This window comes from Pseudomonas sp. FFPRI_1 (assembly GCF_055384485.1).
Genome location: NZ_AP029168.1, coordinates 3,442,823 through 3,663,636 on the forward strand (window position 1 = coordinate 3,442,823; position 220,814 = coordinate 3,663,636).

203 protein-coding genes, 6 pseudogenes and 1 riboswitch (2 of these 210 running past the window's edge) are annotated in these 220,814 nt (G+C 64.4%); of the genes and pseudogenes, 116 read left to right on the top strand and 93 right to left on the bottom strand.

Annotation, left to right across the window (positions count from 1 at the left end):
- Positions 1-310: the 3' end of an ABC transporter substrate-binding protein gene (locus ACZ5BO_RS15390; protein ID WP_025128167.1), read on the top strand. The gene continues 707 nt to the left of window position 1, outside the view; only the last 310 of its 1,017 coding nucleotides appear in the window; its start codon lies beyond the left edge, outside the window; its stop codon occupies positions 308-310.
- Between the two features lie 592 nt (positions 311-902).
- Here ACZ5BO_RS15390 and ACZ5BO_RS15395 read toward each other — a convergent pair.
- Both ACZ5BO_RS15395 and ACZ5BO_RS15400 read right to left on the bottom strand, forming a co-directional pair.
- On the bottom strand, positions 903-3,038 hold the full coding sequence (locus ACZ5BO_RS15395; protein ID WP_464700805.1) for a TonB-dependent receptor: 2,136 nt from the start codon (positions 3,036-3,038) through the stop codon (positions 903-905).
- An 88-nt stretch (positions 3,039-3,126) separates the two neighbouring features.
- Positions 3,127-3,513 (bottom strand): DUF2946 domain-containing protein, encoded by a 387-nt coding sequence (locus ACZ5BO_RS15400; RefSeq protein WP_025128169.1) that lies wholly within the window; start codon positions 3,511-3,513, stop codon positions 3,127-3,129.
- A gap of 96 nt (positions 3,514-3,609) precedes the next feature.
- Here ACZ5BO_RS15400 and ACZ5BO_RS15405 point away from each other — a divergent pair, with 96 nt between their 5' ends.
- Complete coding sequence (locus tag ACZ5BO_RS15405) at positions 3,610-4,047, top strand: DUF3995 domain-containing protein (protein ID WP_025128170.1); 438 nt, start codon at positions 3,610-3,612, stop codon at positions 4,045-4,047.
- A 49-nt stretch (positions 4,048-4,096) separates the two neighbouring features.
- Here ACZ5BO_RS15405 and ACZ5BO_RS15410 read toward each other — a convergent pair whose 3' ends face one another.
- Genes ACZ5BO_RS15410 through ACZ5BO_RS15435 form a run of 6 tightly spaced genes read right to left on the bottom strand, consistent with a single transcriptional unit; the run spans position 4,097 to position 10,169 of the window.
- Positions 4,097-4,465 (bottom strand): Na+/H+ antiporter subunit G, encoded by a 369-nt coding sequence (locus ACZ5BO_RS15410; protein WP_025128171.1) that lies wholly within the window; start codon positions 4,463-4,465, stop codon positions 4,097-4,099.
- The gene (locus tag ACZ5BO_RS15415) at positions 4,462-4,740 is read right to left on the bottom strand and encodes a K+/H+ antiporter subunit F (RefSeq protein WP_016962858.1); all 279 of its coding nucleotides are present in this window, start codon (positions 4,738-4,740) and stop codon (positions 4,462-4,464) included. The genes ACZ5BO_RS15410 and ACZ5BO_RS15415 overlap by 4 nt, the downstream gene beginning before the upstream one ends.
- Positions 4,737-5,225 carry a Na+/H+ antiporter subunit E gene (locus tag ACZ5BO_RS15420; RefSeq protein ID WP_025128172.1) on the bottom strand — a complete coding sequence of 163 codons (489 nt, stop codon included), beginning with the start codon at positions 5,223-5,225 and terminating at the stop codon, positions 4,737-4,739. Before ACZ5BO_RS15420 ends, ACZ5BO_RS15415 begins: the two co-directional genes overlap by 4 nt.
- Entirely contained in the window at positions 5,222-6,910 is a 1,689-nt protein-coding gene (locus ACZ5BO_RS15425) for a monovalent cation/H+ antiporter subunit D (RefSeq protein ID WP_464700809.1), read from the bottom strand. Before ACZ5BO_RS15425 ends, ACZ5BO_RS15420 begins: the two co-directional genes overlap by 4 nt.
- Positions 6,907-7,251 (bottom strand): Na+/H+ antiporter subunit C, encoded by a 345-nt coding sequence (locus tag ACZ5BO_RS15430; protein WP_011060906.1) that lies wholly within the window; start codon positions 7,249-7,251, stop codon positions 6,907-6,909. The genes ACZ5BO_RS15425 and ACZ5BO_RS15430 overlap by 4 nt, the downstream gene beginning before the upstream one ends.
- Entirely contained in the window at positions 7,251-10,169 is a 2,919-nt protein-coding gene (locus tag ACZ5BO_RS15435) for a monovalent cation/H+ antiporter subunit A (protein ID WP_464700812.1), read from the bottom strand. Before ACZ5BO_RS15435 ends, ACZ5BO_RS15430 begins: the two co-directional genes overlap by 1 nt.
- A gap of 223 nt (positions 10,170-10,392) precedes the next feature.
- Here ACZ5BO_RS15435 and ACZ5BO_RS15440 point away from each other — a divergent pair, with 223 nt between their 5' ends.
- A complete protein-coding gene (locus ACZ5BO_RS15440; RefSeq protein ID WP_464700814.1) occupies positions 10,393-10,728 on the top strand; it encodes a hypothetical protein in 336 nt (111 codons plus the stop codon).
- A 239-nt stretch (positions 10,729-10,967) separates the two neighbouring features.
- Here ACZ5BO_RS15440 and ACZ5BO_RS15445 read toward each other — a convergent pair whose 3' ends face one another.
- Positions 10,968-11,975 carry a DMT family transporter gene (locus ACZ5BO_RS15445; protein ID WP_464700816.1) on the bottom strand — a complete coding sequence of 336 codons (1,008 nt, stop codon included), beginning with the start codon at positions 11,973-11,975 and terminating at the stop codon, positions 10,968-10,970.
- Here ACZ5BO_RS15445 and ACZ5BO_RS15450 point away from each other — a divergent pair.
- The 6 genes from ACZ5BO_RS15450 to ACZ5BO_RS15475 all read left to right on the top strand — a co-directional run bounded on the left by ACZ5BO_RS15450 (position 11,970) and on the right by ACZ5BO_RS15475 (position 18,272).
- On the top strand, positions 11,970-12,533 hold the full coding sequence (locus ACZ5BO_RS15450; RefSeq protein ID WP_025128177.1) for a helix-turn-helix domain-containing protein: 564 nt from the start codon (positions 11,970-11,972) through the stop codon (positions 12,531-12,533). The genes ACZ5BO_RS15445 and ACZ5BO_RS15450 overlap by 6 nt on opposite strands.
- Positions 12,534-12,733: 200 nt before the next feature.
- Entirely contained in the window at positions 12,734-13,936 is a 1,203-nt protein-coding gene (locus ACZ5BO_RS15455; RefSeq protein ID WP_464700818.1) for an SfnB family sulfur acquisition oxidoreductase, read from the top strand.
- Between the two features lie 13 nt (positions 13,937-13,949).
- Positions 13,950-14,417: an acyl-CoA dehydrogenase gene (locus tag ACZ5BO_RS15460; RefSeq protein ID WP_464700820.1), complete on the top strand. Its 468-nt coding sequence runs from the start codon at positions 13,950-13,952 to the stop codon at positions 14,415-14,417.
- On the top strand, positions 14,407-15,804 hold the full coding sequence (locus ACZ5BO_RS15465; RefSeq protein ID WP_464700822.1) for an LLM class flavin-dependent oxidoreductase: 1,398 nt from the start codon (positions 14,407-14,409) through the stop codon (positions 15,802-15,804). The genes ACZ5BO_RS15460 and ACZ5BO_RS15465 overlap by 11 nt, the downstream gene beginning before the upstream one ends.
- Positions 15,805-15,904: 100 nt before the next feature.
- Positions 15,905-16,684 (top strand): AMP-binding protein, encoded by a 780-nt coding sequence (locus tag ACZ5BO_RS15470; protein ID WP_464700824.1) that lies wholly within the window; start codon positions 15,905-15,907, stop codon positions 16,682-16,684.
- Positions 16,685-16,844: 160 nt separating this feature from the next.
- Positions 16,845-18,272, top strand: coding sequence for an FAD/NAD(P)-binding protein (locus tag ACZ5BO_RS15475; RefSeq protein ID WP_464701282.1), 1,428 nt, complete (start codon positions 16,845-16,847; stop codon positions 18,270-18,272).
- Between the two features lie 450 nt (positions 18,273-18,722).
- Here ACZ5BO_RS15475 and ACZ5BO_RS15480 read toward each other — a convergent pair whose 3' ends face one another.
- The 6 genes from ACZ5BO_RS15480 to ACZ5BO_RS15505 form a co-directional block, all read right to left on the bottom strand.
- Entirely contained in the window at positions 18,723-19,829 is a 1,107-nt protein-coding gene (locus tag ACZ5BO_RS15480; protein ID WP_464700826.1) for a Gfo/Idh/MocA family protein, read from the bottom strand.
- 323 nt (positions 19,830-20,152) lie between these two features.
- The gene (locus ACZ5BO_RS15485; RefSeq protein WP_025128184.1) at positions 20,153-20,920 is read right to left on the bottom strand and encodes an SDR family oxidoreductase; all 768 of its coding nucleotides are present in this window, start codon (positions 20,918-20,920) and stop codon (positions 20,153-20,155) included.
- 39 nt (positions 20,921-20,959) lie between these two features.
- The gene (locus ACZ5BO_RS15490) at positions 20,960-22,027 is read right to left on the bottom strand and encodes a phosphotransferase family protein (RefSeq protein WP_025128185.1); all 1,068 of its coding nucleotides are present in this window, start codon (positions 22,025-22,027) and stop codon (positions 20,960-20,962) included.
- 257 nt (positions 22,028-22,284) lie between these two features.
- A complete protein-coding gene (locus tag ACZ5BO_RS15495; protein WP_464700828.1) occupies positions 22,285-23,247 on the bottom strand; it encodes a 2-hydroxyacid dehydrogenase in 963 nt (320 codons plus the stop codon).
- A 20-nt stretch (positions 23,248-23,267) separates the two neighbouring features.
- Positions 23,268-23,663, bottom strand: a complete 396-nt coding sequence (locus ACZ5BO_RS15500; protein WP_025128187.1) for a VOC family protein — start codon at positions 23,661-23,663, stop codon at positions 23,268-23,270.
- Between the two features lie 133 nt (positions 23,664-23,796).
- Positions 23,797-24,336, bottom strand: a complete 540-nt coding sequence (locus ACZ5BO_RS15505) for a cysteine hydrolase family protein (protein WP_464700831.1) — start codon at positions 24,334-24,336, stop codon at positions 23,797-23,799.
- 483 nt (positions 24,337-24,819) lie between these two features.
- Here ACZ5BO_RS15505 and ACZ5BO_RS15510 point away from each other — a divergent pair, with 483 nt between their 5' ends.
- From ACZ5BO_RS15510 to ACZ5BO_RS15520, 3 genes are all read left to right on the top strand, one after another.
- The gene (locus tag ACZ5BO_RS15510; RefSeq protein ID WP_025128189.1) at positions 24,820-26,106 is read left to right on the top strand and encodes a serine/threonine transporter; all 1,287 of its coding nucleotides are present in this window, start codon (positions 24,820-24,822) and stop codon (positions 26,104-26,106) included.
- Between the two features lie 186 nt (positions 26,107-26,292).
- A complete protein-coding gene (locus ACZ5BO_RS15515; protein ID WP_464700833.1) occupies positions 26,293-26,910 on the top strand; it encodes a ParB-like protein in 618 nt (205 codons plus the stop codon).
- Positions 26,900-28,579, top strand: coding sequence for a SulP family inorganic anion transporter (locus tag ACZ5BO_RS15520; RefSeq protein WP_464700835.1), 1,680 nt, complete (start codon positions 26,900-26,902; stop codon positions 28,577-28,579). Before ACZ5BO_RS15515 ends, ACZ5BO_RS15520 begins: the two co-directional genes overlap by 11 nt.
- Before the next feature lie 54 nt (positions 28,580-28,633).
- On the opposite strand, the gene acnB is transcribed toward ACZ5BO_RS15520, so the two are convergent.
- The gene (gene acnB / locus ACZ5BO_RS15525; protein ID WP_464701284.1) at positions 28,634-31,243 is read right to left on the bottom strand and encodes a bifunctional aconitate hydratase 2/2-methylisocitrate dehydratase; all 2,610 of its coding nucleotides are present in this window, start codon (positions 31,241-31,243) and stop codon (positions 28,634-28,636) included.
- A 408-nt stretch (positions 31,244-31,651) separates the two neighbouring features.
- Between acnB and ACZ5BO_RS15530 the strand changes: the two genes are divergently transcribed.
- Positions 31,652-32,119, top strand: coding sequence for a DUF1289 domain-containing protein (locus tag ACZ5BO_RS15530; protein ID WP_025128193.1), 468 nt, complete (start codon positions 31,652-31,654; stop codon positions 32,117-32,119).
- A 586-nt stretch (positions 32,120-32,705) separates the two neighbouring features.
- Here the strand turns inward: ACZ5BO_RS15530 and ACZ5BO_RS15535 are convergent.
- Positions 32,706-33,569, bottom strand: coding sequence for a universal stress protein (locus ACZ5BO_RS15535; protein ID WP_464700838.1), 864 nt, complete (start codon positions 33,567-33,569; stop codon positions 32,706-32,708).
- Between the two features lie 289 nt (positions 33,570-33,858).
- On the opposite strand from ACZ5BO_RS15535, the gene ACZ5BO_RS15540 reads away from it, so the two are divergent.
- The 3 genes from ACZ5BO_RS15540 (at position 33,859) to ACZ5BO_RS15550 (ending at position 36,635) form a co-directional block, all read left to right on the top strand.
- Complete coding sequence (locus ACZ5BO_RS15540) at positions 33,859-34,464, top strand: MiaE family protein (protein WP_025128195.1); 606 nt, start codon at positions 33,859-33,861, stop codon at positions 34,462-34,464.
- Between the two features lie 170 nt (positions 34,465-34,634).
- Positions 34,635-35,345 carry a winged helix-turn-helix domain-containing protein gene (locus ACZ5BO_RS15545; RefSeq protein ID WP_011060933.1) on the top strand — a complete coding sequence of 237 codons (711 nt, stop codon included), beginning with the start codon at positions 34,635-34,637 and terminating at the stop codon, positions 35,343-35,345.
- Entirely contained in the window at positions 35,346-36,635 is a 1,290-nt protein-coding gene (locus tag ACZ5BO_RS15550) for an ATP-binding protein (RefSeq protein WP_025128196.1), read from the top strand.
- 69 nt (positions 36,636-36,704) lie between these two features.
- Here ACZ5BO_RS15550 and ACZ5BO_RS15555 read toward each other — a convergent pair whose 3' ends face one another.
- Positions 36,705-37,505 carry a MipA/OmpV family protein gene (locus tag ACZ5BO_RS15555; RefSeq protein ID WP_025128197.1) on the bottom strand — a complete coding sequence of 267 codons (801 nt, stop codon included), beginning with the start codon at positions 37,503-37,505 and terminating at the stop codon, positions 36,705-36,707.
- Positions 37,506-37,511: 6 nt separating this feature from the next.
- Positions 37,512-39,320 carry a serine hydrolase domain-containing protein gene (locus ACZ5BO_RS15560; protein WP_464700842.1) on the bottom strand — a complete coding sequence of 603 codons (1,809 nt, stop codon included), beginning with the start codon at positions 39,318-39,320 and terminating at the stop codon, positions 37,512-37,514.
- 185 nt (positions 39,321-39,505) lie between these two features.
- Positions 39,506-39,671: riboswitch (yybP-ykoY riboswitch) on the top strand.
- Between the two features lie 10 nt (positions 39,672-39,681).
- Here ACZ5BO_RS15560 and mntP point away from each other — a divergent pair.
- Both mntP and ACZ5BO_RS15570 read left to right on the top strand, forming a co-directional pair.
- Entirely contained in the window at positions 39,682-40,254 is a 573-nt protein-coding gene (gene mntP, locus ACZ5BO_RS15565; RefSeq protein ID WP_464700844.1) for a manganese efflux pump MntP, read from the top strand.
- 194 nt (positions 40,255-40,448) lie between these two features.
- Positions 40,449-40,586, top strand: a pseudogene (locus ACZ5BO_RS15570) (double zinc ribbon domain-containing protein); the annotation flags it as partial.
- Between the two features lie 15 nt (positions 40,587-40,601).
- On the opposite strand, the gene ACZ5BO_RS15575 reads toward ACZ5BO_RS15570, so the two are convergent.
- Together ACZ5BO_RS15575 and ACZ5BO_RS15580 are read right to left on the bottom strand one after the other, a co-directional pair.
- Entirely contained in the window at positions 40,602-41,168 is a 567-nt protein-coding gene (locus ACZ5BO_RS15575; protein ID WP_025128200.1) for a GNAT family N-acetyltransferase, read from the bottom strand.
- A gap of 193 nt (positions 41,169-41,361) precedes the next feature.
- Positions 41,362-41,850 (bottom strand): GFA family protein, encoded by a 489-nt coding sequence (locus ACZ5BO_RS15580; protein WP_464700846.1) that lies wholly within the window; start codon positions 41,848-41,850, stop codon positions 41,362-41,364.
- A 200-nt stretch (positions 41,851-42,050) separates the two neighbouring features.
- Between ACZ5BO_RS15580 and ACZ5BO_RS15585 the strand changes: the two genes are divergently transcribed.
- Together ACZ5BO_RS15585 and ACZ5BO_RS15590 are read left to right on the top strand one after the other, a co-directional pair.
- A complete protein-coding gene (locus ACZ5BO_RS15585; RefSeq protein WP_464700848.1) occupies positions 42,051-43,766 on the top strand; it encodes a hypothetical protein in 1,716 nt (571 codons plus the stop codon).
- Positions 43,767-43,768: 2 nt separating this feature from the next.
- Positions 43,769-44,119, top strand: coding sequence for a hypothetical protein (locus ACZ5BO_RS15590; RefSeq protein ID WP_464700850.1), 351 nt, complete (start codon positions 43,769-43,771; stop codon positions 44,117-44,119).
- An 80-nt stretch (positions 44,120-44,199) separates the two neighbouring features.
- On the opposite strand, the gene ACZ5BO_RS15595 is transcribed toward ACZ5BO_RS15590, so the two are convergent.
- Positions 44,200-45,117 (bottom strand): LysR family transcriptional regulator, encoded by a 918-nt coding sequence (locus ACZ5BO_RS15595; protein ID WP_025128204.1) that lies wholly within the window; start codon positions 45,115-45,117, stop codon positions 44,200-44,202.
- 130 nt (positions 45,118-45,247) lie between these two features.
- Between ACZ5BO_RS15595 and ACZ5BO_RS15600 the strand changes: the two genes are divergently transcribed.
- The 6 genes from ACZ5BO_RS15600 to ACZ5BO_RS15625 all read left to right on the top strand — a co-directional run bounded on the left by ACZ5BO_RS15600 (position 45,248) and on the right by ACZ5BO_RS15625 (position 51,484).
- A complete protein-coding gene (locus tag ACZ5BO_RS15600) occupies positions 45,248-46,075 on the top strand; it encodes an HTD2 family dehydratase (protein ID WP_025128205.1) in 828 nt (275 codons plus the stop codon).
- Between the two features lie 34 nt (positions 46,076-46,109).
- Positions 46,110-47,273 carry an acyl-CoA dehydrogenase family protein gene (locus tag ACZ5BO_RS15605; RefSeq protein ID WP_464700853.1) on the top strand — a complete coding sequence of 388 codons (1,164 nt, stop codon included), beginning with the start codon at positions 46,110-46,112 and terminating at the stop codon, positions 47,271-47,273.
- Between the two features lie 10 nt (positions 47,274-47,283).
- Positions 47,284-48,633, top strand: a complete 1,350-nt coding sequence (locus tag ACZ5BO_RS15610) for an MmgE/PrpD family protein (protein ID WP_464700855.1) — start codon at positions 47,284-47,286, stop codon at positions 48,631-48,633.
- A gap of 32 nt (positions 48,634-48,665) precedes the next feature.
- Positions 48,666-49,889, top strand: a complete 1,224-nt coding sequence (locus ACZ5BO_RS15615) for a CaiB/BaiF CoA transferase family protein (protein ID WP_464700857.1) — start codon at positions 48,666-48,668, stop codon at positions 49,887-49,889.
- 240 nt (positions 49,890-50,129) lie between these two features.
- A complete protein-coding gene (locus ACZ5BO_RS15620) occupies positions 50,130-50,942 on the top strand; it encodes an HpcH/HpaI aldolase/citrate lyase family protein (RefSeq protein WP_464700859.1) in 813 nt (270 codons plus the stop codon).
- 107 nt (positions 50,943-51,049) lie between these two features.
- Positions 51,050-51,484 carry an HD domain-containing protein gene (locus tag ACZ5BO_RS15625; RefSeq protein ID WP_464700861.1) on the top strand — a complete coding sequence of 145 codons (435 nt, stop codon included), beginning with the start codon at positions 51,050-51,052 and terminating at the stop codon, positions 51,482-51,484.
- A 6-nt stretch (positions 51,485-51,490) separates the two neighbouring features.
- On the opposite strand, the gene ACZ5BO_RS15630 is transcribed toward ACZ5BO_RS15625, so the two are convergent.
- From ACZ5BO_RS15630 to ACZ5BO_RS15650, 5 genes are all read right to left on the bottom strand, one after another.
- Entirely contained in the window at positions 51,491-51,682 is a 192-nt protein-coding gene (locus ACZ5BO_RS15630; RefSeq protein WP_025128211.1) for a tautomerase family protein, read from the bottom strand.
- Positions 51,683-51,776: 94 nt separating this feature from the next.
- A complete protein-coding gene (locus tag ACZ5BO_RS15635; RefSeq protein ID WP_025128212.1) occupies positions 51,777-52,106 on the bottom strand; it encodes a hypothetical protein in 330 nt (109 codons plus the stop codon).
- 65 nt (positions 52,107-52,171) lie between these two features.
- Positions 52,172-53,635: an amidase gene (locus ACZ5BO_RS15640; protein WP_464700864.1), complete on the bottom strand. Its 1,464-nt coding sequence runs from the start codon at positions 53,633-53,635 to the stop codon at positions 52,172-52,174.
- A 105-nt stretch (positions 53,636-53,740) separates the two neighbouring features.
- Positions 53,741-54,862 (bottom strand): polyamine ABC transporter substrate-binding protein, encoded by a 1,122-nt coding sequence (locus tag ACZ5BO_RS15645; RefSeq protein WP_025128214.1) that lies wholly within the window; start codon positions 54,860-54,862, stop codon positions 53,741-53,743.
- Between the two features lie 105 nt (positions 54,863-54,967).
- The gene (locus ACZ5BO_RS15650) at positions 54,968-55,999 is read right to left on the bottom strand and encodes an AraC family transcriptional regulator (RefSeq protein ID WP_464700866.1); all 1,032 of its coding nucleotides are present in this window, start codon (positions 55,997-55,999) and stop codon (positions 54,968-54,970) included.
- 744 nt (positions 56,000-56,743) lie between these two features.
- On the opposite strand from ACZ5BO_RS15650, the gene ACZ5BO_RS15655 reads away from it, so the two are divergent.
- Genes ACZ5BO_RS15655 through dctM form a run of 3 tightly spaced genes read left to right on the top strand, consistent with a single transcriptional unit; the run spans position 56,744 to position 59,715 of the window.
- A complete protein-coding gene (locus tag ACZ5BO_RS15655; RefSeq protein WP_464700868.1) occupies positions 56,744-57,745 on the top strand; it encodes a TRAP transporter substrate-binding protein in 1,002 nt (333 codons plus the stop codon).
- Between the two features lie 57 nt (positions 57,746-57,802).
- Complete coding sequence (locus ACZ5BO_RS15660; protein WP_464700870.1) at positions 57,803-58,435, top strand: TRAP transporter small permease; 633 nt, start codon at positions 57,803-57,805, stop codon at positions 58,433-58,435.
- Complete coding sequence (gene dctM, locus ACZ5BO_RS15665; protein ID WP_025128218.1) at positions 58,435-59,715, top strand: C4-dicarboxylate TRAP transporter large permease protein DctM; 1,281 nt, start codon at positions 58,435-58,437, stop codon at positions 59,713-59,715. Before ACZ5BO_RS15660 ends, dctM begins: the two co-directional genes overlap by 1 nt.
- Positions 59,716-60,233: 518 nt before the next feature.
- On the opposite strand, the gene ACZ5BO_RS15670 is transcribed toward dctM, so the two are convergent.
- From ACZ5BO_RS15670 to ACZ5BO_RS15690, 5 genes are all read right to left on the bottom strand, one after another.
- Entirely contained in the window at positions 60,234-60,845 is a 612-nt protein-coding gene (locus ACZ5BO_RS15670; RefSeq protein WP_464700873.1) for a DNA-3-methyladenine glycosylase family protein, read from the bottom strand.
- A 117-nt stretch (positions 60,846-60,962) separates the two neighbouring features.
- Positions 60,963-61,865, bottom strand: coding sequence for an alpha/beta hydrolase (locus ACZ5BO_RS15675; protein WP_464700875.1), 903 nt, complete (start codon positions 61,863-61,865; stop codon positions 60,963-60,965).
- Between the two features lie 31 nt (positions 61,866-61,896).
- Positions 61,897-64,131: a TonB-dependent siderophore receptor gene (locus ACZ5BO_RS15680; RefSeq protein ID WP_464701286.1), complete on the bottom strand. Its 2,235-nt coding sequence runs from the start codon at positions 64,129-64,131 to the stop codon at positions 61,897-61,899.
- 147 nt (positions 64,132-64,278) lie between these two features.
- A complete protein-coding gene (locus ACZ5BO_RS15685) occupies positions 64,279-65,616 on the bottom strand; it encodes a HAMP domain-containing sensor histidine kinase (RefSeq protein WP_464700877.1) in 1,338 nt (445 codons plus the stop codon).
- Entirely contained in the window at positions 65,616-66,308 is a 693-nt protein-coding gene (locus ACZ5BO_RS15690) for a response regulator transcription factor (RefSeq protein ID WP_025128223.1), read from the bottom strand. Before ACZ5BO_RS15690 ends, ACZ5BO_RS15685 begins: the two co-directional genes overlap by 1 nt.
- Before the next feature lie 185 nt (positions 66,309-66,493).
- Between ACZ5BO_RS15690 and ACZ5BO_RS15695 the strand changes: the two genes are divergently transcribed.
- The 4 genes from ACZ5BO_RS15695 to ACZ5BO_RS15710 all read left to right on the top strand — a co-directional run bounded on the left by ACZ5BO_RS15695 (position 66,494) and on the right by ACZ5BO_RS15710 (position 69,213).
- Positions 66,494-67,186, top strand: coding sequence for a helix-turn-helix transcriptional regulator (locus ACZ5BO_RS15695; RefSeq protein ID WP_464700879.1), 693 nt, complete (start codon positions 66,494-66,496; stop codon positions 67,184-67,186).
- A gap of 5 nt (positions 67,187-67,191) precedes the next feature.
- Positions 67,192-67,977 (top strand): PhzF family phenazine biosynthesis protein, encoded by a 786-nt coding sequence (locus ACZ5BO_RS15700; protein WP_464701288.1) that lies wholly within the window; start codon positions 67,192-67,194, stop codon positions 67,975-67,977.
- 115 nt (positions 67,978-68,092) lie between these two features.
- On the top strand, positions 68,093-68,740 hold the full coding sequence (locus ACZ5BO_RS15705) for a hypothetical protein (protein ID WP_464700881.1): 648 nt from the start codon (positions 68,093-68,095) through the stop codon (positions 68,738-68,740).
- On the top strand, positions 68,737-69,213 hold the full coding sequence (locus ACZ5BO_RS15710) for a surface-adhesin E family protein (protein ID WP_464700883.1): 477 nt from the start codon (positions 68,737-68,739) through the stop codon (positions 69,211-69,213). Before ACZ5BO_RS15705 ends, ACZ5BO_RS15710 begins: the two co-directional genes overlap by 4 nt.
- On the opposite strand, the gene ACZ5BO_RS15715 is transcribed toward ACZ5BO_RS15710, so the two are convergent.
- Positions 69,185-69,664 (bottom strand): N-acetyltransferase, encoded by a 480-nt coding sequence (locus tag ACZ5BO_RS15715; protein WP_464700885.1) that lies wholly within the window; start codon positions 69,662-69,664, stop codon positions 69,185-69,187. The two genes, ACZ5BO_RS15710 and ACZ5BO_RS15715, sit on opposite strands and share 29 nt — an antisense overlap.
- Positions 69,665-69,753: 89 nt before the next feature.
- On the opposite strand from ACZ5BO_RS15715, the gene ACZ5BO_RS15720 reads away from it, so the two are divergent.
- The 3 genes and pseudogenes from ACZ5BO_RS15720 to ACZ5BO_RS15730 form a co-directional block, all read left to right on the top strand.
- Positions 69,754-70,047, top strand: a complete 294-nt coding sequence (locus ACZ5BO_RS15720) for a hypothetical protein (RefSeq protein WP_025128229.1) — start codon at positions 69,754-69,756, stop codon at positions 70,045-70,047.
- Positions 70,048-70,087: 40 nt separating this feature from the next.
- The gene (locus tag ACZ5BO_RS15725) at positions 70,088-70,438 is read left to right on the top strand and encodes a hypothetical protein (RefSeq protein ID WP_464700888.1); all 351 of its coding nucleotides are present in this window, start codon (positions 70,088-70,090) and stop codon (positions 70,436-70,438) included.
- 21 nt (positions 70,439-70,459) lie between these two features.
- Positions 70,460-70,795 (top strand): annotated as a pseudogene (locus ACZ5BO_RS15730) (hypothetical protein); the annotation flags it as partial.
- A 96-nt stretch (positions 70,796-70,891) separates the two neighbouring features.
- Here the strand turns inward: ACZ5BO_RS15730 and ACZ5BO_RS15735 are convergent.
- The 4 genes from ACZ5BO_RS15735 to ACZ5BO_RS15750 all read right to left on the bottom strand — a co-directional run bounded on the left by ACZ5BO_RS15735 (position 70,892) and on the right by ACZ5BO_RS15750 (position 73,390).
- A complete protein-coding gene (locus ACZ5BO_RS15735; protein ID WP_464700890.1) occupies positions 70,892-71,446 on the bottom strand; it encodes a UPF0149 family protein in 555 nt (184 codons plus the stop codon).
- A gap of 95 nt (positions 71,447-71,541) precedes the next feature.
- On the bottom strand, positions 71,542-71,943 hold the full coding sequence (locus tag ACZ5BO_RS15740) for a hypothetical protein (protein ID WP_464700892.1): 402 nt from the start codon (positions 71,941-71,943) through the stop codon (positions 71,542-71,544).
- Positions 71,944-72,147: 204 nt separating this feature from the next.
- The gene (yecR, locus tag ACZ5BO_RS15745; protein ID WP_077933985.1) at positions 72,148-72,456 is read right to left on the bottom strand and encodes a YecR family lipoprotein; all 309 of its coding nucleotides are present in this window, start codon (positions 72,454-72,456) and stop codon (positions 72,148-72,150) included.
- 316 nt (positions 72,457-72,772) lie between these two features.
- The gene (locus ACZ5BO_RS15750) at positions 72,773-73,390 is read right to left on the bottom strand and encodes a LysE family translocator (protein WP_464700894.1); all 618 of its coding nucleotides are present in this window, start codon (positions 73,388-73,390) and stop codon (positions 72,773-72,775) included.
- Between the two features lie 243 nt (positions 73,391-73,633).
- Here ACZ5BO_RS15750 and ACZ5BO_RS15755 point away from each other — a divergent pair, with 243 nt between their 5' ends.
- From ACZ5BO_RS15755 to ACZ5BO_RS15765, 3 genes are all read left to right on the top strand, one after another.
- The gene (locus ACZ5BO_RS15755; protein ID WP_346632693.1) at positions 73,634-74,086 is read left to right on the top strand and encodes an Lrp/AsnC family transcriptional regulator; all 453 of its coding nucleotides are present in this window, start codon (positions 73,634-73,636) and stop codon (positions 74,084-74,086) included.
- 71 nt (positions 74,087-74,157) lie between these two features.
- On the top strand, positions 74,158-74,370 hold the full coding sequence (locus ACZ5BO_RS15760) for a DUF3079 domain-containing protein (RefSeq protein WP_464700897.1): 213 nt from the start codon (positions 74,158-74,160) through the stop codon (positions 74,368-74,370).
- 110 nt (positions 74,371-74,480) lie between these two features.
- The gene (locus ACZ5BO_RS15765) at positions 74,481-75,104 is read left to right on the top strand and encodes a DUF2239 family protein (protein ID WP_464700899.1); all 624 of its coding nucleotides are present in this window, start codon (positions 74,481-74,483) and stop codon (positions 75,102-75,104) included.
- Between the two features lie 168 nt (positions 75,105-75,272).
- Here the strand turns inward: ACZ5BO_RS15765 and ACZ5BO_RS15770 are convergent, their stop codons facing one another.
- Both ACZ5BO_RS15770 and ACZ5BO_RS15775 read right to left on the bottom strand, forming a co-directional pair.
- Positions 75,273-75,893 carry a LysE family translocator gene (locus ACZ5BO_RS15770; protein ID WP_464700901.1) on the bottom strand — a complete coding sequence of 207 codons (621 nt, stop codon included), beginning with the start codon at positions 75,891-75,893 and terminating at the stop codon, positions 75,273-75,275.
- Positions 75,826-76,203: a hypothetical protein gene (locus tag ACZ5BO_RS15775; protein WP_464701434.1), complete on the bottom strand. Its 378-nt coding sequence runs from the start codon at positions 76,201-76,203 to the stop codon at positions 75,826-75,828. Before ACZ5BO_RS15775 ends, ACZ5BO_RS15770 begins: the two co-directional genes overlap by 68 nt.
- On the opposite strand from ACZ5BO_RS15775, the gene ACZ5BO_RS15780 reads away from it, so the two are divergent.
- Complete coding sequence (locus ACZ5BO_RS15780; RefSeq protein ID WP_025128237.1) at positions 76,198-77,097, top strand: alpha/beta fold hydrolase; 900 nt, start codon at positions 76,198-76,200, stop codon at positions 77,095-77,097. The two genes, ACZ5BO_RS15775 and ACZ5BO_RS15780, sit on opposite strands and share 6 nt — an antisense overlap.
- A 166-nt stretch (positions 77,098-77,263) precedes the next feature.
- Here the strand turns inward: ACZ5BO_RS15780 and ACZ5BO_RS15785 are convergent, their stop codons facing one another.
- From ACZ5BO_RS15785 to ACZ5BO_RS15795, 3 genes are all read right to left on the bottom strand, one after another.
- Positions 77,264-79,975 (bottom strand): AAA domain-containing protein, encoded by a 2,712-nt coding sequence (locus ACZ5BO_RS15785; protein WP_464700903.1) that lies wholly within the window; start codon positions 79,973-79,975, stop codon positions 77,264-77,266.
- 219 nt (positions 79,976-80,194) lie between these two features.
- Positions 80,195-80,638: a hypothetical protein gene (locus ACZ5BO_RS15790; RefSeq protein WP_256244326.1), complete on the bottom strand. Its 444-nt coding sequence runs from the start codon at positions 80,636-80,638 to the stop codon at positions 80,195-80,197.
- 356 nt (positions 80,639-80,994) lie between these two features.
- On the bottom strand, positions 80,995-81,582 hold the full coding sequence (locus ACZ5BO_RS15795) for an AidA/PixA family protein (protein ID WP_025128239.1): 588 nt from the start codon (positions 81,580-81,582) through the stop codon (positions 80,995-80,997).
- Between the two features lie 422 nt (positions 81,583-82,004).
- Between ACZ5BO_RS15795 and ACZ5BO_RS15800 the strand changes: the two genes are divergently transcribed.
- Entirely contained in the window at positions 82,005-83,204 is a 1,200-nt protein-coding gene (locus ACZ5BO_RS15800; protein ID WP_464700906.1) for a PrpF domain-containing protein, read from the top strand.
- A 150-nt stretch (positions 83,205-83,354) separates the two neighbouring features.
- On the opposite strand, the gene ACZ5BO_RS15805 is transcribed toward ACZ5BO_RS15800, so the two are convergent.
- Positions 83,355-83,696: a low molecular weight protein tyrosine phosphatase family protein gene (locus tag ACZ5BO_RS15805; protein ID WP_025128241.1), complete on the bottom strand. Its 342-nt coding sequence runs from the start codon at positions 83,694-83,696 to the stop codon at positions 83,355-83,357.
- Between the two features lie 238 nt (positions 83,697-83,934).
- On the opposite strand from ACZ5BO_RS15805, the gene ACZ5BO_RS15810 reads away from it, so the two are divergent.
- From ACZ5BO_RS15810 to ACZ5BO_RS15825, 4 genes are all read left to right on the top strand, one after another.
- Complete coding sequence (locus tag ACZ5BO_RS15810; RefSeq protein WP_025128242.1) at positions 83,935-84,492, top strand: helix-turn-helix domain-containing protein; 558 nt, start codon at positions 83,935-83,937, stop codon at positions 84,490-84,492.
- 136 nt (positions 84,493-84,628) lie between these two features.
- Positions 84,629-85,228, top strand: coding sequence for an HD domain-containing protein (locus tag ACZ5BO_RS15815; protein ID WP_025128243.1), 600 nt, complete (start codon positions 84,629-84,631; stop codon positions 85,226-85,228).
- A gap of 211 nt (positions 85,229-85,439) precedes the next feature.
- Entirely contained in the window at positions 85,440-87,620 is a 2,181-nt protein-coding gene (katG, locus tag ACZ5BO_RS15820) for a catalase/peroxidase HPI (RefSeq protein ID WP_464700909.1), read from the top strand.
- 203 nt (positions 87,621-87,823) lie between these two features.
- Complete coding sequence (locus tag ACZ5BO_RS15825; protein WP_015635386.1) at positions 87,824-88,282, top strand: hypothetical protein; 459 nt, start codon at positions 87,824-87,826, stop codon at positions 88,280-88,282.
- 191 nt (positions 88,283-88,473) lie between these two features.
- On the opposite strand, the gene ACZ5BO_RS15830 is transcribed toward ACZ5BO_RS15825, so the two are convergent.
- On the bottom strand, positions 88,474-88,902 hold the full coding sequence (locus ACZ5BO_RS15830) for a hypothetical protein (protein WP_464700911.1): 429 nt from the start codon (positions 88,900-88,902) through the stop codon (positions 88,474-88,476).
- Positions 88,903-89,288: 386 nt separating this feature from the next.
- Between ACZ5BO_RS15830 and ACZ5BO_RS15835 the strand changes: the two genes are divergently transcribed.
- The 4 genes from ACZ5BO_RS15835 to ACZ5BO_RS15850 all read left to right on the top strand — a co-directional run bounded on the left by ACZ5BO_RS15835 (position 89,289) and on the right by ACZ5BO_RS15850 (position 91,631).
- Positions 89,289-90,203, top strand: coding sequence for an SGNH/GDSL hydrolase family protein (locus ACZ5BO_RS15835; protein WP_464700913.1), 915 nt, complete (start codon positions 89,289-89,291; stop codon positions 90,201-90,203).
- A 314-nt stretch (positions 90,204-90,517) separates the two neighbouring features.
- The gene (locus ACZ5BO_RS15840) at positions 90,518-90,781 is read left to right on the top strand and encodes a hypothetical protein (RefSeq protein ID WP_464700915.1); all 264 of its coding nucleotides are present in this window, start codon (positions 90,518-90,520) and stop codon (positions 90,779-90,781) included.
- Between the two features lie 2 nt (positions 90,782-90,783).
- Positions 90,784-90,972 carry a hypothetical protein gene (locus tag ACZ5BO_RS15845; RefSeq protein ID WP_233322786.1) on the top strand — a complete coding sequence of 63 codons (189 nt, stop codon included), beginning with the start codon at positions 90,784-90,786 and terminating at the stop codon, positions 90,970-90,972.
- 86 nt (positions 90,973-91,058) lie between these two features.
- Positions 91,059-91,631: a hypothetical protein gene (locus ACZ5BO_RS15850; RefSeq protein ID WP_464700917.1), complete on the top strand. Its 573-nt coding sequence runs from the start codon at positions 91,059-91,061 to the stop codon at positions 91,629-91,631.
- Positions 91,632-91,647: 16 nt separating this feature from the next.
- Here ACZ5BO_RS15850 and ACZ5BO_RS15855 read toward each other — a convergent pair whose 3' ends face one another.
- On the bottom strand, positions 91,648-92,325 hold the full coding sequence (locus ACZ5BO_RS15855) for a phytanoyl-CoA dioxygenase family protein (protein ID WP_464700919.1): 678 nt from the start codon (positions 92,323-92,325) through the stop codon (positions 91,648-91,650).
- Positions 92,326-92,616: 291 nt separating this feature from the next.
- Between ACZ5BO_RS15855 and ACZ5BO_RS15860 the strand changes: the two genes are divergently transcribed.
- Positions 92,617-92,910: a DUF3077 domain-containing protein gene (locus tag ACZ5BO_RS15860; protein WP_464700921.1), complete on the top strand. Its 294-nt coding sequence runs from the start codon at positions 92,617-92,619 to the stop codon at positions 92,908-92,910.
- 124 nt (positions 92,911-93,034) lie between these two features.
- On the opposite strand, the gene ACZ5BO_RS15865 is transcribed toward ACZ5BO_RS15860, so the two are convergent.
- Both ACZ5BO_RS15865 and betI read right to left on the bottom strand, forming a co-directional pair.
- Positions 93,035-94,459 carry an amidase gene (locus tag ACZ5BO_RS15865; RefSeq protein ID WP_464700923.1) on the bottom strand — a complete coding sequence of 475 codons (1,425 nt, stop codon included), beginning with the start codon at positions 94,457-94,459 and terminating at the stop codon, positions 93,035-93,037.
- 2 nt (positions 94,460-94,461) lie between these two features.
- Positions 94,462-95,052, bottom strand: coding sequence for a transcriptional regulator BetI (gene betI / locus ACZ5BO_RS15870; RefSeq protein WP_464700925.1), 591 nt, complete (start codon positions 95,050-95,052; stop codon positions 94,462-94,464).
- Between the two features lie 89 nt (positions 95,053-95,141).
- On the opposite strand from betI, the gene choX reads away from it, so the two are divergent.
- Complete coding sequence (gene choX / locus ACZ5BO_RS15875; protein WP_464700927.1) at positions 95,142-96,080, top strand: choline ABC transporter substrate-binding protein; 939 nt, start codon at positions 95,142-95,144, stop codon at positions 96,078-96,080.
- Positions 96,081-96,340: 260 nt separating this feature from the next.
- On the opposite strand, the pseudogene ACZ5BO_RS15880 reads toward choX, so the two are convergent.
- Positions 96,341-96,652, bottom strand: a pseudogene (locus ACZ5BO_RS15880) (cupin domain-containing protein); the annotation flags it as partial.
- 276 nt (positions 96,653-96,928) lie between these two features.
- Between ACZ5BO_RS15880 and ACZ5BO_RS15885 the strand changes: the two are divergent.
- The 3 genes from ACZ5BO_RS15885 to ACZ5BO_RS15895 all read left to right on the top strand — a co-directional run bounded on the left by ACZ5BO_RS15885 (position 96,929) and on the right by ACZ5BO_RS15895 (position 100,752).
- Complete coding sequence (locus ACZ5BO_RS15885) at positions 96,929-97,795, top strand: hypothetical protein (RefSeq protein WP_464700929.1); 867 nt, start codon at positions 96,929-96,931, stop codon at positions 97,793-97,795.
- An 823-nt stretch (positions 97,796-98,618) separates the two neighbouring features.
- On the top strand, positions 98,619-99,863 hold the full coding sequence (locus ACZ5BO_RS15890) for a hypothetical protein (RefSeq protein WP_464700931.1): 1,245 nt from the start codon (positions 98,619-98,621) through the stop codon (positions 99,861-99,863).
- Between the two features lie 22 nt (positions 99,864-99,885).
- Positions 99,886-100,752: a trypsin-like serine peptidase gene (locus tag ACZ5BO_RS15895; protein ID WP_464700933.1), complete on the top strand. Its 867-nt coding sequence runs from the start codon at positions 99,886-99,888 to the stop codon at positions 100,750-100,752.
- A 619-nt stretch (positions 100,753-101,371) separates the two neighbouring features.
- On the opposite strand, the pseudogene ACZ5BO_RS15900 reads toward ACZ5BO_RS15895, so the two are convergent.
- Together ACZ5BO_RS15900 and ACZ5BO_RS15905 are read right to left on the bottom strand one after the other, a co-directional pair.
- A pseudogene (locus ACZ5BO_RS15900) lies at positions 101,372-101,994 on the bottom strand (cupin domain-containing protein).
- Positions 101,995-102,071: 77 nt separating this feature from the next.
- Positions 102,072-104,024 carry an oxidoreductase gene (locus ACZ5BO_RS15905; protein WP_464700935.1) on the bottom strand — a complete coding sequence of 651 codons (1,953 nt, stop codon included), beginning with the start codon at positions 104,022-104,024 and terminating at the stop codon, positions 102,072-102,074.
- Positions 104,025-104,238: 214 nt separating this feature from the next.
- Here ACZ5BO_RS15905 and ACZ5BO_RS15910 point away from each other — a divergent pair, with 214 nt between their 5' ends.
- The 12 genes from ACZ5BO_RS15910 (at position 104,239) to ACZ5BO_RS15965 (ending at position 120,182) form a co-directional block, all read left to right on the top strand.
- Entirely contained in the window at positions 104,239-105,300 is a 1,062-nt protein-coding gene (locus ACZ5BO_RS15910) for an ABC transporter substrate-binding protein (RefSeq protein ID WP_464700937.1), read from the top strand.
- A gap of 73 nt (positions 105,301-105,373) precedes the next feature.
- Positions 105,374-106,168 carry a class II aldolase/adducin family protein gene (locus ACZ5BO_RS15915; protein ID WP_025128255.1) on the top strand — a complete coding sequence of 265 codons (795 nt, stop codon included), beginning with the start codon at positions 105,374-105,376 and terminating at the stop codon, positions 106,166-106,168.
- A 97-nt stretch (positions 106,169-106,265) separates the two neighbouring features.
- Complete coding sequence (locus ACZ5BO_RS15920) at positions 106,266-106,913, top strand: TetR family transcriptional regulator C-terminal domain-containing protein (protein ID WP_464700940.1); 648 nt, start codon at positions 106,266-106,268, stop codon at positions 106,911-106,913.
- Positions 106,914-106,987: 74 nt separating this feature from the next.
- The gene (locus ACZ5BO_RS15925) at positions 106,988-107,704 is read left to right on the top strand and encodes a response regulator (protein ID WP_464700942.1); all 717 of its coding nucleotides are present in this window, start codon (positions 106,988-106,990) and stop codon (positions 107,702-107,704) included.
- A gap of 31 nt (positions 107,705-107,735) precedes the next feature.
- Entirely contained in the window at positions 107,736-108,512 is a 777-nt protein-coding gene (locus ACZ5BO_RS15930; protein WP_464701290.1) for a substrate-binding periplasmic protein, read from the top strand.
- The gene (locus ACZ5BO_RS15935) at positions 108,509-110,764 is read left to right on the top strand and encodes an ATP-binding protein (RefSeq protein ID WP_464700944.1); all 2,256 of its coding nucleotides are present in this window, start codon (positions 108,509-108,511) and stop codon (positions 110,762-110,764) included. Before ACZ5BO_RS15930 ends, ACZ5BO_RS15935 begins: the two co-directional genes overlap by 4 nt.
- Before the next feature lie 208 nt (positions 110,765-110,972).
- A complete protein-coding gene (locus tag ACZ5BO_RS15940) occupies positions 110,973-112,373 on the top strand; it encodes an amino acid permease (RefSeq protein ID WP_464700946.1) in 1,401 nt (466 codons plus the stop codon).
- 711 nt (positions 112,374-113,084) lie between these two features.
- Positions 113,085-113,876 (top strand): enoyl-CoA hydratase/isomerase family protein, encoded by a 792-nt coding sequence (locus ACZ5BO_RS15945; protein WP_464700948.1) that lies wholly within the window; start codon positions 113,085-113,087, stop codon positions 113,874-113,876.
- Positions 113,877-114,080: 204 nt separating this feature from the next.
- Entirely contained in the window at positions 114,081-115,241 is a 1,161-nt protein-coding gene (locus ACZ5BO_RS15950; protein WP_011061007.1) for an acyl-CoA dehydrogenase family protein, read from the top strand.
- A gap of 21 nt (positions 115,242-115,262) precedes the next feature.
- Positions 115,263-117,362 carry an acetate--CoA ligase family protein gene (locus ACZ5BO_RS15955; protein ID WP_464700951.1) on the top strand — a complete coding sequence of 700 codons (2,100 nt, stop codon included), beginning with the start codon at positions 115,263-115,265 and terminating at the stop codon, positions 117,360-117,362.
- A gap of 10 nt (positions 117,363-117,372) precedes the next feature.
- Positions 117,373-118,980: a 5-guanidino-2-oxopentanoate decarboxylase gene (locus tag ACZ5BO_RS15960; RefSeq protein WP_464700953.1), complete on the top strand. Its 1,608-nt coding sequence runs from the start codon at positions 117,373-117,375 to the stop codon at positions 118,978-118,980.
- A gap of 26 nt (positions 118,981-119,006) precedes the next feature.
- On the top strand, positions 119,007-120,182 hold the full coding sequence (locus ACZ5BO_RS15965) for a pyridoxal phosphate-dependent aminotransferase (RefSeq protein WP_464700955.1): 1,176 nt from the start codon (positions 119,007-119,009) through the stop codon (positions 120,180-120,182).
- Positions 120,183-120,281: 99 nt separating this feature from the next.
- On the opposite strand, the gene ACZ5BO_RS15970 is transcribed toward ACZ5BO_RS15965, so the two are convergent.
- On the bottom strand, positions 120,282-120,773 hold the full coding sequence (locus tag ACZ5BO_RS15970; RefSeq protein WP_464700957.1) for an Rrf2 family transcriptional regulator: 492 nt from the start codon (positions 120,771-120,773) through the stop codon (positions 120,282-120,284).
- 173 nt (positions 120,774-120,946) lie between these two features.
- Here ACZ5BO_RS15970 and ACZ5BO_RS15975 point away from each other — a divergent pair, with 173 nt between their 5' ends.
- From ACZ5BO_RS15975 to ACZ5BO_RS15995, 5 genes are all read left to right on the top strand, one after another.
- Positions 120,947-122,548, top strand: coding sequence for an ABC transporter substrate-binding protein (locus tag ACZ5BO_RS15975; RefSeq protein WP_464700959.1), 1,602 nt, complete (start codon positions 120,947-120,949; stop codon positions 122,546-122,548).
- A 100-nt stretch (positions 122,549-122,648) separates the two neighbouring features.
- Positions 122,649-123,608: an ABC transporter permease gene (locus ACZ5BO_RS15980; protein ID WP_025128267.1), complete on the top strand. Its 960-nt coding sequence runs from the start codon at positions 122,649-122,651 to the stop codon at positions 123,606-123,608.
- Positions 123,609-123,611: 3 nt separating this feature from the next.
- Positions 123,612-124,439, top strand: coding sequence for an ABC transporter permease (locus tag ACZ5BO_RS15985; RefSeq protein ID WP_464700962.1), 828 nt, complete (start codon positions 123,612-123,614; stop codon positions 124,437-124,439).
- A 2-nt stretch (positions 124,440-124,441) separates the two neighbouring features.
- A complete protein-coding gene (locus ACZ5BO_RS15990) occupies positions 124,442-126,085 on the top strand; it encodes an ABC transporter ATP-binding protein (RefSeq protein WP_464700964.1) in 1,644 nt (547 codons plus the stop codon).
- Between the two features lie 9 nt (positions 126,086-126,094).
- Positions 126,095-126,799 (top strand): NAD(P)H-dependent oxidoreductase, encoded by a 705-nt coding sequence (locus ACZ5BO_RS15995; RefSeq protein ID WP_464700966.1) that lies wholly within the window; start codon positions 126,095-126,097, stop codon positions 126,797-126,799.
- Between the two features lie 660 nt (positions 126,800-127,459).
- Here the strand turns inward: ACZ5BO_RS15995 and ACZ5BO_RS16000 are convergent.
- The 7 genes from ACZ5BO_RS16000 to ACZ5BO_RS16030 all read right to left on the bottom strand — a co-directional run bounded on the left by ACZ5BO_RS16000 (position 127,460) and on the right by ACZ5BO_RS16030 (position 134,764).
- Positions 127,460-128,239, bottom strand: coding sequence for a hypothetical protein (locus tag ACZ5BO_RS16000; protein WP_464700968.1), 780 nt, complete (start codon positions 128,237-128,239; stop codon positions 127,460-127,462).
- Positions 128,240-128,315: 76 nt separating this feature from the next.
- Entirely contained in the window at positions 128,316-128,663 is a 348-nt protein-coding gene (locus ACZ5BO_RS16005) for a DUF2493 domain-containing protein (protein WP_025128272.1), read from the bottom strand.
- Positions 128,651-130,354, bottom strand: coding sequence for a Na/Pi cotransporter family protein (locus ACZ5BO_RS16010; RefSeq protein WP_464700971.1), 1,704 nt, complete (start codon positions 130,352-130,354; stop codon positions 128,651-128,653). The genes ACZ5BO_RS16005 and ACZ5BO_RS16010 overlap by 13 nt, the downstream gene beginning before the upstream one ends.
- Before the next feature lie 27 nt (positions 130,355-130,381).
- Complete coding sequence (locus tag ACZ5BO_RS16015; RefSeq protein ID WP_025128274.1) at positions 130,382-130,582, bottom strand: hypothetical protein; 201 nt, start codon at positions 130,580-130,582, stop codon at positions 130,382-130,384.
- A 135-nt stretch (positions 130,583-130,717) separates the two neighbouring features.
- Entirely contained in the window at positions 130,718-133,429 is a 2,712-nt protein-coding gene (gene mgtA, locus ACZ5BO_RS16020) for a magnesium-translocating P-type ATPase (RefSeq protein ID WP_025128275.1), read from the bottom strand.
- A gap of 290 nt (positions 133,430-133,719) precedes the next feature.
- Entirely contained in the window at positions 133,720-134,007 is a 288-nt protein-coding gene (locus tag ACZ5BO_RS16025; protein WP_025128276.1) for a hypothetical protein, read from the bottom strand.
- 406 nt (positions 134,008-134,413) lie between these two features.
- Entirely contained in the window at positions 134,414-134,764 is a 351-nt protein-coding gene (locus tag ACZ5BO_RS16030; protein ID WP_025128277.1) for a hypothetical protein, read from the bottom strand.
- A gap of 548 nt (positions 134,765-135,312) precedes the next feature.
- On the opposite strand from ACZ5BO_RS16030, the gene ltnD reads away from it, so the two are divergent.
- The 6 genes from ltnD to ACZ5BO_RS16060 all read left to right on the top strand — a co-directional run bounded on the left by ltnD (position 135,313) and on the right by ACZ5BO_RS16060 (position 141,741).
- The gene (gene ltnD / locus ACZ5BO_RS16035; RefSeq protein ID WP_025128279.1) at positions 135,313-136,218 is read left to right on the top strand and encodes an L-threonate dehydrogenase; all 906 of its coding nucleotides are present in this window, start codon (positions 135,313-135,315) and stop codon (positions 136,216-136,218) included.
- A 10-nt stretch (positions 136,219-136,228) separates the two neighbouring features.
- Positions 136,229-137,521, top strand: a complete 1,293-nt coding sequence (gene otnK / locus ACZ5BO_RS16040; RefSeq protein ID WP_464700974.1) for a 3-oxo-tetronate kinase — start codon at positions 136,229-136,231, stop codon at positions 137,519-137,521.
- The gene (otnC, locus tag ACZ5BO_RS16045; RefSeq protein WP_464700976.1) at positions 137,518-138,156 is read left to right on the top strand and encodes a 3-oxo-tetronate 4-phosphate decarboxylase; all 639 of its coding nucleotides are present in this window, start codon (positions 137,518-137,520) and stop codon (positions 138,154-138,156) included. The genes otnK and otnC overlap by 4 nt, the downstream gene beginning before the upstream one ends.
- 178 nt (positions 138,157-138,334) lie before the next feature.
- Positions 138,335-139,798 (top strand): GntT/GntP/DsdX family permease, encoded by a 1,464-nt coding sequence (locus tag ACZ5BO_RS16050; protein WP_025128282.1) that lies wholly within the window; start codon positions 138,335-138,337, stop codon positions 139,796-139,798.
- Positions 139,799-139,819: 21 nt separating this feature from the next.
- Positions 139,820-140,602, top strand: a complete 783-nt coding sequence (gene otnI, locus ACZ5BO_RS16055; protein ID WP_464700979.1) for a 2-oxo-tetronate isomerase — start codon at positions 139,820-139,822, stop codon at positions 140,600-140,602.
- Positions 140,603-140,673: 71 nt separating this feature from the next.
- Entirely contained in the window at positions 140,674-141,741 is a 1,068-nt protein-coding gene (locus tag ACZ5BO_RS16060) for an alpha/beta fold hydrolase (RefSeq protein ID WP_464700981.1), read from the top strand.
- Positions 141,742-141,784: 43 nt separating this feature from the next.
- Here the strand turns inward: ACZ5BO_RS16060 and ACZ5BO_RS16065 are convergent, their stop codons facing one another.
- Complete coding sequence (locus tag ACZ5BO_RS16065; protein ID WP_025128285.1) at positions 141,785-142,597, bottom strand: DeoR/GlpR family DNA-binding transcription regulator; 813 nt, start codon at positions 142,595-142,597, stop codon at positions 141,785-141,787.
- 172 nt (positions 142,598-142,769) lie between these two features.
- On the opposite strand from ACZ5BO_RS16065, the gene ACZ5BO_RS16070 reads away from it, so the two are divergent.
- Positions 142,770-143,060, top strand: coding sequence for a hypothetical protein (locus ACZ5BO_RS16070; protein ID WP_464700983.1), 291 nt, complete (start codon positions 142,770-142,772; stop codon positions 143,058-143,060).
- 50 nt (positions 143,061-143,110) lie between these two features.
- Here the strand turns inward: ACZ5BO_RS16070 and ACZ5BO_RS16075 are convergent, their stop codons facing one another.
- Positions 143,111-143,434, bottom strand: coding sequence for a hypothetical protein (locus ACZ5BO_RS16075; protein WP_025128287.1), 324 nt, complete (start codon positions 143,432-143,434; stop codon positions 143,111-143,113).
- Positions 143,435-143,441: 7 nt separating this feature from the next.
- Positions 143,442-144,185 carry a substrate-binding periplasmic protein gene (locus ACZ5BO_RS16080; RefSeq protein WP_464700985.1) on the bottom strand — a complete coding sequence of 248 codons (744 nt, stop codon included), beginning with the start codon at positions 144,183-144,185 and terminating at the stop codon, positions 143,442-143,444.
- A 188-nt stretch (positions 144,186-144,373) separates the two neighbouring features.
- Between ACZ5BO_RS16080 and ACZ5BO_RS16085 the strand changes: the two genes are divergently transcribed.
- Together ACZ5BO_RS16085 and fabV are read left to right on the top strand one after the other, a co-directional pair.
- Positions 144,374-145,420, top strand: coding sequence for a lysozyme inhibitor LprI family protein (locus ACZ5BO_RS16085; protein ID WP_464700987.1), 1,047 nt, complete (start codon positions 144,374-144,376; stop codon positions 145,418-145,420).
- 279 nt (positions 145,421-145,699) lie between these two features.
- A complete protein-coding gene (fabV, locus tag ACZ5BO_RS16090; protein ID WP_025128290.1) occupies positions 145,700-146,896 on the top strand; it encodes an enoyl-ACP reductase FabV in 1,197 nt (398 codons plus the stop codon).
- A 59-nt stretch (positions 146,897-146,955) separates the two neighbouring features.
- Here the strand turns inward: fabV and ACZ5BO_RS16095 are convergent, their stop codons facing one another.
- A complete protein-coding gene (locus ACZ5BO_RS16095) occupies positions 146,956-147,396 on the bottom strand; it encodes a hotdog fold domain-containing protein (protein WP_025128291.1) in 441 nt (146 codons plus the stop codon).
- 152 nt (positions 147,397-147,548) lie between these two features.
- Between ACZ5BO_RS16095 and ACZ5BO_RS16100 the strand changes: the two genes are divergently transcribed.
- From ACZ5BO_RS16100 to ACZ5BO_RS16125, 6 genes are all read left to right on the top strand, one after another.
- A complete protein-coding gene (locus ACZ5BO_RS16100; protein WP_025128292.1) occupies positions 147,549-148,169 on the top strand; it encodes a TetR/AcrR family transcriptional regulator in 621 nt (206 codons plus the stop codon).
- A 156-nt stretch (positions 148,170-148,325) separates the two neighbouring features.
- The gene (locus ACZ5BO_RS16105; protein WP_025128293.1) at positions 148,326-149,024 is read left to right on the top strand and encodes an AzlC family ABC transporter permease; all 699 of its coding nucleotides are present in this window, start codon (positions 148,326-148,328) and stop codon (positions 149,022-149,024) included.
- Complete coding sequence (locus ACZ5BO_RS16110) at positions 149,024-149,335, top strand: AzlD domain-containing protein (protein ID WP_464701292.1); 312 nt, start codon at positions 149,024-149,026, stop codon at positions 149,333-149,335. The genes ACZ5BO_RS16105 and ACZ5BO_RS16110 overlap by 1 nt, the downstream gene beginning before the upstream one ends.
- 67 nt (positions 149,336-149,402) lie before the next feature.
- A complete protein-coding gene (locus ACZ5BO_RS16115) occupies positions 149,403-149,555 on the top strand; it encodes a hypothetical protein (protein ID WP_464700991.1) in 153 nt (50 codons plus the stop codon).
- A complete protein-coding gene (locus tag ACZ5BO_RS16120; RefSeq protein WP_464700993.1) occupies positions 149,552-150,511 on the top strand; it encodes an NUDIX domain-containing protein in 960 nt (319 codons plus the stop codon). Before ACZ5BO_RS16115 ends, ACZ5BO_RS16120 begins: the two co-directional genes overlap by 4 nt.
- Positions 150,512-150,716: 205 nt before the next feature.
- Entirely contained in the window at positions 150,717-153,287 is a 2,571-nt protein-coding gene (locus tag ACZ5BO_RS16125) for a bifunctional diguanylate cyclase/phosphodiesterase (RefSeq protein ID WP_464700995.1), read from the top strand.
- Between the two features lie 9 nt (positions 153,288-153,296).
- Here ACZ5BO_RS16125 and ACZ5BO_RS16130 read toward each other — a convergent pair whose 3' ends face one another.
- Genes ACZ5BO_RS16130 through ACZ5BO_RS16150 form a run of 5 tightly spaced genes read right to left on the bottom strand, consistent with a single transcriptional unit; the run spans position 153,297 to position 160,870 of the window.
- Positions 153,297-154,709: a DUF2252 domain-containing protein gene (locus ACZ5BO_RS16130; protein WP_025128297.1), complete on the bottom strand. Its 1,413-nt coding sequence runs from the start codon at positions 154,707-154,709 to the stop codon at positions 153,297-153,299.
- Positions 154,710-154,750: 41 nt separating this feature from the next.
- The gene (locus ACZ5BO_RS16135; RefSeq protein ID WP_025128298.1) at positions 154,751-156,163 is read right to left on the bottom strand and encodes an ATP-binding protein; all 1,413 of its coding nucleotides are present in this window, start codon (positions 156,161-156,163) and stop codon (positions 154,751-154,753) included.
- Entirely contained in the window at positions 156,163-157,968 is a 1,806-nt protein-coding gene (locus ACZ5BO_RS16140) for a DAHL domain-containing protein (RefSeq protein WP_464700998.1), read from the bottom strand. The genes ACZ5BO_RS16135 and ACZ5BO_RS16140 overlap by 1 nt, the downstream gene beginning before the upstream one ends.
- Positions 157,965-158,966 carry a cytochrome-c peroxidase gene (locus ACZ5BO_RS16145; protein ID WP_051586071.1) on the bottom strand — a complete coding sequence of 334 codons (1,002 nt, stop codon included), beginning with the start codon at positions 158,964-158,966 and terminating at the stop codon, positions 157,965-157,967. The genes ACZ5BO_RS16140 and ACZ5BO_RS16145 overlap by 4 nt, the downstream gene beginning before the upstream one ends.
- The gene (locus ACZ5BO_RS16150) at positions 158,963-160,870 is read right to left on the bottom strand and encodes a putative bifunctional diguanylate cyclase/phosphodiesterase (protein WP_464701000.1); all 1,908 of its coding nucleotides are present in this window, start codon (positions 160,868-160,870) and stop codon (positions 158,963-158,965) included. The genes ACZ5BO_RS16145 and ACZ5BO_RS16150 overlap by 4 nt, the downstream gene beginning before the upstream one ends.
- Positions 160,871-161,072: 202 nt before the next feature.
- Here ACZ5BO_RS16150 and nosR point away from each other — a divergent pair, with 202 nt between their 5' ends.
- The gene (nosR, locus tag ACZ5BO_RS16155) at positions 161,073-162,404 is read left to right on the top strand and encodes a response regulator c-di-GMP phosphodiesterase, NosR family (protein WP_464701002.1); all 1,332 of its coding nucleotides are present in this window, start codon (positions 161,073-161,075) and stop codon (positions 162,402-162,404) included.
- 259 nt (positions 162,405-162,663) lie between these two features.
- Positions 162,664-163,320 (top strand): ribonuclease T2 family protein, encoded by a 657-nt coding sequence (locus tag ACZ5BO_RS16160; protein ID WP_025128303.1) that lies wholly within the window; start codon positions 162,664-162,666, stop codon positions 163,318-163,320.
- A gap of 90 nt (positions 163,321-163,410) precedes the next feature.
- Here ACZ5BO_RS16160 and dapA read toward each other — a convergent pair whose 3' ends face one another.
- The 3 genes from dapA to ACZ5BO_RS16175 all read right to left on the bottom strand — a co-directional run bounded on the left by dapA (position 163,411) and on the right by ACZ5BO_RS16175 (position 165,630).
- Positions 163,411-164,271, bottom strand: coding sequence for a 4-hydroxy-tetrahydrodipicolinate synthase (gene dapA / locus ACZ5BO_RS16165; protein WP_025128304.1), 861 nt, complete (start codon positions 164,269-164,271; stop codon positions 163,411-163,413).
- A gap of 289 nt (positions 164,272-164,560) precedes the next feature.
- Positions 164,561-165,067: a GNAT family N-acetyltransferase gene (locus ACZ5BO_RS16170; RefSeq protein WP_464701005.1), complete on the bottom strand. Its 507-nt coding sequence runs from the start codon at positions 165,065-165,067 to the stop codon at positions 164,561-164,563.
- Positions 165,067-165,630, bottom strand: coding sequence for a GNAT family N-acetyltransferase (locus ACZ5BO_RS16175; protein WP_464701007.1), 564 nt, complete (start codon positions 165,628-165,630; stop codon positions 165,067-165,069). The genes ACZ5BO_RS16170 and ACZ5BO_RS16175 overlap by 1 nt, the downstream gene beginning before the upstream one ends.
- Before the next feature lie 447 nt (positions 165,631-166,077).
- Between ACZ5BO_RS16175 and ACZ5BO_RS16180 the strand changes: the two are divergent.
- The 3 genes and pseudogenes from ACZ5BO_RS16180 to ACZ5BO_RS16190 all read left to right on the top strand — a co-directional run.
- A pseudogene (locus ACZ5BO_RS16180) lies at positions 166,078-166,392 on the top strand (PAS domain-containing protein); the annotation flags it as partial.
- 51 nt (positions 166,393-166,443) lie between these two features.
- Positions 166,444-167,643, top strand: a complete 1,200-nt coding sequence (locus tag ACZ5BO_RS16185) for a methyl-accepting chemotaxis protein (protein WP_464701295.1) — start codon at positions 166,444-166,446, stop codon at positions 167,641-167,643.
- A 298-nt stretch (positions 167,644-167,941) separates the two neighbouring features.
- On the top strand, positions 167,942-168,526 hold the full coding sequence (locus tag ACZ5BO_RS16190) for a LysE family translocator (RefSeq protein ID WP_464701009.1): 585 nt from the start codon (positions 167,942-167,944) through the stop codon (positions 168,524-168,526).
- A 66-nt stretch (positions 168,527-168,592) separates the two neighbouring features.
- On the opposite strand, the gene ACZ5BO_RS16195 is transcribed toward ACZ5BO_RS16190, so the two are convergent.
- From ACZ5BO_RS16195 to ACZ5BO_RS16215, 5 genes are all read right to left on the bottom strand, one after another.
- Positions 168,593-169,453, bottom strand: a complete 861-nt coding sequence (locus ACZ5BO_RS16195) for an AraC family transcriptional regulator (RefSeq protein ID WP_464701011.1) — start codon at positions 169,451-169,453, stop codon at positions 168,593-168,595.
- Positions 169,454-169,491: 38 nt separating this feature from the next.
- A complete protein-coding gene (locus tag ACZ5BO_RS16200) occupies positions 169,492-169,995 on the bottom strand; it encodes a VOC family protein (protein WP_025128310.1) in 504 nt (167 codons plus the stop codon).
- 94 nt (positions 169,996-170,089) lie between these two features.
- Positions 170,090-172,570, bottom strand: a complete 2,481-nt coding sequence (locus ACZ5BO_RS16205; RefSeq protein ID WP_464701013.1) for a TonB-dependent siderophore receptor — start codon at positions 172,568-172,570, stop codon at positions 170,090-170,092.
- A 102-nt stretch (positions 172,571-172,672) separates the two neighbouring features.
- Positions 172,673-173,650, bottom strand: a complete 978-nt coding sequence (locus tag ACZ5BO_RS16210) for a FecR domain-containing protein (RefSeq protein WP_464701015.1) — start codon at positions 173,648-173,650, stop codon at positions 172,673-172,675.
- Between the two features lie 6 nt (positions 173,651-173,656).
- Positions 173,657-174,190, bottom strand: a complete 534-nt coding sequence (locus ACZ5BO_RS16215; RefSeq protein ID WP_025128313.1) for a sigma-70 family RNA polymerase sigma factor — start codon at positions 174,188-174,190, stop codon at positions 173,657-173,659.
- Positions 174,191-174,502: 312 nt separating this feature from the next.
- Here ACZ5BO_RS16215 and ACZ5BO_RS16220 point away from each other — a divergent pair, with 312 nt between their 5' ends.
- The 3 genes from ACZ5BO_RS16220 to ACZ5BO_RS16230 all read left to right on the top strand — a co-directional run bounded on the left by ACZ5BO_RS16220 (position 174,503) and on the right by ACZ5BO_RS16230 (position 178,167).
- Positions 174,503-176,590 (top strand): PTS sugar transporter subunit IIC/EAL domain-containing protein, encoded by a 2,088-nt coding sequence (locus tag ACZ5BO_RS16220; RefSeq protein ID WP_464701018.1) that lies wholly within the window; start codon positions 174,503-174,505, stop codon positions 176,588-176,590.
- A 325-nt stretch (positions 176,591-176,915) separates the two neighbouring features.
- Positions 176,916-177,101, top strand: coding sequence for a hypothetical protein (locus ACZ5BO_RS16225; RefSeq protein ID WP_464701020.1), 186 nt, complete (start codon positions 176,916-176,918; stop codon positions 177,099-177,101).
- 97 nt (positions 177,102-177,198) lie between these two features.
- Positions 177,199-178,167, top strand: a complete 969-nt coding sequence (locus tag ACZ5BO_RS16230) for a sensor domain-containing diguanylate cyclase (protein ID WP_025128316.1) — start codon at positions 177,199-177,201, stop codon at positions 178,165-178,167.
- A gap of 46 nt (positions 178,168-178,213) precedes the next feature.
- Here the strand turns inward: ACZ5BO_RS16230 and ACZ5BO_RS16235 are convergent, their stop codons facing one another.
- From ACZ5BO_RS16235 to gloB, 11 genes are all read right to left on the bottom strand, one after another.
- Complete coding sequence (locus ACZ5BO_RS16235; RefSeq protein ID WP_464701022.1) at positions 178,214-179,422, bottom strand: multidrug effflux MFS transporter; 1,209 nt, start codon at positions 179,420-179,422, stop codon at positions 178,214-178,216.
- On the bottom strand, positions 179,415-180,392 hold the full coding sequence (locus tag ACZ5BO_RS16240; protein ID WP_464701024.1) for a diiron oxygenase: 978 nt from the start codon (positions 180,390-180,392) through the stop codon (positions 179,415-179,417). The genes ACZ5BO_RS16235 and ACZ5BO_RS16240 overlap by 8 nt, the downstream gene beginning before the upstream one ends.
- Entirely contained in the window at positions 180,392-181,474 is a 1,083-nt protein-coding gene (locus ACZ5BO_RS16245) for a SagB family peptide dehydrogenase (protein ID WP_464701026.1), read from the bottom strand. Before ACZ5BO_RS16245 ends, ACZ5BO_RS16240 begins: the two co-directional genes overlap by 1 nt.
- 479 nt (positions 181,475-181,953) lie before the next feature.
- Positions 181,954-182,748, bottom strand: a complete 795-nt coding sequence (gene fabI / locus ACZ5BO_RS16250) for an enoyl-ACP reductase FabI (protein WP_025128320.1) — start codon at positions 182,746-182,748, stop codon at positions 181,954-181,956.
- Positions 182,749-182,770: 22 nt separating this feature from the next.
- On the bottom strand, positions 182,771-184,381 hold the full coding sequence (locus ACZ5BO_RS16255) for an ABC transporter ATP-binding protein (RefSeq protein ID WP_464701028.1): 1,611 nt from the start codon (positions 184,379-184,381) through the stop codon (positions 182,771-182,773).
- A 1-nt stretch (position 184,382) separates the two neighbouring features.
- The gene (locus ACZ5BO_RS16260) at positions 184,383-185,402 is read right to left on the bottom strand and encodes an ABC transporter permease (protein ID WP_464701030.1); all 1,020 of its coding nucleotides are present in this window, start codon (positions 185,400-185,402) and stop codon (positions 184,383-184,385) included.
- Between the two features lies 1 nt (position 185,403).
- Entirely contained in the window at positions 185,404-186,477 is a 1,074-nt protein-coding gene (locus ACZ5BO_RS16265) for a microcin C ABC transporter permease YejB (protein ID WP_025128323.1), read from the bottom strand.
- 1 nt (position 186,478) lies between these two features.
- The gene (locus tag ACZ5BO_RS16270) at positions 186,479-188,335 is read right to left on the bottom strand and encodes an extracellular solute-binding protein (protein WP_025128324.1); all 1,857 of its coding nucleotides are present in this window, start codon (positions 188,333-188,335) and stop codon (positions 186,479-186,481) included.
- Positions 188,332-190,161 carry an extracellular solute-binding protein gene (locus ACZ5BO_RS16275; RefSeq protein ID WP_025128325.1) on the bottom strand — a complete coding sequence of 610 codons (1,830 nt, stop codon included), beginning with the start codon at positions 190,159-190,161 and terminating at the stop codon, positions 188,332-188,334. Before ACZ5BO_RS16275 ends, ACZ5BO_RS16270 begins: the two co-directional genes overlap by 4 nt.
- 227 nt (positions 190,162-190,388) lie before the next feature.
- Positions 190,389-191,819, bottom strand: a complete 1,431-nt coding sequence (locus ACZ5BO_RS16280) for a lytic transglycosylase domain-containing protein (protein WP_464701033.1) — start codon at positions 191,817-191,819, stop codon at positions 190,389-190,391.
- Between the two features lie 99 nt (positions 191,820-191,918).
- Positions 191,919-192,686: a hydroxyacylglutathione hydrolase gene (gene gloB / locus ACZ5BO_RS16285; RefSeq protein WP_025128327.1), complete on the bottom strand. Its 768-nt coding sequence runs from the start codon at positions 192,684-192,686 to the stop codon at positions 191,919-191,921.
- A 65-nt stretch (positions 192,687-192,751) separates the two neighbouring features.
- Here gloB and ACZ5BO_RS16290 point away from each other — a divergent pair, with 65 nt between their 5' ends.
- The gene (locus tag ACZ5BO_RS16290; RefSeq protein WP_464701036.1) at positions 192,752-193,510 is read left to right on the top strand and encodes a methyltransferase domain-containing protein; all 759 of its coding nucleotides are present in this window, start codon (positions 192,752-192,754) and stop codon (positions 193,508-193,510) included.
- A 106-nt stretch (positions 193,511-193,616) separates the two neighbouring features.
- Positions 193,617-194,069, top strand: coding sequence for a ribonuclease HI (rnhA, locus tag ACZ5BO_RS16295; protein ID WP_025128329.1), 453 nt, complete (start codon positions 193,617-193,619; stop codon positions 194,067-194,069).
- Positions 194,070-194,085: 16 nt separating this feature from the next.
- On the opposite strand, the gene ACZ5BO_RS16300 is transcribed toward rnhA, so the two are convergent.
- Together ACZ5BO_RS16300 and ACZ5BO_RS16305 are read right to left on the bottom strand one after the other, a co-directional pair.
- Positions 194,086-195,036: a glycerophosphodiester phosphodiesterase family protein gene (locus ACZ5BO_RS16300; RefSeq protein WP_464701038.1), complete on the bottom strand. Its 951-nt coding sequence runs from the start codon at positions 195,034-195,036 to the stop codon at positions 194,086-194,088.
- 145 nt (positions 195,037-195,181) lie between these two features.
- Positions 195,182-195,505 carry a DUF2388 domain-containing protein gene (locus ACZ5BO_RS16305; protein WP_025128331.1) on the bottom strand — a complete coding sequence of 108 codons (324 nt, stop codon included), beginning with the start codon at positions 195,503-195,505 and terminating at the stop codon, positions 195,182-195,184.
- 196 nt (positions 195,506-195,701) lie between these two features.
- On the opposite strand from ACZ5BO_RS16305, the gene dnaQ reads away from it, so the two are divergent.
- From dnaQ to ACZ5BO_RS16320, 3 genes and pseudogenes are all read left to right on the top strand, one after another.
- On the top strand, positions 195,702-196,442 hold the full coding sequence (gene dnaQ / locus ACZ5BO_RS16310) for a DNA polymerase III subunit epsilon (protein ID WP_025128332.1): 741 nt from the start codon (positions 195,702-195,704) through the stop codon (positions 196,440-196,442).
- Between the two features lie 253 nt (positions 196,443-196,695).
- On the top strand, positions 196,696-198,951 hold the full coding sequence (locus tag ACZ5BO_RS16315) for an Orn/Lys/Arg family decarboxylase (protein WP_464701041.1): 2,256 nt from the start codon (positions 196,696-196,698) through the stop codon (positions 198,949-198,951).
- A 14-nt stretch (positions 198,952-198,965) separates the two neighbouring features.
- Positions 198,966-199,581: pseudogene (locus ACZ5BO_RS16320) on the top strand (GNAT family N-acetyltransferase); the annotation flags it as partial.
- On the opposite strand, the gene ACZ5BO_RS16325 reads toward ACZ5BO_RS16320, so the two are convergent.
- Together ACZ5BO_RS16325 and ACZ5BO_RS16330 are read right to left on the bottom strand one after the other, a co-directional pair.
- The gene (locus tag ACZ5BO_RS16325; protein ID WP_464701043.1) at positions 199,550-200,443 is read right to left on the bottom strand and encodes a LysR family transcriptional regulator; all 894 of its coding nucleotides are present in this window, start codon (positions 200,441-200,443) and stop codon (positions 199,550-199,552) included. The pseudogene ACZ5BO_RS16320 and the gene ACZ5BO_RS16325 overlap by 32 nt on opposite strands.
- A gap of 194 nt (positions 200,444-200,637) precedes the next feature.
- Positions 200,638-200,874 carry a hypothetical protein gene (locus ACZ5BO_RS16330; protein WP_025128336.1) on the bottom strand — a complete coding sequence of 79 codons (237 nt, stop codon included), beginning with the start codon at positions 200,872-200,874 and terminating at the stop codon, positions 200,638-200,640.
- Positions 200,875-201,103: 229 nt separating this feature from the next.
- Here ACZ5BO_RS16330 and ACZ5BO_RS16335 point away from each other — a divergent pair, with 229 nt between their 5' ends.
- From ACZ5BO_RS16335 to ACZ5BO_RS16345, 3 genes are all read left to right on the top strand, one after another.
- A complete protein-coding gene (locus ACZ5BO_RS16335; protein WP_464701045.1) occupies positions 201,104-201,661 on the top strand; it encodes an NADPH-dependent FMN reductase in 558 nt (185 codons plus the stop codon).
- 126 nt (positions 201,662-201,787) lie between these two features.
- Positions 201,788-202,135 carry a metalloregulator ArsR/SmtB family transcription factor gene (locus tag ACZ5BO_RS16340; RefSeq protein ID WP_464701047.1) on the top strand — a complete coding sequence of 116 codons (348 nt, stop codon included), beginning with the start codon at positions 201,788-201,790 and terminating at the stop codon, positions 202,133-202,135.
- Positions 202,136-202,174: 39 nt separating this feature from the next.
- Complete coding sequence (locus tag ACZ5BO_RS16345; protein ID WP_464701049.1) at positions 202,175-203,461, top strand: arsenic transporter; 1,287 nt, start codon at positions 202,175-202,177, stop codon at positions 203,459-203,461.
- Between the two features lie 420 nt (positions 203,462-203,881).
- On the opposite strand, the gene ACZ5BO_RS16350 is transcribed toward ACZ5BO_RS16345, so the two are convergent.
- Positions 203,882-204,859, bottom strand: coding sequence for a DUF1853 family protein (locus ACZ5BO_RS16350; RefSeq protein WP_464701051.1), 978 nt, complete (start codon positions 204,857-204,859; stop codon positions 203,882-203,884).
- A 162-nt stretch (positions 204,860-205,021) separates the two neighbouring features.
- Here ACZ5BO_RS16350 and ACZ5BO_RS16355 point away from each other — a divergent pair, with 162 nt between their 5' ends.
- Genes ACZ5BO_RS16355 through pepN form a run of 6 tightly spaced genes read left to right on the top strand, consistent with a single transcriptional unit; the run spans position 205,022 to position 211,522 of the window.
- A complete protein-coding gene (locus ACZ5BO_RS16355) occupies positions 205,022-205,912 on the top strand; it encodes an NAD(+) kinase (RefSeq protein ID WP_007920913.1) in 891 nt (296 codons plus the stop codon).
- Entirely contained in the window at positions 205,909-206,883 is a 975-nt protein-coding gene (locus ACZ5BO_RS16360) for a metallophosphoesterase (RefSeq protein WP_177330261.1), read from the top strand. The genes ACZ5BO_RS16355 and ACZ5BO_RS16360 overlap by 4 nt, the downstream gene beginning before the upstream one ends.
- On the top strand, positions 206,880-207,749 hold the full coding sequence (locus tag ACZ5BO_RS16365; RefSeq protein ID WP_025128342.1) for a rhomboid family intramembrane serine protease: 870 nt from the start codon (positions 206,880-206,882) through the stop codon (positions 207,747-207,749). The genes ACZ5BO_RS16360 and ACZ5BO_RS16365 overlap by 4 nt, the downstream gene beginning before the upstream one ends.
- A 15-nt stretch (positions 207,750-207,764) precedes the next feature.
- Positions 207,765-208,025, top strand: coding sequence for a YeaC family protein (locus tag ACZ5BO_RS16370; protein WP_025128343.1), 261 nt, complete (start codon positions 207,765-207,767; stop codon positions 208,023-208,025).
- Positions 208,022-208,852 carry a DUF2797 domain-containing protein gene (locus ACZ5BO_RS16375; RefSeq protein WP_464701056.1) on the top strand — a complete coding sequence of 277 codons (831 nt, stop codon included), beginning with the start codon at positions 208,022-208,024 and terminating at the stop codon, positions 208,850-208,852. The genes ACZ5BO_RS16370 and ACZ5BO_RS16375 overlap by 4 nt, the downstream gene beginning before the upstream one ends.
- A 12-nt stretch (positions 208,853-208,864) precedes the next feature.
- On the top strand, positions 208,865-211,522 hold the full coding sequence (gene pepN, locus ACZ5BO_RS16380) for an aminopeptidase N (protein WP_464701058.1): 2,658 nt from the start codon (positions 208,865-208,867) through the stop codon (positions 211,520-211,522).
- A 154-nt stretch (positions 211,523-211,676) separates the two neighbouring features.
- On the opposite strand, the gene ACZ5BO_RS16385 is transcribed toward pepN, so the two are convergent.
- Positions 211,677-213,341 carry a SulP family inorganic anion transporter gene (locus tag ACZ5BO_RS16385; RefSeq protein ID WP_464701060.1) on the bottom strand — a complete coding sequence of 555 codons (1,665 nt, stop codon included), beginning with the start codon at positions 213,339-213,341 and terminating at the stop codon, positions 211,677-211,679.
- A 417-nt stretch (positions 213,342-213,758) separates the two neighbouring features.
- Between ACZ5BO_RS16385 and ACZ5BO_RS16390 the strand changes: the two genes are divergently transcribed.
- The 8 genes from ACZ5BO_RS16390 (at position 213,759) to ACZ5BO_RS16425 (ending at position 220,298) form a co-directional block, all read left to right on the top strand.
- Positions 213,759-214,808, top strand: coding sequence for a WD40/YVTN/BNR-like repeat-containing protein (locus tag ACZ5BO_RS16390; RefSeq protein ID WP_025128347.1), 1,050 nt, complete (start codon positions 213,759-213,761; stop codon positions 214,806-214,808).
- Between the two features lie 32 nt (positions 214,809-214,840).
- Positions 214,841-217,216 (top strand): efflux RND transporter permease subunit, encoded by a 2,376-nt coding sequence (locus tag ACZ5BO_RS16395; protein ID WP_025128348.1) that lies wholly within the window; start codon positions 214,841-214,843, stop codon positions 217,214-217,216.
- 290 nt (positions 217,217-217,506) lie between these two features.
- A complete protein-coding gene (locus ACZ5BO_RS16400; RefSeq protein WP_025128349.1) occupies positions 217,507-217,800 on the top strand; it encodes a DUF5629 family protein in 294 nt (97 codons plus the stop codon).
- Positions 217,787-218,962, top strand: coding sequence for a lactonase family protein (locus ACZ5BO_RS16405; RefSeq protein ID WP_464701063.1), 1,176 nt, complete (start codon positions 217,787-217,789; stop codon positions 218,960-218,962). The genes ACZ5BO_RS16400 and ACZ5BO_RS16405 overlap by 14 nt, the downstream gene beginning before the upstream one ends.
- A gap of 155 nt (positions 218,963-219,117) precedes the next feature.
- Positions 219,118-219,297: a hypothetical protein gene (locus ACZ5BO_RS16410; RefSeq protein ID WP_025128351.1), complete on the top strand. Its 180-nt coding sequence runs from the start codon at positions 219,118-219,120 to the stop codon at positions 219,295-219,297.
- Positions 219,298-219,623: 326 nt separating this feature from the next.
- Positions 219,624-219,749 (top strand): hypothetical protein, encoded by a 126-nt coding sequence (locus tag ACZ5BO_RS16415; RefSeq protein ID WP_256244329.1) that lies wholly within the window; start codon positions 219,624-219,626, stop codon positions 219,747-219,749.
- A 112-nt stretch (positions 219,750-219,861) separates the two neighbouring features.
- On the top strand, positions 219,862-220,038 hold the full coding sequence (locus ACZ5BO_RS16420) for a hypothetical protein (protein WP_177330258.1): 177 nt from the start codon (positions 219,862-219,864) through the stop codon (positions 220,036-220,038).
- Entirely contained in the window at positions 220,038-220,298 is a 261-nt protein-coding gene (locus ACZ5BO_RS16425) for a hypothetical protein (protein WP_464701066.1), read from the top strand. The genes ACZ5BO_RS16420 and ACZ5BO_RS16425 overlap by 1 nt, the downstream gene beginning before the upstream one ends.
- Before the next feature lie 59 nt (positions 220,299-220,357).
- Here ACZ5BO_RS16425 and ACZ5BO_RS16430 read toward each other — a convergent pair whose 3' ends face one another.
- Positions 220,358-220,814 carry the final stretch of an efflux RND transporter permease subunit gene (locus tag ACZ5BO_RS16430; protein ID WP_025128353.1) on the bottom strand. 2,642 nt of this gene lie beyond the right edge of the window, so 457 of the gene's 3,099 nt are visible here — the last part of the coding sequence; the start codon falls outside the window, past its right edge — the gene reads right to left on this strand; its stop codon occupies positions 220,358-220,360.

Here is a 220,814-nt window from a genome sequence, read left to right on the forward strand (position 1 = left end):
TTTCGACGCCGAGGCCTGGAAGACCCTGACCGACGCCGACCACCCCAACCCGCGCCCGAGCCGCTCCCTGGCCTCGAAGCTGTCGATTGGCGTGTCCGCGCCGTTCCAGAAGCAGTACCCGCAGCTGGTGGCCTTTTTCAACCAGGTCGACTTGCCCATCGATCCCCTGAACCAGGCCCTGGCACAGATGAGTGAAAACCACAGCGCCCCTCGTGACGCGGCCCAGGCCTTCCTCAAGCAGCACCCAGACCTCTGGCGCAACTGGTTGCCCGAGGACATCGCCGCCAAAGTCGCCGCCTCCCTGCCGTAGGCGCCGGCTTGCCAGCGAACAGGCCCGCGCGACATGCGCGAGCCCCGGAGCTTCGCTGGCAAGCCAGCTCCTACGTTCGCCCTGACACCCCGCGATCTCCCCGTAGGAGCCGGCTTGCCGGCGAACTGGCCCGCGTGACAGGCGCGAGCCCCGAAGCTTCGCTGGCAAGCCAGCTCCTACGTTCGCCCTGACACCCCGAGATAATCCCGTAGGAGCCGGCTTGCCGGCGAAGAGGCCCGCCTGACATGCGCGAGCCCCGGAGCTTCGCTGGCAAGCCAGCTCCTACGCTCGCCCTGACACCCCGCGATAATCCCGTAGGAGCCGGCTTGCCGGCGAACTGGCCCGCGTGACAGGCGCGAGCCCCGGAGCTTCGCTGGCAAGCCAGCTCCGACGCTCGCCCAGACACCCCGCGATAATCCCGTAGGAGCCGGCTTGCCGGCGAACAGGCCCGCGCGACATGCGCGAGCCCCGAAGCTTCGCTGGCAAGCCAGCTCCTACGTTCGTCCTGACACCCCGCGATGTCCCCGTAGGAGCCGGCTTGCCGGCGAACCGGCCCGCAAGCCATGCGCCAGCCCCTACGCGCGCAGCCGGATCAGAAGCGGGTCTGCACCGCCAGTTCGAAGGTGCGTGGCGTACCCAGGTAATAAGCCGGCGATACATGGGCGAACTTGCCATAGGTCTCGTTGGTCAGGTTGCGCACCCGGCCGGTGATGCTGGTGTGGCTGTCGACCTGGTAGCGCAGGAAGCTGCCATACAGGGTGTAGGCGGGCAGGGTCAGGGTATTGGCGTTGTCGGCGTACACCGAAGCCACGTAGCGCGCATCGACCCCGGTCTGCCAGCTCGGGGCCAGGTCGTAGGTCAGCCACAGGTTGGCCACCCGCCGCGGGACGTTGGTCGGGGTGTTGCCCTTGCGCGAGACCACCGCGCCGCTGGCGACTTTCTCGTTGAACTCGCCGTACTCGGCATCCACCCAGGCGAAGTTGGTCTCGGCCAGCAGCTTGGGGGTGATGCGCAGGGAGCTGGCCAGTTCGATGCCCTTCGAGGTCTGCTGACCCACCGGCAGGCTGTTGGCCGGGTCCAGTGGATCGGTCACGGCGAAGTCCTTGCGCTCGATGCGGTAGGCCGCCAGGGTCGCCGTGCCGCGTCCATCCAGGTAGTCGAACTTGCTCCCCACTTCCCATTGCTTGCCGGTGGACACCTCGAAGTTCTGCGGGCCGCTGGGCTGTTCGGCGGCCGTGCTGTACTGCACGTAGACATTGGCACTGGGGAGGAACTGCCAGGTCAGCCCGAGGCGTCCGGTGACCGGCTCCCAACTGCGTTTCAGGTGGCGTGGATTGCTGGCGGTGACCAGCCGATGGTTGGTCACGTCCAGGTCGATGGCGTCGTAGCGCAGGCCGCTGAGCAGTGACAGTTCATCGCTCAGGGCCAGGCGATTCTCGATGAACAGCGCCCGGGTGGTGACCTGGTTGGTCTTGTCCTTGACCCAGCCCTGGCGCGTGCCCGGCAGGCCGTAGAAATACCCGGGCTGGAAGTTGTCCGGGTCGACGCTGTTCCTGGCCGGTACGTTCGCTGGCGAGTTAGTGCTGCTGTTGACCTTGTATTCGAAGCCTGTGGACCAGGTGGTGTCGAGGCCCAGCAGCCGGTCCTCGTGGCGCAGTTCGAACTGGTTGCCGCTCTGCGCGCCCTGGTGCCGTACCAGGTAGGCGGTGGAGCGGTCCACCCGGCTGTTGTCGGCGTTGTACTGGTAGGTCTCCAGGTTGCGGTAGTCGCGCTGGCTGTCCAGGTGGTAGAGGGTGTTGCGCAAGCTGGTGTCGGGGCTGATCCGGTAGTCGATGATCGAGCGCAGCCACACCGTGCGCTGTTCATACAGGCCGTCGGCGACGTTGTAGTTGTTGAAGCGGTTGTGCCGGTCGATCTTCATCTCGCCGGCCTTGGGGTTGCGCACCGGGGTGCCCCAGTAGGGGCTGTCCTCGTGCTCGTCCTGGTATTCCAGCGCCAGGGTGTGGGACAGGTCCGGGGTCAGGTCGCTGAGCAGGGAGAACGCCAGGCTCCAGGCGTCGCGCTGCTGGCGGTCGATGTAACCGTTGCTGGTGTTGTGACTGACATCCAGGCGCGCGTAGTGCTGGGTCTCGGCGCCGGCGGGGCTCAACCGATGGTTGACCCCGAAAGCGCTCTGGGTGGTGTCGTAGCTGCCGTAGCTGAGCAGGCCCTCGGCGGCCTGGTCGCGCCGCTCGGCGAGCTTGGTCACGTAGTTCAGCGAGCCGCCCACGGAGCCGGCGCCATTGATCAGCGACGAAGGCCCGCCCACCAGTTCCACCCGGTCGTAGATCCAGGCGTCCACCGGCCTTGCCAGGCCGGTGGCGACATTGATGCCGTTGAACATCTGGGTGATCTGGCTGCTGGTGAAGCCCCGGTAGGAGATGAATCCGCCGAAGCCCGGCGGGGCGCTGGCATTGACCCCGGGCAGGGTGTTGGCGGCGTCCTGGAAGGTCTGGGCACCACGGCGCTCGATGTCCTGGCGATTGGCCACGGCCACCGAGGCCGGCGTCTCGCGCAGGCTCAGGCCGAGGCGCGAGGCCATGCCGCTGGATTGCTCCAGGGACAGGCCGGGCTCGGCGTCCGGTTCTTCGGCGCCAATGGTGGTGGGGGCCAGTTCGAGGCCCGCTTGGCCCCAGGCATTGACGGACAGGCAGCCCAGCAGGCTGGCCAGCAAAGGTAGGTGTTTCATCGGTGCATCCTGAATTCTTGGCTAGGAAAGGGCCCACGAACGCGCGCCGCGCAAAAGGCGCAGTGGGCAGGTTGAGCTCGAGCAAGAATCAGGCGAGGGGCGGTGCCCGGGGATGGGCCGTGGGCCAGGTAAAGCGGGCGGGAAGGTGAGGCTGGGCCTGGGCCGCCACTGGCGGCGCCTGGGGCTGCGGCAGCAGCGCCAGGTTGACGCTGGAGTTGAGCGCCGGGCCCATGCCACCGCTGGAGCACAGCGGGCAGCCAAAGGCCTTGGACAGGGTCGGCAGGGAGCCCTGGTCGGCGGGTTGCTGCAGCGGCGCCTGGGTGTTGGGATCAACGCTGCAGAACTGCCCGCCGATGCCGTTGAGCTGCATGCCCAGCATCTGCCCGTGGCCGATGCTGCAGGCGAACACGTTGAACAGGACGCAGCAGTAGAGCATCCAGGCAACGAGCGAGCGATCGGAACGGGCGAATTTCATGGGGCGGCACTTTACCATCGACGGCGACGAACGTACTTACAAAAACGAGCAATCGGGTCCATTCTTCAGCGACATTTTCTACACGGACGTCTGAACATGAATCTTCTGCTCGCACAGGGGGTGGCCGGCATTTTCCTGATGACCAGCCTGATCCATCTGTACTGGGCCGCTGGCGGCAAACGTGGCAGTGATGCGGTGATACCCGAGGTGCCGGGACCGGTTCCCGGCCAGACCCAGCCGGCGTTCCGGCCCCCGACCTTGGCCACGCTGCTGGTGGCGGTGGGGCTGCTGCTGGTGGCGATGCTGGTGTGCCTGCGGGTCGGGCTCTACTTGCCGACGGTGACCCACCCCTCGCTGCAGTGGGTGATCAGCGGCATTGCCCTGCTGATGTTCGCCCGGGCCATTGGCGACTCCGAGCTGGTGGGTTTTTTCAAAGAAGTGCGGGACTCGAGATTCGCCCGCCTCGACACTCTGTTCTATTCCCCCCTGTGTGTGGTGCTGGGGGCCGGGCTGCTGGTGCTGGCCTGGGCCTGAGGCCATTACGCGGGCCGTGACGGCCCGCTGCAGGCGCTGCAAAACCGCCTTAGTTACCGGCCTCCCGGCGCTTGCTGCTGACCTCCGCCGGTACGTCGTCGCCGGCCATGCGCTTGCGAAACAGCGCCGCCCGGGCCAGCAGCAGGGTGGTTACCGGCACGGTGATCGACAGCAGCACCGGGATCAGCCACGCATGCAGCACCGGGCTGGACTTGAGCGCCGAAAAATACAGGATCGAGGCCAGGGCCACGCTCCACGAACCCATGGTCGAGGCCAGGGCCGGCGGATGCATGCGCTGGAAATAACTCTTCATGCGCAGGATGCCCAAGGCACCGATCAGGGCGAACAGGCTGCTGATCAGCAACAGCAGGGCCACCAGGACCTCCACCCACAGTGGCAGTTGTTCCAGGCTGTTCATTCGATCACCTCGCCACGCAAGAGGAATTTGGCCAGGGCGAACGAGCCGACGAACCCGAACAGGGCAATCAGCAGCGCCGCCTCGAAGTAGGTGTCACTGGCATAGCGGATGCCCAGCACCAGCATCATCAGCATCGCCAGGATGTACAGGTAGTCCAGGGCCAGGACCCGGTCCTGGGCCGAGGGGCCCTTGAACAGGCGCACCAGGGTCAGGACCATGGCCAGGGAAAACAGGAACAGGCTGAGCAGGATCGCGTTGGTCAGCAGCACGCTCATTCGAAGATCTCCATCAGCGGGCGCTCGTAGGTGGCCTTGAAGTGCTGGATGAACTGCGCCTCGTCCTCCAGGTTGAACACGTGCAGCAACAGGATGCTGCGGTCCAGGGACAGTTCCGACCAGACCGTGCCCGGTACCACCGTGGTGATGGTCGACAAGGCCGCCAGGCCGTTGGCATCGCGCAGGTCCAGGGGGATCTTGACGAAGGCCGAGCGCATTGGGCGCCGGCCTTCGTTGAGCACTCCCCAGGCCACCAGCAGGTTCGACACCAGCACATCGCGGCCCACCAGCAGGAACAGGCGCAGGATGGTCCAGGGCCGGCGGATGCGGATCGGCAGTGGCCGCAGCGGGCGCATCAGCAGCGGCGCGAGAAAGCCCAGCAGGCCCCCCAGCAGCAGGTTGCCGGGGCTGAGGGAGAGGTTCAGCACCAGCCACAGCAGCCACAGCGCCAGGGACAGGAAGGGGGCGGGGAACAGCCGCTTCATGGTTGCACCTCCACAGACAGCGCGGCCTTGGCCTCGGGGCCGAGCACCGTACGGGTGCCCAGCACCGCCATCACGTAATGCTCGGGGTGGTTGAGGCTGTCGGCGGTGGCCTGGGTGAAGCGCAGCAGCGGCTCGGCCTTGAAGGTCAGCAGGATGCAGAGCCCCAGCAGGACCACGATCGGCACGCATTCCAGACGCCGCAGGACCGGCGACGGCCGCTCCTCCGGGCTCCAGAAGCGCTGGATGCCCACGCGGGCGAAGGCAATCAGCGAGGCCAGGCCGGAGAGGATCAGCAACGCCAGCAGGCACCAGGCGGCCACCGGGATCGGTGCCTCGGCACTGCTGCCCAGGCCCAGGGGGTTGAGCAGGGCGGCGATCAGGTTGAGCTTGCCGATGAACCCCGAGAGCGGCGGCATGCCGATGATCAGCAGTGCGCAGGCAATGAAGCTCAAGCCGAGGAAGGCCATGGTCCAGGGGATCACCTGGCCGACCACCACCTTCTGTTCGTCGTCGAGGTTGCTGCCCCGGGGCGGATGCAGGGACTCCAGGGGCGCCGGGAGGATTTCGCCTTCGTCTTCCAGGGGCAGTTCATTGGCCGAGCGCGAACGCTCGATCAATTCCGCCAGGAGGAACAGCGCGCACAGCGCCAGGGTCGAGCTGAACAGGTAGAACAGCGCCGCGCCGGTGAGGGCCGGCTGGGCGAAGCCGATCACCGAGATCAGGATGCCCGCCGAGACCAGGATGCTCAGGCTGGCCATGCGTTCCAGGCGCTGGGCGGGGAGGATCGCCAGGGCCGCGCAGAAGATCGTCGCCAGGCCGCCGTACACCAGCCACTGGCTGCCGAAATACGCCGAGGCCCCGGCTTGCCCGGAGAACAGCAGGGTCCACAGGCGCAGCACGGTATAGACCCCGACCTTGGTCATGATGGCGAACAGCGCCGCCACCGGCGCACTGGCCGAGGAGTAGGCCGGCACCAGCCAGAAGTTCAGCGGCCACATCCCGGCCTTGGCCAGGAAGGCGATGGCCAGGATCGCCGTGCCGGCATGCAGCAGGCCGCGATCGGCTTCCGGCACCAGGGGGATCTTCATTGCCAGGTCGGCCATGTTCAGGGTCCCGGTGACCCCGTAGATCATTGCCGTGCCGATCAGGAACAGCGACGAGGCCAGCAGGTTGATGGTGATGTAGTGCAGCCCCGAAGACACCCGCGCCCGTCCCGAGCCGTGCAGCATCAGGCCGTAGGAGGCCGCCAGCAGCACTTCGAAGAACACGAACAGGTTGAACAGGTCGGCGGTGAGGAAGGCGCCGTAGAGGCCCATCAACTGGATCTGGAACAGCGCGTGGAAGCTGGCCCCGGCGCCGTCCCAGCGGGCCATGGCGAACAGCAGCGCGCTGACCCCGATGATTCCGGTGAGCACCATCATCAGCGCCGACAGGCGATCGACCACCAGGACGATGCCAAAGGGCACCTGCCAGTTGCTCGGCAGGTACACGCCGAAAGAGCCGGTGGCGCCCTGGGCCTGGGTCCAGTACAGCAGGTAGCAGGCCAGGGCCAGCCCCAGCAGGCTGGAGAACAGGTTGATCCGGGCCTTGAGCGGGCGGTGCTTTTCCCCCAGCAGCAACATGATCGCCGCGGTCAGCAGCGGCAGGAGGATGGGCGCGACTATCAGGTGCGACAACAGACTCATTCCTTGGGCTCCCGGCCGTCGACGTGGTCGGTGCCGGTCAGGCCCCGGGAGGCCAGGAGCACCACCAGGAACAGTGCGGTCATGGCGAAGCTGATGACGATGGCGGTGAGCACCAGCGCCTGGGGCAGCGGGTCGGTGTAGTGCAGCAGGTCCTGGGGCACGCCGTCCTTGACGATCGGCTCCTTGCCGATGAACAGGCTGCCCATGCTGAAGATGAACAGGTTGACCGCGTAGGACAGCAGGCACAGGCCCATCACCACCTGGAAGGTCCGGGGCCGCAGCACCAGCCAGACCCCGGAGGCGGCGAGGACGCCAATGGCGATTGCGATGACTTCTTCCATCAGGCGGCTCCGCTCTTGATCAGGGATTTGGATTGGCTGGCCGGCTTGTGGGCCCGCACCGACTGGTGCGCCAGGGCCGTGAGGATCAGCAGCGTTGCCCCCAGCACCACGGCATACACGCCGATGTCGAAGAACAAGGCGCTGGCGATATGGATATCACCGAACAGCGGCAGGTCCACGTGCAGGGTGTGGGTGGTGAGGAACGGGTAGCCCCAGAACAGCGCGCCGAGGCCGGTGGCCAGGGCGAACAGCAGCCCGGTGCCCATCCAGCGCAGCGGCCGCAGGCTCATCTGCGCCTCGACCCACTGGGTGCCGGCCACCATGTACTGGAGAATGAAGGCCACCGACATCACCAGCCCGGCGACGAAACCGCCGCCCGGCAGGTTGTGCCCGCGCATGAACAGGTAGAAGGACACCACCAGGGCGATCGGCAGCAGCAGGCGCACCAGCACCGCCGGCACCATCATGAAGCCCAGGGCGGTGTCGCTGGCCTGGCGCGGGTTGACCAGGTCGGTGACCACGTCCGGTGCCAGCAGGCGCTGCTGCGCCGGCAATTGCATGCTTTCCTTGGGCGGGCGGAAGCGCCGCAGCAGGGCGAACACGGTCAGTGCCACCGCGGCCAGCACAGTGATCTCGCCCAGGGTGTCGAAGCTGCGGAAGTCCACCAGGGTCACGTTGACCACGTTGGTGCCGCCGCCTTCGGGCAGGGCCCGGCTGAGGTAGAACGAGGAGATGTCGTTGGGCGTCGGGCGGGTCAGCATGGCGTAGGACAGCAGCGCCATGCCCACGCCCACGGCGATCGACAGGCTCAGGTCGCGCAGGCGACGGATCCGCGCCTTGGGCAGGCTGCTGGGCAGCGGCGAGACTTCTTCGATCCGCCGGGGCAGCCAGCGCAGGCCGAGGAGGATCAGCACCGTGGTCACCACCTCCACCACCAACTGGGTCAGGGCCAGGTCCGGGGCCGAGAACCAGACGAAGGTCACGCAGGTCATCAGCCCGCAGACGCTGACCATGGTCAGGGCCGCGAGACGGTGGTACTTGGCCTGCCAGGCGGCGCCCAGGGCGCAGGCGATGGCCAGCAGCCAGAAGGTCACGAAGACGATTGAACCGGGGATCTTCGGCCGGTCGCCCCAGGTCAGGCTGCTGTAGAGCATGGGGATCAGGCCGGCCACCACGGCCGCCAGCACCAGCAGGAACAACTGGCTCTGCAGGCGCTTGGTGCTCAGTTGCCGTTCCAGGCGCCGGGCCAGGCGCATGCTGCTCACCAGGCTGCGTTCGAACAGGCGCTTGCCGTTGAAGCGACCCACCCCCGGCGGATAGGCGAAGCGCCCCAGGACCAGCGGCTTGCGCAGCAGCAGGTAGAGGACGATGCCGCAGGACATGGCGATCAGGCTCATGATCATCGGCGCGTTGAGGCCGTGCCAGATGGCCAGGCTGTATTCGGGCAGGGTGCCACCCACCACCGGCAGTGCGGCGGCGGCCAGCAGCGGGCCGATGATCTGTGCCGGGAAGATCCCCACCAGCAGGCAGGTAAACACCAGCAGCTCCACCGGGGCGCGCATCCAGCGCGGCGGCTCGTGGGGCGTATGGGGCAGGTCGGTGGCCGGCTCGCCGAAGAACACATCGACGGTGAAGCGCAGGGCATAGGCGACGCTGAAGGTGCCGGCGATGGTGGCGATCACCGGCAGGGCGATCTCGACCCAGGCGCTGGAGTTGATGAACACGGTTTCGGCGAAGAACATTTCCTTGGACAAGAAGCCGTTGAGCAACGGCACCCCGGCCATGGAGGCGCTGGCAACCATGGCCAGGGTCGCGGTGTAGGGCATCAGCTTGATCAGGCCGTTGAGCTTGCGGATGTCGCGGCTGCCGCTTTCGTGGTCGATGATCCCCGCGGCCATGAACAGCGAGGCCTTGAAGGTGGCGTGGTTGAGGATATGGAACACCGCCGCCACGGCCGCCAGCGGGCTGTTCAGGCCCAGCAGCAGGGTGATCAGACCCAGGTGGCTGATGGTGGAGTAGGCCAGCAGGCCCTTGAGATCGTTCTGGAACATGGCGCAGTAGGCGCCCAGCACCAGGGTGCAGGCCCCGGCGCCGCTGACGATCCAGAACCATTCTTCACTGCCCGACAGCGACGGCCACAGGCGAGCCAGGAGGAACACCCCGGCCTTGACCATGGTCGCCGAGTGCAGATAGGCCGAGACCGGTGTCGGTGCGGCCATGGCGTGGGGCAGCCAGAAGTGGAAGGGGAACTGCGCGCTCTTGCTCAAGGCACCGAGCAGAATCAGGGGTAACAGGATCGGGTAGAGGGCGTGGGCCCTGATCGTGTCGCCGGCAGCTAGTACCTGATCCAGGTCGTAGCTGCCGACCACATGGCCGAGCAGCATGACCCCCGCCAGCAGGCACAATCCCCCGGCCCCGGTGACCATCAGCGCCATGTAGGCGCCGCGCCGGGCATCGGAGCGGTGGTGCCAGTAGCCGATCAGCAGGAACGAGAAAAGACTGGTCAGCTCCCAGAAAAACACGATCTGGATCAGGTTGCCGGAGATCACCAGGCCCAGCATGGCCCCCATGAACGCGAGGAGAAACGCGAAGAAGCGCGGCACCGGATCCTGGGCCGACATGTAATAGCGTGCGTACAGCGACACCAGCGTGCCGATGCCCAGCACCAGCAGGGAAAACAGCCAGGCGAAACCGTCCAGGCGCAGCACGAAGTTCAGCCCCAGGCTCGGCAGCCAGGCATACTCCTCGCGAATCACTCCGCCATCGGCGATCTGCGGGTACAGCAGGGCCACCTGGACGGTGCCGACCAGGGCCACCAGGCCCGCCAGCAGGGATTCGGTATTGCGTGCGTTGTGCGGCAACAGGGCCGCCAGACAGCTGCCTATGAATGGCAGAAGCAGTAGAACTATCAGGGACATAGGCTTCTAATCTGCGGAAAAGTATGACGCATAATACGTGCCAGGCCCTGGATCACCAACCGCCATGCTGGGCCAGGCTGCCATAAGAAATGTTACATGCGCTTTCAAAGGTAGGAGACAAATGCCCGATGCGCCCACTTACCGGGAGCTGCAGGGCAAAAGCGCTGCCCAAGACAACCCGCTACAAGGATCGCTGACGGTGCACCTCAATCAAGGATCGGCCATGGGCCGGATTATTCGACGCGTATGTTTCGCGCTGTTGTTCACCTGTTTCGGCGCGGCCCTGGGGCTCGGACTGGAACATTTTCTCAACCGCCCCGAGATGCTCAAGACCCGCCAGGCCCTGGTCATCGAAGGCCCGTTGGGGGATGACCGCAGCTACGTGCTGCCGCCGGGCACGGTGCTCTACTTCGACCGCGCCTTTGCCGAAGGGCACAGGCTCTACCACGCCTATTTCTATTATCACGGCGAGCCCGAACACGAGCGGGTGCTACTGGAACCCAAGCACAAGGGCTCGCTGACCGTCCCCACCTGGCTCTACGGCCCCGAGTCCCGGTAGGCGCTGGCATCCAAGCCCGCCTTCGCCGGCAAGCCGGCTCCTACAGTCCCCCCACGATATCTCTGTCAGCCGTAGGAGCTGGCTTGCCAGCGAAGAGGCCCGCAAGACCGCCTTCGCCGGCAAGCCGGCTCCTACGGGCTCCCCGAGATATCTCTACCAGCCGTAGGCGCTGGCTTGCCAGCGAAAGGGCCCTCAAGACCGCCTTCGCCGGCAAGCCGGCCCTTTCCGCGGGCCGGTGCTCAGGACTCCAGCGCCTCGCCACTCGGTTGCCCGGCTTCTGCCTTGGGTTTCCATTCGCTGATGATCACCGCCAACACGATCAAGGCGCCGCCCAGCAATGCCAGCCCCGGCAGGCGTTCGCCGACGATCCGCCCGATCACCCCGGCCCACACCGGTTCACCGGCGTAGATCAGGGTGGCGCGGGTCGGCGAGACGCTTTTCTGCGCCCAGTTCATCGCCACCTGGATCGCCGCGCTGGCGGCGCCCAGGCCCAGGGCGCTGGCCAGCAGCAGCCAGGAAAACCCCGGCAACGCCTCGCTGGTCGGTCCCACCATGGCAAAGGCCAGGAGCGAGGTGACGGCCAGTTGCACCACGGTGACCCGGCGCACATCCACGCGCCCGGCGAAACTGCTGATCATGATGATCTCGGCGGCGATCGCCACAGTGCTGATCAGGGTGGCGATCTCCCCCGGGCTGAAGTCCAGGGAGGCACCGTTGGGCCCGGACAGCAGCATCAACCCCGTGAAGGCCAGCATGATGCCGATGCTCGGCAGCAGCCCCGGGCGCCTGCCCATGAACAGCCATTGCAGCAGTGGCACGAAGGGCACGTAAAGAGCGGTGATGAAGGCCGACTGGCTGCTGGGGATGCTTTGCAAGCCCACGGTCTGCAGGCCGTAGCCGAGCATGATGGCGGTGCCGATAAAGCCGCCGGCCCGCAGCTCGAACAGGGTCAGGCCGCGCAGGTGGCGCAGGGAAAACAGGGCGACGATGCAGGCCGCCGCGGCGAAGCGCAGGCCGACGAAGAACATCGGCCCGCTGACGGTCATGGCCTGTTGCACCAGGTAGAAGGTGCCGCCCCAGATCATGGTGATCAGCACCAGTACGGCTTCGGCCTTGCTGAGTTTGAACTGCAATCTGCGGGAGGGGCTGGACGTCATGGCCTTGCGTGCTACCTGAGGGGGACGCACAATGCGCCGGAAGTTGGGCAGTATACTGCGCAGGCCTGGAGAGTGAGCAATATAGTGCACAAAGAAAACAGCCAGCGGGCTTCGGTCCTGCAACACGTCAGCCTCAATGTGCGGCGCCTGCGCCATGCCGCAGGCCTGAGCCAGAGCGCCCTGGCGGAAAAGTCCGATGTCAGCCGGCGAATGCTGGTGGCCATCGAAGCGGGGGAAAAGAACGTCAGCCTCGGCACCCTGGACCGGGTGGCCGAAGCCCTGGATGTGGCCTTCAGCGACCTGATCCAGGCCCCCGGTTCCCCGGACCCGAGCCGTATCAACGAACTGGCCTGGGCCGGTGTCATTCCCGGTAGCAAGGCGGTACTGCTGGCCAAGGCCGAGGCCCGGCGCGAAGTGGAACTCTGGGAGTGGCAACTGGAGCCGGGGGAGATCTACCGTTCGGAATGCGACGCCCAGGGCTGGAGCGAGCAGATCTATGTCTTCGAAGGCAGCCTGACGGTGTTCTTCGGCGACAGCGAGCGGCGTTTGCACAGCGGTGAGTTCTTCATGTTCGCCAGCCATGTGCCCCACGGCTATCGCAATGATGGCACCCAGGCCACGCGCTTCGTGCGCAATGTGGTGATCTGAGGGCGAGCCTCGGTGGCCACTGTTGGCCCAGCAACAGTGATTGAACATTCTGCTGGTTTTCAGTTGATGTCGATTATTCGAATTGTTTTATAACTTATTGAAATAGAAGCATTTAAGTCGTTGGCTCGACTTCTGCAACGCTGCTGACAGGAACCCCTCCACGGGGGTTCATCTTGATCTTCAGGAAGCGGAGTCGGCCCATGACAGCCCCAGCTCAACCCCCACTCAGTGCCCATATCATCCGCAGTGATGCCGAGGCGATCAGCGTCGCCCGGGCGCTGGCCCAGCGCTTCGCGGTGGAGGCGGCGGTACGCGATCGCGAACGGCGTCTGCCGCTGGCGGAACTCGACGCATTCTCTGCCAGCGGCCTGTGGGGCATCACCATTCCCCGGGCCTACGGCGGTGCCGGAGTGTCCTATGTGACCCTGGTGGAGGTGATCAAGCTGATCTCCGCCGCCGACCCCTCCCTGGGCCAGTTACCGCAGAACCACCTGGGGGTGGTGGACATCCTGCTGCAGACCGCCAGCGAGGAGCAGAAGCGCCATTACTTCGCCAAGGTGCTGCAGGGGCAACGCTTCGGCAATGCGTTTTCCGAAGCCGGCAGCAAGCACGTCGGGGCCTTCGAGACGCAGATCCGTTTTACCGGCGAGCAGGCGCGGATCGACGGTGAGAAGTCCTACTGCACCGGCGCCTTGTTCGCCCATATAGTCCCGGCGGTGGCGGTGGACGAGCACAACCAGGCGCACATTGCCTTTATCCCGCGCGACAACCCCGGGTTGACGGTGATCGACAGCTGGGACGGTTTCGGCCAGCGCACCACCGCCAGTGGCCGGGTCAGCCTCCAGGCGGTGCAGGTCCCGCGCAGCGCGGTGATCCCGGCCCACCGGGCTTTCGACCAGCCCACCGCCGACGGCCCGATCTCCCAGGTCATCCAGGCCGCGGTGGACACCGGCATTGCCGTGGCCGCCCTGGAAGACGCCAAACAGCATGCCCGGCGCTCGCGCCCCTGGATCGACAGTGGCCTGGACCACGGCTGGCAGGACCCTTTCACCCTGGCGGCGATCGGTGATCTGGAATGGCGGGTCCACGGCGCCGAGGCGATCCTGGTCAAGGCCGCCCAGGCCATCGACCAGGCCTTGCTCAACGCCAATGAAGACAGCGTTGCCCATGCCTCGCTGGTGGTGGCCCAGGCCAAGGTGCTGTCGACCGAAAGCGCCTTGCTGGCGGCCAGCAAGCTGTTCGAACTGGCGGGCACCCGCTCGGTGTCGGGCCAGTACAACCTCGACCGCCACTGGCGCAATGCCCGCACCCACACCCTGCACGATCCGGCCCGCTGGAAATATCACCTGATCGGCAACTACCTGCTCAACGGCGTCAAGCCGGCCCGTCACGCCTGGAACTGAAGGAACGCCCCCGATGAATGCATTGACTCGACCCGACAGCCCGGAAACGGCCCTGGCCCACAGCGCCGAGGACCTGCAGCGAGCCCGGACCTTGTTGCAGCGGACCCTGGAGCATGTCCGGGAACAGGCGCGGTCCGCCAACGGCCTGCCCAGGGCCAATGAAGACCCTTTTGTGATCAGCCGCTTTGGCGACCTGCAGATCCGTATCGAAGTGGCCGCCGCCCTGCAGGAGCGAGCCCAGCGCCAAGTGCAGGCGAAACAGGACCCGGCCGAGATCCATATCGCCCTGACCGAGGCGGCGATTGCCGCCGCCCAAGCGCTGCTGGCCAGCGGCAATGCCGAATTCGAACTCACCGGCCAGCGCAGTCCGCAGCCCTCGACGCTGCACGACCCGCTGCGCTTGAAGTACTCATTGATCGGCAACTACCGCCTCAACGGCGTGCTGCCCCAGGTTGCAGGAGGGTGGTCCGATGTCCCGTGAAATTCGCCTCAATGCCTTCGACATGAACTGTGTCGGCCATCAGTCGCCGGGGCTCTGGGCGCATCCCCGGGATCGCTCCTGGCAGTACAAGGACCTGGAGTACTGGACCGAGCTGGCGAAGATCCTTGAAAAGGGCAAGTTCGACGGCTTGTTCATCGCCGATGTGCTGGGCATCTACGACGTCTACCAGGGCCGTGGCGAGGCGGCGATCCGCCAGGCGGCCCAGGTGCCGGTCAACGATCCGTTGCAGCTGATTCCGCCCATGGCCCTGGTCACCGAGCACCTGGGGTTCGGCCTGACGGCTTCACTGTCCTTCGAGCACCCCTATCCCTTCGCCCGACGCCTCTCTACCCTCGACCACCTGACCAAGGGCCGCGCCGGCTGGAACATCGTCACCTCCTACCTGGAGAGCGGGGCGAAGAATATCGGGCACCAGGCCCAGACCGAGCACGACGCCCGCTACGACTACGCCGAGGAATACCTGGAGGTCTGCTACAAGCTCTGGGAGGGCAGTTGGGAGGACGGCGCGATCCTGCGGGACCGCGAGCGGCGAATCTTCAGCGACCCGAGCAAGATCCACGAGATCCAGCACGTGGGCAGGCACTTCCAGGTGCCGGGCATCCACCTCTGCGAGCCTTCGCCGCAGCGCACCCCGGTGCTCTACCAGGCCGGTGCGTCGAGCCGCGGCAAGCAGTTCGCCGCCGAGCACGCCGAATGCGTGTTCGTTGCCGCGCCGTCCAAGGTCCTGCTGAAAAACACCGTGGCCGATATCCGTCGCCGCGCTGCCGAGGCCGGGCGCGACCCGTCGAAGGTGCTGATCTTCAACCTGCAGACGGTGATCCTTGGCGAGACCGATGCCAAGGCCAGGGCCAAGTTCGAAGAGTACAAATCCTGGGTCAGCTATGAGGGGGCCATGGCGCTGATTTCCGGCTGGACCGGCATCGACTTCAGCCGCTTCAAGCCCGACGAGCCCCTCAAGCATGTGCACACCAACGCCATCCAGTCGGCGGTGGAGGCCTTTTCCACGGCAGATCCGAACAAGGTCTGGACCCCTCACGAACTGGCCGACTGGGTGGGCATCGGCGGTTTTGGCCCGCTGTTTGTCGGCAGCCCGGAAACCGTGGCCGACCTGCTCCAGGAATGGGTCGAGGACACCGACGTCGATGGCTTCAACCTGGCCTATGCACTGACCCACGAAACCTTTATCGATGCCGTGGAGTTGCTGGTGCCGGAGTTGCAGAAGCGCGGCGTGTACAAGACCGACTACGGCCCGGGCACCCTGCGGGAAAAACTCTTCGGTGCGGGCCCGCGCCTGCCCGAAAGCCACCCGGGCAGTGCCTGGCGCAACCTCGGCCAGCAGCGCCAGGCGGCGCAGAAGAGCGCATGACCCTGAATGTCGAGGCTGTGGTCGCAGATGCACCCTGCGGCTACGGCTGATCCAGCCAGCGGACCACCGCACGCTCTTGTCTGCACGAGCGAGGTGTTCCATGAATCAGTTGTCTTCCTGTCCACCCTGCAACGGGCCCGACGACGCCGTCCTGCTGCAGTTGCCTGAGGCCTTGGCGCAATTGGGTCATTGGGCCCGGGTCAGCCCCTTGCGCACGGCCTTGCGTCACAGGCGCCTGGGGCGCTGGTGGGTGTGGCGCTGGATCGATGTGCTGCGCGATGTCCAGCGCCTGGCCGATGGCCTGCGCCAGCACGAGCTGACAGCCGGTTCGCAGTTGCTGCTCAGTGGCGACGCCGATCCCGCCATGTTGCTGCTGGCCCTGGCTGCCCAGAGCCTGGGGGCCCAGGTGCGGTGCCTGGGGGCGGAGTGTTCGCCCCAGGTGTTGCAACGCCATCTCTGGCGCTGGCGGCCGAGTCACGGCTTTGTTTCCGAGCCTGTGCCACTGGCGTTCTGGCATTCCCTGGCCGAGCCGGCCCTGGCGCCGCGCTGGCTGATCAGCCATCAGCCATTGTCTGCGCTGCCAGCGAGGCCGCGAGTGCAGTCGCTGACCTTTGTCCAGTTGCTGGGCGTCAGGGAGACTGCCCGGCCCGAGGGGCGTTGGCTCGGCGCCGCACCCAGCGCCGGGCCTTGGAACGAGTCCCGTGGACGCCAGCCTGACGGGTTGCCGTTGCTGCTGCAGCAATGGCTGGAAAGTGGCCAGAGCCCGGTCTTTACCCAGCAGGCACACACTACTGGCGCTGTTGGTCGGAGGACGAACGAGCCGGGGTTTCTAGTTCTTTGGTATCGCTGGATGAGGTTCGCCTGGCTGCGGCGTTTATGATTCTCGCGGACATTGCCTCCAGCGCCGGAAACCTGTGCGCAAGGCGCCGCCACGCTTCCTGAACGCCGGGCCACGCAGTAACCTGGCGCTCCAGCAGGCTTGCCGTGCGCCGAGGTGCGGCATGACTGTTTCCAGGGCCAACATCGACCGTGAGCACTCCATGAACCAGACCCCTGCGCTAGCGGCCAGCCGAGACGCCGAAATCCTGATTATCGGCGGTGGCCTCAGTGGCACCTTGCTCGCGGCGCAATTGCTGCGCCTGCCAGGCCGGCGGCGCATCCTGGTGATCGAGCCCCGCAGCGAGGTGGGGCGCGGCGAGGCCTACAGCGCCGTGGAACTGGGGCATACCCTGAACGGCAATGCGGCGCGCATGAGCGTCGACCCGGACAACCCCGATGACCTGAGCCAATGGCTGGCCGAGCATATTGCCGGCGGTGGCTGGCCCGAGTCGGCGCAGCAGCCCGTGCCGGTCAGCGAACTGTTCCCGCCCCGGGGCCTGTTTGGCGTCTATGTTCAGCAACGCTTGGCCGAAGCTCGGGTGGCCGGCGCGCAATACCTGTCCTCGGTGCAGCATGTGCGCGGCGAAGCGGTGGACCTGGAAATCGACCCTGCCGGGGCTCGCCTGACCCAGGCTGACGGCCGCCAGTTGCACGGCGCCGTTGCCGTGCTGGCCACCGGCATGTTCCCGGCGGCGCGTACCCCCCAGACCGAGTCCAGCGGCTTGAATGCGGCGGCGCTGGATCCCTGGGATGTCCCGGCCATGGCGCAGTTGGCCCCCCAGGCCCGGGTGCTGATCATTGGCGCCGGCTTGACCATGGTCGATGCCGTGGTGTCCCTGGAGCAGGCCGGGCATCGCGGGCCCATCGAGGTGTTTTCCCGCCACGGGCTGTTGCCCCATGTACGGCGCCAGCCCCCAGCCTGGAGCGACTTCCTGGCACAGGACCCGAGCATCCGCACACCGCGCCAACTGATGGGCGAGCTGCGTCGCCAATGCCGCCAGGCCCAGGCCCGGGGAATCGACTGGCAGGCGCCCCTGGACACGGTGCGGGCCCATATCGGCCGGCTCTGGAGCCAGGCCACCGAGGTACAGCGCCGACAGTTCGTGCGGCATGTGCGGCCCTGGTGGGAGAGTCACCACCACCGCTCGCCACCCTTGAGCGCCGAATTGCTGGCGCGCCTGCACGGGGAAGGGCGGTTGCGGATTCACGCCGCGTGCTACCAGGGGTTGGAACCGGCTGCTGATGGCCAATTGGCGATTGTCCTGCGCTATCGCGGGACGAGTGAGCGCACACGGATGCTGGGCGACGCACTGATCAACTCCAGCGGCATCGAATACGACTGGCGGCGAGTGGCGCGGCCCTTGCCCCGGCAACTGCTGGCCCGAGGCCTGGTACGGCCGGGGCCCCTGGCCCTGGGCATCAGCGCCGACCCGACGGGCGCGGTGCACAACGCCGAGGGCGCAGTGGCCGAGCGCCTGTTCGCCCTCGGTCCACCCCTGCGTGGCCTGTGGTGGGAAAGCACCGCCGTCACCGACGTCGCCCTGCAAGCCAAGGCCCTGGCCGCACGCCTGGCCGCGCTCCCCCTGTAACCCCAGCGCGATATCTCTACCAGCCGTAGGAGCTGGCTTGCCAGCGAAGAGGCCGGCAAGACCGCCTTCGCCGGCAAGCCGGCTCCTACAGACTCCCCACGATATTTCTGCCAGCCGTAGGAGCTGGCTTGCCAGCGAAGAGGCCCGCAAGACCGCCTTCGCCGGCAAGCCGGCTCCTACAGAACCTCCCGCGATATTCCTGCCAGCCGTAGGAGCTGGCTTGCCAGCGAAGAGGCCCGCAAGACCGCCTTCGCCGGCAAGCCGGCTCCTACAGATCCCCCGCGATATTTCTGCCAGCCGTAGGAGCTGGCTTGCCAGCGAAGAGGCCCGCAAGATCGCCTTCGCCGGCAAGCCGGCTCCTACAGATCCCCCACGATTTCTCTGCCAGCCGTAGGAGCTGGCTCGCCAGCGAAGAGGCCCGCAAGACCGCCTTCGCCGGCAAGCCGGCTCCTACAGTGTCACCCAGCGCTGTTCCTGGGCGGCAATGCGGATCGCCGCCGCCAGGCGCTCCACTTCCCAGGCTTCCTGGAAATCCGTGCCATCGCGACCCTGCCCCCCCAGGGCCATGATCAGTTCCTGAACCTCCAGGGTCTTGAGCTCGTTGTATCCCAGTTGGTGCCCCGGTGCCGGGCTGAAGGCCGCGTAGCCGGGCAGGGTGGGCCCGGCCAGCAGGCGCTGGAAGCCTTTCTGGCCGACTCGGTACAGGCGCAGTTCGTTGAGCCGCTCCTGGTCGAAGGCCAACGTACCGAGGGTGCCGCTGATTTCGAAGCTCAAATGGTTCTTGTAGCCGTGCTTGATCCAACTGCTGCAGAAGGTGCCCCGGGCGCCATTGGCGAAGCGCAGCAGGGCGTGGGCCTGATCGTCCACGGCAATGCCGCGCCGTTCCTGGCTGCCGGCGTGGGTCGGGCGCTGCAGGTGCACGGTCTGGGTATCGGCGCATACCGCCTGTACCGGGCCCATGAGAAAGCGCGCCATGGCCAGTAGATGGCTGCCCAGGTCGGCCAGGGCGCCACCGGCGTGCTGTGGATCACAGCGCCAGGACCAGGGCGAATCCGGGTCGGCCATGAAGTCTTCGCTGAATTCCCCCTGGAAACTCACCAGTTGCCCCAGCTCGCCGCTGCCGATCAGTTCCCGGGCCAGGACGATCATCGGGTTGTGCTGGTAGTTGTAGCCGACCCGGGTCACTACCCCGGCAGCCTGAGCCGCGTGGTGCATCTGCCGGGCCTGATCGACGCTGACCGCCAGGGGTTTTTCGCAGTACACCGCCTTGCCCGCCGCCAATGCAGCCATGGCCATGGGAAAGTGCAGATGATTGGGGGTGGTGATGGCCACCAGGCCAACCCGGGGATTGGCGATCAGTTGCTGCCAGTCGGTGTGGGCCTGGGCAAAGCCCCAGGCTGCGGCGCAGTGCCCGGCACGCTCGGCATCGGCATCCGCGAGGGCCGCCAGGTGCAGGCGCACCGGCAGTTCGAACACCGCACTGACACTGCGAAACGCCAGGGCGTGGGCACGGCCCATGAAACCGGTGCCGATCAAGCCAATACCAAGTTCATCCATAACCGCACCTGCAGAATTATTATTGTAGGGAGGTGTGTTATGGAATAAAAATTCAATAATTGCAATTGGTGGAAATGAAATTGAGGGGCAAGCGGCAAGCGGCAAGCGGCAAGCTTCAAGCTTCAAGCTTCAAGCTTCAAGCTCCAAACTTGTGGCTTGTGGCTTGTGGCTTGTGGCTTGCCGCTTGTGCTGTGGCTAGGGAGCTTGCACCTGCGGGGCTGTTTGGCAGGCCCGCTCTTCGCGGCCCGCCCAGCCCGGGGGGCGTCAGGAAAACCTTCAACCTGATGCGAGGGCTGGCAGCCCCCAGGCTGCCTTTTCAGGATTCAGGAGAGAAAGCCGCCATCCACGTTCAGCGAGACGCCGGTGGTGTAGCTGGAGGCATCGCTGGCCAGGAACAGCACTGCGCCGGCCATTTCGCTCGGGTCGGCCACGCGCTTGAGGGGGATCTGCGCCAGGGCGGTCTTGAGGATGGCGTCGTTCTTCACCAGGGCCGAGGCGAACTTGGTGTCGGTCAGGCCCGGCAGCAGGGCGTTGCAGCGGATGCCGAACGGTGCGCATTCCTTGGCGAAGACCTTGGTCATGTTGATCACCGCGGCCTTGGTCACCGAGTAGATGCCCTGGAAGATCCCCGGTGATACGCCGTTGATCGAGGCCACGTTGATGATGCTGCCGCCGCCGTTCTCGCGCATCAGCTTGCCGGCTTCCACCGACATGAAGAAGTAGCCGCGGATGTTCACGTCGACGGTCTTCTGGAAGGCCCCCAGGTCAGTGTCCAGCACGTTGCAGAACTGCGGGTTGGTGGCGGCGTTGTTGACCAGGATGTCCAGGCGTCCGAACTGTTCACGGATGCCAGCGAAGACCTGGCTGATCTGTTCCATCTCACCGATGTGGCAGGCAATCGCCGTGGCCTTGCCGCCGTCCGCGATGATGGCGTCGGCCACGTGCTGGCAGCCCTCGAGCTTGCGGCTCGAAACGATCACGTGGGCCCCTTGCTGGGCCAGCAGCTTGGCTATCGCCTCGCCGATACCGCGGCTGGCGCCGGAAACGAAAGCGATCTTGCCGTCGAGGTCGAACATCTGAGTCTTGGACATGGTTTTTCCTTGTTGTGGCTGTCGGGCGCCGGGGCGCGGTCAGAGGCTGGACTTGGCGATGACCTGCAGGCTCATCTGCTCCAGCAGCTTGTTCATGTGGATGAACTGGGCGAAGCGTTTGTCCTGGGTCTGGCCGTGGTAGAAGCGGTAGTAGATCTGCTGCACGATACCGGCCAGGCGGAACAGGCCGTAGGTGTAGTAGAAGTCGAAGTTGCCGATCTCGATCCCCGAACGCTCGGCGTAGTAGTCGACGAACGCCTGGCGGCTCAGCATGCCCGGGGCGTTGCTCGGCTGGCGGCGCATCAGTTGCACCGGCGCCGGGTCGGCGGCCTCGATCCAGTAGGCCAGGCTGTTGCCCAGGTCCATCAGCGGATCCCCCAGGGTGGTCAGTTCCCAGTCCAGTACGCCGATGATCCGCATCGGGTTCTGCGGGTCGAGGATCACGTTGTCGAAGCGGTAGTCGTTGTGCACGATGCTCGAGGTCGGGTGGTCGGCGGGCATCTTGTCGTTGAGCCAGGCCTTGACCGCTGTCCATTGCGGCGCATCGGGGGTCAGGGCTTTTTCGTAGCGCTCGCTCCATCCCTTGATCTGGCGTTGCACGTAGCCTTCGGGGCGACCCAGGTCACCCAGGCCGCAGGCGTGGTAGTCGACCTGGTGCAGCTCCACCAGGCGGTCGATGAAGCTCTTGCACAGGGCCTGGGTCTGGTCGGCGTCAAGCCCCAGTTCCGGCGGCAGGTCGGAGCGCAGGATGATGCCCTTGACCCGTTCCATGACATAGAACTCGGCGCCTATCACCGACTCGTCGGTGCAGTGCACATAGGCTTTCGGGCAGTAGGGAAAGCCGTCCTTGAGCTGGTTGAGAATGCGGAACTCACGGCCCATGTCGTGGGCGGACTTGGCCTTGTGGCCGAAGGGCGGCCGCCGCAGGACGAACTCCTGCCCGGGGTATTCCAGCAGGTAGGTGAGGTTCGAGGCGCCACCGGGGAACTGGCTGATCTGCGGTGTACCGCTGAGCCCGGGGATGTGCGCCTTGAGGTACGGGTCGATCAGGCTGGCATCGAGTTCTTCGCCGGATCGAGTACGGGTGGATTGGTCTGTAAGCGCCATGCTTATCCCTTCTGCTTATTCTGGAGGCCAGAGATTATTGGCTAATCTAATGCGCCCACCGGCCCCTCACAATCGTGGCGGGCCTTTATAGGTACGCGTGTTGCCGGACAATCATTGCTTTTGATACAAGCGTTTGAATCTTCCCCCGAGACGGTAGGCACCAGCTTCGCAGCGTGTGGGATTTCTGGTCTTCAGATCGGGAAATAAAACACCTTGGCTGGCAGGCCGGCCCTACCAGCATAGACATTGCCCGCTGCTCAGGGCGCCAGTCGGTTCGCCGCGGGCAGGGCCAGCGGGGTCAGCAGCGGCTGGCCGTCGAAGTGCGCGCTGAGGTTGCGCCCGACCATGGCCACGGTGTCGCGGCTGGCCTGGGGCGAGAGCCCGGCCACATGGGGCGTGAGCACCACGTTGTCCAGGAGCTTGAAGCGGTCCGGCACCTGGGGCTCGTCATCGAACACATCCAGGGCCGCGCCGGCAATCCGTCGCTGCTCCAGGGCTTGCAGCAACGCGTCGGTATCCACCACGCTGGCCCGGGCGACATTGACCAGGAAACCTTCCGCCCCCAGGGCTTGCAGCACCGGCCCGTCCACCAGGTGCCGGGTCTCGGCGCCGCCGGGGGTGGCGATCACCAGCACGTCCGAGGCCCGGGCCAGTTCGACCAGGGTCGAGCAAAAGCCGTAGGGCTGTTCCGGCCTGGGCTGGCGGCTGTGATAGCTGACCTGCATGTCGAAGCCCAGGGCGCAGCGCCGGGCAATGGCCTGGCCCACCGCGCCGAGGCCGAGAATCCCCAGGCGCATGCCGGCCAGGGACGGGCGGGTGATTTTCGGCCATTGCCCCTGGCGCACCGCTGCATCGGCCTGGGGAATCCCGCGCACCAGGGACAGCAGCAGGGCCAGGGCGTGATCGGCCACGGACGAGGCATTGACCCCGGCGCCATTGGTCACCGCAATCCCGCGGTTGCTCGCCGCCTGCAGGTCCACCTGTTCATAACCGGCGCCGATCACGCAGATGATCTGCAGGCGCGGCAGGGCCTGGATCTCCGCGGCCGTCAGGCCCAGCGGGCCACGGGTCAGGACCGCATCGATCTGCCCGGCGTGATCACGGATCGCCCGGGCCCGCTCGGCGGGCGTCGGCGCCAGGATCAGGTGGAAACCCTGCTGCTCCAGCAGGGGCAGGTAGGCGTTGACGTTTTCAACCAGGACCAGGACGGTGGCACGCATCGGGGGCTTCCTCCAGGGGGTTAGCGGGGCAGGGGCTGGCGCAGTTGGAAAATGTTGCCTTCCGGGTCGACGCCGTCGCAGACCCGGGCCTCCTTGAACAGCCATTCGCGTTCGCTGGGGTACAACCGGCCACCGGCTGCGGCGGCACGCTGGCGGGCCTGCTGCAGGTCGGCCACCTGGTACACCGGCTTGCAGGCTGAATCGCTGCGAGGCTGGGGCGGGGCCTGCAACTGGATACCCGCGGCAATTGCCGCCGGCACCTGGACCAGGGTCAGTTCGAAGCCCTGGTGCACGAGTTGCTGGTAGTCGTCATGGCGTTCGCTGATCGGCCAGCCGAGGAGCTCGGCATAGAACTGCGCCAGGGTGGCGGGGTGAAGGCTGTAGAGCACGCACCCGGCGACTGTCGTGGCACTCATGGAAAACTCCATAAAAGCGAGGAAAGGGCTCAAGAGTGCGGTTTTGCGGGCTTTTTGGCAATGCCTGGCAAGGCCCTTCCCGGGGCATTGCGCCGTTGCCGGCGCGACCCGGGTGGGGTAGGGGATGGCTTCTCTAGAAGGTCAGGTCCGGGGTCTTGGCCAGGCGCACGAAAGGGCCGTTCAAGGTGGCGTTATGGTGGGCGATGATCTTCTTCGCCCCCAGCAGCGGGGTGTCCATGCAGGTGTGGGCGTCTTCCACCAGCAGCACGGCGAAGCCCAGGTCGCTGGCAGCGCGGCAGGTGGCGTCCACGCAATACTGGGTCTTCATCCCGACCACCACCAGTTCCTCGACCCCGGCCTCCTTCAGGCGCTGGGCCAGGTCGGTGCCGGCAAAGCAGTTGGGGCGGGTCTTGTCCAGCACACTGTCCTGAGCTTCATCCAGCTCCAGGGTCGGCAGCAACTGCCAGAACGGGCTGCCGGCGGCAATCGGCGATTCGGCAGGGCCGGTATGGCGCACGGCGAAGATCGGCGCTCCGGCTTGGCGGGCGCGGCGAATCAGCTGATTGATGTTTTCCAGGACCTGCTCGCGCTTGTAGGGTTTGTCCGGTCCGTTGAACAGGCCAACCTGCATGTCGATCACCAGCAGGGCACGCTTGGCATGGGATGAAGGCATCTTGTCTCTCCTTGTAGTGCCAGGTGGACGGAGAAACAAAAGGCCCCGTCCATTGCTGGCGGGGCCTTGGTTCTACTGTGCTTGCTTCATCCTGCACAGCCACCACACGACCCGCCTGAGGCAGTCGTGGTGGTGGAGGCAGGGTTCAGCGCGTAGATATTCATGGGGACCGATCATGCCGTCGCGCCATGAAGCTTGTCAACGCGGTCCGACCCCGGCGCCGGCGTGCCTTGCAGCCGGGAGGGCAGGAGGGGCTCGGCGGCGGACCGCAAGGCGTGACCGGCAATCTGAGGGAGAAGGCCGGACCAGACACCTCGCCAGGCAAATCTGCAGCGTATAAACCGTTCCTCAGCTAAGTCTATGCAGCGCCCTCGGAATCCCGGACAATCGCGCCCCCTCTGTTTCGGCGGGGCACTGCCTGTCGGGTACTCCGACTGGCCCTGACCGATATGGCAATTGACCGGAATGTGGAGATCCCACCGGATGAATGATCAGGCCAACAGCGTTGATCAACGCTTTGAAACGGCGGCCCCAGCGACCCTGAGCCGCTGGAACCGTCAAGACACCACCTGGATGCTGGGCCTGTTTGGCACCGCCATCGGTGCGGGTACTTTGTTTCTGCCTATCAATGCGGGCATTGGCGGCTTCTGGCCGCTGCTGATCCTGGCGCTGCTGGCCTTCCCCATGACGTTCTACGCGCACCGCGGGCTGACCCGTTTCGTGCTTTCCGGGCGTGAAGGCGCAGACATCACCGAAGTGGTGGAAGAGCATTTCGGGCTCAGTGCCGGTGCCCTGATCACCTTGCTCTACTTCCTCGCCATCTTCCCCATCCTGCTGATCTACAGCGTGGCCCTGACCAACACCGTCGGCAGCTTCATGGCCAACCAGCTGCATATCGAGCCGCCACCGCGAGCGCTGCTGTCCCTGGTGCTGATCCTCGGCCTGCTGGCCGTGGTGCGCTGCGGTGAGCAGGTGATCGTCAAGGCCATGAGCCTGATGGTCTATCCCTTCATCGTTGCCTTGCTGTTCCTCGCGGTGTTCCTGATCCCTCACTGGAACGGCGGCATCCTCACCACCATCAGCGACGTACCGGCGCCTTCGGCCTTCCTGCACACCCTCTGGCTGGCGATCCCGGTGATGGTGTTCTCCTTCAACCACTCGCCGATCATCTCGGCCTTTGCCGTTGACCAGAAGCGCCGCTACGGCCAGCACGCCGAACAGCGCAGCTCGCAGATCCTGTCCCGGGCCCACCTGTTGATGGTGGCCATGGTGCTGTTCTTCGTCTTCAGTTGCGTGCTGACCCTGTCGCCGGCGCAACTGGCCGAGGCCAAGGAACAGAACCTGTCGATCCTGTCCTACCTGGCCAACCACTTCAGCAATCCGACCATCGCCTTCGCCGCGCCGTTGATTGCCTTCGTGGCCATTGCCAAGTCCTTCCTCGGCCACTACATCGGTGCCAGCGAAGGCCTCAAGGGCCTGATCCTCAAGGGCCGTCGACGTCCTGGTGCAAAAGCCCTGGACCGCATGACCGCAGCCTTCATGCTGGTGATCTGCTGGGTGGTGGCGACCCTCAACCCGAGCATCCTGAAGATGATCGAAGCCTTTGGCGGTCCGGTGATCGCCTCGATCCTGTTCCTGATGCCCATGTACGCCATTCGCAAGGTGCCGGCCATGGCCCGCTACCGCGGCCAGGCCTCCAATGTCTTCGTGACCCTGGTGGGCCTGGTGGCCATCAGTGCGCTGGTGTTCTCCCTGGCCACCACGCGCTAAGTCTCAGCGCCCGGGACCCACGACGCCGCCGGTGCTCCACAGCACCGGCGGCGTTGTGCTTTGCGCGCCGCGTTGATGGAGGGGCTAGCGGTTGGCGCGGGCCTGTTCCAGGGGCTTGACGCAGATCCGCGGGTTCCCGGAATAAAGGTCTACGCTGATGATTTTGTTCCTGCCTGGAGTCCGTTCATGCCCCGTGCCCACCCGCAGTTGATCCGCGCCCGGCTGGAGACCCTGCACCCGACCCAGCTCACCGTCGGCCTGGCCGAGGTCCAGGCCAAGCGCGAGGAGTGGCAGCAGCTCAAGCGCAAAGCACGCAAGGCGGCCCTGGATGACCACTGGTTTCCCTGCGTGCTGGGTCCCCAGCAGCGCTATTACATGGTCGACCACCACCACTTTGGCCTGGCCCTGTTGCAGGAGGAGGTCAAGCAAGTGCCGCTGCTGGTGCTCAAGGACCTGTCCTTCGTCGAGCCGGCAAGTTTCTGGGAAGTGATGGCCTTCAACCAGTGGGCCCATCCCTACGATGCACTGGGCATCCGTCGATCGTTCGAGCGCATCCCCAAGCGCATCCTCGACCTGCAGGACGATCCCTACCGCAGCCTGGCCGGTCAATTGCGCCGTGCCGGCGGTTTTGCCAAGGACGCCACGCCGTTCAGCGAGTTCCTCTGGGCCGACTTTTTCCGCCGGCGCATCGACAGCGACGCGCTGGGCAAGCTGGGGGTCAAGGTTCAGGCCCGGGCGATGAAGCTGGCGCGCAGCCAGGACGCACGTTACTTGCCAGGATGGGTGGGCCAGATTGTCGACTGATCAACCCGGGCAGGCGCCTGCCACGCCCGCGCCCCGGCGTACCCAGGACCTGCTGGCCGGGCTCTCCATCGCCGGCCTGCTGCTGCCCGAGGCGGTGGCCTATTCCAGCATCGCCGCCTTGCCGCCCCAGGCCGGGGTGATTGCCCTGTTCGCCGGGTTGCTGTGCTACGGCCTGTTCGGCACCAGCCGCTTCGCCATTGTCTCGGCCACCTCGTCATCGGCGGCGGTGCTGGCGGCGGCGACCCTGTCCCTGGCCGCCGGCGATGCCCAGCTACGCCTGAGCCTGGCCTTCGCCCTGGTGCTGCTGACCGGGGCGTTTTTCGTTCTCGCCGGCCTGTTCCGGCTCGGCGGGGTCACCGCCTTCATCGCCAAGCCGGTGTTGCGCGGCTTTGCCTTCGGCCTGGCGCTGACCATCATCCTCAAGCAGTTCGCCACGGTGGTCGGGGTGCACCTGGATAACGGCAACCTGGTGCGTTTCCTGCCGCAGTTGCTGGAGCAATGGCCGCGCTGGAACTGGGCCGGGGCGGCAGTGGCTGCGGGGGCCTTGCTGGTGCTGATCATCTGTTCGCGGATCCGCTACGTGCCGGGCGGGCTGGTGGCGGTGGTGATCGGCATCGGCGCCGGACAATGGCTCAACCTGCCGGCCCACGGTGTAGCACTGATCGGCGTCATCGAGCTCAACCTGGAAGTGCCGAGCCTGCCGCAATTGCCCTTTGCCGACTGGCTGCGCCTGGGGGAACTGGCCTTTGCCCTGGTGATGATCCTGTATGCCGAGTCCTACGGCTCCATCAGCTCCTTTGCCCTGAAGCACGGCGACCGGGTTTCGTCCAACCGCGACTTGCTGGCCCTGGGCGCCTCCAACCTGGTGTCGGGGTTGTTCCACGGCATGCCCGCCGGTGCCGGCTACTCGGCCACCTCGGCCAACGAAGCCGCGGGTGCCGGTTCACGCCTGGCGGGGCTGACGGCGGCAGCGGTGATGCTGCTAATCGTGTTGACGGTACTGCCCTACATCGCCCTGACCCCGGAGCCGGTGCTGGCGGCGATCGTCATGTACGCCCTGGGCCACGGCCTGAGCCTGCAGCCCCTGGGGCGCTACTTCATCTGGCGACGGGATCGGCTGCTGGTGATCTGTGCGGTCACCGCGGTGCTGGTGCTGGGGGTGCTGGACGGGCTGCTGCTGTCGGTGGGCATCAGCATCCTGCTGATGCTGCGGCAGATGTCGGCGGCGGACATCCAGATCCTCGGCCAGTTGGGCAGCGGCCATGACTTCGTCGACCTGAGCCGGCATCCGCAGGCGCGGCAGGTGCCCGGGGTGCTGATCCTGCGTCCGGGGGAGGCGCTGTTCTTCGCCAATGCCGAGCGCATCCTGGGCGGGGCATTGCGCTTGATCCGCCAGGTCGAGGCGCCGATCCACAGCATCATCCTCAGCCTGGAGGAATCGCCAGACCTGGACGGCACCAGCATCGAAGCCCTGGACGAGTTCTTCCGCCAGGTCAGCCTGGAGCACAAGCACCTGGCCCTGGCGCGCCTCAAGCACGAGGCCAGGGATGCGCTGGCGGCCTTGCCCTCGAGCCGCGAATACCAGGTGCTGCTCAGCGGCACCAGCGTCGATGACACGCTGCAGGAAAGCCTGCGGGGCTGGAAGGCCGGGGCTTTGTCCCAGGCATAAAAAAACGCCGCGTATCGCAGGATACGCGGCGTTCTTTCTTACAACGCTACAACCTTAGGCTTGCACCACCGGGATGTTGGCGTTGGCTGCCGCTTCACGGAACTCGGCGATCTGGTCGAAGGACAGGTAGCGGTAGATATCGGCCGCCATGCTGTCGATCTTGCCAGCGTATTCCATGTACTCCTCGACGGTCGGCAGGCGACCCAGGATCGAAGCCACCGACGCCAGTTCGGCCGAAGCCAGGTAGACGTTGGCACCATCGCCCAGACGGTTGGGGAAGTTACGGGTCGAAGTCGACACCACGGTGCTGTTGGGCTCAACGCGAGCCTGGTTACCCATGCACAGCGAGCAGCCCGGCATTTCCATGCGTGCGCCAGCCTTGCCGTAGATGCCGTAGTAGCCTTCCTCGGTCAGTTGGTGAGCGTCCATCTTGGTCGGCGGCGACAGCCACAGACGGGTTGGCAGCTGACCCTTGACTTGATCCAGCAGTTTACCGGCAGCGCGGAAGTGACCGATGTTGGTCATGCACGAACCGATGAACACTTCGTCGATCTTCTCGCCAGCAACGCTGGACAGCAGACGGGCGTCGTCCGGGTCGTTCGGCGCGCACAGTACCGGCTCGCTGATGTCGGCCAGGTCGATTTCGATCACTTCGGCGTATTCGGCGTCGGCGTCGGCTTCCATCAGTTGCGGGTTGGCAACCCAGGCTTCCATCGCTTGAGCACGACGTTCCAGGGTACGTGCATCGCCGTAGCCTTCGCCGATCATCCAGCGCAGCAGGGTGATGTTGGAGTTCAGGTACTCGGTGATCGACTCTTTCGACAGCTTGATGGTGCAACCGGCAGCCGAACGTTCGGCCGAGGCGTCGGACAGTTCGAACGCTTGCTCCAGGGTCAGACCTTCCAGGCCTTCGATTTCCAGGATGCGGCCGGAGAAGGCGTTTTTCTTGCCTTTCTTCTCGACGGTCAGCAGGCCGTTCTGGATGGCGAAGTAAGGAATGGCATGGACCAGGTCACGCAGGGTGATGCCAGGTTTCATCGTGCCTTTGAAGCGCACCAGGATCGATTCCGGCATGTCCAGCGGCATGACGCCGGTGGCCGCGGCGAACGCTACCAGGCCGGAACCGGCCGGGAACGAGATGCCCATCGGGAAACGGGTGTGGGAGTCACCACCGGTGCCGACGGTGTCTGGCAGCAGCATGCGGTTCAGCCACGAGTGGATGATGCCGTCGCCCGGACGCAGGGACACGCCGCCACGGGTCATGATGAAGTCAGGCAGGGTGTGGTGGGTGGTCACGTCGATCGGCTTCGGATACGCCGCGGTGTGGCAGAACGACTGCATCACCAGGTCAGCGGAGAAGCCCAGGCACGCCAGGTCTTTCAGTTCGTCACGGGTCATGGGACCGGTGGTGTCCTGGGAACCCACGGTGGTCATCTTCGGTTCGCAGTAGGTGCCAGGACGAACGCCTTGGCCTTCTGCCAGACCGCAGGCCTTGCCGACCATCTTCTGCGCCAGGGTGAAACCCTTGGTGCTTTCAATGGGGGCTTCAGGCTTCTTGAACAGGTCGAACGCAGGCAGGCCCAGCTCGGCGCGGGCCTTCTCGGTCAGGCCGCGGCCGATGATCAGCGGGATACGGCCGCCGGCACGTACTTCGTCCAACAGGACCGGGGTCTTCATTTCGAAGGTGGCCAGGACTTCGTCGGTGCCGTGCTTGCAGACTTTGCCAGCGTGCGGGTACAGGTCGATCACGTCGCCCATGTTCATCTTCGACACGTCGAATTCGATCGGCAGGGCGCCGGCGTCTTCCATGGTGTTGTAGAAGATCGGAGCGATCTTGCTGCCGAAGCAGAAACCGCCAGCACGCTTGTTCGGCACATAGGGAACGTCGTCGCCGAAGAACCACAGCACCGAGTTGGTGGCCGATTTACGCGACGAACCGGTACCGACCACGTCGCCGACGTAGGCGATCGGGAAGCCGTCGTTGCGCATCTGCTCGATCTGCTTCATCGGGCCGATGGAGCCTTGCACGTCAGGCACGATGCCATCACGGGCCATTTTCAGCATGGCCAGGGCGTGCAGCGGGATGTCCGGGCGGGACCAGGCGTCAGGGGCAGGGGAGAGGTCGTCGGTGTTGGTTTCGCCGGTGACCTTGAACACCCGCAGGCTGATCTTGTCGGCCAGTACCGGGCGGTTCTTGAACCACTCGCCGTCGGCCCAGGATTGCAGTACGCCTTGGGCGTGAACGTTGCCGTTCTTGGCTTTTTCCGCGACGTCGTGGAAGGCGTCGAACATCAGCAGGGTGTGCTTGAGTTGAGCCGCGGCCACGGGCGCCAGTTCGGCGTCGTCCAGCAGGTTCACCAGGGTCACGATGTTGTAGCCGCCCTGCATGGTGCCCAGCAGTTCAACGGCGCGTTTCTTGTCGATCAGGGGGGAGGAGACTTCGCCTTTGGCCAGGGCGGAAAGGAAACCGGCCTTGACGTAGGCGGCTTCGTCGACTCCTGGTGGAACGCGGTTGGTGATCAGGTCAACCAGGAAAGCTTCTTCGCCAGCCGGGGGATTCTTCAGCAGCTCGACCAGGCCTGCAGTTTGTTCGGCGTTAAGCGGCTGGGGAACGATACCCAGTGCTGCACGCTCTTCGATATGTTTGCGGTAGGCTTCAAGCACAGTTATTACCCTCATCAGTGGTCCCAAATGGGTGTCCGGGACGCTCATCCCGAAATTGCCGTACTCATGCGCTGCGTGGCGTTGTGGGCCACTTAGCCAGAATTACCGACAATTCCTTACAGAAGCTGCTTTCAAAGTTTTACGCCTGCAGAACGGGAGCTGATGAGGGTTGGCGCTGGATTTTTCCCCGCTGGAAAAATCCCTCGCCAACACCGCTCTGAAGGAACGACTGTGCTCGTGACGCTTTGAAAACAGCTTCAAACGGACATTGGCGCCTAAAAAGGCTGGCTGATTCTACGGTAAAAAAAGCCTGAACGTAAGTTGGCGTATTAAACTTTGAGGGGTGATCAATGTTAGACAAAGGGCTAACATTGCGACCTGTTTTGTTTTCCTGCGTGCTGTCTATCTATGCCCAATCAGACCATCAAGACCCCCTGCGTCGGCCTCTGTTCCACTGTCTACGGTGACCTGGTGTGCCGTGGCTGCAAGCGTTTCCACCATGAAGTGATCAACTGGAACGGTTACAACGAACAGGAGAAGCGCGCGGTCTGGCTGCGTCTGGAGCAACTGCTGGTGCAGGTGATGGCCGGCAAGCTGGAAGTCTTCGATCCCGAGCGCCTGCGGGCGCAACTGGAGCAGCGCAAGATCCGCTTCGTGCCGCACCAGTCGGAGTATTGCTGGGCCTACCAGCTGATTGCCCGCGGCGCGCGAGTGATCATTCAGCTGGATGCCTACGGGATGGTGCTGTTGCCGGAGTTTCGCGACTGGGGCCTGCCGGAGTTGCGCGACGCCATTGATCGGGAATTCTTCCTGCTCTCCGAAGCCCATTACCAGCGCTATATCGCCCCGGGTTTTCTCAAGGAAGCCCTGGGCTGATTTGCCCCTCGCAAATGCCATCGTAGGCGCTGGCTGGCCAGCGAAGGCGTCGGCGGGTGCAGCGCCAGGCCTGAGGGCCTCTTCGCCGGCAAGCCGGCTCCTACGGGGAGGGGGTTGGCGCCGATTTCCCAGGCACCGCCCTTGTAGGCGCTGGCTTGCCAGCGCCTACAAGGGCGTCGGCGGGTGCGGCGCCAGGCTTGAGGGCCCTTTCGCCGGCAAGCCGGCTCCTACGGGGCTGCGGTTGGCGCCGATTTCCTAGGCACCGCCCTTGTAGGAGCTGGCTTGCCAGCGAAGGCGTCGGCGAGGGCGGCGCCAGGCTTGACGGCCCTTTCGCCGGCAAGCCGGCTCCTACGGGGCGGGGGTTGACGCCGATTTCCCAGGCACCGCCCTTGTAGGAGCTGGCTTGCCAGCGAAGGCGTCGGCGGGTGCAGCGCCAGGCTTGAGGGCCCCTTCGCCGGCAAGCCGGCTCCTACGGGGCGGGGGTTGGCGCCGATTTCCCAGGCACCGCCCTTGTAGGCGCTGGCTGGCCAGCGAAGGCGTCGTCATGGACGACGCAGGTTACGCAGTGGCGTCGCGGGGAACGGGCTCAGGCCTTGGCGGCGAGTTCTTCCAGGTGATCCATGATGTCCGCCGGCTTGAGCACCAGCACGTCGCTGTCCAGAGAGTCCAGCACCACTTCGGCAGTGTTGCCGATCAAGGCCCCCGACAAGCCGGTGCGGGCCACGGTGCCGATGATGGTCAGCACCGCCCCGAGCTTGTGGGCCATGTGGGGAATCAGCACATCCGCCGGGCCTTCTTCGATATGCAGGTGCGCATCGTCGATATCGAACTCGGCCTGGAACGCCTTGCACTCCTCGCGATAACGCTTCTCGATGGTTTCCTTGAGCTGGAACACCGGGTCGGAGGCCGACAGCATCGGTGACGGGTGGGCGCTGATCACATGCAACTGGGCCTTGGCCAGGCTGGCGATGTCGAAGCCGTTGTCGACGATGCTGGCGTGCAGGGTGCGGTGCTCGCCGTCCATGTTGCCGACGTCGATCGCCGCCATGACCACGCCGCCGCTCCAGGGCGTGGCGCTCTTGACCAGCAGCACCGGGGTCGGGCAGTAGCGCAGCAGCTTCCAGTCCGCCGGGGTCAGCAGGGCCTTCTTCAGCGGGTTGTCCGGCAGGTGCTGCTTGATCACCAGGCCACAGCCTTCGGCCTGCTGCACGTCAATGATGGTTTCGTGCAGGCTCTCGTTCCACGCCTGCTCGGTGGTAACGCTATAGCCTTCGCCGCTCAGGCTGCTCTTGAGTACGCTGAGCAGCGCCGAATGCTCGTGCTTCTTGTCGCAGACCAGCAGGTGCAGGTGGGCCTGGGTGACCCCGGCAATCAGCTTGGCGCGCTTGAGGGCGAGACTTTCGCCGGGCGTGGGATCGATGACCACCAGGATACTGCGGATACTTTGCATGATCGGGATCTCCAGGAAGGGATGAACGGTTAGGGTCTGTTCTCGTTTGGCCCAGCAACGCGGCTCGTCACCAAACGGGAACAGACCCTAGCGTGCACAACTATAGTTGCTGGCGCCCGAGCCGGATGTTGATGCATATCAATCGCGGCCGCTGGTGGTCTGCGGCCCGGCCGGTATAATCGCCGGCCTTTCGCTATGAAGCCTTTTGTCCCGTGAGCCTCATGTTAACGATCACTGATAGTGCTGCCTGCCGCTTTGCGGTCGTGGCTGATTGTTCGGAAATGTGCCGATGAACTTTCCTGAAATTCCCGACTTTCTTGGCTGCCGCACGCCCGATGCCTGGGTCCAGGCGGCCCTGGCCGACCAGGAAACCCTGCTGATCGACCACAAGAATTGCGAGTTCAAGGCCGCCAGCACCGCCCTGAGCCTGATCGCCAAGTACCATTCCCACCTCGACCTGATCAACATGATGTCGCGTCTGGCCCGGGAAGAGCTGGTGCACCATGAACAGGTTCTGCGCCTGATGAAGCGGCGCAAGGTCGAGCTGCGCCAGTTGCATGCCGGGCGCTATGCCTCGGGCCTGCGCAAGGTGGTGCGCAGCCACGAGCCGGTGAAGCTGGTGGATACCTTGGTGGTGGGGGCCTTTATCGAAGCCCGCAGCTGCGAGCGCTTCGAGGCCCTGGTGCCGCACCTGGACGAGGAGCTGGGCAAGTTCTACTTCGGCCTGCTCAAGAGCGAGGCCCGGCACTACCAGGGCTACCTGAAGCTGGCCTATCAGTATGGCGACGCCAAGGACATCGCCCAGGTCATCGATCGGGTGCGGGCGGCGGAGCAGGAGCTGATCGAGTCGCCGGATCCGGAGTTCCGTTTTCACAGTGGCGTGCCGGCCTGGTGAACGCCTGCCCTTGTGTAAAAGCAGGGGCAAATTGTTAAAAACTCTTAAAAGAATGAAATATCGCGCAAAACCGCTGCAGGTCCCGGGTTTTGTGGCTTGCGTTATCCTTTCCTTAACCTCTTGCCCCCTATAATGCGCGCGCACAAGTGTGCGCTCACAGATTGGCAAATATGGAAAACCTGGGTCTTGGCAAGGTGTTGCTGGTGGAAGATGACGAGAAGCTCGCCGGGCTGATCGCGCATTTTCTGTCCCAGCACGGCTTTGAAGTGCTGACGGTCCACCGCGGCGATACCGCCCTGGCGGCATTTCTTGAATTCAAACCGAAACTGGTGGTGCTCGACCTGATGCTGCCCGGTCAGAGCGGCCTGCACGTGTGCCGGGAAATCCGCGCCGTGGCGGACACCCCGATCGTCATCCTCACCGCCAAGGAAGACGACCTGGACCACATCCTCGGCCTGGAATCCGGCGCCGATGACTACGTGATCAAGCCGATAAAACCGGCGGTGCTGCTGGCGCGCCTGCGCGCCCTGCAACGGCGCCAGGTGCCGGAAACCACCACCCTGCGCGGGGCCCTGGCATTCGGCGTGCTGAGCATCGACCGCAACAGCCGCGAGGTGCGCCTGGCGGGCGAGCCGGTGGAGCTGACCACCATGGAATTCGAGCTGCTCTGGCTGCTGGCCAGCGCGCCGGGCAAGACCCTGTCCCGGGATGACATCCTCAACCGCATGCGCGGCATCGAGTTCGACGGCCTCAACCGCAGTGTCGACGTCTACATCAGCAAGCTGCGGGGCAAGCTCAAGGACAACCCGCGCGAGCCGGTGTGCATCAAGACCGTGTGGGGCAAGGGCTACCTGTTCAATCCGTTCGCCTGGGAGGTCTGAATGCTGCGTCTGTTTCTCGGGCTCTACCTGTTCCTGGCCCTGGGCTTCGCCGGGGCCATGACCGCGGTGCAGCACATCTTCATCAACTACCTGGCCGCCGACCTGATCGAGTCCTACAACCGCGATGCGGTTCGCGGGCCGGCCTACAGCTTGAGCGAACAGTTGCGGCCGTTCGACGAGGCCGGGCGCCAACAGCAACTGGAGCAGCTCAAGCCGCACTACGGGCTGCTGCTCAAGCTGGTGCAGGCCGACGACCTGGACCTGAGCGTGCGCGAACAGGCCCTGCTGGATTCCAACCAGTTGGTGGTGCGCGAGGAGTTCACCGAATTCATCGGCAGCATCGACGGCGGCAAGCAACTGTTGAGCATCAAGCTGCCGGAAGATCCGCCTCTGACCCTGCTCTACAACATCGCCGCCTATGCCTTGCTCGGCGCGCTGCTGGGCATCGTCCTGTACTTCTGGGTGCGCCCGCACTGGCGCGACCTGGAGCGCCTGCGCCTGGCCGCCGAACGTTTTGGCGACAACGACCTGGGCACCCGGCTGCACCTGTCGCGACGTTCCAACATCCGCGACCTGGCCCAGCACTTCAACCGCATGGCGGCGCGCATCGAGGGCCTGATCGCCAATCAGCGCGAGCTGACCAACGCGGTGTCCCACGAACTGCGCACGCCCATTGCCCGCCTGTCCTTCGAGCTGGACCAGTTGCAGCAACAGCCGGACCCGGAAGAAAACCGCGAACTGATCGCCGACATGTATGCCGATCTCGGCGAGCTGGAGGAAATGGTCTCCGAACTCCTCAGCTACGCCAGCCTGGAACATGGCGCGGCCACCCTCCATCGGGAAAACATCCAGGCCCAGAGCTGGCTCGACAGCGTGGTCGGCAGCGTGGCCCTGGAGGCCGAGGCGGCCGGGGTGCAATTGCTGATTCGTTCCTGCCAGGTGGAGTACGTGCGCATCGAGCCGCGGTTCATGGCCCGGGCGGTGATCAACCTGCTGCGCAACGCTATCCGCTACGCCGACCGCCGGGTCGAGGTGTCCCTGGTGCGCCTGGAGCATGGCTACGAAGTGCGGGTCAACGATGACGGTCCGGGGGTGCCGGTGGACGGCCGGGAGAAGATCTTCGAGCCGTTTTCCCGCCTTGATGCCAGCCGGGACCGGCGTACCGGTGGGTTCGGCCTGGGCCTGGCCCTGGTGCGGCGGGTGTCGCAATGGCATGGCGGCAAGGTGGAAGTGGCAGATTCGGAGTGGGGCGGTGCTTCCTTCCGCATGACCTGGGCCCACCTCGACTGAGGTTCGCCCACGGAGCCCTGAACCTGCGCAACAACGCGGCCGGTGATCACGGGCCGCGTGTTCCCTTTCTTAGAAGCTGTACTCAAGCTCAGTGGCGATGCTGGTCTGCATGCGCCGATCGACGATCGGGCTGTCGCCGGCTTCCTTGCTCAGGTACTTCATCGACAGCAGGGTCGAGACCTTGGTCTGCTCATTGAGGGGCAGGGTCCAGGCCAGGTCGGCGCCGCTGCTGACCCGTCCACCCTTGGCCCGGTAGGCGCCGAAGCGGCTGTGGGCCGCCTGGGTGTCGCTCACCCCGTACCAGGTCTGCATGTAGTCGGCGTTGCCGAACAGGCTGTTGAGGCTGGCGTCCAGGCTGCCGAAGCGGCCCTGGTAGAGGTTGCTGCCAATGCTCAGTTCCAGTGCGCTGTAGGCCGAGCCGGTGTCACGGTTGCTGTTCTTCTTCACCGCGTGGGTCAGGGTGGCGCCCAGTTCGAACGGCCCCAGGTCGTAGCCCAGGTGCGCGCCGAACTGCGCCCGGGACTTGATTTCGCCCATGCCCTTGAGGCGCTTGGAGCCCGAACCCAGGTGGTTCTTGTCGCGGCGTTCCTCGCTCGGGCCGACCCAGGTACTGAACGAGAAGTCCCCCCATTCATTGCCCCAGCCCAGGCCCTGGTCGGTATTGAGGAACACCCCCCAGGGGCTGACGATCTCGCCGCCGAGAATCGGCGCCACGGCGCGTTCGTCACTGCCGCTGTAGCGCGGCACGCTGGCGACCCCGGCGTGCACGCCATATTTCCAGTCTTCGGCGTGCAGGGCGGGGGAGACCGCGGTCAGGCCCAGGGTGCCGGCCCACAAGGCGGTGGTGGTGGAGCGTCTCAGGCGTTTCATCGTCAGTCAGAACCTCAGGTAGTTGGCGTTGTAGGTACGTTTGAATGAGTAGCCCAGGAGGTTCACCCCATTGATCTGGCGGCGCACGGTATCGCCCAGGCCCGGGCCGTTGCCGGCGATCACCGCGTGGGCGTTGTCCACCGGAGCGAGGATGTAGTCGGTGAGGGCGCGACCTTGCTGCAGGCTGCGGATCATCAGGAAGCCGTCCTCCAGGGCGATGTTCATGCCGTCGATGGGGGCAGCGCTTGAGTCGGCGTTGAGGGCCTGGTAGGTGCCGACCGTGGCCAGCCAGTTGTCCGTCAGCGGCACCGGTTCGACCCGTTCCCCCACCGCCAGCAACTGGCCGTGGCTCTTGGCGGTGAACACCCGATGGCCCTGGACCTTCATCACGTCCAGTTGCAGTTGGCCCAGAGGGCCGAGGTCCTGATTCCAGAGCCCGAGCAACCTTTTGCGCACCCGCAGCCAGCCCTGTTCGTCGCGCAGCAGCTCGTAGCGCTCGCCAGCCAGCTCGGCGTACAGGCGTCGGTGCTGGTCGCGAATCCGCAGCACGCCCCAGCGGGTGGCGTAGAAACCCGCCAGCAGATGGCGATCCGCGGCTTCCGGAACCCGCCGGCGCTTGGCCTGCGGGGCTGTGGCCGGCGGTGGCTGTGCCGAGCTGCCGTGGGCCTGCAACAGCATGCGCAGAACCTGGGGCACCAGGGGTTGGGCCAGGGCCTCGCCGCTGTTGGCATTGCTCATCACGATCACCGCCAGCTGCTGCTCGGCCAGCACACTGACCTGGGCATGGAACCCTGCGCCAAAGCCGCTGTGCCGCCAGGTACGGATACCCGGCCGGACCCACTCCTCGCCGCAGGGCGACAGGAACCAGCCCAGGCCTACCTGACAGTCGAAATCCAGCGGGTTGCCGGCGTTCTGCGCGCGGACCATTTCGTTGATGGAGGCCGCTGACAGCAACTGCCGGTCCTGGTACCGGCCCTGGGCGAACAGCATGCGCAGGTAGCGGCTCAGGTCCCGCGGGCTGGTCCACAAGCCCTGGGCGGAAAGGTCGCGGACCAGGGCATCGCTGCTCGCGCCGTCTTCGTAGCCCCTTGCCCGGTAAGGCTGGGTGCGGCTGTCACCGACGAAACTCGACTGGCTCATGCCCAGCGGGCGCAGCAGGCTCTTCTGCAATTGCTGTTCGAAATCCACGCCGCTGCTGCGCTCCACCGCTGCCCCGAGCAAGGCATAACCGAGATTGGAGTAGGCGGTCTGGGTCCCCGGGGCGTTGCTCAGCCAAAGCCCGCTGAGCTTTCTCGGCAGTTCATCGAGGGCGTCGGGCCGATGTGCGTCGCGCAGGTATTCGCTGGGAATGCCGCCCTGGTGGCTGAGCAGGCGGCGCAGGGTTACCGCCCGGTCGGCGGCATCCTGGTCCTCGTGGAAACGCGAGCGCACATAGAACTCCCTGAGGGTGTCCTGCAGCGGCGCGTCCAGCTGCAGGCGCCCTTGCTCCACCAGTTGCATCACCGCGGTGGCGGTCAGCAACTGCGACAGGGCGCCGGCGCGAAAGGCCGTGTTCTCGGTCACTTGCAGGCCCCGGGCCTGGTCGGCGAAGCCAAAGCCCCGGGCCCAGATCAGTTGCTGGCCGTCCACCAGGGCAATCGACAGTCCTGGCACCTGGTGCTCGGCCATCTGCTGCGGGATGTACTGCTTCAGGTAGCCGATGATGCTGGCGTAATCACCGGGTGCGATGGGCGGCGGCGCCGGCGGCTGGCCGTTGCAGCCAAGGTTGCTCAAGAGCAGGCCCACCAGCGGCAGGCCGAGACGTTTGCGGGACATGCAGCACCCGAGGGCCAATTGGATGTGCGGATGCTAGGGAAGGGCGGCGCAGCAGTCTTTGGCAGCTTTGTCGGGAAACTGTCAAAGAGTGTTAAGCCCCGATAGCGCTCACGCCGCCAGCCCCTGGTGCCTGGAGCTGACGTGGCGAGGCGCTGATGAAATTTTCACAAATGCCCGGGTAAGCTGCGCGTCTCTTTGGGGAGTAACCTGCCACCGCGCACCGCGGTGGCGCCCGTATCAACACTCTCGGCAACCTGCCGTGGTACGGGCACCGTTTCGGTTGGTGAGACCATCGACATACCTGCGCTGAAGTCGGGCGCGTGGGCATGTCGTGGACTCAAGCCCGACCGGAAGACTCAACGTGAACCCAGCCTCGATCATTTTCCTCGCCTTTGCCATGTCCACCGATGCCTTCGCCGCCGCGGTGGGCAAGGGCTCGGCCATGCTCAAGCCACGCCTGCTGCAAGCTTTGCGCATTGGCTTGATCTTCGGCGTCATTGAAGCCATCACCCCGGTGGTGGGTTGGTTCATCGGCCAGGCCGCAAGCCAATGGGTGTCCCATTGGGACCACTGGATAGCCTTCGGCCTGCTGCTGGTACTGGGCCTGCACATGATCTGCAACGGCCTGCGCCTGGAAACCGAAGCCGAAGAAGAGGCACCACGCAAGCAGGGCTTCTGGCTGCTGGCCGCCACCGGTTTTGCCACCAGCATCGATGCCCTGGCCGTGGGGGTGGGCCTGGCCTTCGTCGACGTGAACATCTGGGTGGCGGCGGCTGCCATTGGCCTGGCGACCATGACCATGGTCACCCTGGGCGTGATGCTCGGCCGGGCTATTGGCACGGTGATGGGGCAGCGTGCAGAAGTGCTGGGCGGCCTGGTGCTGATCATTGTCGGCTCGGGGATTCTCTACGAGCACCTGAGCGCAATGGCTTGACTCTGTAGTAGCTACAGGGTTTTTACTGGCGATCACAGCACAGTGGAGTGATCGACATGGGTTTTTTCAAGCGGTTGTTGGCGGGGCAGCATGGCGCTGGGCATGGCGGCGGGCATGGTGGTCACGGCGGTTCCCGGGGCGGTCATCACGGCGCCGGGGCCTCCACACAAGGGGGCAGTCCTTGCCCGCAATGCCGGGCGCTGAACCCGGCATCCGCGCGGTTCTGCCAGCAATGCGCGGCGTCTTTGGTGGCGGCGGGCTGTGCCCAATGCGGTACGCCACTGGCCGCCGGGGCGCGGTTCTGCGGGCAGTGCGGCCGCGCCTCGGGCTGAGGCGCGGCGCAGCGGCTACAGGGCTAGGCTGTGGATCACCTGGGTGGCGTCGTCGGGATCGATGGCGCTGCGCATGCCGAGAACTTTCGCCAGCCGGCGCATGCTGTAGTTGGACGCGGCGTCCACCGAATACAACTGCTGGAAACCATTGTGCCGGGCTTCGTCGATCAGGTGCTGCATCAGCAGCGCCCCAAGCCCCTTGCCTTGCCATTCATCGGCGATGGTCACGGCGAATTCGCAGCGCCAAGGCTGGTCGTCGACCTGGGCGTAGCGGCTGATACCGACTTCCCGCAGCTCGCCGTTGTCGTGCACCAGGGCCACGTAGGCGACTCGTTGCGGAGTGCCGACATCCATCAGCTGATCGAGCAGTTGCTCGCCGACTTCCTTGATCTCACCGAGAAAACGCTGGTGCCGGGTCACCGGGGAGAGGTTTTCGATAAAGGCTTTCTCGCGCTCCCGGTCCTGGGGCCGTAGCGGACGGATCAGCACATGGCTGCCATCGCTCAAGGCGTCGATCCAGTATTGGCCTTGCTGTGCCGGGAAGGGCGGTTGGACGAGGATATCGAGAGCGCTGCTGGACATGATCAAGTCTCCGGAAAACCAAAGGGCGAGCAATTGCCTAGAGCTTCACCCCGCAGGCGAGGCACACCCTTGACCGACATCAATATCTGCGCTGTCACCGGCCCGCTGGCGATCACCGGTCAGGTTCCGCGCCTTCTGGGCCGGCCCTTTGGCCGGGTGCGGCAAACCGGCGCAGCACCGTCGGGGCGGCCCCTTATCGCTGCAGATCCAGGCGCGCATGCCATTGCGCGATGGACTCCTCGGGGTAGTGCTCGAACTGCAGGTCATGGGGGTGCCAGTCGATCTCCACCCAGGGCGCCCTGGAATCGAGCATCAGGTGGGTGTGCTCCGGCGGCACCGGCAAGGGCGTGTCGATGGCCGAGGCAAAGGGGTGGATCAACTCCGGCCACTGCGGGCTGAACAGCCACAGTCCCGAGCCGCAGAGGCTGCAGAAATGCCGCTCGGCGCTGCTGCGTCGGGCCCGGTGGGCCCCGGGCTGCTTGATCAATGCCCGATAGACGCTGATGTGACGGCGGCCCTGAACCTTGAGGCTGGCGGCATCGCCGCCGAGGTTGATGGCATAACCGCCGCCGCCCTGGGTCTTGCGGCAGATCGAGCAGTAGCAGCGTTGATAGGGGTAGGGGTGGGCGCTGTCCAGGCTGAAGCGGACGGCGCCGCAGTGGCAGGAACCTTCGAGTTGCATGGGGACCTCCGGGAGTGCGTCAGCAACCTGCCCAAGCCTAGCCGCTGGCAGTGCCGCACGGGGGCTGGCCCGGTGGTTGGCCTGGGCAAAACCGTGCAGGCATTTGGCTATTAACCCTAGTGCCTAATGGTCTTTTCACCGGTATTGGCCCGCGCAAACCCTGATCTACGCTGTCGATCAGGATACCCAGGAGGCAGGACATGGACCGTCAGCGTGGCAGCAACCCTATCCCACGGCAGCTCGTTCTCGGCGTGCTCGGAAGTGGCATGGCCCTGCTGGGGGCGTTCGCCCAGGCGGCGCCGGTGAGCATCAGCATCTCACCCACGGTGCCCGCCGATATCCCCGGAGGCGCGCCCCAGGCATCCCTGGCCCAGGCTGCGGCGTTCGCCTGGCAGGAGTTCATTGCCCTCAACTGGCCGGCCCAGGCCGGGCAGCGCGATGTGCCTGATACCCGGCAGTTGTTCGGTGCCCAGACCGGTCCCCTGGTGTGGCAGACCTACCGCAGCAAGGTGGAGATTTTCCCGGGCAATGGCAACGCCAGTGTCGGACCACCCGGCTATCCGGGCTCCGGGGCGCGGGGCAACTATGGCTATAACTTTCCCCCTACCTACAACTACGCGGTCAAGGTCGAGGCCTGCGCCGGCCAGGCCCCGGTGCGGCAGCCGGCCTGGATCAACCTCGACGAAACCACCCAGATCGGTCTCGACCAGATGTTCGCCGGGGCATCGCCTGCGACCCCTGTCGGCGGCAACTCCCAGCCCCAGCTGGTGCGCTTCCTGGCCAAGGCCAATCAGGTGCAATACGCCTATGTGGCGGCCAATCAGTACTGGTACGCCAACCCCTCGCTGCGTCAGGCCGCGAACGCCTTCAATACAGCGGTCAAGCAGAAGCCGCCGGTATTCCCCTCTGGCCCGCGGGTCAACTTTCCCAATGGCACCATCGAGGTCAAGTCGGCCTGGCGCAAGCTCGGCCCCGGGGAGAATCCATCGCGATTCCATGTGCAGACCGTGCGTTTCTACGAGCGGCAGAAGGCGCCGAACAGCGGCCTCTGCTATTTCGAGGATCAGTGGGCCATGGTTGCGCTGCACATCATCCAGAAGACCCCCAGCGCCCCGAGCTTCATCTATGCCACCTTCGAGCAGGCCGACAACATCCTGCTGGCCAATGGCCGGGCGGTAGAAGACCAGGACGGCACCATCGTCAACCGTCCGCCGACTGTCGATCCCACCACGCCCAGGTTGAACTACCAGGACGGGATACCGACTCCCCAGCAACCCAACTTGCCGTTGGTCAAGGCCAGTGGCGGTTTCTGCAAGCCTGGAAAGCAGCTGTATTTTCAGGAGCAGAACAAACCCGGGCTACCGTCTGGCGGGCCGATCTGCGTCAACCAGCGCTATGAGTCGATCACCCCGGATGTGGTGCAGGTCAATCAGGCCGCGCATCGGGCGATCCAGGACTACAACCAGGCTCGCAAGATCAGCAACTCTCCCTGGCTGTACTACAAGCTGGTCTCGGTCCAGGCCCAGCCGTTCGACACCACGCAGATATCCAGGACCGATATCAGCCATGGGCGCGGGGTTTACTACCAGGCCAATATCATGGTGGAAACCGACTACACCCTGCAGCAGTTCAGGGGGCGGATTGCCACCAACGGTGCGCCGACCTCCTTTCAGGCGGCCGGTACGCCACCGCCGCCGAACGTGTTCTCCCAGCCGAGCAGAACCTCCGCGGTGCAGGGGGTGAACATGGGGGGCTGCATGGGCTGCCATGGCAACGCCCAGGTCGCCGGTTACGACTTCAGCTTCATCCTGCAGGGCGGCAATGTCCGGCTGCCCGAGGCCGCGGGCGCCGAATCGGCCGCGGCCGCCAGTGTGCGTTATCTGCAGTTGTTCAATCCGCATATCGAAGGGGAATAAGCATGGCGCTCAACAGTTTCAAGGATGTGCAGAACCTTCTCGACAGCTACGTCGCGCAGAACAACCTGCCCATATCGGGGGCTCCCCATGGGGCCTTCTGGCAGACCAGCTATCAGGCCTTCGTCACCGGCAACGTACCTGGGGTACAGGATCCCAATACCGGCCAGGCGCTGCCGATCCTGAGCAAGGGCGATGGCGCCCACTCGAACATCATCTACGCCCTGAGCGGCACCGCGGGCACTTACTGGGGGCCGGAAGGGGCGTTCGGCCCGATGCCTCCGGGCGGCCCTTCCATGCCCCAGGCGCAGATCGATGAACTCAGTGCCTGGATCAGCAATGGCTGCCCGCAGTAACGCCTTCAGCCTGACCACCTCAGCCATGCCCCGGGGGCACTAGCCCCTGGGGCCTTGCCGTGTCCGAGGCGTGGCCGGCCTCACTCGCCAGCCTGGCTGGTGGCGGGTTGCAGCGCCGTTGGCATCAGCGTCGCGATCAGCGCCCGCACGGTGCCGGGCAGGGCTTCCAGTTCGCGGACGATGATGCTGCGTTCACGAATCGCCCAGCTCTCATCCAGCTTCACCGTCACCAGCTGCATGGTCCGGCTGTGCCGCAGTGCGGCGGACTCGGGAAGGATACCGATGCCGACCCCGGCCTCGACCATGCGGCAGATCGCCTCGAAGCTCGACACCTGGATGCGCAGCGACAACTGCTTGCCCAGGCGCTCCACGTGTTCACGCAGGAAGCTCAGCAAGGTGCTGCCTTCATGCAGGCCGATGTGCTGGTAATCCAGGGTCTGTTCCAGGGTCACCGACGCCTGGGCGGCCAGCGGGTGGTCCACCGGCACCGTCAGCACCAGGTGATCGGTGCTGAAGTGCAGCACCTGCAGGCCGGCGGCCTCCACGGGGCCGGCGATGATGCCCATGTCCGAGGTGCCGTCCAGCACCCCGCGGACAATGTCCCGGGACAGGCGCTCCTGCAGGTCCACCGTGACCCCTGGGCGCTGGGACAGGAAGCCTGCGAGTATTTCCGGCAGGAACTCGGTGACCGCCGTGGTGTTGGCGAAGATGCGGATGTGCCCGGTGGAATCGCCGCCGTACTGAGTGAACTCGCTTTTCAGGTAATCCACCTGGCGCATGATCAGTCGCGCGTGCTGCAGCAGGCGTTCACCGGCCGGAGTGACCTCCACGCCGCGGCTGTCGCGGTACAGCAGGCGGGTTTCGAGCTGGCCTTCCAGGGCCTTGATCCGCGCACTGGCGGCGGCGGGGGAGAGAAAGGCCCGGCGTGCCCCCTGGGTCAGGCTGGGGGATTCGGCGATATGGATAAACAGGCGTAGGTCCGCCAGATCGAAATGCATGTCCGGGCTCCTGTGGGCGCAAGGCGTTCAGCATAAACGAACGCCGGTTTATAGAAATGCAAATTCTCGGTACGCGGTCGGCCCTTGCATGATGGCCGCCATCACCCTTGCGTATGAGGATCTTGCCTATATGAGTGCCATCGACCCCCGTGCCTGGATCGGCCGCAGCCAGCGAATTGACGACGCGTTCAACCACTGCCTGCTGGCGCGCATCGCCGCCACCCTGGGCCAGGCAACGCCCGCCCCCGGCGAGGCCCTGCCGCCCCTGTGGCACTGGTGCTTCTTTCAGCAACCACAACCGGCCTCGGCCCTGGGGGCGGACGGTCATCCCGCCCGGGGCGGCTTCCTGCCGCCGGCAGACCGGCGCAACCGCATGTGGGCCGGTGGTCGCCTGGAGTTCCATGAGCCGTTGCGCGCCGGCGCCGAGGCCAGTTGCCTGAGCCGCATCATCCAGGTCGAGGAGAAGGCCGGGCGCACCGGCAAGCTGTTGTTCGTCACCCTCTGCCACGAATATTCCCAGGATGGCCGGCTGGCCCTGCGCGAGGAGCAGGACATCGTCTACCGCGAGCCAACCCCACCGCGACTGCAGGGCAGCGAGGCACTGATCGAGGGCGACTGGCAGGAAAGGCTGGAACCAAGCCCGACCCTGCTATTTCGCTACAGCGCGGTGACCTTCAACGGCCATCGCATCCATTACGACCAGCCCTATGCCACCGCCACCGAGGGCTACCCGGGGCTGGTGGTGCACGGCCCGCTGATCGCCACCCTGAGCCTGGCAGCCTTCTGCCGCGCCAACCCGGCGGCGCGCCTGCGGGCTTTTGCCTACCGCGGCCTGCGCCCCTTGATCGCCCCCCAGCCCTTTGTGGTGGGCGGGCGCATCAGCGCCCCCGGCCACGCCGAACTCTGGGCCGGCGACGAAGCCGGGCTGGCCCAGCGCGGCGCCGTGCAATTCGACTGAATTCCAACAACAACCCGGGACGGAGAGCCTGTTGATGACCCCCCATGACCCTGAACAATTCAACGCCATTCGTGAAGGCGTGCGTGCCCTGTGTGGCGAATTCGATGCCGCCTACTGGCGTGCCATCGACGAACGCAAGGGCTTTCCCGAAGCCTTCGTCAAGGCCCTGACCGAGGCCGGCTGGCTGTCGGCGATGATCCCCGTGGAATACGGCGGCTCCGGCCTGGGCCTGGCCGAAGCCTCGGTGATTCTCGAAGAGGTTAACCGCTGCGGCGGCAACTCCGGCACCGTCCACGGGCAGATGTACAACATGTTCACCCTGCTGCGTCACGGCAGCGAAGCGCAGAAGCGCTACTACCTGCCCAGGCTCGCCAGCGGCGAACTGCGCCTGCAATCGATGGGCGTCACCGAACCCACCACCGGCACCGACACCACCAAGATCAAGACCACCGCCATCCGCCACGGCGACAAGTACGTGATCAACGGGCAGAAGGTGTGGATCTCCCGAGTCCAGCATTCCGACCTGATGATCCTGCTGGCGCGCACCACGCCCCTGGCCGAGGTCAGGAAGAAATCCGAAGGCATGTCGATCTTCCTGGTCGACCTGCGTGAGGCCATCGGCAACGGCCTGACCGTGCAACCCATCGCCAACATGGTCAACCACGAGACCAACGAACTGTTCTTCGACAACCTCGAGCTGCCGGCGGACAGCCTGATCGGCGAGGAGGGCAAGGGCTTCAAATACATCCTCGACGGCCTCAATGCCGAGCGCACGCTGATCGCCGCCGAGTGCATCGGCGATGGCCGCTGGTTCATCGAAAAGGCCAGCGCCTACGCCCGGGATCGGGTGGTGTTCGGCCGGCCCATCGGGCAGAACCAGGGGGTGCAGTTTCCCATCGCCGAGGCCCATATCGAGATCGAGGCCGCCGACCTGATGCGCTGGCGTGCCTGCGCGGAATACGACAGTGGGCGTAACGCCGGGGCCAGCGCCAACATGGCCAAGTACCTGGCCGCCAAGGCCTCCTGGGAAGCGGCCAACGCCTGCCTGCAGACCCACGGTGGTTTTGGTTTTGCCTGCGAATACGACGTCGAGCGCAAGTTCCGCGAGACAAGGCTGTACCAGGTGGCGCCGATCTCCACCAACCTGATCCTGTCCTATGTGGCCGAGCACCTGCTCGAGCTGCCCCGAAGCTTCTGAGGAATCCCCGATGAGCCATACCCACGACCTGGCCGGATTCCTGGCCGGCCTGCGCTACGACGATCTGCCCGATGCGGTGGTGCAACGCAGCGAGGAGCTGTTCCTCGACTGGCTGGGCTCGGCCCTGGCAGCCCGGGGCGCGCATCCGATCCCGTTGTTCGAGGCCTATGCCCGGCACATGGGGCCCGCCACCGGGCCGGCGGCGATCCTGGTCAATGGCGGCAGCAGTTCGGCGTATTTTGCCGCCCTGGTCAACGCGGCTTCATCGCACCTGGTGGAGCAGGACGACCTGCACAACAGCTCGGTATTGCACCCGGCCACCGTGGTGTTCCCGGCGGCGCTGGCGGCCGCCCAGGACCTGGGCAAGTCGGGCCGCGAGCTGCTGCTGGCGGCGGTGGCCGGTTATGAAGCGGGCATTCGCATCGGCGAATTCATGGGCCGTTCCCACTACCGGATCTTCCACACCACGGCCACTGTCGGCACCCTGGCGGCCGCAGTGGCGGTGGGCAAGCTGATGGAGTTCGATCCCGAGCAGTTCATCAATCTGCTGGGCAGCGCCGGCACCCAGGCCGCCGGGCTCTGGGAGTTTCTGCGCGACGCCGCCGATTCCAAGCAGTTGCACACCGCCAAGGCTGCGGCCGATGGCCTGCTGGCCGCCTACCTGACCCGGGACGGCCTGAGCGGCGCGCGCAATATCCTCGAAGGCGAGCAGGGCATGGCCGCCGGCATGTCCAGTGATGCCAGGCCCGCGTGCCTGAGCGACCGCCTCGGCAGTCGCTGGGCGCTGCTGGAGACCTCGTTCAAGTTCCACGCGTCCTGCCGTCACACCCATCCCGCTGCCGACGCCTTGCTGGCCCTGATGCAGCGCGAGGGCCTGGAGCACGAGCAGATTGCCCGGGTGCAAGCCCGGGTCCACCAGGGCGCCATTGACGTGCTGGGCCGGGTGCAAGTGCCGCAAACCGTGCACCAGGCCAAGTTCTCCATGGGCACCGTGCTGGGCCTGATTGCGGTGCACGGCAAGGCCGGGCTGCCGGAGTTTCAGCAGCACGCACTGCACGACCCACGGGTCGCGGCGTTTCGCGACAAGGTCGGCATGCAACTGGACCCTGAAGTCGATGCTGCCTATCCGAGGCGCTGGCTGGGCCGGGTCGAGGTGCAGTGCCTGGATGGCCGCACCCTGCACGGCGCCATCGACGAGCCCAAGGGTGATCCGGGCAATGGCCTGTCCCGGGCCGAGCTGGAAGACAAGTTCCAGCGCCTGCTGCAGTTCTCTGGCGCCCGCACCCCGCAGCAGGGGGCCGAGCTGATCCGCCGGATCTGGGCCCTGCATGACGCCGCCGACCTCAACTCACTGCTCTGAATGCCCGACATCCAACAGGGCGAGGACCGAACATGACTGACAACACAGCACCGCCACGGCCCCTGGACGGCATCACCGTGGTCAGCCTGGAGCACGCCATCGCCGCGCCATTCTGCACCCGCCAGCTGGCGGACCTGGGCGCCCGGGTGATCAAGGTCGAGCGCCCCGGCAGCGGCGATTTCGCCCGGGGTTACGACCAGCGGGTCAAGGGCCTGGCCTCGCACTTCGTGTGGACCAACCGCTCCAAGGAAAGCCTGACCCTGGACCTCAAGCAGCCTGAAGCCGAGGGCTTGCTGGACAGCCTGCTGGCCGGCGCCGACGTGCTGGTGCAGAACCTCGCACCGGGGGCGGCGGCGCGCATGGGGCTGTCCTTCGAAGCCCTGCATGAGCGTTTTCCACGGCTGATCGTCTGCGATATTTCCGGCTATGGCGCAGGCGGCCCCTATGAGCGGAAAAAGGCCTACGACCTGCTGATCCAGAGCGAGGGCGGCTTTCTGTCGGTGACCGGCGGCCCCGGCGAGGAGCAGATGGCCAAGGCCGGCTGCTCGATTGCCGACATCGCCGCCGGCATGTACGCCTACAGCGGGATTCTTTCGGCTCTGCTGCTGCGGGGGCGCACCGGCCTGGGCAGCCGCATCGACATCAGCATGCTGGAAAGCTTGGTGGAGTGGATGGGCTACCCCATGTACTACGCCTTCGAGGGGGCCGAGCCGCCGCCGCGGGCCGGGGCAGCCCATTCCACCATCTATCCCTACGGCCCGTTTCCCGCCGGTGACGGCGGCACGGTGATGCTCGGCCTGCAGAACGAGCGTGAATGGGCGGCGTTCTGCGACAAGGTACTGGAGCTGCCGGAACTGGCCGCCGATGAGCGCTTCAGTGCCAACTTCAAGCGATCGGCCAACCGCGCGGCGTTGCGTCAGATCATTGTCGAGGGGTTTGCCCGGCTCAGCGTGGCCCAGGTGATCGAACGGCTGGAGCAGGCGCAGATCGCCAACGCCCGGGTCAACGACATGCAGGGCGTGTGGCAGCACCCGCAACTGGCGGCCCGGGAAGCCTGGCGCCAGGTGGACAGCCCGGCGGGCCGCCTGCCGGCGCTGCTGCCGCCGGCGCGCAACAGCGCCTTTGTACCGCGCATGGACGCTGTCCCGGCGCTGGGCCAGCACAGCGCAGCGATCCTCGCCGAACTGGGCCTGAGCGCGCAAAGCATCGAGCAACTGCAAGCCCGCGGAGTCATCTCAACCCCCACCTCCCCGTAGGAGCTGGCTTGCCAGCGAAGGGGCCCCTGAGATCGCCTTCGTCGGCAAGCCGGCTCCCACAGAGGGCAGGACAACACCAGGCTCTTATCGTAGGAGCTGGCTTGCCAGCGAAGGGGCCCCTGAGATCGCCTTCGCCGGCAAGCCGGCTCCTACAGAGGGCAGGGAAACACCAGGCTCTTATCGTAGGAGCCGGGCAGCAAGCCTGGCCGCAATTGGTCTTCCATTAACAAGGATCCGAACATGTCCAACCCCATTGTCCGCTCCGCGCTGTTCGTCCCCGGCAGCCGTCCCGAGCGTTTTGCCAAGGCCCTGGCCAGCGGCGCCGACGCGGTGATCGTCGACTTCGAGGACGCGGTCGAGGAGCCCCTCAAGGCCCAGGCCCGCAACCACCTCCAGGCATTTCTCGGCGAACATCCCGAAGCCCGGGCCTGGGTCCGGGTCAACGCCCCGGACCACCCCCAGCACAAGGCCGACCTGGAGTTCTGCATGGCCCAACCCGGCGTGACGGGGATCCTCCTGCCCAAGGTCGAAAGCGCCGCCCAGGTGGCGCGGGCCGCCGCCAGCGGGCGGCCGGTCTGGCCGATCATCGAAAGTGCCCGGGGCCTGCTGGCCCTGGCGCAGATCGCCACGGCGCCCGGGGTTCAGCGCTTGTCCTTCGGCGGCCTGGACCTGGCCCTGGACCTCAACCTCAGCAGCGCCACCCCGGCGGCGCAGTTCGCCCTGGACCAGGCGCGCCTGGCGCTGATCCTGCACTCCCGGGCCGCAGGGCTGCAGGCGCCGCTGGACGGCGTGTACCCGGGAATCGCCGACAGCCAGGGCCTGGCGGATTCGATCCGGCATGCCTACGCCATGGGCTTTGCCGGGGCCCTGTGCATTCATCCACGGCAGGTGCCGGTGATTCATCAGGCCCTGGCCCCCAGCGCCGATGAACTGGCCTGGGCGCAGCGGGTGGTGGAGGGCGGCCAGGACGGCGCCGGGGCGTATCAGGTCGACGGGCAGATGGTCGATGCGCCGGTGCTGCTTCGTGCCCAGCGGCTGTTGGCCCTGGCGTGAAGTCGCTGCGCCAGGGCCGGGGGGCGGGGTAGTATGGGCCGTCTTTTCCCCCTGAGGTGGCCCATGCACAGCCCGGCAGCCAGCGCCAACAACCTGAGCAACCTGCGATGAGCAGCCTGGAGCGCGCCATCGCGCTGGCCGCCGAAGCCCATGCCGGGCAGGTCGACAAGGGGGGCGCTCCCTATATCCTGCACCCGCTGCGGGTCATGCTGCGCCTGACCCAGCCCGCGGCGCGGATCGTCGCGGTGTTGCACGATGTGCTGGAAGACTGTCCGGTCACCCAGGAGCAGTTGCGCGACGAAGGTTTCAGCGCAGAAGTGCTGGCGGCGCTGCAGGCGCTGACCAAGGTGGAAGGTGAAGATTATCCGGCGTTCATCCGCCGCGCCGGCGCCAACCCCTTGGCGCGGCAGGTGAAACTGGCGGACCTGGCGGAAAACAGCGACCTGTCGCGCATCCCCGAGCCAGGCGCCGAAGACTTGCAGCGCCTGGAAAAGTACCGCCAGGCCAGGCACTACCTGATGTCACTGGCGGTCGACGAATAGGCGAGCTCAGGCCTTGTCGCCGTCGCTGAGCTCGCCGGCGAAACCCCAATCGCAGTGCTCGATTTCCTGGATCACGATGTGCGTGTGCTCGGGGTTCTTGCCCAGCACCCGCACGAGCGATTCGGTGAACTCCTTGACCAGTTGGGCCTTCTGCTGGCGCGTGGCGCCGCGGGTGATCTGCAGGTTGATGTAGGGCATGGATCGATGCTCCTCGGTAATGGCCGATGGCCGGATGAGCGCGCAGCCTACGACAACCCTTGCTTCGCCAGCCAGCCATGCAACCTGGCAGCAATCAGTTGCTGTAGCTGGAAAGGGCCAGTTCGGCGGTAGGCGTCGGCGGCTTGCGGCCCCGGGTGCGCCAGTGCTCGATCAGCGCCCGGCCATGGGCCAGGCCAGCCTGCAACGCCGCATCGGTGCAGCTGTAGTCGTTGCCGTAGGGCGGGCAGGCGAAATGCACGGAGAAGCAAGGGTGCTGGCCGTGGCCGGTCAGGCGCCCGACGTAGCTGTAGCTGGAACCGGACTGGTGCGGATCAAGGCTGGGCGAGCTCGGCTCACGGATGATCATCACGTAGATGTCGTGGTCGAATTGGGTGTCTTGATACCAACTGCTTGAAGAATTCATGGTCCACCTCCTTGTCCGTGCGTCGGCGCCGCTTCTGCGGCGCCAGCCAGTTGTGCCGTGCGGGTCTAGCGTGTTGCGGGTGATGCGATCGCTGCTTCGGCCAGCCCGCTGGGGTGCGTGAACATCCCGGCGGGCAGGCGTTTTTCCAGGGCCCGGGCGGCTTGCAGTACCAGTGAGTCGCGGCCGAAGCGCGCGACAATCTGCAGGCCGATGGGCAAGCCCGCGGCGCTCAGGCCGCAGGGCATGCTCAGCGCCGGTTGGCGGCTGAAATTGAACGGGAAGGTGGTCGGCTGCCACATGGCGCTGACATCGCTGGGCCAGTCGGGCGGGCTCTGGCGCTCCACGGCGAACGGCTCGACCACCGCGGTGGGGGTCAGCAGCAAGTCGTAGTCACCGAGAAAATCATGCAGCCGCTGGGCAACCTGATGCCGCTCCTGCACGGCGCAGGCGTAGTCCAGGGCATTGAGCTGGCGCGCCCGGACCTGGGCCTGCTGGAGAAAGTCCCCCACCTGGTGCTGCTGTTCGGCGGGAATTTCCTGGGCCACGGCGCAGGCGACTTCCACTGGCCAGGCCCGCAGGTAGTTCGGCGCCGGGTTGCCGATGTCCGGCGAGGCCAGGACCAGGGTCGCCCCGGCCTGCTGCAGAAGCTGCGCTGCGGCCAGGCAACTGGCAGCGATCTGCGGGTCGACATGGGCGGCGTAGCCCAGGTCGGCGCTGAAGGCGATGCGCAGGCCGCTGACACCGTCCTCGATGCTGCCCAGGAAGTCACCCGTGGCGTGGGGCCAGGCAAAGGGCTCGCCGGGCTCGTAGATGCCCAGGTGTTCCATCAGCAGGGCAATGTCCCGTACATGGCGGGCAATCGGTCCTTCGGCGGCCATGCCCCCGGGGTCGATGCTCGGGCAGGCGGAAACCAGGCCATGGCTGGGCTTGAAGCCGATCACCCCGCAAAAGCTTGCCGGGGTGCGGATCGACCCGGCGGCATCGTTACCGGTGGCGGCCGGGGCGTAGCCGGCGGCGACCCCTGCGGTACTGCCGCCGCTGCTGCCACCGGCATGCAGGGCGAAATTCCACGGGTTGCGGGTGATCCCGGTCAGCGGGCTGTCGGTCAGGGGCGTGCTGGCCAGTTCCGGCAGGGTGGTCTTGCCGATGAAAATCGCCCCGGCCTCGCGCAGCCGAGCTACCAGGCTGCTGTCGCGGGTCATCACCGGTCGCTCCAGCAGGGCCTTCGAGCCGTTGCGGGTGTACCAGCCCTGAATGTCGCTGTTGTCCTTGACCAGAATCGCAATGCCATCCAGCCGGCCCATGGGCTGCCCGGCCGCCCAGCGTGCGGTGGACGCCTGGGCCGCGAGCAGGGCGGCGGCGTCCTGACGTTCGCACAGGGCGTTGAGCTGCGGTTCATGGCGCTCGATCTGTGCCAGCAGTGCGTGCAGCAGGTCCAGCGGGGTGAACTGCCGGGTGGCAAAACCCTGCAGCAAGGCCTCGATGGACAGCAGGTGCAGCGCCGGTTGGCTAGGGGTGGACAACGACATGGGCAAGTCTTCTTTCAAGGACGCGGGGCGTTGGCTGCAAGCCCGCGTGGAAAGCCTCCAGGCGCGCCATTGGCGGCGGCCCGGAGCAGCTTCGGGGTGAGTGAGTCAGCGGCCACTGGTGACCTTGACCCAGGAACGGGTGCGGACCCGCTCGGCCTTGGCTGGCAGTGGCGCCAGGGGGAACAGGCGGGTCATGGTCTCGGCGCTGGGGAACAGATCGGGGTTGTCCAGCAACGACTGCTGGATGAACGGCTTGGAGTCGGTGACGCCGTTGGGGTAGCCGACGTAGTTGCTGATGGAGGCAATGACCTTGGGTTCCATCAGGTAGTTGAGGAAGGCGTGGGCGGTGTCCACGTGCTTGGCGCCGGCGGGGATGGCCACGGTGTCGATCCACACCAGGGTGCCTTCCTTGGGAATGCGCATTTCGATGTGCACGCCATTCTTGGCTTCGTTGGCGCGGTTGGCCGCCTGCAGGAAGCCGCCGGAGTAGCCTACGGCCACGCAGATGTTGCCGTTGGCGATGTCGCCCATCCACTTGGCGCTGTGGAAATAGCGCACATAGGGACGCAGCTTGAGCAGCAGGGCCTCGGCCTTGCGGTAGTCCTCGGGGTTCTGGCTGTTGGAGTCCAGGCCCAGGTAGTGCAGGGCCAGGGGCAGCATTTCCGCAGGCGAGTCGAGGAAGGTCACGCCGCACTGGCTGAGCTTCTTCAGGTTCTCTTCCTTGAACACCAGGTCCCAGCTGTTGACCGGGGCGTCGCTGCCCAGCAGTTCCTGGACCTTGTCACGGTTGTAGCCGATCAGGTTGGTGCCCCACATGTAGGGGATCACGTAGCGGTTGCCGGGATCGCTCTGTTCCAGCAGCTTCATCAGCGCCGGGTCGAGGTTCTTCCAGTTCGGCAGTTGCGCCCGGTCCAGGGGCTGGAAGGCGCCGGCGCTGATCTGCTTGCTGACGAAACCGCTGGAAGGCACCACCACGTCGTAGCCGCTGTTGCCGGTGAGCAGCTTGGCTTCGAGGACTTCATTGCTTTCGAAGATGTCGTACTTGACCTTGATCCCGCTCTCGGCCTGGAAGTCCTTGATGGTGTTGGGGGCGATGTATTCCGACCAGTTGAAGATGTTCACCGTGCGCTCGGGGGCGGCCAGGGCGGCTTGGGAGCAGGTTGCGGCGAGGGCACCCAGGGAGCAGGCCATGGCCAGGCGGGTGAGGGCGGCGTGCAGCGATTTCATGCGACAACTCCATGTCTGAAATGTTCAGAACCATCTGATGGATCATTCTTGGCCGGATGGCCGGTGGAGAGAATGTTTGCAACGGTCAATAGGGGATATTTGACGTCATTCTTCAGCACAGTCTGAAAGTGGCCCGAGCTGGCCGGCCAACTGCCGGAAACGCCCCGGGGCGACACCGCTCCAGCGCTGGAAGGCATGGCGGAAACTCGCGGTTTCCTTGAAGCCCAGGGCTTCGGCGATGCGGTAGATGGGCAGGCTGTGCTGCCCCAGCAGTTGCTGGGCCCGGGCATAGCGCAGCTCGTCCAGCAGTTGCTGGTAGCTGGTGTCCTGGGCTCGCAGGCGCCGGCGCAGGGTGCTCGGCGAGCAGTGCACCTGGCGCGCCAGGCTGTCGAAATCCGGCACCGCGTGCAGCTGTTCATTGAGGATGCGCCGCACCTGGTCGATCCAGGTCGGCCGCGCGCTGAGTTCTTCATTGAGGCGGATGCAGCGCTGCAGCATGTCGTTCTGGGTCACCAGGTCCGCCAGGGGCAGGCGCCGGTCCAGCCATTCCAGGTCGAAGCCGATGGCATTGCGCCCGGCATTGAAGCGCACCGGGCAGTTGAAGGCCTGTTCATAGCTGTCCAGGTAGGGCTGGGGGCCATGCATCAGATGCACCTCGTGCAGGGGCAGCGAGCACCCCAGCAGGTCCTGGCAGGTGACCCGGTAGGACGACATGCAGAAGTCGGTGTTGAACACCTCAAGCTCGGTTTCGCTGTACTGGTCGGCGGTGAGCCAGGCCAGGCCGTCGCGGACCTCCAGGTCGAGGTGGAAGAAGGTGCCCAGCAGCAGCGGGTAGCGCAAGGCCAGGGACCAGCCCTCGCGCAGGGTGGCGCTGGTCAGCAGGGTCAGGCCGAACATGCCATAGGCCGAGATGTGCAGGTTGCGCCCCAGCACCAGCCCCAGGTCCTGGCGCAAGGCCACGGCGTTGCTGAACACGCGCATTTCCTGGCTGATGTTGATCAGGCTGTTGGGCAGGTCCAGGTCCGCCAGCTGGATGCCGCTGCCCTCCAGCAGGACCTCGGCGGGCACCTGGCTGTCGCGAAAGGCATCCAGCACCGCTTGTGTGGTGTGCAGGGTAGTCAGGCGAAGTGCGGCCATCATTGACCTCAAGGTGATATCGGGAGGCGAGACTGTAGGGGTTACGCGCGCGCGGTTCAATTGCCCCCTTGCAGGAGCTGGCTTGCCAGCGCAGGCGTCGGCGGGTGTAGCGCCAGGCTTGAGGGCCCTTTCGCCGGCAAGCCGGCTCCTACGGGGCGGGGGTTGGCGCCGATTTCCCAGGCACCGCTCTTGTAGGAGCTGGCTTGCCAGCGAAGGCGTCGGCGGGGCGGTGTCAGGCTTGAGGGCCCTTTCGCCGGCAAGCCGGCTCCTACGGGGCGGCGGTTGGCGCCGATTTCACAGGCACCGCCCTTGTAGGAGCTGGCTTGCCAGCGAAGGCGTCGGCGGGTGCAGCGCCAGGCTTGAGGGCCCTTTCGCCGGCAAGCCGGCTCCTACGGGGCGGTGGTTGGCGCCGATTTCCCTGGCACCGCCCTTGTAGGAGCTGGCTTGCCAGCGAAGGCGTCGGCGGGGGCGGCGCCAGGCTTGAGGGCCCTTTCGCCGGCAAGCCGGCTCCTACGGGGCGGGGGTTGACGCCGATTTCCCAGGCACCGCCCTTGTAGGAGCTGGCTTGCCAGCGAAGGCGTCGGCGGGGGCGGTGCCAGGCTTGAGGGCCCTTTCGCCGGCAAGCCGGCTCCTACAGAGGGAGTGTTCGGCTGGGGTGAACGCGGGTATCAAAAATTCGAAATTCTCTATACGCAGCGCCTTGGGCACTCTTGCCTCTATCACAACAATAAAAAGGTGATGTCCATGTTCAAGCTTTCAAGGGCGCTGTGCTGTGCCGCTGCATTGTTCACCGCCGGCCTGGCCCAGGCCGCCGAATCCACCGGCAACCCGATCGTCATCAAGTTCGCCCACGTGGTGGCCGAGAACACCCCCAAGGGCCAGGGCGCGCTGCTGTTCAAGAAACTCGCCGAGGAACGCCTGCCGGGGCGGGTCAAGGTCGAGGTCTATCCCAACTCGTCGCTGTTCGGCGATGGCAAGGAGATGGAGGCGCTGCTGCTGGGGGATGTGCAGATGCTGGCGCCGTCCCTGGCCAAGTTCGAGCAGTACACCAAGCAGATCCAGATCTACGACCTGCCATTCCTGTTCGACGACCTGGCGGCGGTGGACCGCTTCCAGGCCGCCGAAGGCAAGCAGTTGCTGACGGCCATGCAGGGCAAGGGCATTCTCGGCCTGGCCTACTGGCACAACGGCCTGAAGCAACTCTCGGCCAACAAGCCCCTGCATGAACCCAAGGACGCCCGCGGCCTGAAGTTCCGCGTGCAGGCCTCCAGCGTGCTCGAAGAACAGTTCAAGGCCCTGCGCGCCAACCCGCGCAAGATGAGTTTCGCCGAGGTCTACCAGGGCCTGCAGACCGGCACCGTCAACGGCACCGAGAACACCTGGTCGAACTATGAAAGCCAGAAGGTCAACGAGGTGCAGAAGTACTTCACCGAGTCCAACCACGGCCTGATCGACTACATGGTGATCACCAACGCGAGCTTCTGGAACGGCCTGCCGGCAGACGTGCGCGGCGAGCTGGAAAGCATCATGGCCGAGGTCTCGGTGGAGGTGAACAAACAGGCCGAAGCCCTGAACCAGAGCGCCAAGCAGAAGATCGTCGAGGCCAGGACCAGCGAAATCATCGAACTGACCCCCGAGCAGCGCCAGGCCTGGCGCGACACCGTGCGCCCGGTGTGGAGCAAGTTCGAGGACGAGATCGGCGCCGACCTGATCAAGGCCGCCGACGCCGCCAACCAGCGCCCCTGATCATCCCTCCCGGCCGTCCGCAGCGGACGGCCACTGCTCGTTTCGCGAGGTATCTCTATGCAGTCCCTGAGACGTATCTGGGAGCACCTGGAGGAGGGCCTGATTGCCCTGCTACTGGCGACCATGACCCTGGTGACCTTCGTCTACGTGATGCTCAACAACATCTACACCCTGTTCTTCGCTCTGGCTGACAAATGGGTCGCCAGCAGCGCCTTCTTCAACGTTCTGGGCGACGCCACCATGGGCCTGGCCCAGGACATGACCTGGAGCGTGGCCCTGACCAAGGCGATGTTCGGCTGGCTGATCTTCTTCGGCATCTCCTATGGCGTGCGCACCGCCGGGCACCTGGGAGTGGACGCCCTGGTGCGCCTGACCCCGCGCCCGGTGCAGCGCTACCTGGCGCTGCTGGCCTGCCTGTGCTGCCTGGTGTACGCCGGGCTGTTCATGGTCGCCAGCTACAAGTGGCTGAGCGCGATCATGGCCGCCCATATCGGCGCCGAAGACCTGGATCGCTTCGGCATCCGGATCAGCCACATCGTGGTGATCGTGCCCATCGGCTTTGCCCTGGTGCTGATCCGCTACCTGGAAATCTTCTATCGGATCCTCACCCGGCGCCAGGTCGGCCTGGGCTTGGCGGATGAAGCAGGGGAGGCCAGCAAGCTGGCCGGCAACCACGGGGAGCGTGACTGATGGCCGTGCTCTGTCTGTTCCTGTTCCTGCTGGTGTTCATGTTCCTCGGCGTGCCGATCGCCATTGCCCTGGGCCTTTCAGGGGCGATGTCGATCCTGATGTTCAGCCAGGATTCCCTGAGCTCCCTGGCGATCAAGCTGTTCGAGACTTCCGACGCCTACACCTTCCTGGCGATTCCGTTCTTCCTCCTGTCCGGGGCCTTCATGACCACCGGCGGCGTGGCCCAGCGTCTGATCGATTTCGCCAATGCCTGCGTCGGCCATATCCGTGGCGGCCTGGCGATTGCCGCGGTGCTGGCCTGCATGCTGTTCGCTGCCTTGTCCGGCTCCTCGCCGGCCACCGTGGCGGCGGTGGGTTCGATCGCCGTGGCGGGCATGGTGCGTTCCGGTTATCCGAAGGAGTTCGGCGCCGGGATCATCTGCAACGCCGGGACCCTGGGCATCCTGATTCCGCCGTCGATCGTGATGGTGGTGTACTCGGCGGCCACCGAGACCTCGGTGGGCAAGCTGTTCATGGCCGGGGTGATCCCCGGGCTGCTGCTGGGCCTGCTGCTGATGATCGCCATCTACATCGTGGCCCGAGTGAAGAAACTGCCGGCGCAACCGCGAGCCACCTTCCGCGAGTGGCTGAGCAGTGCGCGCCGGGCTTTCTGGGGCCTGCTGTTGCTGGTGATCATCCTTGGCGGTATCTACAGCGGCATGTTCACCCCCACCGAGGCGGCGGCGGTGGCGGCGGTGTACTCGGCCTTCGTCGCGCTATTCGTGTACCGCGACATGAAGCTGCGGGACTGCCCCAAGGTGCTGCTGGAGTCGGGCCGGTTGTCGATCATGCTGATGTTCATCATCGCCAACGCCATGCTCTTCGCCCACGTGCTGACCACCGAGCAGATCCCCCAGGAAATCACCGCCTGGGTGATCTCCGAAGGCCTGACGCCGATCGGTTTCCTGCTGATGGTCAACGTGGTGCTGCTGGTGGCGGGCAGCTTCATGGAGCCCTCGGCGATCGTGTTGATCCTGGCGCCAATCTTCTTCCCGATTGCCATGAAGCTGGGGATCGACCCGATTCACCTGGGGATCGTCATGGTGGTCAACATGGAGATTGGCCTGGTGCACCCGCCAGTGGGCCTGAACCTGTTCGTGACCTCGGCGGTGACCGGCCTGACCCTGGGCCAGACCATCCGCGCGGCCATGCCGTGGCTGATGATTTTGCTGCTGTTCCTGATCCTGGTGACCTACGTGCCGCTGATCTCCCTGGCCCTGCCCAACTGGCTGGGGATGTAGGAGCCGGCTTGCCGGCGAACCGCGCAGCGGCCAGGCGGTGCCGGTTCAGGGGTTGGACATTGGGGCGCGCCTGCGGGCGCTTTCGCTGGCAAGCCAGCTCCTACAGAAGGGCATATCCCCGTAGGAGCCGGCTTGCCGGCGAACCGCGCAGCGGCCAGGCGGTGCCGGTTCAGGGGTTGGATATTGGGGCGCGCCTGCGGGCGCTTTCGCTGGCAAGCCAGCTCCTACAGAACGATATATCCCCGTAGGAGCCGGCGAACCGCGCAGCGGCCAGGCGGTGCCGGTTCAGGGGTTGGATATTGGGTCGCGCCTGCGGACGCTTTCGCTGGCAAGCCAGCTCCTACAGAAGGGCATGTTTCCGTAGGAGCCGGCGAACCGCGCAGCGGCCAGGCGACGCCGGTTCAGGGGTTGGATATTGGGTCGCGCTTGCGGGCGCTTTCGCTGGCAAGCCAGCTCCTACAGTGGGATCGCGTTGTGGCCTGCCGGGTTCGGTTCAACGACCAATGCCCAGGAGCGGGTCAGGCCGATGGCGCGCGCCACAGGTACCAGGCCGCGGTGGTGCGCCAGGGGCTCCAGGCCTGGCCGATCTGACGCAGTTGCCGGGGGCCGGGCTGTTGCTCAAGGCCTTTCAGGCGGCGGTAGCCTTCGCGTACGCCAAAATCATCCACCGGCAATATGTCCGCGCGCTCAAGGCTGTAGATCAGCAGCATCTCCACAGTCCAGCGGCCAATGCCAGGCAACTGGGTCAGGCGTTCTATCAACTGTTCATCGTCCAGGCCGCGGGCGCTGGCGGCATCGGGCACGAGGCCGTCCAGGGTGGCCTGGGCGATGCCCTGCAGGGTCGCCACCTTGCGCGCGGAGAAACCGCAGCCGCGCAGGCTCTCCAGGCTGGCATCGGCCAGTTGCCGGGGTGTGGGGAAGTCCTGCCCGGGAAACAAGGCGCGCAGGCGGCCGAGTATGGCGTCGCCGGCGCGGGCATGCAGTTGCTGGTAGGCCACCGCGCGCACCAGCGCCTGATAAGGCTCGCGCTCCGGGCGGGGCTGGTGCAGGCAGGGGCCGACGGCGGCGATCAGCGCGGCCCAGTCGGCATCCAGGGCGGCAAGAAAACGAGTGGCGGGGCAGGTGGGCATCGGTGATCCGGAACAGGTGGCGGGGCGAGCGGCAGCTTAGCCCGCCGTCCCAAGGCCTGCACCCGGTCTCTTGCGCTGGAACTCGTGGCCCGGGCCTTGCACCCGGGCGCCGGGTTTTCAGTCCTTGGTCGCCGGCAGGTACAGCCGCTGCAGCACGTAGTGCAGGGAAGCGGCCAGGGTTTCGCCATGGCTGAGTTTTTCAAAACTGTGGTAGTCCAGGGCCAGCCCCGGCACCTGGGCCAGTTGCCCCTGCAACTGCCTGGCGCGCTGGTCGGCCTCGGGCCCCGGCGGCTGGCGCGGGTTGCCCGGTTCGGCGCCGCCACGCATCAGCAGCAATTGCGCATGATGGCCCTGCAGGCGCTCGGCCAGGCCCTGGGCCTGGCCGAGGATCAAGCCGTCGCCCCACCACAGCGAGGGGCTCGCCGCGGCGTAATGCCGAAACTCCCCGGGGTGCTTGAACAGTGCCTGCAGCACCAGCAGGCCGCCATAGGAGTGCCCCCACAGTGTCTGTTGCCCGGCGTCGATCGGCACCTGCGCCGCCACTGCCGGGCGCATGCGTTCGCGCAGCAGTTGCAGGAAGGTTTCGCCGCCGCCGCTGGGTTGCCCGGTCAACGGGTCTTTCTGCTCCGCGATGCCCGGTTGCTGGGGGGTGTAGTCAAAGGTGCGGGCGTTGCGTTCGATGCGCAGCGGGGTCTGGTAACCCACGGCCACCAGCAGCGGCGCCTGGCCCGGGTCCAGGCGCTTGAGCTGCTCGGGGTCGAGGGCGCCGATGGCGGCGTTGCCATCGAGCATCCACAGCACCGGGTAGCCCTGGGCCGGCGGCGCCTGCAGCGGCTTGCCGATCCACAGTTGGTAGTGCCGCTGGCCGTCGGCGGAGTCCAGTTGCAGGCTAGTGAAGCGGTAGGGCAGGTCCTGGCGTTGCAGCAGGCTGCGGTCCATGGGCTGGTCCGGGGCGGGGGCGGCCAGGGCCGCTCCCGCCAGGCCCCAGGCCAGGGCCAGGGGCAGGAAAAAAGTTCTCATCAGGCGTTCTCGGCGGGTTCTTGGTGATGGCTCAGAACGATGCAGTCAGGCTGGTGTACAGGGTGCGCCCGGGTTCGTTGTAGGTGGCGGCGCCGGCGCCGGCGATATTGTTCACGCCCTGGGCATTGCCTTCACGGAACAGGCGCTTGTCGAACAGGTTGTCGACCCCGGCGGTCAGGCTCAGGTTGCGGGTCAGGGCGTAGGTGCCGCTGACCCCGGCAATGGCGTAGGGCGCCAGTTGCTGGGTGGCGCTGCCGGTGACGCGGTCGCCGTGGTAGTCGTACTTCTTCGGCGTCTGTTTGCCGTACCAGGCCACGGTGGCCTGCAGCGACAGGTCCTGGGTGGCCTGCCAGTCGAGCATCGAGTTAAGGGTGTAGCGCGGGGTCACCGAAAGGTAGTCGCCGGTTTCCTTGTTCTTCGATTGCAGCATGTAGGTGAAGTTGTTGTTCCAGGTCAGCTGGCTGGCCAGAGGAATGGTCAGGGTGCCTTCCAGGCCTTCCACCAGGGCCTTGGGTACGTTCTCCCACTGGTAGATCGCCGAGTTGCGGTAAGCACCGCTGCCGCCGCTGGCACGGCTCACCGGCGCCAGGCCGGATTCCACCTTGTTCTTGTAGTCGTTGCGGAAGTAGGTCAGGCCGGCGACCCAGCCGTCGGCCTTGTATTCCAGGCCCAGTTCCTTGTTGACGCTGGTTTCCGCCTTGAGCTTGTCGTTGCCCTGCAGGTAGCAGCTGGTGCTCTGGCCGTAGCAGCCCTGGCCGCGGCTGTAGAGCAGGTAGTCGGAGTTGAGCTGGTACAGGTTCGGCGCCTTGTAGGCGCGGGCGATGCCGGCCTTGAGGGTCAGGCTGTCGCTCAGGGCGTGGGACAGGTTGAGGGATGGGCTCCAGTTGTCACCGACGATGCTGTGGTGGTCCAGGCGCAGGCCCGGGGTGAGCATGGTGCCCGGTTGCAGTTCGATGTTGTCTTCGGCGAACAGCGAGAAGATCTGCGCGCTGGACTGGGTGTCGCGGTTGCTGGAGGTCAGGCCGTTGACCGCGCCGCCTTCGCTGGTGCTCTGGGTGTTGGCGCTGGGGTCGTCGAGTTTTTGCTGGGACCATTCGCTGCCCAGGGTCAGGGTCTGCTCGAAACCGGCATGCAGCGGCAGGTTGAGCTCGCCATGGGCGGTCAGGTCGCGCAGCACTGCGGTGTAGAACTCGCTGTTGCTGAAGATGCCTTCGGTGCCGCCGGCCAGGCCTTCGTTGATCCGGGTGTTGCGGGTCTTCTCGTATTGCAGGTAGGCCATGGAACTGCCGAAGTCCCACTCGCCGCGGTGGGTCAGCGAATAGGTCTCGCGGTAGCTGCGGTTGGTCTCGTGGCCCAGCAGGCTCTGCACATTCTTGTTGCTGTTGGTGTTCTGGGTATCGCCGGTGTAGATGTTGCCCTGGCGGCTGAAGCCGGCTTCGAAGTCCAGGGTCTGGTCCGGGGTCAGGTGCCAGCTCAACAGGCCGTTGAGGTCCTTGTTGCGCACGCCTTCACGGCCGGCGGGCAGGGTGCCGACCTGGTTGCCGGTGCGCAGGGATTCATGGCCGGCGTTGATGTCGGCGTCGTCGGAATCGGTCTTGGCCACGTTGCCGTAGACCCGGTAGCTCAAGGTGTCGGTCAGCGGGCCGTTGAGGCCGAAGCTCATGCGTTGGGTGGCGCCTTCGTCCTTGTGGGTCGGGAACGAGCTGTAGATTGTCGCGTTGCCGTGGGTCTGAGTGCCGGCCTGCTTGGTGACGATATTGATCACCCCGCCGGCGGCGCCGTTGCCGTAGCGGGCCGCCGCCGGGCCGCGGATCACTTCGATGCGTTCCACCTGGTCGGCCGGCACCCAGTTGGTGTCGCCGCGGCTATCGCGTTCGCCGCGCCAGCCGTAGCGCACCGAGTTGCGGCTGCCTACCGGCTTGCCGTCCACCAGGATCAGGGTGTTTTCCGGGCCCATGCCGCGGATGTCGATCTGCCGGTTGTTGCCGCGCTGGCCGCTGGTGGAGTTACCGGTGAGGTTGACCCCGGGCATGGTGCGGATGATCTGCGACAGGTCATTGGCCGGTGGGCGCTTCTGGATGTCCTCGGCGGTGATCACCGAGACCCCCGGCGCCTGCTTGGTTTCTTCCTTGGCGGTGGCGATCACCGACTGCGGTTCCAGCTCCAGGGCCGGCTGGGCCGTGCCGTCGTTGGCGGCCTGCACGGCCTGGCTGAGCAGGCAGCAGCCGGACAGCAGGAAAGGGGCGAAAGGACGCATCGAGCGCATGGACATCGGTGATCTCCGGACAGAAGCAGAAACAGGAAGATCACGAATGATAATGACTGCTATTTGCGAGTAAAGCGCATTAACTTTCTAAACACTTCCAGGCCTGGACCAGGCCTGTTTTGCGCGCAGGTGCGGTTGTTGCCGGGCCTAGGCGGCGGGCAGCAGCAGGTGCATGCACAGCCCGGGCTGGCCATTGCTGGCCCAGATCCGCCCCTGGTGCAGCTCGACGGCGCGCCGGGCGATGGCCAGGCCCAGGCCGAAACCGTCGCCCTGGGCCGAGTCCAGGCGTTGGTAGGGCTGGAAGATGCGTTGCAGGTCCTGCTCGGCGACGCCGGGGCCCTGGTCTTCCAGGCACAGGTGCCAGTACGCGCCTTCGCGCCAGCCGCGCAAACTCACCCGGCCGTCGGCGGGGGAGTAGCGGATGGCATTGCGCAGCAGGTTCTCCAGGGCCTGGGCGATGCTGTCCAGGTGCACCTGGACCCGGCAGTCGGCGTCCAGCAGGCAGGGCAGGCGCTCGGCGTCCCAGGCGCTTTCGAAGCAGGCATCCTCGCGTAGGGCTTCCCAGATCGACAGCACCTGCACCGGCTCGGTGGCCAGTTGCGGGCGCTCGGTGTCGAGCCAGGCCAGGTCCAGGGTGTCTTCCAGCAGGCGCTGCATGTCGGCGATTTCCCGGTCCAGGCGCTGACGCAACTGCTCCTCTGGCAGTGCACTGTCATGGGCGATGCGCAAGCGCGCCAGGGGCGTGCGCAACTCATGGGACAAGGTGCGCAGCAGCAGGCGCTGCTGGGCCAGGCTCTGGCGCAGGCGCTCGGCCATGTGCTCGAAGGCCAGGGCCAGCTCCCCCAGCTCGTCGTGGCGGTTCACCAGGGGCGTGCCCAGGCCCTGGCTTTCCAGGTCGTCGGCGCGCAAAGCATCGGCGCGGTCGCGCAGGCGGTTCAGCGGCAGCACCAGGTGGCGGTACAGCAGCAGGCCGAGCAGGGCGGCCAGCAGGGTCGGCACCACGCCGTGGCTAAGCAGGTGGGTCCAGGGTGTCAGGCCACTGGGCAGCAGGCGCTCGGGCAGTTGCAGCACCAGCCGGCCCTGCTCCGGGTGTTCGGGGAACTCGATGCTGACGTAGGGCAACTGGTCCTGCAGGCGCCGGCTCATGGGCCAGTCGAGCTTGCGCATGAAGGTCAGGCGGCTGGCTTCTTCAGCGGTCAGCGCGGTGCTGCCCAGGCGTTGCAGACGCTCGCCCAGCACCGCGACCCAGGTGTCTTCCTCGGCGGCCAGGCGTTGTTCGAAAGCGTCCACCGCCGCCGCGCCGCCCTGGTGCCAGGCCGCCTCGGCCTGCTGGGCGTAGCTGGCCAGGTACTGGCGGTCGGCAGGGGCGAGGAAATAGGTGCTGCGCTCGGCGGACAGGCCCCAGGTCCAGATGATCCAGGTCAGCAGCAGGCAGAAGCCGATCTGCAGCAGGGCCAGTTTCCACAGCAGGGGATGGCGGCGCATCAGGGGCGTTCCGCTTCCACCAGGATGTAGCCGGCGCCGCGCACCGCCTGGATCTGCAGATGTTGCACGCCCAGTTCGACGAGCTTGCGCCGCAGGTTGCACACGTGCACGTCCAGGCCGCGATCCAGGCGGGTGTAGATGCGGTGCAGCACCTGCTGGTAGAGGAAGGGTTTGCTCAGGGTTTCCCCGGGATGCTCGCGCAGGGTCACCAGCAGCCGGTATTCGGAACCGGTGAGGCCCGCGGCGCGGCCCTGGTGCAGCACGTCCTGGGCCTGGTCGTCGAAGTCGAGGTCCGGGTCCTGGCGCGTGGCCTGCTGCTGTTGCACCCGGGCCATGCGCCGCAGCAGGGCGTCGGCGCGGGCATCCAGTTCGGCCAGGCTGAAGGGCTTGGGCAGGTAATCGTCGGCGCCCCGGGTGAAGCCGGTGATGCGGTCCTGCTCGGCGCCCAGGGCCGACATCAGCATCACCGGCGTGCCCTGTTCGTGGCGCAGGGTGTCCAGCAGTTCCAGGCCGTCCATGCCCGGCAGCATGATGTCCAGCAGCACCAGGTCGAAGTGGCCGGCCCGCACCGCGGCCAGCCCCTGGCGGCCGTCGGCGCAGGGGGTGACGGTAAAGCCGCGCTGGCGGAAATGCAGGTCCAGGTCGTCGCGCAGTCGGGCGTCGTCTTCGACAAGAAGCAGGGAGGGAGTCATGGAGGAGGGCACGTGAAGGAAAGGGGTTTAAATGAGAACGTTTAACATTCGCGAATATTGCAGCAATGGCCCTGGCTATGCAATTGCCATGTTGGCTGGAGGTGACCGGAATCAATTAAACAAAAAGTTGTTAATTCAACAAAACGTTGATAATTTTTGCTGCCGTTTTACTCACCGAGAGCACCATGACCCCCACTGCCGACCCCGTCCTTGCCGAGCGCCAACTGGTCCTGCAGGTGCTGCACGGCACCCTGAAGATGCTGGCGGGTGTGGTCGGCCCCCATGTGGAAATCGTCCTGCACGACCTCGACCAGCCCGAGCGTTCGATCGTCGCCATTGCCAACGGCCATGTCACCGGGCGTCGAGTGGGTGGCCCAGTGCTGGGCGGCCCCCGGCATGACCTGGGGTTCGCCGCGGTGTTGCGGGCCCTGGAGGACCGCTCCGGGAGCACGCCCCTGGTGCTGGAAAACTACCCGACCCAAGCCCCCGACGGCCGCGAGTTGCGCAGTTCCACCGTGGTCTTTCGCGACAGCGGCGGGCAACCCTTTGCCAGCCTGTGCAGCAACAGTGACCTGAGCGGCATCGCCGCGGCCCACGCCTGCCTGGGGCAGATGCTGGGGCTGGGGGCTGTGCCCGAGCCGCGAATCGCCGAGCCCCAGGACATGGAGCAGTTGCTGGCCCAGATCATCCAGGGCGCCTGTCCCGGCGGCGCACGCATGACCCGGCAGCACAAGCTCGACGCCGTGCGGCAGATGCAGGACCGCGGCGTGTTCATCGTCAAGGGCGGGATCGAGAAGGCCGCCGCGGCCCTCGGCGTGACCCGCTACACCATCTACAACTACCTGGAACAGATCCGCGCCCAAGGCGCCGAGGAATGACCGCGATGCAGCTCGATATCTTTCAAGTGGATGCCTTTACCTCCCAAGTCTTCGGCGGCAACCCGGCGGCGGTGTGCCCCCTGGAGGCCTGGTTGCCGGACGAGGTCCTGCAGCGCATCGCCGAAGAGAACAACCTCTCGGAAACCGCCTATTTCGTGCCCAACGGCGAGGTGTTCGAACTGCGCTGGTTCACCCCCGCGGTGGAAGTCGACCTGTGCGGGCACGCGACCCTGGCGGCGGCCTGGGTGCTGTTCGAGCAGTTGGGCGAGCGCCGCGACGTGCTGCGCTTTGCCACCCGCAGCGGCGAGTTGCGGGTCAGCCGCGAGGGCGGCCTGCTGTCCATGGACTTTCCCGCCAAGCAGCCCGAGGCCGTGGCGATACCTCCGGCCCTGCTGCAAGCCCTGGGATTGCCGGCGGCCGAGGCCCTGTACCGCACCGACGATTACCTGCTGGTGGTGGACGACGAACGCCTGGTGGAATCGCTCAAGCCCGATTTCGCCGCCCTGGCCGCCTTCGATGTGCGCGGCATCGCCGTGACGGCGCCGTCCCGGGAGTTCGATTTCGTCTCGCGCTGGTTCGGCCCGCGGGTCGGGGTCAATGAAGACCCGGTCACCGGTTCCGCCCATACCTCCCTGGCGCCTTACTGGGCCGCGCGCCTGGGCAAGCGCCAGTTGCGGGCGCAGCAGGGTGGGGCGCGCAAGGGCCAGCTGGAATGTCAGGTGCTGGACAACGGGCGGGTGATCATCAGCGGCTACGGCGCCTTGTACCTCAAGGGCGGCATTTTCCTCTGACGCGGCTGCGGCGCCGCTCTGCCCAGCAGGCCTGGCGCCTGCAGGCGGATTTGTCTCGGTGCTGCCTGCGGGAGTAGAGTCGCGGTTTTTTCGCCTGCTCAGGATGCTCCAGACCATGCAACGGACGCGCACCTTGCCCCGCCTTTCCAGCACGCCGCTGCTGGCCTTGCTCTTCGGCCTGTGGGCCGGCACCGCCCAGGCAGCCAGCCTCAGCCAGAGCCTGCTGGACTGCCAGCCGGAGTTTTTCAAGGCCCTGTATCAACAGCGCGCCGAACTCGGGCAAGTGGTGAAGCTGGCGGAGAATCAACGCCAGGGCATCGCCTGGATTCCGGTGGCGGAGCGCCGCGACAGCGCCACCGCGCTGACGGCGTTTTCCCGCCCGCTGCTGGATCAGGGCCTGCCCCTGACCGCCTACTACGATCGCCAGTTCGACCTGGGTGAGCAGGGCACCTTCCACTTCTGGGGCTTTGACATCGATGCCAGCCGCGAGGCCGTCATGGCCGCGCTGCCCCAGGCCGGTTGGCAGGAGGCCGGCGAATACTTCATCTCCCGACCGCAGATCAAGGCCAACGCTGCGGCGCCCTGGCAGGACAACCCAGGCGCCGCTTCGGGCATCGCCCCGGCGCCGGGTGCTGCGGAAAAGATCCTCATGCTCAGCGATGAAGGCGGCAAGACCCGCTTGCTCTGCTCGTTGCAGGGCAGCGTCGATCAGCCGCTGCTGCACCAGGAGCGGCCGGACCTGGCCCAGGGAGCGGGCCGATGAGCAAGCTGTTGAGCTTGAGCGCGGCGCTTGTGCTTGCCGGTTGCGCCCATTCGGGTACTCCCAAGGAGGCCCCGGCGCCGCAGCGTCCGGAGGGCATGTTCAAGGTGCTGGAGACCCCGGAGCTGGGCACCTACTTCGCTGCCAACTCGCTGGCCCTCTACCAGAACAACCCCAACCTGCGGCAGTTCTATCTGGTCAACAACTACGCCAAGCCTGCTCAGCTGGGCGGCGGCAAACCGCCGATCTACAGCTCGCGGGCGACTCGGGTGATCAACTGCGAGAAGGATGAGTCGGCGCAGTTTGGCCGGGTGTACTTTTCCGCGCCGTTCGCCCAGGGGGTGGAGGTCATGCGCAAGGAAGATCTTGCGCAGTGGGCTGCATTCCCTCGTCAGTCGTTGCTCGGGGAGCTGCGCAACATGGCCTGCGCCATCGACCCGACCCGGCTCAAGCTGGCTCCGGCCCCGAGTCGCTGAGGGTGTCAGTCAGGCCGGTTGTTCCGCCCGGCCAGGCCATGATCAGTTCGGCCTGGCCGGTATCGGGGTCGATGCCGTTGTCGATCACCTGGAAACCCTGCTGGCGGTAAAAGCCGATGCTCGGCAGGTTGGCGGCATACACCGCCAGTTCCAGGCGTGAGCGGCGCTCGCGGGCATCGGCCAAAAGCTGCGTGCCCAAGCCCTGGCCCTGGTGCTGCACGCCGACGAAAATCGCTGCCAGTCGATCCTCATGCAGGCAGTAGAAACCCAGGAGCTGGCCGTCGCGTTCGGCCACTCGGGTCTGGGCATTGGGAATGTAGAGGTTGCGCATGTCCTCGACCTTGCTGCGCCAGAAGTCGGGGTCGACAAAGTGGTGGGCCTGGATTGAAGCGTCCAGCCAGAGTGCCAGCAACGCTTCCAGATCGCGGCTTTGATAGTCCCTGATCTGCATGTTTGGGGGCCTGTCGGATTGACGTGTGCGCCGCACGCTACTCAGGTAGCGGCGGTCTGTCCAATTGTTGAGAGCCAAGGAAGTAATCGATGCTGGAAAGCAACCGCACCATCACCCTCTCGGGGGAGCAGGCACTGCAAGCCCTGGCGGAACTGGAGTTCGTCTTGATCTCGCTGCACAAGATGGGCGCCTATTACATGGATAAACCCGTGGCCGACTACCAGCGCGCCACCACTGATTTCATCGATGGCCAGCAGGTCACCCAGCGCCTGGCCCAGGTGCGCAGGATTCTCAGCGAGCCGTTCGACTGCACCCTGGGAGACGACCACATGGATGACATCGAACGCCACATGGAGGGTCTCGAACTGTGGCAACCCGAGTAACTGCACGGCGGATAGCCAGGGTTTTTTCAAGGAGCCTGCCATGTCGCGGATAAGCATCGCCGTGGCGACCCCCACCAGCAGCCTGGCGCTGGTGAAGTTTCTCCATCAGCGCCTGGGCCTGTCCCTGAGCGTTGCCCAGGGCCATCTGCGCCGTGGTGCCGAGGGCTTCTTCTACAGCGCCAAGCTGTTTCACAACGACCACGTGCAACGTGAACAGGAACTGCGGGACATCCTCGCCTTCTTCAATGAGGCCCTGGTGCCGCTGCTGATTGTCGAAAGCGACCCCGATGAGCCATGGCACGGGGTTGCGCCCGAACCGTTGCAGGACTGCGCGATGCCCCAGGAGCACTTGTTCAATCTGCTCCAGGCCTATGAAGAGGACTATCAATAAGGTCCGGGAGCGGGCCTGTGCCGCCTTTCCCGGGGCGGCACCGACAAGGTCGAAGCCGACCTCTATGCCGAAGCCACCCTGTAGCGCAATGAACAGTTCAGCCTGGCTTCGGCCATCATCACCGGCGCGACCTTTTTCGTGATTCCGTCCATGGCGAAGAACACCTTCACCCAGGAAACCGTGTTCAAGGACAAGGCCGGCAAGGAGCTGGGGCGGATTCGCAAGAGCGAGTCGGTGCGCACCTGGATGCAGTTGCTGCTGATCGTCGCCATTCCCTTCCAGCAGGACACCCGCGACGTGGTCCAGGAACTGGCCCGCAGCACCCTGGATGAAGCGGTGCAACGCCAGTTGTTGTAACCCCCTGCGCAGCACCTTATGGCAGGCATGAAAACGCCGCTGGCCCGGGGAGGGCCAGCGGCGTTTTTATCGGTCGGATCCTGCCTTGGCGGGAGCTTAGCGCTGGGTCAGCCAGTAGTCGTGGAGCGCCCGCGCTGCCGGTTCGATGGCCGCGACTTGCTGGCGATGCTGGTCCAGGTCCAGATCGGCCGGCAGTTCGAAGTTGTCCTGCTCGGCGCAGTCGATGATCGTCTGCAGCCAGGCGGTCTGTGGCGCCGGCATCTGTGGCCAGTTGCCCACCGCCACCCCGCGCAGGTAGCCAAAGCACCATTCCTCGGCCAGCAGCAGGTTCTGGCCCTGGTGCTCGGTGGTTTCGAAACGTGCGTGGAAGCCTTGGGCATCGCTGGCCAGTTGCTCGGCCAGGGTGTTGATGTGGCGCACACAGAGATCGATGAACTGCCGGCATTCCTCCGGGGTTTCCCAGTTGGGGTTCTCGCCGCCCCAGATCCCCGGGAACCATTCGGCGATGTCGACCTGGGTCGGGCCCGACACCAGTGCGGTGAAGTAGCCGTCCAGCTCGCAGGGGTTGAGTACCGAGTGGTCGTCGCCGTACTTGAGCAGGGTGTCTTCGAGGGCTTCGAAGTCGGCGGCGTTCAGTGGGGTGTTTTGCATGAGAGAGGTCCTGGAAAAAGCAGCGGCAAGTTTCCGGGTTCAGGCGCCAGGCTGCAAGCCTTGAGCGGCCAGCCTGACGGCTGAGAGCGCAGCATTCAGGTGCCGCGCAACAGGTCCTGGGAGTCCAGCAGGCGGTAGGCGATTTCCGGGCGCTGCTCCATGGCCCGGCGGATGGCGGCCGGGATCGATTGCCGGGTCTTGCGGCACAGCCCGGGCAGCTCGCCCAGGGAGATGGCGATACCGCGCATGCTGCGCACCCCATGGTCACTGGGGTTGATGTCGACGCGGATGCCCAGTTGCTCGTACATCCGCCGTTGCATGTGCTCCAGGTCCGCCAGGTCCTTGAGGTTTTCCAGGCGTTCGAGCAGGCGCTTTTCCTCCTGGCGCGTCAGATTGAGGATGCGCAGGTCGGCTCCGGGGGTGTCCAGCAACTGCTCGCGCTCGCAGATGCAGGCGCCGGGCGGACAGGGTTGGCGGGTGGCTGGGCTGGGGTTCATGGTGATCCATAATAGCGACCCAGCAGAAGCTGTCAGAGAAAATTATGCAGTCGGCCCACATCCGTTTCCCCGCCTGGTCCGTAGGGTCCTTTTCGGGTCACGGCGCAACGGGGGGGTGACCGTTCTGGTAACACCGTGAGCAGCAGCGCCGGGGAGGCGCTGCAGGATGGGGATAGGCTCGGGAGCCGGGGAAGGCTCGTTGAGTCAACGCTTGCAGAGGTAGTCCTGGGTCACGGTGGTTTGCAGGCAGTTGTACTGGCCCATGGTCCGGCAGACGGATTTTTCGCTGCCCGACTGCTCTGCGCTCTTGTAGCCCCAGACCTTGCAGCGTTCGGTTGCGGCGCTCAGGCCCTGGGCCGCCGAACTCTGGCCGTCTTCGAACTGACCCTGTTCATAGGACAGCTGGACTACGCCGTCATTCTTGCTGCCGCCGGTGGCTTCCCACTGCTTGGGAGTGGCGCAACCGGTCAGCACGACAGCGGCGAGGAGGAGGCTGGTGATGGTGAGTTTCATGATTGAAAACAGTCCTTTGAGAGAATAGCGAAGCGTTCGGCAAGGCTTGGGTGCATCGGGCCCGTTCCTGCCTGTTATGGTTTTTCAAGACGCAAAGAGCCCGGGCACCGCCATGCAGCGGTACGGGGGAACACTGTGGGGGGCGGGGGACTATAGCGGCGGCGGATGCCTGGGGTCGATTAGCACAAATGGGCTAGTGGCACCGGTGATGGCATGGCCCGTCGGGCACCAGGCTGGCAGTCGGCAGGCTTTGGGACAGCGCTTGGCGCAAGCCTGGCAGCCTTCGCGCGGCCCGTTTTCTGAAGCTGGGCATGGCTCAAGCCAGGAGCTGTTCCGCGAGCAGCACCAGGGCAATCAGGATCATCAACCCGCCCGACAGGCGACTGACCCACAGCGTTGCCACCGGCCGCGCCTGCAAGATGCTGCGTGAGCCGAAACCCACCAGCAGGTAGACCAGCCCACAGCTGACGGCATGCAACAGGCCCAGGGCGAGGATCTGTAGCGGCACTGGCCAGGCGGCCGTGGGGCTGGTGAACTGCGGCAGCAAGGCCAGGAACAGCAGGAAGACCTTGGGGTTGAGGCCGCTGACACACAGGCCCTTGAACGACCAGCGCGCCCAGGAAGCGTCGGCCTGGGCTGCGCCGGCCTGGGGCGTGGACGGATGGCGCAGCAGGCCGATACCCAGCCATAGCAGATAACCGGCACCAGCCACGGTCAGGGTTGACAGGGCCAGGGGATAGCGCGCCACCAGCCCGCCGACGCCGGCGGCCACCACCAGGGTTGCCAGCAGGTGCCCGCTCAGCAGCCCGGACACCGCGGGAATCACCACCCGGCCATTGAGCCCGGCGGAAATGGCGTAGGCCCAGTCGGCGCCGGGGGTGATCACGAACAACAACGACACCGCCCAGAACGCGGCCAGCATGCTCGGTTCCATGGCGGTTACCTCGAGCGGGTGCAGGTGGCGTGGATGAAGTGCAGCGTCGCTAGGTTTAGCGGCAAGCGCGGTTTGCCAAAGGGGGAGTGCATGGTGCTTTCTCACGGGCATCAGGTGGTCGTCCGCCGCGCAACAGCGATGCGAACAGTGGCTTGAAGGTTCGGAGAAAGAATATTGAAGATCGAGGGGGATATTTTCTCTAATATTCCAAGTGTTGATCTTGGATAGGGGAGAATTATCTAAATGGATCGAGTTGATCAGAAGATTCTTGCCGAGCTGCAAGCTGATGGCCGATTGTCGGTCACCGACCTGGCGGATCGGGTCGGCCTCAGCCTGTCGCCGTGCCATCGTCGGGTGCGGGCACTGGAACAGTCCGGGGTGATCCTCGGCTATCGCGCGCAACTGGCGCCCAGCGCCTTGGGGCTGAATTTCTCGGCCATGGTGTTCGTCACCCTGCGCGAAGGTGATCACCAGGCGGTGGCGGCCTTCGAAAACGCCTTGCAGGGCATTGCCCAGATCGTCGAGGCGCAGCGGCTGTTTGGCGAACCCGACTACCTGTTGCAGGTGATCACCCGCGACTTGCCGGCGTTCCAGCGGCTGTACGACGAACGCCTGTCGACCTTGCCCAACGTCCAGCGTCTGACCTCGACCCTGGTGATGAAGCAGGTGATTCAGGACCGCACCCTGCCGTTGTGATCGGGATCAAGCGCCGAAGGCCCCAGGGGTTTTAAGCTGCAGGCTCCTCCATCCAGGTTCCGTGAGCCGCCATGGCCAAGCCCTTTCCCCTGAACCCCAAGCACCCCGAGCGAATCTGCTGGGGCTGCGACCGCTACTGCGCGGCCAATGCCTTGGCCTGCGGCAACGGTTCGGACCGCACCATGCACCCGGCGGAGATGTTCGGGGACGACTGGTACCTGGACGGCGACTGGGGCATCGAGCCACCCGCCGACAGTGAGCCGGCGCCGAAACCGGCGGAGTAGCCGGCGTTTTTCGGCGCTGACGGTCCGTGCATTTAATATTACCCGGGTGATATTGAGTCTTTGATTAATGTCCGGGTAATATTCAGCCTGGTTTCCCTGAGGCTACTGCCATGTCTGATTTCCTCGCCCAACCCGTTACCGCTTTCCAGGCCCAGCAGGTGTTGGCGGCCGGCCCGTTGCTGGAGGTGGCGCTGGCGGTCAAGCGTGCCAGCGAAGAGGCGACGCCGCAGCCGTTGCTGGTGTTCGACGATGCCAGCGGCCGGGTCGTCGATCTCGACCTGCGAGGCAGTGTGGAGGACGTGCATCAGCGCCTGGCCGCCACGCCGCCGCCTGGCAACGGGCGCTATCGCCCGCGTCAGCCCGCCGCCGCGCCAATCGAGAGTGAAGAGGCAGCGCCCCGGGGGCGGGGGCGGCCCAAGCTTGGGGTCATCGCTCGGGAAGTGACCCTGTTGCCGCGCCAGTGGGAATGGTTGGCCGAGCAGCCGGGCGGTGCCTCGGCGGTGCTGCGCCGGCTGGTGGATGAGGCGCGCCGCAATGGCGCCGGAGCGCAGCGCCAACGGGCCGCACAAGAGGCGGCCTACCAGTTCATGCTGGCCATGGGCGGCGATCTGCCCGGTTATGAAGAGGCCACCCGGGCGCTGTTCGCCGCGGACCTTGCGCGCCTGCAACAGTGCATTGAGCTCTGGCCCGGAGATATTCGCGACTACGCCCTGCGCCTGGCCGGCGCACGGTGACCGGGCAGTGATGCATCGCCAGGCCAAGGCTTTGCCACAGCGCCCAGCCGGGCTCTGCGCTTCAGGCTGCGGTGGCCGGGGGCGAGTGGCCAGGCGTTGGAGGTTTCTGGCCAGCCCCCAGGCGCCGTGCTTTGGTGCTTGGGGGCATGGGCTGTTGGCCTGGGCAAACTAGCCGCGACGGGCCATCAGCAGCACCGAGGCCGCCCCCGACAACAGCACGGCGCAGCCACGGTTGAACAGGCGCTTGCCCCGGGGTTCGGCGAACCAGCGGCGCATGTGCAGGCCCATGTAGGCGTAGGCGCTGATGGCGATCAGTTCAAGCCCGAGGAACAGCGCCCCCAGCACCAGGAACTGCGCGCCTACCGGTTGCGCCGGGTCGACGAACTGCGGCAGGAACGCCGTGAAGATCAGCACCGCCTTGGGGTTGCCTGCCGCCACCAGGAATTCCTGGCGGGCCAGGGCCCACAACCCTGCCTTGGCCGCCGTCGACTCAGACTTCGCCTGCGGATTGTCCCGCCACAGTTGATACGCCAGGTAAAACAGATAGGAGGCCCCGAGGATCTTGATCCCGTAGAACAACAACTCCGAGGTTTGCAACACCACCGCCAGCCCGGCGGAGGTGAGGGCGATCATCCCGGCGAACGCCAACAGGCGACCGACGCCTGCCAGGCACGACGTGCGGTAGCCGTAGCGGGTGGAGTTGCTCACGGACAGCAAATTGTTAGGGCCGGGCGCCATGTTCAGAGCGAAGCAGGCCGGTAGGAATAAGGTCAGGGTGGCGAGGTTCATGGGGCTCCGGCGGGCGGTGGCAGGTCAGGTCTTGAGAATAAGAGATGAAGGGGCGGTTGAACAATTTTAGGTGATGGATGCGCAGCTTGAATCTCTGGTGCAGAGTGGCCGCTTCGATCCGAAGCAGGCACCAAGGATTGCATGCGGGGATAGTTTTCTGATGCTTTTGTGCGCCGTATAGTGGCAATGATTTTTTTTCGGTCAAAGGAATGGCTATGAACCCGCTCAATGGCCTCTCCATCGTTGCAGTTGGCAACCTTGGCATCGTAAGTGTCATTTCGTATTGCACGAAAAGGAGAATGCCATGCATGCAGGAATGATCCTTGCCGGAGTTGTCACCACGCTGGTGCTGCTGTCTGCATCGCCGATCCAGGCTGCGCCTCTGCCCACAGGCACTGTCAAGCAGGGTGGTATCTCGGTTCTGGTACAAGGCTCGGGAACAGATATTATCTTGATTCCAGGATTTGCGTCGTCCTACGAAGTATGGGCTGATTTGGCCTCCAGATTACGGCAGAGCCACCGTCTCCATCTCGTACAGGTAGCTGGTTTTGCTGGCTCACCTGCTGTAACCAATACAGACGGTCGAGTAATCGCGCCGACGGTCGAAGCTGTCTCTGAATACATCCGCAGCCAGCGCATCGAGGCGCCTGTCATCATCGGTCATTCGTTGGGTGGTGAGGTGGCGCTGATGTTAGGTGCTCGTCATCCCGATCAAGTGGGACGCCTGATGATTGTCGATGCGATGCCCTTTTATACGTTGCTGTTTGACCCCTCCGCGACCAGTGAAACGGCGGCGCCGCATGCTGCTGCGATGCGCGATGCAATGTTAGCGGCAACGCCTGAGCAGGTGGACGCCATGCAGCAGGCCTCCATCGCCCGTCTCGCCAAAACCGAAGCGGCCAGACCAAGCCTGGTCGCAGCGGGGATAAACTCGGACCGAAAGACTATGGCCGATGCGATGTATGAACTGATGGTTACCGACCTCCGGCCTGAGCTTGGACGCATCAAGGTGCCGGTCGAGGTCGTCTATGCCTACGACCTGCATTACGGCGTAGAGGCATCCCAGATTGATGCAATGTTCCGTAACGCCTATGCCTCGACCCCAAACATCAGCTTCAGGCGCATTGACGGCAGTTTTCACTTCATCATGCTTGATCAGCCAGAGCTGTTTGCCGGTGCTGTCATCAAGTATCTGAACCCCTGAGCGGTGGCTGGGTGGCTAGAGTGATGAATCACCGTTGAAGGGCACAGGCCTCGTCGCTGTGTTTGCAGGTCACCGACCGTCCGTTTTTGGCCGACTGTTGTCGCTCACGAATGACAGGTATGGGTCGATTGCCACCGTCAGCCAATGACGGCCTCTGACCCCGTGCCTATGCGCCATGGGTAGGACCAGCCCACTGCCCGACGAAGTCGTCAATTCTCCGTTCAATGTCACTCTCAACGGTCCGCAGCCGCAGAATAGGAATGCCACTTCTAGCCAAAATCTCATTTTTCATGGCGTCCCGAGCTGCCTGCACGGGGCGGTCGTGGTACCCGCCATCGACCTCGATCACCCCTATCGGTTTCTTGCCCACTTTGAAATAGATCACGAAATCGCAACTGGCGCGCCTCATGAACGCCCGCTGGGGCTCCGTCCAGTCGAGACTGCCCGGCGATGCAAGCTTATCCAGCTGGATCTGTGTGTGGTATTTCAATGCCTGGCACGCCGGGGCTGACAGCGCTTCGCGTAGCAACTGTGCCACGATCTGCTCGGACTTGTAGCGTGAATCCTCGGGCCGCAGGCGGGCGTCCAAACGTACCAGAGACTGGTCGAACTCGCGGTAGAGCAAATCGAATGCCGACACCACCGGCGCGCGTACGACCTGTTCGTCCTGCGCGTAATAGCTGATGTAGCGGATCAGCGCGGCGATGTGGCCATTGTTGTCAGTGAACACCTCGTCGCCGGTCACCAGAGTGAAGCGATGCTTGGCCCGCGAAACTGCCACGTTGATCATGCGTGGGTCGTCGACGAAATCCAGGCGTGTTTGCGCCTGGTTGTAGCGCTTCTTGTCCAGTACGGTGGAGAAGACGATCTCGTCGCATTCGCGCCCCTGAAACTTGTGCACGGTGTCCTTGATGAAATCCGTCGGCAAGTGCGTGTCGCAAAGGTTGACTTGCGCCCGGAACGGGGCGATGTAACCGCGGCCTTCGCTGTCCATTCCGACGGGCTGCCCTTCGTCTTCCAGCACCTTCAGCAGGGAGTCCAATTCCCGAAGGTTGGTGTTCTTCCTGGCGTGGTTGCCCTTGGCTGTCACCACTAGGCGCAGGGGGGCTTCGCCCTTGTCCTCGGTCATCGGCACCAGTGCGTTGTCGTAGAACTGCTGGTTGCAGAACTGGATGATCCTGGGGTGGCAGCGGTAATGCTCTTTCAGCAGAGTTCTGGGCAGCGTGTCCTGGAACACGGCAATGCACGAATCCAGCAGGCTGTAGTGCTCGCAATCGTAGGCCTCGGCGGGCGCTTGAAGCCCCAGTACCACAGGGATATGCGGCAACTGGCGGTTGTCTCCAACGACAATCAGGTTCTTGGCGCAGCCCAGTGGCAGGATGCCCGGCACGATATCCTGCAAAGAGGCTTCATCGATGATCACGTAGTCGAGGACCGCTCCCGGCGCGATCGAATTGACGATGGAGTGCGTGCCGCTGCCCAGGATAGGGAAGCGCTGCACGAAGGCATCGAAATGCCGGCAGTAAGTTTTGACATCAAAGCTGTCCGACGGCGGTACCTGAAGTTGCAGATGCTGTTTCAGATGGTGCATCGATGCTGTTGTCAGTTCTTTCAGCTGGGCCGTGAAATTCGCGTGTGCCAACGATTCACGGCACGCCCGCAGCTCCGCTTCCTTGTCCCGTAGCGATTTGTCGTAGTAGTGCATCTGCAGTGCATGGAAAATGGCCATGCGCGCCTCGCCCTCGGCGAAGGGTTTGGTACGAAAAATTCTGAATTTGAACAGTAGCTCGATGCGGTCTTTGAGATGAATGCGCTGCTCGCCGAGGTAAGCCAGGTAGGCCATGAGGTCCGCAGTCTTGCGCGGTGTCAGGCCGTACTTGTCGAGCGGGCCTGTGGCCTGCACATCGCTTTCCGCCTGCCACTGCTGCAGGTAGCGCCGCTCAATGATCAACTCGTCCAGCTCGATTTGCAGTTGTGCCGCCCTGTTGTGGTCTTGCAGGTGCTGCTTCAAGCGGGTCAGCAACGCCTGGATCTCATCCAGGGACGGTGCCTGCTCGGGTGCGCTTGATGGCCACACAGGCAGGTCGGCGAAGAAGGCTTGACGTTTGTCTTTACTGCCTAGCTTGGCGACCAAGTGGCCCAGGCCGTATTTCTCCAGCTTTTCGTAGACGTTTTCCACGGCAGCATTGTTGTTGGACAGCACCGCTACCGTCTGCCCACGTAACAAAACATTGGCGAGGATGTTGAGGATCGTCTGGGTTTTTCCGGTCCCTGGCGGGCCTTCGATCACGCTAATTTGCGCACTGAACGCCCGCTCGACCGCCTGTAGCTGACTCTCGTTAAGTCCGAACGGATAGATTAGCCCCTGACCCGGCGCCAGCGTGCCGTTGCGCCCCGTGCAATAGGCTTGCAAGGCAGTGCCAGCGATGGCGGGCAGTTTTTCGAGCTGGCGCACCACATTGCTGGCAATTTCACGATCAGTCTTTGACTCAGCGTGATCCTGTCGGGTATTTGCCACGGTAGTGAAATAGCGGAAGGCCGGCGTTTCCTTCATCGATGTCGGGGCGGTAAAGCCGATACCGTCCATCTTGTAGACATAGGGCTTTTTGGTGCCTGGGTAGTGCACGACGGCATATCGCTCGCCGTAAATCGTAGCTTTGGCAATGGGCGTGACGATCGAGCTGCCGGGCTTGTGCAGCAATACATGGGTCAACTCGCGGGTGGGCGAAACTTGGCAGTTGATGAGCGGGCGGGTGTATTTTTTTTGGGAGGGGAAGTGACAGGTCAGTTCCAGGGCTTCGTACTTGTCGCTCCAGCGGATCGCCCAGTCGTTGATCTTTTCAGTCTTGTCCTCACCATCCACCTGAATCGAAGCCATATTTCATATCCCTATGCGCATGACATCCGGCTTCGTCTCGCGCCGAATGCTACTTTCTCCAAGAGCAATCATATTGCCATCATTGCGTGCAGGGTCGATACCCGGTTCATGGGTTTGCTTATCTTCTGTGCTTCCTGCCCAGAGCAGCCCATCGCAAATGGCAGCTAGCGACCCGAAGCTTCCGCTCGGATGATCGAAGTCAGCCCCAAAGCGGACGTCTTAATGGGTGATCAGGTTGGTATCTACAAACTGGTAGGTGAACACCATTGGGTCGGCAGTCAATCCATTCTGCTGCATGTATTTGGAATAGGAATCCCATTTGGCATGGATACGATTGGGAAAGTCATTTGGCAGATCCATCTGCTCGGCGACTATTTCAAACCACGTTCCCTGGGTGGCATAAGTCTCGCGTAGTTTGGGCTCCAGTTGAGCCAAGGCGCTCAACTGCTCTGGCTCAATCCTGCCGATGGATTTCAGAACGTAAAAATCCAATAGCTTTAGAAAAGGTTTGCCTTCGTAACGACTCATGGCTGCATCCTTACGCATGGTGTGATTGATACTTGACGCTTCGATTGGCAGAAATACGCCTGCAGCCTTATTGGCAAAACTGATAGGCGTGAAGAGCACCAATAACACGGATAACAGCCTGGAAGTCCGCTTCATGGCTTTTTCACCTCGGTAATGAGTCAATGATCGGCTCGCGGCAACGCTCCAGTTAGCTGCTTTGCAGTCTGAGCTTGGGACTGGTGATTTTCCACCTACGACAGGCGAATGGGGTGAAATGACGTTGCATACTCTAAACGGCTGTTTCTGGACGATAGACGTCTCTAAGAAAACTCTACATTGCCCTTTATCAGGCTTGCTTGAACCTAGCTTGATGCCTCCCTACCCGGTGAGTAATAGCCAGCGTGGCGGGTCAAGGGCGGGCGAAGCTTCTGCAGCGTAAAGACTGCAAAGAGGCAGCGCAGGACCGCGGCAAGCCCCTCTCGCTGCCATGGCAGGGAGAGGGGCAACCCTGATCAGCTGATGTTGATATAGGGGTCCCAATCGCAGTAACCGACGACCTTGTTGTCGCGGTCAACGATCATGAAGGCCCAGGTGTAGGTAATGCTGCCTTGGCGGATGGCGTCACCTTCCCAGTAGAAGTTCCTTACCACTTGCGCGATGGGGGGGCCGGAAGGGTTGTTCACGTCGATGATGGGCAGGGGCGTCTGGTCCAGGACCTGCGCTCGGACGTTCTGCACATGGTCCAGGTCGGTATCGGTCACCGGCGGGTCGGACTGCTTGTACTTGTACAGCAGCACGGCGTAGTCAAGCCCCTTGGACAGGCTGGTGGTTCGCCAGCGAATATGGTCGCCCTCGTGGACGTTGACCACCAGTTCATCGGTCCCCTCGGAGATCTGGTTGGTCTCGTTGCGCCGGGCCACCATATAAATTGCCTGAGTGGAAAGTCGCCCAGACGAGTTGGTGTAGTCATAGAGGTGGGTGGGTTTCGTCGAGTCGGTCTTTTGGATATGGAACACGTTGTTGTCGAACTGTTGGCCCTCACTGTTGAGGATGGTGTCCACATCAATGGTGATCATGATGTCCAGGATGTTGTCGTTCATGTCCAGCTCCCTGCTGTCGCGTTGGAGGCCCGGGTTGCCCAGGCGCGGTGGCTCTCACATTTGCGGGACGCGACCACCGAGCATCAGTACGCTGGCCCGGCATGCCGACGGCGGGCTTGATGCACTTCCATGCAGTCGCGAGTGGAATCTAGATCCCCAAGACCGTTAGTCAAATGACGCTGCGGTAAAAAAACCTGAAGAAGACGAGCGGCGTGTTCCGCGGCGGGCCGGCCTTGCAGAGGCCGTTGGAGCGGGCGCGCCGCCAAGGTGGCCTGGGTCGGGCCCCGGTTGCGTGCTGTGCCCGGCACGACGGAGCCGCAGGCGGCCACACGGATCATCCGCCGCGGTTTATCATGGCTCGCCATTGCCCCTTGAGCTTGGGCAACGGCATTTGCTGCTCACCGATTACGGACGCGCCGACCATGTCAGACTTGCCCGAGCACCGTTCCAGCCCTGCCGGCATCCCCCAGTTCCCCGTGTGCCACGCCCGTGGCGGCACCTCCACCGGCCTGATCCTGGCCCGGGAGGCGCTGCCCGAGGACGAGGCCCTGGTGGAAGAGCTGCTGCGCCACTTGATGGGCGTACCGCTGCAGGGCGAGTGCCCGGGCAACAACCAGATCACCGGCCTCGGCCGGGGCGGGCCCACCAGCAACAAGGTGTTCATTGTCGAGCGTCGCCCGGGCGAGTCGCGAATGATCAGCACCCTGGCGCAGATGGCGGCGGGTAAGAGCGCCATCGACTGGAGCGTGAACTGCGGCAACATGTCCGCGGCCCTGCCGCTGTATGCCTGGCAACGGGGCTGGTTGACCCCCGAGGGGGACAGCGGGCAGATCGAGATCTATAACAGCAACACCCGGACCACCCTGTATGCCCGCCTGGGGTTCGCCCACGGGCAGTTGCTCAGCGACACGCGCATCCCGGGGGTGAATGGGGTGTTTCCCGGGGTCGACCTGTTTCTCCAGGACCCGGTGGGGGCCAAGACCGGGACGCTGTTTCCCACTGGGCAGGCGCAGGACGTGCTCGACGGCATCGCCGCCACCTGCATCGATGTGGCGGTGCCCATGGTCATCGTCCTTGCGGCGGATCTGGGCAAGAGCGGCGAGGAAACCCCGGCGCAACTGGACGCCGACCCGCAGTTCAAGGCGCGCCTGCTGGAACTGATGGTGCTGGGCGGCCTGCGCATGGGCTTGCGCCGGCGCGATGGCGGCCTGATGAGCGCCGACGACCTGCGGCGCAGCGAGACCATTCCGAAGATCTGCATGGTCAGCCCGGCCCGGGAGGGCGGCGACATCGCCACCCGTTACTTCACCCCGCAGAACGCCCATCCGTCCCTGGCGGTGTCCGGGGGCTGCTGCCTGGCGGCGGCGTGCTTGGCGCCTGGTACCGTGGCCCAGCGGATGCTGGCTGAAGTACCTCGGTTGGGAGCGACCCTGGGTGAGCATCGGGTTGCCATCGAGAACCCGGCGGGGGTTCTGCAGACCCTGGTCAAAGCCCGTCTGGAGGGCGCGCAGTTGCTGATCGAAGGGGCGGCCTACCGGCGCAGCGCGCAGATTCTGCTGCAAGGCCACACACCGCTGTACAACGCCTCGCCCGAACTGATCGCCGCCCTCGGCTCCTTGTAGCGGCTGGCGCAGGCGTCGCCAGCGATCCGTCAATCGACGAGGCGCCTGCGGCAACGGCGAGGCAAGCTCCCGGGGCTGGCGGGGAACGCCTAGCCGAGCCTCTTCAATTCCACCCGCAGCTCCGGCGGGGCCCTGAATATCAACGGCAGATCAGCGAGCCTCGGCAATATCGGGAAGAAACTGCGGAACCTTCTGGCGCAGCAACTGAATCAGCTCCGGGTCCATGAAGTCGTAATCATCGGGAATGTTCAGGCACACAATCTGCTGCTCGCGCAGTTGTGCCTTGAAACGCTTGCGCAGCTTTTCCCGGTGTCGGGTTTCCATCACCACAATCAGCCCGGCCCACTCCACCAGCTCCGGGCCCAGGGGCACCTCGGCGTCGTGGTTGAGGCCCGCCGAGGCGGTCTCGATGCCCGGCCAGTCGGCGAACAGCTGTTCGGCGGTGGGGCTGCGCAGGCGGTTCTGACTGCAGACAAACAGAACGTTGAGCAAGGCGGGTGCACTCCATGGCAGATAAGGTCGAGGTGATGCTCTTCACGGCTGGCGAACGGGTTACCGGCTGCTTGTTCGGTTCAGGGGGTGATTGAGCGGGGATGGAAGTCTTGGGGGCTTTTTACGCCCTGTCCAGCCCTTATTGAGGAGGCGGGCGCTTTCATTGGTCAGGTGCATTTGCCTGGCAACCGTTGGCACTGCCAGACTGTCGGCCTGTTCCTGCACTCAGTTCATTGCCATGTCCACCTCCTTCCTTACCGCCCCGCACCTGGGCCTGGCCCTGCGGCGCTGGCGCCTGCTGCACCGGGTCAAGCAACAGCACGCCGCCGAGCTGTTCGGCGTGGCGCAGTCGAGCATTTCCCGTTGGGAGAACGGCCAGCAGGCAATGGAGCCGGCCGAGCGCGCGCGTCTTGAGCAACTGCTGGCCGCCAACCTCAGTGCCAGCGCCGACCAGGCCCTGGCCCGGCTGGTGAGCGACAGCCCGCGAGCGGTGCACCTGGTGTGCGACCTGACCCATCGGCTGCTGGCCTGTTCGCCGGCCCGTGCCGGGCAGTTCGGGCTTCCCCTGAGTGAGTTGCTGGGCCAGTCGTTGTGGGGCTTTTGTACCGAGGAAATCGTCTGCAAGGAGGCCGCGCTCGACGACCTGGGCTGGCGCTCGCTGCTGGCGCCGCCGTCCGTGGAATTCTTCAGCGGCCACAACGATTCGGCCATCGTGCCCATTGCCCCGAGCCGGTGCCGCTGGACTCGCCTGAACCTGTCCGACGGCAACGCCGTGCGGCTGGTGGAAACCCTCTGAGCGCAGTCGAGCCTCGCCACGGATATTTTATCCGTGGACCTGGATGCAGTGGCTGACTAGTCTGCTTGGCCAGCGTCCGCGGTGCTTGGTGCGGATGATTGCCCAGTCACTTTCGCCCACCAACACAGGCTTGAGCATGAACAGCGAACTTCTCAGCGGCCGTCTCGACTTTCTCCGTGAAGCGGAAAAACTCAAGGACGTGCTGCGCAGCGCCCACACCTCCAGCGGTCGCCAGGAAAGCACCGCCGAGCACAGCTGGCGCCTGTGCCTGATGGCGCTGCTGTTGGAAGACCAACTGGGCGAGCTGGACCTGCTGCGAGTGCTGAAGCTGTGCATCGTCCACGACCTGGGGGAGGCCATCCATGGCGATATTCCGGCGGTGGAGCAGGCCGGCCACCCGGACAAGAGCCAGCAGGAGCGCGAGGACCTGCAACTGCTGGCCCGCACCCTGGACGCTCCGGCGCGCCAGCGCCTGCTGGAGCTGTGGGACGAATACGAAGGCGCCAGCAGCGCCGAGGCGCGCACGGTCAAGGCCCTGGACAAGCTGGAAACCCTGCTGCAACACACCCAGGGGCAGAACCCGGCGGGTTTCGACTACCGCTTCAACCTCGGCTACGGCCGCCGCTATACCGATGCCAGCCCGCTGTTCCAGGCCCTGCGCCAGCAGATCGACGTCGATACCCAGCGCCGCCTCGATGCCCAGGCTCAGGCCGCTGTTCCCCATCGGCTGGGCTAAAAGCCTGGGCGCCGTTCGCCAGATCCAGAACAGGTTTCCAGAGGGCAGGGCGCCCGCGCAGGAACCTTGCAGGCGTCATGGTTTTTTTCTGCCAGGGTCATCAAGCGGGTCTATTTTTACCTTCGGTTGCCGTTCACTACGCTTTTCATACGCACGTCCAGCCTCGGGCCCATATCGAGCAGCCGGGTAGGGATGACCGAAGGAGAGTCCCATGTCCAACGAATCCAAGTGTCCGTTCAAACACACCGCCGGCGAAGGCACCAGCAACCGTGACTGGTGGCCCGGCCAACTGAACCTGAAGATCCTTCACCAGCACTCGCACCTGTCCGACCCCATGGCGGAAGATTTCAACTACGCCGCCGAATTCAACACCCTGGACCTGGCCGCAGTGAAGCGCGACCTGCTGGCACTGATGACCGATTCCCAACCCTGGTGGCCGGCGGACTTCGGCCACTACGGCCCGCTGTTCATCCGCATGGCCTGGCACAGCGCCGGCACCTACCGCATCGCCGATGGCCGCGGTGGTGCCGGTGGCGGCCAGCAGCGCTTCGCCCCGCTCAACAGCTGGCCGGACAACGTCAGCCTGGACAAGGCCCGGCGGCTGATCTGGCCGATCAAGCAGAAGTACGGGCGCAAGCTCTCCTGGGCCGACCTGATCATCCTCACCGGCAACGTCGCCCTGGAATCCATGGGCCTCAAGACCTTCGGTTATGCCGGTGGCCGCCAGGATGTCTGGGAACCGGAAGACAACGTCTACTGGGGCAGCGAAACCACCTGGCTCGACGACCAGCGCTACAGCGGCGACCGCGAACTGGAGAACCCCCTGGGGGCGGTGCAGATGGGCCTGATCTACGTCAACCCGGAAGGCCCCAACGGCAACCCCGACCCGCTGGCGGCAGCTCGCGACATCCGCGAAACCTTCGCCCGCATGGCCATGGATGACGAAGAAACCGTGGCCCTGATCGCCGGCGGCCACACCTTCGGCAAGACCCACGGCGCCGGCCCGGCGAGCCACGTCGGTCCGGAACCGGAAGCCGCTGGCCTGGAACAACAGGGCCTGGGCTGGAACAGCAGCTTCGGCACAGGCGTTGGTGGCGACGCCATCACCAGCGGCCTGGAAGTGATCTGGACCACCACCCCGACCCGCTGGAGCAACGACTTCTTCGACCACCTGTTCGGCTTCGAATGGGAACTGAGCACCAGCCCCGCCGGCGCCCACCAATGGCAACCCAAGGCCGGCGCCGGGGCCGACAGCGTGCCCGACCCCCATGACCCGAATAAACGCCGCACGCCGTCGATGCTCACCACCGACCTGTCGCTGCGTTTCGACCCGGCCTACGAGGCGATCTCCCGGCGCTTCCATGAGCACCCCGAGCAACTGGCCGAAGCCTTCTCCCGCGCTTGGTTCAAACTCACCCACCGCGACATGGGCCCCCGGGCCCGCTACCTGGGGCCGGAAGTGCCGGCCGAAGAACTGATCTGGCAAGACCCGATTCCCGCGGTGAATCACCCGCTGATCGACGCCCAGGACATCCAGCAGCTCAAGGAGCAGATCCTCCTGTCCGGGCTGTCGGTGGCGCAGCTGGTATCCACCGCCTGGGCCTCGGCCTCGACCTTTCGCGGCTCCGACAAGCGCGGCGGCGCCAACGGCGCACGGATTCGCCTGGCCCCGCAAAAAGACTGGGAGGTCAACCAGCCGGCACAACTGGCCCAGGTGCTGCACAGCCTGGAAGCGGTGCAGAGCGCCTTCAACAGCGCCCAGGCTGCTGGCAAACGCGTATCCCTGGCGGACCTGATCGTCCTCGGCGGTTGCGCGGCGCTGGAACTGGCGGCGAAAAATGCCGGCTACAGCATCAGCGTGCCGTTCGCCCCAGGGCGCATGGATGCCAGCCAGGAACAGACCGATATCGAATCCTTCGCCGTGCTGGAGCCCGTGGCCGATGGCTTTCGCAACTACCTCAAGCCGGTTTCCGGCGTCACCGCCGAAGCCCTGCTGGTGGACAGAGCGCAACTGCTGACCCTGACCGCACCGCAACTCACCGTACTTTTGGGCGGCCTGCGAGTGCTGGGGGCGAACGTCGGGCAATCGCCCCACGGCGTATTCACCACCAGGCCGCAGACCCTGAGCAATGACTTCTTCGTCAACCTGCTGGACATGGGCACCCAATGGAAACCCCTGTCCGAGGCCCGCGAACAGTTCGAAGGCAGCGACCGCGCCAGCGGGCAATACAAATGGAGCGGTACTCGCGTGGACCTGTTGCTAGGCTCCAACTCGCAACTGCGGGCCCTGGCGGAGGTGTATGCCGCGGCGGATGCGGGTGAGAAGTTCGTGCGCGACTTTGTCGCGGCCTGGGACAAGGTGATGAACCTGGATCGGTTCGATTTGCGTTGAGGGCAAGGGATTAACGTCCAGCAATTGGCGGCCCTCGACTTGAGTATTCAGGTCGAGGGCTACGGCTGTCTGTGGCAAGTGCTGGCGGATTCCTCGACCCTCCTGTTCCCCCCAGAATCAGTGTCAGGCAAAAGGCTCTGCGAACTCGCGCGGTGCTGGGTCCACTATGGCAAAATGCCCTGCATCAATTCAGGGAGTCAGGGATGAAAGCTATTGTCATCGCAGCGCTACTGTTACTTACAGGTTGCGTAGCAAAGGTTGTTGAATACAAGGCATTGCCTATTACACAGAGTCAGGCGGAATCGATCATTGAACAGGTACTGATGGAACAACCGCTGAAAACCAGGCCCGAACAAGTGTTCTTCACGGACGAATATATTGGCTACGGCAGTGGGACCATTTCTGCTACCAGTGGCTTTGCAAGTGCAACGCCTATCGGTGTAGGGGCCATAGCAGCCGGCAGCTCCAAGACTTCCTCCAAAGCGGTGCAAACCCGTATCTACTTCAACTCGATAGGTAGCGTCACGCTCTACTCAAAGCGTGGTCGTTGGGTCGTACAGACCAGGAACCAGGCAGGTGGCGTGCTGAACAGCTCGCAGGTCGACACGCAGCAGAAGGCTCAGCGGTTCGTTGACGCAATGTTGTTTTTCAAACGCACCTGATGCAGCGCAGGATCGCTCACTGATAGGCAGCGGCAGGTGATGGCCCCGAGTCGCTTGATCTGCTTCAAGGCCACTTCAGACCGGGTAAAACGATAACGCCTCCCTAGGGAGGCGTTTTTGCCGGCGCGATCGAGGCGTTTCGAGCACGACTGGCGGCAATCAAGGCGGGCCATATAGCGCCCGCCACGCGCTTACTGGGTCTTGAGGTACTCATTGAGAAACGCCTGGGCATCGCCGTAGCTGGACAGGTTGCTGTCATACCCCACCTTCAGCGGCTTGGCCTCACCCGGCAGATGCAGCTCGCCATAGCCTTCCTGAAGCAGCAGCACCACGAACTTCTGCCCGTCCACCTGAGTGAAGTAACGGGTGTCGCGATCGGTTTGCTCCACGCTCATTTTCTGAATGCGCAGGTTCCAGTCGTGGTCGGCGTCTTCCACCTGCACCAGCGCCTGATGGGCGCTGCGCTCACCGATGCGCAGGGTCCAGACCTTCACCCCGTGGGGCCCGGTGTAGGCCACGATCTTGTCCGCCACCTGTGGCCGTTCCTCGGCCTGGGCCAGCCCGGCTCCCAGTACCCACGCCATGACCCATGCGGCCGCCCAGCGGTAATAAAGCTGCATCCTTCTAGCTCCTGAACATGAAAAAGGGCGTTTATTGAAGCCGACCCGGGCGGCGCTGCCAAGCACCCAGGGCAACAGGCGAGATAAAAATCCCTTCGTGCACAACCCACGTCGGGCCACCCGCGAGTGGATTACCATCCGCCGCCTTCGCGCCCCGCACGCGCTGGAGCGATGCACTGGCCCGGCAAGGCTGTTGGTCAGCCTGCAGCCTTCTCAGGGCTGAAAAAACTGCATGAGTGAATGCTGGCCGTTTACGCTGGACCAACCCGCCACCGACCTGTCGCGAACAGCACACTCTTTGCGCCCCCGGCTAAATGCAGGTCGCAACCGTGGCAAGGCAAAACGTCGCCAGCGGTAGTCTAGGACGACCATCTGGGAGACATTCGATGATTCGACGCGCTTGCTTGGTCGCTCTAATGACAATGACGGCATCAACCGCCTTTGGCGGCCCTGGCTACGATCATCTCTATGCTATTGGTGACAGCTACTCTGACAACGGTGCGGGTGAAACCTTCACCCGAACAATGGCCGCACAGAAGGTCAAAGATGCACAGGCGCTACCCGGTTCGTTGTATTGGCAGGGACGCTGGAGCAATGGTCCCACCGCCGTCGAGCACTTGGCGCAGGCCTTGAAAATCCCCTTGACCGACTACGCGATTGGCGGCGCCAAAAGCGGCAGCGGCAACTACTACGCCTGGATGCAGCCCTCTCGCGACACTGGGGTTTTCGGCCAGATCGCCGATCATTTGCAAGCCGCTAAAACACACAAGGCGGATCCGAATGCGCTGTATTTCATTTTCATCTCAGCCAACGATTTTTTTGAATGGGCCGACTTCTCGCATCCAGAAACGATTGACGTGCTAAGCCACAACAGCGTGGCGAACATACAGAAGAGCACCGAGGCGCTGATCGCCGCAGGCGCGAAGCACCTGATGGTGGTGGGGACTACGGATTTGAGCCATGTGCCGGCTGTGGTGCAGGGCAATCAAGTCAAGAACGCAACAAAATACCAGCAGATACTCGACCAAAAACTGCCAGCCGTGCTGACAACACTGGCTAACGCCCATCACGTCAGTCTTAGTTACTTCGACCACCTGGCCTTCAGCAACAAACTTCGCGCGGCACCCGAGGTGGCGGGCCTGAAGGAGCTGGATACCCCGTGCCAAGCCACCTATCCGGACGTCAAACCCGTGTGTGCGGATGCAGATGCCCATTACTACTGGGATGAATGGCACCCGACCCGCAAAGTCCACGCCCTGGCCGCCGAGGCGATGCTTGAAACGCTGAAAGCGAGCCGTTGAGGTTCGCTATCCGCCCATAGCCGGTCATTGTCATGGCAGTTGCTCGGACATCCTTGCCCTTGTAACAGCACGCTGCGTTCACAGGACGCTTAGCGACATGTGACCTTGTCGGCCTCCCATGGGGAGACGCCGGCAACGAGTTCTCCAGTGGTATGGCGGACATGGGTTTGTCTCCACTCTTGAGGTCGTTGTTTGGGCTTGAACCCGATAGAGTGACCCGCCTCAAAGCGACTAACGCACAAGCCGCGCCTCTGCACATTCCAGCCCGCGATCGCGCCCCGATTCAAAGGCCGTTGTTTCAGGACGAATACCCCATGAGCCAACTCACCGCACTGATTGCCCAAGCCAAAGCCGGGCTATCTGTACAGCAAGACATTCCCCAGCAACGCTGGGAGGCCATCGCCACCCAGTGCGGCGCCGAGGAAATCGCCGAGATCAAAACCCGCATCGCCTCACTCAAGGCCGCCCGCGAAGCCATCGAAGACTGGGACGGCGACAGCCGCGATGACCTGTATTTCGCCATCGCCAATTTTACCCGCCTGCTGGAACTGGCCACGGCCTACGCACAAGGTGAGTGAACATGCCGGCTGAGCGCACAACGGATTATGTCGAGAGCAGCGAGGGCGCCGTGCGCCTATGGATAGAGCAGGGCAGTGCAATTCATCTCAAGGCCTGCACCGAACACAACGACCCCGTGGAGCTGACAGCAGAACAGGCCCTGGAACTGGCCCAGGCACTGCAACGTTTGGCCAGCCGCCTTGCGGACTGAAAGCAGCGCCAAGCCCCCCGCCCACGCAACCACCTGGGCAACGGCACACCTGAGAGGAACAGACCCTGTTTAACGAACTAGTGTTTTTGCCCGAAGACCCCGACCAGGACTCCGCCTACCTCGGCGGCAACCCCTATCTGCCTGAGTCCATCCCTTGGCCCAGCGACTCGACGGGCGCCCCCTTGCTGCACCTTGCCAGCCTGCCGGCCAGCTTTATCAATCGATACCTAGCAGCCATGCAATTGAATGACGAGCTGGTGATTTCGCTGTTTACGCCTTACTCAAGCGTCAGCGATTCCTACATCGACCAGGCCATGCAAGAGGGCGGCAAGGTGCTGGCCTACAGGCCCGCGGCGCGACAGGTAGATGGTTATGGACAGCCCATCACCCCGGCGCGGCGAATCGACGTGGTTGCAAATCCGCGGCAGGACAGCGAAGAAAACGGCCTGGCCAAGATCGCCGGAATACCCGCCTGGATTCAGGGGCAAGAGACACGCCCAGGCTTGAACTATGTGCTGCAGATCAACAACTCCCGGCTGAACAGGGCCGCTCCAGGGCACAGGGGCATTTTGGTTGGTGGAACCGGCTACCTGCTATTGAAGCAAGGCATTGATGACGAAGACCTGATGGCCGGGGCCCTGATCATCCAGAGTTCATAAGAAAGGGGGCGGGCCCTCAGCCCACGAGGGCAAAATCCTTGGGATCGAAGCGCTCGCGGGTGTCCATCTGAACATTGCGCAGGCTCGCGGTTTGCTGATGGCTGGCGTACAGCGGCTCGGCAAAGTAGGCGATCAGCAGCGAACGCCGGCGCGCACCGCTGGGGTTCAGACTGGCCCCATGCAGCAGATCGGCATCGAACAGCAGAATGTCCCCCGCCTGGCCTGACAGCTGCACCGTGCGGGATTCGTCGGCGAAATCGAACGCTGCTTGCTCCATCCCCGGGCGATGGCTGCCGGGCACAAGGCGCGTCGCGCCGTTCTCTGGACCGTAGTCGTCGAAATAGGCGATAGCGTTCACCACATCCCCTGGCCGCTGCGCCGAAAAATCCCGGTGCAATTGCTGATGACCACCCCCGGCCAGCGGTTCACGCCCCTCCACCTGGGCGAGAAAGAAACGCTCGGCGATCAATTCGCCCACCACCGCCAGCACCTGGGGCAAGCGGCACAGGGCCTGCACCTGTGCATCCATATCCAACTGCGAATGGCGCCAGTCCCAGCCACGGGGCACGGGCCATTGGTCCGACGGCTTTACTCCGGCATCGAAGGTGGCGCGCAGGTCCGCCAGCCAGTCGAGCGGGATGGCCTGGCGCAGCAGGGCATAGCCATTGCGGTGGAGCTGTTCACGGGCGGTCATGGGGGCTGGATATCCTTATCTGCAATAACCCGTCGAGCATACCTGTGGGCAAAAGCCCTGGACATAACCGGCGACGGTTTAGCCGTTGCCCCAATGTGAACAGACCGCCTAGTCTGCTGCGGTCGCTGCAAAATCAGCGACCTGGCCTGAGAACCCGATCAGATGCAGGCACATTTTTGATCAGGGAGTTTCAATCATGTCTGCCGGTAATCTGTCCGAAATTTGCTGCTGTTCCTTTCGCCTTCCTCCGCTTAATAGCCTCTGCTGCCAGACCCTGGCGGGAGGTGCCCGATGAACCATTCAACCCCCATCAAAACCCAGGGCTTTGTCACCTTTGGCAACTGCGCCGATCCTGAACTAACACTGTTTCGCGTCAATGCGGATGTGCCTTTGCAGCAGGCGTTGGAGCAGGCTTCTACTTTGCTTTACTACGCCAAGAAACTTGCGCTGGATGCCGCTATGGAAGAGCAAGGCGAGCGCTATGCCTGGGCTGCGCACTTCCTGGCAGAGATGGGCAAGGCGCTGATTGATGATGTGGGTTTTTTTGGGGGGGAAGGGAGGCTGAGAGAGGGGGCTCTGAGTTAAGGCTACGCCGTACTAAGCAGATAGAAACGCCGCTCATTGTTGGTTGATAGGCGGCGTCTTTGTGATCTGAGGAGGTAGCTTTCAGCCCTTAGCTGCCCTTCGTGAAGGACAGCTACATGCATGATCAGACCTTTGAAAATAGGCTTGTCGATAGTGAGCTTTTTTCAATTTCACTTGCAAGTCTGAGAACAGTCTCCTCATCACCAAACTTTCCAACAATCTGCATCCCGATGGGAAGACCATTCTCCATGATCCCTACGGGAATGCTGATGGCCGGCTGGCCAGTTAAGTTGAAAACTTCAGTGAAAGGAGAGAATGCGTAAGCTTTTTTGTACCACTCGTCCAAATGCCTTTCCCCTGTGGTAACAAAGCCACCTACCAACGGTGGGGCAAGCGCTACGGTAGGGGTGATAAGAACATCTATGGTCGTAAAGCAATTCGCCATGTCACGACTTACTTTGTTCTGCGTGGCACGGGCATGGTGAACATCCAGCGCCGTTCTCTGCCGCGAGCATTTGTAAAACTCATACGTAATCCATTCAACATCCTTATCAGAGATCGGGAACCCACGAGCTTGCGCTTGGTGTTCCATCAACGCCTCGATTTCCATCTGCCAGAATAGTGCAGCAGCTGCACCGGCGTTGCTCATATCTGGCCATTTGAACGGACGTAACTCATGGCCGTCCTTACTTAATAAATCCACGGCATTCAAAATAGCTTTGTGAATTGCATTATCGATACTCGAACCGTTTGGGCGGCAGCAGGCGAAGGCAATTTTCAATCGTGGTGATTTTGTCTTTAAAGATTCCAGCCATGATGCAGGTGCGGGAGGGGCAGCATAGGGGGCACCAGGCTCATAGCCAGACAGGACGTCCAGCAGTAATGCGGTGTCGCGAACAGTCCTGGTCAGTACATGCTCAGAATCGAGGCCTCCGACAAACTCACCGACATGAGGGCCCACCGGGTTGCGTCCTCTGCTTGGCTTCAGCCCAACCACGCCACAAACGGAAGCTGGCACCCTGATGGACCCACCACAGTCGGTGCCATGCGCAACGGGTACCATTCCCGCGCCCACTGCGCTCGCCGAGCCACCACTTGATCCGCCAGAGGCGTACTGCGGATTCCTGGGATTTCGACAAGGACCTTGCCATTGCGGCTCAGTTACAAAGTCTCCGGCAAACTCGGGAGTTTTGGTTTTCCCGAGAATAATTGCCCCAGCTTTGCGCAATCGACTCACAAATTCACTGTCGATCTGCGCCGGTGTGGCGTTCTCGTATAACCGGGACCCGTGCCGGGTTGCAAAACCTTGTACATCGACATTGGTGTCCTTTATCAGGATCGGTACACCTGAGAGTGGTCCAGCCTTGGGATCTAGCGCCACTCGCTGCGCGCCTTCGATATCGATAGCAACAACCGCGCCCAGGCTTGGGTCCTGAGTTTCAATTTCTCTGGCTGCGAGGTTCACCAGTTCCAGTGGAGAGACTTTTCCGGACTGCAACCATTGAACAAGTCCAACGGCATCGAGACTTTTATATTCTTCAGGTGTCATTTCTACGCCTCCAGATCATAACCAAGCACGTTGTTGAGGAATTCGTAAGCCAAGCGACGCGAATCATCAATCGTGTCTGGGTTGCAATCGACCGCAGCCCTCAACCATAAACCGTCGATGAAAATCGCGATCATCTGCGCTTTGGAGTGGGCTGCTGCCTTATCCATGGTCTTCGACAAGGCATAAAAAAGTAATGAGTGGCTTCGCCGCGCGACGACGTTTTGTATCCGCTGCAATTTTGTGGACTGAGGTACTTGGGCCCAGAAAGCGAGCCAGGCCGCGACGTTTTCCCTTGTCAGGTTCAAGGCACTGACGTTTCCGTCTACAAACGCAAGAACGCGCCCCGTAGGCGTTGTGGAGGTTCGTAGACGCGCAAAAATTTCGGCATTTATGCGTTTGTTCAGCTCTCTCAAGGTGGCTTCAAGCAAAGCATTCTTGTCTGAAAAATAGTGGTGCACGATGCCGTTGGCCAACCCCGCACGTGCGCTGACTTGGACCATGCTCGTACCTGCCATGCCTTGCTCACCAATGAGGGTGAGGGTCGCTTCGACGAGCTGCTTTTTTCTGATTTCTTGCATTCCGACCTTCGGCATGGGGCACTCTCTTTTTTCATTGGACGATGAATGAAAAAAAAGTTATCACTAGGTTCTCCAAAAAACAAGAAAGCCCAAGGGGATCCAATATGAAAAGCAGTGCTATCGGTTGTGCCGTGCTGTTGATGACATTCCAGGGGATTGCCGGCGCTGCGGATCCTGTGGCATGCCGCACACCTCAATTCGCAGAGGTAGGGTGGACCGACATCACCTTGACCACCTCCTTGACCACCGCAGTACTGGAGGGATTGGGTTACGCCCCAAAAATCATTACTTTGTCGACGGGTATTGCCTACAAGGCGATGGAGGGCAAGAGCATCGACGTGTTCCTTGGAACATGGGATCCGGCGTTGATCGAGGCGGCTCAGCCCTACTACAACAACAAGTCTATTCAGACCGTGCGAGTGAACCTCACCGGCGCAAAATTTACCTTGGCGGTTCCGCGATACGTCTATGAGCAAGGTGTGAAAAGCTATGCCGACCTGGACACTTACAAGGAAAAATTTGGCGGGAAAATCTATGGGGTAGAGCCGGGCGGAAACAAACCGATCCAGAACCTTATCGCGGATAACGCGTATAACCTGGGTAGCTGGAGCTTGATTGAGTCAAGTGAGAAGGGCATGTTGACTCAGGTTGGCAGGCAAATAAGAAAGAATGACTGGATCGTGTTTCTGGGATGGGCCCCTCATCCAATGAACAAAAATATTGAGCTGGAATATTTGTCAGGTGGCGATAAGTACTATGGAGAGAATTACGGCGCATCCTCAGTGCGGACCGACGTACGTACGGGCTATCTGGATGAATGCCCTAACGTGGGGAGATTGCTGAAGAATCTGGAGTTTTCTATAGATGCCGAAAACACCATGATGGACTACGTGATCAATGGCGGTCTCGCACCACGTGCTGCCGTGAAAAAGTGGTTGAATGATCATCCCGAATGGCTTGAGAGAACGTTGGATAATGTTCAGACACTGGAAGGACAACCTGGGCTCGCCGCAGTAAAGTCTCACATGGTAGTGTCTCAATAGGTGGCAAAACTCTACAAATCAAATCTCTCCAGAACCTAACAAGTAGAGAGTATTTGAGCGCCTGGTATTCACTTGCTGGGCGCGTCCTTACAACATCTAGCCCTACTAATTACCGTCAAGAAGAGATTTTAATCTGGAGTCAAAAAAATTGACGGTCCGCTCTTGGCCGACAGCGGTCGTTTATGAGCGGCTACTATTGGCTGTTAGCAGCCGTTGAGTTACCCCACCCAACAGCCCCCTTAAAACGTCGGCGGCGTGATCACCCACAGCTCAAAGCGCCCCGACAGCACATACCCGGCTTCTTCGCCCTCATGGCTGTAACTCTCTTTGCTGTAGGCCCCCAGCGGAAAGCGTGAGTGCAAGAACTCCAACTGCCGGGTCGGCTGTGGCGTCAGCAGTTGATTGATAATCCCGTTCTCATAATTCACCTGCAGCCGCTGTTTCTTGCGCACGACATAGCCTTGATCCTCGGGCGCGGTCTGGGTTTCGCTGGCGAAGAACCATTGGATGGTCACGCCCAGGCTGCGGGCGAAGTTAAATAGTGAGGTGTGGGGAGGGAGGTTGCGCTCCAGCTAGCTGATAGCTGGCATTCTTTGGTTGGTGAGGCTGCTTTACGGCCAATTGCAGACCATGGATACGCTGCTAGGCTCTGTGATGTAGCCAAAAGCCATATCGCCTTTCCTCCTTGTTGCATGTTGTGTTTCTGGCACAACACTCAGACAGAGCAGGGAGTTACGCACAGGCAAGGAGCGCAATCAGACAAAATTAGTGGAAAGTATTACGCCACTTTTGTCGCCCACTTATAGTTGGACGCTGAGAAAATTCATTCGTGAAAAAAGGGAGCTAATATGTTGGACAAAATAGTTGAGGACATATATGGCAGCGTAAAAGGAAGCAAGTATGGCAAGCTACTCATCGTAATTTCCGTATTTTTTGTTTGCGCCTTTCTCGTTTGGCAGTCCATCCCAGAAAAAGTCAAGGAGGCGCTCCTGGGCTTTGGAACCCCACCGACAGCATCAGAAGAAATCAAGCACGCTCGAGAGGTTCCCGTAGTTGAGAGAGAGCCATCAGCAAAAGAGACGCCTTCCATGGTGACGACGGTCAAGCCAGCGCTTCCTGTCTCTGGCCAGATTGAGCACTACAACGTTTCTGGAGAATCCATACTCGGCATCTCCACTGTTCCAGACCTTGGAGGCGCGAAGGAGTATCTTGGCCTAAAAACCACTGATTTCACTGTTGATGGAGAGAACAAACTAGATACAGAGGGCGCGCCTATTGATGGTTACTTCAATGTAAACATTAAGCCTAGGGAAGGGGCGTATAGCGGCGCTAGCGTTCAGTATCAGAAGGAGTTTAGTCCACATTTCTACATGTCCGCGCGTTTGGCCGGTGACAACAATGTCGACACTCTAGAGATTCAAGGTCTCGGAATCTATTTCCTTATAAATAATCACGGAAACAGTTACTACCTATGGGCTTCTGAACAGAATGAACAGAAGTGGCGCCCCTTACCGATCGAAAAAGATGCCGCAATTAATACAGTCGGGATTTTTCAGCAAGGCCGCTATGTCGTATTTTTTTTGAATAACAAAAAAGTTGATTCGTTCGATATTCTGGCCACCCCAAACCCAGGAAAAGTTGGTCTCTATTTCAAAGCTAAAAGTGCTACTGGCGGGAGGGCGCACTTCCAGCGATTTTCTGTATACGAGTTCTAAACAGTGCGCTCAACAACAGGTTCTAAGGGGCGTTAGTTTCCAGGAAAGTGAGTGGGTGCGAACGATCAGCCGCCCCAATCTAATGGTCGCTTTTAGCCGTAAGCAAGCGCCGGTACTGCATACGACTATGCTAGCCCCGGGTGAAGTCATAACAGAAGATCAGACATCCTCCGCATCAACCTAAAGACGGCTTATCCAAACGCTCTGTTTAAGGGACCAGACATGACCGTCGAAATCATCGAGTTCAGAAAATTGTTAGAAGCCGGGCGATACTTGAGGCCGGACACTTCTGGAGAGCATCAGCGCCACTCATGGAGGTCGCCCGAGACTGGGAACACATGATTAACTGCGTCTGGAATGAAATGGGCGAGCAACCCGCTCCGCTGACCGAGGTTCAGTTCAGCAAGTGGTTGCGGCAACAGCGCCTTGCGCTGGGCTGTTTGACAGTGTCTCCGCCGGGAACTCCGATAGACCGTGTCAACACCGCCTCCATTCGGGAATGCACATAGCCATTCGTTTGTAATTGATTAGGACAAGCTGAGTTGGACCGGGGTGAAGCCCTACCTCTAACCTCGAGCAGTGCCCGGGCGACTGATTAATCCTAGGATAACGGCTATTAGTATCCACCAATGGTCGTAAGGCAGAACTCAAGGGGTCGCCAGCCAGCGTGTACTTCGTTCTGGGTCTAATACTTCCATTAACGTACTAGATTCCTTGCTCAACTACGCATTTTCACAAAGTACTCCTATAGTCATTTTTGCCACGGTAAGGAGTGCACGTCATAAGGCTCCCCCGTATCGGATGCAAACCAAGGAGCTAGGGCATGAAATCAAAACCAGTTCTTCAATGTGCAGTCTATGCAGCAGTTCTGAGTATGATCGGGTGTACTACAAGCATCGTTGGAAGTAGTTCTACTTCCACGTCAGGGGTCGCCTACATGCTACCGAAGTCGCTTTTACCAGTTGAGCTTTCAGATACAGGCGACGGTTTTACCTTTTCGGTAGGGGAGCCAGTGCTGAAAGGAGACACCTCGAAACGGTTTGTGCTTACACGAGCAGGGAACCCCTTTAGCTCAGATAAGGTGGACATCGTTGTTGTGCCATCCACAGGGCTTCTGGAATCGGTAAAGGTCGACTCCAAAGATGAATCGCTGAATGTGGTCTCCAACATCATAAAAACGTTAGTAGCTGAAAGCGCAACGGCCGACGCAGGTGGTTCGAGCACAACCTTGGTATACCGCGGCCTGATTGACCCAGAAGGTGATACGAGCAAAGTCAACGCCAAACTAAATGCCGCCATAAAAAAGCACCTAGAGGTGCGCAAAAACTTTGCTTGCAAGCGTGATCCGGCTACTGATACATGCAATATAGCGAAAGATTTAGCTGAACTTTACGGCTTCGGAAAATTTGAGATCGTTGTGGTTAAGCCGAATGAAAGTCCGGCTGTAGCTCAGAATGTTTCCATGGTTGGCGAACCCGCTGCCAGTGATTCTGACTGCAAAAAGGGAGTGTGCTACAGGATCAATCAGCCCTATCTAGTTACATTAAATGGCCCTAATGGGGCGTCCCAGCAAGCATATGTGGGGCTTCCTAATGGCTCTCCGACATATGTGTTACCTGTCGATCGGTGGCCATTTGTTCAAAACACCCACGACATCAAGTTACAGGATGGACTTCTAAAGTCGGTTGACACGGTCAAGCCGAGTTCGGCACTAGCCGTATCAGCTGCACCAATTGAGATTGTTAAGTCTGCGTTCGGCGCAGTAAGTGAACTGGTTCAGTTACGGATCGATTCAAGCGGGAAGTATGCAGCACTGGCTAAGCAAGAGGTGGAAACAATCAAGGCTAAATCTGAGTTAGACAAGGCCCAATTTAGCGCCAGAGCGCTGAACGCTGAGAGCTCTCTGTATGGTGGGAAAAAATCGAACGATGGCCTGATTAGTATCCATGTTGGCCTGAGTACCGCGAAGTCTGGAAGCGCAATGGATGGTTTGGGGGGCAAAAACAACAGTGGGCAAGGTGGTATGGATAGGACTCTGCCCTCGAACAACGGAACAGTAGGTCAATAGCGATCATATAGCGGAGGTTGCCATGGCTAAGAAATCTAAGCTGCAAGAGCGCTATCGCTCTGACTTCATGATCCAGACCAATAACGGTGGCAGGCTCGAATCCGTAGCAGGATTTAACGTGTCCAGGGTACTTGCACAAGAATTCCCCCACCGGCCGTTACCCCTTAAGTTACGAAATGATTACCTTGGGGACTCCAGCTACCTAGAGTTTGCAGTTCCCCAGCATGCGATCGGAAATGACGACCGAACACCTGTGCCAAGCAGTTCGATGTTGCCCTGGCGGTGTATCTGTCAGCTCGTGATCGAGGGACTCAACGAGCGGCAGTTGCTTGGAACTGGTTGGCTGGTTGGCCCGAAGACTATTATCACCGCCGGCCACAACCTCTACAGCCACAAAGAGCGGAATTGGGCATCAAATATTTACGTGATCCCTGGTCGGGACGGTAATGTGGCTCCCTTCAGCTACTACCAATCGACGAAGTTTGCCGTGCACGATGGTTGGTCGAATAGCGGCGATATAACACAGGACGTGGGTGTGATTTGGCTAGGGACCAATGTTGGCGAGAGGCTTGGTTGGTTCGGGATTGCCTCCTATAGCGACAATGATCTGGCCGGTATGATCGTCAACACTGCCGGATATCCTGCGGATAAAAGGCTCGGTACCCAGTGGTTCACTGCCGGTCGGATCGATCACATAGAAGACAGAATCCTACGCTACGGACTAGATACGGAGGGTGGCCAGAGCGGTAGTCCGGTATTCGAGTACGATGCCGAGAATCATCGGATTGCCCACGCTGTCCATGCATACGGCGGAGGAGGCTACAACAGCAATCTCGGTATTCGTATCAACAATGACATCTACGACCTGATCTGTAACTGGATTCGCTAGTCCTGAGGTGTTCTGGGGGCTGCCGCGTCAACGTATCTGTGGCGCGGCGTCCGCCGTTAAGCGTATAGGCTCCCGGGATCCTACCTCGTGAGTTCAAGAGCAAAGGTCCCCGCGTGGCCACATCCTCTAAACTGAATCCGTCTAAATAACCTCGGATGAGCAAGATATTGAACTCACTTAGTTTTTGTAGACATCTATCTGAATGACTATTTTGGTAAAAGTCTGTACCTGAGGTGAGTGTCCGCTTTTGGCTGCTTATCCAAACGCTCTGTTTAAGGGACCAGACATGACCGTTGAAATCACCGAACTCAGAAATTGCTAGAGTCCGGGCGGCGCTATCTGGAAGACGGCGCCACCCTCGCTGAGCTAAACGGCCGAGTCAGGGCAACGCTGGAGGCCGGACACTTCTGGGGAGCAGCAGCGCCACTCATGGAAGTCGCCCGAGACTGGGAGCACATGATTAACCGAGCCTGGGATGAAATGGGCGAGCAACCCGCTCCGCTGACCGAGGTCCAGTTCAACGAGTGGTACGGCAGCAATTCTACTTTCCTGCCCGTGATAGCTAGTTATCAGCAAGCAAAAGAGCGGTGCACGGCGCTGCCGCTCAGCAACGCCCCCCTCAAAACGTCGGCGGCGTTATCACCCACAACACCAGCGCATCCTCCTCCCCGGGATTCCCGTACTTATGCGGTTCCTGACTGGAAAAGCTAAAGCTATCCCCCTCACTCAACTGAAAATACCGTTCCCCCACCCACAGCTCAAAGCTCCCCGACAGCACATACCCGGCTTCCTCGCCCTCATGGCTGTAACTCTCCTTGCTGTAGGTCCCCGGCGGAAACCGCGAGTGCAAAAACTCCAGCTGCCGGGTCGGCTGTGGCGTCAGCAGCTGGTCGATAATCCCGTTCTCATAATTCACCTGCAGCCGCTGTTTCTTGCGCACGACATAGCCTTGGTCTTCGGGCGCGGTCTGGGTTTCGCTGGCGAAGAACCATTGGATGGTCACGCCCAGGCTGCGGGCGATGTTGAACAGGGCGGGGATGGAGGGGTAGGCGAGGTTGCGTTCCAGTTGGCTGATGTAGCCGGCGGTGAGTTCGCTCTGTTGGGCCAGTTCACTGAGGGTCAGGCCGCGGCGTTTGCGCAGGCCGCGGATGCGGGTGCCAAGAAACTGTGGGCCGCCGGGGGCTTGGTTGTCGCTGCCGGGCTCGGGCGGGGTGCTCGCGGGCGGCGTCTTGCTGCTGGGATTCATGGCGGGCTCCGGACCAGGTGAACGGGCGCATCCGGGCACCCGTCCTGCAAAAGCCCTGGAGTATAAAGCAGCCTCAAAGCGCCCAGGCGACTTTCAAGCCTTCGTGAATGGCTTCCTCGACGGTGCGCGGTGCCAGGCAGTCGCCGATGCGCTGGAAGGGCACCAGGCCTTTGAGTTGTTGGCCGAGGTCGTCCACCGATTGGTGGCCTTGGCACAGCACCAGGCTGTCGACGTTTTCCAGGAGCATGGGTTCGCCGCTGGCGGTGTGTTGCAGGTACACGGTGCTGTCGTCGCAGCCGTAGAGGCGGGCGTAGGGGATGATCGGGATCGCCAGTTTGTGCAGTTCGCCGGCCATCTGGTCGCGCACGTACAGCGGCAGGCTTTCGCCGCAGTGGGTGCCGTTGATCGCCAGTTGCACCTGGTGCCCGGCGCGCACCAGGCGTTCGGCGATGCCGGGGCCGATCCAGTCGCAGCGCCAGTCGGCTACCACCACGCTGCGGCCCAGTTGTACTTCATCGCGCAGCACTTGCCAGGCGTCCACCACTTGCAGGTCGCCGCCGCGTTCGAAGTTCGGCCAATAGGGCTGGGCGCCGGTGGCGATGATCACGTGGTCGGGGTTTTCACGCTCGATCAGGGCGCGGTCGACCCGGGTGTTGCGTACCACTTCGACACCGGCCAGTTGCATTTCCCGTTGCAGGTTGGTGCTGGCGCCGCCGAATTCGCTACGCCGGGGTAGCAGTTGCGCCAGTTGGATCTGGCCACCCAGTTGCGCGCTGGCTTCGTAGAGGGTGACCTGGTGGCCCCGTTGCGCGGCGACGGCGGCGGCTTTCATCCCGGCCGGGCCGCCGCCCACCACCAGGATGCGTTTGCCGCGGGCGCTGGGCCTGGCCTGGCCGTAGAGCAGTTCGCGGCCGGTTTCCGGGTGCTGGATGCAGGAGATCGGCAGGCCCTTGTGGAAGTGGCCGATGCACGCCTGGTTGCAGGCGATGCAGGCGCGTACGTCTTCGGCGTGGCCGCTGTCGCTCTTGTTGGGCATCTGCGGGTCGCAGATCAGCGCGCGGGTCATGCCGCACACATCGGCCTGGCCCTTGGCGATGATGGCCTCGGCTTCCTGGGGCTGGTTGATGCGCCCAGTGACGAACAGCGGGATCGACAGCCCGGCCTTGAAGGTGCCGGCTTCCCGGGCGAGATAAGCCGCTTCCACCGCCATGGGCGGGACGATGTGCACCGCGCCGCCGAGGGAGGCCGAGGTGCCGGCGACTATGTGCACGTAGTCCAGTTGCCCTTGCAGCAGTTGTACGGCGGCCAGGGATTCGTCTTCGGTGAGGCCTTCGGGGTCGCGTTCATCGGCGGAAATCCGCAGGCCGATGATGAAGTCCTGATCGGTGCTGGCGCGCATGGCGTCGAGGATTTCCCGGATGAAGCGCAGGCGCTGTTCCAGCTCGCCGTTGTAGCCATCGCTGCGGCGGTTGACCCGCGGGTTGATGAACTGCGCCGGCAGGTAGCCGTGGCTGGCCACCAGTTCCACGCCGTCCAGTCCGGCCTGGTGCAGGCGCCGGGCGGCGTCGGCGTAGCCCTGGATGATCTCGTCGATCATCTCCTGGTCCAGGGCCCGGGGCATGACCCGGAAGCGTTCGTTGGGCACCGCCGAAGGGGCGTAGGCCACTGCTAGCAGGCCGTCGGCGGACTCCATGATTTCCCGCCCCGGGTGGAAGATCTGCGACAGCACCACGGTGCCGTGTGCATGGCAGGTCTCGGCCAGGCGCCGGTAGCCGTCGATGCAGGCGTCGTCGGTGGCCATCAGCACGTGGCTGGTGTAGCGCGCACTGTCGTGGACCCCGGCCACCTGCAGCACGATCAGGCCGACGCCGCCTTCGGCCCGGGCGCGGTGGTAGGCAATCAGCTGTTCGTTGACCAGGTTGTCGGTGGGCATCGAGGTGTCGTGGCCGCTGGACATGATGCGGTTCTTCAGGCGTTTGCCACGGATCTGCAAGGGTGCGAACAGGTGCGGGAAGGCGCTGGTCATTGCGGTGACTCCAGGCGGGCCGAGGGCAGGGGGCAGGGCCTCGGCGTTGTTATTATGTCGCTATCAAAATTTACCTGTAGTAAAAAATCAACTTGTTTTTTTACTGGTGCTTGCAGTAGCTTCGATCTGCGCCCGCTTTTGGCGCGAACCTCACAACAATAAAAAAGGGCTGTGCCGGCGCCTGCCGGTGTGGCACCGCGAAGAGGATTCACAGATGAAAGCGCTCACCCGCAAGCACGGTTGTTCCTTCCTGGCCCTGAGCCTGGCCCTGGGTTTTTCCCTGGGCCAGGACATTGCCCAGGCAGCCCCCGACATGGTGGTCGTGGCGTACGGCGGAGCCGGACAAAAAGCCCAGGACGTGGCGTTGTTCCAACCCTTCAGCAAGGCCGATGGCAGCAAGCTGATCCAGAGCGAATACAACGGCGAAATGGCCCGGATCAAGGTCATGGTCGACACCGGCAATGTCGACTGGGACGTGGTGCAGATCGAAGGCCCGGACCTGATGCGCGGCTGCGAGGAGGGCATGTACGAGCCTCTGGACTGGAAGGCCCTGGGCCGTGCCGAGCAGCTGATTCCCGACGCTGCCCAGCCCTGTGGCTCGGCGGTGCTGGTGTGGAGCGTGGCCATTGCCTACGACCGCAACAAGCTGGCCAAGGCGCCCGCGTCCTGGGCGGATTTCTGGGACGTCAAGCAGTTCCCCGGCAAGCGCGGCCTGCGCAAGCGCGCGGTGTACAACCTGGAATTCGCGCTGATGGCCGACGGGGTCAAGGTCGAGGACGTGTACAAGGTCCTGGCCACGCCGCAAGGGGTGGAGCGGGCCTTCGCCAAGCTGACCGAGCTCAAGCCGTACATCCAGTGGTGGGAAGCCGGGGCCCAGCCGGGGCAGTGGCTGGCCGCCGGTGATGTGGTGATGACCTCGACCTACAGCGGCCGCATCGCCGTGGCCGCCCAGGCCGGCGCGCCGCTGGCGGTGGTCTGGCCCGGCAGCCTGTACGGCATGGATTACTGGGCGATCATCAAGGGCTCGAAACACGTCGACCAGGCCAAGCGCTTCATCGCCTTTGCCAACACTCCAGAAGCCCAGGTCAACTACGTGCAGCAGATCCCCTATGGCCCGACCAACACCCTGGCCGCGGCCAAGCTCGACCCGGCCCTGGCGCAGTGGGTGCCGACCTCGGAACAGAACCTCAAGGGTGCGTTGGCGATGAACGTGGAGTTCTGGGTCGACCATGGCGAGGAACTGGAAGAACGCTTCAACGCCTGGGCCAGCAAGTAGCCCCAACGGGCTGGACGTCCAACGATGTCCGGCCCTATTGTTTGCCAGCCCAACCGCCTGGAGGACTCCAATAATGAACAACATCGCTCCCAGCCCTCACGCCCTGACCGAGCGCAGCAGCACCGAACAGCGCCTGCGCGAAGAACTGGCGGCCTGCTACCGGCTGATCGCGCACTTTCGCATGACCGACCTGATCTTCACCCATATCTCGGTGCGCCTGCCTGGGCCCGAGCATCACTTCCTGATCAACCCCTACGGCCTGATGTTCGAGGAAATCACCGCTTCCAACCTGGTGAAGATCGACCTCAATGGCCAGGCCGTGGAGCCGTCGCCGTACCCGGTGAACCCAGCGGGCTTCGTGATCCACAGCGCCATTCATGGTGCCCGGGAAGACGCCCAGTGCGTGCTGCACACCCACACCAAGGCCGGTTGCGCGGTGGCGGCGCTCAAATGCGGCTTGCTGCCGGTGAACCAGATCTCCATGGAGTTCTATGGCCGCGTGGCCTACCACGACTACGAAGGCGTGGCCCTGGACCTGGGCGAGCAGCAACGGCTGGTGGCCGACCTGGGGGACAAGAGCGTGCTGATGCTGCGCAACCATGGCTTGCTCACCGTGGGCGAAACCGTGAGCCAGGCGTTTTTGCGCATGTACTACCTGGAGAAGGCCTGCGAAATCCAGCTGGCGGCCCAGGCGGCGGGGGAGATCGTCCTGCCGCCGGACGCGGTCTGCGCCCACACCGAGCGTCAGTTCAACGACCCGGGGCGGCCGCTGCAGGAAGGCGAGCTGAATGACCCGGATGCCATGCAACTGGCCTGGGCGGCGTTGTTGCGGTTGCTGGAACGCATCGCCCCCGACTATCGGGCCTGAAGGGGGATGGCCTGAAGGCGGGGCTGGATGCTCGCGGGACGCCTGTTGTACAGTCGTTCAGCTGCACATTCCCGCCACCGTCCAAGGAACCCGCCCCATGAGCCAGGAAGCGCGCTTTTCCCGTCTGGAACCCGACCTGCGCAAGGCCGAGCTGATCGAGGCGACCCTGACCTGCCTCAAGCTCCACGGTTTCCAGGGCGCGTCGATCCGCAAGATTTCCGCCGAGGCCGGGGTCTCGGTGGGGCTGATCAGCCATCACTATTCTGGCAAGGACGAGCTGGTGGCCGAGGCCTATCGCGCGATCACCGGGCGGGTCATGACCCTGCTGCGCGAGGCCATGGAGCAGGCCGCACCTGATCCCCGGCAGCGGCTGTCGGCGTTCTTTCGCGCCTCGTTCTGCGCCGAACTGCTGGACCCACGGCTGCTGGATGCCTGGCTGGCGTTCTGGGGCGCGGTGAAGACCGCCGAGGCGATCAACCTGGCCCACGAGCATTCCTATGGCGAATACCGCAATGAGCTGGCCAGCCTGCTGGGCCAGTTGGCCGGCATTCAGGGCTGGAAAGGCTTCGACGCCGACTTGGCGGCCATCAGCCTCAGCGCCTTGCTCGACGGCCTGTGGCTGGAATCCGGGCTCAACCCCGGAACCTTCAGCCCGCAGCAGGGCGTGCAGATCTGCGAGGCCTGGGTCGAGGGCCTGCTGGCCAGCTCCGGGCGCGGTTTTATCCCCCCGACGCAGGGCTGTTGATCGGTTGTTCAGTAATGGCTAGGCTGCTGCGCTGTAGGTGATCTTTCTAATAAAAATAATCAGGAACACAGGCGATGACTCCTCGGGTATTGATCGTCGACGACGATCCGCTGATTCGCAAACTGCTCCACGCTTATCTCTCTCAGGAAGGCTACGAGGTGCACTGCGCTGCCACCGCGGAACAGGCGGAAGCCTTTCTCGACCAGCACACGGTGGACCTGCTGATGCTCGATATCCGCCTGCCGGGCAAGGACGGCCTGACCCTGACCCGCGAGCTGCGGGTGCGCTCGGAGGTGGGGATCATCCTGATCACCGGGCGCAACGATGACATCGACCGCATCGTCGGCCTGGAATGCGGCGCCGACGACTACGTGATCAAGCCCCTCAACCCGCGCGAGCTGGTGTCCCGGGCCAAGAACCTGGTGCGCCGCGTGCGCCATGCCCGCCTGCCGCAACCCATGGCCGCGAGCCCGAGCCCGGTCAAGCAGTTCGCCGACTGGGCCCTGGACACCGACCGCCGTCGGCTGATCGACCCCCGGGGCAGCGAGACCTTGCTGACCCACGGCGAATACCAGTTGCTCAGCGTGTTCCTGCGTAACAGCGGCCACACCCTGAGCCGCGACCAGTTGATGGACCAGATCCGCAACCGCGAGTGGGTGCCCAGCGACCGCTCCATCGACGTGCTGGTGGGCCGCCTGCGGCGCAAGCTGCACGATGACCCGGCCGAGCCGGAGCTGATCATCACCATTCACGGTGCCGGTTACCTGTTCACCGCCAGCGTGGCCGCCTGAATTGCGGCGCTGCGCCTGGGGGCTGTGCTTGATGCTGCTGGCGGGCGCCGCCTGGGCCCAGCCCATGCTTGAATCCCGGCCGGATGCGCGGCCGCTGCTGCGCTATTGCGACTACCCGGTGTACCCGCCGATTTCCTGGAGCGATGGCCAGCAGGTGCGCGGCCTGGCGCCGAACCTGGTGCGCCAGGTGCTGGGGGACCTGGGCTACCAGGTGCAGGTGGTGGTGCTGGGCAACTGGAAGCGCTGCCTGCTGGACGCGGCGGCCGGCCGGGTGGACGTGGTGCTGGCCTACAGCACCAGCCAGCGCCAACAGGACCTGGTGTTTTCCCGGGTGCCGGTGCTGCGTGAAGAGGTGGCGCTGTTCGTCAACCGTCGCCATGCGCCGCACTTTGAAACGCTCCAGGACCTGACCACCTACCGCGGCGGCCTGCTATTTGGGGAAAGCTACGGCCAGCAGTTCGACCGTGAAGTGGTGCAGCACGGCAATATCGAATGGGTCTCCAGCAGCCAGCAGAACTTCGGCAAGCTGATCCGCCAGCGCATCGACTTCATCCCCCATGAACGCCGCACCGGGCAACTGTTCATCGAACAAATGCCCGGTGCCGAGGACATCGTCGCCTTGCCCCAGGCGCTGAGCGTCGACTACCTGCGCCTGGCGGTGTCGCGGCACTCGCCCCTGGCGGCGCGCATGGTGCAGATCGACGCCCAATTGCAGCGTCAGGTGGACAGCGGAGCGATTCAGCGCTGGTTGGATCAGAGCCAGGACGACTACCGGGCCATGCTGCAATCGACCCGGGCGGCGCCATGATCCGTCCCCGTCCCGGCGGCCTGCTGCGGCGCCTGCTGCTGTTCATCCTACTGTTCAGCCTGTGCTTCACGGTGCTGGCCAGCGCGGTGCAGCTGTACTTCGAATACCGTCGGGAAATGCGCGAGATCGACAGCCGCATGGAGCTGATCCGCGCCGGCTACCTGGGCAGCCTGGAACGCAACCTGTGGGACCTCAACCAGGAACAGCTGACCGTGCAGTTGCAGGGGCTGGTGGATTTTTCCGACGTGGCCCGGGTGCACCTGGTGAGCCCTGATTTCGACCTGCAGCAGGGCAGCAGCGAGCTGATCGGGCCGCTGCGGGTGGAGCGCTTTCCCCTCAGCTACCAGCCGCCCTCGGGGCCGCTGCGGGAGCTGGGTGAGCTGCAGGTCAGTACCGACCTGGGGGCGGTGTACCGACGCCTGTACGCCACCGGGCTGGCCAGCCTGCTGTGGATGAGCGTGTTTCTCTGCGGGCTGGCGGTGGCCTTGTCCGGCCTGTTCCACCGCCTGGTGACCCGGCACCTGCAGCTCATGGCCGACTTTGCCCGGCGGGTGGCCAGCGGTGAATTGCACGAGCCGTTGCGACTGGACAAACGGCAGACGCCGGAAGGCGATGAGATCGACACCGTGGCCCGGGCCCTGGACGAGATGCGCGGGGCGATCCTGGCCGATATCCAGCACCGCGAGAGCGACCGGCTGGCGTTGCAGGACAAGCGCGACGAGTTGCAACGGCGGGTCCAGCGGCGCACCGCGAGCCTGGAGCACGCCAAGGAAGAGGCCGAGGCGGCCAACCTCGCCAAGTCGCGTTTTCTGGCGACCATGAGCCACGAACTGCGCACGCCGTTGAACGGCATCCTGGGCATGGCCGAGTTGCTGCGCGGGGCACCGTTGGACGCCCGCGACCAGCGCCGTTTACAGGCCTTGCACCAGGCCGGGGAAGGCCTGCTGGCGATCCTCAACGAGCTGCTGTCGTTTGCGCGCCTGGAGGAGGGCGAGAGCCGCCCGGAGGTGCGGGACTTTTCCCTGCGCCAGTTGCTGGACGAGGTCATCACCCTGCTGGAGCCCCGGGCCCAAGCCAATGGCACCCGCCTGGAACTGCGGGTCGATCCATGCCTGGCGCCCCGGCAGCAGGGCGCCGAACAGTACCTGCGCCAGGTCCTGAGCAACCTGCTGGCCAATGCCATTCGTTTTACCGAGGACGGCTGGGTGCGGGTCGAGGTGCAATTGCTGGAGGGCCGTGGGCCGCTCCAGCACCTGCGCTGCTGTGTGCGCGACAACGGCATCGGCATCGCCGCGTCGATGCGCGAGAAGATCTTCGAGCGTTTCGTCCAGGCCAGCGATCAAGTGGCCCGGCGCTATGGTGGCACTGGCCTGGGGTTGGCGATCTGCAAGCACCTGGTGCAGCAACTGGACGGCAGCATTGGCGTCGACAGCGAGCTGGGGCAGGGCAGTTGCTTCTGGTTCGAACTGTCCCTGGGCATCAGCTCGGTGGCGCAGGAGGCACCTCGGATACACGGGCCGGCCCGAGGGCTGAAGATCCTGGTGGTGGAGGACGTGGCGCTCAATCGCGAAGTGGCCAGCGGGCTGCTGGAGCGCGAGGGCCATCAGGTCTGGCTGGCGGAGGATGGGGAGGCGGCGCTGGCCCTGTGTCAGCAGCAGGCCTTCGACTTGCTGCTGCTGGACGTGCACCTGCCCGGCATCAGCGGAGTGCAACTGTGCCAGGAACTGCGGCGGCGCCCGGGGCCCAATCGCCAGGCCCGGGTGTTTGCCCTGACCGCCAGCGTCCAGCCGTCCCTGGTTCGTGATTACTTGCAGGCCGGAATGCAGGGCATCCTCGGCAAGCCGCTGCAGTTGGACCACCTGCGCCAGGTCCTGGCCGGGCAGGTTGGGCCCCGGTTGACGGCGAGCGAGGATGGGGTCGTCGACCTCGGGCTGCTGGACACCCACCGCACCCTGCTCGGGGACAACAAGTTGCAGGGGCTGCTCAAGGTCCTGGGCGAGACCCTGGACCAGCAGTACCCGCCGTTGATCGAAGCCCTGGCCGCCGAGGATTGCACCGCCATCCAGCACCAGGCCCACCGCCTGGCGGGCAGCGCCGACTCCCTGGGCTTTTGCGCCCTGGCCCGGGTGCTGCGCGCCCTGGAGGACGCAGCGATTGCCTGCGACCGGCCCTTGCTGGCGTCCCAGGCCCTGGGCCTGACGGCCACCTGGCAGCAGTCCCGGGCCATGCTGGCGCGCTTGCTGGCGCCCTGACGTACAAATTCCTTACGACTTTTTACATCTTCGATCTTTTGCTTCAACCCGAACTTACATGGCTTTCCAATAATCGATGAAGCCGCGCTTGCCGCGGTCTTCGACGCTTACTGGAGATAATAATAATGAACTGCCTGCAAGCCGCTTGTGCCTTTCCGACGTTCCCCTCGCTGCGCCTTGCGCGCCTCACCGACTGTTGAGGTGCGCCATGACCACCACCGAACGTAAAGGCATTCAACTGACCCGGGCCTTGAAGAGCCGGCACATTTTCATGCTGTCCCTGGGGGGCGTGATCGGCACCGGGCTGTTCATGGGCTCCGGGGTCACCATCAACCAGGGCGGGCCCTGGGGCGCGATCCTCTCCTACCTGGTGGCCGGGTTCCTGATGTACCTGGTGATGGTCTGCCTCGGCGAGCTGTCGGTGCAGATGCCGGTGTCCGGCTCGTTCCAGGCCCACGCCACCAAGTACATCGGCCCGGCCACCGGCTTCATGATCGGCTGGGTCTACTGGATGAGCTGGGCCACCACCGTGGGCCTGGAGTTCACCGCTGCGGGCATGCTGATGCAGCGCTGGTTTCCCGGGGTGCCGATCTGGTACTGGTCGGCGTTTTTCGTGGCCTTGCTGTTCGGCATCAACGCCCTGGCCACCCGGGCCTTTGGCGAGGCCGAGTACTGGTTCGCCGGGGTCAAGGTGCTGGCGATCCTGAGCTTCATCGTGGTCGGTGCGCTGGTGATCTTTGGCGTCATCGACCTGCCCGGCGGCGCCCCGGCGCCGATGTTCGACAACCTCAAGGGCGACTCGCTGTTCCCCAACGGCCTGCCGGCGGTGTTCGCGGTGATGATGACCGTGGTCTACGCCTTCCAGGGCTGCGAAATCATGGGCGTGGCGGCGGGCGAGACCGACCAGCCGGAAAAAAGCATTCCCCGCGCCGTGCGCAACGTGGTGTTCCGCGTGCTGATCTTCTACGTGCTAGCGGTGATGGTGCTGGCGGCGATCATTCCCTGGCAGCAGGCCGGGCTGGTGGAAAGCCCCTTCGTCCAGGTGTTCGACATGGTGGGCATTCCCTACGCCGCCGACCTGATGAACTTCGTCATCCTCACGGCGATCCTCTCGGTGGGCAACTCCGGGCTGTATGCCTCCACGCGCATCCTCTGGGCCATGTCCAAGAGCGGCATGGCGCCCCAGGCCCTGTCGCCCCTGAGCAAACAAGGAGTGCCACTGCGAGCCCTGGCCATTACCCTGTGCTTTGCCCTGATCTCCCTGCTCACCAGCGTGGTTGCCGCCGACACCCTGTTCATGGTGCTGATGGCGGTCAGCGGCATGGCTGGTACCGTGACCTGGATCGTGATTGCCCTGGCCCAGTACCGTTTCCGCCGCCAGTTCCTGCGCGAAGGCGGGCAGCTTGAACAACTCAAGTACCGCGCGCCCTGGTTCCCCCTGGTGCCGCTGCTGTGCATCGTCCTGTGCAGCTCGCTGTTCGTGTTCCTGGCCCTGGACGAAACCCAGCGCCCGTCCCTGTACTGGGGCTCGGGCTTTATCGCCCTGTGCTACGGCGCCTACTACCTGATGCAGCGCAAACGCCAACTGCAACCCGCCGCAGCCGTGTAGGAGCCGGCTTGCCGGCGAAGAGGCCCTTGAGACTTGCATCGCCTGGACGGGCGCCTTCGCTGGCAAGCCAGCTCCTACAGCAGTCAGACAGACCCTGCCGTTCCCCGTAGGAGCCGGCTTGCCGGCGAAGAGGCCCCTGAGTCCTGCATCGCCTGGGTGGACGCCTTCGCTGGCAAGCCAGCTCCTACAGCAGTCAGATAGTCCGTGCGGTTCCCTGTAGGAGCCGGCTTGCCGGCGAAGAGGCCCTTGAGTCCTGCATCGCCTGAGTGGACGCCTTCGCTGGCAAGCCAGCTCCTACAGCAGTCGGACAGACCGTGCGGCTCCCCGTAGGAGCCGGCTTGCCGGCGAAGAGGCCCTTGAGGCTTGCATCGCCTGGGTGGACGCCTTCGCTGGCAAGCCAGCTCCTACAGCAGTCAGATGGACCGTGCACCACGCAGGGATCAGGTCGGCCGCAATACCCCAACACGTGCAAGCCCCCTCGCCATAAAGGCTCTGCGCCGTATGGCTTTGTCGAGGGTTGTTCGAAGTTGTAACAGCAACCTCGCCACCATCCTCGTGGCGCTAGTTTTTTCCAAACAAAAACAATGAGATAGGTCGCTTTTTCGGCTGCAGCCAGGCTCTCGGGCAAGCAATTGCCGCCTTGTTGAACACTCGTTTAGTATGGCCCTCAAGTCACCCCCTCACGCCAACCACAATAATTCGAGGACGCCCATGACCCTTTCATCGTCGCTGCTCAGCCGGATCGAAGCCGGCGTAGCCTGGATCACCCTCAACCGTCCCGAGCAACGCAACGCCCTGGACATTCCCACCCTCAAGGAGCTGCACGCTCTGCTGGAACGCTGCAACAGCGATCCGGCGGTGCGGGTGTTGGTGCTGACCGGCACTGGCCGCAGTTTCTGCGCCGGGGCCGACCTGGCGGAATGGGCCGAAGCCGAAGCCCGCGGCGCCCTGGAAAGCTACGGTTGGACCGAAACCGCCCATGCCCTGATGACTCGGCTGCACAGCCTGGACAAACCCACCATCGCCGCCATCAACGGCACCGCCGTGGGCGCCGGCATGGACCTGAGCCTGTGCTGCGACCTGCGGGTGGCGGGGCAGTCGGCGCGGTTCAAGGCAGGCTACACCAGCATGGCCTACTCGCCGGACGCCGGGGCCAGTTGGCATCTGCCGCGCTTGATCGGCAGCGAACAGGCCAAGCGCCTGCTGTTTCTCGATGAGTTGTGGAGCGCCGAACGGGCCCTGGCCGCCGGGTTGGTCGGCGAGGTGTGCGCCGATGAACAGTTGATCGGCAGCGTCAGCGAGCTGGCTGCGCGCCTGGCCCAGGGCCCGACCTTCGCCTTCGCCCAGACCAAGAAGCTGATACGCCAGGGCGCCGAGCGCAGCCTGCCCCAGCAACTGGCCGCGGAACTGGCCGCCGGTCTGCTGTGCGGGCGCAGCGCCGACGGCGCCGAAGCCCTGCGCGCTGTCAGCGAAAAACGTCCCCCACGTTTCCAAGGGTTGTAGGAGCGGCCAGGCGCGGCGAAAGGGCCCCTGGGCCATGCACCCATTTTGTAGGAGCCGGCTTGCCGGCGAAGGCGCCCGCAAGAGCAGCGCCTTAGTCAAGGGCCCCTTCGCCAGCAAGCTGGCTCCTACGGGAAGGTGTTTGGCGGCAGGGAGCCCTGGCAGATCACTCGTTTATTGCACCGTTAATCACTCACAGGTAGCGCCATGAATTTCCAACTCAGCCAAGAACAAGAAATGCTGGTGGATGCGGTTCGCAGTTTTGTCAGCAAGGAGTTGCTGCCCCACGAGGAGGCGGTGGACCGCGCCGACGAGGTCAGTGCCGACCTTGCCGGGGAAATCCGCAGCAAGGCCATCGCCGCCGGCTTCTATGCCTTCAACATGCCCGAGGAGGTGGGCGGTGGCGGTCTGGATTACCTGTCCCAGGCGCTGATCGAGCGCGAGCTGGCCAAGTGCTCCTGGGCCCTGCATGTGTTCGTCGCCCGGCCGTCGAAAATCCTCATGGCCTGCACCGGCTCGCAGATCGGCGACTACCTGCTGCCTTGCGTGCAGGGGCGCAAGGTCGACTGCTTCGCCCTCACCGAGCCCGGCGCCGGCTCTGACGCCAATGCGATCAAGACCCGCGCCGTGCGCGACGGTGGCGACTTCGTGCTCAACGGCAGCAAGCACTTCATCAGCCACGCCGGGCACGCGGATTTCGCCATCGTCTTCGCGGTCACCGGCACCTATGAACACAACGGCCGCCAGCGCAACGCGGTGACCTCGTTCCTGGTGGACCGCGACACCCCGGGCCTGACCATCCGCCGTGGCCCCAAGTGCGTGAGCAACCGTGGCTACCACACCTTCGAAATGTTCTTCGATGACTGCCGGGTGCCGGCCAGCAAGGTGCTGGGGGAGGTGGGCAAGGGCTGGGAAGTGGCCAATGCCTGGCTCACCGCCGGACGGGTGATGGTCGCCGCCAACTGCGTGGGGCAGGCCCAGCGCGCCCTGGATGCTTCCCTGCAATGGGCCGCCGACCGCAAGCAGTTCGGCCAGGCCATCGGCAGCTACCAGGGGGTGTCGTTCAAGCTGGCGGACATGGCCACGCAGATCCGCGCCGCTGAGCTGTTGACCCTGCACACCGCGTGGAAGATGGACCAGGGCAGCATGACCGATGGCGAGGCCGGCATGGCCAAGCTGTTTGCCAGCGAGGTGCTGGGCCGGGTCGCCGACGAGGCGGTGCAGATCTACGGCGGCATGGGCCTGATGGACGAAGGGCCGGTGGAGCGCATCTGGCGCAACGCGCGGATCGAACGGATCTGGGAAGGCACGTCGGAGATCCAGCGCCACATCATTTCCCGTGAACTGCTGCGGCCGCTGATGCGCTGAGCGCCCTGGAGAATTGCCGTCATGTCCCAGACTCTACGTGACAATCTCAAGCGCCTGCTAGCCCCGCGGCACCTGGCCTTCGTCGGCGGGCGCAGCATGGCCCGGGCCCTCAACCGCTGCGCCGAAGGCGGTTTTGCCGGGCCGATGTGGCTGGTCAACCCGCAGCATGCCGAGCTCGATGGTGTGCCCTGCGTGGCCAGCATCGAACAACTGCCTTGCGGCCCGGATGCGGTGTTCGTCGCCACCAACCGCGAGCTGACCCTGACCTGCGTCGCGGCGCTGGCGGCCAAGGGCGCCGGCGGGGTGATCTGCTACGCCTCGGGCTTTGCCGAAACCGGCGCCCAGGGCCAGGCCCTGCAACAGCAACTGCTGCAGGCCGCCGGCGCCATGGCCCTGCTGGGGCCCAACTGCTACGGCCTGCTGGATTACCTGCACAGCGCCGCGCTGTGGCCGGTGGCCCATGGCGGCAAACCGGTGGAACGGGGCGTGGCGGTGCTGACCCAGAGCGGCAACTTCGCCTACAACCTGTCCATGAGCGATCGTTCGCTGCCGGTGGCCTACATGGCCTCGGTGGGCAATCAGGCGCAACTGGGCATTGCCGAATTGATGGACGTGCTGCTGGACGAGCCGCGGGTCACCGCCATCGGCCTGCACCTGGAAGGCCTGAAGAACGTGCCGGGCTTTGCCCGGGCGGCGCACAAGGCCCTGGAGAAGGGCATTCCGATCATCGCCCTGAAGACCGGGGCGTCGCAGATCGGCGCCGAGCTGGCCCTGAGTCACACCAGTTCGCTGTCGGGATCGGACGCGCTGTACGACGCGCTGTTCCAGCGCCTGGGGGTGATCCGCGTCAGCGGCCCGGTGAGTTTTGTCGAGACCTTGAAGGCCGCCTCTTGCGGGCAGTTGCCGGCCGGCCCACAGCTGATGGCCCTGGCCTGTTCCGGGGGCGATGCCGGGCTGATCGCCGACTACGCCGAGCGCAACGGCCTGCAGTTGCCCAGGCTGGATGCCGGGCAATGCGCCGAGCTGGCCGCGGTGCTGCCGGGCTACGCCAATCTGGTCAACCCGCTGGATTTCACCACCGCCATCTGGGGCGACGCCCAGGCCCTGCACAGCATGCTCGACACCGCCCTGCGTACCGAGGCTGACAGCGCCATGCTGGTGCTGGATTACCCGGCCGAGTTCACCGGCGAGCGCAAGGAATGCGACCTGCTGCTGGAGCTGTTCTGCGCCGCGTTGCAGCGCCACGGCAAGCGCGGTTTCGTGACCTCGGCCTTTCCCGAGCTGCTGCCGGCCAGTGCTCGGGAGCGTTTGCACGGCCATGGCATTCCGGCCTTGCAAGGGGTGGAGGATGGGCTGGCGGCCTGGGGCCGGATCGTGACCTATCAACAGCAGCGCCCGGCGTTGCTGGCCCTGGGGGAGTCGGCCCTGCTGCCATTGTGTCCGGCAACCCTGGACGGCACCGGCGTGGTGCTGGACGAGTGGCAGTCCAAGCAGGCCTTGCGCGGCTTCGGCCTGAGCATCCCGGACGGGGTGCTGAGCACCCCCGAGCAGGCCCTGAGCGCAGCGGCCGCTGTCGGTTATCCGCTGGTACTCAAGGCGGTCAGCGCGCAGTTGCCGCACAAGACCGAGGCCGGGGCGGTGGCCCTCAACCTCAAGGACCCTGAAGCCCTGAGCGCGGCGTTGCGCCTGATGCGCACGCGGATTGCCAAGCGTGCGCCGGGTGTGGCCTTCGATCAGGTCCTGCTGGAGCCCATGGCCGCGCCGCCCCTGGCGGAGCTGATTGTCGGCATCAAGCGCGAGAACGACTTCGGCCTGGCCCTGGTGATCGGCGCCGGCGGGGTGCTGGTGGAACTGCTCAAGGACAGCCGCAGCCTGCTGCTGCCGACCACCGAGGGGGCGATCCGCCAGGCCTTGCTCAGCCTGCGCAGCGCTACCTTGCTGCAAGGCTTTCGTGGACGCCCCGAGGCCGATCTGCAGGCCCTGGTGGCGGCCATTGGCGCGGTGGCGGATTACGCCTGCGAACACGCCGGGCACCTGCTGGAACTGGATGTGAACCCATTGTTGGTCGGTGCCCAGGGCACCGTCGCGGTCGATGCGTTGATTCGCCTTGGCCAGGCTTGAGGAGAGAGACATGCACGATCAGACCTTGACCGGTGGCCAGGCCCTGGTGCGCCTGCTGGCCGGCTACGGCGTGGAGACGGTGTTCGGCATTCCCGGGGTGCATACCCTGGAGCTGTACCGCGGGCTGCCCGGCAGCGGCATCCGCCATGTGCTGACCCGGCACGAGCAGGGCGCGGGCTTCATGGCCGACGGTTACGCCCGGGTCAGTGGCAAGCCCGGGGTGTGTTTCGTCATCAGCGGCCCGGGGGTGACCAACGTCGCCACGCCGATTGGCCAGGCCTATGCCGACTCGATTCCGCTGCTGGTGATTTCCAGCGTCAACCACAGCGCCAGCCTGGGCAAGGGCTGGGGCTCGCTGCATGAAACCCAGGACCAGCGCGCCATCACCGCGCCGATTACCGCCTTCTCGGCCCTGGCCCTGAGCCCGGAAGACCTGCCGGAGCTGATCGCCCGGGCCTTTGCCGTGTTCGACAGCCAGCGCCCGCGGCCGGTGCACATCAGCGTGCCCCTGGATGTGCTGGCGGCCAAGGTGGCCCGGGACTGGACCGGCGAGGTGGTGCGCCGCCCCGGGCGTGGCCCGGCCGCGGCGGCGGATATCCGTCAGGCGGCGGACACACTGCGCAAGGCCAAGCGGCCGATGATCATCGCCGGCGGTGGCGCCTTGCACGCCGCCGAACAACTGCGGGCCCTGAGCACCCGCCTGGGGGCGGTGTTCTTCAGCAGTGTCGCCGGCAAGGGCCTGCTGCCGGACGAGGCGCCGCTCAACGCCGGGGCAACCTTGTGCGTGGAGCCCGGCTGGCAGCTGATCAGTCAGGCCGATGTGGTGCTGGCGGTGGGCACCGAGATGGCCGATACCGACTACTGGCGCGAGCGCCTGCCGCTGAATGGCCAGCTGCTGCGGCTGGACATCGACCCGCGCAAGTTCAATGACTTCTACCCCTGCACCCTGGCCTTGCACGGCGATGCCCAGGCCACCCTGGACGCCTTGCTCCAGGCCTTGCCACACACACCGGCCGAAGCCGGGGCGGCGATTCACGCGGTGGCCGATCTGCGCCAGGCGCTGCAGAACGGGCAGGGGCCGTTGCAGCAGATTCACCGTTCGATCCTGCAGCGCATTGCCGCCGAGCTGCCGGAGCACGGCTTTATCGCCAGCGACATGACCCAGCTGGCCTACAGCGGCAACTACCTGTACCCGAGCCGAGCCCCCCGCAGCTGGCTGCATCCCACCGGCTACGGCACCCTCGGCTACGGCTTGCCGGCGGGCATTGGCGCCAAGCTCGGTGCCCCCGAGCGCCCAGGGCTGGTGCTGGTGGGCGACGGCGGTTTTCTCTACACGCTGCAGGAACTGGCCACGGCGGTGGAGGAACTGCGCAGCCCGCTGGTGGTGCTGTTGTGGAACAACGATGCCCTGGGGCAGATCCGCGACGACATGCTCGACCTGAACATCGAGCCCATTGGCGTGCTGCCGCGCAATCCGGATTTTGCCGCCCTGGCCCGGGCCTTTGGTTGCAGCGTCAGCCAGCCCGCCAGCCTCGATGAGTTGCAGCAGGCATTGCGCAGCGGCTTTGCCCGCGATGGCGTGACCCTGATCGAACTCAAGCACGCCTGCGCGCGCTGAACATCCCTTTTTCCTGGAGCTTGTGCATGCGCTTTTCTCAACTGACCCAACGTATTGCCGGAGACGGCGCCGCCGCCTGGGACATTCATTACCGGGCCCTGGCCAAGCGCGAGCGCGGCGAGGACGTCTGGCTGCTGTCGGTGGGCGACCCGGATTTCGACACCCCGCAGCCGGTGGTCCAGGCGGCCATCGACAGCCTGCAGGCCGGCCACACCCATTACGCCGATGTGCGCGGCAAGCGCGCCTTGCGCGAAGCCATTGCCCGGCGCCACCAGCAGCGCAGCGGCCAGGTGGTGGATGCCGAACAGGTGGTGGTGCTGGCCGGTGCCCAGTGCGCCCTGTACAGCGTGGCCCAGTGCCTGCTGGACCCGGGGGACGAAGTGATAGTGGCCGAGCCGATGTACGTCACCTACGAAGCGGTGTTCGGCGCCTGCAATGCCCAGGTGGTGCCGCTGCCGGTGCGGGCCGAGGATGGCTTTCGGGTACAGCCCGAGGCGGTGGCCGCGCGCATCACCGGCAAGACCCGGGCCCTGGTGCTCAACAGCCCGCACAACCCCACCGGCGCGAGCATTCCCCGGGCCACCTGGGAGGCCCTGGCGGCGCTGTGCATCGAACACGACCTGTGGCTGATCTGCGATGAGGTCTACAGCGAGCTGCTGTACGAGGGCGAGCATGTCAGCCCGGCCAGCCTGCCGGGGATGGCCGAGCGCACCGCGACCCTCAACAGCCTGTCCAAGTCCCACGCCATGACCGGCTGGCGCCTGGGCTGGGTGGTGGCGCCCACGGCCCTGACAGCGCACCTGGAGAACCTGGCGCTGTGCATGCTCTACGGCTCGCCGGAGTTTATCCAGGACGCGGCCATCGTCGCCCTGGAACAGCCGCTGCCGCAGTTGCAAGCCATGGCCGAGGCCTATCGCCAGCGCCGGGACCTGGTCTGCGATTGCCTGGCGGACTGTCCCGGGGCGCGGCCCTTGAAGCCCGATGGCGGGATGTTTGTGATGGTCGATATCCGCGCCACCGGGCTCAGTGCCCAGGCGTTTTCCGAGCGCCTGCTGGACGACCACGGGGTCTCGGTGCTGGCCGGCGAGGCCTTTGGCCCCAGCGCTGCCGGGCATATCCGCCTGGGCCTGGTGCTGGAGCCCGAGGCCCTGCGCGAAGCCTGCCGGCGCATTGCCCGTTGTGCGGGGCAACTGATGGCCTAGGCAAACCGCTGGCGGTGGGTAGGGCGCCGCTGGTGCAGGGCTGGAGTGAAGAGGGCGCCGCTAGCCGTGGCGCGATGGCGTACCGCCGTGTTCGGCGGCTCAGGCCCGGGAAGTCTTGGCCTTGGCCGTTGCCGGGCGGTTGCTGGGCGGTGGCTGTTCCCCGGCGCTTTCCAGGGGCGGGTCGAAGGCCACGAACAGCTGGTCGACGGTGATGCTGGCCAGGTCCAGGCGCATGTTGCTTTCCAGCAGGCTGAACAGGCGGGTGAACACCTCGAACACCTTGCAGTGGTCTTCCATGCCGGAAAACGGGTTGTCGATCTTTTCCGCGATCAGCGAGCTTTCCTGCACCGCATCGTAGACGTCGCGCAGGGTGATCTCGCTGGCCGGGCGGGCCAGGGTCAGGCCGCCCCTGGGGCCGCGCCAGGAGGTCAGGATGTCGGCCTTGACCATCTGCGACACCAGGTTGCGGACCCGCGTAGGGTGGGTCTTGACCCACTTGGCGATGGTCTCGGTGCGCAGCTTCTGCGGCGCGTTGGCGGCGACGAAGGAGAGGATGTAGGAGGCGGTGATCAGGCGGGTCGACTGGCTCATGAGTGTCCGTAAGTCCCTTTGAAAAAACGAGTATGACAGCCTTGGACAAGCGTGTTCAGCAGCAGAAATTTTCCGTTGTGCCGAGGTTAATGTATTTGTTACGGTAACAAATATAAATAACAACAGCAGCATCCAGTCGAAACATTTTCTCTGCTTTGATCAGGGGCAATGCCATGAGCGATAACAACAACAAGATTCCTCAAGCGATCCATGATGTATGCCTGCCGCGCCGGGACTTCCTCAGATACAGCGCCAGTGCCGTGGCGGTAGCGGGGGCCCTGGCCCTCGGCCTGCCGCTCGGTGCCCGGGCCGCAGAACCGCAGCCCAAGGCCGGCGGTGTGCTGCGCCTGGGCCTGGCGGGGGGCAGCACCACCGATTCCCTGGACCCCGGCTCCTGGAGCGATACCTTCACCTTTGTCGGCTTCTCGGCGGTGTACAACACCCTGAGCGAGATTGCCGTGGACGGCACGGCGATCCCCGAGCTGGCGCAGCAGTGGGAGTCGAGTGCCGATGCGCGGACCTGGACCTTCACGCTGCGTCCCGGGGTGACCTTCCACAACGGCAAGTCGCTGACCGCCGAGGACGTGGTGGCGTCGATCCAGCACCACCTGGGCGAGCAGTCCACCTCGGCGGCCAAGACCGTGCTCGGCGATGTGGCCAAGGTCAGCGCCCAAGGCAGCGACACGGTGCTGTTCGAGCTGCATTCGGGCAACGCCGACTTCGCCTATGTGGTGGCCGACTATCACCTGGTGATCATGCCGGCCAAGGATGGGCTCGCCGACTGGCGTTCCGGGGTGGGTACCGGCGGCTACCGCCTGAGCTCCTTCGAACCCGGGGTGCGCATGCAGCTTGAGCGCAGCCCCGACTACTGGAAAGCCGGGCGGGCGCATTTCGCCGCTGCCGAGCTGCTGGCCATCAGCGACGGCACCGCCCGGGTCAACGCCCTGGTCACCGGGCAGGTGGATGTGATCAACAAGGTCGACCTGAAGACCGTGGGCCTGCTCAAGCGCAACCCCAAGCTGGTGATCGAGGAAACCAAGGGCGCCCAGCACTACACCTTCCCGATGCTCTGCGACAGCCAGCCGTTCCAGAACAACGACATCCGCCTGGCGATGAAGTACGCGATCGATCGCGAGGCGCTGCTGGCCGCGGTGCTGCATGGCTACGGCCTGGTGGGCAACGACCACCCGATCCAGCCCGGTAGCCGCTTCATCAACAGTGCCCTGGAGCAGCGCGGCTACGACCCGGACAAGGCGCGCTTCCACTTGCGCCAGGCCGGAGTCGACTCGCTCAAGGTGCGCCTGCAGGCCTCCGATGCCGCCTACACCGGCGCGGTGGACGCTTCGGTGCTGTTCAAGGAGCAGGCGCGTCAGGCCGGGATCGACATCGAAGTGGTGCGCGAACCGGCCGACGGCTTCTTCTCCAACGTGTGGATGAAGCAGCCCTTCACCACCTCCTTCTGGTACAGCAGCCTGACCGCCGACCGCATGTTCAGCATCGGTTATGCCAAGGGCGCGGCGTGGAACGAAACCCGCTGGGACAACCCGCGCTTCAACCAGTTGCTCAATGCGGCCCGGGGCGAGATGAACGACCCGTTGCGGCGCGAGATGTACAACGAAATGCAGGGCCTGTGCCGCGATGATGGCGGCGCCATCGTGCCGTTGTTCGCCAGCTCCGTGGCGGCCCGCTCGAACCGGGTGAGCCATGGCGGCGTCACTGCGCCCTATGGCGAACTCGACGGCCTGCGGATGATCGAGCGCTGGTGGCAGGCCTGAGTCGGCGGTCACCGGGGAGGGCGCTGGCGTCGCCCCCGGTGGCCACCTGCAGATCCCGGGAGTGGCCTTGGCCAGCCCTGTGCATTCGAGGAATGAGTCGGTGAAAAGACTTGGCAATCTGCTGCTGCAGCGCCTGGCCCTGGGCCTGTTTTCGCTGTTCGCGGTGTCGGTGATCATCTTTCTTGCGGTCAGCCTGCTGCCCGGGGACATCGCCCAGGCCATGCTCGGCCAGGCGGCGACCCCGGAAACCGTGGCCGCCTTTCGCGCCCAGCTGGGGCTGGACCAGGCGCCGCTGGCGCGTTTCGGCCATTGGCTGTGGCAGCTGCTGCACGGCGACCTGGGGCTGTCCCTGGCCAACCAGCGGCCGATCACCGAACTGGTGGCGGCGCGCCTGGGCAACACCTTCAGCCTGGCGGCGCTGGCGGCGCTGGTCTCGGTGCCCCTGGCCCTGGCCCTGGGCATGCTGGCGGCGCTGTACCGCAACGGCTGGTTCGACCGGCTGCTCAATACCCTGGCCTTGAGCGCGGTGTCGTTTCCGGAGTTCTTTGTCGCCTACATCCTGATCCTGGTGTTCTCGGTCAAGCTCGGCTGGCTGCCGAGCCTGTCCGACCTGCCGCCGGACGCTTCCCTGGGCACGATACTGCAACGCTCGCTGCTGCCGGTGGCGACCCTGAGCCTGGTGGTGATCGCGCAGATGATGCGCATGACCCGCGCCGCGCTGATCAACCTGCTGGCCAGCCCCTACATCGAGATGGCCCGGCTCAAGGGCCTGCGTCCGTCGCGGATCATCCTGCGCCATGCCTTGCCCAACGCCCTGGCGCCGATCGTCAACGTGGTGGCGCTGAACCTGGCCTACCTGGTGGTGGGGGTGGTGGTGGTCGAGGTGGTGTTCGTCTACCCGGGGCTCGGCCAGTTGCTGGTGGACTCGGTGGCCAAGCGCGACATCCCGGTGGTCCAGGCCTGCAGCCTGATCTTCGCCGCCACCTACATCCTGCTCAATACCAGTGCCGATGTGCTGTCGATCGCCAGCAACCCGCGCCTGATGCATCCCAAGGGGTAGTCCATGAGCCTGTTGAAAACCTTGCTGCGGGCGCCCCTGAGTGCGCGTTTCGGCCTGCTGGTGATTCTGCTGTACATCCTCGTGGCGCTGTTCGCGCCGCTCTTGGCGCCTTATGGCGAAACCCAGGTGGTGGGCGAGGGCTTCGCGCCCTGGAGCAGCCAGTTCCTGCTGGGCACCGACAACCTGGGCCGCGACCTGTTCAGCCGCCTGGTGTACGGCGCGCGCAACAGCCTGGGCATTGCCTTCCTGACCACCGCACTGGCGTTTCTGCTAGGCGGCCTGGGCGGCCTGGTTGCCGCCTTGCGCGGGGGCTGGGTCGACCAGGGCCTGTCGCGTCTGGTGGATATCCTGATGGCCATTCCGCAGTTGATCTTCGCCTTGCTGATCCTCAGCGTGGTCGGCACCAACGCGGTTTCCCTGGTGCTGGTGATCGCGCTGCTGGACGCCACCCGAGTGTTTCGCCTGGCCCGGGCGGTGGCGATGAACATCGTGGTCCTGGATTTTGTCGAGGCCGCACGCCTGCGTGGCGAAGGGCTGTGGTGGCTGGTGACCCGCGAGGTCCTGCCCAACGCCGCGGCGCCGCTGATTGCCGAGTTCGGCCTGCGCTTCTGCTTTGTCTTTCTGTTCATCAGCGCCTTGTCGTTCCTCGGCCTGGGTATCCAGCCGCCGACGGCCGACTGGGGCAGCATGGTGCGCGACAACGCGGTGCTGATCACCTTCGGTGACTTCAGTCCGCTGCTGCCGGCCCTGGCGGTGGCGCTGATCACCGTCAGTGTGAATTTCGTCGTCGACTGGATGCTGCACCGGTCCAGCGGCCTCAAGGAGGGCTGAACATGGCCGAATCCCAAGCCAATCCGTTGCTGGAAATCCGCGGCCTGCGCATCGACGGCCATTACCAGGAGGCCTGGCATCCCCTGATCAAGGGCCTGGACCTGACCCTGCAACGCGGCGAAGTGCTGGGGCTGATCGGCGAGTCCGGTGCCGGCAAGTCGACCCTGGGCCTGGCGGCCATGGGCTATGTGCGTGATGGTTGCCGGTTCAGCGGCGGTTCGGTGCGCTTCGACGGCATAGAGCTGCTGCAGGCCCCCGAGGAAACCCTGCGCCGCCTGCGCGGCCTGCGCATCGCCTATGTCGCGCAAAGCGCCGCGGCTTCGTTCAACCCGGCCCAGCGGCTGATCGACCAGCACGTGGAAAGCGCGGTAGTCAACGGCGGGATCGAGCGCGCCCGGGCCGAAGCCGAGGCGGTGGAGCTGTACCGGTTGCTGCGCCTGCCGGACCCGGAACAGATCGGCCAGCGGTATCCGCACCAGGTCTCCGGCGGCCAGTTGCAACGGGTGATGACCGCCATGGCCATGGCCTGCCACCCGGACCTGATCATCTTCGACGAGCCGACCACCGCCCTTGACGTCACCACCCAGATCGAAGTGCTGGCGGCGATCCGCGACGGCGTCAGGACCTACGGCAGCGCCGCGCTGTACATCAGCCACGACCTGGCGGTGGTGGCGCAGATGGCCGACCGGATCATGGTCCTGCGCCATGGCCAGTTGGTGGAGCAGGCCCAGACCCGGCGCATGCTCAGTGATCCGCAGCAGGACTACACCAAGTCGCTGTGGGCGGTGCGCAGTTTCAGCACCGAGCCCAAGCCGCAACCGGCGGGTGAGCGCCCGTTGCTGGAGTTGCGCAAGGTCTGCGCTGCCTATGGCCGGCAACCGGTGCTGCAGGATGTCTCGCTGAGCCTGTACCCGGGCCAGACCCTGGCGGTGATCGGTGAGTCCGGCAGCGGCAAGAGCACCACCGCCCGGGTCATCAGCGGCCTGCTGCCCCCCGGGTCCGGGCAATTGCTGTACGACGGCCAGGCCTTGCCCCTGGATTACCGCCAGCGCAGCAAGGAGCAACTGCGGCGGATCCAGATGATCTACCAGATCCCCGACACCGCCCTCAATCCGCGCCAGCGCATCGTCGACATCCTCGGCCGGCCCCTGAGTTTCTACCTGGGGCTCAAGGGTCGGGCATTGCGGGCCCGGGTCGGCGAGCTGTTGGAGATGATCGAGTTGGACCCGGCGACCTACATGGAGCGTCAGCCCCGGGAGCTGTCCGGCGGCCAGAAACAGCGGATCTGCATCGCCCGGGCCCTGGCGGCCGAGCCGCAGTTGATCATCTGCGACGAAGTGACCTCGGCCCTCGACCAGTTGGTGGCCGAGGGCGTGCTCAAGCTGCTGGACCGGATCCAGCGGCAGCTGGGGGTGGCCTACCTGTTCATCACCCACGATGTGGCCACCGTGCGTGCCATTGCCGACCAGGTGCTGGTGATGCAGCGCGGGCGAGTGATGGACCAGGGCAGCCGCCAGCGCATTTTCACCCCGCCGTACCAGGACTACACCGGGCTGCTGTTTTCATCCGAGCCGCAGATGGACCCCGACTGGCTCGACCAGTTGCTGGCCCGTCGCGCCGCATCTTCCACCTTGCACGCTGTTTGAGGAATGTTCATGAAAGTGTTGATCGTCCACGCTCACCCCGAGCCGCAATCCTTTACCGCCGCCTTGCGCGACCAGGCGGTCGCCACCCTGGAGGCCCAGGGGCACCAGGTGCAGGTCAGCGACCTGTACGCGATGAACTGGAACCCGGTGGCCAGCGCCGAAGACTTTGCCGCCCGGGCCAACCCGGACTACCTGGTGTATGCCCTGGAACAGCGCCTGGGAGTAAAGAGCGCAAGCATTGCCGCGGACATCCAGGCCGAGCTGGACAAACTGCTGTGGGCCGACCTGCTGATCCTCAATTTCCCGGTGTTCTGGTTCTCGGTGCCGGCCATGCTCAAGGGCTGGATCGACCGGGTGCTGGTGTCCGGGGTCTGCTATGGCGGCAAGCGCTTCTATGACCAGGGCGGCCTGGCGGGCAAGAAGGCCCTGGTGACCCTGACCCTGGGCGGGCGCGAGCACATGTTTGGCGAGGGGGCGATCCATGGACCGCTGGAGGACATGCTGCGCCCGTTGCTGCGGGGCACTTTGGCCTATGTTGGCTGTGACGTGCTGGAGCCTTTTGTCGCCTGGCACGTGCCTTACATTAGCCAGGAAGCCCGCCAGGCATTCCTGCACAGCTACCAGCGGCGCCTGGAGCAACTGACTGACGAGCAGCCCCTGGTGTTTCCACGGCTGGAGCAGTTCGACGACGCCCTGTACCCGCTACCGGCCTGAACCGCCCGGGCGGCGCGCAAGCTGTGCGTCGCCCTTACCGACGCCTTCGCTGGCAAGCCAGCTCCTACGGGCCAGCCCCGGCGACGCGGAATCCTGTAGGAGCCGGCTTGCCGGCGAAGAGGCCCTTGAGCCGTGCATCGCCCATGCCGACGCCTTCGCTGGCAAGCCAGCTCCTACGGGCCAGCCCCCGGTCAACGCGGAGTCTTGTAGGAGCCGGCTTGCCGGCGAAGAGGCCCTCAAGCCATGCATCGCCCATGCCGACGCCTTCGCTGGCAAGCCAGCTCCTACGGGCCAGTCCTCGGAAAGGCGGAACCTTGTAGGAGCCGGCTTGCCGGCGAAGAGGCCCTCAAGCCATGCATCGCCCCTACCGACGCCTTCGCTGGCAAGCCAGCTCCTACGGGCCAGCCCCCGGCGATGCGGAACCCTGTAGGAGCCGGCTTGCCGGCGAAGAGGCCCTCAAGCCATGCATCGCCCATGCCGACGCCTTCGCTGGCAAGCCAGCTCCTACGGGCCAGCCCCCGGCGACGCGGAACCCTGTAGGAGCCGGCTTGCCGGCGAAGAGGCCCTTGAGTCATGCATCGCCCATGCTGACGCCTTCGCTGGCAAGCCAGCTCCTACGGTGATGGGGGGCGGTTGAGGGGGCGGTGGCAAACCCCGGGTTCAGAATCTCAGGGTCGCGCCGGTGGTCAGCCAGCGGTCGCGGCTTTCGGTCAGGTGCTGGCCGAAGATCAGGTCCAGGTCCAGGTCCAGGTGCTGGCCGAGGTGCAGCCGTGGCCCGGCTTGCCAGGCCTGTTCGCCGCCGCGCTGGCCATAGCGCTCGGCAATCAGGGTGAGGCTGGGCGCCAGGTCATATTCGACCCCGCTGCCCCAGGTCCAGCGGTGGCTCTGGTCGCCATCGTCGTAGGCGTGGGCCCAGCCGGCATTGAGGTTGAGGCGCAGGCTTGGGCTGGCACTGAAGGTCAGCGGCAGGCTCAGGTCGCCACCGTCGAAACTGTGGTTGCGGTTCAGCGCCCAGTGCGCCGAGCCGGCCAGGGCCAGTTGCAGGCCGAGGTCTTCGCGGTCCAGCAGGGCGATCTTGACTTGCGGGCTGAGCTGGGTCTCGCCCTGGCCATCGGCCTGCTGGCGCTGGATCGCCGCGCCCAGTTGCACCCAGGGCAACTGGCTGAAGGTGCAGGCCGGGGCAATCACGCTGTTGTGCTCGGAACGCTGGTGTCGCGTGCTCTGGTACCAGACGTCGACGTTGCATTCGCCGGGGGCGTTGATGGCGCCGTCATCCACCACATAGGCACCTCCGGCGGCCTGGGCCTTGGAGCACAGGGCCAGGGTGCCGGTAATGCCGCCGGTGAGGGCGAGGAACAGCAGGTTGCGCTTGAGCATGCGGCTTTTCGCGGCAGGCAGGTTGTGGCTGCGGGAGGAGCGATAAGGGCTGTGCTTGGACATGACGAATCTCACTCTGTGTAGGGGGCCGGGCCGGTTGGTCGGGGGCCGGCGTCAAGGGGCAGTGCGTGGGGGATCTTCAGTCATCCACCGTCAGGGTCTGGATGCCCCGGGCCCGGGCCTGGAGCAGCAACCCTTCGGTGTCTTCCCCGCCGGGCAGGGCGATGACGATGTCGGGGCGGCTGTCGCCGAGCATGAAGCTGTTGCGCAGGCGTTCGGCGTGCTTGCCATGGAGTTGCCAGTTGGGTGGGTAGCGGACGATGTCGGCCCCGGTTTCCCTGGCCCAGCCTTCGATATGGGCGCCGAGGAACTGACTGCCACCGTGGATCACCACGCGGATTTCGTGCAGCCGCTGGAAGGCTTCGAGCACCTGGCGGCACTGGCGGTTGTCGGCGTAGTAGCGGCCGGCACAGATCAGGACGCGCATCGGGCGGTCTCCTTGTCGGCGCGATCCGGGCGCTCCTCGGGCACCGGGTCGTTGAGGTAGCCGTGCTCGATGTCGCGCTCGCCGGCGCGCTCCAGGGCCGGGTAGGCCAGGGCGGCGATGTGGTGGTGGACCCGGCGGTAATCGCGCAGCAGGCGCTGGAAGATGTCGCCGGACTCGGCCCAGGCGCCCTTGTCTTCGCGCAGTTTGCGAAAGTGCTCGCGGCTGGCGGCGGCTTCCAGGCGACGCACGTTTTCCTTGCGTGCCACCAACTGGTGCGCGGTGTTCAGGTCTTCGCGCAGGAACACGGTGATCGCCAGGCTCAGGCTCTCCAGCAGTTCCTGGTGCAGTGGGTACAGGGTGCCCAGTTCGAACTCGGAGAACGGTTCGCCACGGCGCAGGCGCCGCACCGCCAGTTGCGCCAGGCTGGTGGACAGGATGTCGCCGGCGTGTTCCAGGTTGATCACCAGCAACAAGACCTCCTGGGAACGGTCGGCGTCCTGGTCGCTGATGCCTTCCTTGCCGATGTCCGCCAGGTAGGCACGGATCGCCGCGCTGAGCAGGTCCAGGGACTGATCGATCTGCCGTACCTGCTCGGCATGACTCAGGCTGGAGGTGCGAAACAGCTGCAGCACCCGATCGAGCATGCCCGAGAGCATGTCGGCCATGCGCAGGGCTTCACGTGCGGCGTTGGCCAGGCCGATGTTGGCCACCTCCAGCCCGGCTTCATCCAGGTACTGCGGCATGCCGGGGTCGGTGACCGGCGCCGGGGCCGGCAGCAGCCGGCTCAGCAGTTTGCCCAGTGGCTCGGTGAAACCGATGAACATCAACGCCAGCACCAGGCTGAAGGCACTGTGCAGGTACACCACCAGCAGCGCCGGTGGCAGTTGCTGGATCACCGGCCACTGCGCCAGGGCGGTGATCCACGGCAGCAGCAGGACCACCCCGACCAGGCGCACCAGCAGGTTGCCCAGGGGCAGGCGCCGGGCGACGTTGCCGCTGGCACTGAACAGCGATGGCAGGGTGCCGCCGAGGTTGACCCCGAGCACCAGCGCCATGCTGGTGACTGGCGACAGCAGGCCGGTGCCGGCCAGGGAGGCGATCAGCAACACCACCGCGACACTGGAGTGGCACATCCAGGTGAGGGCTACCGCCACCAGCAAGGCCAGCAGCAGGTCGCCATCGAGGCTGCTCATCACCAGCTGGAACACCGGCGTGCTTTCCACGGCGCCCAGGGTCGACCCCAGGAGCCCCAGGGCCAGCAGCATCAGGCCCAGGCCGATCAGTGCGCAGCCGATGCTTTCAAAGCGTGAGTCGTCGCGCAGGCGAAAGGTCATGAAGCCCGCCAGCAGCACTACCGGGGTCACCAGCGAGAGGTCGAGGCTGAGCAGCTGGACCACCAGGGTCGAGCCGATATTGGCCCCCAGCATGACCGCCAGGGCCGGGGCCAGGCCCAGGGTGCCGGCGGCAGTGAAGGAGCTGGCCATCAGGCTCACCGCGGTACTGCTCTGCAGCACGCCGGTGATGCCGACGCCGCAGAGCAGCGCCAGCCAGCGGTTGTTCAAGTGTTGTCCGAGCCATTGGCGCAGCGGGCTGCCGAAGCCGCGCAGGAGTGATCCGCTGATCATCTGCGAGCCCCAGAGCAGCAGCGCAATGGCGCCGGCCAGGTTGATCAAGAGTGTGGTGCCCGACATGAGTATTCTCCCGGGACTGTGTCAGGTTCAGGCAATCGCCAGCCGCAGGGAGGCGCGGGTGATGGCGGCGCTGAAACCCAGCAGAAATCGAACTTCAACCGCGCTCAGCAGGCCGCGGGCATAGAGCCGGATGCTCAAACGCGTGAGCAGGCGGGCGCAGCCGCTGAGGACAATGACCAGCAGCCCGCGCAGGGCGCGCTGCAAGCATGAAAAAGCCTTGAGGTACATGGCGATGCTCCTTGCAGGCGAACGGCGTCAGCCTCGGCAGGGCGTGAGCGCGCCGACGCTGAACGGGTCGTTCTCTGGCTGTGCGGCGCGGCCGGCGGTGGCCGGTCGCGCCTGTCCCACTAAGGCTTCAAGCCCTTAGAACCACTGCTTGAAGCGGCGGATGTACAGGGTCTTCATGGTCTGGGCGACCACGCAGTAGGCGAGCAGGGTGCCCACCAGCCAAGGGAAGTATTCCCACGGCAACGGCACCAGGCCGACCATGCTGCCCAGGGGCGAGAAGGGCACGTAGATCCCCAATGCCATCACCAGCCCCGTGGCCAGCATCACCGGCAGGGCTGCGGTGCTCTGGATGAACGGGATCTTGCGGGTGCGCAGCATGTGCACCACCAGGGTCTGCGAGAGCAGGCCTTCGATGAACCAGCCGGACTGGAACAGGGCGGCCATTTCCACGCTGTTGGCGGCGAACACGTACCACATCAGGGCGAAGGTGGTGATGTCGAAGATCGACGAGGTCGGCCCGATCCACAGCATGAAGCGCCCGATGTTCTTGGCGTCCCACTTGCGCGGCTTGGCCAGGTACTCCTTGTCCATCTTGTCCCACGGCAGGGCCAGCTGGGAGAAGTCGTACATCAGGTTCTGCAACAGCAGGTGGATCGCCAGCATCGGCAGGAACGGGATGAAGGCGCTGGCCACCAGCACCGAGAACACGTTGCCGAAGTTGGAGCTGGCGGTCATGTTCAGGTACTTCATGATGTTGCCGAAGGTCTCGCGACCCTTGATCACCCCTTCCTCCAGCACCATCAAGCTCTTTTCCAGGAGGATGATGTCGGCCGATTCCTTGGCGATGTCGGTGCCGCTGTCCACCGAGATACCGACGTCGGCATCGCGCAGGGCCGGGGCATCGTTGATCCCGTCGCCGAGAAAGCCGACGGTGTGGCCATTGGCTTGCAGGGCCTTGAGCACCCGGGACTTCTGCAGCGGAGTGAGCTTGGCGAATACGCTGCGCTCTTCCACCAGGCGGGCGAGGGTCTGGTCATCCATCAGCTCGATGTCGCGACCCAGCAGCGGCTCGCCGGCTTCCAGGCCGACTTCGCGGCAGATCTTTGCGGTGACGATGGGGTTGTCGCCGGTCAGCACTTTCACCGTTACGCCGTTGTCGCGCAGGGCGGCAATCGCAGGGCCTGCGGTTTCCTTGGGCGGATCGAGGAAGGTCAGCAAGCCTTCGATGACCAGGTCGCGTTCGTCGCGGGCGCTGTACTGGGTCTGCGTCTGGTCCCGGGGCAGGTCGCGGGTGCCCACCAGCAGCACGCGGAAACCGTCACGGTTGTAGTCTTCGGCGAGGCTCAGCAGGGCGGCGCGGCGTTCGTCGTCGAGCTTGCTGGCGACTCCGTCCTGGCGGACCCAGGTGGCGGTTTCCAGCATCTCTTCCACGGCGCCCTTGCACACCAGCAGGTGATGGCCGCGGGCATCGGCGAGGATCACCGACAGGCGCCGGCGGACGAAGTCGAACGGCAGCTCATCGACCTTGCGCCAGGCCGCCGGCGGGGTGAAGTGCGGGTTCTCTTCGGCGAAGCTGACTACCGCGCGGTCCATCAGGTTCTTCATGCCGCTCTGGTGGTAGCTGTTGAGCCAGGCCAGTTGCAGCACTTCATCGCAGCGGCTGCCGCTGATGTCGACATGGTGCTCGAGGATGATCCGGTCCTGGGTCAGGGTGCCGGTCTTGTCGGTGCAGAGCACATCCATGGCGCCGAAGTTCTGGATCGCGTTGAGACGCTTGACCACCACCTTGCGCTTGGCCATGGCCGCGGCGCCCTTGGCCAGGTTGGCGCTGACGATCATCGGCAGCATTTCCGGGGTCAGGCCGACGGCCACCGCCAGGGCGAACATGAAGGCTTCGGCCCAGTCACCCTTGGTGAAACCGTTGATCAGCAGGACGATGGGCACCATCACCAGCATGAAGCGGATCAGCAGCCAGCTGACGCTGTTGACCCCGCGGTCGAAGGCGGTTTGTGAGCGCGAGCCGACGATGGAGCGGGCCAGGGAGCCGAAGTAGGTACGGGCACCGGTGGCCACGACCACTGCGGTGGCGGTGCCGCTGACCACGTTGGTGCCCATGAAGCAGATGTTCGGCAGGTCCAGCAGGTCCTGCTGGTCAGCCGCCTGGGCATGGGCGGACTTTTCCTGTACTGCGCCCAGGGTGTCGTACTTTTCTACCGGCAAGGCTTCGCCGGTCAGCACCGCCTGGCTGATGAACAGGTCACGGGATTCGATCAGGCGGATGTCCGCCGGGATCATGTCGCCAGCGGACAGGCGGATGATGTCGCCCACCACCAGGTCGCGCATCGGCACTTCGCGCACCCGGGACTGCATGCCCATCTGTTCGCGACGTACCACTGCCGCGGTGGTGCGAACCATGGCCTTGAGAGCCTCGGCGGCCTTGGCCGAGCGATGCTCCTGCCAGAAACGCATCAGGCCGCTGGCCAGCACCATCACCAGCACGATGATGACCCCGGTGAGATCGGTTTCTTCGCCGGCCTGCAGCGGCAGCCAGAAGTCGGTGAAGAAACTGATACCGGTCAGGGCCATCAGCACATAGATGAAGGGGTTGTTGAAGGCTTGCAGCAATTGCACCAGGGCGTGGGGCGGACGGTCGTGGGCGACCTCGTTGTGGCCATCCCGTTGCAGGCGGCCTTCGGCGTCCAGTTCAGTGAGGCCTGCGGTGGTGGAGTTGACGTTGGCCAGGGTCACGGCCAGGCCGTTCTGGGCTTCGCGAGCGGCGCGCATCGACAGTTTGTTGCTGTCGCTGCTGGCGCTTTGGTTCCGGGGCGTTGCGTTCTTTACAGTCATATCGTGTGCTCCTGCCGCCTGACTGCGGCACAACACACCAACAACTCAACTAATTAAAGGCGAGCGCAAGTATGTCGAGCCGCAGGTTAGCGATCGATTCGGATCTTGGCGTTTTTCAGGTTTTAACGTTCGCTGCTCAAACAATGAAGTTGAATGAGCAGCGAACCTACTACTGGCCTCTTCCATAACTTTCTCCGGCAAGTTTTATAACTGACAGGCAATAGGATTCCACCGAATTCCCAACTAAGGATTTCGCTTGGAAACAACGGAAGATATCCGCTGATTTAAGGCTAAGTGCGCGCCCCGAGGTACAGGCCGACGATCAGTCCGGCCTGCTGCCAGAGCAGGGCTGCGCCCCGACTCTGCGGGTCCTGGCTGTCATCGAGGCTCCAGCGTTGCTGCAACTGGCCACTTTTCGGGCAGACACGCCAATTGGCCCGCAGGGCGGTGGCGCTGGCTGGCGATGGGGAAGAGAAAGGCGAGCGGGCCAGGGCCTTGGGCTCCCGGCACAGCTTGACCCGCATGGTCGCGGCAAAGGCGCGCACACCGGGCATTACAACAGAAGAAGAGAAGTTCATAACATTTGCCTCGCGACCGGACTGGTACCGGGGAGGCAAGTTACGTTGGAGCGTCAAGCCCTAGCGCAGCTTACCCGACCGCGGAGTCGAGTCCCGTCATTTTCAGGGTTTAATGCCTGGCTCTGCGCAGCGGCAGTGACCAGACAGCGTCTAGATACTGTGTCCATTGGCTTCTTTAGTGAGTTGAACAAGGGCCGGATTTACCGGCCCGCGCAATTTACTCAGGAGGGTCCCCCGAGTCAAGGCTAAATTGCCTTGAATCTTTATTTGGCGATGAAGTTTCAGCTGAGGTTCAGCTTAAGGGAAGAGTTCACTTGCGCGGGCGTGGCGGATATATAAGGGATATAACGAAAAAGTGCTCATGACGGAGGGGCGTCATGAGCACTGGATATAACTTCGCGGATTATCAGTTCAGCAAGTGCCGGGATATATCCTTGTAAGTGTTGCTGTCGGTGGCGGCCATCAATTGCCGGCCATCCTTGAGGGTGCCGATGAAGGTCACTTCGTTTTCCGTGCCGGCCATCAGGTAGCCGGCAATTGCGCCCACCGGCCCCAACAGCATGGCACCGGCAATGCCATAGCCAAACGCGTCCTTGTTGGCGATGGGGCTTTCGGTTGCGATCTCCAGGCTCTTGAAGGCCGATGCCTTGATCTCGACGCCGGCGCTGTTGAGCACCGTCTTGAGCCTGAAGGTGCCATGCCGGTACTCACCGGCACCCTGCAGGAAATCGCCCGATAGAACTTCAATGTTTGCCATGTTGAATCATCCTTATCCAAGCATAACGAGACGGACCATTGGGCCCCTGGTCAGCGGGGGCGTCAACGGGGTTGCGATGAAGGGTGCTACCGCCAGTCAGCGATCTTCATGTCCTGAGCCTCGGTCAGGATCCTGCGTTCAATGCTGATCCAGATCAGGGCTGTGAGAGTTTGTAGCAGGGGCTGGCGGCTGGACCCTGATGTTCCGACCAGTGGCGGGCGCAGCGGGCAGAAAATTACGATGTTAAAAAATGTTAGATCGAAAAAGCTCTTCACATAATCCGTTCATTGGTGGATGATCGTTCACAGCCAAAGTTCAACCTGATAACAACAGCAACAGGATGGCCAAGATGATCAGTTCGCTCCTGCCTCTATCGGCACCTGTCCGGGGTGCCCTGCACCTTCCGGGCTTGCCGTCTGGCACGTCGCCTGTTGCCGCTGCCTGTTTTGCAATTGCCGGACCTGCAATCCGGATTTCCCTGTCCTGCCCGGTTCTTGCCTGGCGCCTGTCCGGCGCGGCACAGTCCTGGGCTATTTCTGGAGTCCCCCATGAATAACAACAATGTCGGCGTCATCGGTCTTGGCGCCATGGGCCTGGGCATCGCCCGTTCGCTGTTGCGCAGCGGGTTCAAGGTGCACGCCTGCGACGTCCGTGCGGCGGTCACCGAGCAGTTCGCTGCCGAAGGTGGAGTGGCCTGCGCCTCGGCGGCGCAACTGGCGGGCGAGTGCGATGTGATCATCAGCGTGGTGGTCAACGCCGAGCAGACCGAAAGCGTGCTGTTCGGCGAGGGCGGGGCGGCAGCGGCACTGCGCCCCGGCAGCCTGGTGATCGGCTGCGCCACCGTGGCCCCGACCTACGCCGTGGACCTGGGCCAGCGCCTGGAAGGCCTGGGCCTGCTCTACCTGGATGCGCCGATCTCCGGAGGGGCGGCCAAGGCTGCCGCCGGCGAGATGACCATGATGACCTCCGGCCCGGCCGCCGCCTACGCCAAGGCCGAAGCCATCCTCGCCGGCATGGCCGGCAAGGTCTACCGCCTGGGGGATGCCCACGGCCTGGGCTCCAAGGTCAAGATCATCAACCAGCTGCTGGCCGGGGTGCACATTGCCGCGTCTGCCGAAGCCATGGCCCTGGGCCTGCGCGAAGGGGTCGACGCCGACGCCCTGTACGAGGTGATCACCCACAGCGCCGGCAACTCCTGGATGTTCGAGAACCGCGTGCCCCATATCCTCAAGGCCGACTACACGCCACTGTCGGCAGTGGACATTTTCGTCAAGGACCTGGGCCTGGTGCTGGATACTGCCCGGGCCAGCAAATTCCCCCTGCCGTTGTCGGCCACCGCGCACCAGATGTTCATGCAGGCCTCCAGCGCCGGTTTTGGCCGTGAGGACGACTCGGCGGTGATCAAGATCTTCCCGGGTATCGAGTTGCCCGTGGCCAAGCCCGATGCCGTTTGAGGAGCCTGTGATGAGCACTTCCAATCCGCGCCCGTTGCTGGGCTGCATCGCCGATGACTTCACCGGCGCCACCGACCTGGCCAACATGCTGGTGCGCGGCGGCATGCGCACGGTGCAGAGCATTGGCATTCCCAGCGCCGAGGTCGCCGCTGGCCTGGACGCCGACGCGCTGGTGATCGCGCTGAAATCCCGCACCACCCCGGTGGGCGAGGCGGTGGCCGAATCCCTGGCGGCGCTGCAGTGGCTGCGGGAGCAGGGCTGCGAGCAGATCTTCTTCAAGTACTGCTCGACCTTCGACTCCACCGCGGCGGGCAATATCGGCCAGGTCAGCGAAGCGTTGCTCAAGGCCCTGGGAGGCGACTTCACCCTGGCCTGCCCGGCGTTTCCGGAAAATGGCCGGACGATTTTCCGCGGCCACCTGTTTGTCCAAGATCAACTGCTCAATGAATCGGGCATGCAGCATCACCCGCTGACGCCGATGACCGACGCCAACCTGGTGCGCGTGCTGCAGGCGCAGACCACCCTGCCGGTGGGCCTGCTGCGCTATGACAGCGTGGCCCGGGGCGTGGACGCGGTGCGGGCGCAGATCGCCGAACTGCGGGGCAAGGGCATCGCCATGGCGATTGCCGATGCGCTGTCCGACGCCGATCTCTACACCCTTGGCGCGGCCTGCGCCGACCTGCCGCTGTTGACTGGCGGTTCCGGGCTGGCCCTGGGCCTGCCGGAGAACTTCCGTCGTGCCGGCAAGCTGCGGGACTTGGATGCCGCGAGCCTGCCGCCGGTGGGCGGGGGCGAAGTGGTGTTGGCCGGCAGTGCCTCGGCGGCCACCAATGCCCAGGTGGACGCCTGGCTTGAGGCCGAGCGTCCGGCCTGGCGCGTCGATCCCTTGGCCCTGGCGGCGGGGGAACCGGTGGTGGCCCAGGCCCTGGCCTTTGTCCAGGAGCAGCAGGACACCGTGCTGATCTACGCCACCAGCACCCCGGAGCAGGTCAAGGCGGTGCAGCGCCAGTTGGGCGTCGAGCGCGCTGGTGCCTTGGTGGAGAACGCCCTGGGCGAGATCGCCCGGGGCCTGCGGGACAACGGCGTACGGCGTTTTGTGGTGGCCGGCGGCGAAACCTCCGGTGCGGTGGTCAAGGCCTTGGGGGTGCGGCTGTTGCAGATCGGTGCACAGATCGATCCCGGGGTGCCGGCCACGGTCAGCAGCGGCGGCGAGCCCCTGGCCCTGGCCTTGAAGTCCGGCAATTTCGGTGGGCGCGACTTTTTCGCCAAGGCCCTGGGCCAACTGGCCGGAGGTCAGCCATGAGCCGCGAAAGCGCCCTGCGCGAGGAAATCTGCGACGTCGGCCGCAGCCTCTATCAGCGCGGCTACACCGTGGGCAGCGCCGGCAACATCAGCGCCCGGCTCGACGATGGCTGGCTGATCACCCCCACCGATGTCTGCCTGGGGCGCCTCGATCCGGCGGCCATTGCCAAGGTCAACCTGGCGGGGGAGTGGGTCAGTGGCGACAAGCCGTCCAAGACCCTGGCCCTGCATCGCCAGGTGTATGACCGCAATCCCGGCGTGGGCGGGGTGGTGCACACCCATTCCACCCACCTGGTGGCATTGACCCTGGCCGGGGTCTGGCGCGACGACGACATCCTGCCGCCGCTGACCCCGTATCAGGTGATGAAGGTCGGGCACATTCCATTGATCGGCTACCAGCGTCCGGGGTCGCCCAAGGTCGCCGAACAGGTGGCGCTACTGGCCAACCGCGTACGCGGCGTAATGCTCGAACGCCTGGGCCCGGTGGTCTGGGAAAGCAGCGTGTCCAAGGCCAGCTATGCCCTGGAGGAACTGGAGGAAACCGCGCGCCTGTGGCTGATGAGCCAGCCGCGTCCGGAGCCCCTGGATCAGCACGCCCTGGATGAACTGCGGGATGCGTTCGGCGCCGCCTGGTAATCACTGACAACGCTTCACGTCAAGCCGCCCCCGGGAGCGCCATCGCGCTCTCGCGGGGAGCGGCTTGCCGGTAAAAAACAATAACAACAGGACATCCCGAGATGAATGACTGCACAGGCTTTACGGGTTCCAGCACGCTCTGCCACTTACGCCAGCAACCTTGTGGGGGGCTGTCGTTATGAGCCCGCTGATTCTGATGATCACCGCCGGGGCCGGCATCGCCCTGTTGCTGTTCCTGGTGCTCAAGTACAAGTTCCAACCCTTTGTCGCCCTGATGCTGGTGAGCATCCTGGTGGCCCTGGTGGCCGGGGTGAAACCGGCGGACCTGGTGGCCACCATCGAAGGCGGCATGGGCAAGACCCTTGGCCACATCGCCATCATCATTGCCCTGGGCGCCATGATCGGGCGCATCATCGAACTGTCCGGGGGCGCCGAGGCCCTGGCCAAGACCCTGATCGAGCGCTTCGGCAACCGCCGTACGCCCCTGGCCCTGACCATCGCCGGCTTCATCATCGGCGTGCCGGTGTTCTTCGAAGTCGGGGTGATCATCCTCATGCCCCTGGCCTACGGCGTGGCCCGCAGTGCGCGCAAGCCGCTGCTGGTGTTCGCCTTGCCGATGTGCGCCGCGCTGCTCACCGTGCACGCCTTCCTGCCGCCCCACCCGGGCGCGGTGGCGGCGGCCAGCCAACTGGGCGCGGACCTGGGTCGGGTGCTGATGTTCGGCCTGCCGCTGACCGCGCTGCTGTGCTACGTCGGCTATCGCGTGGCAGGGCGCATGACCCGGCGCAACTACCCGATGACCGACGACATCCGCGCCGAAGTCTATGGCCCCCACGTCACCAATGAAGACCTGGCGGCCTGGAACAACGGCTCCGAGCAACCGGCCAGCCCGCAGGCGGTGGCCGCCGTGGCGCACATGGGCCTGGAGGAATCCACCGGCAGCCTGGCGGCGAAACTGCCGCCGGCGCCACCCCCGGGGTTCGGCCTGATTGTCAGCCTGATCCTGCTGCCCATCGTGCTGATCCTGCTGGGCACCCTGGCCACCTCCCTGTTGCCACTGGAGTCCACCTTGCGTGGGGTGCTGACCGTACTCGGCGCGCCGCTGGTGGCGCTGCTGCTGGACACCTTGCTCTGTGCCTGGCTGCTGGGCTCACGCCGCGGCTGGAGCCGCAGCCAGGTCTCCGACGTGATCGGCTCGGCCTTGCCCGGGGTGGCCATGGTGATCCTGATCGCCGGGGCCGGCGGGGTGTTCGGCAAGGTGCTGGTGGACACCGGCATCGGTGCGGTGGTCTCCGACATGCTGCGCACCACCGGCCTGCCGGTACTGGCCCTGGGCTTTCTGCTGACCATGTTGCTGCGCGCCGTACAGGGCTCCACCACTGTGGCCCTGGTGACCACCGCCGGGATCATCGCGCCGCTGATCGCCACCCTCAACCTGAGCCCCAACCACATGGCCCTGCTGTGCCTGGCCATGGGCGGTGGCGGGCTGGCGATGTCCCATATCAACGACGCCGGGTACTGGATCTTCACCAAGCTGGCCGGGCTCAACGTCGCGGACGGCCTGCGCACCTGGACCGTGATCACCACCTTGCTCGGCACCTTGGGGTTCTGTATTACCCTGCTGATCTGGCCGTTTGTCTGACCTTTTGTCCCTGGAGTTCCCATGCCTCGTTTTGCTGCCAACCTCAGCATGCTCTACCCGGAACATGCCTTTCTCGATCGTTTCGCGGCCGCCGCGGCCGATGGCTTCACCGCCGTGGAGTACCTGTTTCCCTACGACTACAGCCCCCAGGAGCTGAAGCAGCGCCTGGACGACCACGGCCTGCAGCAGGCCCTGTTCAACGCCCCGCCCGGTGACTGGGCGGCGGGGGAGCGGGGCATCGTTTCCCTGCCCGGGCGCGAGCAGGAGTTCCGCCAGGGGTTCGACAAGGCCCTGGAGTACGCCGCAGTGCTGGGCAACTCGCGGGTCCACGTGATGGCCGGCCTGCTGCCCTCGGAAAGCGTCCGCGCCCGCCATCACGGGGTGTACCTGGAGAACCTGGCCTACGCCACGGCCCAGGCGGCCAAGGCCGGAGTCACGGTGCTGCTGGAGCCGATCAACACCCGGGACATGCCGGGCTTCTTCCTCAATCGCCAGGACCAGGCCCAGGCCATCTGCAAGGAAGTCGGCGCCGCCAACCTCAAGGTGCAGTTCGACTGCTACCACTGCCAGATCGTCGAGGGCGACCTGGCGGTGAAGCTGCGTCGCGACCTGGCCGGCATCGGCCATATCCAGATCGCCGGGGTGCCGGATCGCCACGAGCCGGACCTGGGCGAGCTGAACTATCCCTACCTGTTCCAACTGATGGACGAGCTGGGCTACGACGGCTGGGTCGGTTGCGAATACCGCCCCCGTGGCGACACCTCCGTCGGCCTGCAATGGCTGCGGGACTGGCAGGCGCGCTAAGCGGCTGCTGCCCCTTGGCGCCTGCCGCGCCAGGGGGCCTCTCCCATAACAACAAGCACAGGAGTTTTCCCATGCAGCGTTTTGCCTGCCGGGCCGCGCTCGGCCTGATTTTGTCCCTGGGCGGTATGGCGCTGGCCACGGCCGCGAGCTTGCCGCCGGCCACCGAGGGTGATTGGCTGGCACCGCAGTTCACCTTTCACAACGGCGAGCAGTTGGCCAACCTGAAGCTGCACTACATCACCCTAGGGGACCCCAAGCATCCGGCGATCCTCTATCTGCATGGCACCTACCGGCCGGCCAGCGACCTGCTGAGCAAGGATTTTGGCGGTGAACTGTTCGGCCCTGGGCAACCCCTGGATGCCAGCAAGTACTACATCATCGCCACCGACGGCATCGGCGTCGGCCAGTCGAGCAAGCCTTCGGACGGCCTGCGGGCGCGCTTTCCCCAGTACAACTACGAGGACATGGTCCAGGCCCAGTACCGGCTGCTGACCGAAGGGCTGGGGGTCAAGCACCTGCGGCTGATCATCGGCAATTCCATGGGCGGCATGCAGACCTGGATCTGGGGCCAGAAGTGGCCGCAGATGATGGACGCCCTGGTGCCCATGGCTTCCCAGCCCGGGGAAATGTCCTCGCGCAACTGGATGATGCGCCGCCTGCTGGTGGAGTCGATCAAGCAGGACCCGGCCTGGGAGCAGGGCAACTACCGGCAACAGCCGCCGTCCCTGCGCCTGGCCAATGCGCTGTTCGCCACCGGCACCAGCGGCGGCACCCTGGCCTATCAGGCCCTGGCGCCGACCCGGGCCCAGGCCGACCAATTGGTGGAGGAGCGCCTCAAGGCCAGCCAGAGCGCCGATGCCAATGACTTCATCTACCAGTGGCAGTCTTCGGCGGACTACAACGCCGCGCCGGGGCTGGGCAAGATCCAGGCACCAGTGCTGGTGATCAACGCCGCGGATGACGAGCGCAACCCGCCGGAAACCGGCACCCTGCAAGCGGCGCTGAAACAGGTGAAAGATGCTCGCCTGCTGCTGATTCCCGCCAGCGCCGAAACCCGTGGCCACGGCACCACCGGCATGGCTCGGTTCTACGCCCGTGAACTGGGGCTGTTCATGGCCGAGACTGAACCAAGCCGCTAGCGGCTCACGGAGGCCCCTCGCCACAGGGGGGGCTATCGCTGGCTCAGGACTGTGCCGGCAGCAGCAGTTCCACGCCATGCTTGCGGATCCCGTCCGCCGCCGCGGGGGCCAGGGCGGCGTCACTGATGATGATGTCGAACTGCGCAAGTTCGGCGATCTTGTACATGCTGAAGGTGCCGTACTTGGAGCTGCTGGCCACCAGTACCACCTGGGTCGCCGACTGCATCGCCACCTGCTTGACCTCGACCTTCAGCGCCGAGGGCGTGGTGATGCCGCGGCGCAAGTCCCAGGAACTGGTGGAGATGAAGGCCACGTCGGTCACCATCTGACGCAGGGTGGCCACCGCCAGCCCGCCGACACAGGAGTGGTTGGAGTGGTCCAGCTGCCCCCCGGTATGGATCACCGTCACCTGGGGCGCGTCCATCAGGGCCTGGGCCACGCCGAAATCGTTGGTCACCACAGTCATCCCCGACAGGGCCTTGATGTAGGGCACGATTTCCAGGGTGCTGGTACCGGCGTCCAGGTAGACGGTCATGTCCGCTTGCAGCAGGCTCGCCGCCAGCTTGGCCATGGCCTGCTTCTGCGGCAGCTCCACCACCGCCTTGGACTGATGGCTGGGCTCGCTGTGCAATTGGCTGGCGATGCGCACCCCGCCGGTGACCGAGTGGGCCCGGCCTTCCTGCTCCAGCAGGGCGATGTCGCGGCGCACGGTCATGTGCGAACAGTCGAACATCTCCATCAACTGGTGCACGCTGAGCACCTGGTGCTTGCGCAACTGGCGCAGGATCTGTTCGCGACGCTGCTCGGGAATCATCGGCGTAGCGCTGTCGCTGGCGATGTCCTTGGGGTTGGGCATGGGGGCTCCGAAGCAGACTGCGGCTGATGGCGAAAGGGCTGAGCATAGTAGCGAATCCGTGCCCTGGAGAGGAGCCCGCAATGGCCTGGCGCGGCCAAATCCGCTAGCCGTCGGTTGTTCCGGGCGCTACCCTGGCGGCCCCGCGGATCGTGGGGACCGGTTGGAGCCGCCGATGAGCGACGACGAAGAGTTTTTCCAGGGCCGCCTCGGCCTCAGCACAACGTGGCGAGAAATGCGCATGAGCCATTGGCTGCACAACCCCAGGCTGGTGGAACGCGCTAGCGCGAGGGTGCTGCTGGACCTGCAGGGCAGCCTGTGGGACCTGCTCTCCAGCCATGAATCCGCCACGGCTCTGGAGCTGTCGCTGCGCCGCTATCCCGGCGATCACCCCGCCTTGACCTTGCGCATCGAGGCCATGGATTTCAGCCTGTGGCTCGGCGCGCAGCGGCTTGAGCCTGCATAGGTAGAACCGGCCCTGGAGGCAGCCTGGCAATTGCAGCGCCAGTAGACGGATCAGGACTGCTGTTCATGCAGTTGGGCGTAGGCCTCGGCCTCCAGCTCGCCGTTGCCGGTGAGCGCCTGGCCGGCTTCGTTGTACAGGGCAAAGTCATGCTGCAGGCCGCCGACACTCGCTGCGCCGTCCAGGCCCAGCAGCAAGGTGTAGAGCTGGTCGGTGAGGGCGCAGTCGAGCAATGCCAGGACCTGGGCCTGTTGCTCGGCGGGCAGCGCGAGGTCGCGCAGGAGCCCAGCGGCGCGGGAGCCCGGGGTGTCCTGAAGCTGGTCCAGGTAGTGCTGTTTTTCTGCAACCCAGTGGGTCACCAGGGTTTTCGCATTCATGCCGGGTTCAATCCTCTGTGGCGTGGTAACGGGCCTGGTCGATATGCCAGCGCTGCTTGATCTGCAGCAGGCTGCCATCGCGTTTCATGGCCTCCAGTGCCTGTTGCCAGCGCGCCACCTGGGCGGCGTCGACCTTGGGCGAAAAGGCAATGTAGGCGTCCTGGTGCATCAACGGCATCTGGTAGCGCAACTGGTCGGCCCGCAAACCCTCTTCGGCGGCAAAGGTGTTGACGCTCATGGTGTCGGCCACCACGTATTGCACGCGGCCCACCTGCAGCAGGCGCATCATGATTTCCGGGCTGTCGACGCCCCACAGGTTTTCCACGCCCTGTTGCTTGAGGTAGCTGTAGATCAGCCACCTGCGGGGCACGGCAATCTGCCCGCGGGTCTGGCTCAGGTCGGTGACCGGCTGGTCATCGCTGTCGCGGGTATAGAGCGCGGTCTCGGTCTGCATCAGTGGGCCGACCCACTGGTAGCGCGCTTCACGCTCGGGGGTGCGCAGTACGGTAAACACCGCAGTGTCGGGGTTTTCTCCGGCATCGCGCAGGGCACGCAGCATCGGCCGTTGCTGTACCGTCACCTGGTCGCCGCTGCGCTGCGCCAGCGCGTGGACCACATCGACCCCGAACCCCACGATCCGCTCGCCCTGCTGGAAATGCAGCGGCGGGTGATTGTCGGTCAGTAGCCGCAGTTCCGCTCCATGGGCCCAGAGGCTCACAAGTGGCAACAGCGCCCCCAGAATCCGCTTCATCCAGTGACCTTGGCAGTGAAAAAAGACAGAGCTTAGTACGACTCGCCAGTGGCTGTCGCGAGAAAATCCAGACGCTCTGGGCCGGCGCTCGACAGTGGCTGCCAGCTCAGGTTTTTTTCTTCGTGACAGTCCTCTGGGCCCTTGGTCGCAGGTATTCTTGCGCGGCCTTTTCAGAATGGAATCTTTCGATGTTTTCAGCCTTTATCCGTCCTCTGCAGGTCAGCGGCCTGGCGCTTGCCGCCCTGACCTGTGCCACGGCCCTGCAGGCCAGCAGTTTCGACTGCCGCAAGGCCGCCAGTGCCAGTGAAAAGGCGATTTGCGCCGACCCTTACACCGCCGGGCTGGACCGCCAGCTGGGCGAGGCCTGGACCGCGACCCTGGCCCAGTCCAGGGACCCCAAGGCGCTGCGCCTGGATCAGCGTCAGTGGCTCCGGGAGCGCGACCAGTGCGCGGCCCAATTGGCCTGCCTGCGCGGGGCCTACCTGAGCCGCCTGAGCGTGCTGCGCTACATCAACCTGCCGTTCAATTGGCAGGGCACCTGGCAGCGGGTGTCCATCAGCCCGTTCTACGCCGGGGACCTGGTGATCCAGCAGCAGGGCACGGACCGCCTGAGCTTCGATCTTTCAGCCATGGGCGGAGCCAACTCCGGCGCGTTGCACGGCAAGGCACGGATCAAGGGTGGCCAGGCCAGCTACAGCGTCGAGGGTTGCACGCTGGTGTTCCGCGCCCGCCAGGGGCTGCTGGAGGTGGACCAGCAAGGCGATGCCTTTGCCTGTGGCGCCGGTAGCGGGGTGGTTTACGACGGGCTCTATGTGCCCAGCAAGCAGGCCCTGGCCAATCAGTACAGCCTCTTGAGCATGGCGCTGGTGCGCACCGAGAGTGAAGATCGCCAGGCGCGGCAGTTGCTCAAGGACGACTACCAGACCCTGCTGGACAGCGGCTCGGTGTTTGTCGACCAAACCGCTGCCGGCCAGACTTCTGCCGATCTGCCGGGCGCCGAGGTCACCGATATGTGGCTGCGGGGACTGGCGGACACCAATGCGGCGATTTTCGTGCGCAGCGCCCAGGGCCAGTTGTGGGTGGCGCTGTTGAAGGTGACAGGCCCCGGGGACGAGGTGCGGGTGCGCTACTACACCAGCGTGCCGGAGTGGAAGGAAAGCCTGCCGGACGTGGTGCAGAACTGGTACGAGGAACGCACCAAGGGCAAGCGCCTGGAGGTGGACATGATGCCTTGACCCTCCAGGCCCCAGCCGTGGTGGCAAGCGCGACGGGGGCGGGGGCGAGGAGATTTCGCCGGGCGGATGCTGTGGCGCATCGGCGCAACTGCTAGAGTCTCGCCCCTGGCAGGGTGCCCTGCGCTTCCGGCAGGCCATGGACGCAGGGTAAAAGCCGGGTCCTGCCGGGCAAATTCGATCGGTTGGTGACGCGAAGCCATCGCGAGCGTCTACGACTTAGCAAGTGACACTGCCGCCGCCGTCATCGGCGTCTGGCACATTGAAATTGGGAGATTCTGTATGGTCATCAAACCCCGCGTTCGCGGCTTTATCTGTGTGACGACCCATCCGGTGGGTTGCGAAGCCAACGTCAAGCAACAGATCGATTACGTCACCCAGCAGGGCGCCATCGACGCAGGGCCGAAGAACGTACTGGTACTCGGCGCTTCCACCGGCTATGGCCTGGCGGCGCGGATCACCGCAGCGTTCGGCTGCGGCGCCAACACCCTCGGGGTGTTCTTCGAGCGCGGCAGCGTTGACGGCAAACTGGGCACTGCCGGCTGGTACAACACCGCGGCGTTCCACAAGTTTGCCGAGGAAAAGGGCCTGTACGCCAAGAGCATCAATGGCGACGCCTTCTCCGATGCAGTCAAGGCCGAGACCATCGAGACCATCAAGCGCGACCTGGGCAAGATCGACCTGGTGGTCTACAGCCTGGCCGCGCCGCGCCGCACCCATCCCAAGACTGGTGAAGTGCTGACCTCGACCCTCAAGCCCCTGGGCAAGTCCGTGACCCTGCGCGGTGTCGACACCGACAAGGAAATCGTCAAGGAAACCACCCTGCAGCCGGCGACCCAGGAAGAGATCGACGGCACCGTGGCGGTGATGGGCGGCGAAGACTGGCAGATGTGGATCGACGCGCTGCATGAAGCCGGGGTCCTGGCCGAAGGCGCGAAGACCACCGCCTTCACCTACCTGGGCGAGAAGCTGACCCACGACATCTATTGGAACGGTTCCATCGGCGAAGCCAAGAAGGACCTGGACCAGAAAGTCATTGGCATGCGCCAGCAACTGGCCGACCTGGGCGGCGACGCTCGCGTTTCGGTGCTCAAGGCCGTGGTGACCCAGGCCAGCTCGGCGATCCCGATCATGCCGCTGTACCTGTCGCTGCTGTTCAAGGTGATGAAGGAGCAGGGCAGCCACGAAGGTTGCATCGAACAGGTCTACGGCCTGTACAAGGACAGCCTGTACAACAGCGAGCCGGTGATCGACCAGGACGGCCGCCTGCGTGCCGACTACAAGGAACTGCAACCGGCGGTCCAGGACCGGGTCAAGCAGCTGTGGGACCAGGTCACTAGTGAGAATCTCTACGAGATGACCGACTTCGTCGGCTACAAGCAAGAGTTCCTGCGCCTGTTCGGTTTCGAGATCCCGGGGGTCGACTACGAAGCCGACGTCGATCCGGACGTGAAGATCAACAACCTGATCCAGCTGTAATCCTGACGTAGCGTTTCACTGCAACGCCCCTCAAGCCTGAGGGGCGTTGTCGTTTCTGCTCAGGCCAACTTCACGTTCATGGTGATCTGCGCCGTGAACACGGCCTGGTCCTCCTCGTTGAAGGCGGTTACCGCCACCACCTTGTCGCCGGCACTGGCCCAGTCCACGGCGCTGCCATCAGCCACCGTACGCACGCTGCCCTTGGCCTTGGCCAGGTATTGCACGCTCATGCCCTTGGGAATCCAACGCGCGCCGGCGGGAATGCTGGCGTCGGTCATGACCCCGGCCGCCAGTTCCGCGGCGTTGCACAGGGCGATGGCGTGCACCGTGCCCAGGTGATTGGTGATCTCCCGGCGAAACGGCAGGCGCACCTGGCAATGGCCGGGCTGCAGCTCGTCGATCAACGGGTTGATGGTGGCGAAGTAGGGCGCCATCTGGCAGGCCATCTGGGTGAATTTTTCCGCGCCGGCGGAATTGAACATGCTGAGCACCTGACTCATGGAAATGCCTCTTGCAGGGTTATCGGGATTAAACAGAATAATATTCTGTAAAAGAACAATATTCTGCTAACGGAAAATCTGTCAAGCTGCCAGGCCTGTGCAAACCGGGCCGAGGGGCCCGCTTCCGTGAACCTGCGAGGACCTGCCAAGCCATGCCGGATACCCAACTGCTGGAGCGCCGCTACCCGGGGCGGCGCGCCGAACTCAAGCGCGCGATCCTCAAACAGGCCCTGGTGAGCTTCAACCAGCAAGGCCTGGAAGCCACCACCATCGAGATGATCCGCGCCGAATGCGACACCAGCGTCGGTGCCATCTATCACCACTTCGGCAACAAGGAAGGGCTGGTGGCGGCGCTGTTCTTCGCCGCCCTGGAAGACCAGGGGCAATTGCGCGACCAGTACCTGGAGCCGGCCGGCACGTTGCAGCAGGGGGTCCAGGCTTTGGTCCACAGTTATGTGGACTGGGTCGACCAGCAGCCGGAATGGGCGCGCTTTCAGTTCCAGGCGCGCTTCGCCGTGGCCAAGGGGCCGTTCGCCGAGGAACTGGCGAACCGCAACCGGCTGCGCAACCGCACCCTGCTGGGGTGGATGAAAGAGCGCTCCGAGGATGGCCTGCTGCAGCGCTGGCCGGCGGAACTGGTGCCTTCGTTGATCGTCGGCCCGGCGGAGAACTACTGCCGGGCCTGGTTGTCCGGGCGGGTCCAGGCAAGCCCCGCAAGCTACCGCGAACAGCTGGCGGCGGCGGCCTGGCGCTCCCTCGGCGGCGCGCAGTAGCGGCCCCGTGCAGCGGCAACGGCAGTGGCAGTGGCAGTGGCAACGGCAACGGCAACGGCAGGGTAAGGCCATGGCCAGGCAATTGCGCAAGATTGTTCAAGCCAGCCGTGCGGCGGGCTGGCACAGTCACTGTCCGTTTCTTGCGTGCAGGCTGTTATGACCCGCGTTCTTCTTCCCCGCGCCGCCTTTTTGCGCGGTGCCATTGCCATCATGCCGCTGTCCCTGGCCACTGCGCCCTGGGGCTTGCTGGCGGGCTCCATGGCCATCGAGGCCAATCTCACACCACTGCAGGGCCAGGGCCTGTCGAGCATCGTGTTTGCCGGCGCCGCGCAACTGGTTGCGATCGGCATGCTCAAGGGCGGCGCGGGGATCTTCTCGATCCTCTTGACCACCTTGCTCCTGACCTCCCAGCACCTGCTCTACGGCATGAGCATGCGCTCGGTGATCTCGCCCTTGCCCGGCCGTTGGCGGGTCGGCCTGGGCTTCTTGCTCACCGATGAGCTGTTCGCCTTGACCAGCGCCCATGACAAGCAGCAATTCGACCGCTGGTACGCCCTGGGCGTGGGCCTGACCTTCTATGTGGCGTGGAACCTGTTCACCTTGCTGGGCATCGTCCTGGGCAAGAGCATTCCCGGGCTGGAGCACCTGGGGCTGGACTTCTCCATTGCCGCCACCTTCATCGCCCTGATCACGCCGCTGGTGCGCAACCTGCCCACGGTGGTCTGCGTCGCGGTGTCGCTGTTCTGCTCGGTGCTGTTCAGCTACTGGCAATGGGGCTCGGCCCTGGTCCTCGCGGGCCTGGCGGGCATGACTGCGGGGTTTCTCTGCAACAAGCTGTATCGGGGGCGCACATGATGGTCTGGGCAGTGATTCTGGGCATGGGCCTGCTGGTCTTTCTCAACCGCTATGTGTTCCTCGAACCGCGCCTGCCGCTGCGCCTGAGCAGCAATGCGCGGCAGTTCCTCGGCTTCGCGGTGCCGGGAATGCTCACCGCCATCTGCGGGCCGATCGTGTTCATGCCCGACCACCAGTTGAACCTGCAGTGGGACAACCCTTACCTGTTGAGCTCCCTGGTGGCCATCGCGCTGGTGATCTACACCCGCAATACCCTGGTCAGCATGCTGCTGAGCATGGGTTTCTTTTTCCTTCTGCGCTGGTGGCTCTGAGGGGGGATTGAGGTAGCCTGTAGCCCCTTTGGCCCAGGCCACCTGACCACCGCAACGGATGCATCGGATGAACGAGTTTCCCCACGATATCGACCTTGAGACCTGTTGGGACAAGGCCGCCAGCGGCAAGATCAACCCGCCGCCTCCCAGCGATCAGTTGATCGCCGAACTCCAGGCGTCGCTGGGCGACCGCCTGCCGGAGCGGGAGGTACAGCCATGAGCGAGGAATCGATCCGCGTCACCGGCGAGGAGTTGCTGTCCAGCAATTGGTATGTGCTGAAGAAATTCAGCTTCGAGCTGCGTCGCCGCGACGGCAGTTGGCAGCCTCAGGTCCGCGAGGTCTATGACCGGGGCAATGGCGCGACCATCCTGCTGTACAACCTTGAACAGCGCACGGTGTTGCTGACCCGGCAGTTTCGCATGCCGGCCTTTGTCAACGACCACAGCGGCTACCTGATCGAGACCGCCGCCGGCCTGCTGGACAACGCCAGCCCCGAGGTGCGCATTCGCCAGGAGGCGGAGGAGGAGACCGGCTACCGGGTGCAGGCGGTGCAGAAGGTCTTCGATGCCTTCATGAGCCCGGGTTCGGTGACCGAGCGGGTGCACTTCTTCATCGGCCGCTACCAGGCCGAAGATCGGGTCAACGCAGGCGGTGGCCTGGAACACGAAGGGGAGGATATCGAGGTCCTGGAACTGGACTTCGAGCAGGCCCTGGCGATGATCGGTTCCGGGGAGATCGTCGACGGCAAGACCATCATGCTGCTGCAGTACCTGCAGTTGCACTTGCTCAAGCCCCGTAGCCTGATGGTGCTGGTGGCCGGGCCTTATCGTTCCGGCACCGAGGATGACCCGGCCCGGCTGGCTGACAACGTCGAGGCCATGGAGCGGTGTGCGGCCCAGGTGCTGGCAGCGGGGCACTTTCCGGTGCTGGGGGAATGGGTGGCGCTGCCCTTGACCCGCCTGGCAGGCTCGCTCGAAGTCGGCGATGCGGTGTACAACGCGCAGTTCCATGCCTACGCCGAGCGCCTGCTGGAGCGCTGCGACGCGGTGCTGCGCATCGGCGGGCCGTCGGCGGGCGCCGATGCCATGGTCAGCATCGGTGAGCGCCTGGGCCTGGGGATCTATCAGCAGGTTGAACAATTGCCGGTGATTGTCCCGCAGGCGCAACAGGCCTGATCCCCGGCCATGGTCCTGGCCGGGGCTGGATCCGCTGCCGGCGCTTGAGGGCCTGGCCATGGCCCTGAGCGCCCGGTTCCGGGCGTTTCTTCACGCTTGGCGGGAAAATACTGTCTATCGTCAATAGGCAAGCGGGAGCTTCGTCAAAGGCCCGGCGCGGTCTGAACCATGCCGGTCGGTTTGTCGCCATGGCGCCTGGAGCATTATGGAAAATCTCGGTCTTGATCCTTCTTCAGGTCGCAGCACCTCCAACCGGGCGCTGACTCGAGCCACCTTGCTCGGATGCTCGGGCCTGCTGCTGGCGCTGTTTCTGTTTACCGGCGTGCTGCTGGTGTATATCGCCTTCGATCAGAACCTCGCTGCCGAGCGGCACAACCGCCTGGACATCGACAAGGCCCTGCAGACCTTCGACACCAATGCCCGTACCACCCTCAAGGACTACGCCCTGTGGGGCGACGCCTACCAGTACCTGCACCTGAGCGTCGACCTCGACTGGGCCTACACCCGGCAGAACTTCGGCCCCACCCTGTACCGCGAACTGGGGTTCGACGGGGTGTTCGTGGTCAACCCCAGAGGACACACCGTCTACTCGCTGGTGGCCGGGCGCCTGGAGTCGATGGATGCTGGCCAGTGGCTGGGGGATCAGTTGGCGCCCCTGGTGGAGGAGGCCCGGCGCACGGCCGGCGGCCAGGCCAGCCAGCGCTACCTGTCGATCGCCGGCACCCCGGCGCTGGCAGTGGCCGACATCTTGAGCCCGGGCAACGACCCGCAAGTGCGGCCCGATGCCGGACCGCAGTCGGTGCTGATCTTTGTCGCCCGGCTGGACCCGGCACGCCTGCTGGCCCTGGGGCAGGGCATGGGCATCGAGCAGTTGCAAGTGGCCCCGGGCACACCGGCCGACGGCCTGCCAACCCTGGCCTTGCCCGACGGGGCCGGCACCCTGCAGTGGCGGCCGGCGCGCCCGGGGCACCAGCTGCTGGTGTTGGTGATGCCACTGTTGCTGCTGGCCGGCCTGCTGGTGGGGCTGATGGCCCTGTTCCTGCTGCGCCGGGCCGGTGCCGCGGCCCAGGTCATGGACCAGCAGGTCGAGGCCTTGCGCGCCAGCCGCTCGGCCCTGGCCGCCAGCGAGGAGCGCTTTCGCGATGTCGCCGAGGCAGCCTCCGACTGGATCTGGGAGGTCGATCCGCAGTTGCGCTTCACCTACCTGTCGGAGCGTTTCGAGGCGGTCACCGGTCTGGCGCGAGAGGCCGCCCTGGGCAGCCCGATGAATGACCTGCTCAAACCCGAGCAAGGCTCGTTGCGCACCTGGCTGGCGGCGCCGGAACGCCGCTCCCAGGCGATCCTGCAGTGCGCCTACGAGGACGGCCAGGGGCAACCACGGGTTTGCCGCCTCTCGGTCCGGGCCATGGCCGTCGGCGGCTACCGTGGCACCGCCAGCGACATCACCGAAGAAGTCGCCGCTCGACGGCGCATCGAGTACCTGTCCCAGCACGATGCCCTGACCGGGCTGGCCAACCGCACCCGGATGCAGGAGTTCCTCGAAGGCAAGCTGCTGACGCCGCCGACGTTGCAGGAACCGCTGTTGATGCTCAGCGTCGATCTCGACCGCTTCAAGCCGGTCAACGACCTGCTGGGCCACGCGGCCGGCGACCAGGTGCTGCACGAAGTATCCCAGCGTCTGTCCCAGTGCCTGCGCAGCAAGGACCTGGTGGCCCGGGTCGGTGGCGACGAATTCGTCCTGGTGGTGCCGGGGCAGGTGACCGCGCCTGAAATAGAGGGCCTGTGCCGGCGCCTGATCGAGCGCATCGAAGAGCCGTTCTACATTGCCGAACACGAAGTCTTCATCAGTGCCAGCATCGGCATTGCCAGGGCCCCGACCGATGCCGTTCTGGCCGAAGAACTGCTGCGCTTCGCCGATATCGCCCTGTACGAGGCCAAGGCCGCGGGCCGCAGCACCTGGCGTTTCTATGCCGCCGACATGAATGTGCGGATCATCGAGCGACGGCGCCTGGAGCGTGACCTGCGCCATGCCATCGAGCAGGACCAACTGCTCCTGCAGTTTCTGCCGCGCTACCGCCTGGGCGACGGGCAACTGGTGGGGGCCGAGGCCCTGGTGCGCTGGCAGCACCCCCAGCATGGGTTGCTGGGGCCGGAGGTGTTTGGGCCGCTGGCCGAGGACACCGGCCTGATCCTGCCGCTGAGCAACTGGGTGCTGCACGCTGCCTGTCGCGCCGCGCGGACCTGGCCCGAGCGCCTGCTGGTGGCGGTCAACCTGTCGCCCACCGAGTTCCAGCGTGGGCAACTGGTGGCCCAGGTCAGAACGGTCCTCGGCCAGAGCGGCATTGACCCTTCACGGCTGGAACTGGACATGACCGACAAGGCGCTGCTGGACAACAGCCAGCAGGTGCTTGGCATCATGCAGGGGCTCAAGGCCCTGGGGGTGCGCCTGCTGCTGGACGACTTCGGCACCGGCCATTCGGCGTTGCAGTACCTGCAGACCTTTCCCCTGGACGGCTTGAAGATCGACAGCAGCTTCGTCGCCGGACTGAGCCAGGATGACACGGCTCGCTCCATTGTCGAGGCGATCATCGACCTGGGGCATGCCCTGTCGTTGCGGGTGATTGCCGAAGGGGTGGAAACCCCGGAACAGCTCAGGGTGCTGCGCGACATCCGCTGCGACGAAGCCCAGGGGCCGCACCTGAGCCCGCCCCTGGACAGCGCAGCGCTGCTGGCGCTGTGCGATGCTGGCGCCCGGGCCTCGCGCTCGATCCTGTGAGCAGGGGCCTCAGGGCAGGTGGTCGGCGGCAAAGTCGGCTTCAGAACGGGCCTGCAGCCGGCCCTGGCGGCAGGCCTGCTGGAAGCGCTCGAAATCCCGCTCGTTCTGCGTGGCATAGGCCTGGGCGTAGTGCCACAGGGCCTCGGCCAGGGTGTCGCTCTTGCCGATGTAGCCGCTGATCAGCGGCGCCTGTCCCGAGGCCTTGGCATGGGCGCGGGCCAGGGCCCGGCCACAGACCCGGGCATAGGCGGCGAAGGTGTCTTCGTCGAAGGTCTCCAGTTCCGCCGAGACTTTCATGTCGCGCAACTGGCGCACGTAGAAGTGCCGGCCATTGGGCCCGGTGGTCCAGCCCAGGAACAGGTCGCTGGCGGACTGCATCAGGCGCTGGCCTTCCACCACCCGCTGGCCGTTGTGCCGTGGCCGCGAGCGTTCGCCCACATAGCCGGCGAGCACCGAGTGCCGGGCTTCCTTGAACTGCAGGAACAGCGGTCGCTGCTGGCTGTCGGTGAGCAGCGCCACCAGGCAGCGGGTGCCGACACTGCCCACGCCCACCACCTTGAACGCCAGGTCGCAGGCATTGAAGCGCGACAGCAGGTCGCGCCGGTCGGCCTGCAAGGTGCCGCGATAGTCACGCATGAAGGTGTCGTACAGCGGCCGCCAGTCTTCCAGGCGCAGCCAGTCGTCACCTTCATCGAGCAGCGAGGTTTCCTTGTGCAGATGGAAAATCTCCGGCAAGTCATCGCGAATCCGCAGCTGGCCCTGGCTGTCACGTTCGCTGATCTTCGGCAGCAGGCCGGCGTGGGTGCGCCGCGCGGCCTTGTCGATGGCCCGTTGCAAATGCTCCAGGGCCGAACGGTTGTCCTGGGCCTGGAGCAGCAGGTTGTCCTGGGTCAGGGCGTCGTACCAGACTTCCAGGGCGCTCTGCCCGGCACAGGTGGCCATGCTGCGCTGATAGGCTCCCACCAGTTCGCGGCAGACCCGCTCTTCGACACGGGTGCCATGGCGCAGGTGGCGAGCCGCAATCAAGAAGCTCGCCACCAGGCGCTTGAGGTCCCATTCCCAGGGGCCGGGGTGGACCTCGTCGAAATCATTGACGCTGAACAGCAGGTTGCGCTCGGGGGTGGCAAAACCGCCGAAGTTCATCAGGTGGCAGTCGCCGCAGATGATCGAACGCAGGCCCATGTCCGGCGTGGTTGCAAGATCATGGGCCTGGAGCAGGGCATTGCCGCGGTAGAAGGTGAAGGGTGACACCAGCATGCGCCCATAGCGCAGCGCCACCAGGGCCTGCACCCGGCCCTGGCTCGAGGCTTCGATCAAGGGCAAGGGATCGCGCTTGATCTGCCCGGGGTCCGCGTGCGAGCTGCGCGGGCAGTGCCTGCGGGCGGCCTTGCCCTGCTTGATCGGGTCATTGGGACGGCGCATGGGAGTCTCCTGTGGGAGGGCAGGGCAGTGTTGTCGGCGGTTCAGGTGTGTGGCGCGGCGGCGGGCTGGCGCATCGGCAGTTCCAGGCGAAAGGTGCTGCCGGCCCCGAGCTGGCTGCGGACGCTGATCTGTCCGCCATGCTTCTTGACGATCCCGTAGGACAGCGACAGGCCCAGGCCGGTGCCCTGGCCCACCGGCTTGGTGGTGAAGAACGGGTCGAAGATCTTCTGCAGGTGCTGGGGGTCGATACCGGCGCCGGTGTCGCTCACTTCCAGCCAGACCTGCTGCCCCTCCACGCCGGTACTGAGGGTGATGGTGCCGCGCTCCGGGCCGATGGCCTGGGCGGCGTTCATCACCAGGTTCATCACCACCTGGTTAAGCTGGGAGGGCAGGCACTCGATCTGCGGCAGTGGCTGGTAGTGCCTGATCACGTCGGCCTTGTACTTGAGCTCGTTGGCGACGATGTTCAGGGTCGAGTCGATGCCTTGTTGCAGGTCCGCCAGTTGCCATTGTTGATCAGTGTCGACCCGGGAGAAGTTCTTCAGGTCCTTGACGATCTGTTCGACCCGGCCGATGCCGTCCTTGGATTCCTTGATCAGCAGCGGAATGTCTTCGCGCAGAAAGTCCAGGTCGATGCTTTCCCGTAGGCTCTGCAGCTGTTTGCGCAGCTCCGGTGCGGCGATTGCCTCTTCGCTCTGGCGATAGGCGGCGAGCATCTGCTCGAGTTGGCGCAGGTAACCTGCCAGGCTGCCAAGGTTGGAGGAGATGAAACCGATGGGGTTGTTGATTTCATGGGCAACCCCTGCTGCCAGTTGACCGAGGGACGCCAGCTTCTCCGATTGCACCAACTGGTTCTCCAGCAGTTTGCGTTCGTCGATTTCCTGTTGCAGGGCCACTCCGGCCTGTTTCAAGTCTTCGGTGCGCTGTTCCACCAGGTGCTCCAGGTGGTGCATCTGCAACAGCGCGCGGGCGGTCATTTCCCACTTGCTGGTGAGGGTGCTGGCCATCTGCTGGACCTCGATGTTGTCGAAGGGCTTTTTCAGGATCAGCAGGCGGTCGTGCCCTTGCAGGCGCTCCAGCAGGTCTTCCCAGGAGTAGTCGGAGTAGGCGGTGCACACCACCACCTGCAGGCGCGGGTCCTGTTGCCAGAGCCGTTCGATGGTCTGCGCCCCGTCCCAGCCCTGGGGCATGCGCATGTCGACGAAGGCCAGTGCATAGGGGCGTTGCTGGTCCAGGGCCTGGCAGACCCTGTTCAGGCCTTCCTGGCCGGTGTAGGCCGAATCCAGCTCGAAGGCTTGCTGGCGGGGGCGGGACTGGGCGCCGAACAGCTGGGCCTCGAGGTCGTCCAGGTGCTGGTCGTCGTCAGGGGCCGGGGTGAGGATCTTGCGAAAGTCCTCGTGGATCGACGGGGTGTCGTCGATCAGCAGGATACGGCGGTTGTTCAGCTCATCCATCATTGGCCCTCGGCGCTGATCAGTGGAATGTCCAGGGTAAAGGTGGCGCCCAGGCCCGGGCCGTCGCTGTGCACGCTCAACTGCCCGTCCATTTCGACGGCGGCCAGGGCACAACTGTGCAGGCCGAAACCGTGGCCTTCCTTGCGGGTGGTGAAACCGTGGGCAAAGATTCGCGTCAGGTTCTCCGGGGCGATGCCTTCGCCCTGGTCACTGACCTTGATGCGCAAGGTCTTGCCTTCGATCACCCGGGCACTGAGGGTCAGGGTCCTGGGCTGGTCTTCGAGGTTGGACATGGCGTATTTGGCGTTGCTGATCAAGTTGATCAGGATCAGCAGCAGGCGGTGCTTGTCGCCCATCACCGGCGGCACCTGCTCGTAGTCCTTGACCACGGCGACCTGATGCCGGGCCAAGGCCCCGGAGTTCATGCGCAGGGCATCGTCGATCAAGTCGGCCACCCGTAGCGGTTCGATCAGGCGTGAGGCCCCGGCGTAGGACTGCTGGGTCGCGACGATTTCCTTGATGTGGTCGACGCTGCGCCCAAGCTGGGCGAGCTCGGCGCTCATGCTCTGCTGCTCGCCGGCAATGGCTTCCACCAGCTGGTTGAGGTAGTCGGGCAGCAGCTTGCCCTTTTCGTCCTGGCTGAAGAAATGCCCGAGGTCGGCGCGGTGCTGGTTGACCAGCTGCATCGCCTTGCCCAGGCCCAGGGCCTTGCTGGTGCGCAGTTTGCGGCTGAGGATCTCGCTGGAAATGTTGACACTGTTGAGCACGTTGCCAACGTTGTGCAGGACGTTGGTGGCGATTTCCGCCATGCCGGCCTGGCGCGCGGTGTCCAGCAGTTCACTCTGGGCTTCCTTGAGTTCCCGGGTACGTTCCTCGACGCGTTGCTCCAGGTGTTCATTGGCGCTCTGCAAGGCCGTGTTCACTCGGCGGATGACCCCGTAGCTGCGCACCAGGCGGACGATCAGGTAGAGGATCAACACAATCAGCAGCGCCGAGAACACCAGCAGGTACTGGTGGGACTTCTGATCCTGCAGGTCGGCTTGCAACTGGTCGCGGTTGAGCAGGTCGGTGATGGCGTCCAGGCGCTCGGCCACCGGGATCGAGGTGATGCGCTCCAGCAGTTCATTGACCACCGGCTGTTCGCGCAGGATCACCGAGACATGGTTGCTGAGGATGTCCACCGGATCGTGCATTGCCTCGGGCAGGCGCTCCTTGTTGACCGCCAGCTTGTTCAGCCCCAGGAGGATATCGGCGGCCTTGTCGTCGCTGGACACCTGGGCGAACTCCAGGCTGCTGAGCAGCAGGTCGTAGGTGTCGATGGCAATGTTCTGCTGCAGCAGCCGCTGTTGATCGTCCAGGCCGGCCAGTTGGCGCTGGATATCGTCTTCGGCCGTGGGCAGGAACGCCAGGGAGTTGCGCAGCACGGAGTTGTGGGACTTGAACCGCTCCACCAGTTCGGCCTTTTCCCGCAGGGCGTCGAGGAACGCCTGGCGGCTGGCTTGCCAGGCCGCCGGGTCGGTGTGGCCCCGCGTCGAGACTTGATCGAAGTGGCTCCAGATCTGGTTGATCTGCTGCAGCGGAACCACCAGCGGGTCGTAGTCGTGGGTGATGGCGATCCGGGCCTTGAGCACTTCGGTTTCCCACTGTGCGTTCAGTTGCTTGATATGGCCGATCAGGTCCCGTGACAGGGCATAGTTCGAAGGCTGGCCAATCATGCTTTTCAGGTAGAGGAACGCCAGCGTCAGGGCCAAGCCCAGGGTGACCAGGGTCAGGAGTGCTGCCGGCAGCCGGCGCGGCAGTTTCATAGGGGCTTGCCTTGCCATTCGCCGGTGAGGGTCTTGAGAAACTTGACGATCAGGCTCGTGTCCTGAGGATTGGGGTTACGCCCCAACTGGTACTTGAACATCACCTCCACCGCCTGTTCCAGGCTCTGGGCCGAACCGTCATGGAAGTAGGGCGCGGTGACGGCGACGTTGCGCAGGCTGGGCACCTTGAAGACGTAGCGGTCCTGCTCGTCGCCGGTGACCTGGAAGCGTCCCAGGTCAGCCGCCTCGGGGTTGCCCCGGGCGGCGAAGTAGTCGCCCATCACGCCGAACTTCTGAAACATGTTGCCGCCGATGTTGACCCCCTGGTGACAGGCGATGCAGCCGTAGTCCTTGAAGCGCTGGTAACCGTACTTTTCCTCCAGGCTGAGGATCTCGGTATTGCCTTCCAGATACTGGTCGAACCGCGAGTTGCGGCTTAGCAAGGTTCTTTCATAGGTCGCCAGGGCATCCTGCACGTTGGCGGCAGTGATCGCGTCCGGGTACAGCTCGCCGAAGGCCTGCCGGTAGCCACTGTCCTGGTTCAGGGTGTGGATCAGGTTGGGCCAGTTGTTGCCCATTTCGATGGGGCTTTGCAGCACAGTGTCGATCTGTGCTTCGAGGGTCTCGGCCCGGCCGTCCCAGAACTGGCGGAAATTCAGCGCGGCATTGAACACGCTGGGGGCATTGACCCGGGTCAGTTGCCCGTTGATTCCCAGGGACCGCGGACGGCCGTCGGCCCCGCCCTGGGCCAGGGAATGGCAACTGGCGCAGGACCGGCTGTTGTCCAGTGACAGGCGCGGTTCGTTGAACAGTCGCCGCCCCAGTTCGACCCGCTGCCGATCCAGGGCCGGCACCGCGGGCAAGGGCTTGAGCGGCTCGTCCAGCGGTGCTGCGTGGGCGGGCAGGCCGGCGCCAAGCCCTGCCCAGAACAACAGCAGGCCCAGTCGGCGCAGGCCACCGGAGCGTTGACCGACGCGGCGTTCGAGGATCGCCGTCATGGGCGGTGCCCTAGGGGTTGTGCAGCCAGTAGCCGGGCAAAATCCTCGGCGGGCAGGGCCTTGCTGAAGTAGTAGCCCTGGCCTTCTTCACAGCCCTGGTGCTTGAGAAACGCCAGTTGCTCGGCGGTTTCCACCCCTTCGGCAATCACGTTCAGGTGCAGGCTGCGCCCCAGGGTGATGATCGCGCTGACCAGCGCTGCATCCTTGGGTTCCTGGCTCAGGCCATGGATGAAGGACTGGTCGATCTTCAGCACATCCACGGGAAACCGGCGCAGGTAGCTCAGGCTGGAGTAACCGGTGCCGAAATCGTCGATGGCCAGGCGCACCCCCAGGGCCTTGATCGCCTGCAGGGTATTGAGGGTGAGCTCGACGTTCTGCATCAGCACTCCTTCGGTGATTTCCAGTTCGAGCAAGCCTGGGTCCAGGGCGCTGGCCTTTAGTGCGCCCTGCAACTGCTGGATCAACTGGGGCTGGCGGAAGTCGCTGGCCGAGAGGTTCACGGACAGGCGGATCGGTGCGAGCCCGGCGCTTTGCCAGGCCCGCGACTGGCGCGTGGCTTGCGTCAGCACCCACTGGCTGATGCGGGTGATCAGCCCGCAGTCTTCGGCCACCGGTATGAATTGCGCCGGGCTGATCCAGCCCTGTTGCGGGCGGTGCCAGCGGATCAGGGCCTCGGCCCCCACCACCTTGCCCGTCGCCAGGTGGATTTTCGGCTGGTAGTGCAAGCGCAGCTCCTGGCGCTCCAGGGCCTGGCGGATGCCCGATTCGATGTGCTGCTGCTCCCGGGCCCGGCGGGTCATGTCCTCGGTGAAGAAACCGTAGCTGCCCGGCGCCTGCTCCTTGCTGTTGCGCATGGCCATCTCGGCCTTCTTGATCAACGCCAGGGCATCCTGGCCATCCTCGGGATAGAGGCTGATGCCGATGCTGGTGGTGACCCGCAGATCGTGCCCGGCGATGGCATGGGACTGGTTCACCGTGGCCAGGAGCTTTTGCGCAACGCCGCGCACCTGATCGGCCAGGTGCAGGTCGTGGACCAGCACCACGAACTCGTCGGAGCCGTAGCGGAACACCGAGTCCGATTCACGCATGCTGTGTTGCAGGCTGTGGGCGATGGCCTTGAGCAGCTCATCGCCTGCCGGATAGCCCAGGGCGTTGTTGATGCGCTTGAAGCGGTCCAGCCCGAGGAACACCACCGCCAACTGCAGGCCGTAGCGCCGGGCCCGGGCCATGGCCTGACCCAGGCGGTCCCCCAGCAGGGTGCTGGACGGCAGCCCGGTAAGGACATCGTAGTGCAACAGGTGGGACACCTTGAGCAGCTCCGCGACCCGCTCCTCGATGATGCGCTGCAGGTCGTCGAGGCGCTGGCGGGCATCTTGGGCCATCTGCCATTTCCAGGTCAGGGCACTGGCCATCTGGCGGATCTCCAGGCTGTCGAAGGGCTTCTTCAGGATCAGCAACTGGTCGCCGAATGCCAGGCGTTCGGCCATGGCTTCCCAGGAGTAGTCGGAGTAGGCGGTGCACAGGGCGATCTGCAGGTCGGGGTCGACCTTCCACAACTGTTCGATGGTTTCCAGGCCGTCCCAGCCGGGTGGCATGCGCATATCGATGAAGGCCATGGCATAGGGCGTGCCCAGGGCCAGGGCCGACTCGACCTTGGCCAGGGCCTCGCGGCCCTGGAAGGCCGAATCGAGGGTGAAGGACGGGGGTGGTTCGGTCGTGGCACTGCCGAACAGCCGGGCTTCGGCTTGCGTCAGCGCGAGGTTGTGGACAGGCACCAGGATCTTCTGGAAGTCCTCGTGGATCGACGGGCTGTCGTCGACAATCAGCACTCGCCGGTTAACGCGCCCGGGGGCCGGCTCAGGGGCGTCTTGCGCTCTTGTCTGTGCATCGCAGCCAGCGTCCATAGACTTTCCCTAGTGCTTCGAGCGTGCGTCCAACGCTGTCAGCATAGTCACTGGGCTGGCGCTCGGGAGAGGTTTTTTTTCCGGGGCCGGGCGAGGGTGAAAATGAAAAAAACATCTAGGATTGTCTGGGCAACCCCGCAGCTGCCCAGTGACGGGAGCGGCCTGGCCGGCAATTGATGTACAGCACAGGGAGACACGCAACATGGAAGCGCCACAGCCCTCCACCCTGGCCCCGCGTCCCAGCCTGCTACTGGTGGACGACGAAGAGTCGATTCTCAACAGCCTCAGGCGCCTGCTGCGTGGCCAGCCCTACGAAGTGCTGCTGGCCGACAGCGGTGCCAGGGCCTTGGAAATCCTCGCTGAACGCCCCGTCGACCTGGTGATGAGCGATGCCCGCATGCCGGTCATGGATGGCGCCACCTTGCTCGCCCGGGTGCGCGAGCTCAGTCCGGGAACCCGGCGCATCCTGCTGACCGGTTATGCCGACCTGGACACCATCATCAACGCCGTCAACGACGGGCAGATCCATCAGTACCTGAGCAAACCCTGGAACGACGAGGAACTGCTGCTGGTCCTGCGCCAGACCCTCGAGCACCAGCACGCCGAGCGCGAGCTCAAGCGCTTGCAACAGCTGGTCCTGGAGCAGAACCGCCAACTCAAGACCAGCAATGCCGGCCTGGAACAGCGGGTGGTCTCGCGTACCGCCGAGCTGCAACAGACCGCCGACATGCTGGACCTGGCCTATGAGGAGCTCAAGCACAGCTACGTGACCGCCACCGAGGTGTTTTCATTGCTGGCCAACCTGCGCCTGCCCGCGGACAAGCAGACCAACCGCAAGATCATCGAGCTGGTACGCGCCTGCTGCACAAGCCAGGGCCTGGACGAGGCCTCCAGCCGCGACCTGACCATGGCCGCAGCGCTGTACAACATCGGCAAGCTGAGTTGGAGCGACACCATGCTGGGGGCGCCGTCCGACCTGTTGCGCCACACCGATCAGGCCCGCTACCGGGCCTATCCCGAACAGAGCGAGTCGGTGCTGATGGCGCTGGAGCCGATGCAGGACGCCGCGCGGCTGATCCTCCATCATCAGGAGCGCTGGGACGGCAGCGGTTTTCCCCAGCACCTCAAGGGCGAGGCCATTCCCTGGGGGGCTCGCTTGCTGAAGCTGGCGGTGGATTTCATCGAACTGCAGTGCGGGCTGATCCTGGAACGGCGAATGAACAGCGACGAGGCCTTGCTGTTCATTCGCAAATACGCCGGCCGCCTGTACGACCCGAACCTAGTGGAGGACTTTGTCCGGGTCTGCGCCGCCTACCTCAATGATGTGACCGTCGATGATCCAACGGTCAGGGTCCTGGGGACCCGTGAGCTGGCGGCCGGGATGGTGCTGCGGCGCAACCTCAATGCCGACAACGGCATGCTGCTGCTCAATGCCGGCAAGGTGCTCAGCGAGCCCCTGGTGCAGAAACTGATCGCGTTCGAGGCCATGGAAGGCGGCCGCTACAGCATCTTTGTCAGCGTGCCCGAGGCCTGAGGGGCCTGGTTTCCCCCGGCCCGGGGCGGCGCTTCTTCGCCGCCGGCGGGCGGGTGGCCTTCGCGGGCGTCGATAGCCCAGCATGCCCAGGCGTTCACTGGTATTTTGTCGCTCCTGCGCCTGGCCGGTTTACCGGGGACGCCAGGCGGCCGCTGTCATGTTCCTGCAATGGCTGCATGCCAAGAAGGTCTGGCGGCCCGACGCCGTTCCACCCCGATGGCGGGGCCAGGACGATCCGATTCCCCAAGGAGAGGTCACAATGAGAAAGTTTTTTACCCTGATGGCGGCCCTGGTGCTGACCCTGGGGATGGTCGGCATCAGCGATGCACGACAACCCAAGCAGCAGCGGGACTCGGTAGCGGGGAGCTTCGACTACTACCTGCTGACCCTGTCCTGGTCGCCGACCTTCTGCCTGATGCACCCGGAGAACGAGCAGTGCTCGGGCAAGGGCTACGGTTTTGTCCTGCACGGCCTGTGGCCGCAATACGCCAAGGGCGGCTGGCCGCAGTCCTGTCCGCCGCTGACGCCCCTGACCCAGGAAGAGCGGGCCAAGGGCCTGACCCTGTTTCCCACGGCCAAGCTGATGAACCATGAGTGGACCAAGCACGGCACCTGCAGCGGCCTGGGTGGCATGGGCTACCTGGACGCGGCAGACAAGGCCCTGGCCAAGGTGCAGATCCCCGAGGCGCTGCAGCCTTCGACGGCGGTGCGTTATTTTCCAGCCACGGAGATTGCCCAGCAGTTTCGCCAGAGCAACCCTGGGCTTGCCGACAACGGCATCGCGGTGATCTGCAGCGGTCCGGAGCTGTCCGAGGTACGGGTGTGCCTGACCCGGGAGCTGGCGTTCGGTGCCTGTGGCAAAGGGGTGAAGAACCAGTGCCGTGCGGGAGATATCCGCATCCCACCGATTCGCTGAAGCGCGCTTCGATTCCCGGCCGGCCCTTGCACAGGCGTTGCTGCAAGAGCGGCCGGAACACCCTCCACGGGCCTGTCGAGCCTCGCTGGGCTAGAGGCCAGCCAGCAGGCTTTTCAGGCGCGCGCCGGTTTGCTCGCTGCAGTCCAGCATCGGCGCCCGCAGCTGTGGCTGGATCAACCCCTGATGGGCCAGCAGCGCTTTCACCGGCGCCGGGTTGGGTTCGGCGAACAGAGCCTGGATCAGTGGCACCAGGTGCATGAAGGTCGCCCTGGCCGCCTCCAGCTGTTGCCCCTGAACCTGTTGCAGCAACTGCACGAACAGTTCCGGGCGGATATGCGCTGAAGCCGCAATGGCCCCGCAGGCCCCCAGGCACAAGGCATTGAACAGCTGCAGGTCTTCCCCGCACAGCACTTGCACCTCGCCACTGGCCAGCAGTGCCAGGGTGTTTTCCAGGTTGCCGCCACAGTCCTTGACCGCGGCGATCCGTGGATGGCGCACGATGTTCAGCAAGGTGTCCTGGTGCAGAGTCACCCCCGTGCGGTAGGGAATGTCGTAGACGATGAGCGGTACGCTGGAAGCGTCGGCGACGCTGTGGAAGAAGCTTGCCAGGGCGGCCTGGGAGGGCCGGATGTAGTAGGGCGCGGGCACCAGCAAGGCGGCCACCGGGCGCTTGAGAATCTGCTCCTGCAGGCTCAGCAGCGACTTCAGGTTATTGCCCGCCAGCCCCATGATCACTCGCCCGGCGGGGGCCTGTTCCAGCACTGCGTCGAGTACCGCCAGTTGTTCGTCCTTGTCCAGGGCTGCGGCTTCGCCGGTGGTGCCGCAGACCACCAGCCCGGCCACGCCGCTTTCCAGCAGATGGGCGCAAAGGCGCCGCAACGCAGCGAAGTCGATGGCGCCGTCGGTGAACGGTGTGACGATAGGGACCCAGATACCTTGAAACGATGACATGCGTGTTCTCCTGATGGTTGACCGTCGGGTCGTCGTCAGAAGAGTAGAAGGGCGGTAAGCAGGGGGGAGTCCGTTGCGCTTTAGGTCCTGTCAGCTCATCTGACGGGACACAGCGCCCCGGTCACATGAGCGACTGTTTCTTCGATTTGGAGCTGCAAGCCACACGCACCTGAGCCTTGGCCGGCAGGCCAATGGCGTTGGGGTTGAAGGTGCGGATTGTCGACATGGGGGCTACAGGCTCCGAAATCAGGCGCTCAGTTTTAAGAGTCGGCGCGGCGTTTGTCAATGCTCAGGGCGTGATCGAGGGCAGGGGGCCGGGCCAACGGTACAACGTACAGGGATGGCCCTGGGCAATCACCGACTGCGGGCGCCCGGAGTGCTGGCTCAGGTCGGTCAGCACCCTGCTCCAGAATTGGCGGGCCGGCTGGTTGGCATCGAAATGCATCACTTGCCAGGGGCCCTCCAAGGCCTCGAACAGCTGCTGCACCACTTGCCGCCCGACGCCCTGGCGGCGAAAGCGCCGGGCAATGAACAGGTAGCCCAGGTTGTGCCCGGTGCCGTTGCCGTGTTGCCCATCGACCACGGCAAACCCTGCCAGCTCGCCGGCCACCCACAGCAGAAAAGGGCGGGTCGCTGGGTCGCGCCAGTAGTCGTCCAGGGCCTGGATCGGGTACAGCCCCTGGGGGCCGAGCGCCAATGGCAGCCACTGGCTGAGGTCGTGCAGGTAGAACTGCATGAGGTTGTCCAGGCAGGGCCAAGTGTCGCGGGTGGCCGCTTGCAGTGTGACGGTCTGCATCAGTCGGCGCGCCGTTCCGGGCCGGCCAGGGTCAGGCCATGGTCGTCGGCATCGAGCCGGTACAGCAGGCTTGGGGGCAGGCCGGGAAAATCGTCCAGTTGGCCATTCAGGCTCAGCCCCAGGCGTTCCAGGGCGCGCCTTGAAGGCAGGTTGTCGGGCCTGACCAGGCCGATCACCCAGGGCGCGTGCAGCTCCTCGAAGGCCAACTGCAGCGCGGCCCGGGCCATTTCGCTGGCGTAGCCTTGGCCCCAGGCTTCGGGGCTGAAGCGGAAATACAGGTTGAGCCCGGCCTCATGGCCGAAATGTGCCTGCATGATGCCGCCAAAACCGATGATCTGCCGTGGCCGGTCCAGCCGTTCGATCGCCCAGTAGCCGAAGCCGTAGCGTTGCCAATGGTCAATCCAGCCGTGCAGCTTTTCACCACTGGCGGCGTCGCTGGCCGGCCCGTTGGGGTTGAAGCGATTGGTGTGCGGATCGCCATGAATGGCGCAGACCTGGGGCAGATCGTCCAGGGTCGGTGCCCGTAGCAGCAGGCGGGCAGTGTGGGCAGTGGCAGCGGGCATGGGCGAGGCTCTTGGGCTTGAGGTGTCGGGCAGGATGGCTAACCCGGCCGGGCACGCTGCTGAACGGCCTGCCCGGTGGGCAGAAGGTAGGTGATGAACGGTGGTTTTTCCATCCTGTAGCTCGACAGGCCGGCCGTCGGCAGTGGAAAGGACAGGGCAGGAGCATTCGTTAGTTAGGGTGTTAGTTGCCAGGCTAAGTATTGATTCAAGTCATGGGAAGTTGAAATTGGCGGGCTACCAATCGGCTTGCCTGAAAATATTCATGCGCTGTTTTAAATGGCGTATCTAGACTCGGTTTTCTGGAGGCTGAGTTGCAGTGGGTCATGGCTCGGGAGTTCCGGGGAAGTTCTGCAGGTGCGCAGAAGCTGTCTTCGAATAATCGCAGGATGCGTAAGTCGCTATTTGCTATTGACTGGCAAGCCATTACTTTCCTGCGAGGTTTTTCAGATGAAAAACAATCTCCCGGTGTCTCAGCGTGAGCGGGTGTTCCCTGGCGAACAACGACTTATTTCCGCCACCGATGTTCGCGGCAAGATCACTTACTGCAACGACGAATTTGTCGCGGTCAGTGGTTTCAGCCGGGACGAACTGATTGGCAGCCCCCACAACCTGGTGCGGCATCCGGACATGCCCGAGGCGGTATTCGCCCATATGTGGTCCTACCTCAAGGACGGCAAGAGCTGGATGGGCATCGTCAAGAACCGTTGCAACAACGGTGATCATTATTGGGTCAATGCCTATGTCACCCCGATCTTCAGCCAGGGCGTGATTGCCGGATACGAGTCGGTGCGGGTCAAGCCCGAGCGTGAGCAGGTGGAACGGGCCGGTGCCCTGTACCAGCGCCTGCGCAGCAACAACCTGGCCTTGCCCTGGCGCAACCGGTTGGGCCGCGTCGCTGGTTTTGCCCTGCCGCCGCTGCTGGTCCTGGTCGCCGGTGCCACGGCCTATTGGCTGGGTGGGCCCTGGGCTGCGCTGGCAGTGGCGGTACTCGGCTGTTGCGCGGTGCAGGGTTATGGCATCTACCACACGCGACAGCTGCTCGGGCGTATCAGTTCGGTGTCCCTGGGCAGTTTCGACAGCGAGTTGATTGCCCGCACCTACACCGATGAGCAGGGCCCGGTGGCGAAGCTGCAGATGATTCTGATCAGCGAGTCGGCGAAGATCCGCACCGCCCTCAGCCGCCTGGGAGACTACGCCAACCAGGCCGCTGCCCTGGCCTCCACCAGCAAGAACCTGTCGGCACAGGCCGAGTCGGCCCTGGGCCAGCAGCGGGACGAGGCCGATATGGCGGCCACGGCGATGAACCAGATGGCCTCGTCGATTTCCCAGGTGTCGGTGCATATCCACGACACCGCTTCGGCCGCCGACCAGGTCAACAATCTGACCCAGGTGGGGTCCCAGGAGGCCCGCAAGACCCGGCAGGTGATCGAGAAACTGGCGGACACCGTGGATGCGGTCAGCCATTCGGTGCAGGGCCTGGCCGAGGAAACCCAGTCGATCCAGCAAGCGGCCAACATGATTCACGCCATTGCCGAACAGACCAACCTGCTGGCCCTCAATGCCGCGATCGAGGCGGCCCGAGCCGGGGAGCAAGGGCGCGGTTTCGCGGTGGTGGCCGATGAGGTGCGGGCCCTGGCCTCGAAGACCCGGGAGTCGACCCAGAGCATCCAGCGCATCATCCTCACCTTGCAGGACGTGGCCAGCCGGGCCGTGGAAGTGGCGCGCCAGGGCAGTGTCGAGGCGCGCTCCGGAGTGGCCCAGGTGGTCAGCACCCAAGAGGCCCTGGAAGGCATCAACGCGGCGGTGGAGCGCATTCACCAGATGAGCCAGCAGATGGCCGCCGCTTCCGAACAGCAAGCCCATGTGGCCGAGGAAATCTCCGAGCAAATCACCAACATTGCCCGGGTCTCGGATCAGAACGCGGAGATTGCCGTGCACTCTTCAAGTATCGGGGGGGATCTTGAGTCAACCGCCCTTGAACTTAATGCATTGGTGATCCGCTTTAATAATTGATCGCCAGAGGCAATTTAACAGCAGGTTTTAAATAGCCAATAGATATATTAAAGTGGATGAAAGTGTCCGCTGCTGCTTTGGAAAAGTTTGCGACTTTAGTAGTAGCTTGGCATTCGCAAGTTGCTGTTTGGCGAGGCTGGTCGCTACCGCTCGCTTGCACTTGCAGAGCAGCTGTTGTGCAAGACAGGCACCCTTTTCGGGCACGGACATTGTCGAGGGTGATTTTCTTCAATACGGTTTTACCCGCGCTCCTTAATCTCTCCTGCGGTTGATCCCATCCGAACAAGAGAGGCAAGTGATGAGCGTAGTGTTTTCCATGGCGGCCTTTGCCCTGGCGGCATCCATTACCCCGGGGCCGGTGAACATCGTGGCCCTTGGCAGCGGCGCGCGTTTTGGTTTCAGGGCCAGCCTGCGGCACGTCGGCGGGGCCACGCTGGGGTTCACCCTGTTGCTGGTGCTGATTGGCCTGGGCCTGCACGAACTGCTGCGCCGGTGGCCGCTGCTGACCCAGGGGATTCGTCTGTTCGGCGTGGCGTTCCTGTTGTTCATGGCCTGGAAGCTGGCCCGCGACGACGGCCGACTGGGCACCACAGGCGCACCCCGAGCCCCTTCGGCCTGGTATGGCGCACTGATGCAGTGGCTCAACCCCAAGGCCTGGCTGGCCTGCGTGGCCGGCATGGGGGCCTTTGCCGCCGAGGGCGAGGCCCGCCTGGTGTGGCTGTTCGCGGCGGTGTACCTGGTGATCTGTTACCTGTCGATCGCTTGCTGGGCCTATGCCGGCAGTTGCCTGCGGCACTGGCTGGACAACCCGGCCAGCCTGCGCCTGTTCAACCGCAGCATGGCCGGGCTGCTGGTCGCCAGCGCTGCCTATCTGATGGTGTGAAGGCAGGGGCCGAGCGGCAAGCGGCAAGCTTCAAGCCGTCAGCGGCAAGCAGCAGGTGCTGAGCTTCTAGCGGCACGCTTGCCGCTTGAAGCGGTTCTGCGCTGCTCTGTATTGGCCAGGGGTGGCGGCCAGGTGCTGTTTGAAGGCGCGCTGCAGATGGGCCTGGTCGGCGAAGCCGCTTGCCAGTGCCACTTCGGCGATGGAGGCGCCGTTGCGCAGTTTGGCCTGGGCGAACTGCACTCGCTGGTTGACCAGGTAGGCATGCGGCGAGATGCCGAAGCGTTGCTTGAAGGCCCGGATCAGGTAGGACGCCGAGAGCTGCGCCGCCTGGCAGATGTCCTCCAGCGCCAGGGGTTCGGTGCAGTGCTGGCGGATATACCGCGCGGCCTGCTCAAGCTTGTCAGGGTTGCCGGGCGCGGCCTGCTGCGCGGGGTTCAGGCGCTGCTGCAAGTCACAGAAGAACGCCACTGCACAGCTGTGCTTGTGCAAGGTATCGGCGTGTTCGTCCACCAGGGTCTGATACAGCTGCTCGAGCTCGGCAAACAGCTGCGGATCGTGACAGTGGGTTTCCTGGAACGGGCGAAAGCCCAGGTCGGTGCTCACGCCCAGCTCGTGCTGCAGGCGGGTCAGCCAGGGCGTATCGACATAGAGCATGCGATAGGACCAGGGCTGGTCGTCGATGGGGTTGCAGGCATGCACCACGCCGGGGTTCATCAGCACCACGGTGCCGGCGCTGACCCGCCACTGCGCTTGCCCACTGAGGTAGGTGCTGTGGCCGGCGGTAATGCAGCCGATGGAGAACTGTTGGTGGGCGTGGCGGCTGTAGCAGACCTGCCGTCCGTCGGCGATGGAGCGGGCCTCGATGAACGGCAGGCTCGGGTCGCGCCAGAAGCGCGGCGCTTGATCGGCGGGCAGGGTGGTGTTCATCGGCAGCTGTCCATCGTTACGGGGCTGGCACGAGTGTATTACCCCTTGGCGTCGAAGGCTCGTTGCAGGCGTTCGACATCCAGCTTTTTCATCTGCAGCAAAGCTTCCATCACCCGTTGCGAGCGGCTTGGGTCGGGGTCGCACATCATCTGCGCCAGGCTCTGGGGCACGATCTGCCAGGACAGGCCGAAGCGGTCCTTGAGCCAGCCGCACTGCTGTGCCTGCAGCGGGCCACCGAAGCCCAGGGCATGCCAGTAGTGATCCAGTTCGGCCTGGGTCCGGCAGTGCACTTGCAGTGATATCGCTTCGTTGAAAGTGAATGCCGGACCGCCATTGAGAGCGGTGAAGGCCTGGCCGTCGAGTTCAAAGACCACGCTCATCACCGAGCCTTCGGGGCGCCCATGGAATTCGACGCCGGCCTTGCCGTAATGGCTGACGTGGGTGATGCGCGAGCGTTCGAACACCGAGCAGTAGAACTGCGCGGCTTCTTGCGCCTGATGGTCGAACCACAGGCAGGGGGTGATGGTTTGAATGCGTTGCATGGTGTCGGTCCTCTGCGGGTTGATCACGCTTGAACAAGCGTAGTCAACCCGGGAACCGCCCGGCGCACCGCAGATCGGTGCGCCGCGGCCGGCTTCAGAAATCCCAGCGAGTGGCCAGTTGCAGGCTGCGCGGCTCGCCGTAGAAACCGGTGCCGAAGTTGCCGAGGCCGGTGTAGTACTGCTTGTTGAACAGGTTCTTGACGTTGAGGGTCGAGCTCAGGTGCTGGTTGAACTGGTAGCGGGCCATGGCATCCACCAGGAAGTAGCTGTCCTGGGTGATCCGCGAATCGTGCCCGCCATTCACCGGATCGCTGGGGTCGGGCTGGAACACATTGCCGAAGAACTCGCTCTGCCAGTTGACCCCGCCGCCCAGGGTCAGCTTGTCCCAGGCACCGGGCAGGCGGTAGGAGCTGAACAGCCGCGCGGTTTGCTGCGGGGCGGTGGTCTGCAACACCGATCCGTAGACGTAGCCGCCCCGGGCGTCGCGAGTGTGGTTGTAGCTGTAGCCGGCGGAGAGGTTCCAGCCGTCGAGGATTTCCCCGGCCAACTCCACTTCGAAGCCCTTGGTGGTGGCGCCTTTGGTGGGGCGGTAGACGGCATCGCTAGCAAAGCCGCTGACCAGTTGTGCGACGTTGTCCTGTTCAATGCGCAACACCGCGAAGCTGGCATTGACTCGGCCGTCCAGGTATTCGGCCTTGATCCCGGCTTCGTAGCTGTTGCCTTCCACCGGGTCCAGCAGCTTGCCGTTGATGTCCTTGCTCATCTGCGGCTGGTAGATGCTGGTGTAGCTGGTGTAGACCGAGTAGTTGTCGTTGAGGTCGTAGACCAGGCCGGCGTAGGGCGTGACCACCCCGGTCTGGTGGTAGCGGGTGCGGACATCGGCCTGGGTCGGGTCCAGGTAGGTGGTGTTGTCGATGCCCTTGAAGTCGCTGACCCGGGTGCCGAGGATCAGCGCCAGGTCATCGCTGGGCTTGAGGCGGGTGGCCAGGTAGGCGCCGGTCTGGCGCTGGAGGAGGTCGGTGTCGCCGATCTTCGGGATGTCCGGCTTGGCGAACTCGCCACGCCAGTCGTAGATGCTCGAGCCGAGCATGGGGTAGACCGAGCCGTGCACCGGGATGTCCTGCTTGGCGTTCATCACCATGAAGCCAGCGATCAGTTCGTGCTCGCGGCCCAACAGGCTGAAGGGGCCGCGCAGGTTGAGGTCGAGGTTGTCCTGTACCTGGTCGCCCTTGAACTTGCCCATGTACATGAACATGCCGTTGCCGCCGGCCGGGTCCGGGTTGCCGCCGCTGGCCGAGCCGAGGAAGGTGTCGTGCTGGCGCCGCTTGCGGTCGTAGCTGACCTTGAGTGTCCAGTCATTGGCCAGTTTCTGCTCCAGGGAGGCGAACAGGGTCTGGTTCTTGAAATCGCGCCGGCTCCAGTCGGTGGCCGGGTTGAAGGAGCGGGAGAAATCGGTGCGCGCGCCGTTGCTGAAGTACATCGGGAAGCCGGTCCAGGTCGCGCCCCGGGAGCGGGTGTTCTGCTGGTCGAGGCCGAAGGTCAGCAGAGCGTCCGGGGTCAGGTCGACTTCGAGGATGCCGTAGGCGATGTCCTTGGTGTTCTGGTAGTGATCGAGGTAGGAACTGCGGTCCTGGTAGACCCCGACAAAGCGCCCGCGGACGTTGCCGCTCTCGGTCAGCGGCCCGGAGATGTCGCCTTCGCTGCGGTAGTTGTCCCAGGAGCCGGCGGTGCCGGTGACCGAGGCCTTGAATGCCCGGGTGGGGCGCTTGCGAATCAGGTTGACGGTGGCCGAGGGATCGCCCGAGCCGGTCATCAGGCCGGTGGCGCCCTTGATGATTTCCACCCGGTCGAAGGTGGCCATGTCGGTGCTGGTGGTGCCGTAGTCGTAGACCCCGTCGTAGGTCGAGTTGACTCCGTCGTACTGGAAGTTGGTGATCGGCATGCCGCGGCTGGAGAACTCCCAGCGCTCGCTGTCGTAGTTCTGCACGCTGACCCCGGGGGCGCGGCGCAGGGTATCGGCGATGCTGGTGCTGCCCTGGTCGTCCATCTGCTGGCGGGTGATCACCGTCACCGTCTGCGGGGTTTCCCGCAGCGACAGGCTCAGGCCGGTGGCCGAGGCGCTGGCGCCGGTGGTGTAGGAGTGGCTGTCCTCGGTGATTGCCCCCAGGCCCTGGGCGGAAACCTGGGTGGTGCCCAGTTGCAGCGAGCCACTGCCGGCCGGCAGGGCTTGCAGCACGTAGCCGCCGGCGACGGCCTGGGCCTGCAGGCCAGAGTTGCGCAGCAACTGTTGCAGGGCTTGCGCGACGCTGTACTGGCCCTGCAGTCCTGGGCTCTGCTTGCCGGCGGCGAGGTCGTTGTGGCCGGCGACGAACACGCCGCTCTGTTCAGCGAAGCGGTTGAGCACCGTGACCAGGGGGCCGGGGCCGATGTTGTAGCTGTGCGGCGCGGCGTCCGCCTGCCGGCCGCCGGGGGCGTCGGCTGCGTGGGACCAGGGAGCGGGCAGGCACAGCAGGGCGCTGCACAGGGTCAGGGGGCGCAACGACTGACGCAGGCGGTGACGACGGGGTGTTGGCATGGGGTTCCCTTGTGGCTCGGCAATGTGAGGGCTGTTGCCGGGTTAACCGAAGCAGAATCAGCAAAGGGAACCGCTGCCTGAAAATAAATCGAGCAGGGTCGTTCAGCCTCGGGGTTCCAGGGTCACCCACCAGGACGCCAGGCGCTTGACCCGCACCGGCAAGGCCGCCTCCAGCAACCCCAGGGCGCGGTCGGAATCGTGCAGGGGGAAGGCCCCCATCACCGGCAGGCGGGCAATGTCCGGGCTGCACCCCAGGTGACCGGGGCGATAGCGTCCGAGCTCGTCGAGCAACTGCTCCAGGGGCAGGTTGTCGGCCAGCAGCAGGCCCCGGCTCCAGGCTTCGCGGGCAGCGCTGGCGCTGTCCAGCGGGTCAAACCCGGCGGCGCCAAACAGCAGTTGCTGGCCGGCCTCGACCCGCTGCGAACGGCTGCCATCGAGGCTGCGTACCTCCACGGCGCCGGCATAGACATTGAGCAGGGTCCGGGCGGTTTCCCGGCGCACACTGAAACGGGTGCCCAGGGCCTGCAGGCGACCGTGTTCGGTATCGACCAGGAAGGGCCGCAGCGGGTCCTTTGCGGTGTCGATGAGGATTTCCCCCTGATGCAGCAGCACCCGCCGCTGTTCGGCGTTGTAGCGCACATCCACTGCGCTCAGGGCGTTGAGCCACAGCTGGGTGCCGTCGCTGAGGCGGGTGTCGCGTACCTCGCCGGTGCCGGTGGCGTAGTCCGCCCGCCAGCGGCCCAGCGCCTGGGGCAGCGGGGTTGCGCGCCAGGTGCCCCAGCCCAGGCCGACCAGCAGCAGGGCGCCGAGTACCTGGCGCCGGCCCAGGGGCGGGCGCCGGGTGTCGCTCAGGGCCCGGCCGGCGGCGCCTTGGGCGTTGGCGTCCTGCAACGGCAGCAGGCGCTGGCTGACCCGTTGCACATAGCCCCAGGCCTGGCGGTGTTCCGGGTGCTGGTCGATCCAGGCCTGCCAATGATGGCGCTGTTCATCGCTGACGTTTTCGTCCTGCAGCTGTACATACCAGTTCGCCGCCTGTTGCAGGCTGGCGTGACTGAGCCGGCCGCCGTGTTGATCGCCCATGCCGGGTCACTCCACCAGCAGGCCGTCGAGCTCGGCCTCGAGCAGTGCGCAATGCACCAGGGCCTGGGCCAGGTACTTCTTCACCATGCGTTCCGACACCCCCAGTTCTTCGGCAATTGCCTTGTAGGGACGACCGTGCAGTTGGGCGAGGATAAAGGCTGCCCGCACCCGTTGGGGCAGGCGGTTGAGCATGGCATCCACTTCATGCAGGGTCTCGACGATGATCGCTCGCTGCTCCAGCGAAGGCTGCACGGCGGGCGGACAGGCCGCCAGTGCCCGCAACCAGGCCTGTTCCAGCTGGCGGCGGCGCCAGTGATCGATGCACAAGCCGCGGGCGATGGTCGCCAGGTAGGAGCGTTGGTGGACCTCGTCCTGGAGGTCCGGCGGGCGCTTGAGCACACGCACGAAGATCTCGTGGGCCAGGTCGGCGGCATCCCAGGCGTGGCCGAGGCGGCGTCGCAACAGTTCGTAGAGCCAGTGGTGATGGGCGTCGTAGAGGCTGTGAACCGGGCAGGGGCGGGCGGATGGCGTGGAGGGCAAGGGCGGGATCCGGTGGCGGGCTTGGGTGTAAATGGGAATTGATCGCGATTAAAGCAAAAGCCCTTGAGCCCTGCAAATGATATCGATTCGCCATTGTCGTGGTGCGGGGCCCGGGCAGGCGGGGCGACGACGGGATCAAGTCCTGGGCAGCGGGGACGATAAAACACAGAGCAATCGAACATTCAGCGCTTGCTGGCGGAGGTTTCTTCAGTGGTATCTTCGCCTGCATCCCCTGTTGACGGTCGGGTGCCGCCAGGTTGTGGCGGGGATCAACTGCGGGGTAACGACGTGCAGTAGCAGGGGGAGAGGCTCATGCGGCAACTGGGGTTCAAGCTGTTTTTCACCCACCGCCTGGCGTTGCTGGCGGGTGCCGAGTCGTTGCGTTCGATACGCGAGGGCCTGCTCTGGCTGTTGCCGAGCCTGCTGGTGTCGGCGGTGTTCCTGATCCTCGCTCAATGTGCCCAGGCCCTGGGTGCCCCCAGCGCCGTGGTGGAGCTGCTGACGGGCCTGCACCAGCGGATCAGCTCGATCATTCCGCTGTTGGTGGCGGCCTCCATCGGCTACATGCTGGCGATCCAGCACCGCCTGCCGCAACTGCCGGTGGCCTTCCTCTGCCTGTCCCATGTGGTGATCGCCATCTACCTGATGCGCGACTACCCGCTGGCCTCGGCCACCTTCATTCTGTTCATCGCCATCGCTTCGCCCCTGGTCAATGTGCCGGCCGTGGCCTGGCTGCATCGCCGGCGCTGGACCCGGCTGGTGGACGAAGGGCTGGTGGGGCACAACCTCAAGGGCACCATCAACATGGTGCTGCCGGGGCTGCTGACCTCCCTGGTGCTGGTCTGCGTGCTGCAACTGCTGTTGCAGATCCATGATTTTGCCTACATCCAGCGGCCGATGGACATCGATAGCCTGGACAGCTCATACCTGCACGCGATCATTCTCACCTCGACCAATTCGCTGCTGTGGTTCTTCGGCATCCATGGCACCTACGCCATGCAGCCGTTGATGGCGGTGATGGACCAGGCGGTGCTCCTCAACGCCGCGGACCACGTCGCCGGCCAGCCGCTGCGCTTTGCCCTCAACAGCGGCTTGCTGGGCTGCTTCGCCTTCATTGGCGGCTCCGGCGGGTCCCTGGCACTGGTGCTGGCGATCCTCGGTTTTTCCAAGAGCCGTTCCATGCGCCTGCTGGCCGTGGCGAGCCTGCCGCTGTCGCTGTTCAACGTCAACGAACTGCTGCTGTTCGGCCTGCCGATCATCCTCAACCCGCGGTTGCTGGTGCCTTTCATACTGGTGCCGGTGGTCAACGCCTGCCTGGCGTTGCTGGTGGTGCAGCTCGGCTGGGTGAGCCCGGCGCTGGTCAGCGTGCCCTTTACCTCGCCGGTGCTGCTCAACGCCTACCTGAGCACCCAGGGCGACTGGGGCGCGGTGCTCTTGCAAGGGGGGCTGCTGGCGGTCGGGACCTTGATCTACATGCCTTATGTGCGCAGCATCCAGCGCCAGGGCGAACGCGCCCAGCAGGTTTACCTGAAGACCTTCGACACCACCTTTCGCGGGCTGGAGGAGCGCGGCCGGCTGTTCGAGCTGGACCCGATGGCCACCTCCTACAAGCTGGCGGCCCAGCAGGCCTTGCAGCTGGCGCGCATCCAGCAGTTGAGCGAGTACGACTTCCATCTGGAGTATCAGCCCCAGGTGGCCAAGGACAGCGGGCTGTGCACCGGTTGCGAGGCGTTGATGCGCGCCCGTGACCGCGAGGGCCAGGTGCAGTCGCCCTGGGAGTTGCTGCAGTGGCTGGGCCAGGCCGGGCTGATGCCCGAGGTGGACTTCTGGGTCGCTTCCCAGGCGGTGCGCCAGCACCTGGCCTGGCGCAAGATCGGTTTCGAGCTGCCCATCACCATCAATGTGTCCAGCGCGACCCTGGCGTCGGCGGAGCATGGCCGGCGCCTGCTGGAGATCCTTGCCCGGGCCCATGGACAGGTCTCGGTGGAGATCACCGAGGATGCCCTGGTGGGGGACGCGGTACAGACCCAGCAGTGGATCGACAAACTGCATGCCCAGGGCGCCCGGGTCTATCTGGATGATTTTGGCACCGGCTTTTCCGCCCTGAGCTACCTGCACCAGTTCGCCGTGGACGGGATCAAGATCGACCGCAGCTTCGTCCTCGCGCAGCGCGAGCCCAAGGGCGCCCAGGTGCTGAACGGCCTGCTGCGGTTCTGCGAGACCCTCAAGCTCAAGGTGGTGGTGGAAGGGGTGGAGACCCGTGAGCAACTGGACTTCCTGCAGTCCAGTTCGCAGTTGATCATCCAGGGCTGGTACTACAGCAAGTCATTGCCCGGGGAGCAGATTCCCGGGTTCGTCAGCCAGCGGGCTCGTGATGCTCTGGCGGCCAGCGCCGACTGAGCCCGGGGCGCTGGCATCGCCGCCGATCCTGGCCCTGCAGTTTTCACTCGCTGCGGCTTGACTGCCTGGTAGTCGTATTGACCTTTTACTGGCTCTTTATGACTCTTGGCGGTCGTGGTCATAAAGACCCGGCAAGGCGCTCATGCCCGATTGGCCTGGGGCGCCACGCTGGCATGGAACCTGATAGCTAACCTGGGCCACTGATTGGCCAAGGAGTGCTGAAGATGATCCGCTACTGCAATTTGCTCTTCACTGTGCAAGGGGAGCGCCGCCTGTGAGCCTGTCTGAACGCTGACGGCAATGGGCCGGACAGCCACTGTGGAGCTTGGGCTTCAGGCCGTTTTTCCTCGCCGGCAGCGGTTTTGCCTGCCTTGCCCAGGTTATCTGGGGCCTGTGGCTGCATGGCGCCTGGAGCAGCCTGGGGCTGGGCCTTTCGGCCTTGCTGGGCGGGCTGGCGTTCGCCGTGTTCGTCGCTGGTTATGCGCGGATTCTGCTCACCGCGCGGCTCTGAGAGTGAGGCCGTGACAGGGCTCCCGGCCTGGGGCGGGAGCCGTGGTGATGAGTATTTTGGACTACGCTTGCGGTCTAAACCGCGAACGGAGTCAGCGATGTTGTACCCAAGCAAACCCAACAATGAGGCCCTGCGGATCCAGACCCTGCGGGAGCTGAATGTCCTCGATACCTCACCGGAAGAGCGTTTCGACCGCCTGACGCGCCTGGCCAAGCGCCTGTTCAATGTTCCCATCGCCCTGGTCAGCCTGGTGGACGGCGACCGGCAATGGTTCAAGTCCTGTGTGGGGCTGGAGGCCAGCGAGACCCCGCGGGACATTTCGTTCTGCGGCCATGCGATCCTCGGCGACCAGATCCTCACGGTGTGCGACGCCGAGCAGGACGAGCGCTTCCATGACAACCCGCTGGTGGTCGGCGACCCGAAGATCCGCTTCTATGCCGGCTGCCCGCTGACCGTAGCCAATGGCAGCAAGCTGGGCACCTTGTGCCTGATCGATCTCAAGCCGCGCAACCTGGATGACGAGGAGCGAGCGCTGTTGCGCGACCTGGCGCGGATGGCCGAGCAGGAACTGGCCGCGGTCCAGATGGCCAGCATGGATGAGCTGACCCTGCTGTCCAACCGCCGTGGTTTCGAGGCCCTGGCCCGCCACGCCCTGGGGGTCTGCAAGCGCCTGGAGAAACCGGCCACCCTGCTGTTCTTCGACCTCAATGACTTCAAGCAGATCAACGACAGCTACGGTCACGCCGAAGGCGATGGGGCACTCAAGACCTTTGCCGATGTACTGCGCATCGCCTTTCGCGAGAGCGACGTGATCGGACGCCTGGGCGGTGACGAGTTCGTTGCCCTGTTGACCGCCGCCGACCATGTCGAGACCTCGGCGATCATGGCGCGCCTGCGGGAAATTCTCGACGAGCGCAATGCCACCTTGAAGCGCGGCTACGACATTCGTTTCAGCGTGGGCCAGATCGAGTACGACGCCGAGCGTCATCCGGATGTCGAGTCGCTGCTGGCCGATGCGGACAAGGCCATGTACCTGCACAAGCAGGCCTTGAAGAAAGCCCACTAGGCAGGGGCGCGCCCTCGGCCAAGGGCGGCCGGGGGCGGGCCTGGCGCTAGGCCAGGCTGGCCACCCTGGCGCGACGGTTGATGCTGGCATTGAGCGCCAGGCCGGCACTGCTCAGGACCACGAAGCTCAAGGCCAGGGTCGACTGCAGGTCATAGGGGCTGAGGTTGACCAGGGCGCTGATCAGGCCGCCGCTGATAAAGATCAGGGTATTGCCCGCCGAGGCCGAGGTCCCGGCGTACTCGGCGAACAGCTCCATGGCCCTGGAGGTGGCTGCCGGGCGGGTGATGGTGGTGCCCGCGGTGCAGATGATCATGGGCACCAGCACCGTGGCCGGGGTCAGGCCGTACAGGCTTGCCAGCAACGCCATGGTCAATCCGGCGAAGAGAATCAGGCACAGCCCGGTGACGATCTGTGTGGTCGATGGCATGCGCTTGTTCAGCACCCCGGCCAGCGTGCCGCCCAGCACATAGGCCGCGCCATAGAGCAACAGCGTCAGGGAGAACTGGTAGCTGTCCATCTGCAACTGTTCCATGAAGATCAGCGGCGAGACCACGATGAAGGAAAAGTGGCAGGCAAAGACGATGGCGCAAATCAGCCAGTAGGCCATGAAGCTGAAGTGGCTGCAGAGTTGGCGGTAGGCCTTGAACACCTGGATGCGCTGGGTTGCCAGGGGGCGCGGGGGATTGTCCAGCGACACCAGGGCCTTCAGGAACACCAGCGCGGCCAGGGCGCTGAAGATATAGAAGCTGCCTGGCCAGTCCAGCCACTCCTGCAGCAAGGTGCCGGCCAGCGGCGAGAGGGAAATGCACACCCCGCTGGCCGTCACCATGAGGATCCGCAGGCGGTCGCGCTCCTGGCCGACGAAGAGGTCCTGGACCAGGGCCTGGGACAGCACGAAACAGCCGCAGCCTACGGCCTGGACCACCCGGAACAGCAGGAAATACCCGTAGTCCGTGGCCCACACGCAACCCAATGCTCCGGCTATCGCCACCGCCATTCCCGCCAGCAGCAGGTTCTTGCGGCCCAGGGCATCGGACAGGGGACCGATCAGCAGTTGCGACAGGGAGATGCCGACGGCAAACAGGCTGACGGACAAGGCGATGTCCGAAGGGGTGGTGCCAAAGTGCCGGGACAAGGAGGGGAAGGAGGGCAGCACGACGTCGATGGGGAACACGCCGAGCATGACCATGGCCATCAGCAGCATGACGGCGCCGACCTTGCTGCTCGTGGATGGACGCGCCTTGGTTTCAGGCATCGATCAGTCCTGCCTGGCTGAACAGCGCGTAATGCGCCTGTTCCTCGAAGAAACCGGCGCGTTTCATCGCCAGCAGTGTGGCTGCGGCGCTGGAGCGGGCTCGCTGCGCGCGGGCCTCGGGCTGCTGCAACTGGTTCACGATGTCCCGGGCCTGGGTGCTGGAGAGGCCCACGCTGGTCAGGCTGGCTTCCAGCCAGGGCTCGTCCACCTCGGAAAAGATCATGATGATCTCGATCAACTGGCGCGCCGAATCTTCCTGCTGGCCGGCAGCGAGCCTGGGCCACAGGTACTGGAACACCTCGGAAAAATAGCGGCTGTGGCGCGCCTCGTCCTCAAGGTGCTCCCTGAACATCTGGTACACGGTGCTGACCAACCCCTGGTCGCTGAGGCTCAGCAGTTCCTTGGCAATGATCGTTTCCGATACGAAACCGATCAGGAACCACAGCAGCGGACGCCCCTGGTCATGGCTGGCGGCCAGCCGTTCCAGCAGCAGGCGGATGCGCTTGGGCGGCGAATCCCAGGCGGCCATGCGGTAGTAGTCCGCGACCTGCTCGGCCAGCTTGAAGGAGAACAGCGCGTGGTAGCCCTCATCGGTGTACAGCTGCAACGCCGCGATCTTCATGGCCTGTGGCAAGTGCAAGGGCAGCTCGTCGTGGATCAGGGTCTGCACCGAGCGGTTGACGACCTTGTGCTCCAGCAGTGTCGTGTAGTTGAGGAAGTACACCAGGTGATTGGCCGCCAGGCGTTGTTGCACGGCGCGCGATGCCTGTTGAATGGCCGGGTGTTTGAAGTAGTGGATAAAGGCTGGCGGGAACCAGTCTTTGCTTATTAGTTGTTGTTGGATTTCAGGGGGCGCTGGAAGTTGATAGCTGCTCTTCTTGCTGCGCACCGCGGAACGATTATCCCAATCACCCAAGGTCCAGTGGCGATGTGTGGACGACGGGTTTTCGGGCATGTTCCAAGTTGCCATTATTGTTCTTGCTCCTGATCGGCTATTAGCGCCCTCAGTTCCTTGCATTGTGCTTGTCCGTCGCTGTAGCCGCTGCCGACGAAGAACAACGGTTGTTCTGCCGAGTTGTCCAGCCCCAGCAGTTGTTCTACTTGTTCATCATTGAATGCCCCGGTCAGCCAAGTGCCCAGCCCCAGGTCCGTTGCGGCCAGCTGGAAGGTCTGGGAGATATGCCCGGCTTCCACATAGGCCATGCGGTAGGCGCGCGAATGTTCGTACTTCCACCATAACTTGTCAAAGCGGGCGGTGATGAAAAGCCCCATGGGCAAGTCATTGATGAAGTGCTGCCCGGCCAGCAGCAACCCCAGCGGTTGGTTGGGCAGCGAGTGGACCCACTGCAAGGCATGCAGTTGCGAATGGTAGAAGTAGATCCCGGGTGTCAGGCCTTCGACCCGGGCGGCATAGACGTAGCCCTCGCAGGCATTCAGGCCACCGCCGGAAGGGCTGGCGCGCCTGGCCCGCAGCGTTTCTGGAGCGCTCTCGTCCGGATCCGCCTGGCGTTCCCGGAGGTAGCCCAGGGACAGGTAGAGCAGGTTGCCGAGGTCTTCCAGGGCCATGGGCCGGGTGTGGAAGGAACGTGAGGTCTTGCGCTTGAGCAGGACCTGGGCCAGGGCGTTGCCGGTGTTTTCCAGCAATGGTGCCGGCAACTCGATCAGCTCGGCCGGGCTGGCCTGGTCGAAGCGCTCGGTGGGCGGCTGGGTGTCGAGCACCTGCTGGCAATGCTCAAGGTACAGCGCCGACCATTCATGGATGTCCTTGGGGAGCTGTTCGAAGGGCAGGTTCTTGGTGCCGACATGGAAGATCCTCGACAGTTCGTCCCAGCCCCATTCGGGCTCGGCAAACGGCTCTGCGGACAAGAGCCCGGCGGCGAGGAATGCGCCATCGATTTCATCAGCGCCATCAAATAAGGCGGGGTCTTCCACAAGTTGTATCAGGCGTGTGGAATAGGATGCATCCAGTTCGTACTGAGTGTGCTCCTTATAGTTCCAGACGATAGTGAAAGGCGGGCGCGCAATAATGAAGAAGTTTGGGTTTATATGCATTGTTGTTGATAGCCCTGAACTTTGCCTGAAGATGGGGCTGGAGGATGTAGCACTCCAGCCCATCCACTACTTCACTTAGCGGGATTTAGCCGCAGTGAGGCAGTTCAGGTTGGCGATTTTTTTCGATTCAAGGCTGATGGCTTTCATGGGTAGTGCTCCTGAGTAGTAAAAGATGTCGCTTCAGTGCGACTTCGAGAGCGTAGTAAAGGTTGTTAGTTAGGCAAGTAAGTTTTTTGCTTTTTTATAAACGTACCGGTTCGTGTAATAAGCGCTGCGGTGATTGCTGACCCTGGTGCGGGGTGAACCAGGGCGGGCATGCAGGGGAAAACGAGGGCCAGGGCGGCTGCTTGTTCACGGCCGCCGGGAAGCAGCCAGAAGGGCTGGGTTGGCAGGCGAAAAAACGCCGGTGGTATCACCGGCGTCTGCCAGCGGCTAGACCCTGGGGGCGGCGGCACCCCTCAGGGGCTTGCCCGTGGGCTTCACTCTTCGAGGTTGCCCATGGCGGTGGTGTTGAAACCGCCGTCCACGTACATGATCTCGCCGCTGATGCCGGAGGCCAGGTCCGAGCAGAGGAAGGCGCCGGCGTTGCCGACTTCTTCGATGGTGACGTTGCGTCGCAGCGGGGTCTGGGCTTCGTTGGCCGCCAGCATCTTGCGGAAGTTCTTGATCCCCGAGGCGGCCAGGGTGCGGATCGGGCCGGCGGAGACGGCGTTGACCCGAGTGCCTTCCGGGCCCAGGGAGCCGGCCAGGTAGCGTACGCCGGCTTCCAGGGAGGCCTTGGCCATGCCCATCACGTTGTAGTTGGGCATGGTGCGCTCGGCGCCCAGGTAGGACAGGGTCAGCAGGCTGCCGTTGCGGCCCTTCATCAGCTCGCGACCGGCCTTGGCCAGGGCCACGAAGCTGTAGGCGCTGATGTCGTGGGCGATGCGAAAGCCCTCACGGGTGGTGGCGTCGGTGAAGTCGCCTTCGAGCTGGTCGCCGGGGGCGAAGCCTACGGAGTGGACGATGCAGTCCAGGCCGTCCCACTGTTTACCCAGCTCGCTGAAGACCTGGGCGATCTGTTCGTCGCTGGCCACGTCGCAGGGGAAGCACAGCTCGGCGCTGGAGCCCCAGCCGGCGGCGAATTCCTCGACCCGGCCCTTGAGTTTTTCGTTCTGATAAGTGAAGGCCAGCTCGGCGCCTTCACGGTGCATGGCGGCGGCAATGCCGGAGGCGATCGACAGCTTGCTGGCGACACCGACGATCAATACACGCTTCCCAGCGAGAAAACCCATAGGTTGCTACTCCTGTTGCAGATTATTCGGCGCTTGCCGGAGCCAGGAACGCGGCTTCCAGCAATTGCCGTGTGTAGGGATGTTGTGGGACGGCAAAGATACTGCGCGCGTCACCCTGTTCCACCACCTGGCCGTGCTTGATCACCATCAGCTGGTGGCTCAGGGCCTTGACCACCGCCAGGTCATGGCTGATGAACAGGTAGGTCAGGTTGTACTTGAGTTGCAGGTTGCGCAGCAGTTCCACCACCTGGCGCTGGACGGTGCGGTCCAGGGCCGAGGTCGGCTCGTCCAGCAGGATCAGCCGTGGCTTGAGCACCAGGGCTCGGGCAATGGCGATCCGTTGCCGCTGGCCCCCGGAAAACTCGTGGGGATAGCGGTCTCGGGTAGCCGGGTCGAGGCCGACCTCCTTGAGGGCGTCGACAATCGCCTGTTCCTGCTCTGCCTCGGTGCCGATCCGGTGGATCCGCAGGCCCTCGCCAACGATCTGGCTCACGCTCATCCGTGGGCTGAGGCTGCCGAAGGGGTCCTGGAACACCACCTGCATTTCCCGGCGCAGCGGCCGCACCTGTTTCTGCGACAGTTGGTCGAGTTGCTGGCCTTCGAAACGAATGCCGCCCTGGCTGCCGATCAAGCGCAGGATCGCCAGCCCCAGGGTCGACTTGCCCGAGCCACTTTCGCCGACAATGCCCAGGGTCTGGCCCTGGGGCAGGCTGAAGTGAACGCCGTCCACCGCCTTGACGTGATCCACGGTGTGGCGCAGCAGCCCTTTCTTGATCGGGAACCAGACCTTGAGGTTGTCCACTTGCAGCAGCGCCGGGCCGACTTCATTGGCCGCCGGCAGGCCGCTGGGCTCGGCGGCCAGCAGTTCCCGGGTGTAGGGGTGCTGCGGCGCGCGAAACAGCTCCTCGCAGGAGGCTTGCTCGACGATGCAGCCCTTTTGCATGACGCAGACCCGATGGGCGATCCGCCGCACCAGGTTCAGATCGTGGCTGATCAGCAACAGGGCCATGCCCAGCCGTGCCTGCAGCTCCTTGAGCAGTTCGAGGATCTTCAACTGCACGGTGACGTCCAGCGCCGTGGTGGGCTCGTCGGCGATCAGCAGTTCCGGCTCGTTGGCCAGGGCCATGGCGATCATCACCCGTTGCCGCTGGCCGCCGGAGAGCTCGTGGGGCAGGGCCTTGAGGCGCTTCTGCGGTTCGGGAATGCCCACCAGTTCCAGCAGTTCCAGGGTGCGCCGGGTGGCCACCTTGCCGGTCAGGCCCTTGTGGATGGCCAGCACCTCGTTGATCTGCTTCTCGATGCAGTGCAGCGGGTTCAGCGAGGTCATGGGTTCCTGGAAGATCATCGCGATGCGGTTGCCGCGAATGTGGCGGATGGTCTTTTCTTTCAGGGTCAGCAGGTCGTGCCCGGAATAGTTGATGCTACCGCTCGGGTGGCGAGCCAGGGGGTAGGGCAGCAGGCGCAGGATCGAGTGGGCGGTCACCGATTTGCCGGAGCCGCTTTCGCCCACCAGGGCCAGGGTCTCGCCGCGCTTGATGTCGAAGCTGATGCCTTCCACCACCCGCTGGGCGCGGTCGCCGGTGACGAACTCGACGGCCAGGTCGCGGACTTCGATCAGGTTGTCCTGGGTCATGTCATTTCCTCGGGTCGAAGGCATCGCGGGCGGATTCGCCGATAAACACCAGCAGGCTGAGCATCAGCGCCAGCACGGCGAAGGCACTCATGCCCAGCCAGGGCGCCTGCAGGTTGGACTTGCCTTGGGCCACCAGTTCACCTAGGGACGGCGCGCCGGGGGGCAGGCCGAAACCGAGGAAGTCCAGGGCGGTCAGGGTGCCGATGGCGCCGGTGAGGATAAAGGGCATGAAGGTCATGGTGGAGACCATGGCGTTGGGCAGGATGTGGCGAAACATGATCGCCCCGTTCTGCATGCCCAGGGCCCGGGCTGCGCGCACGTATTCCAGGTTGCGCCCGCGCAGGAACTCGGCGCGCACCACGTCCACCAGGCTCATCCAGGAGAACAGCAGCATGATTCCCAGCAGCCACCAGAAGTTCGGTTGCACGAAGCTGGCGAGGATGATCAGCAGGTAGAGCACCGGCAGCCCCGACCAGATCTCCAGGAAACGCTGGCCGACCAGGTCCACCCAGCCGCCGTAGAAACCCTGCAGGGCGCCGGCGATGACCCCGATGATCGAGCTGAGCAGGGTCAGGGTCAGGGCGAACAGCACCGACACGCGAAAGCCGTAGATCACCCGCGCCAGTACATCGCGGCCCTGGTCGTCGGTGCCCAGCAGGTTGTCCGCCGAGGGCGGCGCCGGCGCCGGGACCCGCAGGTCGTAGTTGATGCTCTGGTAGCTGAAGGGGATCGGCGCCCAGAGTACCCAGGCATCCTTCTGCGCCAGCAGCTCGCGAATGTAGGGGCTCTTGTAGTTGGCTTCCAGGGGGAATTCGCCGCCGAAGGTGGTTTCCGGGTAGCGCCTGAGGGCCGGGAAGTACCAGCCGCCTTCGTAGTGCACCACCAGCGGCTTGTCGTTGGCGATCAGCTCGGCGCCCAGGCTCAGCACGAACAGGGTCAGGAACAGCCACAGCGACCACCAGCCGCGCTTGTTGGCCTTGAAGCGTTCGAAGCGCCGGCGATTGAGGGGGGACAGGTTCATCTCAATGCTCCCGGCTGTCGAAGTCGATCCGCGGATCGACCAGGGTGTAGGTCAGGTCGCCGATCAGTTTCACCACCAGCCCCAGCAGGGTGAAGATGAACAGGGTGCCGAAGACCACCGGATAGTCGCGGTTGATCGCCGCCTCGAAGCTCATCAGGCCCAGGCCGTCGAGGGAGAAGATCACCTCCACCAGCAGGGAACCGGTGAAGAAGATGCCGATGAAGGCCGAGGGGAAGCCGGCGATCACCAGCAGCATGGCGTTGCGGAACACATGGCCGTAGAGCACCCGGCGCTGGGTCAGGCCCTTGGCCTTGGCGGTGATCACGTACTGCTTGTTGATCTCGTCGAGGAAGCTATTCTTGGTCAGCAGGGTCATGGTGGCGAAGTGGCCAATCACCAGGGCGGTGACTGGCAGCGCCAGGTGCCAGAAGTAGTCGAGGATCTTGCGCCCCCAGCTCAGCTGGTCGAAGTCGTTGGAGGTCAGGCCGCGCAACGGGAACCAGTTGAAATAGCTGCCGCCGGCGAACACCACGATCAGCAGGATGGCGAACAGGAAGGCCGGGATCGCGTAGCCGACGATGATCGCCGAACTGGTCCAGACGTCGAAGTGGCTGCCGTGGCGGGTGGCCTTGGCGATCCCCAGGGGGATCGACACCAGGTACATGATCAGGGTGCTCCACAGCCCGAGGGAGATGGACACCGGCATCTTTTCCTTGATCAGGTCCACCACCTTGGCGTCGCGGAAGAAGCTGTTGCCGAAATCCAGGGTGGCGTAGTTCTTGATCATGATCCACAAGCGTTCCGGTGCCGACTTGTCGAAGCCGTACATGTGCTCGATTTCCTTGATCAGCGCCGGGTCCAGGCCCTGGGCACCGCGGTAGCTGGAGCCGGCCACCGAGACCTCGGCACCGCCTCCGGCGATGCGGCTGGTGGCGCCGTCGAAGCCTTCGAGCTTGGCGATCATCTGTTCCACCGGGCCGCCGGGGGCGGCCTGGATGATCACGAAGTTGATCAGCAGGATGCCCAGCAGGGTGGGGATGATCAGCAGCAGCCGACGAACGATATAGGCCAGCATGTCAGTGCACCGCGTCGGCCGCAGCCGCCTGGTTGTCGTTCGGGGCCGGTTCCACGGCGGGCCTGGCATTGGGCTTGACCCACCAGGTGTTGATGCCGATGTCGTACTTGGGCGCCACGGACGGGTGGCCGATATGGTTCCAGTAGGCCACGCGCCAGGTCTTGATGTGCCAGTTGGGTATCACGTAGTAGCCCCACTGCAGGACCCGGTCCAGGGCCTTGGCGTGGGCCACCAGGCTGGCGCGGGAGTCGGCGTTGATCAGGCTTTCCACCAGGCTGTCGATGGCCGGGTCCTTGAGGCCGATGTAGTTGCGGCTGCCGGGCTTGTCGGCGCTGGAAGACATCCAGAACTCGCGCTGCTCGTTCCCCGGGGAGTTGGACTGGGGAAAGCTGCCGACGATCATGTCGAAGTCCCGGGAACGCACCCGGTTGATGTACTGGGACACGTCGACCCGACGGATCACCAGGTCGATCCCCAGGTCGCTGAGGTTGCGCTTGAACGGCAGCAGCACCCGCTCGAAGTCGGTCTGGGCCAGCAGGAACTCGATCACCACCGGCTTGCCCTGGGCGTCCACCATCTTGTCATCGACGATCTTCCAGCCGGCTTCCTGCAGCAGTTGGTAGGCCTGGCGCTGCTGGGCGCGGATCATCCCGCTGCCGTCGCACACCGAAGGGCTGAACGCCTGGGCGAACACCTGCTCGGGAATCTGCCCACGCAGCGGTTCGAGGATCGCCAGTTCTTCAGGGCCGGGCAGGCCGGTAGCGGCCATTTCCGAGTTCTCGAAGTAGCTGCGGGTGCGGGTGTAGGCACCGTTGAACAGCTGCTTGTTGCTCCACTCGAAGTCCAGCAGCAGGCTCAAGGCATGGCGCACCCGCACGTCCTGGAACAGGGGGCGGCGGGTGTTGAAGACAAAACCCTGCATGCCGGTGGGATTGCCGTTGGCAATCTCTTCCTTGATCAGTTCGCCCCGGGCCACCGCCGGGACGTTGTAGGCGTTGGCCCAGTTCTTCGCGGTCATTTCCAGCCAGTAGTCGAACTGGCCGGCCTTGAGGGCTTCCAGGGCCACGGTGTTGTCGCGGTAGTAGTCGCTGGTGATCACGTCGAAGTTGTAGAAACCGCGGTTGACCGGGAGGTCCTTGGCCCAGTAGTCCTTGACCCGCTCGTAGCGGATCGAGCGTCCGGCCTTGACCTCGGTCACCCGGTAGGGACCGCTGCCCAGGGGAATCTCCAGGTTGCTCTTGGCAAAGTCCCGGTGCTCCCACCAGTGCTTGGGCAGGATCGTCAGTTGGCCAAGAATCAGCGGCAGCTCGCGGTTGTTGCTGTGCTTGAACTTGAACAGCACCCGCAGCGGGTCTTCGGCGATCACCTGGTCGACGTCGGCGTAGTAGCCGCGGTACAGCGGCGAGCCGGCGCTGATCAGGGTCTGGAAGCTGAACACCACGTCCTCGGCGCGGATCGGCTGGCCGTCGTTGAAGCGTGCTTCGGGGCGCAGGTAGAAGCGCACCCAGCTGTTGTCCGGGGCTTTCTCGATCTTGCCCGCCACCAGGCCGTACTCGGTGAAGGGTTCGTCCAGGCTCTGGTACAGCAGGGTGTCGTAGACCAGGCCGATATTGAGTTCGGGCACGCCCTTGCTGATGAACGGGTTGAGGCTGTCGAAGCCGCCGAACCCGGCCATGCGGAAGGTCCCGCCCTTGGGCGCGTCGGGATTGACGAAGTCGAAGTGCTGGAAGTTCGCCGGGTACTTCGGCGCTTCGTTGTACAGGGTCATGGCATGTTGCGGCGCGGCCTGGACACAGCAGGCGATGGCGCCGAACAACAAGCCGCCGGTGCACTGGAGCAAGGCACGCAGAGGCATCATCGGGTGTTCTCCAAGGACTTCAGCCACCAGGCGCTCAACCCCAGGTTGTAGGGCGGCGTGGTGACGAAGGCGAACCGGTTGCGGTAGGCCAGTCGGTGATAGTTGAGGTACCAGTTGGGAATCATGTAGTGCTGCCACAACAGCACCCGGTCCAGGGCCCGGCCAGCGGCCAGTTGCTCATCGCGGTTCTGCGCGGCCAGCAGTTGTTCCAGCAGGTGGTCGACAACCGGGTTGTGGATGCCCGCGTAGTTCTTGCTGCCCTTGACCCCGACCTGGCTGGAGTGGAAGTACTGCCATTGCTCCAGGCCCGGGCTCAGGGTCTGGTTGAGGGTCATGAGGATCATGTCGTAGTCGAACTGGTCCAGGCGCTGCTTGTATTGGGCCCGGTCGACGGTGCGCAGGCGCGCGTCGATGCCGATGCTGGACAGATTCTCCACGTAGGGCTGGAGGATCCGTTCCAGGTTCGGGTTGACCAGCATCAGCTCAAGGCGCAATGGCTGTCCGGCGCTGTTCTGCAGGCGCTGGCCATTGAGCTTCCAGCCGGCCTCGGCGAGCAGCGCCAGGGCCCGGCGCAGGGTTTCCCGGGGGATGCCGCGGCCTTCGGTTTGCGGCAGGCTGAAGGCCTGGGTGAACAGGCTCGCCGGCAGTTGCTCACGGTAGGGCGAGAGCAGCAGCCATTCATGACCGACCGGCAGGCCGGTGGCAGAGAACTCGCTGTTGGGGTAATAGCTCAGGGTGCGTTTGTAGGCGTCGCTGAACAGCGTGCGGTTGGTCCACTCGAAGTCGAACATCAGCCCCAGGGCTTCACGCACCCGCACATCCGCGAAGGTGCTGCGTCGGGTGTTCATGAACAGGCCCTGGGTCTGGGTGGGAATCTGGTGCGCCACCTGGGCCTTGATCACCTCGCCGCGCCTGACCGCCGGGAAGTTGTAGCCGTTGGCCCAGTTCTTCGCCTGGTGCTCGATGTAGATGTCGAACTCGCCGGCCTTGAAGGCTTCGAAGGCGACATCGCTGTCACGGTAGAACTCCACCTCGACCCGGTCGAAGTTGTTGAAGCCGCGGTTCACCGGCAGGTCCTTGCCCCAGTAGTCCTTGACCCGCTCGAACACCAGCTGGCGCCCGGGCTGGACCTGGGTGATGCGGTAGGGGCCGCTGCCCAGGGGCGGGGTGAACGTGGTGGCCTTGAAGTCGCGGTCCTTCCAGTAGTGCTGGGGCAGCACCGGCAGCTCACCCAGGCGCAGGATCAGCAACGGGTTGCCGGCGCGCTTGAACACGAAGCGGATGCGTTGGGGGCCGAGGATGTCGACCCGCTGCACTTCCTGCAGGTTGGTGCGGTATTGCGGGTGGCCCTGCTTGAGCAGCAGGCGGTAGGAAAACGCCACGTCGTAGGCGGTGATGGGCTGGCCGTCGTGGAAGCGCGCCTCGGGTCGCAGGTTGAACACCACCCAGCTGCGATCCTCGCTGTACTCCACCGAACGGGCGATCAGGCCATAGCTGGAGGTGGGCTCGTCGCCGGAAGGCGCATAGAGACCGGTGCCGACCATCAGCGGCTCGTTCAGCTCATTGACCCCGTACTGCAGGAAATTCGCCGTGGCCACCGGGCTGGTGCCCTTGAAGGTGTAGGGGTTGAGGGTATCGAAGGTGCCAAACGCCATGACCCGCAAGGTGCCGCCTTTGGGCGCTGCGGGGTTGACCCAGTCGAAGTGGGTGAACCGGGTCGGGTACTTGAGCGTGCCAAACTGCGCATAACCATGACTTTCAGTGATCGTCGCGCTTGCGGGAAAGCTCAAGGCCAGGCTGATGAAGAGCAGGAGGAGGGGACGCATCGAGTCAGAGATCCGATCCAGGCGGCTTGGGCTTTGTGCTCCGTACAGTAACAGCTTGTATCAGCAGGAAAAAGCGTGCTTTTTCAGTCGCGGGTGTGGCGCCGGAGCGTGCTCGCGCTGGCGCGTGCAACGCTCCAGGTTCCAGGGCGCATCGGTTACGCGGCGCTTGCCGGTACGACCCATTGGGGCCCGGGCAAGCGCCCTGGCCCCAGCGGGCTGCGTTGCGATCAGTGCGACAGGTAGACCGTGAGCATCTGGCCGGGCTTGAGGGCCTGGCCGGCGCGGGGGTTCCAGCGCTTGAGGTGCTGCATTTCGACGTTGAAGCGCTTGGCAACCATATACAGCGAGTCGCCTTGCTTGACCTTGTACTGGGTCGACTTCTTCTTGGCGTTGCTGGCTACGCGGGTCTTCTTGCTGGCGACCTTGCGAGTGTCCTGCATCACCAGGGTCTGGCCGACCTTGAGGTTCTTGCCACTGAGCTTGTTCCAGCGCTGCAGATCCTGGACGTTGACCTTGTTGGCCTTGGCGATCAGGGTCAGGTTGTCGCCGTTCTTGACCCGATAAATGCGCTTGGGCCGCAGCGAGTCACGTCCTTCATCACGGTCGAACACCGGCTTGAGGGAGCGCTTGCTGATCAGCTCTTCGGGTTTCATGGTCGACAGGCTGGTGGTCAGCAACTGCGCCTTGGAGGTCGGCACCAGCAGGTGCTGGGGGCCGTCGATGGTGGTGCGCTGCTTGAACGCCGGATTGAGCTGGAACAGCTCGTCCTCATCGATGTTGGCCACCGCCGCGACCTTGGACAGGTCCATGCGCTGGTTGATCTCGACCACCTGGAAGTAGGGTTCGTTGGCGATCGGGTTGAGGTTCACGCCATAGGCTTGCGGGGTCAGGACCACCTGGGCCAGGGCCAGTAGCTTGGGCACATAGGCCTGGGTTTCCGTCGGCAGCGACAGGTTCCAGTAGTCGGTGGGCAGGCCGAGCTTTTCATTGCGCTCGATGGCCCGGCTGACGGTGCCTTCGCCGGCGTTGTAGGCCGCCAGTGCCAGCAGCCAGTCGCCGTTGAACATGTCGTGCAGGCGGGTCAGGTAGTCCATGGCCGCGGTGGTGGAGGCGGTGATGTCGCGCCGGCCATCGTAGAAGCGGGTCTGGCGCAGGTTGAAGTAGCGCCCGGTGGCCGGGACGAACTGCCACAGGCCCACCGCATCGGCCCGGGAATAGGCCAGCGGGTTGTAGGCGCTCTCGATCACCGGCAGCAGGGCCAGTTCCAGCGGCATGTTGCGCTCTTCGAGACGCTCGACGATGTAGTGGATGTAGAGGCTGCCGCGCTCGCCGGCGTTTTCCAGGAAGGAAGGGTTGCTGGCGAACCACAGGCGCTGTTGTTCAATACGCGGGTTGACGCCCAGGCCGTCTTGCAATTGGAACCCCTGGCGCATGCGTTCCCAGACATCCTGGGGAACTTGCGGGCTTGGCTGGTTGCTCAGCCAGATGGGTTTCTGCTTGATGCGGGCGTTGAAATTCTGAGTGTGTGTCGCGTCGCTCTGCGGGGCTTGGCCGGTGGTTTGGCAGCCCGCAAGAGTCGCTGACACAGCTACCGCGATGGCCTGGGCCAAGCGCGTCAATGCGTCTGAACTGATGGGAAAACGAATAGATGACGACATTGGCTGGAAGTAAGTTCCGGGCAAAAATGTCGGGCGATTCTAGGAAGCACCCGGGGTGCGGTCAACCATTCAGAATTTTTGTGCCAATCCGGCACCGGCCTAGAACTTATCTTTCCAGGCCCTCAGGGCTGCAAAGACCGCACTTTGGGACAGGTTATCCTGGCCATTCCGTTCGTCCGCTTTTTGTTTAACGGATGTTTCAGCGGTACGCAGAAAAGGGTTGGTCAGTTTCTCCAGGGCCAGGGTCGACGGCAAGGTCATGCGCCCGTGTTCGCGCAGTTGGCTGACTTTTTCCAGGCGCTGGGCGATGTCCGGGTTGGCGGGCTCCACGGCCTGGGCAAAGCGCAGGTTGCTCAGGGTGTATTCATGGGTGCAGTAGATCAGGGTGTCGTCCGGCAATGCCGCCAGGCGCTCCAGGGAGTGGTGCATCTGCTCCGGGGTGCCTTCGAACAGGCGACCGCAACCTGCGGCGAACAGGGTGTCGCCGCAGAACAGCAGGCCGTGGTGGTAATAGGCAATGTGCCCCAGGGTGTGGCCGGGGACGGCAAACACCTCGAATTCCCAGCCCAGGATGCTGGCGCGGCCGTTGTCATCCAGGGCCACGTCGCGCCCGGGGATCTTCTCTTGCGCCGGACCGTAGACCGTGGCGCCGCTGTGTTGCTTCAGGCGCTCGACACCACCGACATGGTCATGGTGATGGTGGGTCACCAGGATATCGCTGAGCTGCCAGCCCGGGTGCTGTTCCAGCCAGGCCAGTACCGGCGCCGCATCCCCCGGGTCGACGACTGCGCAACGCTGGCTGCGATGATCCTGTAACAACCAGATGTAGTTGTCGGTGAAGGCGGGCAGGGCACTGATCTGTATCATCTTCGAATTCGCCAAGCAGAAAACAATGGCGCATCTTAGTGCTTCTTGGCGTGTTGGAGAATGCAATGACCGATAAAGCCTTCGCTCAGGCAGATCCCGACTGGCTGGCCCTGATCAGTGCAGCCCGGGAATGGCTGTCCGGCCCCCTGGGGCAATTTCTGCTGGATGAAGAGCGGCGCATGCTCGAAGAGGAGCTGGGGCGTTTCTTCGGCGGCTACCTGGTGCACTACGGCCCTTCGGCGCAAACCCCGCCGGCGGCGCCCCAGGTGCAGCGCAATGTGCGCCTCGGGGCGCCGTTGCCCGGGGTCGAGATCGTCTGCGAGGAGCAGGCCTGGCCCTTGAGCGAGCACGCCGCGGACGTGGTGGTGCTGCAGCACGGTCTGGATTTCTGCCTGTCGCCCCATGGCCTGCTGCGGGAGGCGGCGAGCAGCGTGCGTCCGGGCGGGCACCTGTTGATTGTCGGAATCAACCCCTGGAGCACCTGGGGGCTGCGCCATGTGTTCGCCCACGATGCCCTGCGCCAGGCCCGCTGCATTGCCCCCTCGCGGGTAGGCGACTGGCTCAACCTGCTGGGCTTTGCGCTGGAGAAACGCCGCTTCGGGTGCTATCGTCCGCCGCTTGCGTCGTTGGCATGGCAGGCGCGACTGGCCGGCTGGGAACGCCGTGCCGGGCAGTGGCAATTGTCCGGAGGCGGGTTCTACCTGCTGGTGGCACGCAAGATCGCCGTGGGCCTGCGCCCGGTGCGCCAAGTCCGGCGCGAGCCGATGGGCAAGCTGGTGCCGCTGCCCATGGCCAAGGTCAATCGCCGTAACAGCGAGCCCTGATGACCGATTGAAACCTTCTTTTTATACAGCCGGCCGGATTGTCCGGCCCTGGGCACTGTCGACTGTGCTCGACAGGCCAATGGCAATTTTCTGATGGAAGGCGTGGATGAGCGATAGCGTAGAAATCTTTACCGACGGTGCCTGCAAGGGCAATCCCGGCCCCGGTGGCTGGGGCGCGTTGATGGTGTGCAAGGGCGTCGAGAAGGAGCTCTGGGGCGGTGAAGCCAACACCACCAACAACCGCATGGAGCTGATGGCGGCGATTCGCGGCCTGGAAGAGCTCAAGCGCGAGTGCGAAGTGCTGCTGGTCACCGACTCGCAGTATGTAATGAAGGGCATCAACGAGTGGATGGTCAACTGGAAGAAGCGCGGCTGGAAAACCGCGGCCAAGGAGCCGGTCAAGAATGCCGACCTGTGGCAGAAGCTGGATGAACAGGTCAACCGCCACAAGGTCACTTGGAAGTGGGTGCGTGGCCATACCGGCCATCACGGCAACGAGCGGGCCGACCAACTGGCCAACCGCGGCGTCGACGAGGTCCGCGGCTACAAACAGCCCTGATGCCCTGAGCGGGCAATCAGCGACAAGGCAGCGGCCGTTCGAGCCGCTGCTTCATTTGCGCCGTCGCACGGGGCGAATCCACCAGTACCGCATCCATCTTCAGGCAGGCGGCCGCCTGGTAGTCCTCGGCGCTATTGATGCCGATCGCCAGCATCCGCACCTTGCCCCGTGACTGAAAGCAATCCACCGCAGCGGGCGTCCACAGCCGGGCATCGACCTGGGAGCGGGCCTCGCCCAGGGTAAAGGTCTCGACCAGTTGCACCGGGCGCCGGTACTCGAAGGCCACCCAACTGCCGGGTGCAGGTGGTGCGTTGCAGTGGTGGGCGAGGGCGACGCTGGCCAGCCGATCCCGGGTGCTGTCTCTGGATTCGAACAGCCGAGCCTGGGGATAGGGGGCGAAAGCCTGCTGGTAGCTGGCATCGGTGGAGTAGATCAGCACCCGGTTCCAGGCGTGCAGCTGTTCCAGCAGGCGGGCGACGGCTTGGGCCTGGGGGGTAGCCGGCAGGGCCTTCATGTCGAGAATCACCGGCACCGACTCGGGGATTGCCAGCAGCGCCTGGCGCAACGACGGCAGGGGCAGTGGCTGGGCGCGATAGGGAAAGCTCACCTGGCCATCGGCTGCCGTCTGCTTGAAATTCCACCCGGCATTGAGGGCCTGCAACTGCGCCAGGGTGTGCTGGTTGACTGCGCCTGTGGCCTGGGTATTGGCGCTCAGGTCGGCTGGTCGGTACAGCACCGGTACGCCATCACTGCTCAGTTGCACCGTCAGCCAGAGCATGTCGACCTTGTTGCGCAGGGCGTTGTCGATGGCCAGCAGGGTGTTTTCGGGAAAGTCCGCGGCGCCGCCGCGATGAGCGACGATCAGCGGCCGTTGTTGGCTGTCGCTGTCGGTGCGGGCAAGGGAAGAGCAGCCACTGATGCAGGCCAAGGCCAACAGCAGTGGGAACATCTGTCGAGTCTTGAGCATGGGAGGGCGGTTCCTGGTGGGTGAGTGCAACGCCGGGTATCAGCGCCCGCGTGCCTGGGTGAGGCGGCACGGTAACGCAATAGCCTTGTTCACATAAAGAAACGGCTGGGGCGGGCGATGAATTAGCCGCGCAGCCACCTGGGGCTCAGAGCGCAAGCATGGCGCTGGCCAGTTGCAGGTCGGTACAGGGCGGGGCGGCGAGCACCTGGCGAATGTGCATCAGGGCGGCTTCCAACCGGGCGCCACGGATTTCGCCGGCGCTGGCCACGAAGGCCGCAGCATCGCTCTGGGCGGCGAGCACAAGTTTGTCGTCCTTGAATGAGCTGCTGGCTTTGGAGCTGCCTTCGGTTGAACTCAGGGTCAGGCTCATGCTGATGTCGGTGCTGATCACCAGGGCGCTGGCCTGGACGAGGTCGGCGAACAGGCAGGCGCAGAGCGCGCAGGCCAGTCGGGTTTTGCTGGGGGTCATGGCAGGGCAGGGTCCGGCGAAAAGTATCGTCCGGCACCCTAGCGCTTTGCGGCGCAATGAACTGCAGCAGCTTTGCTAAGGATTGTTAAAAACTGCGCAGGCGGCCGGCTGATGAATCCGCCATGGGTGTCATGCCGCCAGAGCGTGCTAAAATCCCGCGCTTTGAAACACTTCCAGCGTTGAGAACTGACCCCTGATGGCCAACAGATCTGTTGTACTCGATACCGAAACCACCGGCATGCCGGTGACCGACGGCCACCGGATCATTGAAATCGGTTGCGTCGAGTTGATCGGTCGGCGCCTGACCGGCCGGCACTTCCACGTTTACCTGCAAGCGGATCGCGAGAGTGATGAAGGCGCCATCGGCGTTCACGGCATCACCAACGAATTCCTGGTGGGCAAGCCGCGTTTCGCCGAAGTCGCCGACGAGTTCTTCGACTTCATCCAGGGCGCGCAGCTGATCATCCACAACGCGGCGTTCGACGTTGGCTTCATCAACAACGAATTCGCCCTGATGGGCCGCCAGGACCGGGCGGACATCACCCAGCACTGCACCATCCTCGACACCCTGTTGATGGCCCGTGAGCGTCACCCAGGCCAGCGCAACAGCCTGGATGCCCTGTGCAAGCGCTATGACGTCGACAACTCCGGCCGTGAGCTGCACGGCGCCTTGCTCGACTCGGAGATCCTCGCCGACGTCTACCTGACCATGACCGGTGGCCAGACCAGCCTGTCGCTGGCTGGCAATGCCTCGGACGGTGATGGTTCGGCTGGCCAGAGCACGGAGATCCGGCGCTTGTCGGCCGAGCGTGCGCGGGGGCGGATCATTCGCGCCAGCGAGGCCGAGCTGGCCGAGCATCAGGCACGCCTGGAAATCATTGCCAAATCCGCCGGCGCGCCGGCCTTGTGGACCCAGTTGCTCGAAGCCCAGCAGTGATGCCCAGGCAGCCTGCTCCCGGGTTATGCCCCGGGCCTGGCGGCGCGGGCTTCTTGCAGGCGCGAGGCCTGTAGCTTCGCGAGGTGGCCGGGGACGATTCCAGGCCACAGCAGCCTCGAAGCGGAGCGGCCAATTATCCCAGGGCGACGTTTTGTTACACCCTCTCCCTGCCCGGGGTGACACGAAGCGCCCCCAGCTTCTACCCTGAGTTCCATTGGCGGAGCCCACCCGCCGTCTCAGGACGCCCAGCCCCATGTATAAAGACCTGCAGTTTCCGATCCTGATCGTGCACCGCGACATCAAGGCCGACACGGTCGCCGGGGACCGGGTGCGGGGCATTGCCCGAGAGCTGGAAAAGGACGGTTTCAGTATTTTCTCCGCCGTGGACTATGCCGAAGGTCGGCTGGTTGCCGCGACCCATCACGGCCTGGCCTGCATGTTGATCGCCGCCGAGGGGGCCGGGGAAAACACCCACCTGCTGCAGAACATGGTCGAGCTGATCCGCCTGGCCCGGGTGCGGGCGCCACTGCTGCCGATCTTCGCCCTGGGCGAGCAGGTGACCCTGGAAAATGCGCCTGCCGACGCCATGAGCGAGCTCAATCAGCTGCGGGGCATTCTCTACCTGTTCGAGGACACGGTGCCGTTCCTGGCCCGGCAGGTGGCCCGGGCGGCACGCAATTACCTTGATGGCCTGCTGCCGCCTTTCTTCAAGGCCCTGGTGCAGCACACCGCCGACTCCAACTATTCCTGGCACACCCCGGGCCATGGCGGTGGTGTGGCCTATCGCAAGAGCCCGGTGGGGCAGGCGTTCCACCAGTTCTTCGGTGAGAACACCCTGCGCTCGGACCTGTCGGTCTCGGTGCCGGAGCTGGGCTCGCTGCTGGACCACACCGGCCCTCTGGCGGAAGCCGAGGCACGAGCGGCGCGCAACTTCGGCGCGGATCACACGTTCTTCGTGATCAACGGCACCTCCACCGCCAACAAGATCGTCTGGCACTCCATGGTTGGCCGCGATGACCTGGTGCTGGTGGACCGCAACTGCCACAAGTCGGTGCTGCATTCGATCATCATGACCGGGGCCATCCCCCTGTACCTGTGTCCGGAACGCAACGAACTGGGGATCATCGGGCCGATTCCCCTGAGCGAGTTCAGCCCCGAGTCGATCCAGGCCAAGATCGACGCCAGCCCGCTGACCCGTGACCGGGCGCCCCGGGTCAAGCTGGCGGTGGTCACCAACTCGACCTACGACGGTTTGTGCTACAACGCCGAACTGATCAAGCAGAGCCTGGGCAACAGCGTCGAGGTTTTGCACTTCGACGAAGCCTGGTATGCCTACGCGGCCTTCCACGAGTTTTTCTCCGGGCGCTACGGCATGGGCACTTCCCGCAGCGCCGACAGCCCCCTGGTGTTCACCACCCATTCGACCCACAAGTTGCTGGCGGCCTTCAGCCAGGCCTCGATGATCCATGTGCAGGACGGCGGCGCCCGGCAGCTGGATCGGGACCGTTTCAACGAAGCCTTCATGATGCACATCTCCACTTCGCCGCAGTACAGCATCATCGCCTCCCTGGATGTGGCCTCGGCGATGATGGAAGGGCCCGCGGGGCGCTCACTGTTGCAGGAAATGTTCGACGAGGCCCTGAGCTTTCGCCGGGCCCTGGCCAACCTGCGGCAGAACATCGCCGCCGATGACTGGTGGTTCTCGGTATGGCAGCCGGAGCGGGTCGAGGGCATCGACCAGGTGCGCACCGGAGACTGGCTGCTGGAGCCGGAAGGCGAGTGGCACGGTTTTGCCGGGGTCACCGATGACTATGTGCTGCTCGATCCGATCAAGGTGACCCTGGTGATGCCGGGCCTGACCGCTGGCGGCGCCCTGAGCGAGCACGGGATTCCCGCGGCGGTGGTCAGCAAGTTCCTCTGGGAGCGCGGGCTGGTGGTGGAGAAGACCGGGCTCTACTCGTTCCTGGTGCTGTTCTCCATGGGCATCACCAAGGGCAAGTGGAGCACGCTGCTGACCGAGCTGCTGGAGTTCAAGCGCAACTACGATGCCAATGCCAGCCTTGCCAGTTGCCTGCCCAGCGTGGCCGGCCAGGACCCGCAGCGCTATCAGGGCATGGGCCTGCAGGACCTGTGCGACCAGTTGCATGCCTGCTACCGCAGCAACGCCACGGCCAAGCACCTCAAGCGCATGTACACGGTGTTGCCGGAGGTGGCGATGAAACCCGCCGACGCCTACGACCATCTGGTGCGCGGCGAAGTCGAAGCGGTGTCGATTGACCAGCTGCAAGGGCGCATCGCTGCGGTGATGCTGGTGCCGTATCCGCCGGGGATCCCGCTGATCATGCCCGGTGAGCGCTTCACCGAGTCGACCCGCTCGATCATCGACTACCTGGCCTTTGCCCGAGCCTTCGACAGCAGCTTCCCGGGGTTTGTCGCCGACGTGCACGGGCTGCAACATGACGACCAGGGCAATGGACGGCAATACACCGTCGATTGCATCAAAGCGTGAGGAGTTTCCCCACTATGCAGCCCGCTGTTAATCCCCGGTACCCGGGCCTGGCGATCCGCGTCGCCGATGAAGGTTTTGCCCCTTATGTCTGGGGCAGTGATTTCAGCTTCCAGGTCGGCGCCTACGCCGAGGCCGAGCGCGGTGTGTCGGTCAGTGACTGGCCGTTGCGCCAGATCGTGCCTTACCGCAAGTGCTATGGCATCGACCCGGAAGAGTTCAGCAGCTACCGCAACGCAGCGGACAGCGAGATTTTCATGGCCTTCCTCGACGACCAGCCGGTGGGCCACATGGTCATCAGTACCAACTGGAACGGCTACGCGCATATTGACGAGCTGGCGGTGCATGCACCGGCGCGACGCCATGGCGTGGCCCGGGCGCTGCTGGAGGTGGCGCAGTTCTGGAGTCGCAAGAAACAGTTGCCGGGGGTGATGCTGGAGACCCAGAACAACAACCTGGGCGCCTGTCGCCTGTATGAGCGTTGCGGCTATGTGGTGGGCGGCGTGGATCACCTGCGCTATCGCGGCATCGATGCGCAAACCAGCGAGGTGGCGATCTTCTGGTACCGATTGTTTGCCGATGAGCCCGAGCTTGCCCAGCCTTAGCCCGCCAGCAGTGCCTCGGCCTGCTCCGTCAGCAGTTGCAGCAGGGCATCCAGCAGTGGCGAGCCGTCGCTGCCGGCGCGGCGCAGGGCATACAGGGTGACGCTGACCGGGGGCGACAGGGGGCTGACATCGAGCCCGGCGCTGCGCGCGCCGGCGGCGGTGAAGGGGTCGACGATGGCCAATCCTTCGCCGGCTTCCACCAGGCTGCTCATCATCTGGTAGGTCTGTACCCGGGTCTGGATCACCGGGCTGGGTCGCAGGTTCTGCAGTTTGCCGGTAAGCACCAGGCTCAGCGGGTCCTGGCCTTCGAGGCCGACCATGGCCTGGCCGGCCAGGTCCTGCAGGGCCACGTATTTTTGCTTGGGCTGCAACCAGCCATGGGGGGCGATCAGGAACAGCTTGCCCTGGGCCAGGACCTGGCTGTCGATGTCCGGGTGCTCGGGGTCGTAGAGGCTCAGGCCCAGGTCGCAGTCGCGCAGCAGCAGGCTGTCGACCATCGCCCGGGTGCTCTGGCTGCGCAGGCTGCAGGGGGTGTCGGCGAAGCGCCGGCGCAGGGCGGCAATGCACCGGGGGAGAAGTTGTTGCACCAGGGGCGGGGTGCCGATGATGCGCAAGGGTGGCGCCTGGTGAAACCTCAGGCTGTCGGCCAGGCGTTGCACCGGTTCGAAGGCGTCATAGACTCCGGTGATCGCCGCTTGCAGTTCGCGGGCCTCGCGGGTGGCCTGCAGGCGTCCACGCACGCTGGCAAACAGCATGAAGCCCAATTGGCCTTCGGCATCGCGCAGCAGGGCTTCGACCTCGGCCACCGACAGTTGCAGCAACTCGGCGGCGGTGCCCAGGTGAGCGGTTTGCAGGAGCGCCTGAATCACTTCGATATGACGTAAACGCATGCTTGAAATCCATATCCAGCCGGTTGGGGAGTCAAGCATCGAATCCTACCCCAAGTGCAGGCCAGGAATCTGTAGCCGCGGCCCCGGGCCGCGAGAGGGGCCGCAAGGGCTTCAGCGCTGTTGCAATCGCCGCGTGGGTGGCCACGAGCTGCGGCGCCGGCCTGCGGCTGCTCGGCACACGGCGAGGTGTGGGGTCACTCGCTCACGTACGTCTCGGGTTCACGCACTATGGTCACGTCCGACTGCACCAGCAGAAACTGGTTGTCATCGAGCTTCTTGACCCGGTCGCCAATCGCCAGGCGATAGGTGGTCACGGGCTCCGAGCCGGCCAGGCCTTCCTCCGAGGGCATGGATTCCTGGAATTCGTGCACTGAATACACTCGTCCCTCGGCATCTCTTGCATGGAATTGTCCGACAAGTACTGCTGCCATCTTTTAGAGCCTCTGGAGATAAAACACGCAAATTTCGGTGCTGTAGACCCAGAGGGTACGGGGTAAGTTTTGCCGGCAGGAAAAAATATTCCGCCCATGGCCGTGGCGCAGCTCCGGGCCGTGTCGCACGGCGGGGCCCAGGACAAAAAATTGCCGGTGCCGGGTAGCAGGCAACCCCTCGGCTCATCTATAACTAGGGCCTTCCTCAAGCGAACGGTTGGAGTCTTCCATGAGCAATGTCTACAAGGTCGCAGTGCTGGTCGGCAGTCTGAGAAAACAGTCCCTGAACCGCAAGGTCGCCCTGGCGCTGGCCGAGCTGGCGCCCGCCAACCTGCAGTTGAACATCGTCGAGATCGGCGACTTGCCGTTCTACAACGAAGACATCGAGGCAACGCCGCCGGCGGCCTACACCCATTTTCGCGAGCAGATCAGCGCCGCCGATGCCGTGTTGTTCGTGACCCCGGAATACAACCGTTCGGTACCGGCCGTGCTGAAGAACGCCATCGATGTCGGTTCGCGCCCTTATGGCAAGAGCGCCTGGGGCGGCAAGCCCGGCGCGGTGATCAGCGTTTCCCCGGGGGCCATCGGCGGCTTCGGCGCCAACCACCACCTGCGCCAGTCCCTGGTGTTCCTCAATGTGCCGTGCATGCAGCAGCCCGAAGCCTACCTGGGCGGCGCGGGTTCGGCGTTCGACGAGTCCGGCAAGCTGTCGGAGGCCACCCGGCCGTTCCTGCAGGGCTTCATCAATGCCTATGGGCAATGGGTGGAACAGCAGAAGAAGGACTGAGCACCTGCACGGCGGCGGGCGGGTTCCTTCTGGTACCTGCCTGCCGGCAATGCCCGGGGTAATCCGCGCTTTACCGCATATACGAAATTCCATATATTTGCCGCTCCCGTTCCAGGAGCGCAGCTGGTGTCCGTCTCTCTCAATCCTGCCGAGTTGTTCAAGGCCCTGGCCGATGAAACCCGCAGCCGCATCGTGCTGCTGATCACCCGGGAAGGGGAGCTGTGCGTCTGCGAACTGACGGCTGCCCTGGACCTGAGCCAGCCGAAGGTTTCCCGGCACCTGGCGCTGTTGCGCGGTTGCGGCCTGCTGGCCGACCGGCGCCAGGGGCAATGGGTCTACTACCGTCTGCACCCCGGCCTGGACGGCTGGGCCCACAGCCTGTTGCACGGCACCTTGCAGGGCAACGGCCCCTGGCTGGCGGAGGATGTGCAGCGCCTGCAAGCCATGGCCGACCGTCCGCAGCGCTGTTGCTGAGTCCCGCTCATTTACGATCCTCTTCAAAGGCGGTTGCCCATGTTGATTGCGGTATTGATTTTCCTCCTGACCATCACCCTGGTGATCTGGCAGCCCAAGGGCCTGGGAGTGGGCTGGAGCGCAGTGCTGGGGGCAGTCCTGGCGCTGCTCTGCGGGGTGGTGCAGGTTGCCGATATCCCGGTGGTGTGGCAGATCATCTGGAATGCCACTGGCACCTTCGTCGCGCTGATCATCATCAGCCTGTTGCTGGACGAGGCCGGTTTCTTCGCCTGGACGGCCCTGCACGTGGCGCGCTGGGGCCGGGGCCGGGGCCGGCGCCTGTTCGCCTACATGGTGCTGCTGGGGGCCCTGGTGTCGGCGCTGTTCGCCAATGATGGCGCGGCGCTGATCCTGACGCCCATCGTGATTTCCATGCTCCTGGCCCTGCGCTTCAGCGCAGCCACCACCCTGGCCTTCGTCATGGGCGCCGGGTTCATCGCCGACACCGCAAGCCTGCCGCTGGTGGTATCGAACCTGGTGAACATCGTTTCCGCGGACTTCTTCAAGATCGGCTTCAACCGCTACGCAGCGGTGATGCTGCCGGTCAATCTGGTGAGCGTGGCCGCGACCCTGGCGGTGCTGCTGTGGTTCTTCCGCCGCGACATACCCCAGGACTACGATCCGCAACAGCTGGCGCTGCCTGCCAGTGCAATCCATGACCGGGCCACCTTCATCGCCGGCTGGTGGGTACTGCTGATTCTCCTGGCAGGCTGCTTTGCCCTGGAGCCGCTGGGCATTCCCATCAGCGCGATTTCGGCTGCGTGCGCCACCTTGCTGCTGGTGATCGCTGCCCGGGGCCATCGGATCTCCACTCGCAAGGTACTCAAGGAAGCACCCTGGCAGATCGTGATTTTCTCCCTGGGCATGTACCTGGTGGTCTATGGCCTGCGCAACGCCGGACTCACCGCTCACCTGGCCGGTTGGCTCGACGGTTTTGCCAGCGGCGGAATCTGGGGCGCGGCCCTGGGCACCGGCTTGCTGACGGCCGGACTGTCGTCGGTGATGAACAACCTGCCGACAGTGCTGATCGGCGCCTTGTCCATCGATGCCAGCCAGGCCAGTGGGGTGGTCAAGGAGGCGATGATCTACGCCAACGTCATCGGCAGCGACCTGGGGCCGAAGATCACCCCCATCGGTAGCCTGGCCACCTTGCTCTGGCTGCATGTACTGGAGCGCAAGGGCATTCATATCGGCTGGGGGTATTACTTCCGTGTCGGCATCGTGCTGACCCTGCCGGTGTTGTTGATCACCTTGGTGGCGCTGGCGTTGCGCCTTTCCCTGGCCTAGCGCGAGCCCAGCCCAGGAACCGGCTTGCCGGCGAACAGACCCGTGGGCCTTGCGCCGGTCTTGCGGACGCCTTCGCTGGCAAGCCAGCTCCTACAGGTCCCAGGTGATTGCGCTGCTCCCCCGTAGGAGCCGGCTTGCCGGCGAAGAGGCCCGTGAGCCTGGCGTCGGTCTTGCGGACGCTTTCGCTGGCAAGCCAGCTCCTACAGGTCCCAGGTGATTGCGCTGCTCCCCCGTAGGAGCCGGCTTGCCGGCGAAGAGACCCGTGAGCCTGGCGCGGGTCTTGCGGACGCTTTCGCTGGCAAGCCAGCTCCTACAGGTTCCAGGTGATTGCGGTGCTCCTCCGTAGGAGCCGGCTTGCCGGCGAAGAGGCCCGTGAGCCTGGCGCCGGTCTTGCGGACGCTTTCGCTGGCAAGCCAGCTCCTACGAGGGGCGGTCTCTGGGTGTGAGGGCCTGGGGTGTGGGGACGTTGGGCCAGAGATCGGCCACCAGGAACAGCCGCTCGGCTTCTTCCCAGTCGCCTTCCGGGGTTTCCTCCAACCTGACCAGTAGCTGCGCAGGGGCGTGGGGCTCGAGTTCGGCCAGCCATTGCTGCAGCTGTGCAGCGCTCCAGGTGTGCTCGGCCGGGTAGTGCGCCGGCGCCAGCCAGGCGTGGCGGGGCAGGGGTTGCCAGCGTCCCGGGGGGCTCTGGACGATGAACGCGGGCCAGTCCCGCTGGTGCAGCCAGCGCCCGTGCAGGTGCTGCGGGTGCGCCCCGCGCGGCGATTCGGCGTGGCCCGGCCAGGGGTAGAGCAGGTAACCCCCCAGCCACAGGTGGGCGCTGAACTGCTGGATGCCCAGCGCCTCCAGGGCCTCGCGGCTTTCATCGCGGGCGGAAATCGGCAGTTGATGCTCGTCCAGGTGCGCCAGCTTGCGGTCCAGGCGGTCGTGGCAGCCAGGGCCAAGCCATTGCGCGCTATCGACGCCATTGCCGTGCTGCGGCCCCAGGTACAGCTTGATCGCCAGCTCCAGGTGATGCACACCCTCGGCATCGCGCAGCAGCATGTCCAGTTCGCCCAGGGTATGGCCGCCACGCCGGATCGGCAGGTTGGCCGCCAGCAGCTCGACGCCGGGGGCATGTTGCACGGCAAATTGCCAGAGGCGTTCGTAGTACAGGCCCAGGCGCCGGGTCGGGCCCCGGGTCAACCACTGGCGCAGGGCGTTGCTGTCCAGGTCCAGGCGCCTTAGCCAGTGGGCCAGCAGTTGCGGCGCCTGCACCCAGTCGCTGCCGGCCAGGGGGTGGCGCTGTGGCCAGGGCGTCTGGCTGAGCATCGGCGGCGCGAGGATGACCCAGGCGAGGTCGCGGACTTCAGGTTGACGCAACTGGCGGGGGAGGTTAAGCAGATCCGGGAACAGGAGCATGTTGCGAGCATAGACGCAAACCCGCCTCGATCGCGATAAATGCGTGCCACTCGCAGTTGCGCACGGGGTTGCTAAGCCCGCGTGGCTGAAAGGATTTTGTCTAACGCCGGGTTTCGCCCATAATCCTCAGTTTCGCCCGTACCCGAACCCCGCAGGAGCCCCATGGAGCAGTTTCGCAATATCGGCATTATCGGTCGCCTGGGCAGTTCCCAGGTGCTGGACACAGTGCGCCGACTGAAAAAGTTTCTGCTGGCCCGCCACCTGCACGTGATCCTCGAGGACACCATTGCCGAGGTGCTGCCGGGCCATGGCCTGCAGACCTCCTCGCGCAAGTTGCTGGGCGAGGTCTGCGACATGGTCATCGTGGTCGGCGGCGACGGCAGCCTGCTGGGTGCCGCCCGGGCCCTGGCGCGGCACAACATCCCGGTGCTGGGGATCAACCGCGGCAGCCTGGGCTTTCTCACCGACATCCGTCCCGATGAGCTGGAGGTCAAGGTCGCTGAAGTGCTCGACGGCCACTACCTGGTGGAGAACCGCTTCCTGCTGCAAGCCGAAGTGCGCCGGCATGCCGAGGCCATCGGCCAGGGCGATGCACTGAACGACGTGGTGCTGCACCCGGGCAAGTCGACGCGGATGATCGAGTTCGAGATCTATATCGACGGCCAGTTCGTCTGCAGCCAGAAGGCCGACGGCCTGATCGTCGCCACGCCGACGGGCTCCACCGCCTACGCGCTGTCCGCCGGCGGGCCAATCATGCATCCCAAGCTGGATGCCATTGTGATTGTGCCGATGTACCCCCATACCTTGTCTGGAAGGCCGATCGTGGTCGATGGCAACAGTGAGCTGAAAATCGTCGTGTCCAAAGATATGCAGATCTATCCGCAAGTCTCCTGTGACGGCCAGAACCACTTTACCTGTGCGCCGGGCGATACCATCACGGTCAGCAAGAAGGCACAGAAACTGCGCCTGATCCACCCGCTGGACCACAACTACTACGAGGTCTGCCGGACCAAGCTTGGCTGGGGCAGCCGACTGGGCGGTGGAGGCGACTGATGCTCGATCCCGCGCGTAGCTACGACCTGATTGGTGACGTGCACGGTTGCGCCCTGACCCTGGAGCACTTGCTGGATCGGCTCGGTTATCACAAGCAGGGCGGCGTCTGGCGGCATCCGTCGCGCATGGCGGTGTTTCTCGGTGACATCATCGACCGCGGCCCGCGGATCCGTGAGTCCCTGCATATCGTCCACGACATGGCCGAGGCCGGACAGGCGCTGTGCATCATGGGCAATCACGAATTCAATGCCCTGGGCTGGAGCACGCCTGCGCCCGCCGGCAGCGGCAAGCAGTTCGTGCGCGAGCACACCCCGCGTCATGCCCGGCTGATCCACGAAACCCTGACCCAGTTCGAACAGCACCCCGGGGACTGGCACGACTTCCTCGAATGGTTCTACGAGCTGCCGTTGTTCGTCGATGCCGGACGCTTCCGGGTGGTGCATGCCTGTTGGGATGGGGGATTGATCGCGCCCTTGCGCCAGCAGTTCGCCGACGGTTGCATCGACCGGGCCTTCCTCGAAGCGTCGGCGCTGCCCGACAGCTTTGCCAGCATGGCCTTCGACCGCCTGCTGCGTGGCACTGACATGCGCCTGCCCCATGGCCTGACCATGACCAGTGGCGATGGCCTGACCCGGGCGTTCTTTCGCACCAAGTTCTGGGAGGACGACCCGCAGACCTACGGCGACATCGTGTTCCAGCCCGACGCCTTGCCCGATCCAGTGGCGCGCACGCCGCTGTCCCCGGCCGAGAAGAACAGCCTGCTGCGCTACGGCGCCGACGAACCCATGCTGTTCGTCGGTCACTATTGGCGCAGCGGCAAGCCGGCGCCGATCCTCCCCAACCTGGCGTGCCTGGACTACAGCGCGGTGCTCTACGGCAAGCTCGCCGCGTACCGCCTGGACCAGGAAGAGCGTCTGGACCCGAATAAATTTGTCTGGGTCGACGTCGAGCGACCCGAGGTATTGCGATGAGTGCGGTAGCGGTATTGCGCCTGCCCCTGACGGTGGACCTCAGCGGCTTCATCAAGCTGCTGCAGCGTATGCAGGTACCCCATCGGGTCAGCGAAGAGGCGGGGGAGCAGGTGCTCTGGGCGCCCGAATCCATCAGCGAGGACGTGCGCGGCCTGTACCAGCGCTTCCCCCAGGGCGATCCCGAGCAGCAACTGGATATCCCTCAGGCGGCCGCTCCCGCGCGCGTCGGCATTGCCCAGCAGTTGCGCCGCAGCCCGATCACGGCGCTGATCCTGCTGCTGAGCCTGGCGGTCTGCGGCATCACCTTGCTGGGGGACAATCTGCAGACGCTGAGCTGGTTCACCTTCCTCGATTTTCGCGTGGCGGGCGACTACATCCAGTTCACCCCCCTGGCCGACAGCCTGGCAGCGGGGCAGTGGTGGCGCCTGGTGACGCCGATGCTGGTGCACTTCGGCATCCTGCACATCGCCATGAACGGCATGTGGTACTGGGAGCTGGGGCGGCGCATCGAGATGCGCCAGGGCAGCATCAACCTGCTGGGCCTGACCCTGCTGTTCAGCCTGGTGTCCAACTACGCGCAATATTATTTCAGTGGCCCGACCCTGTTCGGCGGCCTGTCCGGGGTGCTCTACGGTTTGCTCGGGCATTGCTGGATCTATCAATTGCTGTCACCCAACCCCATCTACCGCCTGCCTCGCGGGGTGCTGGTGATGATGCTGGTGTGGCTGCTGCTGTGCCTGTCCGGGCTGGTCTCGATGATCGGTTTCGGGGAAATCGCCAACGCCGCCCACGTTGGCGGCTTGCTTATCGGATGCCTCACCGGTCTGTTGGGCGGCTTGTACAGCCGCCGTCGACTGGCCCTTTAAACGCTGGAGTCTTGTATGTCGTCCTTTGTCGAAATGATCGAAAACATCACCCCCGAGATCTACCAGAGCCTGAAGCTGGCCGTAGAGATCGGCAAATGGTCCGATGGCCGCAAGCTCACCACCGAGCAGCGTGAACTGTCCCTGCAGGCGATGATCGCCTGGGAACTGCAGAACCTGCCGGAAGACCAGCGCACCGGCTACATGGGCGCGCAGGAGTGCGCCTCGAAGTCCGAGCCGGTGCCGAACATCCTGTTCAAGTCGGATGCCATCCATTGATCGAGATCGGCCGCGGCTCCATCAGCAAAATGTCGGCGCGCCTTGACGGGCCGAACGTTGAATACGCTTTTCGCCTGGGCGACAGCGAGGTACCGGTCAACCCGTTGATCGGCAGCAGCCTGCGCCTGGAATACCTGGGGGCGATCCATTGCTCCCACTGCGGACGCAAGACCAAGACCAGCTTCAGCCAGGGCTATTGCTACCCGTGCATGACCAAGCTGGCCCAGTGCGATCTCTGCATCATGAGCCCTGAGCGCTGCCACTACGACGCCGGTACCTGCCGCGAGCCGTCCTGGGGCGAGCAGTTCTGCATGACCGACCACGTGGTCTACCTGGCCAACTCCTCGGGGATCAAGGTCGGCATCACCCGTGCCACCCAGTTGCCGACCCGCTGGCTCGACCAGGGCGCGAGCCAGGCGCTGCCGATCATGCGCGTGGCCACCCGCCAGCAGTCGGGCTTCGTCGAAGACCTGTTCCGTTCCCAGGTGGCGGACAAGACCAACTGGCGCGCGCTGCTCAAGGGCGATGCGCCGGCCGTTGACCTGGTCGAGGTGCGCGAGCAGTTGTTCGCCTCCTGCGCCGAGGGCCTGCTGGCCCTGCAAGAGCGTTTCGGCCTGCAGGCGATCCAGCCGGTGACTGACCTTGAGCCCCTGGAAATCCGTTACCCGGTCGAGCAGTACCCGACCAAGATCGTCAGCTTCAACCTGGACAAGAATCCGATTGCCGAAGGCACGCTGATGGGGATCAAGGGCCAGTACCTGATCTTCGACACTGGCGTGATCAATATTCGTAAGTACACGGCCTACCAGCTCGCCGTGCATCAGTAGAAGGAATTCGCCATGCGCACCGATCAACCGAAGATGATCTACCTGAAGGACTATCAGGCCCCCGAGTACCTGATCGACGAAACGCACCTGACCTTCGAGTTGTTCGAGGACCACAGCCTGGTCCATGCGCAGCTGGTGATGCGTCGCAACCCGGCCCGTGGTGCCGGCCTGCCGCCTTTGGTGCTGGATGGCCAGCAGCTGGAGCTGCTCTCGGTGGCCCTGGGCGACCGTGAACTGACGGCCGCCGACTACCAGCTCGACGACAGCCACCTGACCCTGCACCCCACCAGTGCCAGCTTCACCCTGGATACCAGTGTGAAGATCCACCCGGAAAGCAACACCGCCCTGGAAGGCCTGTACAAGTCCAGCGGCATGTTCTGCACCCAGTGCGAGGCCGAAGGCTTTCGCAAGATCACCTATTACCTCGACCGCCCGGACGTGATGAGCACCTTCACCACCACCGTGGTGGCCGAGCAGCACCGCTACCCGGTGCTGCTGTCCAACGGCAACCCCATCGCCAGCGGCCCCGGCGAAGACGGCCGGCACTGGGCGACCTGGGAAGACCCGTTCATGAAACCGGCCTACCTGTTCGCCCTGGTGGCCGGTGACCTGTGGTGCGTCGAAGACAGCTTCCGCACCATGAGCGGTCGCGATGTGGCGCTGCGCATCTATGTCGAGCCGGAAAACATCGACAAGTGCCAGCACGCGATGAACAGCCTGAAAAAATCCATGCGCTGGGACGAAGAAACCTACGGCCGCGAGTACGACCTGGACATCTTCATGATCGTCGCGGTCAACGACTTCAACATGGGCGCCATGGAAAACAAGGGCCTGAACATCTTCAACTCCAGCGCCGTGCTGGCCCGTGCCGAAACCGCCACCGACGCCGCTCACCAGCGGGTCGAGGCGATTGTCGCCCACGAGTACTTCCACAACTGGTCGGGCAACCGGGTGACCTGCCGCGACTGGTTCCAGCTGTCGCTCAAGGAAGGCTTCACGGTGTTCCGCGATGCCGGTTTCTCCGCGGACATGAACTCGGCCACGGTCAAGCGCATCCAGGACGTGGCCTACCTGCGCACCCACCAGTTCGCCGAAGACGCCGGCCCCATGGCCCATGCCGTGCGCCCGGAAAGCTTTATCGAGATTTCCAACTTCTACACCTTGACCGTGTACGAAAAGGGTTCGGAAGTCGTAGGCATGATCCACACCTTGCTCGGCGCCGAAGGCTTCCGCAAGGGCAGCGACCTGTACTTCGAGCGCCATGATGGCCAGGCCGTGACCTGCGACGACTTCATCAAGGCCATGGAGGACGCCAATGGCGTCGACCTGACTCAGTTCAAGCGCTGGTACAGCCAGGCCGGCACGCCACGCCTGGCGGTCAGCGAGTCCTACGACGTTGCTGCGAAAACCTACAGCCTGACCTTCCGCCAGAGCTGTCCGCAAACCCCGGACAAGGTCGAGAAGCTGCCGTTCGTGATCCCGGTGGAACTGGGCCTGCTGGACTCCAAAGGGGCGGGCATCGCCCTGCGCCTGTCCGGCGAAGACGCGGCCCAGGGCACGTCCCGGGTGATTTCGGTGACCGAGGCCGAGCAGACCTTCACCTTTGTTGACATCGCCGAACAGCCGTTGCCTTCGCTGCTGCGGGGCTTCTCGGCGCCGGTGAAGCTGAGCTTCCCCTACAACCGCGACCAGCTGATGTTCCTCATGCAGCACGACAGCGACGGTTTCAACCGCTGGGACGCCGGCCAGCAACTGGCGGTGCAGGTGTTGCAGGAACTGATCGGCCAGCATCAGCAGGGGCAGGCCATGGTGATGGACGAGCGGCTGCTGACGGCCCTGGGCACGGTGCTGGCGGACGAAAGCCTGGACCAGGCCATGGTTGCCGAAATGCTCTCGCTGCCGGGCGAGGCCTACCTCACGGAAATCAGCGAAGTGGCCGATGTCGAGGCCATCCATGCCGCCCGCGAGTTTGCTCGCCAGCAGTTGGCCGAGGGCCTGTTCGACAGCCTGTGGCAGCGTTATCAGGCCAATCGCCAGGTGTCCAAGGCCACGGCCTATGTGGCCGAGTCCGAGCATTTTGCCCGTCGTGCGCTGCAGAACATTGCCCTGTCGTACCTGATGCTGACCCATCAGCCGCGGGTGCTGGCAGCTGCCATCGAGCAGTTCGACAGCGCCGACAACATGACCGAGCGCCTGACCGCCCTGGCGGTGCTGGTGAACTCGCCGTTCGAGACCGAGAAGGCCAAGGCCCTGGCGGTGTTCGCCGAAAACTTCAAGGACAACGCCCTGGTCATGGACCAGTGGTTCAGCGTCCAGGCTGGCAGCCCGCTGCCCGGTGGCCTGGCGCGGGTCAAGGCGCTGATGCAGCACCCGGCGTTCAACATCAAGAACCCGAACAAGGTGCGGGCGCTGGTGGGAGCCTTTGCCGGGCAGAACCTGATCAACTTCCACGCGGCCGACGGTTCGGGCTATCGCTTCCTCGCCGACCTGGTGATCGAGCTCAATGGCTTCAACCCGCAGATTGCCTCGCGGCAACTGGCGCCACTGACTCGCTGGCGCAAGTACGACAGCGCCCGCCAGGCACTGATGAAGGGCGAACTGGAGCGCATCCGCGCCTCCGGCGAGCTGTCCAGCGACGTGTTCGAAGTGGTGAGCAAAAGCCTCGCCTGAGGCTTGTATCGCCCCTGGCATCGCCTTCGCTGGCAAGCCAGCTCCTACGGTGACCCAAGGCCATCGCATACCCCCCGTAGGAGCCGGCTTGCCGGCGAAGAGGCCCTCAAGCCTTGTATCGCTCCCGGCATCGCCTTCGCTGGCAAGCCAGCTCCTACAAGAACGGTGGTGGTGGGGAGGCAGCGGGGATTCTGCTCTGTAGCGCTTCGCTCAAGTCGCGGTGATAGTTCTGCGCGCCGATGGCGTGCAGGATGCCCACCCGCTCCAGCTTGGCGTGCACCCTGAGGTTGGCTTCGCACAGCTTCACCGCGATCCCGCGCTTGTGCAGTTGCTCGATCACTTCCTCGAAGGTCTGCAAGCCGGTGATGTCCATGAAAGGCACGTGCCTGAGGCGGATGATCAGCAGCTGCGGATCGCTGTGGGTCTGTGCCAGAGCCCGCTCGAAGGTTTCTGCCGCACCAAAGAACAGCGGCCCTTCGATGGTGTAGACCAGCACCCCCGGCGGCAGGTGCAATTGCCCGCTGCTGTGCAGTTCGCTCTGCAGATCCTGCTCCACCACCTGTTGCACTTCCACCGAGGAAGCCATGCGCCGCAGGAAATGCAGCATGGCCAGGATCACGCCGATATTCACCGCGATCACCAGGTCACTGAACACGGTCAGGACAAAGGTGCAGAGCAGGATCGCCACGTCGGCCCGCGGTGCCCGTTGCAGCATGCGCTTGAAGTGGTGCAGCTCGCTCATGTTGTAGGCCACCACGAACAGGATCGCCGCCAGGGCGCACAACGGGATATTCGCCGCCAGCGGCGCGAGGAACAGCACGATCAGCACCAATACCAGCGCATGGGTGATGCCCGCCAGCGGGCTGTTGCCACCGTTGCGGATATTGGTGGCGGTACGGGCGATGGCGCCGGTGGCGGCAAAACCGCCCAGCAGGGGCGTCGCCAGGTTGGCGAGGCCCTGGCCGATCAGTTCCTGGTTGGAGTCGTGGCGGGTGCCGGCCATGCCGTCGGCGACCACCGCCGACAACAGGGATTCGATGGCCCCGAGCAGGGCGATGGCAAACGCCGGGCCGATCAGGTCCAGGACCCGCGGCAGGCTGATCTCCGGCAACTGCAACGATGGCAGGCCCTGGGGAATGCCACCGAAGGCACTGCCGATGGTGGCCACGCCGTCGAACTGGAACAGTGACTGCAGGGCCGTGGCCAGGGTCATGGCCAGCAAGGGCGCGGGCAGCCGTTTGAGCATTGCAATCCTTGGCACCACCAGCAACAGCCCCAGGCTCAGCAGGGCCAGCAGGGTGGTGGCCGGGTGCAGCCCGGGCAGGGCCTGCAGCAGGTGCCAGAGTTTCTGGTGAAAATACTCGCCGCCCACCGCCGGCAGGCCGAAGAAGTCCTTCCACTGGCTGACCCAGATGATCACTCCGATACCGGCGGTGAAGCCGAGGATCACCGGGTCGGGGATGAACTTGATCAGTGCCCCGAGGCGGCTGATGCCCAGCAGGAACAGGATCACCCCGGCCATCAGGGTCGCCAGTTGCAGGCCGTCGACCCCGTACTTGGCGGTGACCCCGGCGAGAATCACGATAAAGGCCCCGGTGGGCCCGGCGATCTGCACACGGCTGCCGCCGAACAGCGACACCAGCAGGCCGCCGACAATGGCGGTGTAGATCCCCTGTTCCGGCTTGACTCCGGAAGCGATGGCAAAAGCCATGGCCAGCGGCAGCGCGACCACCCCGACAATCACCCCGGCCAGCAGGTTGCGGGCCCAGTGCTGGCGCCCAAGCAGCCCGGCTTTGAAGGCCACGCGTATGGCAATCATGGCTCACTCCTGAACGTCATCGGACCTGCAACCCGCCTCGCTCATGATAGCCAAGGCAGGGGGGGAGGAACCCCGCCCTGGATCAGTGTTTGTTCCCGGAACGGGACGTTGCCCTGAGAGGCGAGGCTGAGCCGCTTCAGAGGCCTTTGCGCACGGCTGTCGGACAGGGGGCTGCAACGCCCCATCAGCCCAGTGAATGCGCTCGCATTCAAGGCGACGACGGGGGCGGGGTGATTAACAAAAGATAACGTGGCGTCGATTGTCAGACCTTTCGAAAGCCCGATAGGATAGCCCGCAGCCAAAGGGGCTCTAGATTGCAGGTTTCAGAACGATCGTCGCGATCGATCCGGCCACTGCAACCCCTGAAGGCGCCCTGATAGGTCAAATGACCTGACAATAATAATGGGGGAATGGTCTATGAGTGAGCCTGTCATGGGTGTGGTTGTTGGCCGCCCGCCGGCACTGCGCACGTTCGCACTGCTGGCTACAGCGCTCTCGCTGTCGGCTGTCGTGACGTTATCGACACCGGTCCTGGCCGCTGCCAATGCAGCGGATACTGTCTACTCCATCGAATCGGCCAAGGCCGCGAAAAGCCTGATGCTCGATGTGGTCCACGCCGGCAAGCGCCTGGTGGCGGTGGGCGATCGCGGGCACATTCTCTATTCCGACGACCTGGGGGCCAACTGGACCCAGGCCAAGGTGCCGACCCGGCAATTGCTCACCGCGGTGTTCTTCGTCGATGACCAGCACGGCTGGGCCGTCGGCCACGACGCCCAGGTGCTGGCCAGCAGCGATGGCGGCGCAACCTGGAGCCGTCAGTTCCAGGACCTCAAGCGTGAAGCACCGTTGCTCGATGTGTGGTTCAAGGACACCCGCACCGGCTACGCGGTGGGTGCCTACGGCGCTTTGCTGGAAACCACTGACGGCGGCCAGCACTGGGAAGACGTCAGCGACCGCCTGGACAACGAAGACCAGTTCCACCTCAACGCCATCGCCCAAGTCAAGGATTCCGGGCTGTTCATCGTCGGCGAGCAGGGCAGCATGTTCCGCTCGGCCGACGACGGGCAGACCTGGGAGCGCCTCGAAGGCCCCTACGAAGGCTCGCTGTTCGGCGTGATCGCCACCGGCCAGCCAGCAACCCTGCTGGTCTATGGCCTGCGCGGCAACCTCTATCGCTCCACGGACTTTGGCGGCACCTGGGAACAGGTGGAGCTCAACGCGGCCCGTGGCGCCCTGGAGTTCGGCCTGTCCGGCGCCACGCTGCTCGACGACGGCTCGCTGGTGATCGTCGGCAACGGCGGCAGCGTGATCCACAGCAGCGACCATGGCCAGACCTTCAGCGTGTTCAACCGTCCGGACCGCATCTCGCTGTCGGCGGTGACGGGAGCCGGCAACGGCAACCTGATCCTGGCCGGGCAGGGCGGTGTGCGGGTCGCTGCGGCAACCGGCGCTGAACTTGGCAAGTAGGCCGGGCACATAATAAGAAGGTGGGGAATTCCATGAGCAGTCATCACCAGGACAAGGCGAACTTTCTTGAGCGCCTGATTTTCAACAACCGCCCGGCAGTGATCTTCATCTGCCTGCTGGTCAGCGCCTTCCTGTTCTGGCAGGCGACCCTGATCCGGCCGTCCACCAGTTTCGAGAAGATGATCCCGCTCAAGCACCCGTTCATCGAACGGATGATGGAGCACCGCAACGACCTGGCCAACCTGGGCAACACCGTGCGCATCTCGGTGGAAGCCCGCGACGGCGACATCTTCTCCAAGGACTACATGGAGACCCTGCGGCAGATCAACGACGAGGTGTTCTACATCCCCGGGGTCGACCGTTCCGGGCTCAAGTCCCTGTGGAGCCCCAGCGTGCGCTGGACCGAAGTCACCGAGGAAGGTTTCGCCGGTGGCGAGGTCATTCCGCAAAGCTACAACGGCTCGGCCGACAGCCTGGAACTGCTGCGCAACAACGTGCTCAAGTCCGGCCAGGTCGGGCGCCTGGTGGCCAACGACTTCAAGTCCAGCATCGTTGACGTGCCGCTGCTGGAGTCCTACCCGGACCCCGAGGACCAGGGCAAGCTGCTGGCCCTGGACTACCAGAAATTCTCCCACCAGCTGGAAGAGAAGATCCGCGACAAGTTCGAGGCGCAGAACCCCAATGTGAAGATCCACATCGTCGGTTTTGCCAAGAAGGTCGGCGACCTGATCGATGGCCTGATCATGGTGGTGATGTTCTTCGGCGTGGCCTTCATCATCACCCTGGTGCTGCTGTACTGGTTCACCTGGTGCATCCGCAGCACCATCGCGGTGCTGATCACCACCCTGGTGGCGGTGGTCTGGCAGTTGGGGCTGATGCACGCCTTCGGCTTTGGCCTGGACCCGTATTCGATGCTGGTGCCGTTCCTGATCTTCGCCATCGGCATCTCCCACGGGGTGCAGAAGATCAACGGCATCGCCCTGCAGTCCAGTGATGCCGACAATGCCCTGACGGCGGCGCGGCGCACCTTCCGCCAGCTGTTCCTGCCGGGGATGATCGCGATCCTCGCCGATGCCGTGGGCTTCATCACCCTGTTGATCATCGACATCGGAGTGATTCGCGAACTGGCCATCGGTGCTTCCATCGGGGTGGCGGTGATCGTGTTCACCAACCTGATCCTGCTGCCGGTGGCGATTTCCTACGTCGGCATCAGCAAGCGCGCTATAGAGCGCAGCAAGAAGGACGCTTCCCGCGAGCATCCGTTCTGGCGCCTGCTGTCGAACTTTGCCAGCCCGAAAGTCGCGCCGATCTCCATCGCCCTGGCCCTGGTGGCCTTTGCCGGCGGCCTCTGGTACAGCCAGAACCTGAAGATCGGCGACCTCGACCAGGGCGCCCCGGAACTGCGTCCCGATTCGCGTTACAACAAGGACAACAACTTCATCATCAGCAACTACTCCACCAGCTCCGACGTGCTGGTGGTGATGGTCAAGACCGCCGCCGAAGGCTGCTCGCGCTATGAAGCCATGGCGCCGATCGACGAGCTGATGTGGAAGATGCAGAACACCGAGGGCGTGCAGTCGGCGATCTCCCTGGTGACCGTGTCCAAGCAGATGATCAAGGGCATGAACGAGGGCAACCTGAAATGGGAAACCCTGTCGCGCAACCCTGACGTGCTCAACAACTCCATTGCCCGGGCCGACGGCCTGTACAACAACAACTGTTCCCTGGCGCCGGTGCTGGTGTTCCTCAACGACCACAAGGCGGCGACCCTGGACCGTGCCGTGCATGCGGTGCAGGAGTTTGCCAGCGAGCACAACAAGGACGGCCTGGAGTTCATCCTCGCCGCCGGTAACGCCGGGATCGAGGCCGCCACCAACGAGGTGATCAAGGAGTCCGAGCTGACCATCCTGATCCTGGTCTACCTGTGCGTGGCCGGCATGTGCATGATCACCTTCCGTTCGTGGGCCGCGACCTTGTGCATCGTCCTGCCGCTGGTGCTGACTTCGGTGCTGGGCAACGCCCTGATGGCCTTCATGGGCATCGGCGTCAAGGTCGCGACCTTGCCGGTGGTGGCGCTGGGGGTGGGGATCGGGGTGGACTACGGGATCTACATCTACAGCCGCCTGGAGAGTTTCCTGCGGGCCGGCCTGCCGCTGCAGGAAGCCTACTACCAGACCCTGCGCTCCACGGGCAAAGCGGTGTTGTTCACCGGCCTGTGCCTGGCCATTGGCGTGTGCACCTGGATCTTCTCGGCGATCAAGTTCCAGGCCGACATGGGCCTGATGCTGACCTTCATGCTGCTGTGGAACATGTTCGGGGCGCTGTGGCTGCTGCCGGCCCTGGCGCGGTTCCTGATCAAGCCCGAGAAGCTGGCAGGGCAGAAGGGCAACTCGCTGTTCGCCCATTGATCTGAAGATAATCGACTCCAAGCCGCAACCTCCGGGTTGCGGCTTTTTTTTGCCGTTGCCCTGCGCTAGCTCGAGCGCGCGGCCTGAAGCGCTTGCGTGGTGAACAGTGCAGCCCTGAATCGCGGCAGTCCAATACACCGCTCTCGTCGGTGAGGTCCTTGCGGTGAAGGTGCCTTGGGCAGGTCGGTGTCGCAGGTCGCCCCCGTGGTTGCACTGGGTGCAAGATCCACTGTCAGGCAAGGTGGGTGAATCAGCTATCATTGCGCCTTTCCACCAAATGATTGAACGCTATGACCGCTGCCAACGACACTTTGCTATCTGCCCTTGAAGCCTGCGACATGCTGGAGATCGACGGTCTGCACGCCTTCGATTTCACCCTCGATGACCAGCGCCTGCTGATCGAGTGCATGGACGGCCGCGCCGCCAAGCGCTGGAGCTTCACCCTGGCCCAGGTGCAGGCCGCGACCTTCGACCAGGCGCTGCAGAGCTGGACCCTGGTAGCCGACACCGGCGAGCACCGCCTGGTGTGCATGAGTGCGTTCACTGCCCGCGACGAAGAGGAGCAAGAGCATGAAGATGCGTAATTTCTGGCCGCTGCTGATGGCCGGCAGTGTCGGTGCCATGGCGGTGCAAGCCGCGCCGGCGGAAACCCAGGAGCTGCTGGTGGGGTCCTACACCCAGGGGCAGAGCCAGGGCCTGTATCGCCTGCGCTTCAATGAGCGCACCGGGCAGATCGACTCCAAGCCGCTGCAAGTGGTCAAGAGCTCCAACCCGTCCTGGCTGACCTTGTCCAAGGACCAGAAGTTCGTGTTCGCGGTGAATGAGAACAGCCCGGGCCAGGCTGATCCCATTGGTCGTGTCAGCAGCTATAGCGTGGCGCCCAAGACCCATCAACTGAACCTGATCAACCAGGTCCAGAGCCAGGGCAACGAGCCGACCCACTCCAGCCTCAGTGCGGATGGCGACTACCTGTTTGTCAGCAACTACTCGGTGGATGTCGACCCGGGTGGCAGCCTGGCGGTGGTGCCGGTCAGCGACGATGGCCACCTGTCGCCAGTGGTGCAATTGAGCAGCCACCCGGCCAGCCGGGTCGACCCCGAGCGCCAGCAGTCGGCCCACGTGCATTCGTCGGTGCCGTCCCCGGACGGCAAGTTCCTGTTCGCCAACGACCTGGGGGCAGACAAGATCTTCGTCTACCGCTATGACCCCAAGGCCAACCCGGAGCATCCGTTGAGCCCGGCCGATCCGGCCTTCGTCCAGCTGCCGCCGGGCAGCGGCCCGCGCCACTTGCTGTTCAGCGCCGATGGCAAGCATGCCTACCTGACCATGGAGATGAGTGCCCAAGTGGCGGTCTTCGACTACCAGGACGGCAAGCTGACCCAGCGCCAACTGCTTGACCTGGCGGCGAACGGCGGCAAGGAGAAAAAGGCCGCCGGTGCCTTGCACGCCTCCAAGGACGGCCAGTACCTGTATGTCAGTAACCGTGGCGCCGCCAATCAGTTGCTGGTGTTTGCCATCGATCCGGCCAACGGCCAGCTCAAGGAGATCCAGCGGCGTTCCGTGGAGGGTGATCACCCGCGGGAATTCAGCCTCGACCCGAGCAACCGCTATGTGCTGATCGGCAACCAGAAGAGCAATGAGATCGTGGTCATCGAACGTGATGCCAAGACCGGTTTTCTAGGCAAGACCGTGCAGAAACTGCCCTTCGATTCACCCAGCGACATCAAGTTCATGGTGCGTCAATAGACCGCAGGCCCCGGGAGCCGGGGCCTGACTCCTTCTATTAATGACGCTGATAGTGGCTACTGCCGCAAAGAATTTTTTCCCTCCAACCCTCGGGAGTAAGTTTGCTTCACGGCCCACACGGGCAGGCAAGCCAACTGAATACGAGGGTTACCAGCATGAACTTCAATCTCTTCTCCGTGATCGCAGCCTCGGCCATTTCCGCCAGCGTGGCCTTGCCCGCCAGTGCCAACGTGGAAATCAGCCAGAAGAAGTCCAGCACCAACACCTACACCCAGAAGTACCTGCAGCAAAGCGCCAACTTCTACGCCGCCCTGGATCACAAAGCCCAGCAATGAACCGGTAAAAGCCGGCCGGGCGGCATTGCGCCCGCCGGTGAAAGGGCCCCTGGTCTTGTATCGCCCATGACGCCGCCTTCGCTGGCAAGCCAGCTCCTACGGTCCGCCTGAGATGTCGCCAGGCTGTAGGAGCCGGCTTGCCGGCGAAGAGGCCCCTGAGTCTTGCGCCTGCCCAGCCAGTTCCTGCGCCGGGGCATGTCGTTGCTGCGTTGTCTGTTTGCGACGCATTGCACACACCAGGCAAATTTTGCTTGGTAGTGTCATATCGCCATGTGTTTAAATTTGACGCTGAATTATTGACTCTTTCCCGAGCAAGGATCGATAGCATGGTGATGCGTCTGACCGTGGTTCTGCTGTTGCTCTATTCCACCCCCATCCTGTCCTCTGCCCAGCCTGTCGAAGGCGAGCCGGAGACTTCCCGCGAGCGTCTGAGCAGCCTGTTGCAGGACTGAGACGGGCGTTTCAAGCATCAAGAAAATTGATGATGGCTATGGATATAAACGTCTTTTTACTGGCGTTTGATTGATAGATCCTCTGGGCACGAAAACGCCTCAGGAGATCATCATGGCCCGTTCGATTCTCAGTTCCGCCAAGCACGGCGCCTACCTGGCGCTGGGGCTGTATCTGCTTGTGATGCTCTGGGCCAGCCTGGCCGCGGGCCTGCCGAGTGCTGCGGTGATCGACTCCGCCGCGGCAAGCGGCCAGGGCCCGGCGCTGCATGCCGAAGCGGGGAGACGCTGATGAAAGGGCGCCGGCTGATGATCACCGCCTTCCTCGCGTTCTTCACCAATGGTGCCAGTCTGCTGGGGTTGGGCCAGGGTTCGGCCGGAGCAGTGGCGCGGGCCATCGAATGCAATCACCAGATCGCCCATCACAGCCAGGCGGCCAAGGCTCCAGCGCTGCTGGCGGGCAACCCACCGGGCAAATCCGCTGCGGCCTTTCCCGGGCCTTTTGCCCTGGATTGCCCACAGGCACGGGTATGCCCGGCCATGGCGGCCTGAGACCAGAAGCGGGGGCAGGAAAAGAAGGGGCCCCGGAACCGGGGCCCCATGCAGCGATGTCAGTCTTTGGGCGAACCGCGTTTCACCAGCTTCATCACCACCACGAAGAATACCGGGACGAAGATCACCGCCAGGGTCGCGGTGATCATGCCGCCGATCACCCCGGTGCCGATCGCCTGCTGGCTCGCGGAGCTGGCGCCAGTGGCGATGGCCAGGGGCACCACGCCGAGGATGAACGCCAGGGAGGTCATGATGATCGGCCGCAGGCGCAGGCGCGCGGCCTGCACTGTGGCGTCGATCAGGTCATGGCCCTCGTCGTACAGGCTCTTGGCGAACTCGATGATCAGGATCGCGTTCTTCGCCGACAGGCCGATGATGGTGATCAGGCCCACCTTGAAGAACACGTCGTTGGGCATGCCGCGCAAGGTCACCGCCAGTACCGCACCCAGCACCCCGAGCGGCACCACCAGCAGCACCGAGGTCGGAATCGACCAGCTCTCGTAGAGCGCCGCCAGG

What these genes read in the sequence shown, in the direction of transcription:
- ACZ5BO_RS15925 (WP_464700942.1), top strand. Translation starts at nt 106,988, where the DNA reads ATGACTCCTCGGGTATTGATCGTCGACGACGATCCGCTGATTCGCAAA.
- gloB (WP_025128327.1), bottom strand. Translation starts at nt 192,686, where the DNA reads ATGATACAGATCAGTGCCCTGCCCGCCTTCACCGACAACTACATCTGG.
- ACZ5BO_RS15680 (WP_464701286.1), bottom strand. Translation starts at nt 64,131, where the DNA reads ATGCGCTCGATGCGTCCTTTCGCCCCTTTCCTGCTGTCCGGCTGCTGC.
- ACZ5BO_RS16075 (WP_025128287.1), bottom strand. Translation starts at nt 143,434, where the DNA reads ATGAATGCGAAAACCCTGGTGACCCACTGGGTTGCAGAAAAACAGCAC.
- ACZ5BO_RS16390 (WP_025128347.1), top strand. Translation starts at nt 213,759, where the DNA reads ATGAGTGAGCCTGTCATGGGTGTGGTTGTTGGCCGCCCGCCGGCACTG.
- ACZ5BO_RS15410 (WP_025128171.1), bottom strand. Translation starts at nt 4,465, where the DNA reads ATGAACAGCCTGGAACAACTGCCACTGTGGGTGGAGGTCCTGGTGGCC.
- ACZ5BO_RS16385 (WP_464701060.1), bottom strand. Translation starts at nt 213,341, where the DNA reads ATGATTGCCATACGCGTGGCCTTCAAAGCCGGGCTGCTTGGGCGCCAG.
- ACZ5BO_RS16065 (WP_025128285.1), bottom strand. Translation starts at nt 142,597, where the DNA reads ATGCCCAACCCCAAGGACATCGCCAGCGACAGCGCTACGCCGATGATT.
- ACZ5BO_RS16205 (WP_464701013.1), bottom strand. Translation starts at nt 172,570, where the DNA reads ATGCCAACACCCCGTCGTCACCGCCTGCGTCAGTCGTTGCGCCCCCTG.
- ACZ5BO_RS16355 (WP_007920913.1), top strand. Translation starts at nt 205,022, where the DNA reads ATGGAGCAGTTTCGCAATATCGGCATTATCGGTCGCCTGGGCAGTTCC.
- ACZ5BO_RS15780 (WP_025128237.1), top strand. Translation starts at nt 76,198, where the DNA reads ATGCATGCAGGAATGATCCTTGCCGGAGTTGTCACCACGCTGGTGCTG.
- ACZ5BO_RS15575 (WP_025128200.1), bottom strand. Translation starts at nt 41,168, where the DNA reads ATGTCCAGCAGCGCTCTCGATATCCTCGTCCAACCGCCCTTCCCGGCA.
- dctM (WP_025128218.1), top strand. Translation starts at nt 58,435, where the DNA reads ATGGCCGTGCTCTGTCTGTTCCTGTTCCTGCTGGTGTTCATGTTCCTC.
- ACZ5BO_RS15505 (WP_464700831.1), bottom strand. Translation starts at nt 24,336, where the DNA reads ATGCCTTCATCCCATGCCAAGCGTGCCCTGCTGGTGATCGACATGCAG.
- ACZ5BO_RS15720 (WP_025128229.1), top strand. Translation starts at nt 69,754, where the DNA reads ATGCTGGAAAGCAACCGCACCATCACCCTCTCGGGGGAGCAGGCACTG.
- ACZ5BO_RS16410 (WP_025128351.1), top strand. Translation starts at nt 219,118, where the DNA reads ATGAACTTCAATCTCTTCTCCGTGATCGCAGCCTCGGCCATTTCCGCC.
- ACZ5BO_RS16405 (WP_464701063.1), top strand. Translation starts at nt 217,787, where the DNA reads ATGAAGATGCGTAATTTCTGGCCGCTGCTGATGGCCGGCAGTGTCGGT.
- ACZ5BO_RS15480 (WP_464700826.1), bottom strand. Translation starts at nt 19,829, where the DNA reads ATGGATGAACTTGGTATTGGCTTGATCGGCACCGGTTTCATGGGCCGT.
- ACZ5BO_RS15685 (WP_464700877.1), bottom strand. Translation starts at nt 65,616, where the DNA reads ATGCGCCGCCATCCCCTGCTGTGGAAACTGGCCCTGCTGCAGATCGGC.
- ACZ5BO_RS15495 (WP_464700828.1), bottom strand. Translation starts at nt 23,247, where the DNA reads ATGCGTGCCACCGTCCTGGTCCTGGTTGAAAACGTCAACGCCTACCTG.
- ACZ5BO_RS15430 (WP_011060906.1), bottom strand. Translation starts at nt 7,251, where the DNA reads ATGGAAGAAGTCATCGCAATCGCCATTGGCGTCCTCGCCGCCTCCGGG.
- ACZ5BO_RS15975 (WP_464700959.1), top strand. Translation starts at nt 120,947, where the DNA reads ATGAGCGATAACAACAACAAGATTCCTCAAGCGATCCATGATGTATGC.
- ACZ5BO_RS15970 (WP_464700957.1), bottom strand. Translation starts at nt 120,773, where the DNA reads ATGAGCCAGTCGACCCGCCTGATCACCGCCTCCTACATCCTCTCCTTC.
- ACZ5BO_RS15510 (WP_025128189.1), top strand. Translation starts at nt 24,820, where the DNA reads ATGAATGATCAGGCCAACAGCGTTGATCAACGCTTTGAAACGGCGGCC.
- ACZ5BO_RS16265 (WP_025128323.1), bottom strand. Translation starts at nt 186,477, where the DNA reads ATGCTGGCCTATATCGTTCGTCGGCTGCTGCTGATCATCCCCACCCTG.
- ACZ5BO_RS15580 (WP_464700846.1), bottom strand. Translation starts at nt 41,850, where the DNA reads ATGCAACTCGAAGGTTCCTGCCACTGCGGCGCCGTCCGCTTCAGCCTG.
- ACZ5BO_RS15560 (WP_464700842.1), bottom strand. Translation starts at nt 39,320, where the DNA reads ATGTCCCGCAAACGTCTCGGCCTGCCGCTGGTGGGCCTGCTCTTGAGC.
- ACZ5BO_RS16160 (WP_025128303.1), top strand. Translation starts at nt 162,664, where the DNA reads ATGAGAAAGTTTTTTACCCTGATGGCGGCCCTGGTGCTGACCCTGGGG.
- ACZ5BO_RS15915 (WP_025128255.1), top strand. Translation starts at nt 105,374, where the DNA reads ATGAACAACATCGCTCCCAGCCCTCACGCCCTGACCGAGCGCAGCAGC.
- ACZ5BO_RS15785 (WP_464700903.1), bottom strand. Translation starts at nt 79,975, where the DNA reads ATGGCTTCGATTCAGGTGGATGGTGAGGACAAGACTGAAAAGATCAAC.
- ACZ5BO_RS16290 (WP_464701036.1), top strand. Translation starts at nt 192,752, where the DNA reads ATGACCGATAAAGCCTTCGCTCAGGCAGATCCCGACTGGCTGGCCCTG.
- ACZ5BO_RS15760 (WP_464700897.1), top strand. Translation starts at nt 74,158, where the DNA reads ATGGCCAAGCCCTTTCCCCTGAACCCCAAGCACCCCGAGCGAATCTGC.
- ACZ5BO_RS15675 (WP_464700875.1), bottom strand. Translation starts at nt 61,865, where the DNA reads ATGAGAACTTTTTTCCTGCCCCTGGCCCTGGCCTGGGGCCTGGCGGGA.
- ACZ5BO_RS16230 (WP_025128316.1), top strand. Translation starts at nt 177,199, where the DNA reads ATGTTGTACCCAAGCAAACCCAACAATGAGGCCCTGCGGATCCAGACC.
- ACZ5BO_RS15995 (WP_464700966.1), top strand. Translation starts at nt 126,095, where the DNA reads ATGAAAGTGTTGATCGTCCACGCTCACCCCGAGCCGCAATCCTTTACC.
- ACZ5BO_RS15815 (WP_025128243.1), top strand. Translation starts at nt 84,629, where the DNA reads ATGAACAGCGAACTTCTCAGCGGCCGTCTCGACTTTCTCCGTGAAGCG.
- ACZ5BO_RS15920 (WP_464700940.1), top strand. Translation starts at nt 106,266, where the DNA reads ATGAGCCAGGAAGCGCGCTTTTCCCGTCTGGAACCCGACCTGCGCAAG.
- ACZ5BO_RS15465 (WP_464700822.1), top strand. Translation starts at nt 14,407, where the DNA reads ATGTCCCGTGAAATTCGCCTCAATGCCTTCGACATGAACTGTGTCGGC.
- ACZ5BO_RS16275 (WP_025128325.1), bottom strand. Translation starts at nt 190,161, where the DNA reads ATGCGTCCCCTCCTCCTGCTCTTCATCAGCCTGGCCTTGAGCTTTCCC.
- ACZ5BO_RS16195 (WP_464701011.1), bottom strand. Translation starts at nt 169,453, where the DNA reads ATGAACACCACCCTGCCCGCCGATCAAGCGCCGCGCTTCTGGCGCGAC.
- ACZ5BO_RS15620 (WP_464700859.1), top strand. Translation starts at nt 50,130, where the DNA reads ATGTCCAACCCCATTGTCCGCTCCGCGCTGTTCGTCCCCGGCAGCCGT.
- ACZ5BO_RS16420 (WP_177330258.1), top strand. Translation starts at nt 219,862, where the DNA reads ATGGCCCGTTCGATTCTCAGTTCCGCCAAGCACGGCGCCTACCTGGCG.
- choX (WP_464700927.1), top strand. Translation starts at nt 95,142, where the DNA reads ATGAAAAGCAGTGCTATCGGTTGTGCCGTGCTGTTGATGACATTCCAG.
- ACZ5BO_RS16100 (WP_025128292.1), top strand. Translation starts at nt 147,549, where the DNA reads ATGCCGGATACCCAACTGCTGGAGCGCCGCTACCCGGGGCGGCGCGCC.
- ACZ5BO_RS15400 (WP_025128169.1), bottom strand. Translation starts at nt 3,513, where the DNA reads ATGAAATTCGCCCGTTCCGATCGCTCGCTCGTTGCCTGGATGCTCTAC.
- ACZ5BO_RS15945 (WP_464700948.1), top strand. Translation starts at nt 113,085, where the DNA reads ATGACCCTTTCATCGTCGCTGCTCAGCCGGATCGAAGCCGGCGTAGCC.
- ACZ5BO_RS16335 (WP_464701045.1), top strand. Translation starts at nt 201,104, where the DNA reads ATGAGCAATGTCTACAAGGTCGCAGTGCTGGTCGGCAGTCTGAGAAAA.
- ACZ5BO_RS15635 (WP_025128212.1), bottom strand. Translation starts at nt 52,106, where the DNA reads ATGAATTCTTCAAGCAGTTGGTATCAAGACACCCAATTCGACCACGAC.
- ACZ5BO_RS15955 (WP_464700951.1), top strand. Translation starts at nt 115,263, where the DNA reads ATGTCCCAGACTCTACGTGACAATCTCAAGCGCCTGCTAGCCCCGCGG.
- ACZ5BO_RS16365 (WP_025128342.1), top strand. Translation starts at nt 206,880, where the DNA reads ATGAGTGCGGTAGCGGTATTGCGCCTGCCCCTGACGGTGGACCTCAGC.
- ACZ5BO_RS16400 (WP_025128349.1), top strand. Translation starts at nt 217,507, where the DNA reads ATGACCGCTGCCAACGACACTTTGCTATCTGCCCTTGAAGCCTGCGAC.
- ACZ5BO_RS15420 (WP_025128172.1), bottom strand. Translation starts at nt 5,225, where the DNA reads ATGAAGCGGCTGTTCCCCGCCCCCTTCCTGTCCCTGGCGCTGTGGCTG.
- katG (WP_464700909.1), top strand. Translation starts at nt 85,440, where the DNA reads ATGTCCAACGAATCCAAGTGTCCGTTCAAACACACCGCCGGCGAAGGC.
- ACZ5BO_RS15655 (WP_464700868.1), top strand. Translation starts at nt 56,744, where the DNA reads ATGTTCAAGCTTTCAAGGGCGCTGTGCTGTGCCGCTGCATTGTTCACC.
- ACZ5BO_RS15800 (WP_464700906.1), top strand. Translation starts at nt 82,005, where the DNA reads ATGTCAGACTTGCCCGAGCACCGTTCCAGCCCTGCCGGCATCCCCCAG.
- ACZ5BO_RS15845 (WP_233322786.1), top strand. Translation starts at nt 90,784, where the DNA reads ATGCCGGCTGAGCGCACAACGGATTATGTCGAGAGCAGCGAGGGCGCC.
- ACZ5BO_RS16080 (WP_464700985.1), bottom strand. Translation starts at nt 144,185, where the DNA reads ATGAAGCGGATTCTGGGGGCGCTGTTGCCACTTGTGAGCCTCTGGGCC.
- ACZ5BO_RS15965 (WP_464700955.1), top strand. Translation starts at nt 119,007, where the DNA reads ATGCGCTTTTCTCAACTGACCCAACGTATTGCCGGAGACGGCGCCGCC.
- fabV (WP_025128290.1), top strand. Translation starts at nt 145,700, where the DNA reads ATGGTCATCAAACCCCGCGTTCGCGGCTTTATCTGTGTGACGACCCAT.
- ACZ5BO_RS15435 (WP_464700812.1), bottom strand. Translation starts at nt 10,169, where the DNA reads ATGTCCCTGATAGTTCTACTGCTTCTGCCATTCATAGGCAGCTGTCTG.
- ACZ5BO_RS16110 (WP_464701292.1), top strand. Translation starts at nt 149,024, where the DNA reads ATGGTCTGGGCAGTGATTCTGGGCATGGGCCTGCTGGTCTTTCTCAAC.
- ACZ5BO_RS16115 (WP_464700991.1), top strand. Translation starts at nt 149,403, where the DNA reads ATGAACGAGTTTCCCCACGATATCGACCTTGAGACCTGTTGGGACAAG.
- ACZ5BO_RS16105 (WP_025128293.1), top strand. Translation starts at nt 148,326, where the DNA reads ATGACCCGCGTTCTTCTTCCCCGCGCCGCCTTTTTGCGCGGTGCCATT.
- ACZ5BO_RS15935 (WP_464700944.1), top strand. Translation starts at nt 108,509, where the DNA reads ATGATCCGTCCCCGTCCCGGCGGCCTGCTGCGGCGCCTGCTGCTGTTC.
- ACZ5BO_RS15940 (WP_464700946.1), top strand. Translation starts at nt 110,973, where the DNA reads ATGACCACCACCGAACGTAAAGGCATTCAACTGACCCGGGCCTTGAAG.
- ACZ5BO_RS15440 (WP_464700814.1), top strand. Translation starts at nt 10,393, where the DNA reads ATGGGCCGGATTATTCGACGCGTATGTTTCGCGCTGTTGTTCACCTGT.
- ACZ5BO_RS15395 (WP_464700805.1), bottom strand. Translation starts at nt 3,038, where the DNA reads ATGAAACACCTACCTTTGCTGGCCAGCCTGCTGGGCTGCCTGTCCGTC.
- ACZ5BO_RS15425 (WP_464700809.1), bottom strand. Translation starts at nt 6,910, where the DNA reads ATGAGTCTGTTGTCGCACCTGATAGTCGCGCCCATCCTCCTGCCGCTG.
- ACZ5BO_RS16120 (WP_464700993.1), top strand. Translation starts at nt 149,552, where the DNA reads ATGAGCGAGGAATCGATCCGCGTCACCGGCGAGGAGTTGCTGTCCAGC.
- ACZ5BO_RS15625 (WP_464700861.1), top strand. Translation starts at nt 51,050, where the DNA reads ATGAGCAGCCTGGAGCGCGCCATCGCGCTGGCCGCCGAAGCCCATGCC.
- ACZ5BO_RS15540 (WP_025128195.1), top strand. Translation starts at nt 33,859, where the DNA reads ATGAACTTTCCTGAAATTCCCGACTTTCTTGGCTGCCGCACGCCCGAT.
- ACZ5BO_RS15795 (WP_025128239.1), bottom strand. Translation starts at nt 81,582, where the DNA reads ATGAACGACAACATCCTGGACATCATGATCACCATTGATGTGGACACC.
- pepN (WP_464701058.1), top strand. Translation starts at nt 208,865, where the DNA reads ATGCGCACCGATCAACCGAAGATGATCTACCTGAAGGACTATCAGGCC.
- ACZ5BO_RS16345 (WP_464701049.1), top strand. Translation starts at nt 202,175, where the DNA reads ATGTTGATTGCGGTATTGATTTTCCTCCTGACCATCACCCTGGTGATC.
- ACZ5BO_RS16050 (WP_025128282.1), top strand. Translation starts at nt 138,335, where the DNA reads ATGAGCCCGCTGATTCTGATGATCACCGCCGGGGCCGGCATCGCCCTG.
- ACZ5BO_RS16350 (WP_464701051.1), bottom strand. Translation starts at nt 204,859, where the DNA reads ATGCTCCTGTTCCCGGATCTGCTTAACCTCCCCCGCCAGTTGCGTCAA.
- nosR (WP_464701002.1), top strand. Translation starts at nt 161,073, where the DNA reads ATGGAAGCGCCACAGCCCTCCACCCTGGCCCCGCGTCCCAGCCTGCTA.
- ACZ5BO_RS15790 (WP_256244326.1), bottom strand. Translation starts at nt 80,638, where the DNA reads ATGAAGCGGACTTCCAGGCTGTTATCCGTGTTATTGGTGCTCTTCACG.
- ACZ5BO_RS16315 (WP_464701041.1), top strand. Translation starts at nt 196,696, where the DNA reads ATGTATAAAGACCTGCAGTTTCCGATCCTGATCGTGCACCGCGACATC.
- ACZ5BO_RS15775 (WP_464701434.1), bottom strand. Translation starts at nt 76,203, where the DNA reads ATGCATGGCATTCTCCTTTTCGTGCAATACGAAATGACACTTACGATG.
- ACZ5BO_RS16170 (WP_464701005.1), bottom strand. Translation starts at nt 165,067, where the DNA reads ATGCAGACCGTCACACTGCAAGCGGCCACCCGCGACACTTGGCCCTGC.
- ACZ5BO_RS16130 (WP_025128297.1), bottom strand. Translation starts at nt 154,709, where the DNA reads ATGCGCCGTCCCAATGACCCGATCAAGCAGGGCAAGGCCGCCCGCAGG.
- ACZ5BO_RS15750 (WP_464700894.1), bottom strand. Translation starts at nt 73,390, where the DNA reads ATGGAACCGAGCATGCTGGCCGCGTTCTGGGCGGTGTCGTTGTTGTTC.
- ltnD (WP_025128279.1), top strand. Translation starts at nt 135,313, where the DNA reads ATGAATAACAACAATGTCGGCGTCATCGGTCTTGGCGCCATGGGCCTG.
- ACZ5BO_RS16190 (WP_464701009.1), top strand. Translation starts at nt 167,942, where the DNA reads ATGAGCGTAGTGTTTTCCATGGCGGCCTTTGCCCTGGCGGCATCCATT.
- ACZ5BO_RS15695 (WP_464700879.1), top strand. Translation starts at nt 66,494, where the DNA reads ATGACCCCCACTGCCGACCCCGTCCTTGCCGAGCGCCAACTGGTCCTG.
- ACZ5BO_RS16000 (WP_464700968.1), bottom strand. Translation starts at nt 128,239, where the DNA reads ATGTCCAAGCACAGCCCTTATCGCTCCTCCCGCAGCCACAACCTGCCT.
- ACZ5BO_RS15490 (WP_025128185.1), bottom strand. Translation starts at nt 22,027, where the DNA reads ATGGCGCTTACAGACCAATCCACCCGTACTCGATCCGGCGAAGAACTC.
- ACZ5BO_RS15610 (WP_464700855.1), top strand. Translation starts at nt 47,284, where the DNA reads ATGAGCCATACCCACGACCTGGCCGGATTCCTGGCCGGCCTGCGCTAC.
- ACZ5BO_RS15585 (WP_464700848.1), top strand. Translation starts at nt 42,051, where the DNA reads ATGGACCGTCAGCGTGGCAGCAACCCTATCCCACGGCAGCTCGTTCTC.
- ACZ5BO_RS15855 (WP_464700919.1), bottom strand. Translation starts at nt 92,325, where the DNA reads ATGACCGCCCGTGAACAGCTCCACCGCAATGGCTATGCCCTGCTGCGC.
- ACZ5BO_RS15595 (WP_025128204.1), bottom strand. Translation starts at nt 45,117, where the DNA reads ATGCATTTCGATCTGGCGGACCTACGCCTGTTTATCCATATCGCCGAA.
- ACZ5BO_RS16395 (WP_025128348.1), top strand. Translation starts at nt 214,841, where the DNA reads ATGAGCAGTCATCACCAGGACAAGGCGAACTTTCTTGAGCGCCTGATT.
- ACZ5BO_RS15660 (WP_464700870.1), top strand. Translation starts at nt 57,803, where the DNA reads ATGCAGTCCCTGAGACGTATCTGGGAGCACCTGGAGGAGGGCCTGATT.
- ACZ5BO_RS15725 (WP_464700888.1), top strand. Translation starts at nt 70,088, where the DNA reads ATGTCGCGGATAAGCATCGCCGTGGCGACCCCCACCAGCAGCCTGGCG.
- ACZ5BO_RS15460 (WP_464700820.1), top strand. Translation starts at nt 13,950, where the DNA reads ATGAATGCATTGACTCGACCCGACAGCCCGGAAACGGCCCTGGCCCAC.
- ACZ5BO_RS15865 (WP_464700923.1), bottom strand. Translation starts at nt 94,459, where the DNA reads ATGACACCTGAAGAATATAAAAGTCTCGATGCCGTTGGACTTGTTCAA.
- ACZ5BO_RS15690 (WP_025128223.1), bottom strand. Translation starts at nt 66,308, where the DNA reads ATGACTCCCTCCCTGCTTCTTGTCGAAGACGACGCCCGACTGCGCGAC.
- ACZ5BO_RS15405 (WP_025128170.1), top strand. Translation starts at nt 3,610, where the DNA reads ATGAATCTTCTGCTCGCACAGGGGGTGGCCGGCATTTTCCTGATGACC.
- ACZ5BO_RS15500 (WP_025128187.1), bottom strand. Translation starts at nt 23,663, where the DNA reads ATGAGTGCCACGACAGTCGCCGGGTGCGTGCTCTACAGCCTTCACCCC.
- ACZ5BO_RS15710 (WP_464700883.1), top strand. Translation starts at nt 68,737, where the DNA reads ATGAGCAAGCTGTTGAGCTTGAGCGCGGCGCTTGTGCTTGCCGGTTGC.
- ACZ5BO_RS15705 (WP_464700881.1), top strand. Translation starts at nt 68,093, where the DNA reads ATGCAACGGACGCGCACCTTGCCCCGCCTTTCCAGCACGCCGCTGCTG.
- ACZ5BO_RS15670 (WP_464700873.1), bottom strand. Translation starts at nt 60,845, where the DNA reads ATGCCCACCTGCCCCGCCACTCGTTTTCTTGCCGCCCTGGATGCCGAC.
- ACZ5BO_RS16070 (WP_464700983.1), top strand. Translation starts at nt 142,770, where the DNA reads ATGAGCGACGACGAAGAGTTTTTCCAGGGCCGCCTCGGCCTCAGCACA.
- ACZ5BO_RS15740 (WP_464700892.1), bottom strand. Translation starts at nt 71,943, where the DNA reads ATGAACCCCAGCCCAGCCACCCGCCAACCCTGTCCGCCCGGCGCCTGC.
- ACZ5BO_RS15765 (WP_464700899.1), top strand. Translation starts at nt 74,481, where the DNA reads ATGTCTGATTTCCTCGCCCAACCCGTTACCGCTTTCCAGGCCCAGCAG.
- ACZ5BO_RS15515 (WP_464700833.1), top strand. Translation starts at nt 26,293, where the DNA reads ATGCCCCGTGCCCACCCGCAGTTGATCCGCGCCCGGCTGGAGACCCTG.
- ACZ5BO_RS15835 (WP_464700913.1), top strand. Translation starts at nt 89,289, where the DNA reads ATGATTCGACGCGCTTGCTTGGTCGCTCTAATGACAATGACGGCATCA.
- ACZ5BO_RS16255 (WP_464701028.1), bottom strand. Translation starts at nt 184,381, where the DNA reads ATGACCCAGGACAACCTGATCGAAGTCCGCGACCTGGCCGTCGAGTTC.
- ACZ5BO_RS15890 (WP_464700931.1), top strand. Translation starts at nt 98,619, where the DNA reads ATGAAATCAAAACCAGTTCTTCAATGTGCAGTCTATGCAGCAGTTCTG.
- ACZ5BO_RS15860 (WP_464700921.1), top strand. Translation starts at nt 92,617, where the DNA reads ATGAACCATTCAACCCCCATCAAAACCCAGGGCTTTGTCACCTTTGGC.
- ACZ5BO_RS16330 (WP_025128336.1), bottom strand. Translation starts at nt 200,874, where the DNA reads ATGGCAGCAGTACTTGTCGGACAATTCCATGCAAGAGATGCCGAGGGA.
- ACZ5BO_RS15960 (WP_464700953.1), top strand. Translation starts at nt 117,373, where the DNA reads ATGCACGATCAGACCTTGACCGGTGGCCAGGCCCTGGTGCGCCTGCTG.
- ACZ5BO_RS15550 (WP_025128196.1), top strand. Translation starts at nt 35,346, where the DNA reads ATGCTGCGTCTGTTTCTCGGGCTCTACCTGTTCCTGGCCCTGGGCTTC.
- ACZ5BO_RS15605 (WP_464700853.1), top strand. Translation starts at nt 46,110, where the DNA reads ATGACCCCCCATGACCCTGAACAATTCAACGCCATTCGTGAAGGCGTG.
- ACZ5BO_RS15640 (WP_464700864.1), bottom strand. Translation starts at nt 53,635, where the DNA reads ATGTCGTTGTCCACCCCTAGCCAACCGGCGCTGCACCTGCTGTCCATC.
- ACZ5BO_RS15700 (WP_464701288.1), top strand. Translation starts at nt 67,192, where the DNA reads ATGCAGCTCGATATCTTTCAAGTGGATGCCTTTACCTCCCAAGTCTTC.
- ACZ5BO_RS16005 (WP_025128272.1), bottom strand. Translation starts at nt 128,663, where the DNA reads ATGCGCGTCCTGATCTGTGCCGGCCGCTACTACGCCGACAACCGCCAG.
- ACZ5BO_RS15990 (WP_464700964.1), top strand. Translation starts at nt 124,442, where the DNA reads ATGGCCGAATCCCAAGCCAATCCGTTGCTGGAAATCCGCGGCCTGCGC.
- ACZ5BO_RS15755 (WP_346632693.1), top strand. Translation starts at nt 73,634, where the DNA reads ATGGATCGAGTTGATCAGAAGATTCTTGCCGAGCTGCAAGCTGATGGC.
- ACZ5BO_RS16145 (WP_051586071.1), bottom strand. Translation starts at nt 158,966, where the DNA reads ATGACGGCGATCCTCGAACGCCGCGTCGGTCAACGCTCCGGTGGCCTG.
- fabI (WP_025128320.1), bottom strand. Translation starts at nt 182,748, where the DNA reads ATGGGTTTTCTCGCTGGGAAGCGTGTATTGATCGTCGGTGTCGCCAGC.
- ACZ5BO_RS16010 (WP_464700971.1), bottom strand. Translation starts at nt 130,354, where the DNA reads ATGTCGGGCACCACACTCTTGATCAACCTGGCCGGCGCCATTGCGCTG.
- ACZ5BO_RS15470 (WP_464700824.1), top strand. Translation starts at nt 15,905, where the DNA reads ATGAATCAGTTGTCTTCCTGTCCACCCTGCAACGGGCCCGACGACGCC.
- ACZ5BO_RS16220 (WP_464701018.1), top strand. Translation starts at nt 174,503, where the DNA reads ATGCGGCAACTGGGGTTCAAGCTGTTTTTCACCCACCGCCTGGCGTTG.
- ACZ5BO_RS16305 (WP_025128331.1), bottom strand. Translation starts at nt 195,505, where the DNA reads ATGACCCCCAGCAAAACCCGACTGGCCTGCGCGCTCTGCGCCTGCCTG.
- ACZ5BO_RS15770 (WP_464700901.1), bottom strand. Translation starts at nt 75,893, where the DNA reads ATGAACCTCGCCACCCTGACCTTATTCCTACCGGCCTGCTTCGCTCTG.
- ACZ5BO_RS16240 (WP_464701024.1), bottom strand. Translation starts at nt 180,392, where the DNA reads ATGGCAACTTGGAACATGCCCGAAAACCCGTCGTCCACACATCGCCAC.
- ACZ5BO_RS16015 (WP_025128274.1), bottom strand. Translation starts at nt 130,582, where the DNA reads ATGTACCTCAAGGCTTTTTCATGCTTGCAGCGCGCCCTGCGCGGGCTG.
- dnaQ (WP_025128332.1), top strand. Translation starts at nt 195,702, where the DNA reads ATGGCCAACAGATCTGTTGTACTCGATACCGAAACCACCGGCATGCCG.
- ACZ5BO_RS15885 (WP_464700929.1), top strand. Translation starts at nt 96,929, where the DNA reads ATGTTGGACAAAATAGTTGAGGACATATATGGCAGCGTAAAAGGAAGC.
- ACZ5BO_RS15475 (WP_464701282.1), top strand. Translation starts at nt 16,845, where the DNA reads ATGAACCAGACCCCTGCGCTAGCGGCCAGCCGAGACGCCGAAATCCTG.
- ACZ5BO_RS16280 (WP_464701033.1), bottom strand. Translation starts at nt 191,819, where the DNA reads ATGTCGTCATCTATTCGTTTTCCCATCAGTTCAGACGCATTGACGCGC.
- ACZ5BO_RS15715 (WP_464700885.1), bottom strand. Translation starts at nt 69,664, where the DNA reads ATGCAGATCAGGGACTATCAAAGCCGCGATCTGGAAGCGTTGCTGGCA.
- ACZ5BO_RS16030 (WP_025128277.1), bottom strand. Translation starts at nt 134,764, where the DNA reads ATGGCAAACATTGAAGTTCTATCGGGCGATTTCCTGCAGGGTGCCGGT.
- ACZ5BO_RS16260 (WP_464701030.1), bottom strand. Translation starts at nt 185,402, where the DNA reads ATGAACCTGTCCCCCCTCAATCGCCGGCGCTTCGAACGCTTCAAGGCC.
- ACZ5BO_RS16095 (WP_025128291.1), bottom strand. Translation starts at nt 147,396, where the DNA reads ATGAGTCAGGTGCTCAGCATGTTCAATTCCGCCGGCGCGGAAAAATTC.
- otnI (WP_464700979.1), top strand. Translation starts at nt 139,820, where the DNA reads ATGCCTCGTTTTGCTGCCAACCTCAGCATGCTCTACCCGGAACATGCC.
- ACZ5BO_RS16325 (WP_464701043.1), bottom strand. Translation starts at nt 200,443, where the DNA reads ATGCGTTTACGTCATATCGAAGTGATTCAGGCGCTCCTGCAAACCGCT.
- ACZ5BO_RS15840 (WP_464700915.1), top strand. Translation starts at nt 90,518, where the DNA reads ATGAGCCAACTCACCGCACTGATTGCCCAAGCCAAAGCCGGGCTATCT.
- ACZ5BO_RS15735 (WP_464700890.1), bottom strand. Translation starts at nt 71,446, where the DNA reads ATGCAAAACACCCCACTGAACGCCGCCGACTTCGAAGCCCTCGAAGAC.
- ACZ5BO_RS16125 (WP_464700995.1), top strand. Translation starts at nt 150,717, where the DNA reads ATGGAAAATCTCGGTCTTGATCCTTCTTCAGGTCGCAGCACCTCCAAC.
- ACZ5BO_RS15895 (WP_464700933.1), top strand. Translation starts at nt 99,886, where the DNA reads ATGGCTAAGAAATCTAAGCTGCAAGAGCGCTATCGCTCTGACTTCATG.
- ACZ5BO_RS16235 (WP_464701022.1), bottom strand. Translation starts at nt 179,422, where the DNA reads ATGCCTGAAACCAAGGCGCGTCCATCCACGAGCAGCAAGGTCGGCGCC.
- ACZ5BO_RS16085 (WP_464700987.1), top strand. Translation starts at nt 144,374, where the DNA reads ATGTTTTCAGCCTTTATCCGTCCTCTGCAGGTCAGCGGCCTGGCGCTT.
- ACZ5BO_RS15950 (WP_011061007.1), top strand. Translation starts at nt 114,081, where the DNA reads ATGAATTTCCAACTCAGCCAAGAACAAGAAATGCTGGTGGATGCGGTT.
- mgtA (WP_025128275.1), bottom strand. Translation starts at nt 133,429, where the DNA reads ATGACTGTAAAGAACGCAACGCCCCGGAACCAAAGCGCCAGCAGCGAC.
- yecR (WP_077933985.1), bottom strand. Translation starts at nt 72,456, where the DNA reads ATGAAACTCACCATCACCAGCCTCCTCCTCGCCGCTGTCGTGCTGACC.
- ACZ5BO_RS15830 (WP_464700911.1), bottom strand. Translation starts at nt 88,902, where the DNA reads ATGCAGCTTTATTACCGCTGGGCGGCCGCATGGGTCATGGCGTGGGTA.
- ACZ5BO_RS15930 (WP_464701290.1), top strand. Translation starts at nt 107,736, where the DNA reads ATGCTGCTGGCGGGCGCCGCCTGGGCCCAGCCCATGCTTGAATCCCGG.
- ACZ5BO_RS16425 (WP_464701066.1), top strand. Translation starts at nt 220,038, where the DNA reads ATGAAAGGGCGCCGGCTGATGATCACCGCCTTCCTCGCGTTCTTCACC.
- ACZ5BO_RS16135 (WP_025128298.1), bottom strand. Translation starts at nt 156,163, where the DNA reads ATGGATGAGCTGAACAACCGCCGTATCCTGCTGATCGACGACACCCCG.
- ACZ5BO_RS16300 (WP_464701038.1), bottom strand. Translation starts at nt 195,036, where the DNA reads ATGCTCAAGACTCGACAGATGTTCCCACTGCTGTTGGCCTTGGCCTGC.
- ACZ5BO_RS15645 (WP_025128214.1), bottom strand. Translation starts at nt 54,862, where the DNA reads ATGAAATCGCTGCACGCCGCCCTCACCCGCCTGGCCATGGCCTGCTCC.
- ACZ5BO_RS16200 (WP_025128310.1), bottom strand. Translation starts at nt 169,995, where the DNA reads ATGCAACGCATTCAAACCATCACCCCCTGCCTGTGGTTCGACCATCAG.
- ACZ5BO_RS16150 (WP_464701000.1), bottom strand. Translation starts at nt 160,870, where the DNA reads ATGGACGCTGGCTGCGATGCACAGACAAGAGCGCAAGACGCCCCTGAG.
- ACZ5BO_RS15810 (WP_025128242.1), top strand. Translation starts at nt 83,935, where the DNA reads ATGTCCACCTCCTTCCTTACCGCCCCGCACCTGGGCCTGGCCCTGCGG.
- ACZ5BO_RS16370 (WP_025128343.1), top strand. Translation starts at nt 207,765, where the DNA reads ATGTCGTCCTTTGTCGAAATGATCGAAAACATCACCCCCGAGATCTAC.
- ACZ5BO_RS15825 (WP_015635386.1), top strand. Translation starts at nt 87,824, where the DNA reads ATGAAAGCTATTGTCATCGCAGCGCTACTGTTACTTACAGGTTGCGTA.
- ACZ5BO_RS15905 (WP_464700935.1), bottom strand. Translation starts at nt 104,024, where the DNA reads ATGACCAGCGCCTTCCCGCACCTGTTCGCACCCTTGCAGATCCGTGGC.
- ACZ5BO_RS15535 (WP_464700838.1), bottom strand. Translation starts at nt 33,569, where the DNA reads ATGCAAAGTATCCGCAGTATCCTGGTGGTCATCGATCCCACGCCCGGC.
- betI (WP_464700925.1), bottom strand. Translation starts at nt 95,052, where the DNA reads ATGCCGAAGGTCGGAATGCAAGAAATCAGAAAAAAGCAGCTCGTCGAA.
- otnC (WP_464700976.1), top strand. Translation starts at nt 137,518, where the DNA reads ATGAGCCGCGAAAGCGCCCTGCGCGAGGAAATCTGCGACGTCGGCCGC.
- ACZ5BO_RS15555 (WP_025128197.1), bottom strand. Translation starts at nt 37,505, where the DNA reads ATGAAACGCCTGAGACGCTCCACCACCACCGCCTTGTGGGCCGGCACC.
- ACZ5BO_RS16060 (WP_464700981.1), top strand. Translation starts at nt 140,674, where the DNA reads ATGCAGCGTTTTGCCTGCCGGGCCGCGCTCGGCCTGATTTTGTCCCTG.
- ACZ5BO_RS16210 (WP_464701015.1), bottom strand. Translation starts at nt 173,650, where the DNA reads ATGGGCGATCAACACGGCGGCCGGCTCAGTCACGCCAGCCTGCAACAG.
- ACZ5BO_RS15415 (WP_016962858.1), bottom strand. Translation starts at nt 4,740, where the DNA reads ATGAGCGTGCTGCTGACCAACGCGATCCTGCTCAGCCTGTTCCTGTTT.
- ACZ5BO_RS15485 (WP_025128184.1), bottom strand. Translation starts at nt 20,920, where the DNA reads ATGTCCAAGACTCAGATGTTCGACCTCGACGGCAAGATCGCTTTCGTT.
- ACZ5BO_RS16140 (WP_464700998.1), bottom strand. Translation starts at nt 157,968, where the DNA reads ATGAAACTGCCGCGCCGGCTGCCGGCAGCACTCCTGACCCTGGTCACC.
- ACZ5BO_RS16415 (WP_256244329.1), top strand. Translation starts at nt 219,624, where the DNA reads ATGGTGATGCGTCTGACCGTGGTTCTGCTGTTGCTCTATTCCACCCCC.
- ACZ5BO_RS15545 (WP_011060933.1), top strand. Translation starts at nt 34,635, where the DNA reads ATGGAAAACCTGGGTCTTGGCAAGGTGTTGCTGGTGGAAGATGACGAG.
- ACZ5BO_RS15985 (WP_464700962.1), top strand. Translation starts at nt 123,612, where the DNA reads ATGAGCCTGTTGAAAACCTTGCTGCGGGCGCCCCTGAGTGCGCGTTTC.
- ACZ5BO_RS15455 (WP_464700818.1), top strand. Translation starts at nt 12,734, where the DNA reads ATGACAGCCCCAGCTCAACCCCCACTCAGTGCCCATATCATCCGCAGT.
- ACZ5BO_RS16025 (WP_025128276.1), bottom strand. Translation starts at nt 134,007, where the DNA reads ATGAACTTCTCTTCTTCTGTTGTAATGCCCGGTGTGCGCGCCTTTGCC.
- rnhA (WP_025128329.1), top strand. Translation starts at nt 193,617, where the DNA reads ATGAGCGATAGCGTAGAAATCTTTACCGACGGTGCCTGCAAGGGCAAT.
- dapA (WP_025128304.1), bottom strand. Translation starts at nt 164,271, where the DNA reads ATGTCATCGTTTCAAGGTATCTGGGTCCCTATCGTCACACCGTTCACC.
- ACZ5BO_RS15630 (WP_025128211.1), bottom strand. Translation starts at nt 51,682, where the DNA reads ATGCCCTACATCAACCTGCAGATCACCCGCGGCGCCACGCGCCAGCAG.
- ACZ5BO_RS15530 (WP_025128193.1), top strand. Translation starts at nt 31,652, where the DNA reads ATGCCCAATCAGACCATCAAGACCCCCTGCGTCGGCCTCTGTTCCACT.
- ACZ5BO_RS16270 (WP_025128324.1), bottom strand. Translation starts at nt 188,335, where the DNA reads ATGATGCCTCTGCGTGCCTTGCTCCAGTGCACCGGCGGCTTGTTGTTC.
- ACZ5BO_RS15650 (WP_464700866.1), bottom strand. Translation starts at nt 55,999, where the DNA reads ATGGCCGCACTTCGCCTGACTACCCTGCACACCACACAAGCGGTGCTG.
- ACZ5BO_RS15590 (WP_464700850.1), top strand. Translation starts at nt 43,769, where the DNA reads ATGGCGCTCAACAGTTTCAAGGATGTGCAGAACCTTCTCGACAGCTAC.
- ACZ5BO_RS15910 (WP_464700937.1), top strand. Translation starts at nt 104,239, where the DNA reads ATGAAAGCGCTCACCCGCAAGCACGGTTGTTCCTTCCTGGCCCTGAGC.
- ACZ5BO_RS15600 (WP_025128205.1), top strand. Translation starts at nt 45,248, where the DNA reads ATGAGTGCCATCGACCCCCGTGCCTGGATCGGCCGCAGCCAGCGAATT.
- ACZ5BO_RS16245 (WP_464701026.1), bottom strand. Translation starts at nt 181,474, where the DNA reads ATGCATATAAACCCAAACTTCTTCATTATTGCGCGCCCGCCTTTCACT.
- otnK (WP_464700974.1), top strand. Translation starts at nt 136,229, where the DNA reads ATGAGCACTTCCAATCCGCGCCCGTTGCTGGGCTGCATCGCCGATGAC.
- ACZ5BO_RS16175 (WP_464701007.1), bottom strand. Translation starts at nt 165,630, where the DNA reads ATGCCCGCTGCCACTGCCCACACTGCCCGCCTGCTGCTACGGGCACCG.
- ACZ5BO_RS15615 (WP_464700857.1), top strand. Translation starts at nt 48,666, where the DNA reads ATGACTGACAACACAGCACCGCCACGGCCCCTGGACGGCATCACCGTG.